The 230686-nt window shown below is 40.1% G+C and carries 212 protein-coding genes (2 of these 212 only partly in view); 139 read left to right on the top strand and 73 right to left on the bottom strand.

Going from position 1 to position 230686, the window contains the following annotated elements; genetic code table 11:
• The 3 genes from gltX to Q0A08_RS08115 all read right to left on the bottom strand — a co-directional run.
• Positions 1-1253 carry the 5' portion of a glutamate--tRNA ligase gene (gltX, locus tag Q0A08_RS08125; RefSeq protein WP_438466142.1) on the bottom strand. 229 nt of this gene lie to the left of the window's left edge, so the window shows 1253 of its 1482 coding nt (coding positions 1-1253); it begins with the start codon at positions 1251-1253; its stop codon lies beyond the left edge, outside the window.
• A 173-nt stretch (positions 1254-1426) separates the two neighbouring features.
• Entirely contained in the window at positions 1427-2740 is a 1314-nt protein-coding gene (locus Q0A08_RS08120) for a TolC family outer membrane protein (protein WP_438466140.1), read from the bottom strand.
• Positions 2741-2914: 174 nt separating this feature from the next.
• Positions 2915-4171 (bottom strand): hypothetical protein, encoded by a 1257-nt coding sequence (locus Q0A08_RS08115; RefSeq protein WP_438466138.1) that lies wholly within the window; start codon positions 4169-4171, stop codon positions 2915-2917.
• Positions 4172-4304: 133 nt separating this feature from the next.
• On the opposite strand from Q0A08_RS08115, the gene xni reads away from it, so the two are divergent.
• A complete protein-coding gene (gene xni, locus Q0A08_RS08110; RefSeq protein WP_438466136.1) occupies positions 4305-5087 on the top strand; it encodes a flap endonuclease Xni in 783 nt (260 codons plus the stop codon).
• 9 nt (positions 5088-5096) lie between these two features.
• On the opposite strand, the gene Q0A08_RS08105 is transcribed toward xni, so the two are convergent.
• The 10 genes from Q0A08_RS08105 to Q0A08_RS08060 all read right to left on the bottom strand — a co-directional run bounded on the left by Q0A08_RS08105 (position 5097) and on the right by Q0A08_RS08060 (position 16379).
• Positions 5097-5945, bottom strand: a complete 849-nt coding sequence (locus Q0A08_RS08105; protein ID WP_438466134.1) for a hypothetical protein — start codon at positions 5943-5945, stop codon at positions 5097-5099.
• 3 nt (positions 5946-5948) lie between these two features.
• Positions 5949-7106 carry a methyl-accepting chemotaxis protein gene (locus Q0A08_RS08100; protein ID WP_438466132.1) on the bottom strand — a complete coding sequence of 386 codons (1158 nt, stop codon included), beginning with the start codon at positions 7104-7106 and terminating at the stop codon, positions 5949-5951.
• Positions 7107-7362: 256 nt separating this feature from the next.
• Entirely contained in the window at positions 7363-7677 is a 315-nt protein-coding gene (locus tag Q0A08_RS08095; protein WP_438466130.1) for a DUF3301 domain-containing protein, read from the bottom strand.
• A 300-nt stretch (positions 7678-7977) separates the two neighbouring features.
• Positions 7978-8517 (bottom strand): flavodoxin, encoded by a 540-nt coding sequence (locus Q0A08_RS08090; protein WP_438466128.1) that lies wholly within the window; start codon positions 8515-8517, stop codon positions 7978-7980.
• 80 nt (positions 8518-8597) lie between these two features.
• Entirely contained in the window at positions 8598-9488 is an 891-nt protein-coding gene (locus tag Q0A08_RS08085; protein WP_438466126.1) for a helix-turn-helix domain-containing protein, read from the bottom strand.
• Between the two features lie 233 nt (positions 9489-9721).
• Positions 9722-11095: a sigma-54-dependent transcriptional regulator gene (locus Q0A08_RS08080; RefSeq protein ID WP_438466124.1), complete on the bottom strand. Its 1374-nt coding sequence runs from the start codon at positions 11093-11095 to the stop codon at positions 9722-9724.
• Positions 11092-13158 (bottom strand): sensor histidine kinase, encoded by a 2067-nt coding sequence (locus tag Q0A08_RS08075; RefSeq protein WP_438466122.1) that lies wholly within the window; start codon positions 13156-13158, stop codon positions 11092-11094. Before Q0A08_RS08075 ends, Q0A08_RS08080 begins: the two co-directional genes overlap by 4 nt.
• A 76-nt stretch (positions 13159-13234) precedes the next feature.
• A complete protein-coding gene (locus tag Q0A08_RS08070; RefSeq protein ID WP_438466120.1) occupies positions 13235-14185 on the bottom strand; it encodes an AEC family transporter in 951 nt (316 codons plus the stop codon).
• A gap of 88 nt (positions 14186-14273) precedes the next feature.
• Positions 14274-14951 carry a response regulator gene (locus Q0A08_RS08065; RefSeq protein WP_046019002.1) on the bottom strand — a complete coding sequence of 226 codons (678 nt, stop codon included), beginning with the start codon at positions 14949-14951 and terminating at the stop codon, positions 14274-14276.
• Positions 14952-14972: 21 nt separating this feature from the next.
• On the bottom strand, positions 14973-16379 hold the full coding sequence (locus Q0A08_RS08060; protein WP_438466118.1) for an ATP-binding protein: 1407 nt from the start codon (positions 16377-16379) through the stop codon (positions 14973-14975).
• 219 nt (positions 16380-16598) lie between these two features.
• Here Q0A08_RS08060 and Q0A08_RS08055 point away from each other — a divergent pair, with 219 nt between their 5' ends.
• Together Q0A08_RS08055 and Q0A08_RS08050 are read left to right on the top strand one after the other, a co-directional pair.
• Positions 16599-16919 (top strand): hypothetical protein, encoded by a 321-nt coding sequence (locus Q0A08_RS08055; protein WP_438466116.1) that lies wholly within the window; start codon positions 16599-16601, stop codon positions 16917-16919.
• A 124-nt stretch (positions 16920-17043) separates the two neighbouring features.
• On the top strand, positions 17044-17928 hold the full coding sequence (locus tag Q0A08_RS08050) for an acyltransferase (protein ID WP_438466114.1): 885 nt from the start codon (positions 17044-17046) through the stop codon (positions 17926-17928).
• A 59-nt stretch (positions 17929-17987) separates the two neighbouring features.
• Here the strand turns inward: Q0A08_RS08050 and Q0A08_RS08045 are convergent, their stop codons facing one another.
• Positions 17988-20819 (bottom strand): FAD-binding and (Fe-S)-binding domain-containing protein, encoded by a 2832-nt coding sequence (locus Q0A08_RS08045; RefSeq protein ID WP_438466112.1) that lies wholly within the window; start codon positions 20817-20819, stop codon positions 17988-17990.
• A gap of 353 nt (positions 20820-21172) precedes the next feature.
• Between Q0A08_RS08045 and Q0A08_RS08040 the strand changes: the two genes are divergently transcribed.
• The 3 genes from Q0A08_RS08040 (at position 21173) to Q0A08_RS08030 (ending at position 24884) form a co-directional block, all read left to right on the top strand.
• A complete protein-coding gene (locus tag Q0A08_RS08040) occupies positions 21173-22342 on the top strand; it encodes a PLP-dependent aminotransferase family protein (protein WP_438466110.1) in 1170 nt (389 codons plus the stop codon).
• A gap of 265 nt (positions 22343-22607) precedes the next feature.
• Positions 22608-24620 (top strand): sensor domain-containing protein, encoded by a 2013-nt coding sequence (locus tag Q0A08_RS08035; protein WP_438466108.1) that lies wholly within the window; start codon positions 22608-22610, stop codon positions 24618-24620.
• A 54-nt stretch (positions 24621-24674) separates the two neighbouring features.
• Positions 24675-24884 carry a DUF1289 domain-containing protein gene (locus Q0A08_RS08030; protein WP_438466106.1) on the top strand — a complete coding sequence of 70 codons (210 nt, stop codon included), beginning with the start codon at positions 24675-24677 and terminating at the stop codon, positions 24882-24884.
• Positions 24885-25156: 272 nt separating this feature from the next.
• On the opposite strand, the gene fusA is transcribed toward Q0A08_RS08030, so the two are convergent.
• From fusA to Q0A08_RS08010, 4 genes are all read right to left on the bottom strand, one after another.
• The gene (gene fusA, locus Q0A08_RS08025) at positions 25157-27241 is read right to left on the bottom strand and encodes an elongation factor G (RefSeq protein WP_438466105.1); all 2085 of its coding nucleotides are present in this window, start codon (positions 27239-27241) and stop codon (positions 25157-25159) included.
• 219 nt (positions 27242-27460) lie between these two features.
• Positions 27461-28690, bottom strand: a complete 1230-nt coding sequence (locus Q0A08_RS08020; RefSeq protein ID WP_438466103.1) for a glycosyltransferase family 4 protein — start codon at positions 28688-28690, stop codon at positions 27461-27463.
• 119 nt (positions 28691-28809) lie between these two features.
• A complete protein-coding gene (locus tag Q0A08_RS08015) occupies positions 28810-29523 on the bottom strand; it encodes a DUF3592 domain-containing protein (protein ID WP_438466101.1) in 714 nt (237 codons plus the stop codon).
• A 322-nt stretch (positions 29524-29845) separates the two neighbouring features.
• A complete protein-coding gene (locus Q0A08_RS08010; protein WP_438466099.1) occupies positions 29846-30622 on the bottom strand; it encodes a ferredoxin--NADP reductase in 777 nt (258 codons plus the stop codon).
• A gap of 305 nt (positions 30623-30927) precedes the next feature.
• Here Q0A08_RS08010 and Q0A08_RS08005 point away from each other — a divergent pair, with 305 nt between their 5' ends.
• The 8 genes from Q0A08_RS08005 (at position 30928) to Q0A08_RS07970 (ending at position 39463) form a co-directional block, all read left to right on the top strand.
• Entirely contained in the window at positions 30928-31305 is a 378-nt protein-coding gene (locus tag Q0A08_RS08005) for a methionine-R-sulfoxide reductase (RefSeq protein ID WP_438466097.1), read from the top strand.
• Positions 31306-31324: 19 nt separating this feature from the next.
• A complete protein-coding gene (locus Q0A08_RS08000) occupies positions 31325-32158 on the top strand; it encodes a CLCA_X family protein (RefSeq protein WP_438466095.1) in 834 nt (277 codons plus the stop codon).
• A 537-nt stretch (positions 32159-32695) separates the two neighbouring features.
• Entirely contained in the window at positions 32696-34240 is a 1545-nt protein-coding gene (locus tag Q0A08_RS07995) for a PAS domain S-box protein (RefSeq protein WP_438466093.1), read from the top strand.
• Between the two features lie 11 nt (positions 34241-34251).
• A complete protein-coding gene (locus Q0A08_RS07990) occupies positions 34252-34647 on the top strand; it encodes an STAS domain-containing protein (protein ID WP_438466091.1) in 396 nt (131 codons plus the stop codon).
• A gap of 53 nt (positions 34648-34700) precedes the next feature.
• Positions 34701-35108, top strand: coding sequence for an anti-sigma regulatory factor (locus Q0A08_RS07985; protein WP_438466089.1), 408 nt, complete (start codon positions 34701-34703; stop codon positions 35106-35108).
• Complete coding sequence (locus tag Q0A08_RS07980) at positions 35099-35695, top strand: SpoIIE family protein phosphatase (protein ID WP_438466087.1); 597 nt, start codon at positions 35099-35101, stop codon at positions 35693-35695. Before Q0A08_RS07985 ends, Q0A08_RS07980 begins: the two co-directional genes overlap by 10 nt.
• 48 nt (positions 35696-35743) lie before the next feature.
• Complete coding sequence (locus Q0A08_RS07975; RefSeq protein WP_438466085.1) at positions 35744-38413, top strand: response regulator; 2670 nt, start codon at positions 35744-35746, stop codon at positions 38411-38413.
• Positions 38414-38428: 15 nt separating this feature from the next.
• Positions 38429-39463, top strand: coding sequence for an HD domain-containing phosphohydrolase (locus Q0A08_RS07970; RefSeq protein WP_438466083.1), 1035 nt, complete (start codon positions 38429-38431; stop codon positions 39461-39463).
• 193 nt (positions 39464-39656) lie between these two features.
• Here the strand turns inward: Q0A08_RS07970 and Q0A08_RS07965 are convergent, their stop codons facing one another.
• Positions 39657-40559, bottom strand: coding sequence for a LysR substrate-binding domain-containing protein (locus Q0A08_RS07965; RefSeq protein WP_438466081.1), 903 nt, complete (start codon positions 40557-40559; stop codon positions 39657-39659).
• Positions 40560-40673: 114 nt separating this feature from the next.
• Here Q0A08_RS07965 and Q0A08_RS07960 point away from each other — a divergent pair, with 114 nt between their 5' ends.
• From Q0A08_RS07960 to Q0A08_RS07920, 9 genes are all read left to right on the top strand, one after another.
• Positions 40674-42017: an aspartate aminotransferase family protein gene (locus tag Q0A08_RS07960; protein ID WP_438466079.1), complete on the top strand. Its 1344-nt coding sequence runs from the start codon at positions 40674-40676 to the stop codon at positions 42015-42017.
• Positions 42017-42850 carry a 3-keto-5-aminohexanoate cleavage protein gene (locus Q0A08_RS07955; RefSeq protein ID WP_438466078.1) on the top strand — a complete coding sequence of 278 codons (834 nt, stop codon included), beginning with the start codon at positions 42017-42019 and terminating at the stop codon, positions 42848-42850. The genes Q0A08_RS07960 and Q0A08_RS07955 overlap by 1 nt, the downstream gene beginning before the upstream one ends.
• A gap of 105 nt (positions 42851-42955) precedes the next feature.
• On the top strand, positions 42956-43927 hold the full coding sequence (locus tag Q0A08_RS07950; protein WP_438466076.1) for a TAXI family TRAP transporter solute-binding subunit: 972 nt from the start codon (positions 42956-42958) through the stop codon (positions 43925-43927).
• A gap of 80 nt (positions 43928-44007) precedes the next feature.
• Positions 44008-46608 (top strand): TRAP transporter permease, encoded by a 2601-nt coding sequence (locus tag Q0A08_RS07945; protein ID WP_438466074.1) that lies wholly within the window; start codon positions 44008-44010, stop codon positions 46606-46608.
• Positions 46609-46616: 8 nt separating this feature from the next.
• On the top strand, positions 46617-47048 hold the full coding sequence (locus Q0A08_RS07940; protein WP_063338715.1) for a universal stress protein: 432 nt from the start codon (positions 46617-46619) through the stop codon (positions 47046-47048).
• A gap of 219 nt (positions 47049-47267) precedes the next feature.
• Positions 47268-47849: an HD domain-containing protein gene (locus Q0A08_RS07935; RefSeq protein WP_438466071.1), complete on the top strand. Its 582-nt coding sequence runs from the start codon at positions 47268-47270 to the stop codon at positions 47847-47849.
• Positions 47850-47920: 71 nt separating this feature from the next.
• Positions 47921-48376: a GNAT family N-acetyltransferase gene (locus Q0A08_RS07930; RefSeq protein WP_438466069.1), complete on the top strand. Its 456-nt coding sequence runs from the start codon at positions 47921-47923 to the stop codon at positions 48374-48376.
• Positions 48377-48680: 304 nt separating this feature from the next.
• Positions 48681-48866 carry a hypothetical protein gene (locus Q0A08_RS07925; RefSeq protein ID WP_438466067.1) on the top strand — a complete coding sequence of 62 codons (186 nt, stop codon included), beginning with the start codon at positions 48681-48683 and terminating at the stop codon, positions 48864-48866.
• A 174-nt stretch (positions 48867-49040) separates the two neighbouring features.
• Positions 49041-49940 carry a bile acid:sodium symporter family protein gene (locus Q0A08_RS07920; RefSeq protein WP_438466065.1) on the top strand — a complete coding sequence of 300 codons (900 nt, stop codon included), beginning with the start codon at positions 49041-49043 and terminating at the stop codon, positions 49938-49940.
• A 55-nt stretch (positions 49941-49995) separates the two neighbouring features.
• On the opposite strand, the gene Q0A08_RS07915 is transcribed toward Q0A08_RS07920, so the two are convergent.
• The 7 genes from Q0A08_RS07915 to Q0A08_RS07885 all read right to left on the bottom strand — a co-directional run bounded on the left by Q0A08_RS07915 (position 49996) and on the right by Q0A08_RS07885 (position 55408).
• Complete coding sequence (locus Q0A08_RS07915; protein ID WP_438466063.1) at positions 49996-51045, bottom strand: tetratricopeptide repeat protein; 1050 nt, start codon at positions 51043-51045, stop codon at positions 49996-49998.
• A gap of 161 nt (positions 51046-51206) precedes the next feature.
• Positions 51207-52118, bottom strand: a complete 912-nt coding sequence (locus tag Q0A08_RS07910) for an alpha/beta hydrolase (protein ID WP_438466061.1) — start codon at positions 52116-52118, stop codon at positions 51207-51209.
• Positions 52119-52271: 153 nt separating this feature from the next.
• The gene (locus Q0A08_RS07905; protein WP_438466059.1) at positions 52272-52808 is read right to left on the bottom strand and encodes a hypothetical protein; all 537 of its coding nucleotides are present in this window, start codon (positions 52806-52808) and stop codon (positions 52272-52274) included.
• A gap of 68 nt (positions 52809-52876) precedes the next feature.
• The gene (locus Q0A08_RS07900; RefSeq protein ID WP_438466057.1) at positions 52877-53263 is read right to left on the bottom strand and encodes a ribbon-helix-helix domain-containing protein; all 387 of its coding nucleotides are present in this window, start codon (positions 53261-53263) and stop codon (positions 52877-52879) included.
• 87 nt (positions 53264-53350) lie between these two features.
• Positions 53351-53506, bottom strand: a complete 156-nt coding sequence (locus Q0A08_RS07895) for a hypothetical protein (RefSeq protein WP_438466055.1) — start codon at positions 53504-53506, stop codon at positions 53351-53353.
• 115 nt (positions 53507-53621) lie between these two features.
• Positions 53622-54194 carry a DJ-1/PfpI family protein gene (locus Q0A08_RS07890; RefSeq protein WP_438466053.1) on the bottom strand — a complete coding sequence of 191 codons (573 nt, stop codon included), beginning with the start codon at positions 54192-54194 and terminating at the stop codon, positions 53622-53624.
• A gap of 119 nt (positions 54195-54313) precedes the next feature.
• Positions 54314-55408 (bottom strand): hypothetical protein, encoded by a 1095-nt coding sequence (locus tag Q0A08_RS07885; protein ID WP_438466051.1) that lies wholly within the window; start codon positions 55406-55408, stop codon positions 54314-54316.
• A 554-nt stretch (positions 55409-55962) separates the two neighbouring features.
• Between Q0A08_RS07885 and Q0A08_RS07880 the strand changes: the two genes are divergently transcribed.
• Complete coding sequence (locus tag Q0A08_RS07880) at positions 55963-56235, top strand: hypothetical protein (RefSeq protein ID WP_438466049.1); 273 nt, start codon at positions 55963-55965, stop codon at positions 56233-56235.
• A 65-nt stretch (positions 56236-56300) separates the two neighbouring features.
• Here Q0A08_RS07880 and Q0A08_RS07875 read toward each other — a convergent pair whose 3' ends face one another.
• Genes Q0A08_RS07875 through Q0A08_RS07855 form a run of 5 tightly spaced genes read right to left on the bottom strand, consistent with a single transcriptional unit; the run spans position 56301 to position 63110 of the window.
• Positions 56301-57818 carry a multicopper oxidase family protein gene (locus Q0A08_RS07875; protein ID WP_438466047.1) on the bottom strand — a complete coding sequence of 506 codons (1518 nt, stop codon included), beginning with the start codon at positions 57816-57818 and terminating at the stop codon, positions 56301-56303.
• Positions 57815-59638 carry a GMC oxidoreductase gene (locus Q0A08_RS07870; RefSeq protein WP_438466045.1) on the bottom strand — a complete coding sequence of 608 codons (1824 nt, stop codon included), beginning with the start codon at positions 59636-59638 and terminating at the stop codon, positions 57815-57817. Before Q0A08_RS07870 ends, Q0A08_RS07875 begins: the two co-directional genes overlap by 4 nt.
• A 31-nt stretch (positions 59639-59669) precedes the next feature.
• Complete coding sequence (locus Q0A08_RS07865) at positions 59670-60278, bottom strand: sugar dehydrogenase complex small subunit (RefSeq protein WP_438466043.1); 609 nt, start codon at positions 60276-60278, stop codon at positions 59670-59672.
• A gap of 56 nt (positions 60279-60334) precedes the next feature.
• Positions 60335-62050: a diguanylate cyclase gene (locus Q0A08_RS07860; RefSeq protein WP_438466041.1), complete on the bottom strand. Its 1716-nt coding sequence runs from the start codon at positions 62048-62050 to the stop codon at positions 60335-60337.
• 25 nt (positions 62051-62075) lie between these two features.
• Positions 62076-63110, bottom strand: coding sequence for an amino acid ABC transporter substrate-binding protein (locus tag Q0A08_RS07855; RefSeq protein ID WP_438466039.1), 1035 nt, complete (start codon positions 63108-63110; stop codon positions 62076-62078).
• Positions 63111-63558: 448 nt separating this feature from the next.
• Here Q0A08_RS07855 and Q0A08_RS07850 point away from each other — a divergent pair, with 448 nt between their 5' ends.
• The gene (locus Q0A08_RS07850) at positions 63559-65853 is read left to right on the top strand and encodes a YgiQ family radical SAM protein (protein WP_438467618.1); all 2295 of its coding nucleotides are present in this window, start codon (positions 63559-63561) and stop codon (positions 65851-65853) included.
• 66 nt (positions 65854-65919) lie between these two features.
• On the opposite strand, the gene Q0A08_RS07845 is transcribed toward Q0A08_RS07850, so the two are convergent.
• Positions 65920-66666 (bottom strand): GntR family transcriptional regulator, encoded by a 747-nt coding sequence (locus tag Q0A08_RS07845; protein ID WP_438466037.1) that lies wholly within the window; start codon positions 66664-66666, stop codon positions 65920-65922.
• A 317-nt stretch (positions 66667-66983) separates the two neighbouring features.
• On the opposite strand from Q0A08_RS07845, the gene lldD reads away from it, so the two are divergent.
• The 3 genes from lldD to Q0A08_RS07830 all read left to right on the top strand — a co-directional run bounded on the left by lldD (position 66984) and on the right by Q0A08_RS07830 (position 70504).
• The gene (gene lldD / locus Q0A08_RS07840; RefSeq protein ID WP_438466035.1) at positions 66984-68123 is read left to right on the top strand and encodes an FMN-dependent L-lactate dehydrogenase LldD; all 1140 of its coding nucleotides are present in this window, start codon (positions 66984-66986) and stop codon (positions 68121-68123) included.
• 302 nt (positions 68124-68425) lie between these two features.
• On the top strand, positions 68426-69628 hold the full coding sequence (gene fabV, locus Q0A08_RS07835; protein WP_438466033.1) for an enoyl-ACP reductase FabV: 1203 nt from the start codon (positions 68426-68428) through the stop codon (positions 69626-69628).
• 213 nt (positions 69629-69841) lie between these two features.
• Positions 69842-70504 carry a hypothetical protein gene (locus tag Q0A08_RS07830; protein ID WP_438466031.1) on the top strand — a complete coding sequence of 221 codons (663 nt, stop codon included), beginning with the start codon at positions 69842-69844 and terminating at the stop codon, positions 70502-70504.
• A gap of 104 nt (positions 70505-70608) precedes the next feature.
• On the opposite strand, the gene Q0A08_RS07825 is transcribed toward Q0A08_RS07830, so the two are convergent.
• From Q0A08_RS07825 to Q0A08_RS07810, 4 genes are all read right to left on the bottom strand, one after another.
• Positions 70609-73548, bottom strand: coding sequence for an insulinase family protein (locus tag Q0A08_RS07825; RefSeq protein ID WP_438466029.1), 2940 nt, complete (start codon positions 73546-73548; stop codon positions 70609-70611).
• Positions 73549-73689: 141 nt separating this feature from the next.
• Positions 73690-74454, bottom strand: coding sequence for a YciK family oxidoreductase (locus Q0A08_RS07820; protein ID WP_438466027.1), 765 nt, complete (start codon positions 74452-74454; stop codon positions 73690-73692).
• A gap of 33 nt (positions 74455-74487) precedes the next feature.
• The gene (ubiG, locus tag Q0A08_RS07815; protein ID WP_438466025.1) at positions 74488-75210 is read right to left on the bottom strand and encodes a bifunctional 2-polyprenyl-6-hydroxyphenol methylase/3-demethylubiquinol 3-O-methyltransferase UbiG; all 723 of its coding nucleotides are present in this window, start codon (positions 75208-75210) and stop codon (positions 74488-74490) included.
• An 89-nt stretch (positions 75211-75299) separates the two neighbouring features.
• On the bottom strand, positions 75300-76631 hold the full coding sequence (locus Q0A08_RS07810; protein ID WP_438466023.1) for a TRZ/ATZ family hydrolase: 1332 nt from the start codon (positions 76629-76631) through the stop codon (positions 75300-75302).
• 267 nt (positions 76632-76898) lie between these two features.
• On the opposite strand from Q0A08_RS07810, the gene gyrA reads away from it, so the two are divergent.
• From gyrA to yghU, 9 genes are all read left to right on the top strand, one after another.
• Positions 76899-79586 (top strand): DNA gyrase subunit A, encoded by a 2688-nt coding sequence (gene gyrA / locus Q0A08_RS07805; RefSeq protein WP_438466021.1) that lies wholly within the window; start codon positions 76899-76901, stop codon positions 79584-79586.
• Positions 79587-79690: 104 nt separating this feature from the next.
• The gene (gene serC, locus Q0A08_RS07800; RefSeq protein WP_438466019.1) at positions 79691-80773 is read left to right on the top strand and encodes a 3-phosphoserine/phosphohydroxythreonine transaminase; all 1083 of its coding nucleotides are present in this window, start codon (positions 79691-79693) and stop codon (positions 80771-80773) included.
• A 114-nt stretch (positions 80774-80887) separates the two neighbouring features.
• Positions 80888-82009 carry a prephenate dehydratase gene (gene pheA / locus Q0A08_RS07795; RefSeq protein ID WP_438466017.1) on the top strand — a complete coding sequence of 374 codons (1122 nt, stop codon included), beginning with the start codon at positions 80888-80890 and terminating at the stop codon, positions 82007-82009.
• Positions 82010-82063: 54 nt separating this feature from the next.
• On the top strand, positions 82064-84334 hold the full coding sequence (locus Q0A08_RS07790) for a prephenate dehydrogenase/arogenate dehydrogenase family protein (protein WP_438466015.1): 2271 nt from the start codon (positions 82064-82066) through the stop codon (positions 84332-84334).
• Between the two features lie 16 nt (positions 84335-84350).
• Positions 84351-85034 carry a (d)CMP kinase gene (gene cmk, locus Q0A08_RS07785; RefSeq protein WP_438466013.1) on the top strand — a complete coding sequence of 228 codons (684 nt, stop codon included), beginning with the start codon at positions 84351-84353 and terminating at the stop codon, positions 85032-85034.
• Positions 85035-85198: 164 nt separating this feature from the next.
• Positions 85199-86884, top strand: coding sequence for a 30S ribosomal protein S1 (gene rpsA / locus Q0A08_RS07780; RefSeq protein WP_438466011.1), 1686 nt, complete (start codon positions 85199-85201; stop codon positions 86882-86884).
• A gap of 203 nt (positions 86885-87087) precedes the next feature.
• Positions 87088-87705, top strand: coding sequence for a flavin prenyltransferase UbiX (locus Q0A08_RS07775; RefSeq protein WP_438466010.1), 618 nt, complete (start codon positions 87088-87090; stop codon positions 87703-87705).
• 190 nt (positions 87706-87895) lie between these two features.
• Positions 87896-89779 carry a methyl-accepting chemotaxis protein gene (locus Q0A08_RS07770; protein WP_438466008.1) on the top strand — a complete coding sequence of 628 codons (1884 nt, stop codon included), beginning with the start codon at positions 87896-87898 and terminating at the stop codon, positions 89777-89779.
• 171 nt (positions 89780-89950) lie between these two features.
• Entirely contained in the window at positions 89951-90805 is an 855-nt protein-coding gene (gene yghU / locus Q0A08_RS07765) for a glutathione-dependent disulfide-bond oxidoreductase (RefSeq protein ID WP_438466006.1), read from the top strand.
• Positions 90806-90870: 65 nt separating this feature from the next.
• Here the strand turns inward: yghU and Q0A08_RS07760 are convergent, their stop codons facing one another.
• Positions 90871-92238: a YjiH family protein gene (locus tag Q0A08_RS07760; protein ID WP_438466004.1), complete on the bottom strand. Its 1368-nt coding sequence runs from the start codon at positions 92236-92238 to the stop codon at positions 90871-90873.
• A 426-nt stretch (positions 92239-92664) separates the two neighbouring features.
• Between Q0A08_RS07760 and Q0A08_RS07755 the strand changes: the two genes are divergently transcribed.
• On the top strand, positions 92665-94539 hold the full coding sequence (locus Q0A08_RS07755) for an alkaline phosphatase family protein (protein WP_438466002.1): 1875 nt from the start codon (positions 92665-92667) through the stop codon (positions 94537-94539).
• A 10-nt stretch (positions 94540-94549) separates the two neighbouring features.
• Here the strand turns inward: Q0A08_RS07755 and Q0A08_RS07750 are convergent, their stop codons facing one another.
• Together Q0A08_RS07750 and tsaA are read right to left on the bottom strand one after the other, a co-directional pair.
• The gene (locus tag Q0A08_RS07750; protein ID WP_046016394.1) at positions 94550-94810 is read right to left on the bottom strand and encodes a hypothetical protein; all 261 of its coding nucleotides are present in this window, start codon (positions 94808-94810) and stop codon (positions 94550-94552) included.
• 19 nt (positions 94811-94829) lie between these two features.
• Complete coding sequence (gene tsaA / locus Q0A08_RS07745) at positions 94830-95567, bottom strand: tRNA (N6-threonylcarbamoyladenosine(37)-N6)-methyltransferase TrmO (RefSeq protein WP_438466000.1); 738 nt, start codon at positions 95565-95567, stop codon at positions 94830-94832.
• A 133-nt stretch (positions 95568-95700) separates the two neighbouring features.
• Between tsaA and Q0A08_RS07740 the strand changes: the two genes are divergently transcribed.
• The 16 genes from Q0A08_RS07740 to Q0A08_RS07665 all read left to right on the top strand — a co-directional run bounded on the left by Q0A08_RS07740 (position 95701) and on the right by Q0A08_RS07665 (position 111988).
• A complete protein-coding gene (locus Q0A08_RS07740; RefSeq protein ID WP_438465998.1) occupies positions 95701-96960 on the top strand; it encodes a glutamate-5-semialdehyde dehydrogenase in 1260 nt (419 codons plus the stop codon).
• 1 nt (position 96961) lies between these two features.
• Positions 96962-97636 carry a nicotinate-nucleotide adenylyltransferase gene (gene nadD / locus Q0A08_RS07735; RefSeq protein ID WP_438465997.1) on the top strand — a complete coding sequence of 225 codons (675 nt, stop codon included), beginning with the start codon at positions 96962-96964 and terminating at the stop codon, positions 97634-97636.
• A gap of 14 nt (positions 97637-97650) precedes the next feature.
• The gene (gene rsfS / locus Q0A08_RS07730; RefSeq protein ID WP_046016397.1) at positions 97651-98004 is read left to right on the top strand and encodes a ribosome silencing factor; all 354 of its coding nucleotides are present in this window, start codon (positions 97651-97653) and stop codon (positions 98002-98004) included.
• Positions 98005-98093: 89 nt separating this feature from the next.
• Positions 98094-98561, top strand: a complete 468-nt coding sequence (gene rlmH / locus Q0A08_RS07725) for a 23S rRNA (pseudouridine(1915)-N(3))-methyltransferase RlmH (RefSeq protein ID WP_438465996.1) — start codon at positions 98094-98096, stop codon at positions 98559-98561.
• Between the two features lie 10 nt (positions 98562-98571).
• Positions 98572-100452 (top strand): penicillin-binding protein 2, encoded by a 1881-nt coding sequence (gene mrdA / locus Q0A08_RS07720; RefSeq protein WP_438465995.1) that lies wholly within the window; start codon positions 98572-98574, stop codon positions 100450-100452.
• Entirely contained in the window at positions 100445-101569 is a 1125-nt protein-coding gene (gene rodA, locus Q0A08_RS07715; protein WP_438465994.1) for a rod shape-determining protein RodA, read from the top strand. Before mrdA ends, rodA begins: the two co-directional genes overlap by 8 nt.
• Positions 101566-102690 (top strand): lytic murein transglycosylase B, encoded by a 1125-nt coding sequence (mltB, locus tag Q0A08_RS07710; protein ID WP_438465993.1) that lies wholly within the window; start codon positions 101566-101568, stop codon positions 102688-102690. Before rodA ends, mltB begins: the two co-directional genes overlap by 4 nt.
• Positions 102690-103619, top strand: a complete 930-nt coding sequence (locus Q0A08_RS07705) for a septal ring lytic transglycosylase RlpA family protein (protein ID WP_438465992.1) — start codon at positions 102690-102692, stop codon at positions 103617-103619. Before mltB ends, Q0A08_RS07705 begins: the two co-directional genes overlap by 1 nt.
• A gap of 77 nt (positions 103620-103696) precedes the next feature.
• On the top strand, positions 103697-104845 hold the full coding sequence (locus tag Q0A08_RS07700) for a D-alanyl-D-alanine carboxypeptidase family protein (RefSeq protein WP_438465991.1): 1149 nt from the start codon (positions 103697-103699) through the stop codon (positions 104843-104845).
• Positions 104846-104864: 19 nt separating this feature from the next.
• On the top strand, positions 104865-105173 hold the full coding sequence (locus Q0A08_RS07695) for a YbeD family protein (RefSeq protein WP_438465989.1): 309 nt from the start codon (positions 104865-104867) through the stop codon (positions 105171-105173).
• Positions 105173-105814 (top strand): lipoyl(octanoyl) transferase LipB, encoded by a 642-nt coding sequence (gene lipB / locus Q0A08_RS07690; protein WP_438465987.1) that lies wholly within the window; start codon positions 105173-105175, stop codon positions 105812-105814. The genes Q0A08_RS07695 and lipB overlap by 1 nt, the downstream gene beginning before the upstream one ends.
• Before the next feature lie 3 nt (positions 105815-105817).
• On the top strand, positions 105818-106777 hold the full coding sequence (gene lipA, locus Q0A08_RS07685; RefSeq protein WP_438465985.1) for a lipoyl synthase: 960 nt from the start codon (positions 105818-105820) through the stop codon (positions 106775-106777).
• Between the two features lie 208 nt (positions 106778-106985).
• Positions 106986-107834: a polyamine aminopropyltransferase gene (speE, locus tag Q0A08_RS07680; RefSeq protein ID WP_438465983.1), complete on the top strand. Its 849-nt coding sequence runs from the start codon at positions 106986-106988 to the stop codon at positions 107832-107834.
• Positions 107835-107958: 124 nt separating this feature from the next.
• Positions 107959-109854, top strand: a complete 1896-nt coding sequence (gene speA / locus Q0A08_RS07675) for a biosynthetic arginine decarboxylase (protein ID WP_438465981.1) — start codon at positions 107959-107961, stop codon at positions 109852-109854.
• A 481-nt stretch (positions 109855-110335) separates the two neighbouring features.
• Complete coding sequence (locus Q0A08_RS07670; RefSeq protein ID WP_438465979.1) at positions 110336-111052, top strand: type 1 glutamine amidotransferase; 717 nt, start codon at positions 110336-110338, stop codon at positions 111050-111052.
• Between the two features lie 51 nt (positions 111053-111103).
• On the top strand, positions 111104-111988 hold the full coding sequence (locus Q0A08_RS07665; RefSeq protein WP_438465977.1) for a GNAT family N-acetyltransferase: 885 nt from the start codon (positions 111104-111106) through the stop codon (positions 111986-111988).
• A gap of 48 nt (positions 111989-112036) precedes the next feature.
• Here the strand turns inward: Q0A08_RS07665 and Q0A08_RS07660 are convergent, their stop codons facing one another.
• A complete protein-coding gene (locus Q0A08_RS07660) occupies positions 112037-112738 on the bottom strand; it encodes a cupin domain-containing protein (protein WP_438465975.1) in 702 nt (233 codons plus the stop codon).
• A gap of 317 nt (positions 112739-113055) precedes the next feature.
• Here Q0A08_RS07660 and parC point away from each other — a divergent pair, with 317 nt between their 5' ends.
• A complete protein-coding gene (gene parC, locus Q0A08_RS07655) occupies positions 113056-115344 on the top strand; it encodes a DNA topoisomerase IV subunit A (protein WP_438465974.1) in 2289 nt (762 codons plus the stop codon).
• Positions 115345-115418: 74 nt separating this feature from the next.
• On the opposite strand, the gene Q0A08_RS07650 is transcribed toward parC, so the two are convergent.
• A complete protein-coding gene (locus Q0A08_RS07650) occupies positions 115419-116327 on the bottom strand; it encodes a LysR family transcriptional regulator (protein WP_438465972.1) in 909 nt (302 codons plus the stop codon).
• Positions 116328-116512: 185 nt separating this feature from the next.
• Between Q0A08_RS07650 and Q0A08_RS07645 the strand changes: the two genes are divergently transcribed.
• Complete coding sequence (locus Q0A08_RS07645; protein ID WP_438465970.1) at positions 116513-117046, top strand: NADPH-dependent FMN reductase; 534 nt, start codon at positions 116513-116515, stop codon at positions 117044-117046.
• A gap of 140 nt (positions 117047-117186) precedes the next feature.
• On the opposite strand, the gene Q0A08_RS07640 is transcribed toward Q0A08_RS07645, so the two are convergent.
• A complete protein-coding gene (locus Q0A08_RS07640) occupies positions 117187-118161 on the bottom strand; it encodes a LysR family transcriptional regulator (protein ID WP_438465968.1) in 975 nt (324 codons plus the stop codon).
• A gap of 130 nt (positions 118162-118291) precedes the next feature.
• Here Q0A08_RS07640 and Q0A08_RS07635 point away from each other — a divergent pair, with 130 nt between their 5' ends.
• The 3 genes from Q0A08_RS07635 (at position 118292) to Q0A08_RS07625 (ending at position 121044) form a co-directional block, all read left to right on the top strand.
• Entirely contained in the window at positions 118292-119473 is a 1182-nt protein-coding gene (locus tag Q0A08_RS07635) for a multidrug effflux MFS transporter (RefSeq protein ID WP_438465967.1), read from the top strand.
• Positions 119474-119490: 17 nt separating this feature from the next.
• Complete coding sequence (locus Q0A08_RS07630; RefSeq protein ID WP_438465966.1) at positions 119491-119904, top strand: nucleotide triphosphate diphosphatase NUDT15; 414 nt, start codon at positions 119491-119493, stop codon at positions 119902-119904.
• 129 nt (positions 119905-120033) lie between these two features.
• On the top strand, positions 120034-121044 hold the full coding sequence (locus Q0A08_RS07625) for a LysR family transcriptional regulator (RefSeq protein WP_438465964.1): 1011 nt from the start codon (positions 120034-120036) through the stop codon (positions 121042-121044).
• An 87-nt stretch (positions 121045-121131) separates the two neighbouring features.
• On the opposite strand, the gene Q0A08_RS07620 is transcribed toward Q0A08_RS07625, so the two are convergent.
• From Q0A08_RS07620 to dctP, 6 genes are all read right to left on the bottom strand, one after another.
• Entirely contained in the window at positions 121132-122523 is a 1392-nt protein-coding gene (locus Q0A08_RS07620) for an MmgE/PrpD family protein (RefSeq protein WP_438465962.1), read from the bottom strand.
• On the bottom strand, positions 122520-123941 hold the full coding sequence (locus Q0A08_RS07615; RefSeq protein WP_438465960.1) for an aspartate ammonia-lyase: 1422 nt from the start codon (positions 123939-123941) through the stop codon (positions 122520-122522). The genes Q0A08_RS07620 and Q0A08_RS07615 overlap by 4 nt, the downstream gene beginning before the upstream one ends.
• Positions 123942-123956: 15 nt before the next feature.
• Entirely contained in the window at positions 123957-124451 is a 495-nt protein-coding gene (locus Q0A08_RS07610; protein ID WP_438465958.1) for an asparaginase domain-containing protein, read from the bottom strand.
• A gap of 10 nt (positions 124452-124461) precedes the next feature.
• Positions 124462-125766 (bottom strand): TRAP transporter large permease, encoded by a 1305-nt coding sequence (locus Q0A08_RS07605; protein ID WP_438465956.1) that lies wholly within the window; start codon positions 125764-125766, stop codon positions 124462-124464.
• Between the two features lie 15 nt (positions 125767-125781).
• Positions 125782-126312 (bottom strand): TRAP transporter small permease, encoded by a 531-nt coding sequence (locus Q0A08_RS07600; RefSeq protein WP_438465954.1) that lies wholly within the window; start codon positions 126310-126312, stop codon positions 125782-125784.
• Between the two features lie 152 nt (positions 126313-126464).
• Complete coding sequence (gene dctP, locus Q0A08_RS07595) at positions 126465-127490, bottom strand: TRAP transporter substrate-binding protein DctP (RefSeq protein WP_438465952.1); 1026 nt, start codon at positions 127488-127490, stop codon at positions 126465-126467.
• A 262-nt stretch (positions 127491-127752) separates the two neighbouring features.
• On the opposite strand from dctP, the gene Q0A08_RS07590 reads away from it, so the two are divergent.
• The 3 genes from Q0A08_RS07590 (at position 127753) to Q0A08_RS07580 (ending at position 130376) form a co-directional block, all read left to right on the top strand.
• Positions 127753-128358: a pyridoxamine 5'-phosphate oxidase family protein gene (locus Q0A08_RS07590; protein WP_438465950.1), complete on the top strand. Its 606-nt coding sequence runs from the start codon at positions 127753-127755 to the stop codon at positions 128356-128358.
• A 186-nt stretch (positions 128359-128544) separates the two neighbouring features.
• Positions 128545-129864 (top strand): Na+/H+ antiporter NhaC family protein, encoded by a 1320-nt coding sequence (locus Q0A08_RS07585; RefSeq protein WP_438467616.1) that lies wholly within the window; start codon positions 128545-128547, stop codon positions 129862-129864.
• Between the two features lie 35 nt (positions 129865-129899).
• The gene (locus Q0A08_RS07580; RefSeq protein ID WP_438465948.1) at positions 129900-130376 is read left to right on the top strand and encodes an OsmC family protein; all 477 of its coding nucleotides are present in this window, start codon (positions 129900-129902) and stop codon (positions 130374-130376) included.
• An 80-nt stretch (positions 130377-130456) separates the two neighbouring features.
• Here Q0A08_RS07580 and Q0A08_RS07575 read toward each other — a convergent pair whose 3' ends face one another.
• Positions 130457-131101, bottom strand: a complete 645-nt coding sequence (locus Q0A08_RS07575; protein WP_438465946.1) for a DsbA family oxidoreductase — start codon at positions 131099-131101, stop codon at positions 130457-130459.
• Positions 131102-131506: 405 nt separating this feature from the next.
• On the opposite strand from Q0A08_RS07575, the gene Q0A08_RS07570 reads away from it, so the two are divergent.
• The 6 genes from Q0A08_RS07570 (at position 131507) to Q0A08_RS07545 (ending at position 138394) form a co-directional block, all read left to right on the top strand.
• Positions 131507-131878, top strand: a complete 372-nt coding sequence (locus tag Q0A08_RS07570) for a hypothetical protein (protein WP_438465944.1) — start codon at positions 131507-131509, stop codon at positions 131876-131878.
• 70 nt (positions 131879-131948) lie between these two features.
• Entirely contained in the window at positions 131949-132818 is an 870-nt protein-coding gene (locus Q0A08_RS07565; RefSeq protein WP_438465942.1) for a hypothetical protein, read from the top strand.
• Between the two features lie 677 nt (positions 132819-133495).
• Entirely contained in the window at positions 133496-134473 is a 978-nt protein-coding gene (locus Q0A08_RS07560; protein ID WP_438465940.1) for a transposase, read from the top strand.
• Positions 134474-135021: 548 nt separating this feature from the next.
• Positions 135022-136017 carry an AraC family transcriptional regulator gene (locus tag Q0A08_RS07555; protein ID WP_438465938.1) on the top strand — a complete coding sequence of 332 codons (996 nt, stop codon included), beginning with the start codon at positions 135022-135024 and terminating at the stop codon, positions 136015-136017.
• A 139-nt stretch (positions 136018-136156) separates the two neighbouring features.
• The gene (locus tag Q0A08_RS07550; protein ID WP_438465936.1) at positions 136157-136441 is read left to right on the top strand and encodes a MazG nucleotide pyrophosphohydrolase domain-containing protein; all 285 of its coding nucleotides are present in this window, start codon (positions 136157-136159) and stop codon (positions 136439-136441) included.
• A gap of 603 nt (positions 136442-137044) precedes the next feature.
• Entirely contained in the window at positions 137045-138394 is a 1350-nt protein-coding gene (locus tag Q0A08_RS07545) for a sphingomyelin phosphodiesterase (RefSeq protein ID WP_438465934.1), read from the top strand.
• Positions 138395-138589: 195 nt separating this feature from the next.
• On the opposite strand, the gene Q0A08_RS07540 is transcribed toward Q0A08_RS07545, so the two are convergent.
• Both Q0A08_RS07540 and Q0A08_RS07535 read right to left on the bottom strand, forming a co-directional pair.
• Positions 138590-139519 carry a spermidine synthase gene (locus tag Q0A08_RS07540; RefSeq protein ID WP_438465932.1) on the bottom strand — a complete coding sequence of 310 codons (930 nt, stop codon included), beginning with the start codon at positions 139517-139519 and terminating at the stop codon, positions 138590-138592.
• Entirely contained in the window at positions 139503-140147 is a 645-nt protein-coding gene (locus Q0A08_RS07535) for a fused MFS/spermidine synthase (RefSeq protein WP_438465930.1), read from the bottom strand. The genes Q0A08_RS07540 and Q0A08_RS07535 overlap by 17 nt, the downstream gene beginning before the upstream one ends.
• Before the next feature lie 253 nt (positions 140148-140400).
• Between Q0A08_RS07535 and Q0A08_RS07530 the strand changes: the two genes are divergently transcribed.
• Both Q0A08_RS07530 and Q0A08_RS07525 read left to right on the top strand, forming a co-directional pair.
• Positions 140401-140748, top strand: a complete 348-nt coding sequence (locus tag Q0A08_RS07530) for a cupin domain-containing protein (protein WP_438465928.1) — start codon at positions 140401-140403, stop codon at positions 140746-140748.
• 453 nt (positions 140749-141201) lie between these two features.
• Positions 141202-141873, top strand: a complete 672-nt coding sequence (locus Q0A08_RS07525) for an HAD family hydrolase (protein ID WP_438465927.1) — start codon at positions 141202-141204, stop codon at positions 141871-141873.
• An 88-nt stretch (positions 141874-141961) separates the two neighbouring features.
• Here the strand turns inward: Q0A08_RS07525 and Q0A08_RS07520 are convergent, their stop codons facing one another.
• Together Q0A08_RS07520 and Q0A08_RS07515 are read right to left on the bottom strand one after the other, a co-directional pair.
• Positions 141962-142528, bottom strand: coding sequence for a type II secretion system protein (locus Q0A08_RS07520; RefSeq protein ID WP_438465925.1), 567 nt, complete (start codon positions 142526-142528; stop codon positions 141962-141964).
• 72 nt (positions 142529-142600) lie between these two features.
• A complete protein-coding gene (locus Q0A08_RS07515) occupies positions 142601-143182 on the bottom strand; it encodes a TetR/AcrR family transcriptional regulator (RefSeq protein ID WP_438465923.1) in 582 nt (193 codons plus the stop codon).
• Between the two features lie 692 nt (positions 143183-143874).
• Between Q0A08_RS07515 and Q0A08_RS07510 the strand changes: the two genes are divergently transcribed.
• The 9 genes from Q0A08_RS07510 to Q0A08_RS07470 all read left to right on the top strand — a co-directional run bounded on the left by Q0A08_RS07510 (position 143875) and on the right by Q0A08_RS07470 (position 149254).
• A complete protein-coding gene (locus Q0A08_RS07510) occupies positions 143875-144525 on the top strand; it encodes a hypothetical protein (RefSeq protein ID WP_438465921.1) in 651 nt (216 codons plus the stop codon).
• Between the two features lie 270 nt (positions 144526-144795).
• On the top strand, positions 144796-145125 hold the full coding sequence (locus Q0A08_RS07505; RefSeq protein WP_438465919.1) for a hypothetical protein: 330 nt from the start codon (positions 144796-144798) through the stop codon (positions 145123-145125).
• A gap of 244 nt (positions 145126-145369) precedes the next feature.
• On the top strand, positions 145370-145849 hold the full coding sequence (locus tag Q0A08_RS07500) for a GtrA family protein (RefSeq protein ID WP_438465917.1): 480 nt from the start codon (positions 145370-145372) through the stop codon (positions 145847-145849).
• A gap of 192 nt (positions 145850-146041) precedes the next feature.
• Positions 146042-146347 (top strand): hypothetical protein, encoded by a 306-nt coding sequence (locus Q0A08_RS07495; RefSeq protein WP_438465915.1) that lies wholly within the window; start codon positions 146042-146044, stop codon positions 146345-146347.
• Between the two features lie 73 nt (positions 146348-146420).
• Positions 146421-147002: a superoxide dismutase gene (locus Q0A08_RS07490; RefSeq protein ID WP_438465914.1), complete on the top strand. Its 582-nt coding sequence runs from the start codon at positions 146421-146423 to the stop codon at positions 147000-147002.
• 511 nt (positions 147003-147513) lie between these two features.
• Entirely contained in the window at positions 147514-147915 is a 402-nt protein-coding gene (locus Q0A08_RS07485; RefSeq protein ID WP_438465912.1) for a VOC family protein, read from the top strand.
• 29 nt (positions 147916-147944) lie between these two features.
• Positions 147945-148496, top strand: coding sequence for a YdeI/OmpD-associated family protein (locus tag Q0A08_RS07480; protein WP_438465910.1), 552 nt, complete (start codon positions 147945-147947; stop codon positions 148494-148496).
• A gap of 83 nt (positions 148497-148579) precedes the next feature.
• The gene (locus Q0A08_RS07475) at positions 148580-148867 is read left to right on the top strand and encodes a hypothetical protein (RefSeq protein ID WP_438465908.1); all 288 of its coding nucleotides are present in this window, start codon (positions 148580-148582) and stop codon (positions 148865-148867) included.
• A gap of 27 nt (positions 148868-148894) precedes the next feature.
• Positions 148895-149254, top strand: coding sequence for a hypothetical protein (locus Q0A08_RS07470; protein WP_438465907.1), 360 nt, complete (start codon positions 148895-148897; stop codon positions 149252-149254).
• A 92-nt stretch (positions 149255-149346) separates the two neighbouring features.
• On the opposite strand, the gene Q0A08_RS07465 is transcribed toward Q0A08_RS07470, so the two are convergent.
• Complete coding sequence (locus tag Q0A08_RS07465) at positions 149347-150243, bottom strand: LysR family transcriptional regulator (RefSeq protein ID WP_438465905.1); 897 nt, start codon at positions 150241-150243, stop codon at positions 149347-149349.
• A gap of 105 nt (positions 150244-150348) precedes the next feature.
• Here Q0A08_RS07465 and Q0A08_RS07460 point away from each other — a divergent pair, with 105 nt between their 5' ends.
• The 9 genes from Q0A08_RS07460 to Q0A08_RS07420 all read left to right on the top strand — a co-directional run bounded on the left by Q0A08_RS07460 (position 150349) and on the right by Q0A08_RS07420 (position 159055).
• A complete protein-coding gene (locus Q0A08_RS07460; protein WP_438465903.1) occupies positions 150349-151215 on the top strand; it encodes an MBL fold metallo-hydrolase in 867 nt (288 codons plus the stop codon).
• Between the two features lie 20 nt (positions 151216-151235).
• Positions 151236-152105, top strand: coding sequence for an MBL fold metallo-hydrolase (locus Q0A08_RS07455; RefSeq protein WP_438465901.1), 870 nt, complete (start codon positions 151236-151238; stop codon positions 152103-152105).
• A 4-nt stretch (positions 152106-152109) separates the two neighbouring features.
• A complete protein-coding gene (locus tag Q0A08_RS07450) occupies positions 152110-152790 on the top strand; it encodes a glutathione S-transferase N-terminal domain-containing protein (RefSeq protein WP_438465899.1) in 681 nt (226 codons plus the stop codon).
• Positions 152790-153977: a multidrug effflux MFS transporter gene (locus tag Q0A08_RS07445; RefSeq protein WP_438465898.1), complete on the top strand. Its 1188-nt coding sequence runs from the start codon at positions 152790-152792 to the stop codon at positions 153975-153977. Before Q0A08_RS07450 ends, Q0A08_RS07445 begins: the two co-directional genes overlap by 1 nt.
• Positions 153978-154312: 335 nt before the next feature.
• Entirely contained in the window at positions 154313-154720 is a 408-nt protein-coding gene (locus Q0A08_RS07440) for a GFA family protein (RefSeq protein ID WP_438465896.1), read from the top strand.
• 71 nt (positions 154721-154791) lie between these two features.
• Positions 154792-155298 (top strand): DUF1566 domain-containing protein, encoded by a 507-nt coding sequence (locus tag Q0A08_RS07435; RefSeq protein WP_438465894.1) that lies wholly within the window; start codon positions 154792-154794, stop codon positions 155296-155298.
• Positions 155299-155727: 429 nt separating this feature from the next.
• The gene (locus Q0A08_RS07430) at positions 155728-156603 is read left to right on the top strand and encodes a nuclear transport factor 2 family protein (protein ID WP_438465892.1); all 876 of its coding nucleotides are present in this window, start codon (positions 155728-155730) and stop codon (positions 156601-156603) included.
• Between the two features lie 390 nt (positions 156604-156993).
• Positions 156994-157764, top strand: coding sequence for a class II aldolase/adducin family protein (locus Q0A08_RS07425; RefSeq protein ID WP_438465890.1), 771 nt, complete (start codon positions 156994-156996; stop codon positions 157762-157764).
• Positions 157765-157879: 115 nt separating this feature from the next.
• On the top strand, positions 157880-159055 hold the full coding sequence (locus Q0A08_RS07420) for a mandelate racemase/muconate lactonizing enzyme family protein (protein ID WP_438465888.1): 1176 nt from the start codon (positions 157880-157882) through the stop codon (positions 159053-159055).
• A gap of 35 nt (positions 159056-159090) precedes the next feature.
• Here the strand turns inward: Q0A08_RS07420 and Q0A08_RS07415 are convergent, their stop codons facing one another.
• The 3 genes from Q0A08_RS07415 to Q0A08_RS07405 form a co-directional block, all read right to left on the bottom strand.
• The gene (locus Q0A08_RS07415; RefSeq protein WP_438465886.1) at positions 159091-160038 is read right to left on the bottom strand and encodes an amidohydrolase family protein; all 948 of its coding nucleotides are present in this window, start codon (positions 160036-160038) and stop codon (positions 159091-159093) included.
• Positions 160039-160081: 43 nt separating this feature from the next.
• On the bottom strand, positions 160082-160807 hold the full coding sequence (locus Q0A08_RS07410) for an SDR family NAD(P)-dependent oxidoreductase (protein ID WP_438465884.1): 726 nt from the start codon (positions 160805-160807) through the stop codon (positions 160082-160084).
• 249 nt (positions 160808-161056) lie between these two features.
• Complete coding sequence (locus Q0A08_RS07405) at positions 161057-161476, bottom strand: nuclear transport factor 2 family protein (protein WP_438465883.1); 420 nt, start codon at positions 161474-161476, stop codon at positions 161057-161059.
• Between the two features lie 150 nt (positions 161477-161626).
• Between Q0A08_RS07405 and Q0A08_RS07400 the strand changes: the two genes are divergently transcribed.
• The gene (locus Q0A08_RS07400) at positions 161627-162100 is read left to right on the top strand and encodes a GNAT family N-acetyltransferase (protein WP_438465881.1); all 474 of its coding nucleotides are present in this window, start codon (positions 161627-161629) and stop codon (positions 162098-162100) included.
• Between the two features lie 46 nt (positions 162101-162146).
• Here the strand turns inward: Q0A08_RS07400 and punR are convergent, their stop codons facing one another.
• Positions 162147-163049 (bottom strand): DNA-binding transcriptional activator PunR, encoded by a 903-nt coding sequence (gene punR / locus Q0A08_RS07395; RefSeq protein WP_438465879.1) that lies wholly within the window; start codon positions 163047-163049, stop codon positions 162147-162149.
• A gap of 141 nt (positions 163050-163190) precedes the next feature.
• Here punR and Q0A08_RS07390 point away from each other — a divergent pair, with 141 nt between their 5' ends.
• Entirely contained in the window at positions 163191-163628 is a 438-nt protein-coding gene (locus Q0A08_RS07390) for a DMT family transporter (RefSeq protein WP_438465877.1), read from the top strand.
• A gap of 498 nt (positions 163629-164126) precedes the next feature.
• On the opposite strand, the gene Q0A08_RS07385 is transcribed toward Q0A08_RS07390, so the two are convergent.
• From Q0A08_RS07385 to Q0A08_RS07375, 3 genes are all read right to left on the bottom strand, one after another.
• Entirely contained in the window at positions 164127-164714 is a 588-nt protein-coding gene (locus tag Q0A08_RS07385; RefSeq protein WP_438465875.1) for a YceI family protein, read from the bottom strand.
• Positions 164715-164812: 98 nt separating this feature from the next.
• The gene (locus Q0A08_RS07380) at positions 164813-165475 is read right to left on the bottom strand and encodes a glutathione S-transferase family protein (protein WP_438465874.1); all 663 of its coding nucleotides are present in this window, start codon (positions 165473-165475) and stop codon (positions 164813-164815) included.
• A 67-nt stretch (positions 165476-165542) separates the two neighbouring features.
• Positions 165543-165914 carry a VOC family protein gene (locus Q0A08_RS07375; RefSeq protein ID WP_438465872.1) on the bottom strand — a complete coding sequence of 124 codons (372 nt, stop codon included), beginning with the start codon at positions 165912-165914 and terminating at the stop codon, positions 165543-165545.
• A gap of 145 nt (positions 165915-166059) precedes the next feature.
• Between Q0A08_RS07375 and Q0A08_RS07370 the strand changes: the two genes are divergently transcribed.
• Positions 166060-166923, top strand: a complete 864-nt coding sequence (locus tag Q0A08_RS07370) for a LysR family transcriptional regulator (RefSeq protein WP_438465870.1) — start codon at positions 166060-166062, stop codon at positions 166921-166923.
• Between the two features lie 82 nt (positions 166924-167005).
• Positions 167006-167233, top strand: coding sequence for a DUF1289 domain-containing protein (locus Q0A08_RS07365; RefSeq protein WP_438465868.1), 228 nt, complete (start codon positions 167006-167008; stop codon positions 167231-167233).
• 39 nt (positions 167234-167272) lie between these two features.
• On the opposite strand, the gene Q0A08_RS07360 is transcribed toward Q0A08_RS07365, so the two are convergent.
• Positions 167273-168532 carry a sensor histidine kinase gene (locus tag Q0A08_RS07360; RefSeq protein WP_438465866.1) on the bottom strand — a complete coding sequence of 420 codons (1260 nt, stop codon included), beginning with the start codon at positions 168530-168532 and terminating at the stop codon, positions 167273-167275.
• An 11-nt stretch (positions 168533-168543) separates the two neighbouring features.
• Positions 168544-169221: a response regulator transcription factor gene (locus tag Q0A08_RS07355; protein ID WP_438465864.1), complete on the bottom strand. Its 678-nt coding sequence runs from the start codon at positions 169219-169221 to the stop codon at positions 168544-168546.
• A gap of 155 nt (positions 169222-169376) precedes the next feature.
• On the opposite strand from Q0A08_RS07355, the gene Q0A08_RS07350 reads away from it, so the two are divergent.
• Together Q0A08_RS07350 and Q0A08_RS07345 are read left to right on the top strand one after the other, a co-directional pair.
• On the top strand, positions 169377-170402 hold the full coding sequence (locus Q0A08_RS07350) for a glycosyltransferase family 2 protein (protein WP_438465862.1): 1026 nt from the start codon (positions 169377-169379) through the stop codon (positions 170400-170402).
• Positions 170393-171853 (top strand): ArnT family glycosyltransferase, encoded by a 1461-nt coding sequence (locus tag Q0A08_RS07345; protein ID WP_438465860.1) that lies wholly within the window; start codon positions 170393-170395, stop codon positions 171851-171853. The genes Q0A08_RS07350 and Q0A08_RS07345 overlap by 10 nt, the downstream gene beginning before the upstream one ends.
• Before the next feature lie 97 nt (positions 171854-171950).
• Here Q0A08_RS07345 and Q0A08_RS07340 read toward each other — a convergent pair whose 3' ends face one another.
• Both Q0A08_RS07340 and Q0A08_RS07335 read right to left on the bottom strand, forming a co-directional pair.
• A complete protein-coding gene (locus Q0A08_RS07340) occupies positions 171951-172634 on the bottom strand; it encodes a DNA-3-methyladenine glycosylase I (protein ID WP_438465858.1) in 684 nt (227 codons plus the stop codon).
• A gap of 23 nt (positions 172635-172657) precedes the next feature.
• Entirely contained in the window at positions 172658-173575 is a 918-nt protein-coding gene (locus Q0A08_RS07335; RefSeq protein ID WP_438465856.1) for an alpha/beta fold hydrolase, read from the bottom strand.
• A gap of 277 nt (positions 173576-173852) precedes the next feature.
• Here Q0A08_RS07335 and Q0A08_RS07330 point away from each other — a divergent pair, with 277 nt between their 5' ends.
• From Q0A08_RS07330 to Q0A08_RS07310, 5 genes are all read left to right on the top strand, one after another.
• Positions 173853-174578 (top strand): pyridoxine 5'-phosphate synthase, encoded by a 726-nt coding sequence (locus tag Q0A08_RS07330; protein WP_438465854.1) that lies wholly within the window; start codon positions 173853-173855, stop codon positions 174576-174578.
• 22 nt (positions 174579-174600) lie between these two features.
• Positions 174601-175179: a tRNA-uridine aminocarboxypropyltransferase gene (locus Q0A08_RS07325; RefSeq protein ID WP_438465852.1), complete on the top strand. Its 579-nt coding sequence runs from the start codon at positions 174601-174603 to the stop codon at positions 175177-175179.
• Positions 175180-175205: 26 nt separating this feature from the next.
• Positions 175206-175499, top strand: a complete 294-nt coding sequence (locus Q0A08_RS07320; RefSeq protein WP_438465850.1) for a DUF1244 domain-containing protein — start codon at positions 175206-175208, stop codon at positions 175497-175499.
• Positions 175500-175561: 62 nt separating this feature from the next.
• Positions 175562-176212: a transglutaminase-like cysteine peptidase gene (locus tag Q0A08_RS07315; protein WP_438465848.1), complete on the top strand. Its 651-nt coding sequence runs from the start codon at positions 175562-175564 to the stop codon at positions 176210-176212.
• Positions 176213-176288: 76 nt separating this feature from the next.
• Positions 176289-178241, top strand: a complete 1953-nt coding sequence (locus Q0A08_RS07310) for a bifunctional diguanylate cyclase/phosphodiesterase (RefSeq protein WP_438465846.1) — start codon at positions 176289-176291, stop codon at positions 178239-178241.
• Between the two features lie 62 nt (positions 178242-178303).
• On the opposite strand, the gene Q0A08_RS07305 is transcribed toward Q0A08_RS07310, so the two are convergent.
• A complete protein-coding gene (locus Q0A08_RS07305) occupies positions 178304-178663 on the bottom strand; it encodes a hypothetical protein (RefSeq protein WP_438465844.1) in 360 nt (119 codons plus the stop codon).
• A 145-nt stretch (positions 178664-178808) separates the two neighbouring features.
• On the opposite strand from Q0A08_RS07305, the gene Q0A08_RS07300 reads away from it, so the two are divergent.
• The 14 genes from Q0A08_RS07300 to Q0A08_RS07235 all read left to right on the top strand — a co-directional run bounded on the left by Q0A08_RS07300 (position 178809) and on the right by Q0A08_RS07235 (position 197860).
• Positions 178809-181175: a type I secretion system permease/ATPase gene (locus Q0A08_RS07300; RefSeq protein ID WP_438465842.1), complete on the top strand. Its 2367-nt coding sequence runs from the start codon at positions 178809-178811 to the stop codon at positions 181173-181175.
• 6 nt (positions 181176-181181) lie between these two features.
• Positions 181182-182510 (top strand): HlyD family type I secretion periplasmic adaptor subunit, encoded by a 1329-nt coding sequence (locus Q0A08_RS07295; protein ID WP_438465840.1) that lies wholly within the window; start codon positions 181182-181184, stop codon positions 182508-182510.
• 108 nt (positions 182511-182618) lie between these two features.
• Positions 182619-183323 (top strand): response regulator transcription factor, encoded by a 705-nt coding sequence (locus tag Q0A08_RS07290; protein ID WP_438465838.1) that lies wholly within the window; start codon positions 182619-182621, stop codon positions 183321-183323.
• A 219-nt stretch (positions 183324-183542) separates the two neighbouring features.
• A complete protein-coding gene (locus Q0A08_RS07285) occupies positions 183543-184133 on the top strand; it encodes an ANTAR domain-containing response regulator (protein WP_438465836.1) in 591 nt (196 codons plus the stop codon).
• On the top strand, positions 184130-185332 hold the full coding sequence (locus tag Q0A08_RS07280; RefSeq protein ID WP_438465834.1) for an ABC transporter substrate-binding protein: 1203 nt from the start codon (positions 184130-184132) through the stop codon (positions 185330-185332). The genes Q0A08_RS07285 and Q0A08_RS07280 overlap by 4 nt, the downstream gene beginning before the upstream one ends.
• 363 nt (positions 185333-185695) lie before the next feature.
• Entirely contained in the window at positions 185696-187099 is a 1404-nt protein-coding gene (locus Q0A08_RS07275) for a CmpA/NrtA family ABC transporter substrate-binding protein (RefSeq protein WP_438465832.1), read from the top strand.
• An 86-nt stretch (positions 187100-187185) separates the two neighbouring features.
• Positions 187186-188178, top strand: a complete 993-nt coding sequence (locus Q0A08_RS07270) for an ABC transporter permease (RefSeq protein ID WP_438465830.1) — start codon at positions 187186-187188, stop codon at positions 188176-188178.
• A 64-nt stretch (positions 188179-188242) separates the two neighbouring features.
• Complete coding sequence (locus Q0A08_RS07265; protein ID WP_438465828.1) at positions 188243-189118, top strand: ABC transporter ATP-binding protein; 876 nt, start codon at positions 188243-188245, stop codon at positions 189116-189118.
• Positions 189119-189170: 52 nt separating this feature from the next.
• A complete protein-coding gene (locus Q0A08_RS07260; protein ID WP_438465826.1) occupies positions 189171-190436 on the top strand; it encodes an NAD(P)/FAD-dependent oxidoreductase in 1266 nt (421 codons plus the stop codon).
• A gap of 65 nt (positions 190437-190501) precedes the next feature.
• Positions 190502-193099, top strand: coding sequence for a nitrite reductase large subunit NirB (gene nirB, locus Q0A08_RS07255; RefSeq protein WP_438465825.1), 2598 nt, complete (start codon positions 190502-190504; stop codon positions 193097-193099).
• Positions 193100-193109: 10 nt separating this feature from the next.
• On the top strand, positions 193110-193439 hold the full coding sequence (nirD, locus tag Q0A08_RS07250; RefSeq protein WP_438465823.1) for a nitrite reductase small subunit NirD: 330 nt from the start codon (positions 193110-193112) through the stop codon (positions 193437-193439).
• 95 nt (positions 193440-193534) lie between these two features.
• A complete protein-coding gene (locus tag Q0A08_RS07245) occupies positions 193535-196240 on the top strand; it encodes a nitrate reductase (RefSeq protein WP_438465821.1) in 2706 nt (901 codons plus the stop codon).
• 21 nt (positions 196241-196261) lie between these two features.
• Positions 196262-197251, top strand: a complete 990-nt coding sequence (locus Q0A08_RS07240) for a glycosyl transferase family protein (protein WP_438465819.1) — start codon at positions 196262-196264, stop codon at positions 197249-197251.
• A gap of 33 nt (positions 197252-197284) precedes the next feature.
• Positions 197285-197860, top strand: coding sequence for a molybdenum cofactor guanylyltransferase (locus Q0A08_RS07235; protein ID WP_438465817.1), 576 nt, complete (start codon positions 197285-197287; stop codon positions 197858-197860).
• A gap of 28 nt (positions 197861-197888) precedes the next feature.
• Here Q0A08_RS07235 and Q0A08_RS07230 read toward each other — a convergent pair whose 3' ends face one another.
• Genes Q0A08_RS07230 through purM form a run of 3 tightly spaced genes read right to left on the bottom strand, consistent with a single transcriptional unit; the run spans position 197889 to position 200337 of the window.
• Positions 197889-198608 (bottom strand): DUF3108 domain-containing protein, encoded by a 720-nt coding sequence (locus Q0A08_RS07230; RefSeq protein ID WP_438465815.1) that lies wholly within the window; start codon positions 198606-198608, stop codon positions 197889-197891.
• Positions 198609-198637: 29 nt separating this feature from the next.
• Entirely contained in the window at positions 198638-199279 is a 642-nt protein-coding gene (purN, locus tag Q0A08_RS07225) for a phosphoribosylglycinamide formyltransferase (RefSeq protein ID WP_438465813.1), read from the bottom strand.
• Between the two features lie 5 nt (positions 199280-199284).
• The gene (purM, locus tag Q0A08_RS07220) at positions 199285-200337 is read right to left on the bottom strand and encodes a phosphoribosylformylglycinamidine cyclo-ligase (protein WP_438465811.1); all 1053 of its coding nucleotides are present in this window, start codon (positions 200335-200337) and stop codon (positions 199285-199287) included.
• A gap of 122 nt (positions 200338-200459) precedes the next feature.
• Between purM and Q0A08_RS07215 the strand changes: the two genes are divergently transcribed.
• Together Q0A08_RS07215 and Q0A08_RS07210 are read left to right on the top strand one after the other, a co-directional pair.
• On the top strand, positions 200460-201545 hold the full coding sequence (locus Q0A08_RS07215; RefSeq protein WP_438465810.1) for a DUF2066 domain-containing protein: 1086 nt from the start codon (positions 200460-200462) through the stop codon (positions 201543-201545).
• Complete coding sequence (locus Q0A08_RS07210) at positions 201542-201766, top strand: hypothetical protein (RefSeq protein ID WP_438465809.1); 225 nt, start codon at positions 201542-201544, stop codon at positions 201764-201766. Before Q0A08_RS07215 ends, Q0A08_RS07210 begins: the two co-directional genes overlap by 4 nt.
• 84 nt (positions 201767-201850) lie before the next feature.
• On the opposite strand, the gene gltA is transcribed toward Q0A08_RS07210, so the two are convergent.
• On the bottom strand, positions 201851-203131 hold the full coding sequence (gene gltA, locus Q0A08_RS07205) for a citrate synthase (protein ID WP_438465808.1): 1281 nt from the start codon (positions 203129-203131) through the stop codon (positions 201851-201853).
• Positions 203132-203640: 509 nt separating this feature from the next.
• Between gltA and sdhC the strand changes: the two genes are divergently transcribed.
• The 13 genes from sdhC (at position 203641) to Q0A08_RS07140 (ending at position 219170) form a co-directional block, all read left to right on the top strand.
• Entirely contained in the window at positions 203641-204057 is a 417-nt protein-coding gene (gene sdhC, locus Q0A08_RS07200; protein WP_009831778.1) for a succinate dehydrogenase, cytochrome b556 subunit, read from the top strand.
• Positions 204051-204398, top strand: a complete 348-nt coding sequence (gene sdhD, locus Q0A08_RS07195; RefSeq protein WP_438465806.1) for a succinate dehydrogenase, hydrophobic membrane anchor protein — start codon at positions 204051-204053, stop codon at positions 204396-204398. The genes sdhC and sdhD overlap by 7 nt, the downstream gene beginning before the upstream one ends.
• Before the next feature lie 4 nt (positions 204399-204402).
• Positions 204403-206175, top strand: coding sequence for a succinate dehydrogenase flavoprotein subunit (gene sdhA, locus Q0A08_RS07190; protein ID WP_438465804.1), 1773 nt, complete (start codon positions 204403-204405; stop codon positions 206173-206175).
• A 14-nt stretch (positions 206176-206189) separates the two neighbouring features.
• Positions 206190-206894: a succinate dehydrogenase iron-sulfur subunit gene (locus Q0A08_RS07185; RefSeq protein WP_438465803.1), complete on the top strand. Its 705-nt coding sequence runs from the start codon at positions 206190-206192 to the stop codon at positions 206892-206894.
• Positions 206895-207275: 381 nt separating this feature from the next.
• Positions 207276-210113, top strand: a complete 2838-nt coding sequence (locus Q0A08_RS07180) for a 2-oxoglutarate dehydrogenase E1 component (RefSeq protein ID WP_438465802.1) — start codon at positions 207276-207278, stop codon at positions 210111-210113.
• Positions 210114-210146: 33 nt separating this feature from the next.
• Positions 210147-211655 carry a 2-oxoglutarate dehydrogenase complex dihydrolipoyllysine-residue succinyltransferase gene (gene odhB, locus Q0A08_RS07175; protein ID WP_438465801.1) on the top strand — a complete coding sequence of 503 codons (1509 nt, stop codon included), beginning with the start codon at positions 210147-210149 and terminating at the stop codon, positions 211653-211655.
• Positions 211656-211772: 117 nt separating this feature from the next.
• On the top strand, positions 211773-213215 hold the full coding sequence (lpdA, locus tag Q0A08_RS07170) for a dihydrolipoyl dehydrogenase (protein WP_438465800.1): 1443 nt from the start codon (positions 211773-211775) through the stop codon (positions 213213-213215).
• Positions 213216-213328: 113 nt separating this feature from the next.
• Complete coding sequence (gene sucC / locus Q0A08_RS07165) at positions 213329-214495, top strand: ADP-forming succinate--CoA ligase subunit beta (RefSeq protein ID WP_009831770.1); 1167 nt, start codon at positions 213329-213331, stop codon at positions 214493-214495.
• A complete protein-coding gene (gene sucD, locus Q0A08_RS07160) occupies positions 214495-215367 on the top strand; it encodes a succinate--CoA ligase subunit alpha (RefSeq protein ID WP_009831769.1) in 873 nt (290 codons plus the stop codon). Before sucC ends, sucD begins: the two co-directional genes overlap by 1 nt.
• Before the next feature lie 946 nt (positions 215368-216313).
• Positions 216314-216841: an Hcp family type VI secretion system effector gene (locus Q0A08_RS07155; protein WP_046019440.1), complete on the top strand. Its 528-nt coding sequence runs from the start codon at positions 216314-216316 to the stop codon at positions 216839-216841.
• Between the two features lie 324 nt (positions 216842-217165).
• The gene (locus tag Q0A08_RS07150) at positions 217166-217558 is read left to right on the top strand and encodes a CBS domain-containing protein (protein ID WP_438465799.1); all 393 of its coding nucleotides are present in this window, start codon (positions 217166-217168) and stop codon (positions 217556-217558) included.
• A 68-nt stretch (positions 217559-217626) separates the two neighbouring features.
• Positions 217627-218364 carry a PAS domain-containing protein gene (locus Q0A08_RS07145; RefSeq protein WP_438465797.1) on the top strand — a complete coding sequence of 246 codons (738 nt, stop codon included), beginning with the start codon at positions 217627-217629 and terminating at the stop codon, positions 218362-218364.
• 53 nt (positions 218365-218417) lie between these two features.
• Positions 218418-219170, top strand: coding sequence for an SDR family oxidoreductase (locus Q0A08_RS07140; RefSeq protein ID WP_438465795.1), 753 nt, complete (start codon positions 218418-218420; stop codon positions 219168-219170).
• A gap of 13 nt (positions 219171-219183) precedes the next feature.
• Here Q0A08_RS07140 and Q0A08_RS07135 read toward each other — a convergent pair whose 3' ends face one another.
• The gene (locus Q0A08_RS07135; RefSeq protein WP_438465793.1) at positions 219184-220317 is read right to left on the bottom strand and encodes a glycerate kinase; all 1134 of its coding nucleotides are present in this window, start codon (positions 220315-220317) and stop codon (positions 219184-219186) included.
• Between the two features lie 75 nt (positions 220318-220392).
• Entirely contained in the window at positions 220393-221295 is a 903-nt protein-coding gene (locus tag Q0A08_RS07130) for a LysR substrate-binding domain-containing protein (protein ID WP_438465791.1), read from the bottom strand.
• Positions 221296-221403: 108 nt separating this feature from the next.
• On the opposite strand from Q0A08_RS07130, the gene Q0A08_RS07125 reads away from it, so the two are divergent.
• From Q0A08_RS07125 to Q0A08_RS07110, 4 genes are all read left to right on the top strand, one after another.
• A complete protein-coding gene (locus tag Q0A08_RS07125) occupies positions 221404-221847 on the top strand; it encodes a DoxX family protein (RefSeq protein WP_438465789.1) in 444 nt (147 codons plus the stop codon).
• 23 nt (positions 221848-221870) lie between these two features.
• Positions 221871-222644 (top strand): pirin family protein, encoded by a 774-nt coding sequence (locus Q0A08_RS07120; protein ID WP_438465787.1) that lies wholly within the window; start codon positions 221871-221873, stop codon positions 222642-222644.
• A 56-nt stretch (positions 222645-222700) separates the two neighbouring features.
• Entirely contained in the window at positions 222701-223306 is a 606-nt protein-coding gene (locus tag Q0A08_RS07115) for a malonic semialdehyde reductase (RefSeq protein WP_438465785.1), read from the top strand.
• A 62-nt stretch (positions 223307-223368) separates the two neighbouring features.
• A complete protein-coding gene (locus Q0A08_RS07110) occupies positions 223369-224352 on the top strand; it encodes a glutathione S-transferase family protein (protein WP_438465783.1) in 984 nt (327 codons plus the stop codon).
• Here Q0A08_RS07110 and Q0A08_RS07105 read toward each other — a convergent pair.
• The gene (locus tag Q0A08_RS07105) at positions 224349-225293 is read right to left on the bottom strand and encodes a helix-turn-helix domain-containing protein (protein WP_438465781.1); all 945 of its coding nucleotides are present in this window, start codon (positions 225291-225293) and stop codon (positions 224349-224351) included. The two genes, Q0A08_RS07110 and Q0A08_RS07105, sit on opposite strands and share 4 nt — an antisense overlap.
• Before the next feature lie 142 nt (positions 225294-225435).
• On the opposite strand from Q0A08_RS07105, the gene Q0A08_RS07100 reads away from it, so the two are divergent.
• From Q0A08_RS07100 to Q0A08_RS07070, 7 genes are all read left to right on the top strand, one after another.
• Complete coding sequence (locus Q0A08_RS07100) at positions 225436-225741, top strand: NIPSNAP family protein (protein ID WP_438465779.1); 306 nt, start codon at positions 225436-225438, stop codon at positions 225739-225741.
• A 133-nt stretch (positions 225742-225874) separates the two neighbouring features.
• Positions 225875-226192, top strand: coding sequence for a YciI family protein (locus Q0A08_RS07095; protein ID WP_438465777.1), 318 nt, complete (start codon positions 225875-225877; stop codon positions 226190-226192).
• A 129-nt stretch (positions 226193-226321) separates the two neighbouring features.
• Entirely contained in the window at positions 226322-226741 is a 420-nt protein-coding gene (locus Q0A08_RS07090) for a GNAT family N-acetyltransferase (protein ID WP_438465775.1), read from the top strand.
• 203 nt (positions 226742-226944) lie between these two features.
• Positions 226945-228108, top strand: coding sequence for a beta-aspartyl-peptidase (gene iadA / locus Q0A08_RS07085; RefSeq protein WP_438465773.1), 1164 nt, complete (start codon positions 226945-226947; stop codon positions 228106-228108).
• A gap of 169 nt (positions 228109-228277) precedes the next feature.
• Positions 228278-228634, top strand: a complete 357-nt coding sequence (locus tag Q0A08_RS07080) for a hypothetical protein (RefSeq protein WP_438465771.1) — start codon at positions 228278-228280, stop codon at positions 228632-228634.
• Between the two features lie 706 nt (positions 228635-229340).
• A complete protein-coding gene (locus Q0A08_RS07075) occupies positions 229341-230333 on the top strand; it encodes a GGDEF domain-containing protein (RefSeq protein WP_438465769.1) in 993 nt (330 codons plus the stop codon).
• Positions 230334-230445: 112 nt separating this feature from the next.
• Positions 230446-230686 carry the start of a TetR/AcrR family transcriptional regulator gene (locus Q0A08_RS07070; protein WP_438465768.1) on the top strand. 362 nt of this gene lie beyond the right edge of the window, so only the first 241 of its 603 coding nucleotides appear in the window; it begins with the start codon at positions 230446-230448; the stop codon falls past the right edge of the window.

Genomic DNA, 230686 nt, shown 5'->3' with positions numbered 1-230686 from the left:
AAGATTTCGTCTTTTTCCCACTTACTTAGTGACTCAAGTTTCCATGTGGCAAACTGTAATGCTTTTCTTAATGTCTCGTCTTCAAGCTTAAGACCATCAAAACTAGTGGCATTAATGTCTAGGTGACCTTTTAAGAAGAATCCTGCAACATCAGCAACATCTGAGAACTTTTCAATTCTAGGTGTGATCAATGGCAAAATTTGCATTAAGTATTCTGGGTTTAATGCCCACTCTTGGAACTTTTGAGCGAAGGCTTGAGGGTTTAAGTCTTCACGAATCCATAAGCCATTAAGCCAGCTTAGTTTTTCAACATCAAAAACAGGGCCGCCTAAAGAAACACGTTGTATATCAAAGTGTTCAATCATGTCATCTAAAGAGAATTTTTCTCTTTCATCAGGCATTGACCAGCCCATGCGTCCTAAATAGTTAACAACCGATTCAGCAAGATAGCCCATACGTTGGTAATAAAGAATACTCGTCGGGTTCTTACGTTTAGACAATTTTGACTTATCTGGATTACGTAATAACGGCATGTGACAAAGCGTTGGCATATCCCAGCCAAAGTATTGGTACAGCAGAATGTGTTTAGGTGCTGAGTTTATCCATTCTTCACCGCGAATAACATGGGTGATTTTCATTAGATGATCATCAACAACGTTAGCTAGATGGTAAGTCGGCATGCCATCTGCTTTTAGCAGAACTTGCATATCAACTTGAGTCCAATCTATCTCTATTTCACCACGAAGCATATCTTGCACACGGCAGATACCTTCTTCTGGGATCTTCATGCGGATAACATAAGGCACACCAGCATCAAGTTTTGCTTGTACTTCATCTTCGCTTAAATTTAGGGCGCGACCATCATATTTTGGTTGAAGGCCTTGCTCTCTCTGCTCGTTACGCATTAGATCAAGTTCTTCTGATGTTTCAAACGCGTAAAATGCATGGCCTTTTTCTACGAGCTCTTTAGCATAGTCTGCATAAATGTCGCCACGTTCGCTTTGACGGTATGGACCATACTCGCCACCAACATCAGGCCCTTCTGCCCAATCGAGACCTAACCAACGTAATGCATCTAGAATCATTTTTTCTGATTCAGGAGTACTACGAGTTTGATCAGTATCTTCAATACGAAGAATGAACTTACCGCCCATTTTGCGAGCAAAAGCCATATTAAATAAAGCGATGTACGCGGTTCCTACGTGTGGATCACCTGTTGGTGATGGGGCGATACGCGTTCTGATTTCAGACATAAGAGACTCATCAATTCCAGTTGTAAAAATGGCGATTATTATAAGCCTCTTATAATAAAAGCGTAACTAAGAATTACGCTATTTTTGTTTAGCTCAATGTATTTCAAATGATTGTTTATAGAAGGCACAAAAAAGGATGCCAATAGGCATCCTTTTTTGTGCTAAGCAAAGAATTAGTTAACTAACCAAGTATTTAACTCTTTGATTTTGTCTTCATCAAGCTCGCCTGTGTATTCAAGCAAGGACATTTGTTTTACCGCAAAGCTGTACCTTAATTGCTCTAGTGTGCCTTGAGAATTGTACAAATCAGACTGCGCGTCTAATAGTTCAACAATGTTACGTGTGCCCACATCGTAGCCTGCTTGAGTCGCTTCTAATGAGCTGGCGTTTGAGATAATCAGCTGTTTCTGTGCTGCAATTTGCGCCACAGAAGTTTTTAGATCTCGGTACAAAGAGCGAACCGCTAGTTCCGTTGTTTGTAATTGATCTTCTAGGTTCTCTTCAGCGGCAACGGCATCATGAACAGATTGTCTCACTTGCGCATTGATTGCACCGCCTTGATAAAGAGGAATGCTGACATTAACGCCAATAAATGCTGCTAGGCTATCGCCATCACCGCTTGAGGTTGGTGACGTGTCACGATCAGAACGAGTAAGACTACCTGAAACCGTCACCGTAGGAACACGGCCATTAGACTTTTGAATTTCAATATTAGTCAAAGCCGAGTCGTGAGCCAGTGCTAGTGTTTTTATGTCGTTATTTTGTTTTTTCGCCAGATCCACATAAAAACCCGCTGTCTTGTCTGTGTCCATTTTAATTGGGTAGTTCTTAGATAAATCTGGAACATCAGTAATGAGTTTGCCTGTTAATTGACGCAGGGTTTCTTGAGCGTTAATCATATTGGCTTCAGCGCTGATAATATCAACAATGTTTGAGTCGTACTCAGCTTGAGCGGTATGTAAGTCAGTAATAGCAACCTGACCCACTTCATATTGCTGTTTCACTTGATCAAGTTGGCTCGCTGTGGCTTTAGCCTGTTGCTTGGCGGTATTGAGATTCGACATTTCAGTTAACAGATCAAAGTAAGCTGAGATGCTCTCAAAGCTTAAGTCTTCTTCGGTATTCGCATAGGTCACACCAGAGCTTTCAAAACCGATTTCAACCGCATCAACCGCATACCCTAGAGCAGGAGAGTAAATAGGGTAATCTAGGTTGACTTTTAATGAGTTGGTATTGGTATCAGAGTCACCCGAATCTGCGCTTGTATCTGTGTAACCAAGGTCAGCATCAAATGAAATATTAGGGAATAAACTCCCCTTGGTAATCACAACGCCTTCTTTCTCAGACTCATAAGAGGCTGCAGCAGAGCGCAAGCCTGGGTCATTGATTTTAGCAAGTTGGTAAACTTCTAATAGGTTTTCAGCTTGGGCATTCATACTAGAGGCCGTAGCTAGGGTGATAAGAGAGGCGATAATGGTCTTTTTCATATGAATACTTCAGCTCAATAAAAGTCGTATTATTAAATTTCGATTAATAAATTAGGGTTAATAAATTTTGATAATGATACTTAGATTGTAGGAGTCTTTCACTTGTCAAAATGGAATATCAGATATGTCTAAAATGTAATACTTCAGGGCCTCTTTAAAGAGGCCCTGAAGTCTTTAGTGAGTAAGGTTTAACTTATATTGAATCTTGATTTTTTCATTAGGTACGAGTTGGTAACTTAGTTTCAGTCTATGAGCTGAACGCATTTCAAGTTGAGTCAGAGGTAGCTTAGATAAGTCTTGGTAATCTTCAATCAAGCCGTTAGCATTATGAAAAACGTCAATGTTTTGGTTTTGATTGGATAAATTGTTGACGGAAAGTTGCCAAGTTTGAGTCGCAGGTAGCTTTAACGAGCTTGCTTCTACCAAGGTTAACTCAGCTTCAATATCTTGGCTTTGATTAATCTTCAAAGTCACTTGGTTACCTTGCCTTAAATGCTCAAGCTGTGTAATGCCTGCTGGTAGTAGGTAATCTTTATACTGCCAATAGGTTTGATAGTTACCAGGCATCGCATCTTGTTCTAATATCAGGTCAGCCCTTTGCTCAAACTGTATTCCCTGTTGTGCTTTCGATCTTGGGTTTGGGTATAACTCAGCAACAGAGCGGATTTTATTTAATTTTAATTTTTGTTCTTTAAAGGGAAAGAGTAGTGTTTGTCTCGCACCTAAACGAATGTCTTGATTGGTAGGCACCGTAATTTCATTTTTAACATAATCTACTCCAGATGACTCAGTAGCCATATCATTCATCTGAAGGCCTCTCGCCATTTTCATACTGGGCTGAGGTGCATGATGGCTCTGTTTAAGTTGAAGGATAGGATGGGCTAGCTCAAGATCTTTATATGAAGCATTTTGAATCAAAGCACTTTGTTTTAAAACGGCATACTCGTCATCAAGAAAAATACTAAGTTGAGGCTGCCAGCTAAGATCATAAGTTTGATAAGTAAATTTATCATTGAGGGTAAACAGCGGGGTTAATTTTGCTGCTTGGTAGTCCATTACTAGGTTGTAGTCTGAAAGGTGGAGTTGCATAACTTGTCCAGCAACTAAGAGTTCAAATAATTCTCGGTTACTGCGTAATAAACGACCTTCGTAAGTTTTTTGATTCTGACGGTTTATGACTTTAACTGGCTGATTAATATGCCTTTGCCAATTTTTTCCATCGTCATAAATTCGGCCTAAATCTATGGGTTGAGTATTAATGAGTGGTATGATGCTGCCCTCAATAGACATAAAGGATAGCTCTGCTTCTTGATCAAGCTCCTCAATTAATTGACTGCTGTTTAGGCCTATTGCGGCCTTTATTGTATTTTCAGCAGCAAGTTCAAGTGGAGCGATTAATAAGAAGCAGGCAGGAATGTAGTAAAAGCGCATGATATTTCCTTATAAATGTCGATATGAACGTCAGTTTCATCGGTTATCGGTCAGAACTAAGATGTTGATATTATTTCACTCTTGTACTGGATAATCTATGTACATTAATTAATCTAAAAAGTAAGGGTAGTGGGTGCAAAAGCGTTTCTTAATTATTGATGGGCTAAATTTAATTAGACGTTTATATGCTGCGTTAGAAAAAGAGATAGATCCAGTTCGGCGTATTGAACGTACTCAAAGTACGAGTATTGATGCTTTAAGCCGCTTGTTACATCAATTCGATCCAGACTATGCGGTTGTTGTTTTCGATTCAAACGGCCAAACCTGGCGGCATAAGGTGTTCCCTGAGTATAAACTAGGTCGAATTCCCATGGATGATATTTTGCTTAATGCTATGCCTGAATTTGCCAAACTGTTTCGTTTTAATAAAGTGCCAGCATTAAGATTAAGTGGTTGGGAAGCTGATGATTTAATCGCCACTTTAGCTGTTAAGGCTGCTCAGAATGATATTAAGTCCTATATCATATCAACAGATAAAGGTTTCACTCAGCTTCTAGGAGATACTAATATTTTGCAATATGACTACTTTGCAAGATTGGGATATGACAAAGAATGGGTATATGAAAAATACGGTGTGACTGCTGAAATGTTAGGGGATTATTGGGCTTTAGTGGGAGATACCACAAATAAGATTCCTGGAGTAAAAGGTATAGGTCCAAAAACGGCTGTGAAGGTTTTAGCACAGGCCAATACGGTTGAAGCCATTTATCAAAACCTAGAATCATTCGAGCCTAAAATGAAGCAAATGCTAGAGGGTGGCTTAGAGCAGTGCAAACTGAGTCGTTCGTTAGCACTGCTTAAAACAAATGTTGAAATTGGGGTTAAGTTATCTCAATTTAAATACATGAAACAATAACGCCAATGGCTATGCTCTCTTTCTTTGCTTAGGTTGTAATAAGACCTGAGCTTTTAACTCATTCAGGCCCATTTGAATGTTATTAAAAATAATATCAATATGAGAGCTAGCTTCAGTAAAAAATGAGTCTGGATTGCGGTTGCTTAGAACCTGATCTTCTACGGACTTAGTGACCTCTTCGATAAAATTGACTAAATTCTCATAACTTTGTTGTTGTAGCTTAGGTTTAACCTGGATTAAGTCTCGCTGTATTTTTCCCAAGGTAAACAATAGTAATAGCTTTTTATCTGCAGAGCAGTACTTAGTGTTTGTTACTTGTAACGTAATCGCTCTTACCTGTCCTATCGCTTCAGTTAATTTGGGCAAGGTCCTAACAAGGTCGTTAGCTAGGTCTTGTATATGTTGATCAGAGTGGGAGGTCAATGCATACTCATCAGCAATATCCCATAGGCAATCTAACAGTCGTTGAATAAGGCTAGAATGAAGGTGAAAGCTCTTATTTACGTCTTGAGTTGGGTTTACTAGTAAGGTTTCCCACATATGGTGAGACTTTTTGATAAGGCGTTTTAAGGCTTTATCTGTCTTATCTGGGGCAATCATAAGCTGATTATAATGCTGATTTATTTGTGTGCTAATTGCTTTTAGACTTGCTTGGCTAATGTCATGTCCATTAAGTCTGCCTGCATAAAGTCCTCTATGTTGTTGTGTTAACTTGATGACATCTATTATACGAGTAAGTGCAGCTAACCCTCTTAAGCTTTTGGCTTTTGCTTGTTTACGAGCATAGTAGAGTTTATAACAGGCGAATAACGTGAATAAGCCTATCAGTAAGGTGAAAAGAATAGGGCTTGTAGGCATAAATTAATCCTTATGAGATTCGAGTTTTTTTGAAAGCCAAGTTAGATAAGTCACCATTTCTTGTGTATCTCGACTGGACAAGCTGTTCTTTTCGCTTAGGTTTGCAATATTTTGAAGGCGTAAACATAAGTCATCATTCGCTTTACTAAAGTCGATAACGAAGGTGTTGGCAGTGATGGCAGCGTCATGCGTTTGACTCGCTGCAATCTGTATCTGCTTAAGTTGTTGGTCTGTTGTCTTGGTGGTTTGTTGGCTTTCTTGTTTGAGCTCACTGATACGCTGACTAGTGAGGTTGGATATTTGTACTTGAGTTTTAACTTGATCAATCAGATTGGTTATCTCGTCTGTGACATCTTGTGTTCGTGTAGCTAACAATCTGATTTCATTTGCCACTACAGCAAAGCCTCTACCTGCCTCACCCGCTCTTGCTGACTCTATGGCAGCATTGAGAGACAGTAGGTTTATCTGATCATTAATTAGGGTGATATTAGTTATGAAGTCCTTGATGTTCTGCGTGTCTTTATCTAATTGCTCAATATTGACTCTATTAGTTTTAATTTCATCATCAAGCTGAACTAAGGTTTTTGCTAAAGTATTTACGGCCGTTATACCTTGTGTCGATGCATTTTGAGTATCATCTGCTAACGTTTTAGTTTCTGTTATCTGGTTGGCTATTTGCGCAACGGTGCTATTCATTTCCTCCGCTGTACTCGTTATTGCATTGAGTGTGAGGTGTTCTTGGTTCGCATCTTGAGCAAGATGTGTGGAAGCTTGGCCTAGTTCGTCCGCAGTGTATTGTGTTTCACTTGCACAATTATCAATCAGTAGATTCTTTCTTTCTAACTGTCGTATCAGTAAGTTTATTTGGGTTACCAATTCATTAAAGTCGGTGTCATTACTAGAGAGGTTAATAGTTGAGAGTTTATTTAGGTCCTGAATATGATTACTTATGTTAGAAAGCCTTTGTTGGCCTAAGTAGAGTGCCGAAAGGCTTGCGTAGAGCAAAATAACTAAAGCAAGGAGGCTAATGAAAATTTGATCCTGATGGCTTGGGTATACAATTAGCAAAAAACAAATACAAGTAAGAAAAGTGATTAGTGTAAATCTGAGTGGATTTGAGATGGATGACATAATTGCTATGCCTGGATGAAATACCCTCATATGTTCTCCTTGATGTTTCGGCATAGGTGCTTGGCTTATGCGAAAGTGGGTTTACACTCTATAAGCAATAGCTATACCAGTCTGAGATATATAATAGGATCTGATTTTAAGTTATTGAATAATTTAGATTATTTTTGATTTTAAATCATATTGCTAAATATAAAAAAATATTGAGCGAACCGATTTGGTGCGCACAATAGAAAGAGAAGAAGTTGGAAGAGGGGGGTTATCGAAAGACTTATAAGCTCATACAGTTTTAAAAGTGGTGAGGGTCAAGGTTAATGGTTTCAAGTTTCTGGTTGATGAAGCAAATGTTACCTTGATATCTAGCTTCACCAGTAGAGGTAAACTCAAAACTGAATTGGCGCTTTATTTTTATCTGGCCTTTATGCCAAACGATGCGAGTTTTTTCTTGTGAGATGGTGTCATCCAGCAGCTGTACATTAAATTTTTTACAGTGCTGTTTTACTTGAGGGATAGCACTTTCTTTCACCGCTTTACCCAACCACCATAGATAAACGAATAATCCAAGGGAAAATAGAATAACTAGATCTGAAAGGGATAAGTTCATAACGTCGCAATTAAATAGTTTTAGTTGCTTAAGATTATGATAAATAACAAGAAGAAGTAAGCAGTTTTATGAAAAAGCCATGCTATTTTCATATTTATTATCAAGTTTAAGATAATAAAACGCAGACAACCTGGCAGGAGAGTTTAGGTTGCCTGCGTGCTTCACACTTGTACGATGGACTCAATAAAGACCAACATTGATATAAGGCGAATTTGGTCATTCGGGGCAGCGAATGAGTGGAGTTCCAAATTATGAGTCGTTTTGCCTCAGTGCATTATCAATGCGCCAGTCATAGGTCTTCTATTCAGCTTCAGCCATCATTTCAGCGTAAAGTTGGATGACCCACTGCTCAACACGTTCGTCAGTGAGTTCAAATTGTTGATCTTCATCGATTGCAAGACCGATAAATTGATCATTATTTTCAATACAAGCTCTTGAGGCTGTGAAGTCGTAACCTTCAGTAGACCAAGAACCAATAAAGGTTGCACCTGAGTTTTGAAGGTGCTCGTATATCCAGCCCATAGCATCGACAAAATAGTCGCCGTAACCAAACTGGTCACCCAAACCGTAAAGTGCAATTAGTTTGCCCTTTAAGTTTAGTGCTGCAAGATCTTCTCCTATGTCTTCCCAGTCGGACTGAATACCACCAAAGTCCCAAGTAGGAATACCTAAAATCAAGAACTCATATTGAGCTAGCGTATCAGCATCGATGTCGCTGATATTAAAAATCTCTGTTGTATGTCCAAGCTCTGTCCATTGTTTTGCAATTTTATGAGCAATTTCTTCTGTGTTGTTTGTATCTGTTCCATAAACAATGGCAATAGGTGTATCAGGTGACACTTTAACTCTCCTAACTATTTGGCCTAAACTTGGGCCATAAAATGGTTCTAAAAACGTATTCTAGAAATATGTTAAAGAACTTAATGTACTTGACCATACTGATTTGTAGGTACGCCAAACTGTTTAATAAACATAGCTTCAAACTGGTCTTCAGAAAAACCGGTTTTCGCCACAATTTCAGATCGCGAATAGTGGTCAGTACGTAACATAGCCGCGGCACGTTTTAATCTTATTTGATCTCGGTATTGAGTAACCGTTTGACCAACAAGATGATAAAAGCCCAATTCTAACGCATCAGCACTCAAACCTGCTTGGTATGCAAACTCAGTAAGTTCTTTCGTTATGCCAATATCTGCTTCTAGCAAATTTTGTACATTGAATAGTTTACTTTGGCATTCATTGCAGGACAACATGTGAGACAAGGTTTGCATCTGTTCTAGCGCTAAAAATGCAAAAGCATAGATCTGACCCACTAAACTAAGTTGCCTTTGAGTGTTATTTTCGATTAATGGCTTAATATTTGTATGGTTTTTATTTGTTATCGGTAAACAAACCACACTTTTTGTAGGGGCAATTTTATGCATAAGTGTCTTTAAAAAACCGATTAGACTCTCTTGCTTTTCATTCAGTGCACTAGCAAGTAATTCAGGTTCAAAATGAACTTGAATTAAGCTACGCACTTCATCTGCCTTTACTTCGAATTCGCCTGCGACATCATTATCAAAATAAGAGACTTGTAAGGAGTCCAAATCAGTTGGAGAGTAAACTGACTTTTTCCCTACTAGAGAAAAATATATTCCTCTTTCAGCCTGCTCAAAAAATACAGTGTCTTGAAAACACTTAATTTCTTGTTGCGTTAACGTTAAACCAGACATTAATTGATAGGTATTTTTATACCCTGAAAAAGTATCAGACATAAGTGATGATACTTCTCCTTCTTCGTTATAAATGTCATTAATGCTTACGCGCATTGGTCCTAACCTTTCGTATTTGATAATGATTACTATTTATAATATCAATCAAATGCAAATGCAAGTCATTCTCATTAAAAGTTTAATTATTTTAGGAAATGCTTAATTTAAGGCTTAATTTGTTTAGCGATTGAGGGAGAGGAGGGATGATTCTGCTAAAGCTATCCCGTCTTAGCAGAATCAAGCTGCTAGACGGGAGTGACTCTTAATAGCGCTTTGTTTAGGTCTTCATTTTAGCTTTCATCTAGATAGTCACTGCGATTCAGGCCATATCGTTGCATCTTTTGATTTAGTGTTCTTCTCGGTAAGTGTAAAAAGTCTAAGGTGCTTTGGATGTTCCCTTTAAAATCACGTAATGCTTGGTCTATTAAGTTTCTTTCGTACTCTTGAACCTTAACGCTTAAAGGAAGCGGCGACAGGTTGATATGTGAGCTTTGGGCTTGGTAGCCACTTAAAATTTTCACAATCGTACTGTTAGCTTCTAATGCATATCTTAGGGCGACATTTCTTAGTTCGCGCACATTACCAGGCCAGCCATAGAGCATGAGAGTTTCGTGGTCCATGGGGCTTAATGCTCGAAAGCTTGTGTTCTTTTCTGCACAAGCGAGTTGGCAAAAGTGCTCAAACAATAGTGGGATGTCATCGCCTCGTTCATGTAAAGGCGGCAGGTGTACCTGTGAGACATTAAGTCTAAAAAATAAGTCTTGGCGAAAGGCTTCTTGTGCTTGTAGGTTACCTTTTGCAGCGGCAAGTACTCTAAGGTCAACCTTAATAGATTTATTTCCACCGACTCGCTCTAAGGTGTTTTCCTGCAATACCCTTAATAGTTTGATCTGCATAGCTAAAGGCATGCTTTCTATCTCATCGAGAAAAAGGCTACCGCCGCTGGCCAATTCTAATTTACCTATACGTTGCTTCTGTGCACTTGTAAATGCACCGGCTTCATGGCCAAAGAGTTCGCTCTCAAACAAGTCTGCAGGAATAGCCGCACAGTTAATCGCCATAAAAGGTTTATCACGTCTATGGCTGTGCTCATGTAGAGCTTGCGCAACTAGCTCCTTACCACAGCCCGTGTCGCCGTAAATGATGACATTGGTATCAATTTGAGCAAAGGTTTTGATTTGTTCGCGAATGGCTTGAATTTCAACGCTTTTGCCAAGAATTAGCTCTTCAATGCCTTTTACATTTGCAAGGTAGTCTTTCTGCTGCCTTTGTTGAGCGTCTAGCTCCCTTTGAGCACAGGCTTTTGCCACTGTTTCTAGCAAACGATTGGGATCAAAAGGTTTTTCAAGAAAATCGAACGCGCCATCTCTTAAGGCTTTGACAGCCATGTCGATATCACCATGGCCTGTAATAAGTATCACGGGCAATCTTGGCGCGAGTGCAAGGAGTTGTGACATCAAACCTAAACCATCAAGAGGCTGCATTCTAATATCACTGATGACGATGGCGTTTCTGTTCACATCAAATTCAGCAAGTAAGGTTTGGGCGTTATCAAACTCTTGCACCTCATAATCGGATAACCGCAACCATTGTGCAGTTGTTTCACGAACGAGCTGGTCATCATCCACTAAGAGTAAGGTGGTTTTAGTATGCTTGGTTTTCAAAGGGTTGCCTGCTCCAATGTTAGGATAAAAGTAAGGCCAGAATAACTATTTTGTTCTGTAACAAGTGTGCCTTGCATGTCTTTTGCTAGGTTTGCACTGATAGCAAGCCCTAGTCCTAGGCCTTTACCTATAGATTTACTGGTATAAAAGGGTTCAAACAGGTGTAGTAAACTCGTTTCATCTACTCCTGGTCCGTTATCTTCAATGTTAATTTGCACCTTGTTATTAACTAATTGACTAGTAAAACTAATTTTTGCTGCAATTTTGTGCTCTATGCAGGCATCGAGAGTATTACTTAGTAAATTAGCAAAAATACGCTCTAAGCGAGTTGATTCCGCACTGACATATTTCTCGTCTAAGTCTATTTTAAGTTCCAGTTCATTTGCTCTATCGCCAAGGCTAATAAATGCTTTGTCGATACAATCTTCTAATCGAGTTGGGCCTAACTGTTCAGGTCTTTGGTAAGCGATTACTTTTAACTCACTGGTAAGTTTGTGCATTCGACCTATCATGGCTTCTACTTGGCTTAAGGTTGTTTGCGTTTCTTTAATCTGGTTTCTGTTAAGTAATAGCTCAGCGGTATAAACCAAGGTACGAAGCCCAGTAAGAGGTTGGTTTAATTCATGGGCAATAGCGGTAGACATTTGACCTATAGCGGCGAGTTTCTCCGCTCTCAATAACTCTTTCTGAGCTGCTTTTAATTCGTTGCTACGGGCCTCAACACGGCTTTCTAAGCTATTGTTTGCTGCAATCAAGGCCTGCTCAGCTTGTTTACGTTTGGAGATATCAATCAGAGTCACTAGGAAGCCGCTTGAATGTGCCCAGTTAATTGCAGAAATAGAAATAAGGGCAGGAAAGTTTTCTTTATTAGCACGTTTTAGCCAAATCTCTTGCTCCTTAATATTTGGAGCTTGATAAAAATCATTAAGGCTTAGACTCGGTTGCTGGTGGGTGCTTGGGTAACTTTTAGGTAATGCCAATAACTCACTTAAGTGTTGCCCAATTAGCTGAGACTGATGTCTGAAATACGCTTGGCCTGTTGGGTTAATAAATAAAATATTCCCAACATTATCAAGCTGAATTAAGCCCACATGGGTTTTTTCAATTAACGCTTTTTGTCTTTGCTCATTTTGTTCAAGTAGTCGCTCGTTTTCTATTTTTGATGCAATCTTTAGCGCTCTCTCGTTACGGTAAAGAGCAAATACAATTAAAAGCGACCCAATCATGAGGCATACAAAAGCAATGTAGTTTGCCGTTTGCTTACTGCTCTTCATGGGGGATAAATAATGAAGCTGCCATTCAAGGTCATCCAATATTACGCTATGTAGCATATAGTCTTTGTTTTCTATCTTGATTTGATAGGTCTTAGTGCCTTCAATGAGAGGGTAGCGTAACCCGGATTGCAGACTCTTTTTATCTCTGGACCAGTTAAGGTCATCATTAGCTAAAAAGAGGTTTTTCTCTCTGTCTGTTATGGCAATAATTTCGCCCGACACTGTCCAGCTTTCTATCAAGTGAGAGAGTTGTATTTGTATTGCAACGGCACCAAGTAACTGACCAGAACCATAGATAGGCGCAGTAAGTAATTGGGCCGATTGGGTGTATTCCTTGTTGTAGCCTGTTAGAAGGCCAGCTTCTCCCTGTTGTTTGATTAATTGTTTAGCAAGCTCTTTTTGGGAGAAAAAAGGGTCGAGTACGCTTTTACCTCTGTCATTGGTTGAGAGCAGAATATCGCCATCTTGATTAAGAATGAACCAGTCATTGGCGCCAGATACCTTGGCAATATCTTCAAGATAACCTCTCAGGTAAGGTGTTGGTTGAGGGTTAGATATGAACTCTCTAATGGCCGGGTTATCTGTCACGGAATAAGGCATATGACGGTATTCATTTAATTCACGCCTCAAATCTGCAACATAAGTTAATAGCTGATTTTGGCCTTGTTGATGTAGCTTTAGCATCAAAGCTTGGCTGGCAAAAAAGTGTGCAATGGCAAAGAGGAAGCTGGCAGCAAGTAGGCTACTGCTAATGAAAACTAATTTGTGCTTTTTATAGCTAAAATTCAAAATTTTATCCTAGCTAGGCTAATTGTGGGCGAAAGCGATTCAGTCCTAATATTAGATTAATGAAATAGAGCTTTAATCAAATTAGTCCATAAGTGCGCAGTAATGTAATACCTATACTGGTACTAATTAACGAAAACATAGTGGTTAATACTATGATGTTAGCCGCAAGTTTAGCATTTCCTGACATGGCTCTCACCATGATATAGCCTGCTGATGCTGAAGGGGCTGATGACATCAAAAAGATAACGCCAAGTTCCATGCCTCTAAAGCCCCATAGAATCCCTGCAAGGGTCAAAACCAAAGGCTTAATGATTAGTTTTCCAATGCTTGCCATTGAAGATAAAGGTAAGTCGTTTTTTAGCGCACTAAAACTCAAAGTGGCACCTGCACATAAAAGGGCAAGAGGGAGTGTCATTTGAGCAAAATAACCGCCTGTCTTTAAAAGGCTTTCAGGTAAGTTGATCTCTAAACTTGAAATGATCGTGGCGGAAACGATACTGATAATAAGTGGATTTTTAATAATACCTTTTAAGGTGTTTGTGATATTGGCTTGTTTATTGAAAGATCGATTTAACGTAATAACAGATAAAATATTGAATAGGACAGTGACACTGCCTAGGTAGATAGATGCAATAGAAAACACGCTGTCGCCATAGGCATTAACACAATAGGCTAAACCAATTATTCCCATGTTAGAACGAAAAGCGCCTTGTACTATGACGCCTCTGTCTGCCTTGTTTGTTACCAGTTTAGCACTGAGGAACTCAAACACTAAAAAGAGTATAAAAACACATGTCACGGCAAAGATTGGCAAACTAAAGTCGGTAGATTGAGTTAAATCCGTTTTAACAATGCTGATAAAAAGTAGAGCAGGGAGAGTGATATTAAAAACAAGCTTAGAGGCTACATCGATAAAATTATCATTAATCATCCTAAGGTAGCTTAGTAATGCACCTAGAGCGAGAATGAAAAAAATGGGTAAGGTAATGGAAACGGAGAAATTTAGAACCGAGAGAAAGCTTTCCATTGAGGGTCTCTGAGGCAAAAGAAAAGTTATTCAATAAGCCGTACAATACGGCATATTGAATATTAAATAACCAACTAGTTGTTGTTTTCTAGTCGTTATTTTCGAAGCGATAGCCTGCACCATAAACGGAATGGATAACATTCAATTCAGGGGCAACCATGGAAATACGCTTACGTAGCTTCTTAATGTGGCTGTCTATCGTTCTATCACTGACTACTCGGCTATCTGTATAAATACGCTTCATAATGATTTCACGACCGAATACACGGCCAGGTTCACTAATAAGCAATTGCAGTAGTTGGAATTCTACTGTTGTGAGATCGATTAACTCACCTTTATAAGTAACACGAAGTCTATCTACATCTAGTTCAAAGCCTTCTGTTTTAGGCTCTTCAATTTGGTCAAAACCAACACGTCTTAGGTTTGCTTTTACTCGTGCCACTACTTCTCTTGGGCTATAAGGCTTACAAACATAATCGTCTGCGCCCATTTCTAAACCAAGTAAGCGGTCAATTTCTTCAGCTTTAGCCGTTAGCATTATGATAGGCACATTACTAAATAAGCGAACTTGCTTGCAGATTTCCATGCCATCAAGACCCGGTAGCATAAGGTCTAGTAAAATAAGATCAACATGATTTTGTTTTAGGTAATCAATGACAATATCACCACGGTCTAGGTGATGGCTTTCATAGCCAGATTGAGCTAAATAAGCGGTTAGCAATTCAGCTAATTTAGGTTCGTCTTCAACAATTAATATTTTACTCATGATCTGCTTGATATTCCTAAATTAAGTTAGCGGTAGCTCGATACGTATACCAAGACCTTGTTTGCTTGAAGAATAAGAGCTAATTGTACCTCTATGACCGTTTACAATACTACGGCAGATAGCTAATCCTAAACCTCGACCGCCTGTTTTGCGGTTCCTTGAGCATTCTGTTCGATAAAAACGTTCGAATATTTTTTCAATGTCTTCGGAGCAAATACCTGGTGCTGAATCTTCAAAGCTAATAACCACTGCGTGTTTTTGCTTTTGAACATGAATGCTTAACTCTCCAGGTGCTGATGTGTATTTTAGCGTGTTACTCATCAAATTTGAAAACAATTGATTTAAACGGTTCGCATCAGCTGTAATCGGTATAGCGCGTTTCTTATCAAAAGTTAATGATAAGTTAAGGTTAGCTTCTTCAAAAGATCTTTGCATACTAGCGACAGTTTGCTCAAGCACATCAACGACATCGTGCTCTTCCATCTTATAGTCCATGTTACCTGTGTCATGCATAGATAACTGGTTAAGGTCTTCTATCAAACGTCCCAGATGTACGGTTTCATTTAATAAGGAGCCTAAGCTGTCTGGAGTCACTTTAATGATGCCATCTTGCATGGCTTCAATTTCACCTCGCAAAATGGCAAGTGGTGTTCGTAGTTCATGTGCCGTGTCAGCAACCCAACGCTTTCTTGCTTCTGTTGTATTTTGAAGCGTGCTTGCTAGGTGGTTAAGGTCGAATGCCAGCATACCTAATTCATCACGACTATTGGTCGGTAGACGTGTGCTGTAACTGCCCGATGCCAGTTGTCTTGTTGCTTGACTCATTTGACAAATAGGGCGACTCATTGCCTTAGCGAGACTCCAAGTAAATAAGGCCACAATGGCAATCATAAACGCAGAAATAAGTAAGAAGGACTCAGCCTGCTTTTTCACAAATTCTATGGTGTGATGTTGCACGACTTCCTTTAGAGACCTTAATCCCACATAACCTACCACTTCCCCTGCTACTTTTACCTTTTGTGTCAGTGCATATTTAAAGGGAATTTCACCAATGAGAGTTTCTTTGTCAGCGTTATACAGTAAAAAGCGTTTACGATATTGCTGAGATGGATAAATTAGATCCAAATTTGGTGTGAGAGGTGAGGGCACCATATCCGCTGTACTGGCAAGCTTTGCTTTTTTCCAATCTTCTTCAAGGCGGCTTTCAGATACTAGAAAGTCCCAATCCTCATAATAAATATAGAGATTGGCGGAACGGTTGGCCATTTGTCCAAGATAGGACTTATCCTGCTGAATCACGTAATTGAAAAAGCCTTGGTCAAAACTCCACTGATAAATCTGCCACATACTGCCAATGATAAGGATATTGGATACGGCAAAAATGATAAAAAGTTTATATTTAAGTTTTAATGTAGAAAGAAGGTTCATAGGCCATCTGGTTTTCAATTTATATTAAGTTCAATTTACCCTGAAGCATACGACTAATCGACCCAAACTGACTAGATGTTGCTTGTGTAAATAAAGAGGAAAAATATTGATTTGGGTGTTTTTTAATCAATCTAGGCGCTTTATAATGCCCTCCGATTTGATTGTCGCTAAAAAGCGTAATTGATTATTTGTTTTAAGTTTATTGTTTAAGTGAGTGATATGCCCCCGTTCCGTTTCCATGATGAAGTTGTTAGAAAGTTAGATGATAAGACCCGCCGTAGGGCATGGAGACTAGCACTAATACGTTCTAAAGTATTTTTCAAACCTTGGGTGGTTGTGAAATTAACTTGCCTATTTTTAATTTTGACTTGGCTGCTTACAGGCCCATTAGGTAATGTGTCCGGCGCTTGGATACCTTGGGCAATTGCCTTGCCATTCCTACTGCCTTTTGTGTTACACAAAGATTATGAAAAGCACGTGAAGCCAGAGTTGATCGCACTTTCAAAAGAGTTAAAGCATAGTGCTAAGGTTTCTTGCTAAGACCGGTTTATCACACCCATTGAGTAATGCCTATTCGCTATTTTAACTAGGTGGGGTGAGCTCTCTTTTGTTGATCATAAAAAAACAGTATTATGCATGCCTGTTATGTTTTATTGGTGCTGTTATGAGTAATATTTCTTTTCATTTAAAGGCTTCTCTGTCACTTGTTCTGATAGTGTTAAATACATTGTTTTGGTTTACGCCAGTGGTTGCCCTTGGTGTGATTAAAGTATTAATCCCGAATATTTGGGTGCGGGGAAAACTTAATCTTATTATCGATAAAATGGCGACTTATTGGATCGCTTTAAATAATTTAAACCAGTCCCTTTTAGGGCGAACGAAAGTGACACGTTATGATCAAGAACGTTTGTCTTTACAAGCTTGGTATATGCTCATTTCAAATCATCAGTCTTGGGTTGATATTTTAATTCTACAAAGAATATTTAATCGCAAAATCCCTTTCCTTAAATTCTTTCTAAAACAAGAGCTTATATGGGTTCCTTTTATAGGCTTAACTTGGTGGGCACTCGATTTTCCTTTTATGAAGCGCTATAGCAAAGCGGCAATCGCAAAGCGTCCTGAATTAAAAGGCAAAGATATCGAGGTAACTCGTAAAGCTTGCGAAAAGTATCAATTTTCTCCTGTTACCGTGATGAATTTTTTAGAGGGAACAAGGCTGACTACCAGTAAGCATGAGAAGCAAGGTAAAAAGTTTAATCATCTGTTAACACCAAAAGCAGGCGGGTTAGCTTTTGCACTTTCTGTAATGGGCGAAAGGCTAGACAATTTATTGGATGTCACCTTGGTTTATCCAAACGGTATTCCAAGCTTTTGGGATTATCTTGGTGGTAAAGTTAAAGAAGTGAAAGTGCATATCCGAGTGCTTCCTATCTCTGAAGAGCGCATTGGTAATTATTTAGAAGATGAGGACTTTCGCAACGCCTTCCAGCTTTGGGTGAACGAAATTTGGTTGCAAAAAGATCAGCAAATTGAAGTGATGCTGAACTAGATAATGACGTCCATGTCATTATCTAATGTTACTGTAATATGAGCTGATTAAGTAAACCCTTAATCAGCTCTCTTCGTTTGGCTTACTTCATCTAATAAATAATATAGAGATTGATAAGGAACCCCTGCGTGTTCGCTCAAACCAATCTCACAAGTTCTACTTGATGAAATTCCTCGTTCGCACTCTTTTGGTAATTGCTGCTTAAGATTAGCTAAAGCACTTTGGTTAAGCTCTGGATGCGAAAACCCCTTGTCGCCTGCAAAGCCACAGCAGCCTATGTCGTCAGGCACATAAATATTGTCACACAGCAAATTTGCTAGGTTTAGCATACTCGGCTCTAATCCTGCTTTTTTCGTGCTACATGTGACATGAAGGCTAATACTATCGCTACTTTTTTGGATATTAAGTGCTGGCACTAAATGCTCTAAGGCGAATTGAACAGGGTCATAAGCATCGAGTTTTTTGTCTAAGCCTTGATCTGCACTATTAATGCAGGGGCTAGTATCAAACAAAATTGGCCACTTCCCGCTTTCAGAAGCATTGAGGAGTGCTTGGTTTAACTGGTTTCGCTTTTCATCTGCTTGTTCAAAAAAGCCCTTGCTTTGAAATGGCATACCACAGCAAAGGTCTGAAACCTGTTTAGGGAGAATGACATCAAAGCCTGCTTTGTCTAATAATTCGAATATGACTTGAGTCAGACTTCGTGAATCTTGTTGATCTGGATCTATGCCTAAGGTTCGGTTGGCACAAGAAGGGAAATACACCACTTTCTTAGTATGATTACCTTTATTTGCCCTTGCTTCTTTCAGCCAGTGATTAGCTTTTGGTGTATTTGGTCGCCATTCTCCCACCGTACCTTGGCTTACTTTGTTTACTTGAGAAACCAGTTTTGACATGGTTTTATTGCCAATGATATTGCGTGTGATATTGGCACTATCAAGTGCTACCTTAATGACTTTAGTACTGGTATCAAAATGCTTGGCAGCCCATTTTGCTTTATTTGTATTAAGCTTATTGTTTTCTTGTCGCAAATGACGAGTTAAATCACCTGTATTGATTCCAACAGGGCATGCCATGCTACAAAGTCCACAGCCTGCACAGGTATCAATGGCTTGATATTGGTAATCTTTTTCAAGTGCTGCTAAACGTTCTTTCTCTTCAGGTGCTGTCGCTAAACGTGAAAGTTCACGGCTAATGACAATGCGTTGTCTTGGGGAAAGCGTTAGGTCTTTTGAAGGGCAGTTACTTTCACAAAAGCCGCACTCAATGCAGGCATCAATTAACGGATTACTGGCGGGTAATGGCTTTATGTTTTCTAAATGAATATTTTTATTGTTGTTTAGAATTACCCCAGGGTTAAGGATGCCTGTGGGGTCAAATATCTGTTTGATTTTTTCCATTACACCATAACCTGTTTGGCCCCATTCCAGTTCAACAAAGGGAGCCATATTACGGCCTGTACCATGTTCAGCTTTTAGTGAACCTTGGTATTTGCCAACCGTCATGTTGGCGACATCTTTCATTAAACCATCGTATCTATCTATGTCGGTTTGAGTATCAAAAGATTGTGGGAAAACAAAGTGTAAGTTTCCTTCTAATGCATGACCAAAAATGACGGCATCATGGTAATGCCACTTTTCAAACAGTTTGTGCAAATCATTAACCGCATTAGCGAGCTCTGCAACTGGGTAGGCGACATCTTCAATTAATACGGTAGAGCCTGTACTCCTTATCGCACCAACAGCAGGAAAAACGCCTTTACGAATTGCCCAATACTGAGCACATAAACTAGCATCTTGGCTAAATTGATAATCAAGGCAGGCGGGTTCTCCTGCTTGGTTGAGTACTTGATTGATTTTGTCTACCTGATTTTCTAACTGGTGGAGACATTGGGCTCTGGTTTCAACAAGTAATACACAGGACCCTTCTTCTAATTGAGTTATCGTTTGGCTAATCACATCATGATGGCGTACAGAATTTAATGCGGGCCAATCCATGAGTTCAACAGCAGCAACAGGTGTGTGTTTTAAGCGGCTAACGGCGTCACAAGCTGCTTGGATATCATTAAAAAAGATTAAAGCAGATGCCTTGTGCTTTTCTTCAATCATGGTGCGATAAGAAACATTGGCAATAAAGCCAAGAGTGCCTTCAGAGCCTATTAATAAATGGGCAAGAATATCGATAGGATCAGTAAAGTCTGTCAGCGCGTTTAGTGCATAGCCGGTCGTGTTTTTAAGGCGATATTTGTGTTCAATTTTTTGTTTTAGCTCTGGGTCATTCTTAACGTCTTGGGCTAAAAGCGACAAAGCTTCAAGCATAGTGTGGTGAGTGTGCTTGAATTGAGAAACCGATGTTGGGTCAGCAGTATTTAACTGGCTACCATCGGCCATAATGCAATGAATTGATTCGAGTGTATGGTAGGTATTATGCGCAGTGCCACAACACATGCCGGAAGCATTATTTGCGGCTATACCTCCAATTTTAGCAGAACTAATGGAAGCTGGATCAGGACCAATCTTACGGCCATAAGGTGCTAAGTATTTATTTGCTTGTGCGCCGATAATGCCTGGCTCAAGTTGTATTATTTTGCCTTCGTCAAGGATCTTATAATTTTGCCATTTGTTACCCAGTGAGATGAGTACAAACTCCGTAATGGCTTGTCCTGATAAACTCGTACCCGCTGCCCGAAAGGTAATGGGTACGGCGTACTTATTCGCTGCTTTTATTATGTAAACGACTTCTGGGATGGATTCGACTTTAATGACAGCTTTAGGAATGAGTCGATAAAAGCTGGCGTCTGTACCGTAAGCAAGTGTTCGTAATGGGTCTTCTATGATGTTATTTTCAGCACATAAGGCTTTTACTTGATCTAAGAATTCTTGATACTTCATTTCTTGCTCACTTTGGTATGACCAATTTGTTTTAATAGTTAAATCTCAAACTACTTATTGAAATTAGCTTTGTCAAAGGCGATTTATCAAATAATTAAAACTAAAATTGGTCATACCTGTTAGTTTTTATGTTGATATTTAAGCCTAAAAGCTTGTTTGATTTAAGGCTTTTGGTTTTATGTTCATAAAAGCTTTAGGAAACAGGTGCTCTTTACTTTCTCTGTCTGGTTTTATCCTGTATAAAATGACTTTTTTTTATCTGTATGCTCAGCAATTACTTGGCCTGTCTGTTTGAATCTTTGAAGGTCTTGATAAAATTCTGTCAAATTAGAATATGTGTTAGGAAGTTTTGAATGAAGTTGTCTCAGTTGTTAACCGCAAATTCGCAGCAAATGGAGAGTTCTCTTGTACGTGAGCTTCTACATTATAGTCAGCAACCCGATATTTTATCTTTTGCTGGTGGTCTGCCTGATGAAGCTTATATGCCCGCTTTTCCCAATATGGAAAGCGTTGCTGATAGTCGTCAATATGGGCCAAGTGAGGGTGAGGCAGTCTTGCGTGAGCAAGTGGTTGCAACCGTTGCTGAGCGTGGTATTCAGGCTGGTTTTGACCAGACTCTCATCACGAATGGGTCACAGCAAGGGTTAGATATTGTGAGTCGTTTGATTTTAGATAGCGAATCAATGATTTTGACTGAGCAGCCTACTTACCTTGCGGCGATACAAGTATTTAAACTGCAAGGTGCTCAAATTCAGGATGTCGCTGCGGATGATGAAGGTATGTCTGTCTCTGTCATGCGTGAGCTAATTGATAAGCATCAGCCAAAAGCCGTTTATTTAATTCCAAACTTTCAAAACCCGGCCGGCCATTGTTATAGCTTGAAACGTCGTCAAGAGATTGCAGCCTTATTAGATGAAAAGGGCATTTTATTAATAGAAGATGATCCTTATCGTGATCTGTGTTTTGAAAATGTTGATAGAACGCCTATTTCTAGCATGCTTAAAACTGCTCCATGGATTTATATGGGAAGTTACTCTAAGGTTTTATGGCCTGGATTAAGAACGGGCTATTTGGTTTCTTGCGCTGATATCGCGCCATATCTGGTGAAGCTTAAGCAGGCGACGGATTTACATACTAACCGCTTAGGTCAGAACCTAATTGCTAGCTACTTGGCAACAGGTGAGTTTCCGGCGCATTTAGAAAAGCTTCAGAAAGTATATAAAGCTAAGCGTGATACCATGATGCTAGCGTTAGATAAGTATTTGGGTGATCTTGTGCAGTTTGAAAAACCAGCTGGTGGTATGTTTGTCTGGCTGACCTTGCCTGAAGGAGTGTCTTCGAAAAAAGTCTTGGCAGATGCGCTAGAACAAAAGGTGCTAATTTTACCTGGCACGCCTTTTTATCCAAATAATAGCGATGCCTATGATAGTAATATTCGTTTGAGTTTTGCTCGTGTACCAGAAGATAAACTGGATCATTCAATCGCATTACTAGCCGATGTGATAAAAGCGCAAATAAGCTAAACAATGCGTCTCTAACTTCTATTTAAGGCTGCCTCAATGAGGTGGCTTTTTTATTCTTAAATTTATCTTATAAAAGGTTTGTTTTGTCTTAATGCAGTGTCACTAAGTTTGTCTATACCTTGCTCTACATCACAAAAAGTGCGCCTCACGCTTTAGTCATGAACCTACTAGTGTCATTATTTTGATGGTGTAAGCACTATGTAGCCGACGTTCTGGAGCGGATATCAAGGAAGCTAACAAGGATGTATTAACGAGGTAATCTGCATTGTTAATTGAAGAAAAGCAAATCAGCGTTTTCATTGAAAATCTGCCCGGTCTCACTTATTTAAAAGATCTGCATGGCAGGTACTTGGCGGTTAACTCCGAATTACTAAGTTACTTTAGCTCGAAAAAATCTACCCAAGCCCCTCTCTGTCATCATGATTTAAATTTACCCGCTGACTTAACTGCCATGTGTTGTGAATATGAGCAAACTTTAACAAAAGATAGTCCACAAGTGAGCTTTGAGTTTACCCTTCAGAGTTTTGCTTGTTTAGAGGTGTCAATGACACCATTTCTGTTTGATGGTGAGTTTTGTGCGGTTTTGGTTGTGATCAAGGATGTCACTCAAGAAAAATTACTAGCTGATAAAAACTCGCAATATAAGGCTGTCTTCAACTCTACAAAAGAAGGTATTTTACTCGCAGGTGTAGACTCTAAAATTAGAGCAGTTAACCCAGCATTTACTGATATTACAGGCTACAGTGCTGATGAAATGATAGGTAATAATCCTTCAATGTTGAGTTCGGGTCAGCACGATGCGAGCTTTTATAGTCAGGTTTATAAAGCGCTTTACCAAGACGGGCAATGGTATGGGGAGGTATGGAATAAGCGTAAAAATGGCAGTTTATATGTTCAGTGGCAAACAATTACAGCCCTAAAAAACGAAAAGGGTGAGATATATGAATTCCTTGCTGTATTTAGTGATATTACTCATAAAAAAGCCCGTTTAGAGGCAATTGAATTTAGAGCTAATTTTGATCACTTAACAGGCTTGCCTAATAGGGCTTATTTTCATGAATTAATGGCAAATCAGTTAGAGGTTTGCTGCAAAGAAAAAAGCCAATGTGCATTGATGTATTTAGACCTAGATAACTTTAAACGAATCAATGATTCGCTAGGGCATAGTGTAGGTGACAGTCTACTGCGAAAAGTGACTCAAGTGCTCACTAATGTCATAGGTGATGCGAATACAGTTTCTCGTTTAGGGGGAGATGAGTTTGTCATTATGCTACCGACATTCTCACAAATTTCTGAACTTGAGCGGCTTGCTCAGACTGTGGTTGATGCCTTGAAAGAGCCTTTTGTTATCGAAGCAAGCTTAGTGCATACAGGGGCGAGCATTGGGATCGCATTATCTCGAAATGTTGAGGATGTCGAAGAAATATTACGTCTTGCAGACCTTGCTATGTATAAAGCGAAAGAGTTAGGAAAAGGGCGCTATGTTTTTCATACAGGGCAGATGTCGGAAGATGTTCTCACTGCTAGAAAGCTTGAGCTTGAGCTGCGTGAGTCAATTCTAAAGCAAGATATACGTGTTGCTTTTCAGCCTATTGTTGATCTTTCAAGCCACGAAGTGCTTGGCTATGAAGCATTGGCAAGGTGGACGACCTCTTCTGGTCAGGTTGTTGCGCCTGATGTTTTTGTAAGTTGTGCTGAAGAGCTAGGTTTAATTCAAGATTTGTTTGAGGTTGTGTACGTTAAGGTTTTGAAGGGTTTTTGTGACTTGCAAAAGCAACATGCAAAGCGAATTTATGTGTCCATCAATCTCTCTTGTTATCAGATTCCTAGTCTTCTTGGTGTTGGTTGGATGACTGATCAACTAAGTCGATATAACTTGGCACCCGAAAATATTATTCTTGAAATAACCGAAGGGGTTTTGTTGAAGGATTCAATGAATACTCGATTGTGGTTAGAGAAGGTGAGGGAGGCTGGTTATCGTCTCGCTTTAGATGACTTTGGTACAGGCTTCTCTTCACTTGCTTACTTAAAAAGTATCCCTGTTGATATTCTAAAAATAGATCGTCGATTTGTAGCGGATATTGCTAATGATGAATCCGATCTTGCCCTTGTGAGCGCGATTCTTGCTATAGCAGACGCTTTTTCAATTAGGGTGATTGCTGAAGGGGTTGAGCGTGAAAGCCAAAGGCAGGTCCTAGGGCGTTTGGGGTGTGGCTTAGCACAAGGATACTATTTTGGAAGGCCTGCTGAAGTTGAAAAAAAGGCTTTACTAATTTAACTGACGACATTACTGATAAATTGTTATTATTCCTTTATTTGTGGGGAATAGAGTTTGTCTGATGTTGAAGTGCAAAATGCGGAGCCTGAAATTAAGTCTCCTTGCATGTCTTTGTGTTGCTTAGATGATAATGATGTTTGTATCGGCTGTCACCGTAGTGTGAAAGAGATTACAGCTTGGAGTCGCATGAAGTATCAAGAGCGCAAAGAAACTATGCAGAGGGTGGCTGAGCGTGAGCAGGCAAGTGGACGTATGATGCGTTAGTAAGCTATTAGTTTATTCTTAGGGTGAATTGATGCGAAAAGCTGAGATAGATTATCTTGGCTTTTTTTGTGTCTGACTTTTAAGTGCCATAAATTTTAGGTAGAAAACTACTGGTGATTAATCGTTGGCTTTTTCTCATCTGCTTCTTTGCTAACTATTTAAGAGAGCGAAACAGTAACTTTTCAATTCATTATAAACATCATAAATTTTAGGCAAAAAAAACCCGATGATTACATCATCGGGTTTTTGTGTTTCTCAAAGACTAACGGCAATTATGCGTTAGCTTTTTTCTCACGTGCTGCTTCGATTACTGCTTCAGAAACAGAGTTCGGGCAAGGAGAGTAGTGAGAGAACAGCATAGAGAACTGACCACGACCAGATGTCATAGTACGTAGTGTACTGATGTAACCAAACATTTCTGATAGAGGTACGTCAGCTTTAATACGAACACCAGATACGCCAGCGTTTTGGTCTTTGATCATACCACGACGACGGTTAAGGTCACCGATTACATCACCAACGTGATCATCAGGAGTGAACACGTCAACAGCCATGATAGGTTCGATCAGCTGAGGACCTGCTTTAGGCATAGACTGACGGAAAGCGCCTTTAGCAGCGATTTCGAAGGCTACAGCAGAGGAGTCAACTGCGTGGAAGCCACCGTCGTATAGCTCAACTTCAACGTCAAGAACAGGGAAGCCCGCTAAGGTACCTTCGCCCATCATAGACTTGAAGCCTTTCTCTACAGCTGGGAAGAATTCTTTTGGTACGTTACCACCAACAACAGAAGAGCTGAATGTGAAACCAGTACCCACTTCACCAGGCTTGATGCGGTAGTCGATCTTACCGAACTGACCAGAACCACCAGACTGTTTCTTGTGAGTGTAGCTGTCTTCAACTGCTTGAGTGATAGTTTCACGGTAAGCAACCTGAGGTTGACCAACAACTAGGTCTACACCGTAGGTACGCATTAGGATATCAACTTTGATATCTAGGTGAAGTTCACCCATACCACGTAGGATTGTCTCACCAGTTTCTTGGTCAGTTTCAACGCGGAATGTTGGATCTTCTGCAACCATTTTACCGATAGCAATACCCATCTTCTCGTTACCACCTTTATCTTTAGGTGTTACGGCGATAGAGATTACTGGCTCTGGGAATACCATTGCTTCAAGTGTACATTCGTGCTTAGGATCACAAAGAGTGTGACCTGTTTGAACGTTTTTCATACCAACGATAGCGATGATGTCACCGGCTTGTGCGCGGCTAATTTCGTTACGATCGTCTGCTTGCATCTCAACCATACGGCCGATACGTTCAGTTTTACCAGTGAAGCTGTTAAGTACAGTATCACCTTTGTTTAGTACACCTGAGTATACACGTACGAAGGTTAGGGCGCCGAAACGGTCATCCATGATTTTGAATGCTAATGCACGGAAAGGTTCGTCAGCAGATACAATTGCTTTCTCGCCATTTGCATTACCTTCTTCGTCAGTAAGGTCTTGAGGCTCAACTTCAGTTGGGCTTGGTAGGTAATCAACAACAGCATCAAGAAGAATCTGCATGCCTTTGTTCTTGAACGCAGAACCACAGTATGTTGGGAAGAAAGCAAGGTCACGTGTACCAGTACGGATACAACGTTTGATATCTTCCATTGAAGGCTCTTCACCTTCCATGTATGCCATCATTAGGTCGTCATCTTGCTCTACCGCAGTTTCAATCAACTGTTCACGGTAAGCTTCAACATCATCAACCATGTCAGCTGGAATGTCTTCGATTGAGTAGTTTTCTGGTTGTCCAGTTTCGTCCCAAACGTAAGCTTTACGAGTTAGAAGGTCAACAACACCAGTAAACTGGTCTTCAGTACCGATAGGCAATACCATGATTAATGGCGTTGCACCTAGTACGTCACGTACTTGGTCAGTTACGCGGTAGAAATCAGCACCCAAACGGTCAAGTTTGTTTACGAAGATGATACGAGCAACTTCTGAATCGTTAGCATAGCGCCAGTTAGTTTCAGACTGAGGCTCAACACCACCAGAACCACAGAATACACCGATACCGCCATCAAGCACTTTAAGAGAACGATATACTTCTACTGTGAAGTCAACGTGTCCAGGTGTGTCGATAACGTTGAAACGGTGGTCTTTCCAGAAACAGCTTACTGCTGCAGACTGGATGGTAATACCACGTTCAGCTTCTTGCGTCATGAAGTCAGTTGTTGATTCGCCTTCATGTACTTCACCGATCTTGTGGATCATACCGGTAAGTTTAAGAATACGTTCGGTTGTTGTAGTTTTACCCGCGTCAACGTGAGCAAAAATACCAATGTTTCTGTAGTGCGATAAGTCAGCCATTACATTACTCTAATATATAAGGTTTGGACGAAAAATTTTCGCGCAAGTATACAGGATAAATAGTCAGCATTAGAAGGGCATAAGCATAGTTAATTTTGTATTAGTTGCTATCTTAGCCATGTAAATACTATTAAGTAGGAAGGATAGCCCCAAATTTAGGGGCTTTGACTATAAATGTGATTTTTTGAAGCCTATGAAAAAAAGCAAACTACCGTATTTTTATCCTTTATTTTTAGCCTCAATCCACTGCGACATATACTGAGTGCTCTTCAAACTATGGTGTCTTACCATTAATCCCATGAAATTTTGTTGGCGATTCTGTGTTTGAGAGGCTTTTGAATCAAGAAGGCACGCAATAAATTTTGATTGCCATTTATTTTTATCATAAAAATTAGAAAGTATTTTTATGCCTTTAGTTTGATTCTGTAACCAGTCGCTTTTGTTTTGATAGGCAGATACTGCAGATTGAATGAAGGTTTCTTTGTCGTCACAGATTGCACCGTTCCAGTCTAGATCTCCATGCATTGCTTCAGCACCGACTGAGGTTGTAATGCTTGATGTTCCATTTTGCATCGCTTCAACTAGCTTTCCTTTGATACCTGCACCAAACCGAATGGGGGCTAAACATACCTTGGCATTTTGCATCACCTGATTAGCATCCTTGGCCCAGCCTTTAATCAAGAAGCCTTGCTTTTCATTATGAAGTTGGGTGGCTTTGGGTGGCGGGTAGGCACCATAAACATGAAGCTGTGCTAGAGGCAGCTGTTTACGTATTTTTGGCCAGATTTCCGTTTTAAGTTGTAATACCGCATCCCAATTTGGTTCGTGGCGGAAATTACCTATGCTAATAAAGTGTGCCCTTTCATCAAAGGAAGGGAGTGAATCTAGTTTTGTTTGGTCAATGCTTTCTAACATAAAAGGAAGGTGCATTAACTGATAAGCAGGGACATTAAACTTGTCTTGAAGTAACTGATACTCATACTCTGAAATCATCAGAGTTAAATCGCTACGTAATATAGCGGCTATCTCTCTAATGCCAAGGTCAGAGTGCATATCGCTAAGTTCAAAGCTTTGTCCTGACTTTACTGCTTTATGCCGTGCACTTCTAAGGCTGTGTAGATCTTCAGTATTTAGGACTCTTAACGCCGTCGGGCAGTACTTCTCAACTCGCCAAGCAAATTGTTCTTCCATCATAAAGCGATCAAAAATTACGATGTCTGGATTTAGCGAGACAATATAGTCATCAAAACTGGATTGATTTAGTTCAATTTGGCTTGTGCTGATACCCATTCCCTTAAGGTTCACCATGTGTTCTGTCGTTTGGGCTGGTGTTGCGAAGTGAACTAAAAAATCCGCATTTTGTAGGCTACTGATGAGCTGCATCATGCGCGAACCCGCAGCAGATGAATTAGGTTCTGGCCAGACATAACCAATGATTAATATTTGCAAAGGAATACTCTTATTTTCTATTGGATCGAATTAGGTTTGAAAGTGGGGTGCTATGGTAAAACTTTCAACCAAGACAATATAGTAAAAGTATTTTTGCGCTTAAGGCCTCAGGTGCTTTTTTACCATTTAAAGTTCGGCGCTTTTTTAGGTGACGATAAAAAAGACAGGTCTAAGTAATACTCGCTTGGATTATCCTTTTTAATAAGAACCGTGACTTCTTTATCTTCTAGCATCTCGCTGGGATCAAACAATAGATAATCACTTTTGAAAATGTGAAGCGCAGTAGCGCTTGGATTTAACCATTCCGTATAAATACGGTAAGGCTTCTTACCATTGCTCTCATGTTCAGGATCTACTTCGACGCTACGTAGTACGGTTTTAATTTCAATACCGTGGTTTTGTAAGTAACGAACTTTGCGTTGCTTTTTAAAGTCTTTTAGATGGATTAATAGAAAACAGAAAATCATTGCGCTACCAAGGTCGGCAAGAATACTAAAAGGTGATGTTAAGCTCGGGTGAGGTTTTAGTATTGCTCTACCAGGCTCGGATTCACTGTAAATTACAGGCACAGACTGCCCTTTCCTTAAAGGTAAGAGGTTCTGAGGTTGGCTTAGGTGTAGCTCAATGTTTTGATTCCATAAGGTTTTGAAAGAAACAATTAAACCTTGCTTAACCTCTTTGTTAAGTGATGAGCTTGGTTGAACAACATGTCCATTTGTTTCCTGACTGTCTTTAAAAGGGTGGAGGGATTGATAAAACAAGAAACTGGCAATTAAAAGCAAAAATATGCCGAAGGTTAAAATAATATATTTAGCTTGTTCTAATTTATCCATTTGATACTTCCCTTCATCATTTAACGCTGTAAATCATTTACAGGTGTTTGTCTAAATTGGAGAAAACTTCTTTAGGTAAATTCTTAATCTGATAGCAGAATACGCTAATTTGACGAGTGTCTAACAGAAAGTTTTTTTTGTTTTTTGTTATGCTTTTGTATCGAAGGTGAGCAGGTTTTAAGTTAATAATAAAGGCGATAACAAGTCTTTGAATAATGCTTATTCAATTATGTGTTAAAAGGGAGGTATCTAGTAAGTTGGCTTTTAAATAGCAGTGCACCTTAAGGGTGAAGGTGCACTTTATTGGGGGGATTGAGTACGATTACTTTTCAACAAACGCTCTTTCAATCACATAGTCACCTGCTTCTCCAATTCGCGGAGAAATGTTAAACCCTCTTTCATCAAGAAGCTCACGACATTCGGCTAGCATGGACTGGTTTCCGCAAATCATCACTCTGTCAGTTGTTGGATTCATCGGAGGGAGATCTAAATCATGGCAAAGTTTGTCATTTCGAATAAGCTCGGTCACTCTCCCTTCATGCTTATAACTTTCTCTGGTGACGGTTGGGTAATAGCTAAGCTTTTCTTTAATTTCTTCACCTAGATATTCGTTGTCAGGCAGCTCATTCTCAATAAAATCTTGATACGCTAAATCAGCGATATGTCTTGTGCCGTGAACTAAGATAACTCTGTCAAAACGCTCATAAATTTCCGGGTCTTGGATAACACTCATAAATGCAGCTAAGCCTGTTCCTGTGGCAAGTAAAAAAAGGTTTTTACCAGGCAATAGATCATCAACAATTAGGCTGCCAGTCGCTTTTCCACCAAGAATGATATTTTCACCCACTTGGATGTTTTGCAGTCTTGATGTGAGGGCTCCATCGGCCACTTTAATGCTGAAAAATTCAAGCTCATCAGCATAGTTTGGGCTAGCGATACTGTAAGCTCTTAATAAAGGTTTGGCGTCGACTTCAAGCCCTATCATTACAAACTGGCCATTTTTAAACCTAAAGCCTGGATCTCGTGTGGTTTTAAAGCTGAATAACCCATCATTCCAATGATGGACTTGGGTGACTTGCGCTGTACTTAAGCTGGCCATGGTTGGCTCCATATAATTATCTAATGATAAGACTATAAGGCGAGAGAAAGATAATAACCTATGGATTGTAGTAATTATTAATATAGGTATAGGTTATGGGTTTGTGATTATTGTTTTGTTTTTGTTATATTGAAGGTGGCCATCAATATAGCCAAATTCTCAAGCCTTAATGCAAAAATCCTTTTAAAAGGGAATGTATAGGATCTCAGTATTAATTACACCTTTTGTAATATAATAAAGAACTAAACCAAGTTTGTTTAATCCAAAGTGCTTTAAGCAAATATTTATTTAAGTGAGAGAGCCAGATGACTAAGCCCCTTAATTCTTTAAATGCAGCAGAGCAGCAGGTTATTCTTCATAAAGGTACAGAGCGACCTTTTACTGGAGAGTACACAGATACAACAGCTGAGGGCGTTTATCTTTGCCGTCAATGTGATGCACCTTTATTTTATTCAGAGCATAAATTTTTATCGCATTGTGGCTGGCCGAGCTTCGACGACGAAATTGAAGGAGCTGTTAAACAACTACCTGATGCTGATGGTAGACGCATTGAAATTGTTTGCGCAAATTGTGATGGTCATCTTGGGCATGTTTTCGAAGGGGAAGGCTTAACGGCTAAGAACCTAAGGCATTGTGTTAATTCTATATCAATGAAGTTAGTAACAAGAGAATCTGCTAAGTAATTTTTATACTGGTTTGTACATGTCTAAAGCTCATTTGTTTTATCGTTTTGGCCAACCTGAGATCAAGAATAAGTTTGATAACGCTGATCTAAGTTTTGTTGATATACGAAAGCGTTTTAATTTTCGCTCTATTCAATTAGGGCGATGGGTAACACCTGAAGAGCAAAAAAAGGCAGCCCATTCCTTTTATTACGCATTAATAACTTTAATGAAAATATTGCAAGCACCTGAAAACCTAATTTCATTGCGAGCAAGTCTATCACTACAGTATGGGAGAGGTGGTCGCCCAGGCGTTGCAGCTCATTACTCTCCCCATGAGAGATGTTTTTCATTAGCAAAAAACGCAGGTCCAGGTAGCATAGCGCATGAATGGTTTCATGCGCTTGACCATTACTTGGGTTCCCAAGCATTTGAATCATTACCTAGCTTTGATCAAGGCCTTCATTATCAATCTAAAATGGTATTTGCTTCCAAAGCTTGGCTATTAGATGCCCCTATGCGACAACATCCGCTTAATGATTTGTTATCGAACTGCTTTAAAGTCATTTTATTGGATGAAAGTGAGCAAGCACCCAGCTTGCTCGTGAGTTGCTCGAATCAAGTTGATAAAAAGCTGAACCAGCTTTATTACAGCTTACCCGAAGAGCTATGTGCAAGAGCATTTGAAGCCTATGTAGAAGATGCTGGTTTAGAAGACGCAAGTTTAATTAATTCTTTTCTGGTGAAAGGTAGTCGCTACTCACAAGAAGCAGAATTAGGCCTCTATCCTAAAGGTGAGCAGAGGCAAAAAATTAACCAAGCGTTTGCTGAGTACTTTAAGTTACTAGGCGCCTACTTAAATAGTGGTCTTTAAATGACGGTGTTTGTCATAACGAATAGAGGCAGATTAATTTAAATTCTATTAATCAAAAGGCTAAATTTATTATTTATGAGTTTGAAGGTTAGGCTAATTATAGACTTTCCTGAAATTGCTATTCCCCTTTAGATAGATGCTAAATGAAATTTCCCTTCCTGAAGCTCACTTCTTTGTAGTGTTTTTTTGATTAAGCTAAAGCGTTGCCTCCTGCTATTAAATCATAAAACACTTGAAATAAATTCATTGATTTTTTTGAAGTGAAAGTACTAAAAATTAAGAGGTCACAATGGTTAGAGTACAGGTTTGGGGGGAGCAGGTTAGTCCATTAATATAACGCTACATTTACATACCTTATTTAATAGAAAGTTTTTCAAAGAAAGCTATTATTTAACTTAGTCAAGAGACCTAAGAAACCACTTAAACGCTACTTTCATTAAGCTTATAAATAGGTCTTTTAAAATCCTATATAGACGAGAACATAAGATTTTATAAAGTTCAGGTCTGATCGTATTTATTAATAAAAGAGAGTGTTTTATGGCGTTATTTAATGATGGTGACATAAGTAACGAAGATCTTTTTAACGCAATAAATAGATCTCAGGGCTTTGTCGAATTTGATATGAAAGGAATTATAGTTAACTGTAATCAGATTTTTTTAGATATTGTTGGCTATGAAATTGATGAAGTTAAAGGTCAACATCATAGTGTTTTTTGTGAAGAGCAGTTTGTTAATAGCAAAGAATATGGAGATTTTTGGGGGAGATTAAATCTTGGAGAATTTCATTCAGGTGAATATAAAAGATTAGGAAAAGGAGGGAAAGAAATTTATATACAAGCTACATATAACCCAATATTTAATGAAGATAAAAAGCCAATCAAAGTACTTAAATTTGCTTCAGATGTTACTGATAGAAAAATGAAGGATATTGAAACTGAAAGCATTCTAGCTGCAGTTCGAAAATCACAAGGTGTAATCGAATTTAATATGGATGGTAGTGTTATTACCGCCAATGAGAAGTTTTTAAATATAATTGGTTACTCTTTAGCCGAAATACAAGGAAAACATCACCGTATATTTTGTGAAGAATCTTATAGTAAAAGCAATGAGTATAAAGAATTTTGGGAAAAATTAAATAAAGGTGAATATGAAGTTAACGAGTTTAAGCGTATAACAAAAAGTAATGAAGAAGTATATATACAAGCTACTTATAGCCCGATTCTTGGTTTAAACAATAAACCAGTAAAAGTGATTAAATTTGCTGCGGATGTTACTAAACTAAAATTGAATAACGCTGAAACAGCAGGAAAACTGAACGCAATAGATAAGTCTTTAGGTACTATCGAGTTTAACATGGATGGAACGATCATTGCTGCAAATGATAAGTTCCTTGAAATAGCGGGATATTCCTTAGATGAAGTTGCAGGTAAACATCATCGAATATTTTGTGAGGACTCATATGCCACAAGTGTTGAGTATACTGATTTTTGGAAAAAAATGAATAGAGGAGAATTTGATTCTGGAGAATATAGGAGAGTAGGTAAAAATGGTAGGGAGATATATATTCAGGCGACTTATAACCCTATCTTTGATTTGAATAACAAACCTTTCAAAGTACTTAAAATTGCATCTGATGTCACTGAGAAAAAACGTCGTGAAAATGAAAGTGCTAAGCAGGCCGCGTTAATTATGGATATGTCGACACCTGTGATGCGGCTTTGGGATAATGTCCTGCTGTTACCTATAATTGGTCTTGTAGACTCTAAGCGTGTTCAGACTATCATGGAAGCTGCACTTCAAAATATTTTAGATTATCAAGCCAAATTTTTCATTTTGGATATTCAAGGCGTACCAGCGATAGATAGTGCTGTAGCCAACTATCTTATTAAAGTGACCCAAGCAACTAAATTGATGGGCTGTCGCTGTATTGTGACAGGCATATCGCCACAAATATCACAGGCTCTAGTTAACTTAGGGATAGATTTAGGGGATATTTTAACGCAGTCTAATTTAAAGGATGGTGTGAGTATGTCTCTAAAAGAGATGGGGTTGGAGCTTGGTAATATTAACTCTAAATTATGATGAATATCTTGATGGACACTAAATTTGATGTTGCTAATGAGTCGTCTGTTATTGCAACTTACACGACACAAGGTTGCTTGGTATTTCCTGTACAAACAGAACTTTCTAAAGAAACCGCTATGGATATTCAAGCAAAACTACTTGAGCAAGTACATTCAAAAAACTATTTAGGTGTAGTTATTGATCTGTCTGGGATTGAGATTATTGATAGTGTGTTATGGAAAATATTATCAAATACATCAGTCATGATTAATGTTTTAGGTTTTAAAACAGTTATGACAGGTTTAAGTCCTGGCGTAGTCGCATCTATTATTGATGTGAACTTAGAACTATCTAAAATAATAACGGCTATGACAATACAAGATGCTTTAGATATTTTAGTGTCTTTAAATAATGTAAGTAAATAAATTTATATTGGAATTTTTATTTGTAAAAGTAGTTAATAAAAGATGGGATATTTATGAACTATGGAAGTAAAACAATATCGCTTCAAGTTTATGATGAGGTTGATGTGGCATATGCCGCTTTAGAAGCTAAAGAGTATGCAAAAACGATGGGGTTTAATAGTACTTCACAATTTATGATATCGACAGCGGTAAGTGAATTAGCTAGAAATATATATGTATACGCTAAAAGCGGCACTATATTTTTAAGTATGTTTGAAGAGAAATTGAAAAAAGGTATTAAAATAATCGCTGATGACGAAGGTCCAGGGATTATAGATGTTGATAAAGCATTAGAAGATGAGTATAGCACTGGTGGCACTATGGGAGTTGGGCTTCCTGGTACGAGAAGGTTGATGGACGAGTTTGAGATAACAACTTGCTTAGGTAAAGGTACGATAGTAAAGGTCATAAAATGGCTTTAGTTAACGTTAGTGGCTTTGAATATTTTTCAGTAGAAAGAGCGCTTGATTTTGTGAGTGGAGATGCCGTCTTTATAAGTAATGAAGGTGAAGAACTGTTTATTTGTATTTTTGATGGTGCTGGGCATGGCGTGAATGCTCATAAAATTTCTTGTATTGGCATTAATTATATTAAAGAAAATAAAGATTCGAAATTGCCAGATTTAATGAAAGGCCTCCATAAAAAATTAAATGGCACACATGGTGCGGTTGCAATAATCGGGAGACTAAATATAAAAACGAGAAAATTGAGCTATGTAGGAATTGGTAATATTTTTCTGAGAGTGTTTGGTGAACAATCTAAACGAGAAGTCACCCAAGGTGGTGTCATTGGTTACCAAATTCGTACACCGAAAGAAAAGTGCATTTCTATTAATGCTGGCGACATTATTGTTTTTCATACCGATGGAATTTCAAGTCGATTTAATGAAACTGATTATCCTAATATATTTTGGGATGATGCTGAGATAATCTCAAACACCTTACTTTCAAATTTTGGGAAAAGTAATGATGATGCGACTTGTGCTGTTATACGCCTCATTGAAAGCTAATGAGTTTAAAATTTTCTATTTTTAGATTAATAATCAGGGGTTATTAATATGATCACTCTTGGTGATATTTCTATTAAAAATGAAAGTTGCATTGTTCATTTTCGTAGCAAAATTCGAAGTCTTTCAATTGATTTAGGTTTTAGTTCTATTGAAGCTACCCGTATGTCTACTATCACTTCTGAACTAAGTTGGTTGTTACTTAAGAATCAGAAAACGATCAATGTTGATGTAGGTTTAGAAAAAAAGCAGAGTGAATATTTATTCGTTATTTTATTTGACATTCAGCGACCTGATGTTGACTTAATTGAGTACCATACTGTTTTCGATGAATTACTGCTTGTATCAGATAAACAAGATTTATTTCAAATAAGAGCTTCCAAAGCGCTTCATCATACTTCTTTTACACCTACTGATGAATTTATTGGCAAAATGAGAAATAAAGTTCGCCAGCTAAGTCGTGAAGAGCTGATGGAAGAGTTACAAATCGCAATTAAACAAGCTGAGTCTGCTAACCAAGCTAAAAGTGATTTTCTTGCTAACATGTCTCATGAAATTAGAACCCCGATGAATGCAATTATCGGGATGTCTTACCTAGCTTTAAAAGAAGATCTTGGTAAAAAGCAGCGTAACTATATTGAAAAAGTGCATCGGTCAGGTGAAAGCTTACTCGGTATTATCAATGATATTTTAGATTTCTCTAAGATCGAAGCAGGAAAATTAGATATAGAAACGGTTGATTTTAGGTTAGAAGATGTCTTCGCTAACTTAGCAAATCTAGTTGGATTAAAAGCCGAAGATAAAGGGCTAGAGCTTTTATTCGACTTACCAAGTGATTTACCTACTTATTTAGTAGGAGATCCATTAAGGCTAGGGCAAGTGCTTGTTAATCTTGGCAATAATGCTGTTAAATTTACCGATGAAGGTGGAGAAATTAGAGTTACTGTTAGGGTCAAAGAGGATAGGTACGAAGATGTATTACTTCAGTTCTCTATCAGTGATACCGGTATTGGCATGACGGCAGATCAACAAGCTAAACTGTTTCAATCATTCTCTCAAGCTGATACCTCTACTAGTAGAAAATATGGTGGTACAGGCCTAGGGTTAGTCATAAGTAAAAAGTTATCAAAGCTGATGGGTGGAGATATATGGGTAGAAAGCGAAGCCGGTATTGGTAGCTCTTTTCACTTTACCGCTCAGTTTTTTAAACAAGAAGGCAAAATTTCATATACTCGCAGAAAAGCTGATAATTTGGATGCTATAAGAGTGCTTGTGGTTGATGATAATGCATCTGCGAGGGAGATTTTGTCTTCTATTGTAGAGAGTTTTGGACTGCAGGTAGATACCTGCAACAGTGGTGAAACAGCATTATCTTGTATTAAAGAAGCTTGCTTATTATACCCTTATAAATTGGTTTTGATGGACTGGAAAATGCCAAATATGAGTGGTATTGAAGCGTGTAAGGTAATTCAAAATGACAGTAGTTTGAGTGAAGTGCCCGCGATCATTATGGTAACTGCCTATGGGCGTGATGATGTTACAGAGGCGGTTTCGGATGTAGATATACACGGTTTTTTAACCAAGCCCATAACCGCTTCTAGTTTACTCGATGCTATGTTAACAGCGATGGGGAAAAAAGCTGTATGCCATATTAATCAAGATAGTTTAAAAGCAGAATCGAGTGAGCTTATTGAAAAAGTAGCGGGTGCTAATATCCTGCTTGTTGAAGATAATGAACTGAACCAAGAATTAGCGGTAGCATTGTTAGAAGGTAACAATGTCACTGTCACTGTGGCTAATAACGGTGCTGAAGCTTTAGAGTATTTAAAACTTTCACGCTTTGATGGCGTGCTAATGGATTTGCAAATGCCAATCATGGACGGTTTTGAAGCAACTCAAAGAATCCGAAAACAAGAAAAGCTTAAGGATTTAGTGATTATTGCTATGACGGCAAATGCGATGGCTGGTGATAAAGAAAAGGTTTTATCTGCTGGCATGAATGATCATATTGCAAAGCCCATTAATGTGAATGATATGTTTGCAACGATGGCTAAGTGGATTGAGCCTAAAGAACCTTACCAAGTCACGAGCTCGCAAGCCAATACTTCTAATGAAGATGGATTCGACCTGCCTCACATTCCAGAAATTAATACCGATATAGGCTTGAATTCAACACAAGGCAGTCGAAAGCTTTATCACAAGTTGCTTGTTAAATTCTATGAAAGTAATGCCGATTTCTCTGCATCAATTGCTATCGCTCAAAGCAGTGATGATAACGAAGCTCCAATGCGGTTAGCTCATACTTTAAAAGGAATGGCAGGAACGATTGGTGCAAAGGAAGTAGAAAAATCTGCCGCAGCACTAGAGTCTGCCTATAGCCAAAGTACTCATGTTTCAGAAATTCTTCAGTTAGAAGAAGCCGTTAATATCTCCCTTGTGCCTGTACTAAAAGGGTTATCTGGATTAACTTTAAATAAGCCAACAACTGAATTTGTATTGAAAGAGTTAGATGTTTCTATGGCTAGTGACATTCTGCAAAGATTAAGAGTGTTAGTTGAAGAAAATGATGCTGAAGTTACTTTTGTTATTGATGAGCTAAATGAGATTCCAGGTATTGAAGTTTATTCAGCTTTGCTTAAAAAATTGACGAAAGCGGTAGAAGGTTATGACTTTGATGAAGGGCTTGAATTACTTGATGAGCTTGAAAAATCAATTGTTTAACACAAAGAGATCTTTATGAGTAGTCAGAAAAGAACGATATTAGTTGTTGATGATACCCCAGAAAATATCGATGTTCTGAGTGGTGTATTGAGGGATAAATATAAAGTAAAAGCAGCACTTAACGGTGAAAAAGCTATTAAAATAGCGCAACAAATTCCCAGCCCCTCAATGATACTGTTAGATATTATGATGCCAGGAATTGATGGTTATGAAGTTTGCCGTCAATTGAAAGGAAACCCTTTAACGTCACATATTCCTATTATTTTCATCACTGCAAAAAACCAAACTGAAGATGAAAGAATAGGGCTTGAATTAGGGGCCGTAGATTATATTACTAAGCCTTTTAGTCCTTCTATTGTTGAGGCAAGAGTGCATACGCACCTAGCATTGCATGATCAAAATATTGCATTAGAACATGAAGTACAAATAAGAACGAAAGAGTTGCTGGAAACGCGTTTGCAGATTGTGCGTAGGTTAGGTAAAGCTGCTGAGTTTAGAGATAACGAAACAGGGTTACATGTTATTCGTATGAGCCATTATGCCCGATTAATTGCAGAAAAGTTAGGTCATGGTGACGCTTGGGTCGATTTGATTTTTAACGCAGCCCCTATGCATGATATTGGTAAGATAGGTATTCCAGATAAAATACTATTAAAGCCAGGAAGACTGACAGATGAAGAATGGAACTTTATGCGAAAACACCCTGAATTTGGAGTTGAGATAATAGGGGAAAACGATTCTGAAATATTAATGACGGCTAAAGAGATTGCTTTGACCCACCATGAAAAGTGGGATGGTTCGGGTTACCCAAAAAACCTTAAAGGGGAAGAAATACCCATTTCAGGACGTATTATTATGATTGCTGATGTGTTTGATGCTTTGACGACAGAAAGGCCTTATAAAAAAGCGTGGGCTGTTGATGAAGCAGTACAGTTCATTAATGAGAGGTCGAGTACCCATTTTGATCCAAATCTTGTGAGAATATTTAATGAAGTACTGCCTGAAATACTCGCAATTAAAGAGAAGTATGATGAATCTTCGGCAAGCTAAATAGCTCTAAATAAAGTTGTTTTACACATATTTTCAAGTTTTAAATAGATACTTGAAGCTTTTATTATCCATCTCCTTAATACGACTAAATAGAAATTCTAATCAATCATTAAGTGACTGAGGTAAAAACTATTTTTTGCTAGATAAAAATAAAGTGGGTGAGTTTACTTTAAGTTGATGGCTAAGCATTAATTTAGATATTCGGACTTATTTCACTTTGTAGCCATTGGTAAAATTGCTGTACTTGATCATTTTGCTGACGGTAACTAGGGACTAAAAAGTAGAAGCCAAAGCTACTTTGATAGCGCATATTCAAGACATTAACTAACTCCCCACGATTGATAAACTCAGATGCTAGAAAGTCAGGTACAAGGGCTATCCCTTGTTTTTGTTTAGCGGCTTCTAGAGACATAAAGAAATGTTCGAAACCATGATGGTAGTTTGGTATTTGAGTCTGTTTTTTTTCTGCTAAAGCACTGCTTAGAAACTGTGACCAAAGTTGTGGTCTTGTTGTATGCATGAGAAGAGGATGGTTAAGCATATCATCAGCTTGAGTTATTGGCTTTTGACATAACAAATCAGGGTGAATAACAGGAATCAATACTTCTTCTGCCAAAAGCGTTGAGTTTTCATGGCTTAAAGAAAGAGGCAAACAACGAATCGCAATATCTGCGCTAGCTTGATGGAATTGATATGCCCCATCACCTGATACCATGTTTAATCTTAAGTTTGGTAAGGCATCACTGAGACGTTTTAAGCGAGGAATGAGCCAAAGGTGACTTAATGATGGGGTGATATTTAACGTTAAACTATGATTATTTGTTTCAAGCTGCTGCAAGTTTGCAGTAGAACTTTGAATCTGTTCTAAGGCAGCCATAATTGTCGGTAGGTATTGCTTGCCTGCTTTGGTTAATGCAAGGCCTGTTGTTGTGCGATCAAATAAGGCTAATTGAAGGTGCTCTTCTAAGGATTTTATTTGTTTGCTGATTGCCCCTTGGGTAACACAAAGCTCAATTGCCGCTTTAGAAAAGCTTAATTTACGTGCCGCTACTTCAAAGGCTTTTAATGCATTTAGCGGGGGGAGTTTATTAGGCATAGCTTACCTCATTACTTTTTCTCATAGGGTCTGAGAATATATCGTTTGTCGGTGAGGGTAAAGACATCATAAATTAAGTTTCTTCTTGATAATGATAAAGATACCAACATCACAATGAACCATATTTTTCAACGCCACTGCCATGCCAGTTTGCCTGTCGCCGCTCGAGGTGAAGGTGTTTATATTTTTGATCAAATGGGTAAGTCTTATTTAGATGCGAGTGGCGGTGCTGCCGTATCTTGTTTAGGCCACAGTCATCCTGCAGTAAAAGCTGCTTTACATGAACAAATTGATCAATTGGCTTATGCCCATACTGGTTTTTTTACCACAGAAGCTGCGCAAAACTTAGCGGATAAACTTGTGGCATCAGCACCAGGTAAACTTGAGCACGTATATTTTGTGTCGGGTGGCTCTGAAGCGGTTGAATCAGCGTTGAAGCTGGCTCGTCAATATTTCGTTGAAAAAGGTGAGACGCAAAGGTCACGCTTTATCTCTCGAAAACAAAGTTATCATGGCAATACACTAGGAGCGCTTTCAGTCGGAGGGAATGCCTTAAGACGCGAGCCTTTTTCACCTTTACTTATGCCTGTTGAGCACATTTCTGCTTGTTTTGCTTATCACGGCCAGCAAGCAAGCGAGACAGCATTTGAATATGGGCAACGCATGGCTAATGAGCTCGAAGAGCGCTTGTTAGAGGTTGGTCCTGAAACTGTGATTGCCTTCATTGCCGAACCTGTTGTGGGTGCAACCGCGGGCGCAGTAGTGGCAGAAGAGGGCTATTTTAAGCGTATTCGTGAGATATGCGATAAGTATGGCGTGCTTCTTATTCTTGATGAAGTTATGTGTGGTATGGGCCGTACTGGTACTTTATTTGCGCATGAACAAGAAGGCATTGAAGCGGATATGGTAACGATAGCGAAAGGTTTAGGTGCGGGTTATCAACCCATAGGTGCCATGATGGCATCAGCTGAAATACATAATACTATCTCGAATGGTTCTGGTTTTTTTCAACATGGTCATACTTATATGGGCCACGCAACTGCTGTCGCAGGTTCTTTAGCTGTGCTTAATGCTATCGACCAAGATGCTTTACTACCACGAGTGAGAGTTGCGGGTGATTTATTGCAAGCTAAATTAGAAAAACGTTTTGAGAATCATGCTTTTATTGGTGATATTCGGGGGCGTGGTTTATTTCGTGCGATTGAAATTATGGCAGACAAAGAGAAGAAAATTCCTTTTGCTGCAAGTACAAAATTACATACAAAAATTAAAGCTCAAGCAATGGAGCTTGGTCTTATGTGTTACCCAATGCCAGGAACAGTTGATGGTCAAGAAGGGCATCATGTGTTACTAGCGCCTCCTTTTATTATTAGTGATGATCAGCTTGATGAGTTAACTGACAAGTTGTATTTTAGTATTGATGCCATAACGCACAAACATTACAAGGAAAGTGTTTAATGACAAGGATGAACGCAAATAGTCCGGCTTGTGCCGTTATCGTTGCACCTAATGGTGCTAGAAAAAGCAAATTAGATCACCCTTCTTTACCAATTACACCTGATGAACTTGCTGAAGAAGTTGCCCAATGTGTGACAGCGGGTGCCAGTATGGTTCATTTACATGCTAGAACCGAAACGGGCCGTCACTCTTTGGAAATAGACGATAATCGTGCGGTTATTGCGGCTGTTAGAGAAAAGGTTGGTAATGAGGTCATGATTCAACTGACCACAGAAGCAGTCGGCATTTATCAGCCTGAACAGCAAATGGCATTAATTCGCACATTAAAACCAGAAGCGGCTTCTTTCGCTTTATCTGAACTTATTCCTGATCCATCTTCTGAACATATAGCGAGTGAGTTTTTTCATTGGGTCGCTGCAGAGAATATTATTGCGCAATACATTGTTTACTCAGCGGACCAGCTTGCTTATTACTTAGACCTTCGTAAAAGAGGCTTATTACCCGCGAATAAGCACCATCTATTATTTGTATTAGGTCGCTATCATAAACAACTGGAATCCGATCCTTCTGACTTAACGCCTTTTATTCATCTAATAGAACAATTAGATAATATTCGCTGGGCAATTTGCGCTTTTGGCAAAAAGGAGCAAGACTGTTTATTAGAAGCAGCGAAGTTAGGCGGCGATATCCGCATAGGGTTTGAAAATAATCTATTTTCTAAGACGGGGGAGCTGGCAAAAAATAATGCGGCTCAAGTCGAAGAAATGGTGTCACGTTTACAGGATATTAAACGTACAGCAATGACAACTGAGGTGCTAAGGAATCAGTTTTAAGCTGACAAAGGAATGAATACTTACGGCTTGTTTAAAATGAGCAAGGTAAGTGAAAACTATCACTTAACAAATAAAGCAAACAATAAAATAGCTAAGGGGTCGTCAATGAAATACATTAAATCCACACTTATCGGTGCAGGTATTGCCGCATGTTTTGGTGGAGCATCTGTTACTGCTCAAGCGCAAGAGTTCATCACAATTGGTACTGGTGGTGTGACAGGTGTTTATTACCCAACAGGTGGCTCTATTTGTCGCTTGGTGAATAAAGCACGTAAAGAGCATGGCATACGTTGTAGTGTTGAGAGTACAGGTGGATCTGTATACAACATTAACACCATTCGTGAAGGCGAATTAGACATGGGTGTTGCTCAATCTGATTGGCAATATCATGCTTACAATGGCACCAGTAAATTTAGCAAAAATGGTAAGTTTGAAGATCTAAGAGCTGTATTTTCTGTTCACCCAGAACCATTCACTTTAGTCGCACGAGCTGATGCAGGCATTAAAACCTTTGAGGACCTTAAAGGTAAGCGAGTAAACGTAGGTAATGCGGGTTCAGGGCAGCGTGGCACCATGGAAGTTGTCATGGAGAAATATGGCTGGGATATGGATGACTTTGCGTTAGCATCTGAGCTAAAAGCTGCCGAGCAGTCTAAAGCACTTTGTGATAACAAAATTGATGCAATGGTCTATGTTGTTGGTCACCCAAGTGGTTCTATCAAAGAAGCCACGACTTCGTGTGATAGCGTTATCGTAGAAGTCTCAGGCGCTAAAATTAATCAGCTAGTTGCTGATAATTCTTTCTATCGTACAGCAACTATCCCAGGTGGCATGTATTCAGGTAATGCAAACGATGTAGGTACCTTCGGCGTTGGTGCTACTTTTGTCACTTCTGCAAAAGTGGCTGATAACCTAGTGTATAACGTTGTTAAAGCTGTGTTCGAAAACTTTGAAACCTTCAAAAAACTTCACCCAGCATTTGCTAACCTGAAGAAAGAAGAAATGATCAAAGATGGCTTGTCAGCACCACTACACCCAGGTGCGGTTAAGTACTATAAAGAAGCGGGTTTGATGTAAGTCGACAAGTTCGTTTTATTGTCACTTCAACAGGGGCTTAGGCCCCTGTGTTTTTTCGTTTTCGGCATAGGAATTAATCTATGAACCCCAAACATTTATCTGGCTCTAATGATGAGCAAAGTAATTCAGCAGATGAGTTTTTAAGCTCAGAAACTGGTAGTCGTCAATTTAACGGCAATATGGCAAAGCTTGTTGTTGGTACCTTGATCGCTTGGGCTAGCTTTCAATTATGGTACGCTTCTCCTCTTCCTTTTATTTTCAATTTTGCCACGTTTAATGAAGACCAAGCCAAGTATATCCACTTATCTTTTGCGATTTTTTTAGCATTCTTTTTATTTCCAGCAACAAAAAGTTCGAGTAAGTCTTCTGCATCCTTACTTGATATTGCGCTTGCTGTGGCTGCTTCAAGTGCCTGTTTATATTTATTAGTTTTCCGTAATGACCTAGCGTCGCGCATGGGAGCGCCAACAGTAACCGATATCATTGTCGCGGTTGTGGGTATGCTGGCTCTACTTGAAGCAACACGACGAACCCTGGGACCGCCGCTGGTAATTGTGGCCGTCGTATTTTTGACTTTTACTTTCGCTGGTCAATATATGCCAGACGTGATTGCCCACAAAGGGGCAAGCTTGAAGAAAGTCGCTTCCCATCAATGGTTAACAACTGAAGGTGTCTTTGGTGTTGCAATTGGTGTTTCTACTACCTTTGTATTTTTGTTTGTCTTATTAGGCTCATTGCTTGATAAAGCGGGAGCAGGTAATTACCTGATAAAGGTTTCTTTCTCCTTGTTAGGGCATATGCGTGGCGGACCGGCTAAAGCTGCCGTCGTAGCATCCGGCTTGAGCGGCATTATCTCAGGTTCTTCAATTGCGAATGTGGTAACTACCGGTACCTTTACAATTCCTTTGATGAAGCGTGTTGGTTTTCCTGGTACCAAAGCGGGTGCAATAGAAGTAGCGGCTTCAACTAATGGTCAGCTAACTCCGCCGATTATGGGAGCTGCTGCTTTCTTAATGGTGGAATATGTTGGTATCCCTTATATAGAAGTAATTAAACACGCCATTCTGCCTTCGATTATTTCCTATATTGCTTTGGTCTATATTGTCCATCTTGAAGCGCTAAAGCTGAATATGAAGGGTATCGAAAAGCTTAACAAGCCAACACTCGCTATGCGTATGTTATCTTGGATGAGTACATCCGTAATTCTATTAGTATTAGGTCTGGTGGTTTTCTATGGGTCTAGCTTTTTAGAAATGGTATTAGGTGGCACATCTTATTTGGTAATGTTGCTTGTCATCGTCGCTGCTTATTTTGCTTTGGTCAAACTATCAGCAGCTTATCCAGATTTAGCTGAAGACGAAACCAGCATTGAGTTGGATCATTTACCTGAGCCTAAACCAACGGTTTATTCTGGTTTGTACTTCTCATTACCTATCGTAGTACTTTTATGGGCATTAGCCGTTAAGCAATATTCACCTCAGCAATCTGCTTTTTATGCTGTGGTGTTCTTAATCGCTGTCGTACTAACACACAGGCCAATAAAGGCTTGGTTCCGAAATGAAACAGATTGGGCTGGACAGTTTAAAGTCTGCTGGAATGAATTTATCGATGGCATGGTTACCAGTGCTAGAAATATGGTTGGTATTGGTATTGCTACAGCAGCAGCAGGGATCATTGTCGGGACGGTAACGCTAACAGGTTTGGGTCAGATGATGACTGAATTTGTTGAGTTTATTTCTGGTGGTAATCTTGTTCTGATCCTTATTTTTACCGCTATTATTTGTATTGTTTTAGGTATGGGGCTACCGACAACCGCTAACTACATCGTGGTATCTACTTTGATGGCACCTGTCATAGTGTCATTAGGTGCTGAGAATGGTCTTGTTGTTCCTTTAATTGCTGTTCACCTCTTTGTGTTTTACTTTGGTATTTTGGCTGATGATACGCCACCTGTTGGTCTTGCTGCGTTTGCAGCGGCTGCAATCAGTGGTGATGACCCAATAAAAACCGGTATACAAGGCTTTATTTATGACATACGAACGGCAATTCTGCCTTTCATGTTCATCTATAACACACAGCTTCTATTGATCGGTATCGACTCGATTCTAGATCTGATACTAACGGTTGCCAGTGCCATTGTGGCCATTCTTGTCTTCTCGGCAGGTACTCAAGGCTATTGGTTGGTCAAAAGTCGATTATGGGAATCGTTAGTGCTTGTTTTAATCGCTTTTAGTTTGTTCCGCCCAGGTTTTTGGTGGGATATGGTCTATGAGCCAAAAACACAAGTTGCGCCAACAGCATTAATTCAAGAAGTTGAAGCACTCAATCAAGGTGACTTTATTCAACTTCAAGTAGAAGGTGTCACCATTGAAGGGGATGACGTCAGTAAAACAGTCTCATTACAGCTTACTCAAACCGAAGGTGATGGTATGGCAAGGCTGCAATCTTTTGGTTTGAATTTAACTCAAGACGGTGAGACTTGGACGGTGGATTATGTTGATTTTGGCAGTGCTGCTGAGAAAGCCAGTATAGACTTTGGCTGGCAAATTATGGGGGTAGAAAAGGAATCTGATAGACCGCCTAAAGAGCTAGTGTTTATTCCTGCTTTGCTGGTATTACTTTTAATACGTAAATTGCAGCAGCAGAGGCTTAACTCATTAATATCGGGTCAAGCTGCTTAGGAGGCATTATGTATGACACAGTGTTAGTGCCAGTCGACCTGGCAGAAAAGGGCTATACAGATAAAGTGATAGAGCATGCTTTGCATGTTTTATCTCCGGGTGGCAATTTAATTCTGTTAACCGCATTGGCTGGATATCAAATGCCATTAGTAGGATCATTTTTCCAACCAGGGACTTTTGATAAAGCAGTAAAACAAGTGCATCAAAAACTGGTTGAATTTGTGAATGATGAACTTCCTATCGATGCGAATGACTGTACAACTAAGGTGGTTGAAGGTAAGCCAGTTGAATCTATTTTAAGTGTGGCAAAAGAAAGTAATGCGCAAGTGATTGTCATGGCTAGCCATAAGCAATCGAGGGTGGGTTACATGATGCTAGGTTCAATCGCAAACAAGGTATTAAGCCATGCGGACATTCCCGTTATGGTCGTGAAGGGTTAATGTTTAAGGTTATTTAAGCGCTAATAATAGGTGTTAGACAATTTAGACCGCACATTTTTGTGCGGTTTTTTTTGCGTTGCATTTTAGAAGAGATGTCTAAATAAGACTCTTAGGTAAAGTTTGTTAAAACTATTTGCTTCTAGATACTGCTTCTTAGATACAGTGAATTCAAATTTACGTATCCTAACGGTCTGATAATAATGAGATAAAGGATTAACTATGTCAGACATAAAGCAGATATTAAGCTTCGTGGTTGAAGTTGAAAAACTCAAATCAGTATTGCGCAAAACAAAGCCAGTTGGTCATTCTCGCTATGAAAATTCAGCAGAACATAGCTGGCATGTAAGTCTTATGGCACTCTTGTTAAAAGATCATGCTGATGAAGAGATAGATATTAATCGGGTTATTAAGATGCTTCTGATTCATGACTTAGGTGAAATCGAAGCTGGAGATACCATTATCTATGCCTCAGAAACACTTGAGACAAAGCGGCAAGAGAGTCAAGGTATCCATAAACTCTTTGCTTTTTTACCTGCAAAGATGGAAGCTGAATTCAGCAGTTTATGGTTAGAATTTGAAACGGGCGTAACGAATGATGCTAAATTCGCCAAGGCCATTGATAGAGTGCCACCGCTTTTACATAATATCCATGGGGAAGGGCATAGTTGGAAGCTGCATAATATACCTAAAGAAAAAGTCTTCTCATTAAATAAAGAACGTATTCAAGATGCAAGCCATGCATTATGGGAAGCAGTAAAAACTGAGCTTGATAAAGCAGTTGATGCTGGCGTGTTAAGTTAACGCTAATGCTAATGCTAGAGAGTTAGCAAAATACTAGCTTTAAGAACATATAAGCAAAAAGGTTTAATAATATGGCCAAAGGCGTTCAGTTAAGACAAGTAAGTATTCATGATGCTGAGCAGCTCTTAGCATGGCGTAATGATGAGCTAACCAGACTATCAAGCCACACCCAAGATTTTATTGATGTCACAACACATCACGTCTGGTTAGAAAACTCTCTTAAAAACTCAAACCGTAAACTTGTGATTGCAGTCTATCAAGGTGAAGACATTGGCTCTTTACGTGCTGACTATGATACTAAGAAACAAGCATGGGAACTTTCTTGGACCTTGGCGCCAGATTATAGAGGGAAGGGACTCGCTAAAGAAATGGTGTTTGTATTTGCTCATAGTATACATGACGCTATATGGGCGGAGGTGAAAGAAACTAACTTGGCTTCAATTCGAGTCGCCGAATATGCAGGCTTAGTACAAACTAATAGAAAGCAGCAGGTACTATACTTTTCTCGATCTGAACTTTCGAAATAATAAGATTGTTAAAGTGTAATTCTGCGTAATATATCCCTAAATTGGGGTTAGATAGACTCAAGCTACTTGATCCCCTTTCAAGTGGGCCTAAGGCCGCCAAAGCAAGGACGCTATTTGGCTTTGATTGTCATAAAATTGATATAAATCTAATTAAAAATGCTTAAATTTTCGATATTAAGCTCAATAAGTGGCACTTTTAGCCGATGACCTATATGAGGGTGATATTTAATAAAAATGTCACTAATCCCAATAATAATTGAGTAAACAATAACCGATAACTTTAACGGATTTAAAGGTGGTAAGTATGCAATCGGAAAATTTGAGTTTAACTCGAGAAAAGGATGTTACAGCGAGTCAGAGCTTTGAAGAGCTCACGGGTAAGGATAAAAAAGATAATCAAAATAAAGACCTTGAGAGCAAGATTAAGGTTAAAACATCACGTAAAACGACTAAAGTTAAAGTCGCCACACGGCTGTGTATTTTTGAATAAATTATTTTAAATACATTCCTAATCTAGTTTGAATGGCAAATAAGGCACGAGAGTAGTCAATTTGCCATTCCCATCTTTTTTGTTTAATACTCCATATTAGTACTACATTTCTTCTGTATTCTGCCCCAACCATGATTTTGGCTAACTGTAACCTTCTATCGTTTTGGATTTATTATGTTAATTTTGTTATTCCCCGTTTGGGCGCTATTGTTAAGTGCTTATGCCTATTTTGAACCAAGCTTTTTTGTAGATTTCAAAAGTTACATTATTCCGCTTCTCACTGTCATTATGCTTTCAATGGGGCTGACATTAACTGCAAAGGACTTTAAGCAAGTTCTGGCGAGCAAACGCGCTGTGATTGTCGGTGTAATGCTACAGTTCATGGTGATGCCATTAGCAGCATTGCTTGTAAGTAAAATATTTGGTTTTGATAGTGAATTAACGATCGGCATGCTTCTAGTTGGTAGTGTCGCAGGTGGTACCGCGTCAAATGTTATGTGTTACCTAGCAAAAGGCGATACTGCTTTATCAATTTCAATGACAAGTATCTCAACTTTAATAGGCGTTGTATTAACCCCGCTTTTGGTCGCTCTAATGGTCGGAAAGGGAGTCGATATTCCGGTTCAGGCTATGCTATTAAGTTTAGTTAAAATTGTACTTTTACCTGTGGCTGTTGGCGTTTTATTGAATACTTTCTTTGCTAAAAAAGTCGATAAAATACAATTTTTACTACCTTATATCTCTATGTTTACCATCGTTTTTATTATCGCCATAGTGGTTGCATTAAGCGCTGGAAAACTCGCTGAAATAGGTTACTTGATTGTCTTAGCCGTGATGATTCATAACAGCATAGGTTTAATCTTAGGTTATGGAGTAACTCGCTTGCTGGGGTTTGATGAGAAAATATGTAGAACGATTGCATTTGAGGTAGGGTTACAGAACTCAGGATTAGCTGCCGCTTTAGCGATTAAGTTCTTTACACCTGTTGCAGCTTTACCAGGAAGCTTATTCAGTATTTGGCATAATGTATCAGGCTCGCTATTAGCGAGTTATTGGAGCAAACAAAAAAATTAGATAAAAAGGCCTGTTAGCATTAAGTAGCAGGCCTTTATATTTGAACTTTTTAAAGCTATTTTAATTCTTTTTGTTTAGATGCTTCTTGAAGCCAGTAGGTTGCTAGAGCATCATTTTTTTCTGTACCTTTACCATCTTTATAGCTTTCAGAAAGTCTAAGCATACCTTCAATACTGCCTCCATTTGCAGCCTTTTCAAACCAATAAAATGATTGTGTATAATCCTTTTTATTGGTGTGACCCATATAATAATATTCGCCTAAATAAAATTCTGCCTGATGGTTTTTTTGAGCCGCAGCTAAGTTAAACCAATAAATTGCACGGTTTTTATTTGCTTTAATTCCTTTTCCTTTGAACAGGTAATAACCAACTTGGAATTGAGCCTCAGCAATATCTGTTTTCGCAGCCCTTTTAAACCAATCGTAGGCTTTGCTGTCATCCTGTTTGAATCCAAGATTGTCATGATAGCAGAGGCCTACTAGGAATATCGCTTCACTTTTAGACGGTATGGCATCACTATCATTTTTTTGTGCTCTGGTTTCAGCTAATTTACAATTTTCATGATTTACTAAACGTGGTATTGGGTTGTTATTACTATTTTCAACATAAGGTATTTCTAGCTCAAGATCAGCAATATTTTGTATTGCAAGAGAATAGCCTTGGTAAGCAGCCTTTTTATACCAGTACATCGCTAAATCTAGGTTTTTAATTTTTCCACTTCCAAATTCGTAACAACTTCCTAAACTATTTTGAGCCGCTGGTATGTTAAATTGAGAAGCTTTATCAAATAATGAACAAGCTTTATCATAATTTTTTTCTCTACCTTCTCCAAAAGAAAAGCAGTTACCGTAACTATGTATTGATTCAGGGTCTTGTTTAAGTGCTAAGGACTCATAGATATCACAAGCTTTTTTCTGGTTTTGTTTTCTATCAAATCCGTAATAATAATCGTTAGCTATTAGGTACTGTTTACGGATTTGTTTTTCAGTTTCGCTAATAGCTTTTTGAGGGTGCTTATACCTATTAACATATTGATCATTTAGTGAATTTGACTGGCATGCTATTAGTGAAATGCTGCTTAACAGCAATATTAGTGGTTTAAACATTTTTTTCCTTAAGTAAGAAACCAAGTAATCGTTATGATCTCAAAAGGGTAACTTATTGTTTATAATAAAATAAACATTAAGGGTGCTTAAAACTAAATTTTATGACAAGTTAAGGCAATGTTTCTATTTGGCATTATTAAATTCTTGTGGTTGAGTGTTTATTATTCTTGATTTTTATTCAACCAAGAAAGAATATCCCCTAAAATTTCAGAGCGATTCGTTTCGTTTAAAAGCTCGTGACGAGCATCAGTATAGAGTTTAAAAGTGACTTTCTCTTGACCTGCTTTTCGATAGCTTTGGGCCAGTTTAGTCAGCCCTTTACCCATTAATCCGACAGGATCTTTATCTCCACCAATAATCATAATGGGAAGGCCCATTTGAATTTTTTTGAGGTTGTCTGGTTGGAAAAGTTGGGTTAAAGCGGTTAAGAAATCTTGCCATAAGCTGATGGAGCAAGCAAAGCCGCAAAGGTTATCAGCAACATATTTATTAACCTCTTTTGTATCTCGGCTAAGCCAGTCATATTCTGTTCTAGTGGGCTTAAAGTGATTGTTGAAGGAGCCGAAAGATAAAAATTGCAGTAGTTTACTGGGCTTATCAGAACCAAGACGCATGGCTTCAATATTGGCAACCAATTTGCCTGCCTTACTCATAAAGGTATTTTGTTGGTTTGAGGCGCTTAACATGAGGCCATCTATCGGCCTAGCATTGCCAGTCAAATAAGATTGGGCGATAAAAGATCCCATACTATGGCCAAATATATAATAGGGCAGCTTGGTCTCTTCTGTACAAATTGCTTCTCTGACTGTTTCTAAATCAGTTAATACTTTTTGCCAACCATCTTGTTCTGCAAACTGGCCTAGCACTGTTGTTTTACTTGTGCCATGGCCTCTATGATTGTGAGCGAGGACACTATAGCCTTCGGCCACAAGCGTTTTAGCGAAAGTATCATAGCGTTTGGCATGCTCAGCCATTCCATGAAAAATATGTACCCAAGCTTTTGCATTTTCAGAGGGCCAAATGAAGGTTTGAATCTCATGACCATCTTGGGCCTTTATTATTTTTTCTATCATATGAGAGCTCATCAATAAGGGATGCTTAGGACAATATAGACCTAATTTGAAAGCATTTATCTAAATTAGATATACCATAAGAAGAAACTAAAGGCTGTTAAAACAATTGCTTGTACTTGAGTATCTGATATTCATTGAAGTAATAAATTAACCCTAATCGTCGTAATAAGGCCTAGGCTTTTTTATTTTTTGTGTTTTGGTATCAGTATAATATTGGCGATATTCTTGTAGTAAAAGTTTATCTACGAGAAAGGTAAGTTTTTCAAATGCCTGATCTTGATTACTGGCTTTGATGTAAATATCGATTGAATCATTCGTTTTTAACGCGTTTAGCTCTAATTTGCTTTTAGTATATGAGGCTTTGTTGAGATATTTATCATCAGAATAGGCGTATTCCGTGTCGTCTGAGGATTGATAAGTAAACCCAAAGCTATAACCAGAATGCGTTTGGCTACCGCTAAAAGAGCAGCGGGTTTCTTCTTCGTCATGATTTGCTAGATTAATAGAGTCTTTATCTAGCAGGTTCATAAAAGCAATAACTGAAAGTTGCTCACACAGTGTCGAAAATTCGAGCTCTGTGGCTTCTTCTAATTTGAAGTCTTGATTTGTATTCAGACTAAACGCTTGATGTTGAACAGAGCTACAGCCAAGGAAAGTAATCGTGCTCATTACTAGGGCAAATTTAATCATACTAGAAAATACCTTTTAAACACTCTCCCTTAAATGTAGATCATAAGTTGTGGAAATTTCGGATTTTCTTAGCTTTTTAGCATCAGTTTGATGAGTTTTTCATTTAACAATATTTCATCTGCATTTAAGGTATTAATAGGTGTATTGATATCGGATGATATTTGTCCATGCGCTTGTAAAGATAAATAGCGCATAGCGCAGACCCTTAAAAATGATGTGAAATTTCCCATATCATGACCAGCATCAATAGACTCATGATACAGGCGAGTGATCATTTGTGGTACTTGTAGGTCATCTCGTTTGGCAATCTCTTCTAAAATCCCCCAGAAGCTATTTTCTAAACGTATGTTAGGGAAGCTGCGAATAAGTCCTCCCGCCTCAGCGTGTGGATAAAAGCCGCTAGATTTATGGCGAGGGGCGCAACTTAATAGTGATTCTATTGATAAGGTCCTCAACCTAAAGATAGGGCTTTTACACCACGCCCTTCGGGTCTTTCAGAAAAAGTGTTATCCAGTGTTGTCTCTTCTCGAAAGGTACCTACATTACATCAAAGTGACGCCTTGTTTAACACTATTTCTGATAAGACTGAGAAGAGGTGACTTAATCGAAGCTTCCCTAGTAACCATACCGTCAATTCGAAGCGATCGTGTCGAACTTTGCCAGAGTTGGCTATCGGCTTGAATAAAAAGTTTGCACATGATTCTAACCTTGTTTGTAAAATATGAGTCTAACAAGTATAGCAACGCTTTAAAGCATACTATGAAATGCTTTAAAGCGTTTTTATGTGACGTATTTGTCGCGCATTCCTATCGCTTAGTTAGCTTCAAATAAAAGGTAGAATTGTTTTAGCCATTCAGGGTGAGCAGGCCAAGCTGGGGCTGTAACAAGGTTGCCTTGAGTGATAGCTTGATCCACGTCTATATCCGCATAAATGCCTTTACTGGCTTCTACTTCATAGCGACAAGCGGGGTAAGCTGAGCACTGCCTTCCTTCTAAAACACCGGCAGCAGATAGTAATTGTGCTCCATGGCAAATGGCTGCAACAGGCTTATCTTCAATGAAAAAATGACGCACCATATTGATAATTTCATTATTGAGCCTTAAATATTCAGGTGCACGTCCGCCTGGAATCACTAATGCATCGTAATTTTCTACATTTATCTCAGCAAAAGACGCGTTTAGAACAAAATTATGTCCAGGTTTTTCGGTATAGGTTTGATCACCTTCGAAATCGTGGATAGCGGTACGAACACTGTCACCTGTCACTTTATCTGGACAAACAGCATCAACCTGATAACCATTAGCAATCAAGGCTTGAAATGGCACCATGGTTTCGTAGTCTTCGGTATAGTCACCAGTGATCATAAGAATTTTTTTATTATTCATTGTCTTTCCTATCGTCAGTTTGATTACGGTAGGTTAGTTGTAACAATAAATAATCTGTCTAAGGTATTAACGGGTTAATACAGAAGAAAAACTTGCCAGTTAAAAAGCTTAACCTGCGCTTATATTTCGTCTTTTAAGCCTTTAGGCAGAAAGCCTTCCATTGATTCTGTTTGTACAAATGATGAGGCAAGGCGTTGTTTTTGTTGTGCTAATTTAATGAGCGGTGCTCGGCTTTCATCGACTTGGCAATTATGTTCACTGATGAGACGCTTACCTTCTTCGTTCAAAGTACCTTCATGGATTTTTCGCGTGTTAATAGAGAAATCACCGATTGCTTGGATGTTGTTGTTACGGCTAAAGCGTCTAAAGCCGTTAAAGCTGAAGTGTTCTTCAACATATCTGTCACTTAAATTCACCAAACACTGCATGACTTCATATAACAATTCGTTAATACAGGCCTTATTTAGGACTAGAGTACATTCAATTCCATGTAGTTCTGCGAATTCAATTTGAGGATCTTGAGCGGCATTGCCTATATGGAAAATAATATCGATAAGAATTTTTCCATTTCGACGAGTACACATGTCTAAGCATTCAATCCGGGTTTGATCAAAGCTGAGCCTTTCAAAGGTCTGATTGATAACATTCATATCAAAGTCAGCATTTGGGTCCATGCTTAAGTCGAACAGTTCAGCATATTGTGCCATTAAAGGCAGGTCGTGATGACTATTAAAAGGTGTGCTTATCCTCATGCCATCTTCTGTTTTTAGACTGAAAAGCTCTCGAATTTCATGCTCACGTGTTTTCTTTAGTGCTAAAAAAACAGTTTGCACTATCTCTGAAGTAGGTAGGTTAACTTCTACTCGCCATTTACGGCCATAGACAATTTTTTTGCCCCTTTCTGGAATGCTCTTCTCGTAGTTCTCTCTACCAATAATGCCAACTTGAATGAAAAGCCCTTGCTCATCTTCAGCACAGAAAATGGGAAAAGCTTGATCAAAGGTTATTTTACCTAGTAAATGTTCAACACTTTCAAGGCTATGACTATAACCATAAAAATGTTGTGGCACACAGGTTTGTCCATTAGGAAGATCAACTAACGGTGCAGAAATAAGGCAATACTCACCTAAAGCAAGATGAGCTTGAGTGTCCATTTGGCTAAGGGATGTATTTTGAGTTTTATTAACCAATGAGTTATCCACTTTTTTAGTCATAGTACCTGCAACATGTTTAGCGTAATAAGGTTTGCGAAAACAGAAAGCTGCTTCAAGCTTTATATAGATTAGATTTATCTACTTTAGTTCTAATCTAAGAAATAAAAGGTGTTTTATTAAAAAATAAAGCTGTATGAATGTACAGCTAATTAGATTTCATATTTTGCTTTTATTGACAATCTGTTTAGAGGAATACGCAAAACATGAATAAAAAGTTCAATTAGATAAATTTTTTGATGTTTTATAAGGCTGAAATTAGCGTTTTGTAAGAGGTGTAATATTGTCGTGAGTAAGTCTAACAACTGTTTTAATTAGCATTAACTCATTTATTTTGCCTATTATTAAATTTCGCTAATGTTTATATAAAACAAAGGGTTAGTGTTTTTCGATGAAAATATGATCCCTTAACGTTCGTTATATGAGACTTTTGCTTAAATGAGATTATTACACTAGCTGAGTGATAAATCGTGTTTTATATTTGTTGTGAGTCAGTGATAACCTTTGCTTATTGCTAGCTCAATTTACCAATGTGTTTAGATTTAAAGGAATAAATTATGTCGTACATGATGGTAGGGACGTATGGTCCATTTAGCTCTTCGTTAGATGATAGGGCCATGACGTGCTTTAAAGAAGCAACAGCGCACTTCGACGATGTTCAATACACGCCCGTTGCTGTGGCCACTCAGGTGGTATCAGGTACAAACTATGCTTTTTTTTGTGATGCAAAAGAAAGCCATAGTAAAACACTTTATTCTGCCATGATTACCATTTTTAAGCCCTTGGATGGTGTAGCAGGCATTATGGATATTGAGAAACTATCAGATTAATGTGATGGTGGGTTCATTTTGTAATTAAGTGGGAAGGGCGACCTAATCGTCGCCCTTTGATCTCATTAAGGCATTGGTTGCACAACTTCTACTGCTTGCATCATACCTAGGTCCTCATGCGTAAGGTTGTGGCAGTGAAATACAAAGGTGCCAGTATAATCTTCAAATCGTGTTCTGAAGCGAATGCGTGAGAAAGGCGCTAAGTTAACAGTATCGAGCCAAGTTCCTGGCTCAACGTCTCCACCACTTATCATCTGAAACGGATTGACGTGAATATGGAAAGGGTGTGATTCTGCGGTATGATTATAAACTTCCCATTCTTCCACCGCGCCTAAAGGGATCTGCCATGGGTTTAGACAAGAAAAAGGCTCGCCATTTATTGTGTACTTTTTCCCCTCTGCGGCACCTGAAAGCCCAAATTCTAAACGTCGTCCAAAAGTAATTTCATCCTTGTTAATATTATTTAATAAATTAGGTCTAGGTAACTTTCCCTGAAAAAGAGGCATGTCTAACTCTTGTGGTTCAATGATAAGGTTAGCTAATCGTTTTGCGTCCTTTTCCGCTTCTGTATCAGTACCTGTAACGGGTTCTGAGTAGATGGCATAGGTACCTGTTTCTTGTGCTTTAATTAATATATCTGCTCGATTACCTGGCACCATGACAATTTGATTTTGAATGCGGCTTTCTTCTAAAGGGTTACCATCAAAGCAAAGAGCCGTAACTTCATGTGCTTGTACGTTAAATTGCATATTTGCCATATGGCTGGCATTAACCATACGCCATCTTTGTACTTCTCCCTGCTTCATTTTGATAACAGGCTTATATTGGCCGTTGATTAAGATGGCACCTTGCTCACTTAATAAATCATAATTTTCGCATAAACCTTCATTATCAAACCTAGGTGTTTGAAAGCACAAGACCTGTTCCTTACAGGCTTTAATTTTGGGTACATCATCAATTGGACCTTCAATGATCATTGCGCCAGCCATACCAGAAGCTACCTGTAGGGCAACCGAGCCATGAAAGTGTGCATGATAAAAATAGGTTCCAGGCGGATGGTCCTCAGGAATGTTATAAATATATTGTTCAGATTCTTGGAATCTGACTAAGGTGAAAATATTATCAGCTGGACTTTTTGGGGAAACATGTACGCCGTGTACATGCATGTTCGTCACATTAAACCCCCTTGGAGTATTGTCTTCTTCAGTTGGGATGCTGGTGCAAATTTCTTGTAATGGGTCATAAGGAAGTTTGTTATGTAAACCTAACCTGATTGTGTCTCCCGCTTTGACTCTTAGCGTACGACCTATTGGTTGATTATCAAAGCAACGTAAATAAGTTTGCTGACTCATTAACTCAAAATTGCCATATTGCGCATTGATGCTGACTCTTAGTAAGCCATCCTCGGCAACTTCTTGAGGTGGATTTTGCAAAGGACGTGAGTGGGTGTTTTTCGCCCAAGCACTGGGAACGCCAGAGATAAAATATCCCGCACTGGCGCCCGCGAGCCCTGTAAGGCTGGTTAAACTTATTCCTTTAATGAATGAACGTCTTGGTATTTTATTGTTTTTAAAGATGCTCATGCTGACTCCTTGGCACTAGCATTAAAAAAGTGGCTGACAATATGCTCTGCACTGCGAAGGCCTAATGCGGCTGCAGTTAAAGAAGGCGACGCACTGCCTACGCTTAAATAGTTAGCCGTGCCGACTACATATAGGTTGCTATGATCAAAGCTTTGGCTGTATTTATTCACCACAGCACTTTTGGGATCATCACCCATACATGCCGTGCCTGCGATAACCGCATCGCCAGAAGTGAGACTTAATTGATATTTTTGTTTGAAGTCACCCGCGACAAATTTATGCCAATTTTCTTCTGTTTTTGCTGGCATAGGCTCATCTGTGATGGTTTTAATATCAAGCGAGTGAAAGACATCTAGATGCCAGTCCCATGCTTTTTTGCAGCCTCTTAGTGTGTAATCATCCAGCTGGAAATTTACTTCAGGTCTAGGTAGGCCTAGTGGATCAAGTTGGTCTGAGAGCGTCACTCTATTTGTACTAATTGGCAGTATTTCAACCGTACTGTGTAGATTAATCTGACGAGCCGTTCGATTATCGACATAGTGTTTTAACGCTTCGCCGACTAGCCCTTTCTCTATGCCTTTTTCTGCTTCTTGGATTGGGCCGATTCCCCCTTTAAAGGCCGCGTTGACGATAAAAGGCGCGATAGAAGCATATTCAGAACGAAACTCTCCGTCTCGCCATTGTCCAAAGGCGCCTGTTGCACTTACTGGCCCACGATAGGGGTAAACTTTCATATTATCTGAGGCATAACCTAAGGTATTAATATTGGCAAAGCCCATTAAATTTCGACCGACTTGATCTGATGAGTTACTTAACCCCGCTTCAGGAACATTGAACTTACCTGCTGAAAGCAGCATAAGTCTGGCTGTTTCCACTGCATGGGCCGCCAGAATAAAGGTTTTTGCTCTGGCAATGCCAATCGGGCCAGTTTTTGGGTCAGCATCAAAATTACGGTAATAAATTTCTTTAACTTGTTTACCATTTTCTTCAAGGGCGACTTGGAAAACAACTCGGTTAGCCAACACTCTTGTGCCCAATTGTTGTGCTTTTTCAACATGGACACTGGCATCATATTTAGCCCCAATTGGACAGATAGGTAGACAGCTTGCGTTGCCGCAACACTGAGGTCTGTTATCTCTTGGAACAGAGTTACGACAGTGGGGCAGTGGTTGGCTATCTGGACCTAGATTGTGTTCTTTAACCCCTTTGCCTATGACTCTATCTAAATAAGAGCGCGGGACTTCTGGCATGGGGTATTGAATGTCTGGTGATGGGGCGATGCAATCTGGGCCGCCAGCAACTCCCCATGCATCTTCAATTTGGTGATAATAGGGAGCGATATCTTGATAACTAATGGGCCAGTCTTTCCCCACTCCGTATTGGGTTTTCATTCTAAAGTCATTGGGAAAAAGGCGTTCTGCGTGGCCAGTCCAATGCCAAGAGGTACCGCCGACTAAACGCATAAAAAAACCTTCAAAAGCAATTTGTTTTTTAGGCTCTTGTGGTGCGTTTGGCGAACTAGGTAATTTAGGTTGAACGTAATAACTTAAAGGGTCGTTATCATCTGGGACAGGCGCCCAAGGCATCATTTTATAAGGGGAGTTTGCTTCTTTTATTAGATCATTCTTGTAACGATTAATCGCATCAACCTTATTAACCTTGGCCCCAGCGTCTAGTATTACAACATTCAAGCCATTTTGAGATAGTTTCCAGGCCATTATGCTACCGACAACCCCAGCACCGACTATGACAACATCCGCTTCAATGCTTTCTTGAGGGTGAGTTAGGCTATAGTTTTTTTGCTCGTATGCTTCTTTCATATTGGTATTTGTTCCATCAAATGTGTGACAGTTAAACTGGTGTTGGAGCCTCTTTCCAGTAACCAAAAGGACCGCCGCAAGTAGCAGATGGTTTGGTAAAACTACAGGCCATCCAAGTTAAAGCTTCATCATAATTTATTTGACCAATGACTGTTTGCAATTGAGAGTCTCTTCCTTGGCCAGCCATTCGATAATTTTCTTTTTCTTGTCTTAAATTTGGACAAAGCTTTTGTACTAAAGGGTTTTGTTTATCTTTCTCACTAAGGCTGACCTGACTTAAATACCAAGCTTTAAGAATAACCTGAACTGGGTAGGGGTGGTGCTTAGCTAAATAGGAAGCCTGTTCTTGAGCCTCAGAATGGTTTTCCTCAAAGCTTAAAACTAGGTTGTCGTACTGTAAGTTAAATTGATAATTCAATCCTAAAAGGAAGAGAATATCTTGCCCTAGTTGTAAGTAGCTGGCGTCAAGTTTGATGCCTGTTAATAGGCTACTTAGGGATAAAAATAAAGCGACATCTTTATGGTTTGCTGCATTTATGGGTGAGCTTAGTAAACTAATGGGAAGACTGGACGCACTTGCTGCGAGCGCCATCCCTTTTAGTGCTGAGCGTCGTGAAAGAGGGGAACTAATCTTGGGCATGTACACTTCCTTTTACATCACACAAAATGAAATCAAACAGGGGGTCCCTGTGTTTTTTATACAGAGCTATTAAGCCTAAAAGTCTCCTGCTGAGCTAGCTTTACTTGACTACGGCCATTGTTTTTCGCTTGGTAAAGCGCACTGTCAGCATCTTTAATCAGATGCTGTATATTTGAGTCAGGTTCAGGGACGCAAGCTGCTACCCCCATACTTAAGGTTACGATTTGATGAGGGTTTTGCAAATGAGGTAAACCTGTTTCTATCAAAACATTTAACAAGTGGTCTGCTATTGCTAAGCAGCTGGTCTGGTCCTTCATAGGGAGTAAAATAATAAACTCTTCTCCGCCATAACGGGCAATAATGTCTGTATTTTGGTCTAACTCTTGCTCTAATAATTTGGCAATTTTATACAGACATTGGTCCCCTGCAAGATGGCCATAATAATCATTGTAAGATTTGAATAAATCCACATCTAGCATGATGATGCCAATCCAGTTGTTATAGTGAAGCGCATATTGCCATTTATCATTAGCCTCGGTGAAAAAGCGTCGTCTATTAGCCACTTGGGTTAATTCGTCGGTGTCACTCAAAGTTTGCAATTGATCATTAAATAGCATTAATTTTTTATTCGCTGCTTCAGTCGCCAAATTTGCTTTTTTAAGACGTTCTTCTGCATCAATTCTGGCTTTAACAAATACTGCAAATGCTTGTGCTATGAGAGCGATTTCGTCATTGCCTTTAAGAGGAATTTCTACTTCTTGTCCTTTTACATGACATTGCATGGTTTTACTCAAATTATTGAGCCTTCGTATAATGAAAAAACGAATAAAGAAATAAGTAATACCTGTTAACAGTAAAAAGACAGCGCTAAAAATAAATAAACGGGTAATGGCTTGGTCAACCACATTTTGATGTTGTGCGCTGGCTGTTTGAGCCGCTTCTTTTAGCGTCAAAAAGTAGTTATAGCTGCTGCCACTTAGCCTTTGAGCATGTAATCTTGCCGTTCTAGCCGCAGCAAGTGTTGCTCTGTGACTTTTTTGAAGAGGTGTTTGTAGCGCAATCGTTTCTTTTAATAAAGGCTCTAATTGGTTTAAGAAATTTTGTTCTTTTGTTTGGGTTAACTTAAGGCTGGTTAATGAGTCAAAAGAGGCTTGGCTAAGTTGGCTGATTTTGTTTAATTGCCCAAGGCTTTCTGTATTAAGTGCAAGCGAGGTGTAATTTAAAACAGCAAGTGCATGGAGATAAAACTCAGGGTGGCTTGTTTTAATATCTTCTTCGATAAGCCATTGGGATAATAAGGTAAGTTTTTGCGTATTTTCTTGTTTATCAAAAATGAGTTTTTGTTCTTGTAAAAGGCTAAGTTCTAAATGCTTTAAGCTCTTAAAAAAGGGGACCTGTAACTTATCTATTTTATCCAACTGAGCGGCATCCATCTCAGCATTAGAGTTTAACTTTTGTCTAACATTTTGATAAATAGCCACCAAGCTTTGGTTCAAAACTTCTTCATTAGAGATGCTTCTATCACTACTGATCAATTGCTCAATTGCTTGAGCGGCAATAACCTCAGCATCTCTTGCTAATTCAGCGGCATTCATTGCACTTTCAAAATGGTCACCTGATAAGGCTTTGAACTTTTCTGCTTGTTCCGCCAAGGTGTGAATACTCATATAACTGGCAACAAGGTAAAAGCCGAGTACCACAAACAATACAAGGTTCAGGCGAAAGCTAATATGCTTAAATTTATTTGACTTCAATGTCTGATCAATCTTCATGGTTCACTCTTTGAAGAGGCTAAGATTACTTAAAAATAGGTGCATAGAGTATGCCACCTTGAGTCCAAGGCTGATTGATGCCTCTCTCAATACCTACTTTTGAATTGATGCCAAAATGGCGATTGTATATTTCACCATAATTCCCTACCGCTTTTATTGCTCTATAGGCCCACTGGCTATCTAATCCAAGTTGTTCACCTATATCACCTTTTTTACCAAGCAGATTTAGTATTTCAGCGTTTTTAGCTAACGCTAGTGCTTGATCGATATTATTGGCGTTAATGTTTTTTTCTTCAGCAAGTATGAGGGCATGAACGACCGCGCGAATGATTCTGCTCCATTGGTCATCATCATTACGTACCATAGGGCCAATAGGTTCGCGGGAAATTGTGTCTGGTAATAGGCGATAGTTTTCCGGCTTATCGGTACGGTTCGCACGGTTAGTGGCAAGATTCATGCGATCAGCTGTATATGCATCACAGGGACCACCTCTGAAAAAACTATCGCCATTAGAGAATAGGACTTTGGTGTTAAGTTGTCGGCTTTCGATAAGGTCTACCAAGTTCTGGTGAGTGCTGGTATTTTGTGTGACACACACAGTCTTATTGTCTAGATCATCAAGGGATTGAATATTAGCGGCTGATCGCACAATAAAGCCTTGGCCATCAAATAAATACACAGCAGGGAAGTCTAGTTGATAATTACTTTCTCTTGAATGGGTCCATGTGGAGCTATACATGACCACATCTGTTTTTGACTCAAGAAGCGTTGTAAAGCGAGTCGTTGCTCCCACTTCGATGTAATTAACAAATGCTTGGTTTTTTAAGACGGCAGCAGCAGTAGCACGGCAAAAATCTACATAAAACCCTTGCCATTGACCTTCAAGGTTAATCGCACTTCTAGCAGGGTCATCTGGGAAAACACCGCAATTGAGGTCGCCGCGGTTCTTTACCTTATTTAAAGTCGTTTGTGAGGAATCCGCTGCAACTGCGTGTAGGCTAGTGGACGTAAACAAAATAAGTAGAGCGAGGTAATAGTCCATTTTTCCAAGTATTAACATCATGACTCTTATATAATTATTTCATAAAGTAAGTGGATACTAACGCATATTTAAGAGATTTTAAATGTGAATTTTATTTTTGTGGTTTGAATTTAGACCTTAAATAATTGATCAAATTTGAATTGCTAAACTTGAAACTGAACATATATATAATTAGCTGAAGTTTGAACAAGCGCTTTTATGTTTATGGTGGATGAATAGTGCAATGAGAGGGGCATAATTTGGTTTATTTGATATCTCCTTCTATGGCGAGTAAGCAATAAAGTTTGTTTGTGTATCAAGGTAAAATGCTCTTGTTCTTCTTACATTGATAAAATATAAATCTAATTTATCTTTGCTTTTACAAGACTGTATTCATGATGCAATTTCTGGGACAATAGCGCCCTTAGAAATGTTTCGAATAGCAGCTAGTTTTCTATGGAAAACAGCAAATCAGGCACAGTTAATCATGATCAAAAAACACAAGAGCGCAGCTAACCTATTTTCATACCCGCAATATTGGGCTGAATGTTATGGCATAGCCCCATTCTTACCCACAAGTCGCGAAGAAATGGATCAACTTGGTTGGGACTCTTGTGATGTCATCTTAGTAACAGGTGATGCTTATGTTGATCATCCTAGCTTTGGTATGGCAGTGATGGGCCGTCTGTTAGAAAGGCAGGGCTATCGCGTTGGGATTATTGATCAACCCAATTGGCGCAGTGCTGAAGATTTTCGACGCTTGGGTGAGCCAAATCTCTATTTTGGCGTAACTGCAGGCAACATGGATTCTATGATTAACCGTTATACGGCCGATTTAAAAGTCCGTAATGATGATGCTTATACTCCTTATGGTGCTGGTGGTAAACGCCCAGATAGAGCTGTAATAGTATATTCTCAACGCTGTAAAGAAGCCTTTTCAAATGTGCCTGTCATGATAGGTGGCATTGAAGCAAGCTTACGCCGTATTGCCCAGTATGATTATTGGAGTAATGAAGTTAGGCGTTCGGTGTTAATAGACTCGACGGCTGATATTTTACTTTACGGTAATGCAGAAAGAGCCATAGTTGAAGTGACTCATGGTATTGCTGCTGGTAAGAAAATGTCAGAGATCAGTGACATTCGTGGTACAACTGTGGTGCTGAATACCCCACCAGGTGGTTGGACTGAGCTTGATTCAACCCGTGTCGATTGGCCGGGTAAAGTAGATCAAATCTATAGCCCATACGAATACATTCCAGAAGGTAAGTGTCAGTCTGACGAGGAAGAGTCCGATGTCATGCCTATCCGTGTTATACCAGCACCTCTTGGACGTAAGCAAAAACTTGATCCAGCTAAGACCTATGTGCGTTTACCTTCTTTTGAGAAAGTATCAAAAGACCCTGTGTTGTATGCCCACACTTCGCGAGTTTTGCACCTAGAATCTAACCCGCATAACGCAAGAACCTTAGTGCAAAAACACGGTAAAAAAGAAATTTGGGTGAACCCGCCGCCAATACCGTTACTAACCAATGAAATGGACGGGGTGTTTGATTTACCTTATGCTCGTGTCCCTCACCCTAAATATGGCAAGGCTAAAATACCTGCCTATGACATGATTAAAACCTCGATAAACATTATGCGTGGTTGCTTTGGTGGTTGTACCTTTTGCTCCATTACAGAGCATGAGGGCCGGGTGATCCAAAGTCGTTCACACGAATCTATTTTGAATGAAATTGAAGATATCAAACAAAAAGTCCCTGGCTTTACCGGTCATATTTCAGATCTCGGTGGTCCGACATCTAATATGTACATGCTTAATTGTAAGAATGATGAGATTCAAGCCTCTTGCCGTAAATTATCCTGTGTCTATCCGACGATTTGTGAAAACCTAATTACTGATCATAGCCCAACCACTCAGCTGTATCGTAAAACACGCGCTGTTGAAGGGGTGCATACCGTTTCTATTGCCTCTGGTTTGCGTTATGACTTAGCGGTAGAAGACCCAGAATATGTACGTGAGTTGGTAACTCATCATGTCGGTGGGCTGTTAAAGATTGCACCAGAGCACTCGGAAACTGATACTTTGGCAAAAATGATGAAGCCAGGTATGGGAACCTACGATAGATTCAAGCGTATGTTTGATAAGTACTCTAAAGAAGCGGGGAAAAAGCAGCATCTTATACCTTATTTTATCGCAGCCCACCCAGGCAGTGATGACAAGGATATGTTGAGCTTAGCCCTTTGGCTCAAGCAAAACGATTTCAAGCCAGATCAGGTGCAAACCTTCTATCCGTCCCCAATGTCACTAGCAACAGCTATGTACCATTCTGGTAAGAATCCGTTAAAAGCGGTGACTTATAAGAGTGAAGATGTAGTGACAATTAAAGAAGCTGAGCAACGAGTGGTGCAGAAAGGCTTCTTGCGTTATCACGATCCAGATAACTGGTCAGCGTTACGTAAAACGTTACGTGCAATGGGGCGCGGTGATTTGATTGGTGATGGCGTTAATAAATTGGTGCCTGGTGAAGAAAGAGACAAGCAAGCTTCTCGCCGACCTAAAAAGGCAAAACCGGGCCAGGCAACGGGCGCATCCCATTCTAGTAATAGGCCAACCATGGCAAAGAATGCGGCGAGAACCAAAGCTAATCAGAAAGCCGATAAAGCAAGCGGAAGGGGAGAATCTCGTCCTGCTAAACCTGCTGGTGCGGGTAAAAAGCCAAACGCTTCAAGACCTGCTCAGCAAAAAAGTGCTAACAGAAAGCCTAAGCGTCCGGGCCGTTAATATGAGAGTCGAATAAAAAAGCAGCCAAGGCTGCTTTTTTTGTGCAAAGAAAATATATTTGAGAGTCTATAGAAGTAAATTAGCTTGTTTTAAGGCTCTTTGACGGCGCGACTCAAGTCGACTTACTTCAAGTAAGATGTCTTCAACATAAGACAGATGCTCATGGATAGCGAGCTTAGCCACATTGCCATCGCCAGTCATTATGGCATTGTAGATTGCTGTGTGTTGTTGCATAACCATTTCTCTTGCTTCGCTGTGTTGAAATAGATAATTCAGGTTAGCTGCGATACTTTGCGACAACATTTGAAAAAGCGCCCGCATAGTATGTAGCATCACAGCGTTATGAGCGCATTCGGCGATGGTCAAATGAAATGCAGCGTCTTTTTTTGCTTCTAATTCAGGTAAGCGCATATTGTGAGCTTGCACCAGATCTTCATACGCAGCGGTCAGTTTTTGTTTGTCTTCATCGGTACTTCTTATTGCTGCATAGTAAGTGGAGATGCCTTCTAATGCGTCTCTAAACTCTAATAAGTCATACCTAAATTCATCGTGTTCAGACAAAGCCTGTAGTAAAGGATCTCGCAGGTCGCTACCCAGAGTTTCACTGATGTAATTACCGCCCCCTTGGCGACTAACAACCATACCTTTCGCTTTTAAGTTTTGAATTGCCTCTCTTAAAGAAGGGCGGGAGACTTTAAATCGTTCTGCTAACTCCCTTTCTGGAGGCAACTTATCTCCAGGCTTAAGCAAACCTTCAATCATCATGCTTTCAAGCTCTTTGGTGATTTGATCAGAGATTTTTAAGCCTGCCATTTATATTTCCTAAACTGCGTTTGATAATATCGATAAATTGGTAATACCATTTAAAGATTCTATTTTATGGATTTTAGCTTCGAGGCTCATAAATATCTAGTACTTGATAATCTTTCTACAATATGGAATAAAGAGACTAGTTAATTGGTAATATTGGTATTACCAATAGTGTTTACCACACTGTAATATTGACGGCTAATGCCGGTAATTTTTAAATACTTGGAAGAAGGTGTTTACCCGCTGCATAGTGGTGAATGTGTTGTTATCGAGTGTTTGGTGTTTCAATCATTTTCATATTAAAGCAAGAGGTTGGTCCTGTGATAATTGCGTCTTCAACAGATTACCGTAAAGCAGCAAAAGCGAAATTACCCCCGTTCTTATTCCATTATATAGATGGTGGTTCCTATGATGAGCATACGTTACGTAGGAATACTCAAGACTTAGCTGAGATCGCCTTAAAGCAACGTGTTTTAAATGATATGTCTGAATTGGATTTAAGTGCTGAATTATTTGGTGAAAAATTAGATTTGCCTATTACTTTAGCACCTGTTGGTTTAACTGGTATGTATGCAAGACGAGGAGAAGTGCAGGCAGCAAAAGCGGCAGACAAAAAAGGTATTCCTTTTACCATGTCTACAGTATCTGTCTGTCCGATCGAAGAGGTGGCCCCAAGTATTGAGCGGCCTATGTGGTTCCAGCTTTATGTCTTAAAAGATCGCGGCTTTATGAAGAATGCATTAGAGCGCGCTAAAGCCGCAGGTGTCACGACACTAGTGTTTACTGTGGATATGCCTGTGCCAGGTGCACGTTATCGAGATATGCATTCAGGTATGAGTGGTGCAAATGCACCCCTTCGTCGAGTAGTTCAGGCTATGTGTCATCCTGAATGGGCGCTAGATGTTGGTTTGTTGGGTAAGCCTCACGACCTTGGAAACATATCAACCTACCGAGGTGAAGCGACCAAACTTGCTGATTATATTGGGTGGTTAGGTGATAACTTTGACCCGTCTATTTCGTGGAAAGATTTGGAATGGATTCGAGATTTTTGGGATGGACCTATGGTCATTAAAGGTATTCTAGACGCTGATGATGCTAAAGATGCGGTAAAATTTGGTGCTGATGGCATCATAGTGTCCAATCATGGGGGGCGTCAGCTAGATGGGGTTTTGTCTTCTGCTAAGGCTTTGCCAAGCATTGCTGATGCGGTAAAAGATGATGTGAAAATTCTGGTTGATTCAGGTATTCGCAACGGTTTAGACGTGGTCAGAATGCTCGCTCTAGGTGCTGATGTGACTATGTTAGGGCGTTCGTATATTTATGCCTTAGCAGCAAAAGGGCAGTCAGGTGTTGAAAATTTGATTGATCTGTACGAAAAAGAAATGCGTGTGGCTATGACGTTATGTGGGGCAAATAAGTTAAGTGATTTAACCCGAGAATCGTTAGTGAACTTTAAATAGCTAGTTTGCACTTAGTTAGTTGTTATTCATTTGGTTGAGATGTCGTAAAAAATGATGATATAACTCTTAGTAATTGTTTTTCTTCGGTTTATGATTCGTATTTTGCTGTAAAAGGAAAAATTCAGATCATTGAATGATAATCAGATACTGAGAGTAGGACTGAAGCGCAGGGTAAGGTATTATGGGCAGGATTTATAATTGTTGAGCAAGTGCCTAGCAATTGATAACACTGGATTATTATCACTTTCGGCCTAAATCCTCTTTTTTGTGATTGGCTGAAAATACGACATTGAGAAAATTTTATGATCATTAAACCAAAGATTCGCGGATTTATTTGTACGACAACACATCCAACTGGTTGTGAGTTGAATGTTAAAGAGCAAATTGAATTTACTAAAAATAAGGGCGAAGTTAAAAATGGCCCTAAGAAAGTTTTAGTAATTGGTTCTTCTAGTGGTTACGGATTGGCGTCGCGTATTACTGCTGCATTCGGTTCTGGTGCTGCAACTTTAGGTGTTTTCTTCGAGAAGCCAGCAACTGAGAAAAAGACAGGTACAGCGGGTTGGTATAATGCTGCTGCATTTGAAAAGTTTGCTAAAGAAGAAGGCTTATATGCTAAAAGCATTAATGGTGATGCTTTCTCTAATGAAGCGCGTGAAAAAGTTATTGAAACTATCAAGGCTGATCTAGGTCAGGTTGATATGGTTGTTTACTCTCTGGCGTCACCAGTACGTAAATTACCTGAGACAGGCGAAGTTATTCGTTCTGTTCTTAAACCAATTGGTGAAACTTATCGTGCGACTGCCATTGATACGAATAAAAACACCATCATTGATGCTGAAGTAGAGCCTGCAACAGAAGAAGAAATTGCTGCTACTACGACTGTTATGGGTGGACAAGATTGGGAATTGTGGATGTCGGCTCTTGAAGAAGCAGGTGTTTTAGCTGATGGTACACGCACAGTTGCTTATTCTTATATTGGTTCAGAGATTACTTGGCCTATTTACTGGCATGGTGCGCTAGGTAAGGCTAAAGAAGATTTGGATCGCGCTGCAAGTGAAATTAATAAGCGTCTTGCCGTTAATGGTGGTGGTGCGAATGTTGCAGTACTTAAATCTGTTGTGACTCAGGCCTCTGCTGCAATTCCTGTTATGCCTTTATACCTAGCAATGGTTTTTAACGTTATGCGTAAAGAAGGTATACATGAAGGTTGTATCGAACAGATTCAACGCATGTTCTCTGAGCGTTTGTATAATGATCTTGATCCTGCTACGAATGTAGATGATGCTAACCGTTTACGTTTGGATGATCTTGAGCTACGTGAAGATGTGCAAGCAGCTTGTCGTGAACTATGGCCAAGTATTACGACTGAAAACTTGTTTGAAAAAACAGATTATCAGTTATACAAAGATGAGTTCTTAAAGTTGTTTGGCTTTGGTGTTGAAGGCGTTGATTATGATGCTGATGTTGCGCCAGAAGTTGAGTTTGACGTTATTGATCTATAGTTTAGATAAATAATTTAGGTCAAAATTGAAATGAAAAAGCCGAGCATTAAGCTCGGCTTTTTTATGTCTGTCACAAATGTGTTGTATTAAGATAAAACCTAGTTCTTGAGTTATCTTCATAAGAGACGATAAATTAAGGTTAGAGTTTATCTGTTAGTGAGGTACACTCAATAAAGTTATTCTGTTATCTGCTAAGTTTTAGGCGAGGGTTTTGTGCGTAAGCCAGTTCTGTTAATTGCATTAGTATCATCAAGCGTCTTTTCTCAAACGATAGAGAGGCGTGTTGTTGACATAGTTTATGGCGACAAGGTGATACGAACGACGCATCAAGTTGTGCTTGATACTGAGTTAGAGGTTGGTGTAATTCGAGCGGAAGAAACCAAGCCAGAAGTTGCGACTAATGTTGTCATAACGGCTAATGATGAGCGTTTGTCTTATCTAGAAACAAATAAAGCTGCGATACGTGAGCAGGAGATATATAGAGAAGTGAATCGTAGAACGCGAGATGCTCCTTATACCGTACTTTTTAGTGGTTATATCCCGCCAGAAATTCAGAAAAAGCGTATGGCAATGATGCCTGAAGTGGGTTTGTTTGGTAATCAAAAGGATAAGTTGTTGCAGAACCAAGGGGATATAACACAAGAAATTGGCTTGCCAACTACAAAAGAAGACAACCTTAATGCCGGACAGTTCTCCAGCATGTCAGATAAAGAGCAAAGTGCGAGAAATAACCAAACAGCACCAGCTCAAAGTGATACTGATGCTGGCTTGAATAACTTTATTAATGGGTCGGGTGCTAGTGACGGTGTCGATCAGGGGTCGTCAGGGGTCGAGTCGAGTAATGATGAGATGTTAGAGAAGCTGATAGGTGGTTAATTTGAGTTTCCAGTAAGATCGGATTAACTATAAGCTAAAGCGTATTAACAAAAAAATGCCAACATTAAGCGTTGGCATTTTTGTATTTAGAGTTCTATTTTTACTTATTTTATTTCTATGCTGTTAGCAGAAACTTCTAGCCAATCTTCTTTTAAGTTCTCGTTTAGTAAGGGTTTGTTATGAACCAAGATACTAGGAGCCTCGCCAGATAAAATTTGTTGAGAAACAAAATCGCTAAACTCTTCCTGCGTAATGTCAGACATGACTTGAATAAACTTTTCACGGCGATGGAAGTCTTGTTCTGGTTTGGCTATCTCACTCCAAAAGCGGCCTGTGTCTTCGCCAAGCTCTTTTTGCTTGCGTTTAAGTTGAACCAAAATGTTATTACGAATTTGTTCAAAATCTGGTGTGCTTAACTCACAAATTCGTTGTAAATCTTGACTTATAAAGCTTTCGATCTCTTCAACAATTTCAGGGCTTTCATGATCGGGTGATTGTACGGTAAAGCCGATAGCGGGCACATCTGCTTTGGTTAAATTATGTGTGCTAACAATATAGCCTAGTTGCTTCTCTGTTCTGAGTTGGCCAAAGAAGCGGCTGCCAATGGCTTGTTTTAATAACGCAAAGTTAGCTTTTTCGGTAAGGTTGTTTTCTTTTTCGCCAGATAAAACGTAAAGAATAGCATTATCTTGGCTGGTGGTTTCAACCTTGAATGCATTGCGGCTTCGGTTGTTAAGTAGTTGACGCTTAATTTGCTTAGCTGTGGATGGCTCTAGCTTTTCTTTGTATTGCTCTGTAAGGTTTTTAGCTAAGGCTAATGTTTGCTCTTCTTTAATGTTGCCGTTACTAAATCCCACAAGATTGTATTGGGATAGTGCAAGGTTTTTGAAGCTTATTAAGTCATCAAAATTAATATCATCTAATGCTGTTAGCATGTCTGAGATAGTGTGGCTGTCTTCAATTAATAACTCTGATAGACGCCATAGGGCGACAGAGTATGCATTTGCGTGCTTGCTGTTAAGAAGGTCTTTTTTAAGTTGTTGCTTAGCTAGCTCAAATCTGTCGGCTTGGGGTTCAAGTTCATTGATTTGCTGCATTAGCCACAATAAATATTGATTCTGTTTATCGTTGTAACCTGCCGTGATTAAGGTAAGTCCATTGATATGCGAATAAATATTGTAATTTAGGTTAGCATTATAAGGTAGGTAGGTAGCTTCGCTCAGAGCATCATTGAGTAGGCGAGCCCAAAGTTTATTTAACACATACTGTTTATTGTTATCTGAAGCTCCAGGGTAACGAACAGCTAGATAGTTACTGCTTTTAGGTTTATCAAAGCGATTATCTGATCTATGCCAAAAGTTAATGCCCTCTGACTGATAGATACGCTTTGGCACTTCGTCATAGGTATTGATCAAAGATAAAGACTCTGGAATGTAGGTGTTCGCATCCGGTGCTTTAATTTGCTCTATGCTAGCTACTTGATCAAGCTTGCTAATAAAGTTTTCAGACAAATTTAGGTTGGCGTATTGGCTTTGATACCAAGGTTCTTCTTGCCACTTAACTTGAGTGTTAGCCCAATGTGCTGGCACATCACCTTTCGTTGCTAATTGAATTAGCATGTTGTCAGCTCTAAGCTGCTGAGCCAAGGCCTTTATTTCGTCTGGATTAGCTGACTCTGAAATTTGGAAGGCATTAAGTACATCCTCAGCTGGCGTATCAAGTAATTGGCTTGCCAGTGTTCTAGATAATTGTATCGGGCTGATATAGCTATGATAGTTGAAGCCTAGCTGTGATAGCGCCTTCTCTTCCTCTATGTAGGCGAGATTTATATCATTGTGTTTGATTTTATTAATATTTGAGAAGGTTGCGAGTATCACCTGGTCAATTGCTTTAACTCCATCATCTGTTAGCTTGATGCGAATGTTAAAGCTTTGCTTGTTTATATAGTCTGTTCCTAGGCCTGCACTAAGGCCTCTTATCCAGCCTTTGCCTTTTAGATAGCTATGTAATGAGCCTTGGCTCTCTTGGCCTAAAAGATAGCTTAGGTAGCGTGTTGGTTGATCTTTATAGCGAGCATTTTGTGATGGCAAAATGAAGTTTAGTGTTAATGTGTGACCATCTTTGATCGGCTTAATGAACTGCAAATTTGCAGTGTCAGCAAGTACTAGGTTAGGTAGATCTTTAACAGTGGTCTGTTTTTGGTGTTCATCTTGCCCTGCAATAGAGCCAAAGTAGTGTTTTGCCAATGCCTCAAGTTGATCTAGAGGTAAGTTGGCCACCAAAGATAATGTCATATTTGGGGCTAGATAGTGTGTTTGGTAGCAATTTATCAATTGCTCTCTAAGTGAGGCTTCAGGTAAATCTTTTAATGTGTCTAGATTGCCCACACTGAAATGATTGCTAGGGTGATGAGGGTTAAATAGGGTTTTGAAGGCTTGATTGTTACGTCTAGCGTCATCGTTCAATTTTGCAGTGTACTCGGAATGAACGGCCTTTCTTTCTCTTTGTGTATATTCTTCACTAAAAAGTGGCGCAATGAAAAACTGTGAAAAGCGGTCTAAAGCCCCTTCATACCCTTCATCTTGGATATCGAAAAAGTAATTGGTGTGGTTTGCTGCTGTGTAGGCATTATTTGAACCGCCAAATTCATTTATGTAAGTTTTATACTCACCTGCATCAGGGTACTTTTCTGTTCCTAGGAAGAGCATGTGTTCTAGAAAGTGAGTAAGCCCTTCTTGTCCTTCAGGATTATCATTGGCGCCAACGCCAACAGCGAGTGCGGCGGATGACTTTTCTGCTTTGCTGTCATAAGCGAGAATGACTTTTAGACCATTATTTAATTCAAGGTAGCGATATTGGTTGTTATCACTCTGACTTTGTTTAATTTGAATCATACTTGTGTTGTTGGCTTCTATGTTAGTTGTCTGATGTGAAGAGGCAACTGCTACACCAGTAGTAAGGGTGAGCAATGCAAAAAGAGTCTGAAAAGGTTTAACTGAACTGACTTTTAAATGTTGTGTGAAGCGGTTTATAAATAAGGACATAAAATGCAAATTCAAAAAATGATTTCACATACTAACAGCAGGTGATTTTTAAGTGCAAAGTATTTTTAGTCCCATTTTTAAAGGGTTAGAGCAAAAAAAGAGAGCTTAGGCTCTCTTTTTTTGTGTGAAAAAAATTAGCGGTTAATTGCTAGATTTTTCCTTTTTTGCTTGCGCGTCAATGGATTGACCGTTCAGATCTTTGCTATCGTCACCCATCATGTATAGGTAAAGAGGCATGATATCTTCTGGTGATGCGATTGTATTTGGATCTTCTGCTGGATAAGCTCGGCTGCGCATATTTGTACTTATCGCCCCCGGATTAATCGCATTAACTCGAATATCAGTCGTGTTTTCTAATTCTTCTGCGAGCAATTGCATCATAGACTCAGTCGCAAATTTAGAGATTGAATAAGCTCCCCAATAAGCTCTGGCTTTACGTCCAACGCTTGATGTTGTAAAAACAATTGAGCCAGCTTTAGATTTTTCCATTAATGGCATAACTGCTTGAGTTAGCATAAATTGACTTGTTACGTTAACGCGCATAACTTGTTCAAATGTGCTTGCTTCATAGTTAGCTAACCCAGTTCTGTCACCTAAAATGCTGGCGTTGTGAAGTAAACCGTCTAAATGGCCAAATTCTGTCTCAATGATATTTGCCAAATCTGCGTAGTCGTGTTCGCTAGAGCCGTCTAGATTAAGTGGGACAATGGCTGCTTGAGGGTAGCCAAGGTTCTCAATTTCGTCGTAAACCGCTTCTAGTTTCTTTGTGGTGCGGCCAAGTAAAATGACAGTTGCCCCATGTTTAGCGTAATTGATGGCAGCAACTCTGCCAATGCCGTCACCTGCTCCCGTGACAAGAATGACCTTGTCTTTTAATAGATTGCTCGGTGCTTGATAATCTAACATATAAATTCCTTTGAATATCTGGGTGTAAGCGGGTTAGTTATCTGCTTTGATGGTATGCATTAGATAGTTAACCGATACATCTTTGTCAGTCAGTCGATAGTTTTTTGTGATTGGGTTGTAGGTCATGCCAGTAAGGTCTTGCACTTCAAGGCCTGCAAGACGCGCATAGTTGCTCAGTTCTGCTGGCTGAATAAATTTGGCATAGTCATGTGTGCCTTTAGGTAGCATATTAAGAATGTACTCGGCGCCAACAACCGCAAATAGGTAGGCTTTAGGGTTGCGGTTAATAGTGGAGAAAAATACTTGGCCGCCAGGTTTTGTTAATTTATAGCAAGCGCGAATAATAGACGCAGGATCGGGAACGTGTTCTAGCATCTCTAGGCAAGTAACAACGTCATACTGGCCAGCTTCTCGTTCTGCAATTTCTTCTGCTGTAATGCGTTCGTAATCAATATCTAGCTGGCTTTCTAGTTTATGGAGTCTTGCTACGCCAAGTGGTGCTTCTCCCATATCTATGCCTTTTACATTAGCGCCTCTTTGTGCCATAGACTCAGATAAAATGCCGCCACCACAGCCAATATCAATGACCTTTTTGCCCGCAAGCGGTGCTCGTTCATCAATATAGTTGGTACGTAATGGATTGATATCATGCAGTGGTTTAAATTCACTTTCTTTATCCCACCAACGGCTTGCTAAAGCTTCAAATTTTGCAATTTCAGCTGTGTCTACATTGTTTTGATTTGCGTCGCTGTTCATTAAAAATATCCAATAGAGAAAAGGTTAAATCAATTTTGTTTGCAGGGCTTTGGCTGATTTTATCACTGCGTGGCCTCTGTCTACTATTATTAAGGTGCTAATTTTTCTTGCCAATGCTGAACATCTTGCTTGAGTTTGTCGCAGTCCAGCGTCATTAATTCTTTGTCTTTTAGAAGGATCCTACCGGCAACCCAAACATGGCTTACCTGATCACGGTTGGCCGTATAAATTAGTTGAGAAATTGGGTTGTAGACGGGTAAATTTGCAAGTTCATTTAAAGCTGTTGTACAAAGGTCGGCTTGTTTACCAATTTCTATGCTGCCGACAGTGTCGTCAATGCCCATGCATTTTGCTCCTTCAAGGGTTGCCATGCGTAATGTGTGTGCTGCATTTAACTCTGTTGCATCGCTTGCTACGGCTTTGGCAAGCATAGAGGCGCTGCGCATTTCTCCTAGCATATCCAAATCATTGTTACTAGCGGCGCCATCTGTGCCTAATGCTAGGGTAATGTTTCTTGATCTTAGTGAGCTGACAGGGCAAAAGCCGCTGGCAAGTTTGAGGTTAGACTCAGGGCAATGGACAACTTTCACTTCTCTTTCAGCGATTAAATCCATTTCATGTTCTGTTAGTTGTGTCATATGTACAGCTTGAAGTTTGCTGGTTAACATGCCAACTCTGTCTATTCTGGCAATAGGGCGACAGTAGTATTGTTCAAGTGAGTTGCTTATTTCTTCTGCTGTTTCATGTATGTGCATTTGTATCATGCAATCTAGATCGTCAGCTTTGGTCACAACCTTGGTTAAATCTGCATCATTTAAAGCATAGGGCGAGTGGGGGCCTAATATGCTATTTACTAACTTACTGGATTTAAATTTATGAAAGCTATCCTCAGCCTGAGCTAGGTACTCATCAACATTATTTGCCCAGCTGGTTTTTATGTTGAGTATGGTTGGGCAAAGTTGCGCCCTGATGCCAATTTTTTGTGCGCTGCTTCCTACGTCGTGACTAAAAAAATAGTTGTCACTGAAGCAAGTTGTACCACCTCGAATCATTTCTGCTATTGCTAGCTCGCTCCCGACGCGAGTAAATTCTGAGCTTAACCAGCGACTCTCGTTAGGCCAAATGTGATCTTCTAGCCAAGTCATAAGAGGGAGATCATCAGCGTAGCCACGGAATAATGTCATGGCTGCATGTCCATGAGCATTAATGTAACCTGGCGTGACTATATGTTCATCCAGCTGATAACTCTTGTCCGCTTGGTATTTTTGTTTGGCTTGTGTTTGAGGAAGTAGGTCCACAATTATGCCTTGCTCCACTACGATTGTGTGGTCGATAAGAGGCTCATCTATGTTGACTCTAGCAATCCACTTTGCGTGAATTAAAGTGTCTACAGATTGTTTTTGTTGTGGGCTAGTTAGCATGCATGCTCCTTAAACTTAACCCTTACATTATAGCTGCTTCACTGGCTTTTATTCCATTTTAAACTTGGCTTTTGTCTTGTCTTACCTAGATTTTTTCTTTTTTTGATGATTTTTATCTTAAGTTTATTTCAATCTTAATAAGAGGGGGAAAGCAAATGAAAGATGAGAGTGGGAGTTCTGGATATGCTTGTGCTACAATGCCGCGCTTATAAAAGAACATATCCAGAGAGTCGATGTGACTCTAAGGCATAAGGAACGATTGTACCTATGGGTGAATTAGCCAAAGAAATTACTCCCGTCAGTATTGAGAACGAACTGAAAAGCTCTTATTTAGATTACGCCATGAGTGTTATTGTTGGCCGAGCTTTGCCTGATGTTCGTGACGGTTTAAAACCTGTCCATCGTCGCGTTTTATTTGCGATGCATGAAGAGAAAAATGATTGGAATAAAGCATACAAAAAATCGGCTCGTATCGTTGGTAACGTAATTGGTAAGTATCACCCACATGGTGATACTGCTGTTTATGATGCAATTGTTCGATTGGCTCAGCCTTTCTCTATGCGTTATACCTTGGTTGATGGTCAAGGTAACTTCGGTTCAGTAGATGGTGATAACCCAGCTGCGATGCGTTATACCGAAATCCGTATGGAAAAAATTGCTCATAACTTCCTCATGGATCTTGAAAAAGAGACGGTTAATTTTGTACCTAACTATGATGGTACAGAGCATATGCCTGATGTTATGCCTACTCGAATTCCTGGCCTTTTGGTTAACGGGTCTTCGGGTATTGCTGTTGGTATGGCGACAAATATCCCACCGCATAACTTGACCGAAGTTATAGATGGTAGCTTGGCATTAATCGATAACGAAGCCATCACAATAGATGAGTTGATGGAGTTTATCCCAGGTCCTGACTTCCCAACGTCTGCCTTTATTAATGGTAGAGCAGGTATTGTTGACGCTTATAAAACAGGTCGTGGCAAAATCTACATGCGTGCTCGTCATCATATAGAGCCGATGGAAAAAGGAAACCGTGAAGCAATTGTTTTCACCGAAATTCCTTACCAGTTAAATAAAGCGCGTGTTATTGAAAAAATCGCGGAATTGGTTAAAGACAAAAAACTTGAAGGCATTAGTGAGCTAAGAGATGAGTCTGATAAAGATGGTATGCGTATTGTTATTGAGCTACGTCGTGGTGAAAACGCAGATGTAGTCGTTAATAACCTCTTTATTCAAACCCAATTGCAAGGTGTTTTTGGTATTAACATGGTGGCCTTGGTTGATGGTCGTCCAGAGTTGTTAAACCTGAAACAAGTGCTTGAGTGTTTTGTTAAGCACAGACGAGAAGTGGTGACTCGACGTACTATTTTTGAACTTCGTAAAGCACGTGAGCGTGGCCATGTACTAGAAGGTCTAGCTGTCGCTTTGGCGAATATTGAAGAAATTATCGAGTTAATTCGTCGCTCACCAACCTCAGCTGAAGCAAAAGAAAAATTGATTGCTAAAGCTTGGGCGCCAGGTGATGTGTCGGCGATGTTAGAGCGTGCTGGTACTGATGCATGTCGCCCTGATGATTTGCCAGAAGAGTTTGGCTTTAAAGAGGGTTCTTACTACTTATCACCTGTTCAGGCGCAAGCAATCTTAGATCTTCGTTTGCACCGTTTAACCGGTCTTGAGCATGAAAAACTACAGAATGAATATAAAGCACTAATTGAACTCATCGCTGAACTTCTACACATCTTGTCAACTCCATCACGTTTGATGGAAGTGATTAGAGATGAGTTGGTTGAGATTAAAGAGCAGTTTGGTGATGTGCGTCGTACTGAAATTTTGACATCTCGTCAAGATTTGACCGTTGCTGATTTGATTGATGAAGCGCCAATGGTTGTGACTATTTCTAATACTGGTTATGCCAAGTCACAGCCGCTAGAAGAATACCAAGCTCAAAGGCGTGGTGGTCGTGGTAAGTCGTCATCCAGTATGAAAGACGAAGACCATATTAGCCATCTATTAGTAACAAGTAGTCACGATACCATCATGCTATTTAGTAACTTTGGTAAAGTTTACTGGTTGCGTGTTTTCGAAATTCCAGTTGCTAGTCGTAATGCTAAAGGTCGTCCAATTGTTAACCTTCTACCGCTAAGTGAGGGTGAGTCAATTTCTGCACTCTTGCCGTTAGTAACACCAGAGAAATCTGATGCTGAAGACTCTGAAGTAGATGTAAATGAAGAAGCAGAAAGCTTTATCTTCATGGCAACAGCAAACGGAACTGTAAAGAAAACTGCCATGCAGCATTTCTCTCGACCTCGCTCAACGGGTCTGATTGCTTTGAGTTTAGATGAGTCTGATGAGCTTGTTGGTGTTGCTGTTACAAATGGTAAGGATGATATCGTCCTTGTTTCTAGTACTGGTAAAACAATACGCTTTAAAGAGTCTGACGTTAGGGCTATGGGTCGAACGGCTGCTGGTGTTCGTGGTATTAAACTAGCGGCAGAAGATGCAAAAGTAGTGTCTTTAATTGTGCCAGAAGAAGGTATGAGTGTACTGACAGCTTGTGTGCACGGTTATGGTAAGCGTACTTCAATTGATGATTTCCCAGTTTATGGACGAGGTGGTCAAGGTGTTATCGGTATCCAAGTCTCTGATCGAAATGGCCCAGTTGTTGGTGCTGTTCAGGTTGCTGACGATGATGAAATTATCTTGATAACTGATCAGGGAACCTTGGTTCGTACACGTGTAAGCGAAGTCTCTTGTCAGGGGCGAAATACACAAGGTGTTACCTTGATTCGATTAACCAATGATGAGCATTTGGTTGGTGTTGTCCGAGTAGTTGAGGATGACGAAGATCTAGATGATGAAGTCGATGGTGAGGTAGTAGAAGGTGAGGTGGCTGATGCAAATGCTGAAACCGCACCTGATGACGCTACTTCAGATTCGGGTGAATCTGAACAATGATAGTGTGTCTCATTAGTTAGTGTATCTAAGCAAGGGCGCCTTATTTTGATAATGCGCCCTTGTGTTTTTTGGTGGTTTTAGTTTTTAGAAGGGTTTTTAGCGTCATGTCTCGTGTTTATAATTTCTGTTCTGGTCCTGCTGCTTTGCCTGAAGCTGTTTTAGTTAAGGCGCAACGTGAAATACTAGATTGGCATGGAGTTGGGATGTCGGTGATGGAAATGAGTCACCGCAGTAAGGAGTTTGTTTCCGTCTTAGAGTCGGCTAAGCAAAACTTGATCAAGTTGCTTGATATTCCTGAAAATTATGAAGTGTTATTTATGCAAGGTGGAGCATCCACTTTATTCGCACAAATTCCTGCTAACTTAACACCAGGTTATGATTCTGCTTGTTATCTTGATACGGGTGTTTGGTCTGCGAAAGCAATTAAAGAAGCGGGTAAGTATACAAAGGTTAATGTAGTAGCCTCTTCAAAGGAGTCAAACTATCAGACTGTGCCTGCTTTGGATGGTTTGAAAATTGATGAATCTGCATCGTATCTTCACATTACTCCCAATGAAACTATTGGTGGTTTAGAATTCGCTGACTTGCCTGAAACTGACTTGCCTATTGTTGCTGACCTTTCTTCAACGATTCTGTCTCGTAAAATTGATGTGAGTCGTTACGGTTTGATTTATGCGGGTGCCCAGAAAAATATTGGACCTGCTGGTGTTGTCGTTGTCATTATTCGTAAGGATCTATTGGCACGAAGCCAAGAAAGCCTACCGACAACTTGGAACTTTGCCAAAATCGCTGAAAATGCTTCTATGGTAAACACCCCGCCAACTTACAGTATTTACCTGGCAAACTTGGTATTTGAGTGGTTGCTTGAGCAGGGTGGTGTTGAGGCAATTGAGAAAATCAATGTAGAAAAAGCACGACGCCTTTATCAGAAGTTAGACTCGAGTCGTTTATTTGCCAATAACATAGATCCCAACTATCGCTCTCGTATGAACATTCCGTTTATCTTGGCTGACGAGTCCTTGGAGAAAGCTTTCTTGGCAGAATCAGAGGCTCAGGGTTTGAAAACCCTTGCAGGGCATCGTTCTGTTGGGGGAATGAGGGCAAGTATTTATAACGCAATGCCAATTGAAGGTGTGACAACTTTGATTGACTTCATGAACGCGTTTGAAAAGAAATACGGTTATTAAAATAGTTTGCATTTGTGTGGGCTTCGCAAAGTATTTTTACAGAATAAATGAGTGCCTAGTAGGCATCAAACGAGCCGCAAGAGCTCGAGAACTAATGAAAGGTTGCTAGAAAACGTGCCAAAAAATAATACAAATGTACCTGATACCTTACCTTTGTTAAGGGATCGAATTGATGCGATAGATACTGAAATACAAGCTCTGATTAATGAACGTGCCCAATGTGCGCAAAAAGTAGCTGATGTAAAGCTATCAGAGCAGGGTGACGAAGCGGTTGTTTTTTATCGTCCCGAGCGTGAGGCGCAAGTGTTGAGACGCGTTATGGAGCGTAATAAAGGGCCGTTAGGTAATGAAGAAATGGCGAAGATTTTTCGTCAAGTAATGTCTTCATGTCTTGCGCTTGAAAAGCCGATGCGTATTGCCTTTTTAGGGCCTGAAGGCACCTTTACTCAACAAGCAGCAATAAAGCACTTTGGTCGTTCTATTATTAGTGCGCCTATGGCGGCGATCGATGAGGTGTTTCGTGAGGTTGAATCTGGTGCTGCTAACTATGGTGTTGTGCCAGTAGAGAACTCTACCGAAGGTGTGGTTAACCACACCTTGGATAGCTTTAGAAACTCTACACTGAAAATTTGTGGAGAGGTTGAATTACGTATTCATCATCATTTGTTGGTTGCACCTAATGTTGATGCTGAAAAGGTGACTCACATCTATTCTCACCAGCAATCTTTGGCTCAGTGTCGCGCTTGGTTGGACAGGTATTGGCCGCACGCTGAACGTATTGCGGTTAACTCAAATGCTGAGGCCGCTAAAATGGTGGCAGATGCTGCACAAAATGGAACAGCGATTGCCGCTATTGCGGGTGATATTGCCAGTGAACTTTACTCATTGACTAAGCTGTCATCAAACATTGAAGATCATCCAGATAATACAACCCGTTTCTTGATGATAGGGCACCAAGATGTCTTGCCAAGTGGAAAGGATAAAACCTCTCTTCTGATTAGTGCTAAAAATGAGCCAGGTGCCTTGTATAAATTATTGGAGCCATTTCAGAAGCATAATGTCAGTATGACTCGATTAGAAACTCGTCCATCACTAATGAGTCGTTGGGGATATATCTTCTATATCGATTTTGAAGGTCATGCGGATGAGGTTAACTCGCTTGCTGTTATAAAAGATCTTGAAAAGCGGGCGTCAGAAGTGAAGGTGTTAGGCTCATATCCTATCGCCGTTCTTTAATCCTGTTTGTGAATGTCACTTTTCTAAAGTGACGAATTTAATTTGAAGTATAAGGTGTTTACGTTGTCTGAGTTGCAATCTAATCAGTTTGAAAAAACTGATGAGCATTTTGGTAATGTGTTAATTGTTGGTTTGGGCATGATAGGTGGCTCAGTAGCTAAAGCGTTAAAAGAGCGAAGTCTTGCTTATCTTTTTGGTTCTGATCGACGCCATGATGAACTGACATTAGGTGTTGCAACTCATGTGATTGATTTTGAAGCTGAGCTGAATACTGAGTTTATTGAAAAAATGGATATTATCATTCTAGCTACGCCAGTGAGGGCAATGGAAGTTGTGCTAGAACAGATAAAACCATTTTTGTTGGATACAACCTTAGTGACAGATGTCGGGTCGACTAAGGGGAGTGTTGTTGAGGCTGCAAGGAAAGTATTTGGATCTGTTCCCGTTAACTTCATTCCAGGTCACCCTATAGCGGGTGCTGAAAAAAGTGGTGTATTAGCTGCAAATCCAAATCTTTTTGAAAATCATAAAGTCATAGTAACGCCCTTGCCAAACAGTGATGCACTTTTAGTTGATCGACTACATAGAATGTGGGCGGCAATTGGTGCTGATGTGGTGAGTATGGATGTGACTCATCATGATCATGTTTTAGCTGGTTCAAGCCATTTGCCGCATTTGCTTGCCTATACTTTGGTGGATGCGCTGGCAAATAGCGAACGTAGTCAGGATGTGTTTAGATTTGCCGCAGGTGGATTTAGAGACTTTACTCGTATCGCATCAAGTGATCCTATTATGTGGCGAGATGTTTTTTTAGCAAATAAAGATGCCACATTAGAGTCCTTAGATTCATTTACTGATCATTTACAGCAATTGAGACATTCCATTGAAGTAGGTGATGGTCCTGCTATGTTCGGTGTTTTTACCCGAGCAAAGTCTGCGCGAGATCATTTTTTACGTTTATTAGAAGCGAGATCTTCCTCAAGTGCTTCGACTGCAAAGCCTATTTCCATTAAGGTATTGCCCGCTTCACTGATTAAAGGGGTAATTAATGTTCGTGGTGACAAATTTCTGTCGCATAGTCTGATTACTATGGCTGCCCTAAGCGAGGGTGTAAGTGAGTTCTCTAATCTTGATATGGGCCAAGGAGTAAAAGTTACCTTGCAGGCTCTGAGAGATATGGGTGTGGTTGTAGAAGATTTTGGTGGTCAACGAATTCGTATTCATGGTGTTGGCTTAAATGGATTAAAAGCACCTATTGCCCCGATTAATGTGCATGAATCCGAGTTAAGCTTGCATGTGTTGTTGCCTGTATTGGCAGCGCAAAAGTTCGCCGTTACTTTTATTGCTGAAGGATATTTAAGTTCGCAACCTTTTGTTGAGTTGTTGGCTGTCGTCAAGGCAATGGGGGCGAGTGTGACGACTTCTGAGTCAGGTTGTTTGCCTTTTACAATAGCGACTGAAAATCAATTGATAAATCAGTATAAAATTGATGTTAAAGGGCGCTCAAGGCAGTTAAAATTAGCCGCGCTAATTGCTGGGGTAATGAGTCAGAAAGAGGTTGAACTCAAACTCCCGAGGAATTTAGAAGGTGTTGATGCTGTTTTATCTCTATTTTCCTGTGAGCAAGATGCTCAAAGTGTTGATGAAATCACCAGTTTGCTGGCTGTACAGTCGGGGCAAAAGCCTCAGGCTGCCTGTTTAGATGTTCCAGCAGATGACAATAAAGCGGCATGGCTTGTTTTGCTTGCATGTTTATCGCCAGGGTCAAGGTTGACGATTGGTAATGCAGCGGTCTCTCAGATAAGTTCAGTATTCTTGAGAATACTAAAAGAGAATGGCGCTAATATTGAATTGCAAGATGTGCATAGCGAACAACAGTTTGCTGTAACTGAAGGGCAGATAAAAGTTAGCTTTGCTGCTTTTACAGGTTTTACCGTTGCTGAATCAGAGATTTTATCAGTGTGTAGCGAGTTGCTACTGCTGTGTGTTGCAGCTGTGTACGCAAAAGGTACCAGTAGAATAGAAGGAATACATAACTTGCCCTATCACTGGGAAGATAGAGTGACAACCTTTGTGGATGCCTTAACTATTATTGGTGTGCCATGCCGCTTACAGGCGGGTGTATTGGAAATTGAAGGTTGCATTCCTTGTGGTGGTGAGTTGGATAGCGCGGGTGATTATCATTTAGCCTTAGCTATGTTGGCTTTGGGTATGCGTAGTCGCAGCCCAGTGACAGTTAATGATTGTCATAAGCTGTTGGAAGAATTTGAAGAGTTTGAAACTATTGTTGAGTCATTAGGCTTCCATTGCCAAATAGCTCAATAACAAGAGAGGAAAGAATATGATCAATCAGGCACCTATCATCACAATAGATGGTCCGAGTGGCGCTGGTAAGGGCACAGTGAGTCAGGTTATTGCTGATAAACTAGGCTGGAATCTATTGGATAGTGGTGCGTTGTATCGCCTATTAGCACTTGCTGCTGCCCATCATGGGATGGCGATGGACGATGCTGACACATTAAAAGTTTTAGCTGAGCATTTGGATGTTCAATTTCGTCACGGAGAAAATGGCGAAACTGAGATTGTGCTAGAAGGCGAAAATGTGACTCAAGCAATTCGCACGGAAGTGGTTGGTAATAATGCATCAAAACTTGCGGCTATTCCGGAAGTTCGCGAAGGGTTACTTTTACGCCAGCATGCATTTGCGTATGAGCCTGGTTTAGTGGCAGACGGAAGAGATATGGGAACAATCGTATTTCCTGATGCACCTGTTAAGGTTTTTTTAACAGCAAGTGCAGAAGAACGTGCAAACCGACGCTTCCTTCAATTGAAAGCGAAGGGTGAGAGTGTTAATATTGAAGAATTAGTGAGCACCATTCAAGAAAGAGACGAGCGTGATGCAAATCGTGCCGTTGCCCCTCTAGTGCCGGCCGTCGGCGCCTTGGTTGTTGACAGTACAGATCAATCCATAGAACAGGTCGTTGAATCTATTCTTGCCGAAGTGGCAAAGAAGGGTATTAACTGATCTGTTTTTTGGCGCTAATGACGCTATACTTTAAAGCGTTTGAAACAAATTATCCCTGAGATAGGCGCCAGCAGAGTCTATCTCGCACTTTTTTAAAATTGACCCGTATTTGCTGGCAATACGGTTACAGTATGGTTTTCCATACTTACTTAATAGGAAATAAAATGACTCAAAGCTTCGCTGAGCTGTTTGAAGAGAGCTTATTAACCGTCGAAATGGCGCCAGGCTCAATTGTTACCGGTATTATTGTAGACATCGACAATGAATGGGTTACCGTTCATGCAGGTCTTAAATCTGAAGGTGTTATTCCACGTGTTCAGTTCCTATCTGAAAGCGGCGAATTTACTCTTAAAATCGGTGACGAAGTTAAAGTTGCTCTAGACGCAGTAGAAGATGGTTTCGGTGAAACTAAGCTTTCTCGTGAGAAAGCTAAGCGTGCTGAGACTTGGGAAGTTCTTGAGAAAGCATACGAAGACAGCGAAATCGTTGTTGGTGTTATTAACGGTAAAGTTAAAGGTGGTTTCACCGTTGACATCGCTAATATCCGTGCTTTCCTACCTGGTTCCTTGGTTGACGTTCGTCCGATCCGTGATACTTCTCACCTAGAAGGTGTTGATCTAGAGTTTAAACTTATCAAACTTGATCAAAAACGTAACAACGTTGTTGTATCTCGTCGTGCCGTTATGGAAGCGACAAACAGCGCTGAACGCGAAACATTGCTTGCTTCTCTTGAAGAAGGTCAAGAAGTTAAAGGTATCGTTAAGAACCTTACTGACTACGGTGCATTCGTTGATCTTGGTGGTGTTGACGGTCTTCTTCACATCACTGACATGGCTTGGAAACGCATTAAGCACCCAAGCGAAATCATTGCTGTTGGTGATGAAATCGACGTTAAAGTTCTTAAGTTTGACCGTGAGCGTAACCGTGTATCTCTAGGTCTTAAGCAATTAGGTGAAGATCCATGGGTAGCAATCAAAGCTCGTTACCCAGAAGGTACTAAAGTAACTGCTAAAGTTACTAACCTAACTGATTACGGTTGCTTTGCAGAACTTGAAGAAGGTGTTGAAGGTCTTGTTCACGTATCTGAAATGGATTGGACAAACAAGAACATCCACCCATCAAAAGTTGTTCAAATTGGTGATGAAGTAGAAGTTATGATCCTAGACATCGACGAAGAACGTCGTCGTATTTCTCTAGGTGTTAAACAGTGTACTCCTAATCCATGGGAAGAGTTCGCTACTTCTTACAACAAAGGCGACAAGATTTCTGGTGGCATCAAGTCTATCACTGATTTCGGTGTATTCATCGGTCTTGAAGGCGGTATCGACGGTCTTGTACACCTATCTGACCTATCTTGGGATGAGACTGGTGAAGAAGCAGTTCGTCAATACAAGAAAGGTGATAACCTTGAAACTGTTGTATTGTCTATCGATGCTGAACGCGAGCGTATTTCTTTGGGTGTTAAACAACTTGAAGAAGACCCATTTGTTGGTTTCGCAGCTGAAAACGACAAAGGCGCTATCGTAACTGGTACCGTTAAAGAAGTTGACGCTAAAGGCGCAGTAGTTGTTCTAGCTGAAGGTGTTGAAGCAACACTTAAAGTATCTGAGCTAAGCCGTGACCGTGTTGAAGATGCAACTTCTGTATTGAAAGAAGGTGATTCTGTTGAAGCTGCTGTGATCAATGTTGATCGTAAAGCTCGCACTATCGCACTTTCTATCAAGCAGAAAGATGCTTCTGAAGAGAAAGCAGCAATGAAGACTCATTCAGAGAAAGCAGCACAAGTTGAAGCAAATGGTCCTACCACTATCGGTGATTTGATCAAAGCTCAACTAGAAAACCAAAACTAAGTTTTAGTTCTCTAGTGTTAAAAAAATGCGGGCCTATGCCCGCATTTTTTTTATTTAAATTCTCATAAACAAGCCCTAAGTCGTTGACAATAAAAGTATGCACAGAAACTGTGGATAACTGTGGGTATATGGCGATAGCCCATATAATTGTTTATAAATCGTTTCTTTTTTACCTGTAAATTAGCGCTTATTGAGGTGTTTCTATGTTTGATAAAAGAGTGTCTGTTGCTATAACAGGTGCATCTGGTGTGCAGTATGGATTGCGTTTAATTGAGTTGTTAGTTAAGGCTGATGTTCAAGTTTTTGTGATGATATCCAAAGCGGCACAAATTGTGATGGCAACAGAAACGAACTTTAAGCTACCAGGGCAAGCTGCGGCGCAAGAGGCGCATTTGTCACAGGCTTTTGAAGCAAAAGAAAATCAAATAAAAGTATTTAATAAGGAGCAGTGGTTTTCACCTGTCGCTTCGGGGTCTTCAGCGCCTTCATCTATGGTCGTCGTGCCTTGCTCTACAGGCTGTTTATCGGCAATTGCAACGGGAGCCAGTAATAACTTAATAGAAAGAGCGGCAGATGTTGTGCTTAAAGAAAGACGAAAATTGATTTTAGTACCAAGAGAAACGCCTTATTCTGAAATACATTTAGAGCACATGCTTAAGCTTACACGCATGGGGGCTGTGATTATGCCTGCTTCACCAGGTTTCTATCATAATCCAGAAACCATTGGGGATATGATTGATTTTATTGTCGCTAGACTATTAGACCATGTCGGTATTGATCAATTTTTGATTAAAAAGTGGGGTGAGTCGTCAATAGGATAAGCGTTATAAGTTTTTTTAATGTCATTTTTCTGTAAGGATTGTGTCATTCGATTCACCTGTTATCATGGGGTATTAGAAATATTTTTAACTAACTGTTTGTTTAAAATGGATAAATCGCACTTTGTGATCCACTCTTAATAAATAAGCGAAAAGTTAAATTTTAAATCCTACTAAATATATTGGTGAATTTATGAAGGTTTCCCATAAAGTTGCTCTTTGCGCATCTTTTGTTGTCGTTTTAGTCTTTTCCATCTACTCATGGATGCAATACAGTAACTTAAAAACTGCATTGTTTGAGAAAACAACAATTAGCACACAAGAGACAAGTAAGGCACTGGCTGTACAGGTAAATAACTGGTTAAACAGTAAGTTAGCTTTGATTGATATTGCAGCGCAGAATATTGAAACTGACTTTAATAGCGCTAATATTCAAAAAACATTTGATTTGCCACTTTATAAGCAAGAATTTTTGCTGATTTTTGGTGGGTTGTCGTCAGATGGTAAACGTATAACAAATGATCCATCTTGGAATCCGGCAAATTGGGATGCGAGAAAGCGCCCTTGGTATCCGCTTGCTAAGGCCCATAAAAGAGCCATTTTAACAGAACCTTATGCTGACTCAGTCTCTGGTGAATTATTAATTTCTGCTGTCGCAAACTTTTACGATAATGGTAAGTTTAAAGGTGCATTTGGTGGTGACCTAAGCTTAAAAACTGTATCTGATGCGGTGAATACCCTTAACTTTAATCATACTGGCTATGCTTTCATTTTGAATAAAGAAGGCAATATTATTAGTCACCCTCAATTAGATTTTAACGGTAAAAATGTTTCTGATTTAATCAAAGGTGGCGAGTCTAGCTTTGGAGTGAATCTTAAACCTACTGAGTTAATGGACGGTACTGATGTATTCACCACTTATAGTCCACTATCGGATTTATATGGCACTGATTGGTATATTGGTGTTGTGCTTGAAAAGCATAAAGTGATGTCTGATGTAGAAAAGTTTGGTTGGATTGCTCTCATTAGTACGATAATCGCTGCCTTGCTTTGTTCTGCTGTACTTTATTACGTAGTTTCTCAATTATTGCTTCCTTTAAAAGCATTAAGAGAGTCACTACAAGATATTAATTGTGGTGAAGGTGATCTGGTTAAAAGGTTAGATATAAACAGTAATGATGAATTTGGTAAGGTATCGGAAGACTTTAATCAGTTCCTAAGTTATCTACAAAATTTGATTAAGGAAGTTAAGTCAACTTCAAGCCAAGTTAGGTTAAATACTGATAAGACCGAAGATTCGTCCTCTCAAGCTGCACAAGAGTTAAATTCACAATTGTCTGAATTGGATCAACTCGCTACTGCTATGAGTGAGATGTCTGCTACTGCGCATGATGTTGCAGGGAACGCTCAAAGTGCAGCGCAAAAAGCAAGTGAAGCAGATGACATTGCAAAAAATGGAGTTGAAATTGTTGATAAAACGTCAGCTTCCATCGCGCAATTAACAACACAAATGGGTAGTGTTGTGACCACGATTAATGAGCTGGTTAATTACAGCAATAATATAGAGTCCATTCTGACGGTTATTACTGACATTGCAGATCAAACAAATTTATTGGCATTGAATGCGGCGATTGAGGCTGCGCGTGCTGGTGAACAAGGACGAGGCTTTGCTGTTGTAGCGGATGAAGTTCGTACCTTGGCTTCTAAGACACAAGAATCTACTGAACAAATTAAAGGTATGATATCTCAGCTGCAAGTTGGTGTGAAAAATGCAGAATCAGTTATCTTGAAAAGTCGTGAAAATGCGGATGAAACCCAACAGGTTGCTGTACAGGCGAGTACTTCTTTAAATGAAATTCGCGCTAGTATTGATGCAATTAACGGCATGAATGTTCAGATAGCAACCGCTGCTGAAGAACAAAGTATGACGACAAAAGAAATTAATCAGAATACTCAAAATATACGTAACATAAGTCAGTCAGTATCAGATCGAGCTATGAGCCAAGAGGGGTTGTGTAAGGTCATGGTGGAGCTGACAGAGCAACAAGAGGAAGCGCTTGCTAAGTTTAAGGTGTAATAGTATATAAAGCGTCTTTGAAGTGTTGTTCAGATAATGGCTCATATTTAATATGGGCCATTTTTTGTTTCCTTATAGTTTACTTTTTTCTTGTCATAAGTTTGTTATTAAGCCCTTGTTATGACGCGTTAAGGCTTTATAGTGAAATGATATATTTTGAAGGAGTAGATAATGCAAGATAATAACGATTACATACCGCCTAAAGTTTGGAAATGGGAAGCAGAAAGTGGCGGCACTTGGGCAAGTATCAATCGCCCTATTTCTGGTGCGACTCATGACAAAGATTTGCCTGTTGGCAAAAATCCATTGCAGTTATATTCCTTAGCTACACCAAATGGTATTAAAGTCACCATAATGCTAGAAGAACTGCTGGCTTTAGGTGTGAAAGAGGCTGAGTATGATGCTTATCTGATTAATATCGGGGAAGGGGACCAATTCTCTTCGGGTTTTGTTGATATTAACCCGAACTCAAAAATTCCAGCCTTACTTGATAATGGCCTTGAAGTGCCACAAAAGGTGTTTGAATCTGGTGCGATTCTTCTTTATTTGGCTGAAAAATTTGGGCATTTGATCCCGAAAGATTTTGCTAAGCGAACTGAGTGTATGTCTTGGTTATTTTGGCAAATGGGTAGTGCACCCTATTTAGGTGGTGGTTTTGGCCACTTTTATGCGTATGCGCCAGTGAAAATTGAATATTGTATTGATCGTTTCACAATGGAAGCAAAACGTCAGCTTGATGTGCTAGATAAGCAACTTGAAGGTAAGCGTTATATTTGTGGTGATGAGTATTCGATTGCCGATATCGCAATCTGGTCTTGGTACGGTAATGTGGCATTAAATGAAGCTTATAATGCGGCAGAATTTTTAGATGCTGAGTCCTATCAGAATGTAATGAGATGGGCGAGAGATATTAGAGAAAGACCGGCAGTGAAGCGCGGTAGAATTGTGAACCGTTCTTGGGGTGAAGAAAATGAACAAGTCCCTGAGCGCCATAATGCCAGTGATATTGATGCTAAGATAAAATAATTAGCTTAAGTTGATAAAAAAGGCGGACTCACTTTAAGTGGCTCCGCCTTTTTTGATTGTCTAATTTAAAAAATTAGGTGAGCCATTAAGGCAATAACAGGTAAGGTGATAATCGTTCTAAGTAAAAAGATGACAAATAACTCAAAGATATTCACTGGAATCTTACTGCCTAACAAGAGTGCACCAACTTCAGACATGTAAATAAGTTGGGTGACAGACATTGCAGCTATTACAAAGCGAGTCATGTCAGACTCAATTGATGCTGCCAAAATAGAGGGGATAAACATATCAGCAAATCCAACGACTATAGTTCTTGACGCTTCTTCAGCCTGTGGAATTTGTAGTAGCTCTAGAAATGGTACAAAAGGTTGACCTAACCAATCAAAAATCGGTGTGTTTTCTGCGATAACAAGAGCGACAGTACCAATTGCCATAATGACAGGTAATACGCCAAGTACCATATCAGCAGCGTTACGTGAACCTTCAGCGGCTAGTTTGCTTAGGTTAGGCGCTTGCTCTGCACGGCTTAAAGCTTGTTGCATTCCCCATTGGAAAAGGCTGCTGTCGTCAGGGCGTTTATCTCTTTCCCCATCAACTTGGCTACCATCAATAAACACATCTTTCTTCCAGCTAAGAGGAGGTAGTCTTGGGATGATAACTGCACAGACAAAACCCGCTAAACACACGGTTAGATAAAAGGGTAAGAAGTAAGCCTCTAATTCAACTTGTGCAATAACGACCAAACTAAAGGTTATTGAAACTGCGGAAAAAGTGGTGCCAATAACGGCTGCTTCTCTCTGGGTGTAAAACTTTTCTTGGTATTGCTTGCTAGTTAACAAAATGCCGACGCTGCCATCACCTAGCCAAGACGCTAGACAGTCAATAGCAGAGCGGCCAGGTAGTTTGAAAATGGGGCGCATAATTACGGTTAGTAAGGTGCCCATTAATTCAAGTAAGCCAAAGTTAAGCAGCAAGGGTAATAAAAGACCGGCAAAAATAAACACACATAGTAAAACAGGCAGTAGATCGTTTAATACAAGTCCACCTGTTGCGCCATCATGAAACATGGCTGGGCCTGCCTGAGTGAAAGTGACTATGGCTAGTACGGCGCCCATAATACGTATAACCAACCAAAAAGGGCTAACTTGGAATAATTCTTTTAAGTAGTGGCTACGGGTAATGAAGTCGGGTTTTACCACTACGGCTAAAAGTGAAATAAGGGCAGAAATAGCAATAATGGCAGAGATGATCATAGTCATTTGATCACCAATTAGTGCCTGCAACTCTTTAGCTAGGATAGCGACTGGAATCGTGATTGCGTCATTATAATCAATAGGGGTAATAAATAAGAAAAGACCCAATAAAGACGGAATTAAAAAGCTTAACCATGTTTTACTGGAATAACTTTGGGTTGAGGTCATCTGTTTTTGCATATTTTTATGATTCTAAAAACGGGAACTACCTGACGCTTCCTGCGTGGGTAACTTGATTAATGGGGTCGGCTATCCTAAACCGGCTGCGTAAGATACAGGTGCAAGTCATAAAATAGAAGATAGAAAATTATAATTTTGAGTCGTTAAGTTTTGATAAAAAGCCATAAATAGCTAGATTGATTGTTAATTGAACAAACTTTGACGCTATATTCGCTTTTTGTATTTTTGTTGCTTGGATAGGTGCTTTGAAATCTGGTGCTTTCACTTAAGATGAAATGCTGAAGATAATAAGTGAAAAAGAAAAGTAATTGGCTTTCGGTATGTAAGCTATTTATAAGAATCTAAAAATGGACTTTTTGCAGCTTTTATTGCTGGGTATAATGATGGAATAAGTGGTTTTCTATTGATATTAAAAAGAGAGGTTCTGTGACAGATGTTCTAGGGAAGGGGGAGATGACTTTACCCATGGTGTTGGCAGGACCTGTTTTACGACATATTTCCAGTGATGAACTAACGTTTTGGTTAGTAACAAGTCGACCATCTAAATTTGAACTGTCTCTCTATGGCGAGGCTGGTCAATGTTTTGAGTCTCAATCGCTTGAGGCTAGTCAACAAGAAGTGCAAGTGGGTGAGCATTGTTTCATTCAGCTAATTCATTATTCGCCTAGTAAACCACTAGAGCAAAATGTGCTTATTCAATATCAGTTGAGAGTCAATGGAGATGAGATAACTAAGCTCATTCCTTCGCTTTGTTATCATGATCAAGATAAACCAGGGTTCATGATTAAATCACGTGTCGATAATATCTTACATGGCTCTTGTCGTAAGCCTCATCATGCAAGTGAAGATGGTTTATTAGCGGCCGATCAAGTCTTGTCGACAGCACATCTTGATACCTCAGGTCGTCCTGCTTTGATGATATTCTCTGGCGACCAAATTTATGCTGATGATGTTGCAGGGCCAACCTTGGTGGCTATCCATCAAATTATCAAAAAACTGGGCTTGTTCGATGAACGTATCGATAATGAGTTAGTACCAGATAGCCAAACACTTATCGCTCATGCTGATACCTATTATGGGCGTAAAAAACTCTTACCAAACTGTCAGTTTACTAGCTTTAATATTAAGGGTGAGCAACCCATATTTAGTTCAGACTCTGCTGAAAACCACTTAATCAGCTTATCCGAAATGCTTGCCATGTATTTATTAGTTTGGTCGCCAAGCTGTTGGCAATTGGTGGATTGTGAACTGGGATTAGCTCGCATCCCCAAAGAGCATCAAGATACTTACCTATCTCAATTTAAGACGTTAAAAGAGTTTGTACTTGGCTTAACTAAAGTACAAAGACTAATGGCGCATTTACCTGTTTATATGATTTTTGACGATCATGATGTCACTGATGACTGGAATCTAACGAGAGCGTGGGAAGAGGCTATTTATTCAAATCCATTAGGTCGTCGTGTAATTGGTAATAGCTTGATTGCATATTGGCTTTGTCAGGGGTGGGGGAATCAGCCAAACCGGTTTGAGGAATTGCAAAACGATGTGTCTCTTTATTTTGGGCAAAATGGGTTTAGTCAGCAAGATGAGTTAGTTGATCGTATCTTAGATTGGAATAAGTGGCATTATAGTTTAGCGACTTCGCCTAAAATCCTTGTGTTAGACACTAGAACTCAAAGGTGGCGTTCTGAATCCAAAGCGAATAAACCCTCTGGTTTGATGGATTGGGAGGCGCTTATAGAAATGCAGCAAGAGCTAATCAATGAACCAGAAGTTATTTTGGTGTCACCTGCACCAGTATTTGGTGTAAAGCTGATAGAAGTAATTCAGAAAATATTTACTTTTGTAGGGCGGCCATTAATGGTTGATGCTGAAAACTGGATGGCGCATCCAGGATCTGCCAATGTGATGTTAAATATTTTTAGGCATAAAAAAACACCACCAAACTTTATAATTTTATCGGGTGATGTGCACTACTCGTTTGTTTATCAAATCAAAATACGTTTTAGAAAGCATGGCCCACAAATTTTGCAAGTTACGACAAGTGGCATAAAAAATAACTTTCCAGCTAAGTTGTTAAATTGTTTTGATACTTTGAATCGCGTGTTGTTTTCTAGCGCTTCGCCGTTAAATTTACTGACTCAAAGACGAAGAATGTCTGTACGTTGGCGCAAGCCTGAAACAAGATGTAAAAGTGTGCTTTATAATCAAAGTGGAATAGGGCAGCTTATCTTAGATGAGGAGTTTGAAAAAACGAAAGCCTTGGTGATAAGTCGAGAGAGGACTACCGAGTTTAAATAAACCGCTGAACTTATCGCAACATAGCTAATAGCTTTTTAGTGTCTTCCTCGCTCCAGTCTTCTTTATTGATAAGAGACTGAAGTTCTGGGTGGCCTTGGGCCTGAGCTAAATTTTTTTTAAATTTTGCAAAATGGTACTCTTTGATAAGCGCTTCATCTTCTGCACTCTTATAGAGGTCAGACTGGTATTCAGGTTCAGTTGGTACCTGTGCTTTAGGCTCAGCGAGCTTATTAATCGTTTGGTAGGCTTTTAAAAAGGCTTTCTTGTTCATGGTTTCACCTAATAGCCACTTACAAAGAGGTGGCTGCTTCTAAGCGTAAAATTTCAAAATGATCTGTTTTGGCTTGCCATTTAATATTGATGTCCCAGAGTTGCATGCCATGCTCTCTATTGGTTTCTTCAACCAAATAAGCGGGTCTAGGATCTTGGCTAACAATTTGCTCAATTAAATCACGAATGTTTCGCCCTGTATCTAGAGTATAGCTTTGACAGTCTAGTTCAGCTTGTTCACTGAAAACGACAGGACGCGTCACGGTAGATATAGGCGCAAAGCCACCTTTAGCATCTTCTACGATATCTGCATAAGGTAAGTAAGGCTTAATATCTATCACTGGGGTGCCATCTAATAAGTCAGCGCCATGTAAATCGATAAAGACCTTTTTACCTTCGTGATAAATTTTTCCTAATTTTATGACAGATAAACCAATGGGGTTAGGTCTGTGGGTTGCCCTTGTAGCGAATACCCCCATTTTAGTTTTACCACCAAGACGAGGAGGGCGGATTTTTGCTTTCCAGCCATCTTGAATACAAGCGTGGAAGATGAAATGCACCCAAATATGTGAGAAATTTTCAAGGCCGTCCAGCACATCGAGTCGGTTAAATGGCGGTAATAATTCAATTCTAGCGGTAGCTTCTGTTACTAATCCGGGTTGTCTTGGAATGCCGAATTTTTGCTGATAACAAGAATGTACGATTCCTATGCTAGTTAATTGAAAAGCTTGATGATTTGTTTGAGCGTTGAGAGACAAAATAATCCTCGAAAAAAAAGCGGATGGGCAGTAATTCACCTGAGAATTTTGTTAGTATACCTTTTACACGTCTAGGTAACCTAGGCTTGTCGATTGAATTTTCATTTTTAGTTAATTAGTTTGAGATAAGAAGATGACTGTCAAAGATTACATGATCCAAGTTGGCCAACAAGCCCGAGCGGCTTCAAGGAAACTAGCACGCGCGTCGACACAAGATAAGAACGCAGCCTTAAATGCTATGGCGAATGCTTTGGATCTGGCACGACCTCAACTGTTAGCTGAAAATGCCAAAGATCTTGAAAACGGAAAAAACAAAGGTTTAGATGCTGCTTTATTAGATCGTTTAGCACTAACTGAAGCACGTATTGACGGCATGATAGAAGGCCTTCGCCAAGTGGCAGGTCTATTAGACCCTGTTGGTGAAATTACAGATATGGCGTACCGTCCTTCTGGCATTCAAATAGGTAAAATGCGTGTGCCATTAGGTGTGGTTGGTATTATTTATGAGTCTCGTCCTAATGTGACAATAGATGCTGCAAGCCTTTGCTTAAAATCAGGTAATGCCACAATATTACGTGGTGGTAGTGAAGCTTATTATTCTAACCAAGCCATTGCTAAAGCGGTAGTTGAAGGTTTAAAAGTGGCTAACTTGCCTGAGCATGCAGTACAGGTAATCAATACGACAGATAGGGCGGCTGTGGGTGAATTAATTACCATGCCTGACTATGTGGATGTGATTGTACCAAGAGGTGGTAAAGGGCTGATTGAGCGTATTTCTAATGATGCTCGCGTGCCAGTTATTAAGCATCTTGATGGTAACTGTCATGTTTACATTGATGACGAAGCAGATATCGATAAGGCCATTAAAATAGCGGTTAATGCGAAAACTCGCCGTTATGGTGTTTGTAATGCCATGGAATCTTTATTGGTCCATAAGGTTGTTGCCCAAACAGTATTACCTCAATTGGCTGATATTTATGCCGAAAAAGGCGTGGAGCTAGTAGGCTGTGAAGCCACACAAGCTTTACTTGCTAATGTGGGAGCGGCTACTGAAGAAGATTGGTATATGGAATATCATGGACCTAAACTCTCTATTAAATTGGTTGACGATATGGATGAGGCGATAGAGCATATTAATCAATATGGTTCACATCACTCTGATGCCATTGTGTCTCAAAACTATTCAAAAACTCGTGTTTTTATGACAGAGGTTGATTCTTCTTCTGTCATGGTAAATGCGTCAACCGCATTTGCCGATGGTTTTGAATATGGTCTTGGGGCGGAGATTGGCATTTCTACCGATAAAATCCATGCCCGTGGACCGGTAGGCTTAAATGGTTTAACGAGCCAAAAATATGTTGTGTTAGGTGACGGTCATACAAGAGACAATTAAGTTGGCAGAATCTAATAACGAGCATGAGAAAACAAATGAAAAAGTAAGTGTTGCCATTATGGGTGGGACATTTGATCCCATTCATAATGGACATTTACGAATCGCGGTCGACATAGTCGACCGCTTTCATTTTACTGAACTACGTTTAGTCCCTTGTTTTATTCCAGTACATAAATCCCATCCTTCGATTACAGCAAAACAAAGACTTGATATGGTCTCTTTAGCTGTGAGTCAGCATTCTGGGTTATTGGTGGATGATAGAGAGATAAAACGGACAGGACGAAGCTACAGCATAGATACTCTAATCGAATTGAGACAAGAGCTAGGTCCAGACGCTTGCATTACCATGGTGATGGGAATGGATAGCTTTATTTCATTACCTAGTTGGCATAAGTGGCAAAGTATTTTGAACTATGCTCATATTCTGGTTGTCTCAAGACCAGGTTGGCATCCAGAATTTACTTTGGATTTGCAAGACTTGATTGAAAAGAGTCGTGCTAAAACGGCGGCTGAGTTACAATCCGCTCCCGCTGGCAAAATTCATATGGAAGCCCTGACAGAATTAGGGATTTCATCAAGCATGATACGTACATTATGTGAGCAGAATAAGTCGATTGCTTATTTATTGCCTGAATCCGTACATGCATACATAAACCAGCACACACTTTATCAATAGGAATACAGAATTTTATGAGCGATACACAAATCACAAGTGATCAAATTTTAGAACTTGCCGTTGAAGCCTTGAAAGATGTGAAAGGTGACAAGATCACTGTGCTTAATGTTAAGTCACACACTGACATGATGGACTTTATGGTTATCTGTAGCGGTACTTCTAAGCGTCACGTGAATGCATTAGGCCAAAATGTTATCGATACACTTAAGCAAAATGGCTTACAGCCTTTAGGTTCAGAAGGCCGTTCTATGGGTAACGACTGGGTTTTGGTTGACTTATATGATGTTGTTGTTCATGTAATGACAGAAGAAGCTCGTTCTTTTTATGACTTAGAAAAATTATGGGATATTACCCCAGAAAGCATTTAATTTAGGTAACTGAATTACTCGTATTACCCAAACCTCATGATCAAAATTAGCTTGTTTTTAAATCAGCTTAAATAAGGTGAAGTCATTAAATGAGAATAAAACTCATTGCAGTTGGCACAAAAATGCCAAAATGGATTACCGACGGTTTTACTGATTACAGTAAGCGTTTACCAAAGGATTTTAGCTTGGAGTTAGTTGAAATTCCTATGTCTCCAAGGGGAAAGAATACCGATATAGCAAAAGCCATTCGTAAAGAGGGTGATGCTATGTTGGATGCCATTCCTGCTAATGATAAGGTAATCGCAATGGAGGTTTTGGGTAAAGAGTGGTCAACAGAGCAATTAGCAGAGCAATCTGAGAATTGGCGCATGGAAGGCAATAATATTAGTTTATTAGTCGGCGGCCCAGATGGGCTTGATCCAAGATGTAGCGCTCGAGCTGATAGATTGTGGTCATTATCCAAGTTAACTTTGCCTCATCCTATCGTTCGCGTGATTTTGGCTGAGCAAATTTATCGAGCTTGGACCCTCATGAATAATCACCCGTATCATAGGTAATTAATTCGGTATGGATGCTGGCCAAAAATACTTTCGTAATTATAAATTAGAACAAAATCTCACTCAGCGACGAATCGTATTTGCTGCCATCTTTGTGATGGTGTTAATTACTGTTTTAATTGGACGTCTATTTTATCTTCAAGTTGTTGAGTTTGAACGTTATCAAACCAAAGCCGATCAAAACCGTTTAAAGCTGGTGACAGAGCCCCCTTCAAGGGGATTGATTTATGATAGAAATGGTCTTGTTCTAGCGGATAATCGGCCAATCCACAGTTTGACCATAGTGCCAGAACGTGTGAAAGACATGGATGCTTTTCGCGAAGAGTTGGCCGATGTTATCGAAATTACCGATGAGGAATGGGATGACTTCAATCAAAGGCGCAAAGCCTACCGACGTCCTTATCAATCTATTACATTAAAATCCCATCTTAGTGATAAAGCTTGGGCCAAACTTTCTGTAGATCTTTATAAATGGGAAGGGGTGCAAGTTGAAGCCCAATTAACGCGTTTTTATCCTTATGGCGAAGCGTTTGCTCATGCGATTGGTTATGTTGGCCGAATTAACACCAAAGATTTGGAAAAACTTGATAAGCAAAGATATCAAGGATCCCTATTTCTAGGTAAATCGGGTGTTGAACGATTTTACGAAGAAGAGCTACACGGCTTTCCTGGATTTAGCAAAGTAGAAGTCAGTGCCCGCGGACGTATCATGTCCGAAGTGGAAAGACAAAACCCTGTACCTGGTAAAGCTATTCAGCTTCATTTAGACGCCAGACTTCAACAGTACGCCTATGATTTATTAGGTGATTACACTGGTTCCGTAATTGCAATGGATCCAAATACGGGTGGCATACTTGCGTTTGTCAGTAAGCCTGGCTTCGATGCGAATATGTTTGTTCGTGGTATCAGTGTGAAAGAATACGCTGAATTAAGAGACTCGCCTAAACTCCCTCTTTTCAACCGTGCTTTAAAAGGCGGTTATCCTCCTGCATCAACTATTAAACCCTTTATGGCATTAGCAGGGCTTGAAAATAAATTCTCTTCATGGACTGAGCGCTATTATGCATCAGGTGCTTATCAGATCAATCCTGACGGTAGACGTTATCGAGACTGGAAAAAAGGCGGGCATGGCTGGGTTAATCTAGAACGCTCAATTATTGAATCAGTTGATACCTATTATTATCAGCTTGCCCATAAAATGGGGATTTCACCTATCCATAGCTTCCTATCAAGGTTTGGTTATGGTGAAAAAAATATCTTGGATTTGTATGGTGAGAATGCAGGCTTGCTTCCCTCAAACCAATGGAAAAAATCTAAATACGGCGAGCCTTGGTACCCTGGTGACTCAGTCAATATCGGCATTGGACAAGGCTTTATGGTTGCTACACCATTGCAAATAGCAACAGCAACGACAGCATTGGCTAACCGAGGTCAGTGGTTAGCACCACGCATGGCAAAAACTGTTTCAGGTGAGTCAATTGAGTGGCCAGAAAATAAATTGGTTTCTAAGAGAATTAGCTTAAGACGCGAAGCTGATTGGCAGCGCATGGTTAATTCCATGAAAAAAGTCATAACGGATGACCATGGTACGGCAAGGCGCTTACAAGGTACCAGTTATGATATTGCTGGTAAGACAGGGACGGGGCAAGTATTCAGTCTACAGGATGATGAAGAATACGAAGCAGATAAACTCGCTAAAAAACTCCATGACCATGCTTTATTTATTGGTTTTGCTCCTTCGAAAAAGCCTGATATTGCTATTTTTGCTATTTATGAAAATGGTGGCAGTAGTTCTAAGCCCGCAGATTTATCCAAAAAATTATTTGATGCCTACATACTAGGTAAATACCCGCGTAAATATAATCATTTAAAGGTTGGCTCTAATGAATAAAGGCTTTTATGCTCAACTAAGGGCCTTCAGTAACGCGAAATTTTGGCGTGACCTTCATATTGATTTTTTCCTTGTTGCCTCCTTAGCGCTAGTGGCTGGCGGCGGCCTTATCATACTTTATTCTGCTTCTGGGCAAGATGTGGCTATGGTCGAAAGGCAGTTTGTGCGCTTATCGATTGGATTCGCTGCCTGTCTGTTTCTGGCACAAGTTCCGCCTAAGTTTTTAAGACGCTTGTCTCCTTTATTATACTTGGGTGTTTTTAGCCTGTTAATTATGGTGCTTTTTTTTGGGGTGGGCGCAAAAGGGGCTCAAAGGTGGTTAGAAATACCGGGTATTGGTCGTTTTCAACCCTCAGAGTTAATGAAAGTCGTCATGCCTATGGCCGTGGCTTGGTATTTTTCTAATCGTCATCTACCACCTAAATTTAAGCATATAAGTATTGTCCTTATTATGGTGGCAGTACCTGTTATTGTTATCGCTAAACAACCTGATTTAGGGACGTCACTACTTGTTGGTGTCTCGGGTATTTTTGCTCTTTTCTTAGCGGGTTTAGGCTGGCGCTATATTTTAGGGGCGGCGTTGTCTGCTCCTATCGCAGGCTTCTTTTTGTGGCAGGTGATGCATGCTTACCAAAAACAAAGGGTACTGACTTTCTTAAACCCTGAAAGTGACCCTTTAGGTTCTGGTTGGAATATTATTCAGTCTAAGACTGCTATTGGCTCTGGCGGTCTAGAAGGTAAAGGGTTTTTGAGTGGTACCCAAGCGCAGTTAGAGTTCTTACCAGAGAGTCACACAGACTTTATTATCGCCGTGTTAGCAGAAGAGTTTGGTATGTTTGGTTGCCTAATTTTGCTAACGGGTTATCTGTTAATTATTGCTCGTGGTTTATATATCGCTGCTTTTGCAGAAGATAATTATGCTAGATTGTTAGCAGGTAGCTTAACCTTAACTTTCTTTGTTTATATTTTCGTTAATATAGGCATGGTATCTGGCTTATTACCTGTTGTAGGTGTGCCATTACCTTTAGTGAGTTATGGCGGTACATCCATTATTACTATTATGTCGACGTTCGGGATATTGATGTCCATTCACACTCATAAAAGAGCGAGAAAATGATGAGACCTTTATTAGTTATTGGTATGGCTTATTTGTTGACCGCGTGTTCACAAGACGGTCTTCAGGCGCAAGTAGCCGCGCCTGTAACAGAAAATCCCCTAGTTGCTGAGCAAACCTTGGCTTTATTAGATGGTGAAAAACAAAGCTTAGTTAAACATAAAAATATCAGTGATAACTTGCATAGCAATAGCCAAGACTTCAAAACTTCCTATGCAGCTAAACCTGATGTGCAAAAATTTATTGAAAGGATGGTCTCTACTCACAAGTATGACGGCGCCTTACTTCAAGCTGCTTTTGCTAAAATTCAGGCACGTAAAAAGACCATCTCAAAATCCAACAATCAACCCGAAGTCCTTACGCCTTACTATAAGTATCGAACGCGTTTTGTAGAGTCGAGTAGAATTCGTGAAGGCAAGCGTTTCATTAAGAAGAATCAGAAGTGGCTAAAAAAAGCGCAAGAAGAATATGGCGTTAATCCAGAAATCATTGTTGCTTTAATTGGTGTTGAAACCTTTTATGGTCGTATTACAGGTAAAAGAGATGTTTTTACCTCGCTTTCCACACTCGCATTTGATTACCCAAGACGAGCTGATTACTTTCAATCCGAGTTAGAGGCTTACCTTTTATTAGTCAGAGAGAATCAATGGCAAATAGGAAACACCAAAGGTTCATATTCTGGTGCGCTTGGCATGACTCAATTCATGCCGTCTAATTATCGCAAGCTTGCTGTGGATTTTGACCAAGATGGAAAGGTCGATCTTTGGCACTCTATTCCTGATGCTATTGGCAGTGTTGCTAATTACCTTCGTCATCATGGTTGGCAGGATAGCCGCGGCGTGATCGTGGCAACATCCGCTAATGTAGCGAGCAAACAGCAATGGGAAGAGTGGATTAATAAAGGTAGAAAACCTGAAAAATCCCTATTGGAATGGCAAGCCATTGGCATAGGTAAAGAGATCAATAAATTAAAAGCGCAAACTGGGCTAATTGGTTTGCAAGTAGATGATGAAAAATATAACTATTGGTTAGCGGACGAGAATTTTTTTGTCATCATGCGTTATAACCCAAGCCGCCGTTACTCTATGGCTGTGCTTGAGTTAGCCAAGGAGATACGTCTTTAATGAAATCCATATTAACTGTAGCCGGAGTGGCAATATTTTTAGTCGGTTGTAGTAATACCCAAACGGTTTGGAACAACAACGTTAGTAAGAATAAGTCTGTTCCACGTAATATGACACAGGCTGAGTATGACAAAGCCACAGGTGGTGGTCGTTATACTCAGTTGCAAGATACCGCACCAACTGAATCTGTTAATACTGAATTATTACCTGAGCTCACTCCAAAGTGGGAGCCAAAAAGTCGTGGGGGTAACAAGAATCCGTACGAGGTTTGGGGTAAGTCTTATAATGTCATGGATTCTGCTAAAGGGTTTGTGCAAACCGGTACTGCTTCTTGGTACGGGAAAAAGTTTCATGGTCATACCACCTCGAACGGTGAAACCTATGACATGTTCAATTATTCAGCTGCCCATAAAAACCTCCCTTTACCGACTTACTTGAAAGTCACCAATCTTGATAATAATAAGAGTGTGATTGTTAGGGTCAATGACAGGGGGCCATTTCATAGTAAACGTATCGTTGACTTGTCTTATGCTGCAGCGGTGAAGCTTGATTACCATACTAAAGGGCTAGCGAGAGTAAGGATCGAAGCGATAACACCAGAAAAGGGCGAACCTTATCAAGCACCAGAGGTCACAACTAAGGTAATAACACCTGTGGCTATTTCAGCACCAGTAGAAGTAAAAGCAGATGTCAGTTTTACCCACCTACAAATGGGGGCTTACAGTAAATTGGCCTCAGCAGAAGCATTAAAGCAAAGACTGGTTGAAGAGTTTGATACCAGTATTAGTGTTTTTGTGAGTGAGCAAACGGGAGCATTATACAAAGTGATGGTGGGACCATTTGCTAATACGCAAGATATGAATATTTGGAGCAATAAGTTGCTCGATCAAGGGTTTAGTAAACCCGTTAGAGTAAATCTAACACCTTAATGTTGATTCAGGCTAGAGATTGATTAAGGCCTCTAGTATCATTCGCACTTCATTCTTTGGAAAGCACAAAATTGGATATGAAACGACCATTTATTTTATTCGCCGCACTGATGTTGAGTTTTGTCACATCTATTTATGCCGCTCCGACTTTAATTCCTGCGCCACCTCAGTTATCTGCAACTAGCTATATATTGCTAGATGCTTATACCGGTGAAGTGCTGGTTGAGCACAACTCCAAAAAAGAATACCCACCTGCAAGTCTTACCAAATTAATGACAGCTTATATTGTCGATTATGAACGTAATCGCGGCAATATTGCATTAGACGATATGGTAAGAGTGAGTGAAAAAGCTTGGCGCATGGAAGGGTCTCGTATGTTTATACGAGAGGGCACCAAAGTTCGTTTAGAAGATTTAATGCGTGGCATTATCATCCAGTCTGGTAATGACGCAAGTGTTGCTGTTGCTGAGCATATTGCTGGTAGTGAAGGTGCTTTCGCTGATTTGATGAATCAGCATGCTCAGTTACTTGGAATGAATAACTCGAATTTTGTTAACTCAACCGGCTATCCAGCAGAAGGTCACTTTTCAAGTGCTTATGATTTAGCTGTATTAGCTCGTGCTAAAATAGTACAGTTCCCTGATAGCTACCCTATGTATTCTGAGAAATACTTTACTTACAACGATATTCGCCAGCCAAACCGTAACAAGCTTTTATGGCGTGATAAAACAGTTGATGGCCTTAAAACAGGTCATACTGAAGCAGCTGGTTATTGCCTAGCGGCTTCAGCTGTGCGTAATGGCACACGACTTATCTCTGTTGTAATGGGTACAAAAAGCAGCGAAGCCCGTGCTAATGAGACGCAGAAACTGTTGAATTACGGTTTCCGTTATTATGAAACACGTAAACTTTATAGCCGTGGCCAAGTGATCAACGAAAGTAAAGTTTGGGGTGGCGCAGCTGAAACTGTTAAAATTGGTTTCGTAGAAGATGTATTGGTAACAATCCCAAGACGTCAAGCAGATGCAATTCCTGCTACTTTAGAAATCTCTCCTACAATTAAAGCACCAATTAGTGCTGGTGATGTTTTAGGTAAGATAGTAGTAACAGGTGATGATGGCATCATTTTAGAGAGAGATGTGGTTGCTCTTGAAAATGTTGCAGAAGGTGGTTTCTTTAAACGCCTATTAGATAGCATAAAACTATTCTTTATGAATTTGTTTTAAGTAGTACTGAGAAAACGTTATGGCACTGATTAAAACCGACGGTAAACAAGCTGTCGATGTCTCTGAAGAGGCAGTTAAAATTGAGTTTCCTTGTGAAAACTACATGGTAAAAGTAGTTGCAACAGATGGTGCAAATCTTTTAAAAGAGTTGACTGAGTGCATGCAGAAGTATGCACCAGAAGTAACAGCAGATTCTGTTACCGCAAAACGTTCTTCTAAAGCGCGCTTTGTAAGTTTTACTTATCGCATTCTAGCGACAGGTGAAACACAACTGGCTGCCTTACATAAAGATTTGATGGCACATTCAGCTGTGAAGATGGTTATTTAATGCCGAAGTTAATTTGTCGTGACCTTGGCATTGTTGATTACAGTGATACATGGGAAAAAATGAAAGAATTTACTCAGTCGCGTGATAAAAGCGCGGCTGATGAGATTTGGTTGTTACAGCATCCTCAAATTTTTACTCAAGGTCAGGCAGGTAAGTCCGAGCATCTACTCGCGCCCGGGGATATTCCTGTCGTTCAAGTTGATAGAGGTGGTCAAGTTACTTACCATGGCCCAGGTCAATTAATTGCCTATGTTATGGTGGACTTGAAACGTGCACAAATAGGGGTGCGCGATCTAGTTACCCTATTAGAAAATTCTGTGGTAAATACGCTCGAAAAAAATGATATCGACGCCTATCCAAAAGCGGATGCTCCAGGTGTTTATGTTAATGAAAGAAAAATAGCGTCATTAGGGCTGAGAGTAAGGCGAGGGTGCTCCTTTCATGGACTAGCTTTAAATGTGGATATGGATCTTTCCCCTTTTGACCGTATTAATCCGTGTGGCTACCAAGGCTTACAAATGGTAGATATGAAACATCTCAACAACAATGTGATGTTTCCGCACGTTGTCGTTCAGTTAGCGAATCAGTTAGCTGAGCTGCTCGGACACCCAAGTCCGACTATCCAACAAGGGTGGAATTAAGAAATGACTACACAAGTAAAACGCGCTGTACAAGGTGAAAAATTACGTGGTGCCGAAAAAATGGCACGCATCCCTGTTAAGGTGATTCCTACTGAAGAAATCCCACGTAAACCAGAATGGTTACGTGTCAGAATGCCAGCTTCTCCAGAAATTGCTCGTATCAAAAAAACACTTCGTGACCATAAATTAGCGTCTGTATGTGAAGAAGCAAATTGCCCTAACCTTGGCGAATGTTTCAGTAATGGCACAGCGACCTTTATGATTATGGGCGAGATTTGTACACGCCGTTGCCCATTTTGTGATGTTGCACATGGTCGACCAAATGCATTAAGCCCGGATGAGCCAAAAGAGCTTGCTGCTGCTATCCGTGATATGAAGCTTAAGTATGTGGTTATCACCTCAGTTGACCGTGATGACTTAAAAGATGGTGGTGCTCAGCACTTTATTGAATGCATTAACGAAACACGTAAAGAATCTCCAAACATCGAGATTGAAACTCTGGTTCCAGACTTCCGTGGCCGTATGGACAAAGCATTAGACATTCTAGAGCTTGCGCCACCTGATGTATTTAACCATAACCTAGAATCTATTCCGCGCTTGTACCGTCAAGTTCGACCTGGTTCTGATTACCAATGGTCACTAGATCTATTGAAGAAATTCAAAGATCGTTGCCCAGATGTAGCGACTAAGTCTGGCCTTATGGTTGGTATGGGTGAAGAGTTCGAAGAAATCGTTCAAGTAATGAAAGACCTTCGTGCTCACAATGTTGATATGTTGACTATCGGCCAGTATCTACAGCCTTCTAAGCATCACTTCCCAATGGCACGTTTTGTACCACCAGAAGAGTTTGCTCGTTATGAAGAAGTGGCTAAAGAGTTAGGCTTTAAGCATGCTGCTTGTGGACCATTAGTTCGTTCATCTTACCATGCTGATAAACAAGCACATGGGGAGCATGTTTCCTAAGATTATTTATTGAAATAGTAAAAAATCTTGCTATGAAAAGGCTTTTTAGATATATAGATGCTAGAAAATCTTTCATAAAGAAACTTAAAAAAGGGGGCCTATTGGTTCCCTTTTTTCATCATTAGAAATTATATTTGCCAGAGAATAGATGCATAAGAAACGACAAACTCTGTTGTTAAAATAGTGACATCTAGGTTAGGAGAAAATTATGACAAAACGATTATTAACTGAAGCACTACACACAGGCTATGGACAAAGCTTTGAGGTTGATGAGGTATTATTTGAAATTGATACAGATCACCAGCATTTAGTGATTTTTAATAATAGTCAGTTTGGTCGTATTATGGCATTAGATGGAGTTATACAGACAACGGAACGTGATGAATTTATTTATCATGAGATGATGGCGCACGTGCCTATGTTTGCTCATGGCAATGCTAAAAAAGTATTAATCATAGGCGGTGGTGACGGTGGTATGTTACGTGAAGTATTACGTCATCCTAGCGTAGAGCAAGTAACGCAAGTAGAGATAGACCAAGCCGTAGTGGACATGTGTACCAAGTACCTGCCAAATCACTCTGCTGGGGCATATGAACATGAGAAAACCAAGGTGGTTATCGCTGATGGTGTTGATTATGTTAATGAAAATGAAGAAAAGTACGATGTGATTATATCTGACTGCACAGATCCAATTGGTCCTGGTGAAGTACTTTTTAGTTCGCGTTTCTATGAAGGCTGCAAACGCTGCTTAACACCTGGTGGTGTTTTTGTCGCGCAAAATGGTGTCAGCTTCATGCAAATTGAAGAAGTAACCACCACAGCGCAAAGACTAAAGCCTTACTTTGCTGATCAATCTTTTTATTCAGCCGCTGTACCAACTTATGTCGGTGGCATAATGACGTTTGCTTGGGCAACTGACAACCAAGCTTTAAGAGGGTTAGATGCTAAGACACTAAGAGAGCGCTTTGATGCAGCTGGTTTTAGCACACGTTTCTATACCCCAGAGGTACATCAGGCGTCTTTTGCGTTACCTCAGTATGTTATTGATGCGATTTAGTACTTAATTACTTATTCGCTTTTAAGACAGGCTGATCTTGTGGTAATCCCATAAGGTCAGCCTTTTTTCTATTTTTCTAATGACTTTTGAAAGTAATTAGATGTGTCTGTTTTAAGGAGGCACTATGGCAACTTGGTCTGTCAAAGACTCAATCGAACTTTATAATGTTGATCACTGGAGTGGTGGTTTCTTTTCGATTAATGAAAATGGCAATGTGGAAGCGCGCCCAGATAGAGAGCAAAGCATTGATTTAACCAAGTTGGCAGCCGAATTGCAGCAACAGAATATTCCTTTTCCTACCTTGGTGCGTTTTCCGAATATTCTGCATTCACGTATTAGTAAAATCACCAGCTCTTTTCATCAGGCGATCGATTTTTATCAATACAGCGGTGATTACGCCATTGTGTATCCTATCAAGGTTAATCAACAACGTCGTGTAGTCGAAGAAATAACAGGTTTTCAAAAAGAAAACCCACTGTCCGTTGGTCTAGAAGCAGGGAGCAAGCCTGAGTTAATGGCTGTGTTGGCTATGCATCAAAGTCCAGATGGTGTGATTGTTTGTAATGGTTATAAAGATAAAGAGTTTATCCACCTTGCGCTTATGGCTGAGAAAATGGGCCACAAAGTCTTCATCGTGGTTGAGAAAATGCATGAACTTGCTTGGATCCTAGAAGAAGCCGAACGTTTATCGGTAAAACCTAGAATAGGTATCAGAATTAAACTCGCATCCACCTGCACCACTCATTGGGACAATAGCGGTGGAGATAAGTCCAAATTCGGTTTAACGACCTCTCAACTAATGCGTGCCATAGAAACCTTGCGTCAATGTGACATGTTGCATTGTCTTGAGTTGATTCACTTTCATCTAGGGTCACAAATCACACGTATTCGAGATATTCAAAATAGTTTGAAAGAGTGTGCCCGTTTTTATGCCGAACTGCATAGCCTAGGAGCCAAAGTACAATGGGTTGATGTTGGTGGTGGATTAGGTGTCGATTACGAAGGTACAAGGTGTCAGAGTGCTTACTCTGCGAACTACAGCATCAGTGAATATGCGAACAATGTAGTGTTTGCCTTCCATAACATTTGCCAATTACATGACTTACCCCATCCAAATTTAATTTCTGAATCTGGTCGGGCTGTTACGGCTCATCACGCCATGATGATAACGAATGTCTTTTCTCATGGAGAAGAGCCATTAGTCACCCAAGAACCAGAACAGGATGATCAAACTGTTGTTATGAGGCTATGGGAGTCGTTACAAGCATTAGAAGGTAAGGTGCATGATAAGCGCTCTTTAGTCGAGCTTTACCATGATTTATGGGATGATTTTAACGAAGCGCTGTCTTTGTATAACCATGGCCAATTAGCCTTGATGCAAAGAGCGCAAGCAGAAAACCTGTTTACTGCCGCTTGCCGTTTACTATTACCAAGATTGGATAATAGAAACCGAGGCCATAGAACCATTATTGACGAACTAAACGACAGATTAGCGCAAAAAGTATTTGTTAACTTATCTGTGTTTCAGTCAATGCCTGATGCCTGGGGAATAGACCAAGTTTTCCCAGTACTTCCATTACAAGGCTTAGATAAAGCGCCGTCTTTTAGAGGAAAAATACAGGACATTACCTGTGATTCCGATGGCTGCTTATATCGTTATGTCGATGGTCAAGGTCTTGAGTCAAGCTTACCTTTACCTCCGCCACCTAAAGAGAATGAAGATTATCTATTTGGTTTTTTCCTTGTAGGTGCTTACCAAGAGACCTTGGGTGATCTACATAACCTATTTGGAGATACCAGCTCTGTGGATGTCTATCTCACCGATGAAGGATTCAACGTTGATCATGTCCTCATGGGAGATAGAGTGCAGGATGTGCTTAGGTATGTCAGTTATAAGGAGCATGAACTCATTGCACGTTATCAGGAGAAAATAGTCTCAAGCAAGCTTGATGAAGTGGAGCAAGATGCATTGCTCAAGCGTTGTGAGAAAGTACTTAAGGGTTACACCTACCTAACTTAAACTGTTGAGAATTAATCAAAGAGGTAAACTCTGATATCTCCCTTAGTGGGTATTGGATTGTAATAGCGAGCTTGATAGCATCATTTGCTTGCTTGAATGTTTTGCTTATCCGATTTTAACGTGGGATAAGCAAAAAAGAGCCCGTGCAAAACACGGGCTAAGAATCTACTAAGAGAATACCGTTAAAGGGGGAAACGGCATTCGATTTGATAGCAATACAGAAACTGAATTGCCTGACAGTCCTACAAGTGATACTGCGCTTTTGCTAATCTTTTGATTGAGTCCTAATGATGGACATGCTCCGACTGAGCCTTATAGCATCAGTAGCAGTATAGTAATGGTTCCAAATCAAAAGCCATAATTACCTGTCACTTCTAACTATAGACAAACTTCTGATTTTGCGCGTTTTTTTAATGAATTTTATTTGCCGTTAATCCAAGTGATTAAAAATTTAGCAAAGTTTTTTGCGATAGGATAGAGTATGAAAATAGCCTTATTACTGTGTGATGATATTAGTGCAGAGCTGCATGATGAGTTTGGTCACTACCAAGATATGTTCCGTCATTTGGTAAATGAAGACGATGAATTGACTGTGTTTCCTGTGTATTTGTATCCAGAAAGCAAAGACACGCATTTGCCTAATATTGAAGAGTTTGATGGCTTTATTGTCTCAGGTAGCAAGCATGGCGTATATGAAGATCATATTTGGTTAGCGCCCTTGTTCGATACCATTCGCGCTGTATTTAAAGCGAATAAAAAGCTGGTCGGCATCTGTTTTGGCCATCAAGCTATTGCCATGGCATTAGGTGGCAATGTGGCTAAATCCGATAAAGGGTGGGGGATAGGTCACTATCAAAATCAATGGCTTTCCCTGAGCAATGAACAGGGTGAGAGAAATGAGAAGGATGAGAGCTTAGTGTTGCTAAGTTTCCACCAGGATCAAGTCGACACTATGCCATCCGGTTTTGAAGTATTAGCAGCCAGCGAATTTTGTCCATTTTATGTGACCCGTTATCAACAGCAGGTGCTGACAACTCAGGGTCACCCAGAAATGTCAGCGGCCTATATTTTAGCGATAGTAAATCTATTCGAGGAAAAGATAGGGTCTGACACAGCTAATCAATGTCGCCAAAGTATGCTTGAGCAGGATGATACTCAAAACTTTCGTAGAAAAATCTGTGAATTTTGGAATAATTAGGCAAACTGAAATAAACCCTCTTGCTCAAAGAGCTAAAAAGGAAGTCGCTTGATGTTTAGTGAATCTGTTGAGTTACCTTATTATGCCGCTATTTTAACGGTAAGGCTGAATTCAGCGCATGCTGCATTTGAAATCATGATGGATAAAATGATGCAAGTAGCAACACAGCAAAAGGGTTATCTGGGCATGGAACAAGCCCAAGATGAAGAAAATATTTATATTTCATATTGGCAAGATGTCGATAGTATTCATGCTTGGCAGGCCCATTCTTTGTATACTAGGGCCGAAAGTCTTGGAGAGAACTTTTGGTTCGAAGCTTACCAGCTTCGAATTGTCGAAGTGCGTGAGCAAAAAAACTTTGTTGCTCCTGACAATGAAATAGTTCATGTTCGTTTTCCTGAGATTAAAACCGAACGGGGCGTATTGAAAATACTCTCACCTGAGCAAGCGCCGTTATTACATGATTATGTGTGCCAAAACCGTACTTTCTTCAAAGAATGGGAGCCAGCAAGGCATGATTCTTATTATGAACTGGAAACCTCTGTTCAACGAATTAAACAGTGTCGAAAGGACTTCCTTCAGCACCAAGCCTTTGCATTTTTTCTGTTAAATCCAGAACAAACAAAAATCTTAGGCTACTGTAATTTCTCCAATCTTGTTCAAGGCGTTTTCCAAGCCTGTTATCTTGGTTACAGTTTGGCTGAAGCAGAACAGAAAAAAGGGTTAATGCACGAGGCTATTTCCGCAGGAATCGATTACATGCATAAAAACCAAAATATTAGCCGTTTTATGGCGAATTATATGCCTAAAAATCAAGCCAGTGGCGCAGTTTTAAAGCGTTTAGGTTTTGCTGAAGAAGGTAGAGCAGAAAAGTATTTGAAGATAGCCGGTAATTGGGAAGACCATATACTCACGGCCAAGGTATTGCGTTCTTAAGGCTTCTTTAGGTGTCGATTTTGTAACGTCTGTTTGTACAAAGACTCGTTATTTCTTTTTAATCACCAGCACTCTATCTTTTGCGGGAGGCGGGCTATAAATGCTCAAGCACAGGCTAGTATCTTGATTAAGGTTTTTAAGCCTATGTCTTTGTTTCTCATTTACCAAAGCCCAATCAAACTGGCCTAGTAGCACTTCTTTCTTATCCAGCTGCAGGTTGAAATCACCTGCTAGCGACATAATAAATTGTCTTGAATGTCTGTGATAATGCAGATATTCAGCTTCATTTTCTTTATAGGTTTCAAGGTCAATACTCAAACTGTCGATATAACTAATTGTTTGTCGATTAATGCTGTCGTTGTTTTCGATTTTGCTTTTAGCGCTTTGGTTCACTAAGTAATAGTCGTTAGCACATGGGGCTAGGTTACCTTGGTAAGCCACGATCAGTAACTCTACCGAAGGAGATAACAAAACCAGTTTGTGAGCTCTGTTAGGCTTAATCCAAGCGCCTTGGTATTGATTTAATGCAGTGCCAACATCGGCATCACTTAAGTAGGCTTGGCCATTTAGTAAAAAAACAAAGGCATCATTAGGGAAGTGATAAAAGCGGCTGTGTTGTTCATTTTGAATGACACTTTCATGATAGATTCTAAAATGACTTTCATTGCACAGAATCCGCCTTTTGCTCGCTAGGCCAAGCGCATGTTGCGGGCTTGGGTAAGTGGCTTTGGCTGGATCGGCTAAATTCATTTTACTTCCTTCATAAAGTAAAGAGACGGTTTCAATTGCATTTATTATGCCTTATTTTTCGATTCTTCAAACCAAAAATCAAGGCTAATTAACTGGCTTATGAATGAGTTAAGGTAAAAATGACGAAAATCTAACCAGCAGGCTTAGATTTCATCAACTCATCTTGTTTATTTAGCATTTAAAGGTCGATAAAGTTGCGGGCATTGGCTGCAATTCTTTATAGTAGAGCCCATATTTTTCATCCTAATTAAGATTAGGGAAGCAAAGACTTAGTTCACTCTAAGTGCTGGCCAAATTTTGTAAGAAGGAAATCATCCTTGAGCGAGTTGTCAAATTTCGAGCAGAACGAAACACTGTCCCTGCAGGAATACACAGAAAAAGCCTATTTAAATTATTCCATGTACGTCATCCTCGACAGGGCTTTGCCCCATATAGGTGACGGACTTAAGCCAGTTCAAAGGCGTATCATCTATGCCATGAGCGAGCTGGGTTTAAAAGCAACGGCGAAATATAAAAAGTCAGCGCGTACAGTGGGTGATGTGCTGGGTAAATTCCATCCCCATGGTGATAGTGCTTGTTATGAAGCTATGGTGTTAATGGCCCAGCCGTTTTCTTATCGTTACCCTATGGTTGATGGTCAAGGTAACTGGGGTGCACCAGATGATCCAAAATCCTTCGCTGCCATGCGTTATACCGAATCTCGATTGTCTAAGTATGCTGATGTGCTATTGCGTGAAGTATCACAAGGCACGGTTGATTGGGCTCCAAACTTTGATGGCACATTAAAAGAACCTTCTGTTTTGCCGGCTAGATTACCTAACCTGTTATTAAACGGTACTACAGGTATTGCTGTGGGTATGGCAACAGATGTACCGCCACACAACCTGACAGAAGTGGGTAATGCCTGTATTCACTTACTGAACAATCCAAACGCTGATTTGGATGATTTGATGAACTTTGTACAAGGTCCTGATTACCCAACAGGTGGTGAGATCACGACACCAAAAGCTGACATCAAAAAGCTTTATGAAACAGGTAAAGGTCAAATTAAAGCGCGTGCTCGTTATGAGATGGAAGATGGTGACATAGTAATCAATGAGTTACCTCATTACGCTTCAGGTTCTAAAATTTTAGAGCAGATAGCCGCACAAATGCAGGCTAAAAAACTGCCTATGATAGTGGACTTACGTGATGAGTCTGACCATGAAAACCCAACACGTTTAGTGCTAGTGCCTAAATCTAACAGGGTTGATGTGGAAGCTGTCATGACGCACTTATTTGCATCGACAGACCTTGAACGCTCTTATCGCGTTAACATGAATGTGATTGGCCTAGACGGTTTGCCACATGTGAAAGGGCTAAAAGCATTTTTAACCGAATGGCTTAAATTTAGAATTGATGTCGTACGTAAGCGTCTGCAGTTTAGATTAGATAAAGTCCTTAATCGTCTACATATCCTTGAAGGTTTATTAGTTGCCTTTTTGAATATTGATGAAGTAATAGAAATTATCCGTAATGAAGAAAAGCCAAAAGTAGAGCTAATGTCTCGTTTTGGTTTAACAGATATTCAAGCGGAAGCTATCTTAGAGCTGAAATTACGTCATCTAGCAAAACTAGAAGAAATGCGTATTAAAGGCGAACAGGACGAGTTAGAAAAAGAGCGTAAGCAGCTTGAAGCGTTACTTAACTCAGATCGTAAACTGAAAAAGTTGATTACTGAAGAGATTCAAGAAGCGGTTGATGCTCATGGTGATGAAAGGCGTACACCGATTGTCGAGCGTAAAGAGTCTCAGGCTTTCAGTGAAGAAGATTTACTGTCTAACGACCCTGTGACTGTTGTTATCTCTAAACAAGGTTGGATACGTTCCGCTAAAGGCCATGATGTTGATCCACTGGCTCTTAACTACAAATCTGGAGATGAATTCTCCATTTCTTGTAAAGGGCGTAGTAATCAAACCTTGGTATTGCTTGCTTCTAATGGGCGTAGCTACTCGATCAAAGCGCATACCTTGCCATCAGCAAGGGGTCAGGGCGAGCCAATTACAGGGCGTATTAGCTTAGAGAAAGATGTCACCATAGTCGCTGCCATGTTGAATGCAGATAATACATTCTACTTAATTGCCAGTGATGCAGGTTATGGCTTTATTGCTAAGCTGGGTGATCTACATGCTAAAAATAAAGCAGGTAAGGCAACTTTAACCTTACCGACTTCGGCGAAAGTACTCACGCCAATTAGCGTTTCTGATCCTGCAAGCTCTCATATAGTAGTGACTTCTAATGAAGGCCGTATGCTAGCCTTTAAAGCAGATTCATTACCTCAAATGGCGAAAGGTAAGGGTAACAAGATGATTAGCATCCAAGCCTCTCGTGCAGCGAGCCATGAAGAGTATGTGATTGCCATGGCAAGTGTGTTGGCAGATGACTTATTGCAGGCTCATTCTGGTAAGCGCTTTATGTCATTCACGCAAAAAGATTTAAATGAATTCCAAGGTGAGCGTGGACGACGTGGGCTGAAACTGCCTCGTGGTTTCCAACGTGTGGACGCATTGGAAGTGAAAGTGGGTGAAGGTAAAAGTGCTCAGGCACAATCTGACTTACTTAGCTAATACCTCTTTGTTGAAAGAGCAGAGATAAACAAAAAGGGCCGTATGGCCCTTTTTTGTGTCTTGTGTTTAGCTTTTTAACCGTCTTTATTTAGTGCTTCACTAACAAAGTCGATAAAACAGCGGACCTTAGAGGATAAATGCTTGCGGCTAGGATAAATTAGATAGATATCGATTTTGTGCCGGTCATACTCTTCAAAAAGTTGGACTAACTTACCGCTTTCTATCTCATCACCAAGATTGAACTTAGGCATACGAGTAATGCCATTTCCTGCGGCACATAAGATCAATTCTAGCTCTGAGTTATTTGTTAGTAATCGGCTTTCGACAGGTACTTGGAAAGGCTTTTGTTCTTCATCAACAAATTGCCAAATATTTGGTTGTTTGACATAAGAATAGGAAATCGTTTGATGGTTAATTAATTCGTTTGGATGAACAGGTGTTCCATATTTTTCTAGGTATGCAGGTGATGCAATTGTCACAGCATGGGATGAATATACTTTACGGCTAATCAAGCTAGAGTCATCCAACTGATGAGCGCCACGAACCAAAATATCATAACCTTCTGTGATCATATCGACTTTGCGATTATTTAAGTCAACATCAAGATTAACGAGAGGGTAGCGATCTAAAAATTTTGCAATAATACAAGGCATTTGAGATAAACCAAAGCTAGTTGGGCAACTAATACGCAAATTGCCTTTAGGTTCAAGCTGTTGGCCACTCAAGGCTGATTCAGCTTCTTCTGCTTGATTAATAATCAAAGAGCACTGCCTATAATAAGCCTCGCCTTCAGGAGTTAAGCTGAGCGACCGTGTTGTTCTGTGCATCAGGCGCAAGCCTAAGCGCGACTCTAATTTATGAATTTCTTTACTAATATAAGAGGTAGAGTGGCCGCTGTTTTGAGCCGCTTGAGTAAAGCTACCGCTATTGACGACTTCTACAAAAATTACCATGCCGTCTAAAAGTTGCGCGTTATAGGTCATACGTTCGAGTTCTAATTTAGATAATTCACTCTAGTGTGCCTTGTTTCTGATTAAGAGCCAAATGGAAATTATCATTCTACAAAATATGGATTAATCATTAAGTGTTGATAGTCTAATATAACTTCATCGATCAGCTGCACACCAATTTGATGCAGCTTCACACTGAATTAGATGAGAGAAACATTATGAAAGTATTAGCCTTCGCAGCAAGTAACAGCACTCAGTCTCTAAACAAGCAATTAGCAACTTATGCTGCTGATCTTCTTGGTCAAAAAGACAATGTAGAAGTTGAGATCCTTGATCTAAACGATTTCGAAATGCCTATCTACAGCAGCGACAGAGAAAACGCGTCTGGCTTGCCACAATTAGCAAAAGACTTTTATGCAAAAATTGGCGAAGCTGATGCTTTGATTATTTCTTTTGCTGAGCACAATGGTACTTACACGGCTGCTTATAAAAACATCTTTGACTGGACATCACGTGTTGATATGAAGGTTTATCAAGAAACACCAACGCTTCTTCTAGCAACATCACCTGGCCCTGGTGGCGCAGCTACTGTACTGGCTCAGGCGAAGACATCAGCACCTTATTTTGCAGGTAATGTAAAAGCTGACCTTTCTATCCCAAGTTTTTATGACAACTTCGATCTTGAAAAAGGCGAACTATCTAACCTAGAGCTTAAAGACAAACTAGAGTCTGCATTAGCTCAGCTTGTTTAACTATGTTGAAAAGCTAGGTTAAAAGAAGTCTAGCTTTAAAGCATTAAAATGCTTAGATTGTCTGTTAAAAGCCATCAAATCCCCCTGTTTGATGGCTTTTTTGCCGCTAGAATAAAGTTACTTCGTCTGAAGAATCGACTCTAATTAAGCGATGTAGGAGGATTAATCTTTACACCTTCAAGGCACTTTTGCTGAATAAATTCTCTTAACCAAATATGGGCAGGGTTTGTCTGCTGGGTTTCAGGCCACAACATAAAGTACCTTGCAGGTGCTAGATGAAAAGGCATAGGTAACATCTTTAACTGATATCGTTCACATAATTGATTGGCAAAAGCCGAGGTGCAAATCATGCTCATATCTGAATGCTGGGTAAGTAGGGCTGCACTGTGAAAATCTGCTACTACGGCTAAATCAGTACTTTCATTGCCTTGTGCTAAAAGCACTTCATCTAATAGCCAACGGGTTTGTTCTTCCACACTGATTTTAATGCGAGATAAGGTAAGGAAATTCTCTAAATTCCACTTTACCGATAGAATCGGATGATCATTTCGCACTAAGCAAACATTCTCATCTTCAAATAAAACCACCTTTGGAAGCTCTGGTAAATGGTTAATGTTCCATGGGAAGCCTGCTCGTGAATCCGTATCTCGCGCGATAATAAGAAGGTCAAGCTGACTTTGTTCTACCAGCTGAATACTCTTGGAATGGGTTTTGGCTATGTTTAATTTTACCTTAGGTGCCGCTTGTGTCAGAGATTGCATAAAGCTTGGCACCACAACAGGAAAGGCATTTTCGGCGATGGAGATTTTAAATTCTCTTTCATCTTCTTTTGGGTCGAACTGACTTGGCACCATCATCTGGCAATAAAGTCTTATCCATTCCCTTAATGGCTGCTCCATTGCTTGGGCTTTCGCTGTTGCTTTAAGACCAGTCCCCGCCTTGATAAAAAGAGGGTCTTTGAGTTCACCACCCACTTGTTCTCTTAATTTTGTGAGCTGCTTACTCACCGCTGATTGGGTCAAATTAAGTTGTGATGCTGCGCGGCTAACACTGCCTTCTTCTAAAAGAATCAGCATAAGTTTGAGCAGGTTTAGATCGATCTGAGCAAGTTGCATGGATTATTCCAAAATGGAAACAGTTTGAGGCGGATAAGTCATTATATTTCATCTTCAAATCAAACTAAACTAGTCATTAATTAAACATTAAATCATGTTTGTCCTACCTGCTTTTTGGAATACTTGCTTTATGGCTCAACCACCTTCTCTCTATCTATTTTTGCTTATTATCCTATTAGGTCCTCTTGGAATAGATGTCTATTTACCTGCGATTCCCGCCATTGCCGAATCCATGAATACCCATGTTGATGGGGTGCAAGCCTCGGTTGCCATGTATTTGTCTGCCATGGGATTAGGGCAGTTGATTGCAGGACCTTTGGCCGATCGATATGGTCGTAAACCTTTGGGTTTATCGGGTATTGCTTTGTATTTTAGTGGTGCATTAATTGCCTCGTTAGCGACTATGGTTGAAGTCTTGTGGTTCTCTCGTGTATTGCAAGGCTTGGGTGCTTGTGCCATTTCTGTGTGTGTTATTTCAGGTGTGAGAGACAGTTACAGCCTTGAAAAGGCCAGTCGAATTTACAGCTATTTAAACGGCGTAATCTGTGTGATACCGGCTTTAGCGCCTATGTTAGGTGGTCTATTGTTGAACTGGTGGGGCTGGGAATCAGGCTTTATCCTTATGTATGCCTATGCGATTTTGATGGCATTTGTCATCATACTAAAACTGCCAGAAACCTTGCCTGCTAAAACGGAAAAACAAAAGAAGCTCATCAGTTTAGAGCGTTATAAACCTATCTTAATTAACCCTAAATTCCGCTTTCATGCGGGTATGGTTATGCTGTTTATGGGCATCATTATCGCTTACATCAGCATGGTTTCCGTTCAGCTAATGGTGGTGATGAAACAAACGACTTTTGCCTTCTCGCTTTGGTTTGGTTTCAATGCCTTTATTAATATTATTGCTTCTTTCACAGCACCTAAAATCATCGACAGAGTAGGGCGTAAATTTGCAATACAGTTTGCATCGTCGTTAGCTTTGTTCGCAGGTGTTTGGTTGTTGCTAGTGATTGATAGCCTTGATCCACTTGCCTTAATGATACCTGTCTTTATTTCGAGCACAGGTGTGAGCTTTGTCTTTGCCGTATCTAATGCGGGAGCCTTAGCGCCTTTTGGTGAGAGGGCGGGTACCGCGTCAGCTTTATTAGGCTTCTTCCAAATGACAGGGGCTTCCTTGATGGTCGCATTGGTTAACACTTTACCTTTTGGTGCCATGGCTAACTTTGCCATTGTCATGTTTTTACCAATGATTTGGCTAGGTCTGCATAGTTTTAACAAACAAGACCTGTTTAAATTAGATCCAGCTAACTAGTTAAGAAGGATATACAGGTGGAACTAGATAAACAGGTTCAAGTAGGGATAGGTGTCCTACTTGTAAAGGATGGCAAGATTCTTTTAGGACAGCGTATTGGTGCTTATGGTGCTAATACTTGGGGTCTACCTGGTGGGCATTTAGAATACGGGGAAACCTTTGAAGATTGCGCCATCAGAGAAACCCTCGAAGAAACAAACCTCACTATCTCAGGTTTAACTAATGTTGGCGTAACAAATGACTTGTTTGCCGATGTGGGCAAACATTATGTCACGCTATTTCTACAAACAGAGCAAATCACGGGGGAGTTAAAGCTCACTGAGCCTGAAAAATGCTTAACTTGGCAATGGTTTGATTGGCAAGATTTACCCAAACCTTTGTTTCCTTCTCTTGCTAATTTTATACAACAAGGATTTGAATTAGCGTCTTAATTTTGATCATGATTTTTGCTTTTAAAGATATAAGAAATGAGTGCTAAAAGCAGATGGAATTTGGCTAAAACCTGCTTAGAAAACAGGCGCTCATATGCTAACCTTGTTATTTGTCTTTAAGAAGTTTACATGACTGCGACACCAAAAAATAACGTACATTCTCTTCTTTATAGCACGACTCTAGATACCTTCCTTGCGGTGTGTCAGCACCAGAGTTTTACGAAGGCTGCGAAGGCGCTTGGTCTAGGTCAATCCTCTGTTTCACAGAATATTCAAAAACTAGAAGAGTCTCTCGGAGTAAGCTTATTTGATCGCGAAGTGCGACCAATAATGCTCAAACCAGAAGCGGTCATGTTACGTGAAGTACTGGAAGGGCAGTTTTCAGAAATTGAAAATGTGGTGTCCCTTATTCGTGAGCAAAATGAGCTAAAGCCTATTGTGAAAATTGGCGTCATTGATTCACTTTCTACCAATGTTGCACCCGCGTTAATTCGTAAACTTACCGAACAAACACGACAGGTTTCTGTACTAAGTGGTATCTCGCCGAATATCGCGAAAGACTTATTGAATCGAGAAGTGGACATCATTATCACCAGTGACCCACTTGATGGCATCGAAGGATTGAGTCGCTACTTTTTATGCCAAGAACCCCACTTATTGGTTTTACCAAAAAACTCCGAATTGCGGGATACGCCAGTCACTTGGCAGCAGCTTATCTCTTATGAACTGCCTATTGTTCGTTACTCTCGTCGCTCTGCCTCTGGGCGAGTAGTTGATACCCACTTTTCTAGAATGCGTATGAATGTGCCTTTTAAAATCGAAGCAGATACAACCCGTGTTGTACTTTCCATGGTCGCCGATGGACTTGGCTGGGCCTTATCGACACCGCTTTGTTTGATGCAATGTAAAGACATACTCGATCAAGTCCATATGCAACCTGCGCCTCAACCTCTTTTTAGCCGTGAAATCTACATAGTGACTCGACATCAAGAATATCTAAGTTTGGTGGATAACATCTTAGCGGAATGTGCCAAGCAGTTAAGCCTGTCCCTACTGCCTGATATTAAGAAGAACTTTCCATGGGTGGTTGATGAGATAGTAATAGATGAGAGGGTAGTAGATTTAGCCTGCAAGCTATAAAAAAAGAGGGCAGGAAAAATAGCTTCCTACCCCCAAAAAGGATGATTTCTTAAACGCTAGGTTTTATGTCCTTACCGCTTTATCTTTTTACCTCTCTCGCTTTATTAATTGCGTAACACTTTTAATATGCTCAACTTGCTCTAACTGAAACAGCTGATTTAATAGTGTCTTTTCGTTTTCTGGGCTTAGTTTACCTGCTACGCATTTAGCAAATTTCGCCCTAAAATCTTCATCACTAAATGGTTTTTCTGGGTTACCAATTGCTAGGTCATTCTCTAAGAAAAGACTGTCGCCCGTTTTCGTCTTAATCCAAATTTTGACAGGGGCGGTGCCGATAAAACCCAACTTAGCGAGGTCATCATCAATTTCCATTGTGATACTCTGCATCAAGCTTTGTACCCTCGGGTCCATAATCTTTTCTTGGGTGAACTCCTCTAAGGTTAACTGGCCATAAATCAGACTAGCAGCAATGGAATACTCAAGAGAGAAGCGAGCTTCTACTGGTGTTTTTGGCTGGTGGCACACAAGCTCCTTTGGCCCTAATAAACTCACACCGCAATGGATACTTTCAATCTCTTGCCAAGTCACCTTGTCTTCTTGCACTAAGGTTTCCATCAGATCGCAGGCTGGGTGGTTGCCACTGCAATTAGGATACTTCTTAAAGGCATAACCTTTTGTGCTGATATCCCATCCCACTCCAAACAGAATTGGCTTCACCATGGTTCTGACTTTTTTCGCTAACGCATCACTGGCATAACACTGAATAAATCCGTCGACACCTTCTAATGCCGTCGGTGCTGAGGTAATCCCATGTTGTGCCAAACTCACTGCTTCTAAGCCAGATTTTGCCGCCATACCCGCATGATAAGGTTTGGCTTGAGTGCCAAAGTTACTGCGAATACCACTAGACCTTGATAAGGATAAAGCCAGAGCGCGAGTTGTCATGGCTTCATCTAGGTCTAATAACTGACAAACCGCAGCAGCAGTGCCTAATGTGTAGAAAACCCCTGTTGTGTGCCAGCCATTTTCTGAGGTTTCTGGCATCATTAAATCAGCGACTTTATGGGCCACTTCGACACCAGCAATGTAGGCTGTTAGTAGTGCTTTACCAGATAAATCCTGCTCTTCTGCTAAAGCTAATAATGCGGGAATAATGACAGTAGAAGGGTGGCCGATTGTCGCCCAACTGGTGTCGTCAAAGTCTAAAGCATGGCCAGAGGCGGCATTCACCAATGCTGCGTTTTCAACATCAAGATTAAAGTCATGGCCTATGATAGAGGCATTGCCACCTTGGCTCCTTTGGCTAGCCCAGTGTCTTAAGTTTTCAGCTACGGGTTGATCACAACCCGCAATCGCAACACCGATATAATCCAACACAGCGCGTTTCGCTGTATTGGTCACATCTGATGGCAGATCCGAATACTGTAATGAGACCAAGAAGCGCGCCGCCTGCGTCAGGATAGGGGCTTGCTTATTCATAACGAATCCCCACGTTTTGCCTTAAATAAGTCATTAAACTTATCGGGAGATGTCATCATGAGAGGGTCTAGATAGCGGTTTGCTTCTAGCTCATTCATGATGCCTGATTCAATGACCACTTGTTTGATTGTTTTGTTTTCTTCATCTGCTTGCTTAGCAAGGCGAGAAGCCGTTTGATAATCAAATAAGGTCGCAATCACCGTCGAAAGGGCTAAGGAATTTTCTGCATCTTGGTGGCATTTTTCTTGATTGGCTTGAATGCCGTCTATGCACTTGCTGGCTAGTAACGGCATACAGCTAGACAATAAATCACAGGACTCAGTCACACAGTTAAGAATCAAAGATTCCCACACATTCAGGTCCAGTTCGCCTTCACAAGCGCGAGTGACAGCCACATCATTACCAAACACTCTAAAATACACCTGCATCGCCATTTCTGGCATCACAGGGTTAATTTTACCCGGCATGATGGATGAACCAGGTTGCACCGCTGGTAGTGTTATTTCTCCTAAACCTGCTCTTGGTCCAGATGACATAAGGCGCAAGTCACCCGCAAGCTTATTTAAATTAAGGGCAATGGCTTTGGTTAAGGCAGAGACCTTGATCCAAAGATCAGCATTTTGCAGGCCATCAAACAGGTTCTCTTCGACTTCCCAATCACTGCCAGTAATGTCATTCAGCGCTTCAAAAAGGTAGGTTTTATAACCTGGGAAGGTGCCAAACTCAGTGCCAATGGCTGTTGCTGATAAAGGCAATTCTAGACAGCAATATCTCACTTCTTTTATCTCGGCGATCATCCTCTCAAAGGCATTACGATAACCGCTGAATTGCTGGCCTAAGGTAATAGGCAGAGCATCTTGAAAACAGGTTCTGCCAAGCTTTACGACTTGCTCGAACTCCGTTTCTTTTCGCTTTAATGAGGTCACAAACTCAGCCAATACTCTTTCTAGAGTGATTAAAGCGCTGAAAACAGACATTTTCATTGCCGCAGGGATCACATCATTAGTGGATTGTCCCATGTTCACATGGGTATTTGGATGTACTCTGTCGTAACCCTTGTGACCTGTGATGATTTCGTTTGCTCTATTTGCCAATACCTCATTCACATTCATATTGGCCGATGTACCACCGCCACCTTGGTAAATGTCGATGGCAAAGTTGGTTGGATCAAGATTATTCAGCATGTCATCTGCTGCCTGACAAATGGCTTGGCAGATGTCTTTATTTAAAACATTGGCTTTATAGTTAGCCATAGCCGCCGCTTTTTTAATCTGAATAATACTTTCTACAAAGCCTGGAATGTGGGAAATGGTTTTACCTGAAATCGCAAAATTCTCTTTCGCTCTTTGAGTCTGAATTCCGTAATAAAGGCTTTCGTTTAGTTGGCGTTCGCCAAGAGCATCATGTTCAATTCGCATCATTTTTCTCCTAGCTTAGTGCCAAAGTTCACGGTCTTCAGGGCGAAACAGTTTTCCATCAATACAGACATACACACCCGCTGATGCATATTGCGCCGCTAATGACGCAGCGCCTAAATTGAATAAACCATCACTGTAGGTAAAGCCATCTATTGGGCGTAAAGAACCCGTTAAAATGACGGTCTTATCTAGAAACATGGCACTGCTCTTATTTAAAAATCTGGCAAGATCAAACAAGGTAAAAGACCCATGGGTTAGCACTATGGCAGAGACTGGACTCTTCGCTATGGCGGTTAACATGTCTTCTCTGTCTACGTCAGTCATCTCGCGGCTGTCTTTCATACAGACTTGGCTAAACAGGTATTCATCTTTAGCAACACCGCAATGCTGCTCTAGGTATTTCGGCAGAATGCTCTCGTTAAAACAGATTGGCCCACACTGGTCAGGGTCGTAATAAGAGTCGATGGTTCCGCCTGTTGTAATTAGGTGAAAGTTAATAGGGTTTGTCATAAGTACTCCGTTATAGACCGGTAACTAGGCGCGGCAACCAAAGTGCCAATTCAGGGATAAAAGTCGTTAAAAGCACGACAGGTAAGTAAGTTAGAAAAACGAATACCAAGGTCGGTTTAATAATTTGCGGTAGTTTTACGCCGCCAATTAAGGTGCCGAAATAGAGGATAGGGGCCGTCGGTGGGGTGATAAGGCCCATGCCCAAGTTTGTCCCGATAATGGCTGCAAAATGTACTGGATGTACGCCAATCTCATTCATCACAGGCAATAACAAAGGTGCTGCTAGCAAGATGCCAGAGACATCTTCCATAAACATGCCGATAAGCAATAGGAAGAGATTCACCAACAAGAGCAATAGAATCTTGTTATCCGTGATGGCTAGCAAGCTTTCTAAAATCTGTTGTGGCACATCTTCAAATGTCAGTACACGTGCCAACATGCTGGCACAAAATATCACTAGCATGAGAACGGCTGTCACTTGTGCTGCTTTCCAAACCGCCTCGTAAAAAGAGTTCCAAGTCATCTCTTTATAGATCCAAAATGCCACAGGCAGCGCGTACATAACGGCAACCGCAGCCGCTTCTGTTGGGGTTGTAACGCCCCCATAAATGAAGCCCAAGATAATAAGAGGCATGGCCAAACCAAAACCTGCACGACGTGTTTTCAAAAAGATGTTTTGTCTCGCAGTTTTAAAGTCAGGCTTTTCTTCAATGACTAACGGCATCTTGCGAGTCAGGATAAAGTTCCAGAAACAGAAGAGGCAGATCAACAAAAGTGCGGGAATGACAGGTGCTAAGAAAGCTGCTGTGATGGACGTGCCTGTTACCCAACCGTACAAAATCATAGTGGCACTGGGAGGAATAAGCAGAGCCAATACCGCCGAACAAGACACTAATGACGTGGCATAACCCCTGTCATAGCCTTTCTCGACCATACGCGGAATCATGATAGAACCGATCGCCGCCACAGCAGACGACGCCATACCAGAAATGGCCCCAAAGATGGCCGTTGTCACAACTGTGACTATGCCAAGACCCCCACGGTAATGGCCAAAAATACTATCCGCTAAATCCAATAACCTTTTGGCGATACCGCCATTGGTCATGATAGAGCCAGCTAAAATATAAAGCGGAATCGCTAACAGCACCATAGATGATGTTTTGCTAAAACCCGATGTGATGAGGAAAGAGGTGTTGCCGTATTCCCCCATAAAAATTAGAAATAACGCAGCGGCGACAAAAGTCAGTGCAACAGGCACGCCTATCACCATCAGGGTAATAAGCAGGGCTACGTCCCAGATAATAATGCTACTCATGGTAAGTATCCTCGATTATTGCTTGTGTTTGAAAAAGTCAGTGCAGGCTTCAATCACTTCGATAAAGAAGTAAAACGTCATTAACGCCATACCAACTAACATGCCACCGTAAACCCAAGCCATAGGGATGCGAAGCTCGACAGAGCTGGTATCAAACTCTAAGTTGAATTGCACGAGATGCCAGGTTTCCCAGCACAGGTAAGCGCAAAGTAATGTGGAAATGACGCGAGTTAAAAAGTGGGCGAAATCCACGAATAAACCCGGTTTAAAGACAGTATCGACTATGCTGGCTGAGATGTGTTCTTTCACATGGGTGCCATAAGCCGCCCCGATAAAATACATTACAGCAGCAAGGTAGCTGGCGCTTTCTTCAATCCCAAAAATGGAATAGTTGAAGATGTAACGGCTAACGACTTGCACAAACACCAATAAGGTAAAAGTGATACTGGCAGCAAAGAGTAACCATCTCTGGAGACGGAGTTTAAATTGCCACAATAATTTAAGGGGACTGGCCGTTTTCATAGTTTTAATTGTAGTCGCAGTCATAGCAGCGAACCTTTTTATTAGGTGGTACTTCAGAAGTGCTTCTTAAACGAAGTCGCTAGCTAAGAGGCACTTCTGTAAAGCAAATGACTAAGTAGAGCCAAAGGGATACACCTCTGGCCAACTTAATAACTAATTTTTGTCAGTGTTAAGAGTTATTTACTGTAGTAAGTGCTTAACTTTTGGAAGAGTTCGTCGCCAATCTCGTCTTTGATATTTGGCCAAACATCATTACGAATAGCATTAGAAATGGTCTTCATTTCAGCGTCAGAGAAGGTCACGACTGTCACGCCTGCATCACGTAATTGTTGGCGATAATCCACATCGGCTTGAGCAACTCGTTGGAAGCGTTCAGTGGCCATATTGGTAGCAATGTTCTGGATGGTCGTTTGGTCTGCTTCATCCAATTTCTGGAACTTTTTACTATTGATGATGAGAGAGTTAACTTCGAAAAAGTTATTAATCTGTAACCAAGTTTTAACAATGCCGTTCCAGTCACGTACCGCATTTTCTGGTGTACCGCCTATCATGCCGTCGATAACGCCTGTTTGAACGCCAGTGTATAGCTCGGCCCAAGGCATGGTGGCAGTGTTATAACCAAGGCGTTCAAGTACTGGGCGCTGAGTGCCAACACCTGATGGCCAAACACGGATTTTTAGATCTTTATGTAGAGCATCTGGATTAGAAGGGTTGGTCACATCAGAGCTGACCGCCATGCCACCCATACCCACCGCATAAGGGGCTAGCATGGTGATGTTTTGTGGTTTAAGCAGATCGTTAACCACATCAAAAATGAAACCGCCGTCGCTCCATGAGGTTTCCGCTTCGTCATAGGTTGAAACCGAGTAAGGGAACCAAGAAATATTCAAACGTTTGTCATACTTGGTGGAAAAAGACTGTACAGCGGCATCGACAACACCGTATCGTATCAGCTCATATACTTCTTCAAGGTCACCCAATTGGTTGGCAGGGTAGACACGAACATTCACTCGGCCTTGGGTTTGTGCTTCAACACGTTTTGCAAATTCTTTAGACCAATCGTCTTGCTCAGATCCCGGAGGAGCAGGGTGAGAAAGGCGTAAACTGGTGGCTGCGTAACTAGTGCTTGCCGCAAGGGAAATAGCACTTGCCGTCACGGCGACCATACCTAGTTTAAAAAATTGTTTAATTGGGCTGCTCATTGGGACTACCTCATTCTAAATTTTATTGTTAATTGTAGTTGTCCGCTCAGACATATGTTGTGCAATACGTCTCGGGCAAATCCATTGAACGCTCTTGCAAAAAGAAGCACTATTAACATCGAAAATTCTAATTAATAGTATTAGCTGGAGTGATGGTAGGTTCAGTTATAGTAATAATGTCTGATTCACTACCTTTTACTCAGAGAAGAAACAGCAGGCAACCAGCCTTATTATTCGTAACATAAAATGAACAAGGATGATTATGTACATTGAATCAGAAGCACAACTCAGAGAGCTCTATGGCTTTGCAAAAGGCAGAGCAAAAGACAAACAACTTGATGCGTTAGAAAAGCATTCGATTAACTTTATCGAGCATTCTCCCTTTGTCACCTTATCCAGTTATGCTAAATCGGGTGCGTTAGATTCATCTCCAAGAGGAGGTGAGCCCGGGTTTATCAAGGTGATCAATAACAACTGCATCATCATCCCAGATGCCCGAGGTAATAACCGTCTTGATACCTTGGTGAACCTTCTCGATACAGGCAATATTGGTTGTCTCTTTCTGATCCCTGGGGTGGATGAAACCTTAAGAGTCAATGGCACAGCGCGGATTTCGACAAGAGAAGATTACTTGAGCCTCTTCGCCTTTCACCAAAAGCCACCTATCTCATGTATCGAAATCCAAGTGACAGAAGTCTTTTTACATTGTGCTAAGGCGTTAATGCGATCTGAGCTTTGGTCTGAAGAAACGAAAATTGAACGCTCTAAGCTACCGACCATGGGCAGAATGATGAATGATCAACTTAAAGTAGATGAAGAGCCAGAAAGCCAAGAGGCCATGGTCGCCCGATATAAGCAGGGTCTTTAGCTAAGCTGCATATTCAGTTTTGCTAAAAGTCGTATTATTTAGGCTTTAAATGAATTCCTCTCATGATGCCTTGGGGACTTTGCATGGCAATAATTTTGAAGTGACGTAAGCTTGTCGCCCGCTGTGAGCCACCATAAGTGGTTCACAGTGTGCTACTTCTTATTATCCTTCGGAGCGTTTGACCCAGTGAACAAAGTGTCCTCTTTGGCAGTTTTGCCATTTCTCGTATTTTTAAGTCTTTTTATTGGTAGCGGGCTTTATTATCAAAGCTTAGGTACTGATTTTGCCTTCTATCAAATCAAAGCCCCGGTTGCGATTTTACCCGCCATTCTGATTGCCTTTTTAATGGTAAAAGGGTCTTTCAATAAAGCGCTAGATACCTTCATTAAAGGTGTGGGCGATAACACCATTATTACCATGGTACTTATCTTCTTATTGGCGGGTGCTTTTGCCAGCGTGATGAAGTCGATAGGCGCAGTTGATGCGACGGTTAACTTTGCCTTAGCAAGTGTACCTAGCAGCTTTATTCTGCCGGGTTTGTTTATTATCTCTGCCTTTATTGCCACCGCAATGGGTACGTCTATGGGAACCATCGCCGCGATTGCGCCTGTTGCCTTAGGTGTGTCTGAGGTAAGTGATATCGAACTAGTGCTCGCCATCTCAAGTGTGGTGGGTGGTGCCATGTTTGGTGACAACCTATCTATCATTTCAGATACCACGATTGCGGCAACCCGCACCCAAGGTTGTGAGATGAAAGACAAGTTCCGTATGAATGTGAAGCTTGCCATTCCAGCAGCTCTAATCACGCTGATTGTCTTATATTTCGCCGGTGCCGATAGCCAATTGACCGAGGTAGGCGACTATGAATACATCTTGATTCTGCCTTACCTAGCGGTATTAGCTTTGGCCGTTTTGGGTATCAATGTTTTTGTGGTGCTTTTTAGTGGCTTGCTACTCGCTTCGGGTATTGGGTATTTCCACCAAGAAACCTATGGCATTGCGAGCATTAGCCAAGATGTGTATGCAGGCTTTGGTGCTATGCAAGAAACCATGCTCCTATCTTTGTTGATAGGCGGTCTTGCGGCTCTCATGCGAAGTGAAGGTGGCCTAGCTTGGATCTCAGCCAAACTACAAGCCTTGGTAAGTAAACTTGCTGATCTAGGTTTAATGCAAACCAAAGCCGGTGAAATCTGTATTGCCTTGCTCGTCGCATTAATGAACTTTGCGACCGCGAACAATACCATTGCCATTCTAATCTCAGGGGCAGTAGCAAAAGAGATTGCCGAGAAATACCAAGTCAGCGCTGCCAGAAGTGCTAGCTTGTTAGATATTTTCTCTTGTGTGGTACAAGGGTTAATTCCTTATGGCGCGCAAATTCTATTGGCAAGTTCTATCGCCGCTATTTCACCTTTTGCTTTGGTTTCAAGCATCTACTATTGTTGGGCTCTTGCGATTATTACCTTGTTCTTTGTTCTGTTCTTATGGCCAAGGGAAGATAAGCGCTAATCGGTTTTATCACTAGATGCATTTAGGGAGAGGATATGTCTGAGTATTATGCTTGCGTGCAATGGCACAAAGGTGAAGATGAGAGTTTTATCGATAACCAATATAGCCGAGCACATCAATGGCATTTTGATGGTGGCCTGAGTGTGCCTGCATCCTCTTCTCCTCATATCGTGCCTTTGCCCTATTCGGTTGAAGCGAATGTCGACCCAGAAGAAGCCTTTGTCGCCTCGCTGTCTAGTTGCCACATGCTTTTCTTTTTATCTATTGCCGCTAAAAAGCGCTATCTGATTAATGAATATAAAGATGATGCCATAGGCCTGATGGAAGAAGACGAAGAGGGCAAAATGGCCATGACCAAAGTCACCCTTCGACCTTATGTGGCGTTCTTGGGCGAGCATCAACCAAACCTAGAGCAACTTGAAAAGATGCATCACCAAGCTCACGATCTTTGTTTTATTGCTAATTCAGTGAAAACCCAGATCGAAACCCAAGTACGCTTGTCTTTGGCCTGAGTAAAGTAAGAAAAAAGCGAAGATCGCAGAAAGTAAAAAGGGAAGCCAATGGCTTCCTTTTTTTATGTCGCAAGACGTGCTTAAGCAGGTGTCTTCTCTACAATATCCATAATCACTTTGAAGAAGTCTTTCGCTTGGTGTGGCCCTTGGATAACGTATTGATCGTTAATCACATAGGTCGGCGAGCTATCGATTTCAAGCTTCTTAAATTGCGCTAGCTTCTTCTCAACCTTGATCTTAGTTTCTTCAGTGAAAGCATCTTCAATCGCATCTTCATCAAGGCCAGCTTGCTTACCAATCTCAGCTAACACGTCCACATCACCAATGTCTTTCGCATCGGTAAAGTAAGCGTGGAAAAGCGCTAACGCTAGATTAGTGCCAAGTTTCTTTTTATTGGCAATATGGATAAGCTGGTGGCTTAGGTGAGTATTAGGGATAAGTGCCTTATCGCTAAAGTTAAACTCTATGCCTTCTTCTTTACCCACTTGCTGTAGCGCGTGATCCGCTTCGTTTAGTCTTTCTTCACTGCCAAAACGGCTGGTCAAATATTCGATTCTGTCTTGTCCTTGAGTAGACACTTCTGGGTGTAACTCAAGGGGCTGCCAGCGAATATCAAATCGATAATCATCACCTAGCTGCTCCATCGCTTGTTTTAAGCGTGAATAACCAAGGTAAGCCCAAGGGCAAACGGTGTCACAAATGATATCGATACGAAAATCAGCCATACGGCCTCCAATAGTCTGTTTCTTTGCGACGCTTTATACCTTATTACGCGAGGGAGTGTTAGGGCTTAGGGTGAAAAAAGTTGGAAATTGTGGGTTGGGGGTGAGCGAGGCAAAAGTGAGCTTATTAAAAATTAACAGACTTTATCTTTGAGTCGGGTTTAAAGTTATATAGAATCAATGAGTTATAAAGTTACGAAACGATAGTTTTGTAATTGATTAAGCAGGGATTGAGATTAGGCGTATGTACGTTTAGCCAGGAAGGTGTTTAGTAATAATTTATCGAATTAAAGCCTTCCGTTAGACCTTCCTTGCAAGATAAAAAATAGATGTGGTGCTTTTAGGGCGGCGGTAAGTCGGACAAATAGAGCGTGTGAATTGTTAAAATGTTAGCCATCTAGGATAGGTATGGAAAATAATAATATTGCACTAGCCGAAATCCAGCTTTTTCAAATCCACTTAAAGCAAAGAGCTATCATCTGCTATTCCATGGTTTTTGCAGCTTTTGGAACGCTACTGGCTGGCATTGTCATGCTTTATGTGGGCACCGCAGGTGATCAAATTGTCTGGCTTGAGTCAAAGTCACTCAAGGTAACTGCCGGTGGATTCGGAGCAATAACTATGACGGCCAGTGTACTTTGGGGGTACTTTGCGTATCGCTCCCGACCTGAAATTAAATATATTGGGCCTAAACGTAGCCTTCACCTCACTCGCGAAGAAGTTGAGAGAGGTGAGCGGATTCAAAAAATGGCTAACGAGCAAAGTAAGGCGGATGCATAAATGCGCCGCTTCTTTGGGCGTTAGGCTATTTGTCAGGCTTCTGTATAGATAAAGAGAATAAAGGATACTTATGACTGTAGTAGTTTCTTGGACAAGAAAAACTCAAACTGGGCGTGAGCTATGGGTTATGTCAGATAGTCGCCTTAGTGGAGGCAAGTGCTGGGATTATGGTCCTAAAGTATTCAGTATGGGAAGAAGTGATGCGGTTATAGCTTTTGCCGGTGACACCGCATGGGCTTACCCACTGATTTCACAAGTAACATCATATGTTGAATCGTTCGTAAACTTAAGAGAACGTGCCGTAGATTTTGTTGATGCACAGAAAAAAATAATCCGAATGCTAAACGACTCTCTAAATTTCGTCTCCGATGCGGTTGATGAGTCTCTTGAAGAGCCTGATTGCACATTCGTATTTTCTGGTTATTCCGCACGAAAACAGGAATTTATGATAAACAAAATCGTTTTTAACTCCAAAAACAAAGAGTTTGAAACAAGACCTCCCAAAAGAGTCAATGGAGAGCTGTTAACCATAATTGGCGATGAACGACCAAAAAAGGCTATTTATCGTATTCTTTCCGAGAAAGAAAAAAACTATCAAGGGCAGGGGGTCAAACTAGACATGGAGCCATCAGAAGCGTTCGTTAAAGTATTGCTATCTGGAAAGTACAGGGAAATCGGTGGTTCTCCACAAATAATGAAATTATATCAAAACATGAATCAGCAACATGTGGCAGTTTACTGGCCGCCAAATGCTTTACACGAAGAGCAAAAAATATATCTTCGTGGTCGTGAATTAGGTAAATATGAAGCCTTAGATAACCCTTGGGTATTCTCACCATACGAAAGTAGGTTGTATTGGCATGACTTTTCTCCTGTTGAGATGCAAGCTAAAGCTAAAGCAGAAAAACAACCAGAGTTAAGTATTGTTCCGAATTACTAACAAAATTACTAACAAGACAGTCACTCTAATTGATCTGTTTAAAACAGTTTAAAATAGATGACGATAATCGAATTGCTTATGATTTTGGATGTTTTTATATTGACTTAAATTGTGAATGTTTGTTTTCTGAATTTTTTGTTTTGGAAAAAGAAAAAGTTATTTTAGCCAACTATTTTTCGCCTCTAAGCAAGGCGTTAGATTTTCTATGTACTTGGAGGTGGAGTGAAAAATTCTGATTTAAAAACACTAATAACACTAATAGGACACCCTTAACAATTTGATCTAATTCCATTCATGATCTAGTTTTATTGAATTCATTCAAGGATGAGGAATCTAATATGCTCTCTTTTTTAGTTAAACGTAAATCTCTAATTAGTCTTAAGCACTAATAGGACACCCTTAACAATTTGATCTAATTCCATTCATGATCTAATAACACTAATAGGACACCCTTAACAATTTGATCTAATTCCATTCATGATCTAGTTTTATTGAATTCATTCAAGGATGAGGCACTAATAGGACACCCTTAACAATTTGATCTAATTCCATTCATGATCTAGTTTTATTGAATTCATTCAAGGATGAGGAGCACTAATAGGACACCCTTAACAATTTGATCTAATTCCATTCATGATCTAGTTTTATTGAATTCACTCAAGGATGAGGAATCTAATATGCCTAAACCACGTAAGTCCCTAATAAGTCTTCAAGATACTTCTTACTATCATTGCGTCTCCCGTTGTGTCCGACGCGCCTTTCTTTGTGGTAGCGATAAGCTCACAGGCCAAAGTTACGAACACAGACGAGGCTGGATTGAAGATAAGATATTGTCTCTTGCTGCTATCTTTGCGATAGATGTCTGCGCCTATGCGGTGATGAGCAATCACACCCACTTAGTCCTTCATGTTAATACTGAGAAAGCCAATAGCTGGTCTATCAGAGAAGTGCTTGAGCGTTGGCATCGTTTGCATAAAGGCACACAATTCACCGAAAAATATCTAGAAAACAAAGAAATGGCAGAGTTTGAGCTTGTATCTGTGTATGAGAGTTGTGAGAAATATCGAGAGCGACTCACAGACATCAGCTGGTTTATGAGAGAGCTGAATGAGCCAATTGCTCGTATGGCCAACAATGAAGACAAATGTACAGGCCGATTTTGGGAGGGTAGGTTTAAGTCACAAGCGTTATTAGACGAGGCAGCACTTGTGTCATGCATAGCATACGTCGACTTAAATCCAGTGCGAGCCAATATGGAAAAAACACCAGAAACCTCGAAGCATACGAGTATCAAAACTCGAATCGAAGTTGCCAAAGCGAATCAAACTCAACCAAAAACTTTATTTCCCTTTATTGGCTGTGAAAGAGAAGATCAACCAGAAGGGTTGCCTTTCAAACTCACGGATTATCTAGAGTTGATTGATCTAACGGGTAGGGTGATTAGGTCAGATAAAAGAGGCTCTCTAGATATCTCGCTTGCCCCTATTCTTCAACGAATTAACCTCACGTCAGAGCAATGGATAGAAGTAACAACCAGCTTTGAAAAACATTTTAAAGTCGCAGTTGGCTCAGAAGCTTATTTAGCTGAGTATTGTGAACACACTGAATTACAGCGGCGATCGGGATTAGCGGCTTGTAAGCGGCTTCTTTCTTAGGTTTAGCTCACTAAATTCAGTTCTACTTTAATTAAACCTTAATATCGTTAACACGAAAATTACTCGTGGCTTCAGTTTGAAACTCATTGCTAATTCTTTGTAATTGAGCTTCGATTTACAGGTTTTTCTTCCTTCTGATAAGTAAAATATAAAAAATGGCAAAGTGAGTCTCATTCAGCTGAAGTTGTTTCTGATCTCTTTTAAAATGGATGTCTTATTAAAACATTATTATTAAAACAGCTTTAAAACAGGCAGATAGCGCTGAAAGATAAGGCTGACTAGAAGCTAGAAAAGCGATGAAAAACTAAAAAGAGAGAAGAAAAAGTGTTTACGAAGGAGTATTATTAGTCTTTTGTAAACTGAAAAGAAGCTCAAGAAGGGCTTAATATACACCGCATACAACAGGGAAGTCACATCATGAAAAAAGCAAATTCCCTATATAAATAAGCGGCCGCTCAACAGATGGTTATAATCGTGGTTTCGCCACGCAATAGCCCTTAATTGTTATGTTTTTAATTGCTCAAGGTTGCCTAGTAGAATTCTGAATAATGAAATATAGTCAAAAAGAAGGCTCAAAGAAAGAATATGTATCTCGCATTAATCGAGTAATTGATTATGTGAAAAATAATCTTGACGAGGACTTGTCACTTGAACGTCTTGCTAATGTAGGCTTATTTTCAAAATTCTATTTTCATCGGATCTTCAAATCAATTTCTGGAGAAAGCCTCAATAGTTATGTAAATCGGACTCGTATTGAAAGTTCAGCTTTTTTTCTTATCCACCACCCTAAAGCATCTATCACTTCAATTGCTTACGATTCTGGATTTTCCAGTCCAGCAGTCTACTCCAGAGCATTTAAAGCACGTTATGACATGAGCCCAAGTCAATGGCGAAAGCTCAAGTGTATTGAAAAAAGCAAGATTTGCAAAGTGAGCAGCAATATTGGTCAATTGCATAGCAAAAATTGCAAAGGAACGGATAAGGTTACACTGTACATTGATTCTCGAACTCAAAAGCCAATATGGAGAATCAAAATGAATAACGATAAATCACTAGACGTAACAGTTCAAACTATGTCGGATATACATGTTGCGTATATTAGACACCATGGCCAATATGACCCTCACGATAAACAATTATTTGAGGGCCTTTTTTCACGACTTATGGGATGGGCAATTCCCAGAAAGCTGTTCAATCCGCCAGCGACAAAGGCTATGACGGTTTATAGTAGCGGGCATCCAGATACGACTGCGGCTGAGAACTTAAACGTTGATGTATGTATCAGTATTGACAAAGATACTGTTGTTGAGGGTGAAATCGGGAAACGTGTCATCTCTGGTGGGTCATATGCTGTGGTTAGCTTGACCGGTGCAACAATGGAAGAGTGTGGTAAAGCTTGGGATGAAGTTTTCAATCATTGGTTGCCCGAAAGTGGATATCAACCGGGAGAAGGAGGGTACTACTGTAATCACCTAAATGATCCTGAACAACACCCTCAGAAATTGCACAATGTAGAAATGTATTTACCAGTTAAGCCTTTATAAACTAAACATAACAAAGCATTGTTCCAGATTCCGCTTACTGACGCGGTTTTTGTAAAAAACGCAAAAACACGCGACAGTGGACTCCACGGTTGAATGCGGCGCTACTCACCAGTGAAAAAGTCTAATTAATAGGGATTTTATGAAGTTATCAGAGTTACAACGCTATATTAAAACGGTTGATCACAATCCAGAGTTAGCCCAAAAGTATTTTCTCAAATTGATCGAGGAAGTCGGTGAGCTTTCTGAATCAATCAATAAAGATAAAACAGGACAACCGGAAATTTCAGAGCTTAAGGGAAGCATTGCAGAAGAGCTGTATGATGTTCTCTATTATGTATGTGCTTTAGCAAACATTCATGGCGTTGACCTAGAGAAAACTCACTTTCTTAAAGACGAATTAAACAAGATTAAGTTCGGTCGATAGTTCAGAAGCTAGGTAGCTAAGTCTAGTTCATTTGCTCGCGTCAGAATACTAATAGCATACCCACTCCAATTTGATCTAATTCCATTCACTATCTAGCTTTATTTGATTCACTCAAGGGTGAGGAGTCCAAAATGCTCTCTTTGAGTTAACTGTAAACTCCTAATAATTCTTATTCTCATTTTTTAGAAAAGCACCTATTACCACTGCGTTTCTCGCTTTGCTTTTTATTAAAAGGCGCGTGCTTTTTTAGGGGGGCACACTCCCTTAGTGCTGCAAGTTGGCACTGAAGAAGCGAATAATTGATCCTACCTAAATAAAAGCATCACCTGTGCCCTAAATAGAAGTTCACCACCTATAATTTTTTATTCGCACTTTCTAGGTTAACACGATCTTATTTTTCTGATTACGTCTACATTGATGATGGTATAAATTATACAAAGTGTCATGCCCACGTAATGCACATGATTTAGTTTTAATGGTGTGACTCTGTAATCACATGCTGAGCCTTATCATGGCTTCACGGTTTATAAAATACATGTCTATGGCATGAGTGAGGTACAGCAGAACATTTAAATCAAACAATTAAAAGAAAGGAATCTGTGTATGATCATATTGAAGCAATGCCGAGCGATCGGTTTAGTAATTGTCTGTGTTTTATCAAGCTTACTATCGGGCCAAGCGTTGGCAGAAAGCTACGTGTATTTAACCAACAATACCATGGAAACCTTGACCCTTAGTACGCTGCAAACTGGGCATGACAATATTCGTCATGGAGATCAATGGCAGCAATTGGCTGCTGAAGTGCCACCATTAGGCACGGTTAAGTTTCTGCGTTTTAACCGTGACCAAGGCATTAAATGGGGAAAAGAATATTTTTTTACAACTGAAGTTAATGGTGCGTCGCAGCCGGTTTATTTAAAGCAGAAATTACTCGGCACCAGCACATTTAGCAAAATGTGGCTGAGTGGTCAGGATGATCCTTGGCACTATGATCGCGACATCCATCGCGTGCCTTTAATTGATCAGCAACAAGTTTTGGCATTTAAATCTTCTTCAGCCAGAGCATCAGGTGATGATATCCACTACGTGATCCACGAAAAGTTTAATCAATCAGAAAAGTCTCAATACGCTAATGAGCTAAATGTACTGACTTACAATACCTGGGCATTACTGCCACCGCTTGCCTCAAAAAATACGGGTGATAGGTTAGAGACTATCGCTGAGTATATGACCTCTTACGATGTACTGGTCTTTCAAGAAGTGTTCGACCCCATTTTAACCGCGAAATTTAGAGAAAAAGTTGCTAAGACTTACCCCTATATGACGGAGATCCCATGGCAAGTGGGTAAAATTTTGACTGGAGGTTCATTTATTGCGAGCCGCTGGCCTATCGAAGCCCAAGACGCGGCAGTCTATGACGCGTGTCGAGGAGACGGATGTTTCGCTAGTAAAGGGATGAATTATGCGAAAATAAGAAAAGGCAGTAATGCGTTTCATATTTTTGGAACCCACACACATGCGTATACCAGTGAGCAAGATGTCACGGTGCGCTTTGAACAATTGGCGCAGTTGAAACGCTTTATTGAAAGTAAGCAGATTCCATATGAAGAGCCTGTGATTATGGCGGGTGATTTTAATGTGGATAAAATTAACTATCCGCAAGAGCACTTAGACTTTTTAGCCTTGTTAAATGCCACAGAGCCTGAAGCCACTGGCGCTTACCCATACTCATACGCTGGCCCAGTTAACATTTATGCTGATGAAGCCTTTAATGAATACCTAGATTATGTTTTATACAGTAATGATCATATTGCGCCTTACGCTTCAGAAAATAAAATGCTGACACCACGTAGTATCGACAGCCAGCATTGGCAAAGCTGGGATTTGTCTGACCACTATCCCGTAGAAGGGCGTTTTGCATTTCCATTGGCACCTGAATACATGCTTTTCTAAAAAGCTACACAGCACACAGTGGGCTAACTGTTGGGCGAAAATTTTGGGACAAAGTGCGTCAATTTTGAATGGGTGTTATTAAGCGATTAGGCTGAATACTTGAAAGTATTCAGGAATCAAGCAGCCCGCTATGCTTCTTAAAGAGCTATAGCGGGTTGTTTAAAAATGTGTCGCACTTAGAGCTTGGAACCGAGATTATTTAAGCAGTAAATTAGCGGGTGAATATTGGTCTGTAAGAATACGAGTGTCTGCAGGCCAATGTGAGTTTAGTGTGGCGAGTTCCATTGCTTTCACTAAGTCTGATACATCGATGCCAAAGGGGCTTAAAGCTTTTATTAATTGGTTAATACGTTGCTCAGAAACATTGAGCTTGGTTAAAGGTTCTTTGCCCGCCAAAATCACTCGATTTTGCTTAAGGTCATTTTTAATACTAAAGAAGTCACCAAATACCGAATGGTAGGTAGCAGATTCATGTAAGAAGAGTTGGCTGCCTATAAAGGTGTTAGAGGACAGGAGGCCGTTAGGTTTTAGTATGTCCTTCGCTTCTGATAAAAACTCTTTCGTCAAAAGGTGTTCCGGAATATATTCGCCATTAAAGGCATCTAGAATGATCCAATCAAAGTACTGGTTTTTTAAGCGTGCCCGTTTAATAAAGAGGCGTCCATCTTGGCTGATTGTTTTAACTTTCTCGTTTTCAACTAAATTAAAATGATCTCTTGCCACTTTAATCATGGCTGGATCAATTTCAATATTGGTGATGTTAGTTTCGGGTAATAATTGATGTAATGCGTTTGAAAGAGAGCCTCCACCAAGGCCAATAATGAGTATATCTTTTGGTTGATCGTTAAGTAGCAAAGCACTGAAAAGTAACTTGGTATAGTTAAAAACAAACTTATTGGGCTGGTCCTTAAACATGCAAGATTGGTTGATATTAATGGCCTTAACATTGAACTTTATGCAGCGAATATCATTTTCATCCTCTACTAGAATTGTGTGATATAAGGAAGGCTCTTGATGAATGACTTCTGCACTAAGAGAGGGTGTTGAGGCTGCAAGGCAATAGATTAAGAGGTATCGAGTTAAAGTCATTATATGACTTTTTGCTTTTTTATTTTTTATAAACATGGGATACCTTATTTTCAACTCTAGTTCCTTTGCTGACTGCGATATTCATAGTAATGAGGCCAAGGCTTATAAGTACTAAGCTAAAACCTAAAACAATTTGGTTAATATCAAAGAGTAATACGAGATAGAAAGAAGTAATGATGGTTCCTAAAGCACTGCCTAAGGTTGAGACGAAATAGAGTTTGCCTGCTATTTTTCCACTTTCATTGTGGTTATCAACTAATAAGCGAACACTATAGGGCGATATCATACCTAGAATGATGGTTGGGATTAGAAATAGGCAGGATGAAGCGAGGAGTGAACCATAACGTGTATCTTCAATATTGATGAAAATGAATTCCATTATATTGTTTGAGTAGAAAACAATAGGCAGCACCCAAAGGCCTGCAAAGATATAAATAAAAGCAAACATTTTGAGGGATCTGGTAGAGACCGAGAGCTTTCCACCTAATAAATACCCTATGGATAGACTCACCATAAAGACAGTAATAATGCTGCCCCAAATATGAATACTGGAACCAAAAAAAGGCGCTAGAATTCGTCCACCTAACAGCTCAATCCCCATGATGCTAAAGCCACTACAAAAACAGAGTGTGTAGATGAGGGCGCGCCTACGTAAATCATTCATATGAAAACCTGATTGAATTAGGGTTAATAAGCTAGATGCTTAACGAATAAGCCCTTTTAAAAGTTAGCCTAAAAATAAGTGATTGCTTTATATGATAAAATCAAAAATTGAATTCCAATATTACGCTGCTTAATTTATTTTTAAAAGTGACATGAATACGAAGTTATTAGAACAGCCACTCCAAAATTAAATGCTTTATCAAGGTTGTCTATTTAAATTAGCTAAAATGTTATATGCACAGGGAAACTTATAGATGATTCGCAACTTTCTTGAAACAGAAAAACAAATTCGATCAGCTCACGATGGAGAGGGGGTTACAGAATTATATGAAATCTGGAGTAAATCAGATTTCATAAGTCGCTGCGATTTTATTGATAGACAGGTGATACCCCCTAATTCTACCGTTGGTTATCATAAACACGGTAATAACGAAGAAATGTATATTATCCTTGAAGGCACAGGAACAATGACTATTGCTGGCCAACAAGTGAAAGTGAAAAAGGGGGATATGATAAAAAATCCACCTTATGGAGAGCATGGTTTAATTAATGATTCAGACGCTAATATAGATATTTTAATCATTCAAATGGGCCTTGAGTAACGGGTTTTATTTAGGGAACCTGCGATTAAGTCACCTCTTCTCAGTCTTTTCAGAAAAAAGCATCAAGCAAGGCGTCACTTTGACGTAATGTAGGCACCTTTCGAAAAGGGACAACACAGGGTGACGCTTTTTCTGAAATGCCGTTTAGGTATTCTTCAAAGACCCGAAGGGCGTGGTCTAAAAGCTTTATCTTTAAGTTGAGGGCCTTATCAATAGAATAACTATTAAGTTACGTCCCTCGCCATAAATCTAGGCGCTTTTATCCACACGCTGAGGCGGGAGGACTTATTCGCAGGTTCCCTAGTTTCTATCCAGACACTACTTCAATTTTTAATCCTAAAGTGAAACGCTTTATCATGATTGCCCTTTTAATAACTTATATCTTAACAAGATGTTTTACGGTTTCTATGCGAAAATAGCGCCTTTAATTTTTGATGATAGACCTAAAAAGTAATGAATTTTGACGCTGCTATTTTTGATATGGATGGTTTGCTACTCGATACCGAGCGAGTATGTATGAGGGTGTTTAAACAGGCATGTGTGGCACAAAATGTTCCTTTTCTGGAAGATGTCTATTTATCAATTATTGGCTGTAATTCAGCAGGTATTGAGAAAATACTACGTGATGGTTACGGGGCAGGGCTTGATTATCCTGCGTTACATAATGAGTGGAAAGAGCGCTATAAAGCGATAGTGATGCATCAAGCTATCCCTGTTAAAAAGGGCGTTGTTGAGCTTCTTGAATGGTTTAAGTATCACAAAATTGCTTTAGCCGTGGCGACTTCCTCCAATCAAGAAGTTGCCTTGACTAAGCTTCGCTTAGCGAAACTTGATCACTACTTTTCAACGATCACAACCGGTTGCGAAGTTAAACATGGCAAGCCTGATCCTGAAATCTACCTATTAGCTGCAGAGCGGTTAGCGATTGAACCTTCTCGTTGTCTTGCATTTGAAGATTCAAATAATGGAACCAAGGCAGCGATCGCAGCAAACATGGAAACTTACCAAGTGCCTGATCTTGTTAAGCCTTCAGACGAGATTATCGCCCTTGGACATGAAGTTTATCCTTCGTTGTCCCATGTGCTGCAAAAATTAAAAGGAGTTTTATCCCTCGACCTTGCTTAGAAACCTATTCTTATTTATTACGCACTGCTCAGCTGAAAAGGAGCGATATTTCTTAGAATAGCTGTTTTAGTTAAATGAATGCACGTTATTATGGCAACCTGTATTCATTCCCTGTCATGCAAACTATCCATACAAAGCGTCCGCCGTTGTATCTCACAATACCCTTTGAATCGATATTTTCTTCGTTATAAATACCATCAATTTTTTCATTAATGCCCTTGGCCACTTTTTCAGGCACTCTCCAGATACAGGCAGCGATTTTGCATGAAATTGAGTTTGCATTGCAGCCTTCTGGTGTACTGCCTTTGCTCCATTCACTGTCTTCTTTTACAAGTAATTGAGCGGCAGTGTAATCTGGGTGGCTTACATACTGTTCAAACCCAAACCAATCGTTATTGTATGGTAGGTATGGGCCATTCCAACCTTTTGTTCCTGGGTCTTCAATTAGATAGTCGATTGCAAGATAACCATACTCGACATTCGTATCTGACGTAATGGGAAGCACACGGCCTGTATCTTGCTCGTATTTATCCGCCGCCTCAAGCATTGCTCGCAATTCATTAATAACCTTGTCTTGCTCAGTATTAACATTTTCGTTGGCTGTTACTGAAAGCGATAATAAAGCAATCAGAATTGCGGAAAGCGTTTTCGTCATTCTTATTCTCAGAGTTCTCATTAGGATGTTTGGTATGTTCCTAAGTTGTCTTGTTAGCTACTTAATTGGGGGTTATATGCCACCTAATTTTTCACCTGCTTCTCGTCTACAAGCTGAGAGTAAATTCACAATCGAATTTTGATCCTGAAGTGTTCTGGCTATAGCAACGGAGCCAACCATCATTGCTGTTACTGATAAAATATCTTTTTCGTCACAGTCTGTATAGCTGCTGGCATGCTCCATAATGGCTGTATTCATACCATTGTAAACATCGGCATAGGCTGTTTTGATTGTCTTATCTTGCATATTGATATCTGTGGCCAAGAAGGCCAAGGGACAAGATAAAGTCTGCTCTCCTTTAACATGCTCCAAACTAAGGTATTTATCTAGTAGTAATGACAACCACTGTTTATTTGAAATACCTTCTGGCTTGGGGTTGGCAATTTCAGTCTTGCTTGCTCTAAATTTTAATGCCTCACGGTAAAGTTCTGCTTTACTGGTAAAGTGGGCATAAAAAGCGCCTCGGGTAAGCCCGCAGTTGCTCATAAGGTCATCGATTGTTACACCTTCAAAGCCTTTTATTGCAAATAGGCTGTATGAGCTATTTAGAATGTTTTCGCGAGTTTTATTTTTGTGTATTTTTGTATAGGGCATAAAAATAAGCCCTCCTTTTCTTATTTATGTTTTTAATCATATATAAGGTTTATTCTAAGGTGAAGTGTCATTTTTAGAAAGGTAATAAACCTAAACAAGGTAGGTTGGTTAATTTAAATACATAAAAACTTTAAGATGCTTATCTATTTATTCTTATTTAGTCACTGTAAATCCTCCATTGGTCCTAAACTTATTTCTCAAGAAAAATGCACTTTAGTTCATAAAACATTCTTATTTTAAAAAATCCGTCAAAAACTAAGGAAGTAGCTTTTACCTAGGTGAAACTTTAAATCCTTTCTCATAGAATGGCGGCCTTTAATGATTCCTTAATAATTTGTTAAGAAAACTGTGTTAGGGGCTGCGTTAGATACGGATATCAATGCTGGGCAATGAGTACTTGCTAAAGTCATTTGGCAAGGGCGTTTTGAAATTCGTTATTTGAGATTACTAAGAGAAAGAACCTTGTTGTGGAGCAAGGACGACGAACTGACTGAGGTAACGATACCTAGTTTTTCACTTCTATCTTTTTGATTTTCTGACATTAGACACTTTATGAATCTAATCTCAAGGGACATTTTCTCTAGGGCAATAATGTCTGTCTTAAATATCGCGTTTTATATAGAACGAGCTCATAAACTCATGGGGAGTGTTGGCATTGAAAAATGGACTTTTAGAATTTTTGAGGAATAAATATGTTCTTGCTTCGTGGATTAATTTATCTTTTTTTTATTGCAGGGGTTGCTCACGTCATTTCCCTTGAAGGGTTTGAGTTAGGGCCAAACGCACAGTATTCGGAAGATTCACTGACGGAAACGCTTCAAGATGCGTTGGCAGGATTCAGTGCTATCTTGTTCTTCATCAGTGCTTACTTGAGTGTTAAGTTCCGCTATGCGGGCATCTTACTTGGTGCTTTGATGTCTATGATGTTTGTACGAGAGGCGGATGCATTTCTGGATGAATATGCATTTGATGGTGCTTGGCAAATCATTGTAACGGCTATTATCTTAACGGTTTTATTATCAATAAAAGGTAAATTTGGCCAAGCGTATACTTCTCTAAAAGAATACTCTACGACAGCAAGCTTTGGTTTTATGTCCGCTGGCATTGTGATTATTATTGCTTTCTCTCGCCTTATGGGGAGAGGCTCTCTGTGGCAAACTGTGATGGATGATGCCTATATGCGTGTAGTCAAAAACATGGTGGAAGAGGGAACCGAACTACTAGGTTATACCATTGTTGTTCTCGCTGCGGTTGAACTCTTAGTTTACGTTTATCGGCGTCGTGACCAAAGCATTAGATCGATTATAAAATCGAATTTAGTTAGGCTTCCTAAACTAACTTAATTTATTATCTAGTAAAAGGCACAGCTGAATAAGGTGTGCTTCTATATTATTATTTAGATAGGGTATTTAGTACCCTATCTAAATAACTATCTCAATACCTATCAATAAAACGTTTGCCCTCTTATTTAATTTTATCTGTAACTTGCTAACAATTAAATATTGTTAGCCTTCTTGTTAAATTGCTTATCCAAATGATAGTTTAAATAGAGTGTTCACTTTAGTTTGTTATTATGCGCTGCAGTTTTAACTGTTATGTTTTTGGAGGTATATGTGAGTAGAAAAATATCTGATCTTCTATTTCGCTCTTTGGGGACTCATGCTCTCAAGGCGCTATCTGTTTCAGAAAGTGAGCTTAAATTAATAGTGGCACCTTGGGATAACCTTGAGAATGAAGCAGTCGCAATTTTTGAAAACGTGGACATCATTTATATCGAAGGAGACAGTGGTAAAATCGGCATGACTTCGTACCTCAATCTTCCTTGGGATATTATAAGGTTTGATTCAACTGAGAAAGCTGAGTCAATCTGGGAGTTTGGTTTGTGCTGTGATGAAGTTAAGCTCGGCTTCAGAGCGCCAATGCCTAAAATATCCTTTGGATAATGTTGAAACATTAAAAAGCCACTTAAGCGCTCTTTAAAATGGTCCTTTTAGCTATGGGTGGAAGGAGTAACAAGGTATTTAATAGGTGGACAGTGTGTACTCATGGATGAAGAGAGAAAACATATTGTCTGAAGGCTCAGGTGCTTAATCTTAATAAATGGTTTAGTCACAGGCGCTTACTTCACGCTTTTTTGACAGCACGTCATTTAGGATTCGGCTTTTCAGGCTGCCTAGGTGTTATCACATGTCTTCCTTTTATCGGTTTGCCCTTGTTGGCGGTTTAGGCTTTATTGTCGACCTAAGTATCTATGCTTTGCTTTCGCTTATTATGCCGCCACTTTATGCTAGAGCCTTTGCTTTTTGGTGTGCTGTGACATCAAACTGGTATCTGAATCGATACTTCACCTTTGCTACAAATATAACAGATGAAAGTAACGAGGCTGATAAGCTTAAGCAATGGTCTTTATTTGCTATTTCATCCTTAATAGCCTTTGTCCCTAATATGGGAATCTACTACCTAATGATGCAATTGGGGCAAGAAGATAATTTACAGGCACTCTTGCCAATTTATCTCTTACCTGCATTTGTTGAAGCCTCCTTGCTTATTACTTTATGGCCTTATTTTGCGCTTGTTCCTGGAATAATTGTAGGCATGCTAGTTAATTTTATTGCGGCTAAGTATTGGGTTTTTAAACCAAAAGCGATTTGTGAAAGAGCTATATAGAGACCTTAATGCAATCTCTGATACCGGTGCTTTCTAAGTTGTAACGATGAGTGTTCCAATTTGTTTCATGTAAGTTTTTACCTGATTAAAAATTATTTTAAATCCTTCATTATAAAATGCTTGACCTCAAGTTAACTTGAGATATTAAGCTGCTTTCCATTCAATAATTACACGTTTGGATTAGGAGGCATTATGCATTATCAAGTAACTGCAAGATTAAAGCCCACACTAGCATCAGAGCTTCTTAGTAAGCTACAAGATGGCACCATTGAAACTCAAAAGCCTGATGGTAAGGCCATTTTTATTGCGCTGCAGCAGGCAGTGATTTACGACAAGACCATTACTTGGTGTAGTCAATGCTATTGCTCAGAGCCTTTGGGGCATGAAAGAGAAACTGTGTTTGATGTGTATTTCAATGATATTGAAATCACTCTAATTAACCAGGAAAAAATCTATCAAGGTGATTCGTTTATGGCGTATTTACAAGGCCACGCTTAACCCTTGGCGTTTTTTAGCTAATTTACTTTTTTACATTTAGTAATTAATAAAATATTTTAATAGGAAACTTAAAATGAAATTTACTCTACCTACTTTGCCATATGATTATTCTGCTTTAGAGCCGACAATTTCAGCGGAAACTTTGGAGTTTCACCATGGCAAACATCATAACGCTTATATCACTAAATTAAATGAGTTAGTGGAAGGTACTGCATTACAAGGCAAAAGCTTAGAAGAGCTAATTGTCTCGGCTTCTGGTGGTGTATTTAATCAAGCTGCACAAATCTGGAATCATTCGTTTTATTTCACTGGTCTAACGCCTAATAGTGAAGGTGAGGCTACAGGTTCTTTAGCTCAGGCCATCAACGAAACGTTTGGGTCTTTTGCAGAGTTTAAAAACCAATTTAATGCGAGTGCTATAGCTAACTTTGGCGCAGGCTGGACTTGGTTAGTTAAAAATATTGATGGAAGCTTAGAGCTTGTTAATACCAGCAATGCTGATAACCCATTAACTAACAAGCAAACACCAGTAATAACTGTAGATGTTTGGGAACATGCTTATTACATTGACTACCGTAATGCTCGCCCAAAATATTTGGATGAAATATGGAAAATTATGAATTGGAATGTTGCACAACAACGCTTCGATCAATAAACCATATTATTAAAACTTAAAAAGATAAAGAGGCTTGGCACTTAATTTGATTCTCTCAGGGACGAGATATCTAACTTGCTTAAAGTACATTTAATTGGAGGATAATTTTAATATTTACTTAGGAATCCTGTGATTAAGTCACCTATTCTCAGTCTGTTCTTTTAAGGTGAAAGTATCACACAAAGCGTTACTTTGACGTAATGTAGGCACCTAAGTTGCTCCCTTGCCATAAATCTAGGGGCTTTATGCAGTCGCTGAGGCGGGAGGACTTATTCGCAGCTTCCCTAGAATATCTGACGTCAATTTTATTCACTTCGCTATTGCTTTAACTTCTTCAAGCACGTAAAAACTTTATTAAGACACTTTAAGTTTAAGCTTTAACTATTCAAAAACTAATGCTCAAGAATATGCAAATATGGCCAGCTCCTTGAAGGACTATCACCTTAATGAAGACTCTTTTGCTAAGAGTGTAATATTTATACTTTAATTGAAATTTCAAAGGGAAAGTAATATGTCAGAAACTTCTGGTTTGAATCATTTAGGTTTATCCGTTAGCAATTTAAACGCGAGCAAAGCATTTTTTGTGGAAGTCCTTGGATGGGAAGAGTCTGGCTATGATGCAAGTTACCCTCGCACTGCCGTGTCAGATGACAGGCTGCGTTTAACCTTGTGGCAAGTGGATAAAAGCCTTAATGGCGAACCTTTTAATCGAAAGAAAAATGTTGGTTTGCATCATTTAGCCATTCAAGTAGAAAGCGAAGAGAAGCTTAATCACTTATATTCAAAAATCTCTGATCGAGTTGATTGTAATGTTGAGTTTGCCCCAGAGCTGCTTTCTGGTGGCCCTCGAAAGCATATGATGTTAGCTGAACCTTCAGGCTTACGCATTGAACTAATCTGGCCTGGTAACTAAATAATGCCCTTTAATATGGCGTATCGAATATGGAGAGCTTTGACACACCAAAAGCACTAAATTTGTGGCTTGAAGCCAACCATGCTACTGAAAGTGAATTATTAGTTAAATTGTATAAAAAGGGCTCAGGTATACCGAGTATAAGTTGGAACGAGCTGGTGGTTGAATGCTTGTGTTGGGGCTGGATTGATGGGGTTAAAAAGTCCCTAGATGCACAAAGTTATGTGCAACGTATTACCCCCAGAAAAGCACGTAGTAATTGGTCCAAACGTAATACCGAACATGTTGAGCGTTTGATAACAGCAGGGCGAATGCAAGAGTCTGGCATGGTGCATGTTAGAGCCGCAAGATCTGATGGGCGCTGGGGTGCTGCATATACCGTGAGTGAAATAACCGTGCCAGAGGATTTTATCGTCGCATTAAAGGATAAACCTGATGCAAACGCTTTTTATGGGACTTTAACCAAATCCAGTCGTTATGTGATTGCCCTTGGGCTGACGTCGGCGAAGAAGCCTGAAACAAGACTAAAGCGATTTTCGAAATATTTAGATATGCTCGCGAATAAAGTAAAGCCTGTATAGGGTAACGAACTTGGACGTTGATTATTTTTTGCTAAATCAATAATTGTAAGTTATTGATGATAATTTTAGAGGGAGTTTAATATATGGATTACTTATCAGCTTGTATTGGAATACTTATCTTACTTAACTTGAGAGTTAGTTACATCGTCTTAAAGCGTGATGATTTAGAGGTCTTTCAAAAAAGCACTCAAGTCATCATGATTTGGTTTTTACCATTTATAAGTGCGCTTGGTTTATGGGCTTTTTATCGCAGCCAAGATGAAAAAAAACCTGTTAAAAACGCATTTTCTACTAATTCTCAAGATAGTATTGGTGCTGCAACCAATGCTGGTTCGCAAACCTGTGGTGGTTCTTCGAGCTCCTGTGAATAGAAGATAAAACTTTAATCAGGAATTAGTATGACTAAGCAAATTAAAAATATTACAACGCAATTAAAAATCGCAGAAGAATACCTTAGAGAAATGCTAAAAGCCGATGATACAAAAGACTCTGAGCTTTATATCAAATGTTATGAAAAAGACCGCATCGCAGACTTTAACCAAGAGCGGTTTCGCAAGGATATTGAGTGCATGCACCAAGACAATGGTATGAATCTTGGTTATGAGTTTTTAAGTTCACTACGGACTCAAACCGTTGATGAATTAGAGGTGTTTAGGTCAGTTTGGAAGGGGATCTATGAAAAACGAGATGCGGTGATTGAGATTGGAATATATGAAAAAGAAGGTATTTGGTATTTGATTCGGTCGGCTGTTTATTAAACGTCCTTAGATCAGATTCAAAGTCACCACAACAAGTTATTAATCTTAATATCGCAGACTCTGTACGATAGGTTTGTCTAGCCTCTTAAAACTTACTTCACATTAGCTTTAAACCAATCTTTTAAAAAGCTTAGAAATAGCGTCATGCGATAGGGCATGTGTCTGCGGGTTGGATATAATCCATATATTCCTAATTCTGGAAAACTTGTTAATCCTGACAATTCTTTTAACTGGTTTTGTTTTACATATTCATGAACAAAAATTGTCGGCACTATACCAATGCCCATTCCAGTTTGAATCGCTTGTATTAATGCGTCTGTATTAGAAACGACAAGAGACCAAGGCTGGCGATAGGTCACATTTTTATCATTCACTCTAAGAGTCCATGTGTCACCATAACGGCTATCTCCCATATGAATACAATCATGATGTTCCAGTTCGCTAAAATGAGAGGGTATTCCTCTTTCTTCTAAATATTGAGGTGATGCATAAAGCCCAAAAGTAGTGGTGCCAAGTTTAGCTGCAATATAGGTCGAATCTTGAAGGTCGAATGACAACCGAAGAGTGAGGTCTATCTCTTCTTCGATAAGGTTCGTTTGAGTATTATTAAAAATTAGATTAAAGCGGATATTAGGGTAGCTCTCTCTGAACATTTTAATCGCAGCGACTAAGAACGGAGCTAGCCCGTCAGGTGCTGAAAGGCGAATTAAGCCATTGGGGCTGTGTTGATGGTCAGAGCTTAAAGAATCTTCGAGCTGTTCAACATCGGCCATAATACGCTTTGCTCCATTGTAGTAGTCTTTACCTCCAGGAGTTAGCTGCATGCTTCTTGTTGTCCGGTTTAAAAGAACAAATCCCAATTCATTTTCTAGATCTGCGATTCTTCGACCTACAATAGCTGGGGTGACGCCGATTGCTTTTGATGCTTTAGCGAAGCTGCCTTTTTCTACAACTGCGCAAAACAGTTGCATATTTTTAAATTTATCCATTCGATACTTCTTGTATATTATGAAATGATAATTAACTCAATTGTTTCGTAATAGTATATTAATTATCTTCTGTTTTACCAACTTTAAGTAAAACAGGATTGCATAATGAATACTTCCTTAACACTAACTGCATTGTCTTTAGTAATAAGCATGGCCGGTGGCGTCAATGCTTCTGAAAGTGCAGACCCTTCAAAACCTGTGATGACTGAGTTAAAGGACGGTGTGTATCAGTACTCTCAGTTTTTTTATAACAGTCTCGTCGTAATAACAGACGATGGCGTTATTGTGACAGACCCTTCAGGTGAAACTCGTTCGAAAATGATGCTTAAGGAAATTGCTAAATTGACCGAGCAACCTGTTAAGAAAGTGATTTATTCACACGATCATTTTGACCACTCTCGAGGAGGCCAAATTTTTAAAGATGAAGGTGCGAAGTTTATTACACAAGAAAAGTGCACCGAACTATTAAGTCGAGACTTAGAAAATAGAGTGGTTCAGCCAGATATTACCTATCAGGATAGTTACTCAATAAAACTTGGTGGGAAACAAGTTGATCTACATTACTACGGGCCAAATGATGGTGATTGTATGAGCATTATTCATATGCCTAAAGATCAGGTTTTGATGGGCGTTGATTGGCATTTACCTGGATATGTTAATGAAGCTTATCGTTTAACTGCGCATAACTATGTCGCAATTTTAAATACGTTTGAAAGAGTTCTTAATGAGCTTGAATTTGACACTGTATTGAGTGGTCATATGCCAATTTCTTCTCCGCAGGCCTTTGAAGAAGATTATCGCTTCAATAAAGCGTTATTTGATGCTGTGTGGGAAGGAATGCAAGCAGGTAAAACAACCGAAGAGCTTAAAAGTACAATCGAACTTCCCGCATTTAGTCACTGGCGTGGTTACGAAGAAAACTTACCTGGACATGTAGAGCGGATGTCTTACTCAATTTGGCACGGTAACTAATTTTGGCTGGGGTTATGTTTATGAAATTCTTTGAGAAAAAAGTAATGCTCATCATGACTTTAATTTTGCTAAGTAACCCTGCTTTCGCTAAGTCAGTGTTAGTGCAAAAACTTGCTGAGCATGTATATGCAGTGAGTATGTTTAATTATACAAGCCTAGTGGTAATTGGTAAGAATGATGTATTGATCACAGATACAGCAAATAGTTTCAGGGCTAAGAAGCTAAAAAGTGAAATAGCCAAAATTACGGATAAACCCGTGAAGAGGATAGTATTTACACATGAGCATTTTGATCATGTCGGTGGAACAAATGTCTTTCCCGATGCAGAAATAATAGCCCAGAGAAATATCATTGAGTATGAAGGTTTAGATCCTTTGAATATGGTGCCTGATGTTATTCACAAAACGTTTGATAAATTTCTGGCAATTGAAATGGGGACTACAAAGGTAGAGTTACATCATTTTGGCGCAGCAGATGGTTTGGCAGTTGCCGCTATTTATTTACCAAAAGAAGGTATTGCAGTTAGTGCAGATATGTATGTTGATGATGGCTTAGGTGCTGGTGTTTTTCTGACGGATACCAATATGTTAGGTAACCGATTATTACTGAAAAAGTTAGTTGAATGGGATTTAAACTATGCAATCAATGTTCATTCAAGAAGACTAGACCTTGCTCCACTTGTAGCAACAAAAAAGTTTTATGATGACTTGTATGATTTAGTACTTCCAGAAATTGAAGCGCAATTAAAGAGTGACCCTTCTAGGTTGGTCTCCAGAATTATTGAAATGAGCGAGACTTTGGAAATGCCTGCCTATAAAAATTGGAAGAATTATCATGATCTTCCTGTGTATATCCAAAAAATGTCATTTGCAATGATTCATGGAGGTTAATGCTATGAAACTATACGTTTTCGATAGCTGTCCATATTGCGTTAGGGTTAGAGCATTTATTGGTCTTAAAGATATAAAATGTGACGTTAATTATATGGTCTTTGGAGAGCGACCTAAGATCTTAGGAAGTGCGCTTGAATACTTTAAAGTACCGGTTCTTGAAATACAGGAAATGGAAAGTAGAAGCCCAAGCGTTATGTTCGAAAGTCTAGATATAATTAGAACATTGGACCAAATTGAGCCTCCGCTACTGGGGGGGTATTTGATCTCTGAGGCTCTTGAGCAACGTTTAGCTCAAATAAAGCCTATTTCAGCTCAACTTCTATATCCGAGAATGCCCAAGCTAAATTTACCAGAACTTGCAACGTCATATGCGCTTGATGCTTTTATTGAATCTCGCAATAAGATGTTAGGGCAAACGATTCATCAGGCATTAAAGAAGACTGACCAATACCTTTTAAAGCTTGATGAACAGCTTATGTTAATGGAGCAAGAAATAGATGTTGATGCGTATCTAGTCGGTAGTCGTAACTTAAACATTAATGATATTGCTGCGTTTTCTGAACTGAGAAGTTATAGCATGATCGCTGAGTTGGTTTTTAGTGAGAAAATGCAGTTGTATGTAGATACTCTTTCTTCTCGTACCAAGGTGGACCTTTATGCGCCAATTAATGGGAGTGAATAATGATAAATAACAAAACACTTTCATTATTAGTTATCTTTTTGTTAGTTCCATTAGGTCCTTTAGCAATAGATATCTATTTACCGTCTTTTCCTCAGATGGTAGATGCGTTTAATGCTTCTGAGAATGATATTAGGCTTACGATTTCTATTTATGTGCTTGCATTAGGTGTTAGTCAGCTATTTGCTGGTCCAATATCCGATAAAAAAGGAAGAAGATTCTCTGCAGTAACGGGATTGTTTTTATATGCGCTTGGTAGTTTGCTTATTGTAAATTCAGCATCGTTACATTCACTTTATAGTGGTCGAATCGTTCAAGGTATCGGTGCTTCGTTTACTATGATTACAGCGATGGCTTGGGTTAGAGATAACTATGAGGGGATAGAAGCTGGGAAGTGGATGAGTTACATCGGAGGTGTAACAAGCGCCGTTCCTACTATTGCGCCATTAATTGGCAGTGGGTTGGCCTTATGGTGGGGTTGGACGAGTGGATTTTGGTTGATGGCAACGATAGCAACATTGTTATTAGCTGTTACTTTTATGGTACTAACCCCTAGTTCACATACTAATAAAACCTTAGATATTGAGGATGTTGAACACCTGAAATGTAATATTAAAGATATTTTTACGAACAGGACTTTTATCACTTATGCCCTTGCAAATACATTGAGCTTTGGCGCCTTGCTAACTTATATCTCTGTTGCACCTATCGTAGCAATGAAAGAAGGTGGTTTTACTCAAATTGAGTTCGCCATAGCTTTTGGAATTATTGGTGGCATACAAATTTTATCGAGTTTTATTGCTCCTCTTATCATGAGAGAATTTGGAAGAAAAAATACAGTATTACTTGGTGCTAGCTTGGTGGTATTGGGAGGATTTGGTCTATTAGCAACACCTTTAAATAGCACAGTTTTATTTTTTATGATGTCTTCAATGGGGGCTTCTGGCTTCAGTTTACTGTCAGGTTCAGCAACATCTTTAGCATTAGAACCTTTTAAATATTGCGCCGGTTTAGCCGCGTCTATTGATGGCTTTTTACGAATGATAGGTGGTGCTTTTCTAACGGCTTTTTCTGGCGTATTTGATATCAATAGTATTGATACACTGGCAGCTGTTTTACTTTTATCATTATTAACCTTTATTTTTGTCACCCTTGATAAACGCAAATATGTCATGAATAAAGAGCATTAAGGCGACTTTGTTCCGAGCCAAATCACGGCTTTCATATGAAACTCGTTATTTGGCTTGGTATAAAGCGTTTATTTGTTACTTTAAAAATACGATAGCAAAAAGCTTCTCTCATTTACTTTCTAAAATACTAATCTCATTGAGTCTCTAGCTAACTTCTTTCTTCTGTTTTGTGTGGCCTTTCATGCTTTTTATTGATTTAGTCTGTCGTCATGAAATAATAAGAATGAAAATTTTATAAGTGTTTTTTGATAATAGAGGCCTTAATAAGGTCAATTCTTTTTTGCGTTTAACGATTAAATGAGAAATGCACTTTTTCGAAAGCTTAGGAAGGTTAGATGTATAAAGGCAGTTGCTTGTGTGGCTCTATTCAGTTTGTGTTAAAAGGTGGGGTAGTTGATCCGATTTATTGTCATTGCTCTTTGTGTCGTAAGGCAAGTGGTAGTGCATTTGCAACAAATGGTTTTATCAATGAAGCAGACTTTGAACTAACCGATGTCAAATCCAGTCTTACTTATTATGAGTCTAGCCAAGATAAGCGTAAGTATTTTTGTTCAATCTGTGGCACACCGATTTATAGTGCTAATGCAGCAAACCCTGACAAGCTAAGAATACGTTTAGGTGTGTTTGATACGGATATTGAAGAACGGCCCATTTCCCATAATTTCATTACTTCAAAAGCAAACTGGGAAGATCTGGGAGCAAATTTACCTAGGTATGAAAAGCATGAGCCATCAAGAAAGTAACGCTAAAATAGTTTAGATTACTTGCACAAAAGTTTAAAATGAAACTTTATAGCTTTAAGGGAATATAGCGAATGATGAAAAGTATTTGTGGCTTTCTTATAACGACATTATTTATAAGTAATTCAGTTCTTGCAGAATGTAATTACCAAAATACCTTAGGTGAGCTAGAAAAACGTTTTACCATAAATGAGGGCCAAGTTTTTGATGCTAAAACAAACCTAACTTGGCAGCGCTGTAGTCTTGGTACTCGTTGGTCTTCTGCTGAAAGTTGCACTGGAAAGGTTGAATATTTAAGTTTGAGAGAGGCTAAAGAGAGAGTCGCCTTATTTTCTGATGGTTGGCGATTACCTAATATTGAAGAATTGTTTAGCCTTTTAGATATGGATTGCACTAAGCCAAGTATTAATACGAAATACTTTTCGGACCTTGTGGAGTCAGCAGAAGGTTCGCCTTACTGGAGTTCGACTGAGGTAAGTGATTTACCCATACTCTTCTATTTTATTGATTTTTGGAATGGAAGTGCTGATGGCCACACTGAGGGTTTTCCTTTGGCTGTGCGCTTGGTTAAATCGTCTTAAGTCGGTATCAGGTGTTGGTTTTCAATAGTGCACTTCACTCTCAATAGTGCACTCCTCAGAGTTTATTTAGACAAATAATACCTTCTTCTAAAAGCCTTTAAATATTTTTCTTTTAGCTCCTTTCTTTTGATTCTCATTATTAAACGTTTTTAGGAATAACCTTAAGTTGAAACGATAATAAATTTTGTTGTTCTAACTTGTCCGAAATAAGAAATAATGTATTTCATTAGCCCTAGTATAAGTAGCTTCTAATGCAAGGGTATACTGCATATGAGCTCTTCTAGCCACTTATTAATAGCCAGAAAAACTTACTTTCTTATTTCTAGAGTAGGAATTTTGACGTCTAAATTTTGTGATTTATCCCTACGGTTAGTAATTGGAAAACATTAAACATTTTCATGATTCTAAAGTTTCATGGATGAAAAAATTATGGAATTTAAATTAGGATTAACCATGTTTAAAAAACTATGTTTTATTTGTATCACTTTAATTAGCTGCTCGCTTTTACAAGCCCAAACGAACATGCAAAACAAAGCTAATCTAGATTTGGTAAAAGGTGCTTTGACTGAAATGTTTGATCAGTCTAATGCGAGCCTTGTTGATGAGTATTATAGTGACGATTACAGGCAACATTCTCCTAGCATTAAAGATGGCAAAGCAGGCTTAGTCAGTGCGATTAAGGGAATGAAGAATAATAATGTTTCGATCAAAAGGGATATTATTCGAACGTTAGCAGAAGGTGATCTGGTGTATATCCAATCTCGTGTGTCTTTTGCTGGTGGCCCATCAAAGGTTGTGGTTGATCTATTTAAGCTCAATAAAGGCAAAATTGTTGAGCATTGGGATGTCGTGCAAGATGAAATTCCAAAAGCGAAAAGTGTTAATGGCAACAGCATGCTAGATGGTCTTGGTAATGCTAATCGCCAAGTATCTAATCAGTACCTTGAGAATAACAAACAAGTGGTAAAAGACTTTATTGAAAAGGGCTTTGCAGGTGATGTGAAGCTGCTAGATAGCTTGTTTGGTGAAGAATATATTCAGCACAATCCTTATGTTCCTAATGGTAAGGAAGCTGTGTTGGGTTTTCTTAAAAATGGCGGTTTTGTTGCAGATATAAAGCAAATTATTGCTCAAGGAGATTTAGTCTCAGTATTGGTTGAGTATGGTCGTGATGGTGATAAATTCCATAATGCCTGTGCGGACTTATTTAGCTTAGATACTAACAGTAAAGTAGTTGAGCATTGGGACACTTGTATGAGTATGCCGGATGAAAGTGAATTTGCTCACGAAAATGGTATGTTTTAAGGTTTCTTAAATCCCTTAAATGCGCTGATTTAACCCCTGAATCAGCGTTTATGGCTGATGCTATTGTGCTTATTTCACTGCTTTCTTCTTTTTGTTCTATTTTAATCTAGAAACCCAAGTGTGATTTGATAAAAAAGTATACGTTTCTTAATTATTAATGAGTCATTAGCTGCATTTTAATCGTTGATGCTGTTTATTTAGGAGTGTATGAATACTAAATTTAAGACACCTAATAAAGCTTTTATATCGAATTTTAAGTACTTGATCATTTAATTATTAATTTTAAAACAATGAATTGGGCGCTCATGTTACTATTTGTGTGATTAAAGTGATGGTGAACAACGTCTAGGTTTACCTCTATTTCTATATGTTTATTGCAGAGGCTTATTCATGTTTGAACTACCTAAAATAAACCTTAAAGGCAAGGTATCAGCCCAAGAGTGGCAGACACGAGTTGAATTAGCTGCGTGTTATCGTTTGTTTGTGATGCATGGTTGGGATGACCTTATTCATACTCATATTTCAGCGCGCATTCCTGACTCTGATCATTTGCTGATTAATGCCTTTGGTTTGAGTTTTGATGAAATTACAGCATCGAATTTAGTTAAGATAGATATACATGGCAATGTTGTTGATCCAGATTGTCCGTTTAAGATAAATCCTGCAGGGTTTACGATTCACAGTGCCGTGCATGAGGCACGTCATGAAGACCAATGTGCCTTACATGTCCATACGAATGAGACGATTGCGATTGCCAGCTTAGAAAAAGGCCTTTTGCCTCTAAGCCAATATTCAATGTTCGCTTTAGCATCCTTGAGTTATCACGACTATGAAGGTCTTGCTGTTAATCATGAAGAAAAGCTGAGATTACAAGAAGACCTAGGTACGGCTAACTTCATGTTATTACGAAACCATGGGGCACTTACTATGGGCAAAACAATAGGTGATGCTTTTATGCATATGTATGATTTAGTGCGAGCATGCCAAGTACAGCTACAAGTAATGTCTACCGGCATGGCGCCTATTTTTGTGGATCAAAGCATTGTAGATGGCATTAAAGCGCAAGCAAATATTGTTCATTCAGGGTTAACGGGCGGACAAAAAGCTTGGCCAGCGATGATGAGAAGAGTATCTCGTCAATATCCAGATTTTGCCGATTAGGCTGATGCGAATATCAGCTTAATTGCTTTTAAAAAATATAAATTAATACTATCTATCTAAGTGTCTGTTGAGGGCACTTATTAGAGCCTTTTTAGTTAATGGTTGAGAGAAAGTTATGAAAATCACTCATGTAGAAATTTTTGATATTGAATGTCCTAAGCGCCCGGCTTGGAACCCTGTGTTTGTTCGTATTCATACGGATGAGGGCATTAGTGGCGTTGGTGAAGCTGGCCTTGCTTATGATTGGGGTCACAGTGCAGCGGCCGCTATGGTTAAGGAAATTGCAGAGGCCGTATTGATCGGTTTTAACCCATTTAATACCGAGCTTTTATGGTCAAAAATGCTGCGTGAAAGCTTTTGGGGATTAGGTGGCGGACCTGTACTTTATTCTGCAATGAGTGCGATTGATACAGCGCTTTGGGATATTAAAGGTAAAGCGCTAGGTGTTCCGGTTTATCAGTTATTAGGTGGTAAGGTAAACGATGAGCTTCGTACCTATGCTAGCCAATTACAATTTGATTGGGATACCACAATTAATAAGTTAATCGAGCCAGAAGAATACGCTCAGGCGGCGCTGAAAGCGGTTGCTGAAGGTTATGATGCAGTGAAAGTTGACCCAATTGTTTACAACCATGATGGCAGCTCTTCATTTGACCGTACTAAGCTTTTCACTAAGCCACAAATGCGTTTGTTTGGTAATCGTTTAAGAGCGATTCGTGATGCTGTGGGTGAAGATGTTGATATCATTTTCGAATCTCACTCGTTAATGGGAGCGGCATCTGCGATTCAAATGGGCAGTGTGATCGAAGAAGTGGGCTGCATGATGTATGAAGAGCCTGTTAACTACTTGAATCCAGCGGTACATAAAAAAGTCGCTGATAATGTCAATGTGCCTATTGCGGGTGGTGAGCGTTTGTACCACAGATGGGATGTACGTCCTTACTTTGAAGATCAAAGCATTGATGTTCTTCAACCTGATGTTGGTCTATGTGGTGGCTTCACAGAAGCAAAGAAAGTGTGTGACTATGCGGATGTATACGATATTCGTATTCAAGCGCATGTTTGTGGTGGACCTGTAGCAACAGCGGCATCATTGCATTTAGAAACCGCGATTCCTAATTTCTTAATCCATGAGCACCATACTTATGCGACTAAAGACTGGAACCGTGAACTGTGTATTCAAGACCCTCAGCCTACAAACGGTATCTTCAAGGTGACGGAAGTGCCTGGTATTGGTATTGACTTAAACGATGAAGTGGTTAAACGCTCGCCAAATGTAACGGTTAAATAATCCATACATTGTACTGTAGATACTCAAGGTTAGGCTTAAATAGGCTTAACCTTGAGTTTGTACCAGTAAGCTGCATTAGAGCAGGTTAATGCTGTGATATGTTCTTCGTTCAATGTTAAGGCTTGTTCCCTAGTTAAAGCGGATTTGTCCTTTAAGCCAATGTTTAAGTAGCTTTGCCATAGTTCACTGTATTCTTTAGAAAAGAGCACTAAAGGAAAGTTACTGGCCAGCATCACCCGTTTATCTCCAAATGCTTTTATGCATTCAGCGATGACCCAAAACTGCCAAGATTCTTGATAGTCCCTTGCTGCCATTTCCCAGCCCGAACATTTAATAGCGCACTGTTCTAACTTACTAAAAGCAATGAGGCCTGTTTGCCACTCTTGCCACTTTTTCTTAAATAACACATCTTCTGTATCAAATGATGCATCCGAAGTGAAGGGTGGCCAACCCGCGTGATTAATAATCAATCTGAGTGTGGGCAAGCTTGCAAGTATCTCTAGTAATAAACTAACAGCGGCTTTATCACTAAGTGACATTTGTAGGTCAAAACTTAATTGGCTCTCAGCAAGGTAGGCTAGGTTGTCTTGCACACTTTTTTGAGAAAGCAGTTCAAAGGCTTCATCATCTAATATATGCCTACAACCGACTATGGATTGATAACTTTTAAGTTGTTGAACTTGTGCAATAAATGCATCTTTTTCAAGGGTTAAATCAATGCCAGCAACCGTTCTAAAGGGCAGAGAGCAACTAGATTCTAGCCAGTCAATTTCTCGCCAAGGCTTTGCATTATCAAAGCCAGCTTCGATATGAACAAAACCTGCTAACTCAACATCTTGATCGAGCAAGAGGGACTTCTCGTGAAAGTTGTGACGCAGTTTGGCTTTATCTGGCCAAAAGGGCGCTTCCTCTTCCTTTAACCATTGATAATGGCCTTGGGTCAGTTCAAAAAAATGTAAATGAGGGTCAATAATTTGCTTCATTTCATTTGCTCAATCAGTTGAATTTAATCAGGTTAATATAGTGTTATTGAGTCGTGTAGCCGCCATCGATTACCTGTAGGCTACCTGTAATAAATGTTGCTTTATCAGAGGCTAAGAATAGGACAAGCTCTGCAACTTCTTCCGGCTGACCTAAACGACCTAGAGGTTGCAGCTTAGCTTCTTCTTGATGTATTTCTTCTTTATTTGCGCCAGATTTCTCGCAGTAATTATCGATTGCTTTGTGATAAAGCGGCGTTTCGATTGTACCTGGACAAACTGCATTGGCCCGAATGTTAAACGGGGCATAATCAAGAGCCGTTGTTTTGGCCATCGAAGCGAGCGCTGTTTTGGTTAAACTGTAAGCAAAAGAATTAGGTTTACCCACTAATGCTTGTTCAGAAGAGATTAAAATAATTGAACCACTCTGATTCTGTTTCATATTAGGTATGACAGCTTTCATAGCTGCATAAGCACCTTTTACATTGATGCTAAAAATCTTATCAAGCTCTTCTTCGCTGGTATCTTCTATTGTTGCTGAGAAATGTATGCCAGCATTCGACACTAATGTATCAACATTATGGTGTTGAGTGATGCCATCAATAATTTTAGCGACTTGTTCGAGATTGGTGATATCGCATGAACAGAATTCTCCAAACTCACTTGGCTGCATATCAAGGTTGAAAACTCGATAATTATTCGCTAAAAAAAGCTTAACAACGCTAAGACCTATTCCTGAGCTTCCGCCCGTAACAATGCATGTTTTTTCCATTTTAATGGCTCGCTTCTTGTCTTGTTAACTAGCAGGAAGATACAGGGTTTGTTGCTAGTTAAAAAGTCTTCTTTCCAGAGTTTTACATAAAACTTTTATTGATTTATAAATTGTCTGATAAGAAAAGAATCGCTTTGAGATATTCGATTATTTTTCAATCCACTTAGCGCAAGAGTGAAAGCAAATAAGCCCCATAGAGGCTTTCGACGGCTACTTTGGTAAAAAGTGAATAACCGCCTTAGTTAGTAGCTAATTCAAGGATGAAAATTGAGCAGAATCAGCAACTTGCCACACGCCAAGAATCTTTCCTTGCTTATCAATATCCCATGTATGGCTGAAGCGAACTTGCTTTAACGGTGAGGACTCCGACTGTTTAACTTGGTAATGACCCAATACAACAACGCTATTCTCCCCATCAATAAACCTATCAGTGAGTGCGGAAAATTGGTAAAGGCCTTGTCGAAGATTTTTGTAAAACACACCTAAAATTTCAGATAAACCATAATAGACCTTTCCTTCAGGAAAGCCTGGAGAAACGTCCCATACGGGAAGGTTTACCATCATTGAATTTAGGGTTTCAATATCTGCTGATTTCAATGCTTTATAAAGATTTTTAACTGTTTTTATGTTTTTCGAGTCTTGTAAATTCTCATTTTTAACTGCTGTCATGCTTCTTTTCCTACATATATAAAATCAAACATACCATACTGTATGGTATGTTTCGTGATATTGTAAAGTTAGATTTAATATTTCTTTATAGACATTAGGCACTTATTTTTTATACCGTTATCTAAAATCACCATTTTTAAGGATTAATGTATGCAAATCACCAACACTATGGAAATAGGAGACCTAGGCGAGATAGTGAAGCAGCACGGTGTTTTATATGGCAAAGAGTATGGTTATGACGCAACCTTTGAAGCTTATGTTGCTGAACCTCTTGCGCAATTTGTGAAACGTAAAAGCCCTAGAGAGCGTATTTGGTTAGCGAAATTAGATGGTAAGTTGTTGGGCTTTATTTGTATTTGTGAGTTATCTAACACTCAAGCACAACTACGTTGGTTCTCGATAAAACCTGAAGCACGAGGAAAAGGGCTTGGTAAACAACTTATGGATAAAGCTTTATCTTTTTGTGTTGAGCAGGAATATCAAAAAGTGGTGCTCTGGACAGTAAAAGGCCTAGAGGCTTCTACTGCTATTTACTTAAAGTACGGTTTTACCATCACTCAGGAGATTGAGCATGAACTTTGGGGCCAATTGCAGCTGGAGCAGTGCTACGAAAAGGTTTTATAGCTGGCACTTATCTAGTTTAAATGACGGCTTTGTTAGAAAGTTGTCATTATTGAATCCATTCTCTATGTAGCTTTTCTGAGTTGCCTAGGTAACTGAGTATCCATTGAAGTGCTGGTGATTTGTTGTCAGTTCTCCAAGCTAGGCAACAAGGGCTAGGCTGTTTGGTATCAATTAAGTGTTTCTCAATTAGCTCTCCTGATTCTAGATAAGTTCGTATTAAGTGCTTTGGAATATAACCTATTCCTAAATTTAAAGCTGCGCACTTAATGGCTTGTTGCCAACCTGGTACAACTAAGCGACGTTGATTCGCAAGTAACCAAGTCGTTCTTTGAATAATCTCTCTGGAACTGTCCTCAAGACAAATTGAAGGATAAACAGATAATTCTGAGGCTTGAAGCTTATGCTCAGTAACCGCTAAAGGGTGGTTTTTACCAACTACAAATGCCCAATTAATAGAGCCCATATCTGTATATTGAAAATTTCCGCTAATAGGTACCGCAGTGGTAGCTCCTATAGCAATATCACTACGTCCAGAACCGAGTGATTCCCATACTCCGTTAAATACCTCCATCCGTATGATGAGCTCAACATTATTAAAATTATGATAAAAATCAGCAATCATTTCGTTTATACGATCAGTGCAAACGATAACGTCTATTGCAATAGATAAAGCAGGTTGCCAGCCATTAGCAACTCTCTGGGTTTCCTGCTTTATTCTCTCCATTTTTATTAGCATGTTGCGAGCTTCTTCGGTGAAATGTCTTCCCGCTGGTGTAAGTGTGATGCTTCTGTGATGACGTTGGAACAGTGTTACACCTAGTTCTAATTCAAGTTGTTTTACTGTATGACTAATTGCAGATGGTACTTTGTGAAGCTCTTTTGCTGCTGCACTAAAACTTCCTGTTCTGGCAATAGTATCTATGAGTTGAAATGAAGATTTAGAAAGCATAATAAAATCTATTCTTAGGGTGAAATATTTTGAACCAAGTTATCAAAACATAACGTTTTACGTAGTGTTTGTACAATTATATGCTTTAAAAGCTCCTAGTAAGTAGGAATGTTTTTAAGTTAAACAAAAGGGAAATTAGTTTTGAACAATACTATAAGTTTGGTTGTTATTGCAGCTTTCGGTGGATTTGCTGTCGCTCTACAAGGGCAGTTTATGGGTATTATGGATCGTAGTGTCGGTACGAGTGGAAGTATGTTTGTTAATTATATTAGTGGTGCAGTAGTTGCCTGTATATTGTTACTGATATTTCAAGGTGATATTGATAAAAGCTGGGGTAAGGTGCCATGGTACGCTTTTAGTGCAGGCATCTTAGGGTTGGTGATTGCTGGTACAATTGGCTATACGGTACCGCGTTTAGGATTATCAACCGCTTTTGTTGTAGTCGTATCATCACAATTCTTTGTCTCAATAATATTAGATCATTTTGGCTGGTTTGGTGCTTCTATTAAACCTATTGATATGAATCGTTTAGTTGGCGTTACCGGTCTTCTTGTTAGTGTTTGGTTAATTACGAAATAGAAAATTTTAAGATTATTTAATTTCATACAAATAACATTGATTGGATGGTTAAGTCCAAATCACCAAGAAAAGTAAAGATAGGTATGGCAGTCAGAGTATTGGCTGTCATACAACTAATTACTACGAAAAGGTTTTATAACCTAGGGACGCTGCGAATAAGACCTCCCGCTTCTGTTTGTGAATAAAAGTACTTAGATTGATGGCGAGACGTGAAACTTAATCCTTGTGCTATTGGTAAGCGCCGCAACATAAAGGTAAGACTTTTAGGTCACGCCTTTAGTGTTTTTAGATAATACCTACACTGACTTTCTATTCATCAAGCACATAGTGGCGTCTTGTTTGAGGCTTTTCCCATATACCTTAAAAGAGCAGACTGAGAAGAGGCGACTTAATCGCAGCTTCCTAGTGCCTGATTAAGAGCAGCTAAAGATTAAAAATGGCAGTTCCCATAATGAGAGCTGCCATGTTTTATCGTTTGAGCTTTACCTTTATGGCTAATTAGTCTTCAGAAAAGGTAAGTGTAAAAGTCACTGGTACAGCGGTTGCAATTGAAGGCAGTTTGGCCAGTTCTTGTAGTTTTTTGATGCCTTGGGTGACTTCAAAATCTTTACTATTGATGATAACTGGCTGTAATGATGAAACGGTTAAGTCGTCATTTTCCAAACGGGTTACTAGGACATCAATTTTTAATGCTTTCTTTTGGCCATGAAAATCTAGCTCGGCCTCAATCCCTTTTATGATATGTATACTTTCTTCATCTATATTCGAAAGCTGATTACTTAGGTCTGCTGTCAGAACTGCACTAGGGTAGTTTAGTGTTTCAAATACAAATTTAGTAAGTCGCTCGTTACGAATAGGGATCATAGTCTCTGCAGACGCTAGGTCGATATCAATACTTAAAGCTCCTTGATCGGAAATCGTACCTGATAACGTTTTAAAGTGGTGTACTTCTGCAACACTGCCTTTTTTAATGGAAACAAAGCTAAGTTGGCTTTTATCATTTTCTAACTGCCAATCAGCTTGAGCAAGGCTAGATGCAGCAAAACATGAAAGAGATAGTCCTAGAGTAGCGAATGTTTTTAGCATGATGTAATCCTCAGTCGGTAATCTTGTTATTAATCAGGGGATGATGCTAATTATAAAAGACTTTTGTTAAAGCATTCTTAAGCGTTATGTTAAATGTATTATCCTGTAATATAAGTATTTTGCTTTTTGATGAAATTTAGCAATAACTCGTCGTAATTCATGGGCACTGCATCTTGGATGGATTGACGTTTAGCAAGTCCATTGTGCCATTTTAGTATTCTTGGAAGACCACAAAATAAGTTTGAGTTTGTGAGTAAACCGAGCACATGGAAGTATCTGAAAATGGTTGCGAAAACAGCATCTACCATATAAAAGCCATCCTCAAAAAAGCCGTCATTATCTGAAAGTCTTGATTCTATGATTGTTAATTTGTTCTCAATACTTACTAAGGTTTTATTTACCTCGTTGAGGCTTTTATCTTGGTAAATCAGTTTTGCAACTAGGTTTAAAATATCAGTCGCGAATGCGATCCAAGCACAATGGCTAGCTTTTAAAAATGTATTTTTTGGATAGAGTGAATTAGGTGAAACAGTATCAAGGTATTGGCAAATAACATCTGATTCAAAGAGTATCTGTTTCTCGTTTATGACTAAAATGGGTACTTTTTTGACCGGGGAAAGTTTAGAAAGCCAGTCTGGTTTTTTGTCTAAATCAATATCGGTTCTTAGATAGGGGATTTGTTTTTCTATCATGAGAATAACGACCCTTTGTACATAAGGGCAAATTTGATGGCCGATGAGATGAAAATTTTGTTGAGTCATAATTTAGTGCCTTTAACTTTTTTAAAAGGCCGTTCTGCTTCCTTTTTCTAAGCAGAACGGGATAGTCTTAAGTCATGCAATGGATATTTAATTTATTACCATCTAAGTCACGAAAATAAGCGGCATAAAAACCAGTATCGCCACGAAAACCCGGATCTCCTTCGTTTTTAGCGCCTAGTTTTAATGCTTGCTTATGTATGGCGATGACCTGCGTTTTGTCTTTTGCCGCCAGTGCTATCATGACGCCATTACCTACACTTGCTTCTTTTAAATCTGCAGGCGTATGAATCGAAAACATGGGAGTGTTAGGTGCTGTTGCCCAAGCAATAAAGTCGCTTTCTTGCATTGCCCTTGCCGCGCCAAGTAATTCAAATAGCACATCATAAAATGATGCCGAGCGGGATAAATCATTTGTTCCAACGGTTGTATAAGCAATCATGAACCTGGTTCCTCTTCCTTTTAATCTTTACCAAAAAGACTTTTTGGCTGCTTCGTAATCAAGAGTTAAAATCATAGGGGTTTGCAAAAATGAAAACAATTTGTAAATATGACAAGTATTTTTTCATTTTTGACGAGGGCGTTTTATGGATTGGAATGCCATAAAAATTTTTACAGCTGTGGCTCACAGTAGAAACTTAGTGGCGGCGGCTACATCTTTGGGTATGAGCCATTCGACTATCTATCGACGTTTGAATGATTTTGAAGAAGAGGTTGGCCGACTATTTGAACGTTTAAATGGTAATTATGAACTAACAGAGCTCGGTGAGAATATGCTTGTTAGGGCGCAACATATTACCCATTCATTTGAAGATATTGAGCGTGATATTGTTGGTATGGATACTCAGCTAAAAGGGGTTGTGAGAATCACGGCACCAAGCAGTTTTTCTTATCATATTTTACCCAATTACATTGCGCAATTTAACGAAAAATACCCTGATATTCATATTGAGTTATTAGTCACAAATTTAGAGCTAAATATGACTAACCGACATGCAGACATTGCCATTCGAGTGACATCAAAACCACCAGAACACCTTGTGGGGCGTGAAGTACGGCGTATTAAGTGGGGGGCATATGCGAGTCAAAACTATCTTGATAAATTTGGCCAACTAAAGCAAATTGAGGACCTAGAACAGCATAGTCTTATTGGGGCTGCTGGTTCATTAAGAAGCCACAAAGTATTTCTTGAATTGGATCAATCTCACTCATTTGCTATTCAGCAAAGAACGGATGATCTGGTCGCTATGTCATCAATGGCTTGTAGTGGCCTAGGTATTGCTATATTGCCAGATGATCTTACCCAACCTGGATTAGAGAGACTCTTTACTTATGAACAAGGTAACGAGAATCAGCTATGGGTGTTAACGCACCCAGATTTACGAAAAGTCGCGCGTATCAAAGAAGTTATGAGATTTCTAAATGATGTTCTCTCAAGTGACACTCTATAATTCGATAAAGAAAGTTTGGCTAACGCTTTGATTAAATCGGCCTAGACTTAAGGAATAGATGAAAAGTGTAAGAGAGATGTTTATGTCTGGCCATTTAGACGTGGAGAAAGGGGATGATCTAGTTGATGATATCTCTTCGCCTTGTGTACGTAATTGTTGTTTAGATAATGCTGAGATTTGCTTGGGATGTTTTCGATCACTGACTGAAATATTGTTATGGAATAGAGCGACACAGATTCAAAAACGGGAAATTCTTATCCAGTCTCGTTCACGTAAAGATTCCCGTGAGGCAGCTCTAAAAGGTTTTTAGTCCTAGAGCTGCCTATAGACCTAATAACGCGGTATGTCTTTAATCAAAATGAATACAGGCAGTACAGCCTTTATTTGGGTTGTCTATCAAGCTAAAGTGCCAACCATATTTTTGGCAAATATCTTTGACAATTAACAAGCCTAGTCCAAAGCCATCTGCCTGCTCTGGTTTATCTTTTAACCCTATGCCTGTATCTATGACACTAATGCTGTTTTGATCTAGTTCTATTCTGATACTTCCTTCAAATGTACAAGAAAAGGCATTCTTTATCATATTGCCAACTAGGATTTGAATAATACTTTCGGGTACTTTGATCATGCAGGGCGATTTGCTCTGAATTAGGTAATTAACGGGCTTATCTTCTAATAAATGCTGATGGGTTTTAATGATAGTTTCAATACAACTTTCTTTCAGTTCATAGGCTTTTGGTGCTTCGATTTTTTCTTCCCTTGTGAGAGATAGTAATGTGGTGACAAAAAGATCCATCTCTTGGGTCGAGGTGTCTAGCCTTAACCTTTGTCGCTCAACAAATTCAGGTTCTTTTGAATGCCCTAATAAGGAAATCGCACCTTTCATTACCATGAGAGGGCTACGTAACTCGTGGCTAGCATAGCGAGTAAAGGCTCTTTCCCTTTCCACTAATCGTTTAATCTTTTCTTGGTATTCATTGATGCGGCTGGTTAATTGCCAAATTTCTTTAGTTGCACCGCCGTCAGGTAAACTTAAGGGCTCAAAGTGGTTAACCGAGCGCTGTTTTAATTCTTTAGAAAGCTTAGATAAAGGGGAGGTCAGTCGATCCGAAACCTTCAAAATGATAAATAAACTTATGCCTAACAGGATTAACGAAAACAACATTTGTTTATATTGAGTTTGGAACATTTGTTCTTCGCTTAACTCATAGACGTCATCATAATGCAGCAGGTAAATATCTTGCATTTTGCCCATGACTTGGCGTGTGGTTTTCATTATGAAGAAGTCGTAATATCGAGAGTCATAATCATCGATTTCATACAAGGTATTGAGTTCTAATGGGTCTGGTAAACTGACATTCTCAGGCAGGGATTCAAGCCCAACAAACACAGAGCTATAGGGGGAAACCGTCAAGTTTTTTGTACCTAGACCTAAGGCAGGCAAGGCAAGCTGTAAGTCTTTGTTTAAGCGGTTTTTTGCGTTTAACTCTTCTAAGTCTTCTAGTGTCGAATTAAACAATGAGAAGTGAAACACTATGATAGCAAACGCCAGCCCAGCAAAATAAACGAAGGTAAGCTGTTTGGCTGAGCGTATGTTATTAAAATTCAAAATAAGATTACCTATTGAGCATTGGAAATAAGCTGATAGCCAAGTTTTGGCACAGTTTTGATATAAGCGTGCTTAAAAGGTTTGTCTATTAAACTTCTAAGTTGATACACATGACTTCGTAGTATGTCTTTCTCTGGTTCATTTTCTTGCCAAATAAGTGCAGAAATCTCATCTTTACTGACAACTTCGGGTGCTCTTAGCATGAGTATTTTTAGTAAATTAAATAGGGTTGGGTTGAGAGGGAAGCGACAGCCATTTCTTTCTACAGTATGGTTATTGATATGCAGCGTCAGCTCTTCGAATTCAAGCTTTTTAGTGGCAATCATGCCTTTTTGACGACGACATAGGGCTGTAATTCGGGCTTCTAGGATTTCTAAATCAAAAGGTTTAACAAGGTAATCATCAGCCCCTTGATCAAAGCCAACTAACATGTCTTCGCGTGTATCACGTGCGGTGAGCATAATAATGGGGGTTGTGATGCCTTGTTCTCTCAGCTTTTGGCATACAGCGAGGCCATTCATTCTAGGCAACATGATATCTAAGATAATCAAGTCATAATGGTTTTGACAGGCTAGGTCGTAACCTTGTATGCCATTATTTGCGTAATCAAGGTCATATCCCTTAATTTCAAAGTATTCAAAAATAACAGCCGCGATGTCTTTGTGATCTTCAATCAATAATAAATTCAATCTAGCTTACTCTTAAGGTATTCAAAATAGAGGGGTTTCAGAAGATTACTACTTACACCTTAAGGTAACCTTAAGCTTGTCAAAAAAATGTCACTGACCTTTTGCTGACATCATCCTCTTTATGCTGATGCTTCAATTAAGTTAAGGCGTCAGTTATGTCCATCATTGCGTTATCAAATAAGATTCCTAAGTTAAACATCCACAATTTCGAACCCGATATTTTGGTGTCTATTATTGTACCTTTTTATAACGAAGAAGCAGTGTTATTACTGTGTCATCAAAGGTTGATTAAAGTATTAGATGAGATAGGCCAGCAATGTGAAATTGTTTATGTGGATGATGGCAGCAATGATGCTAGCTGGCAGTTAGTGAGCCAACTTAAGAGTCAACATCATCAAATTCAAACCCTAAGTTTGAGCCGTAACTTTGGTAAAGAAGCGGCAATGACTGCTGGACTTAAGGCTAGCCAAGGCAAAGCAGTTATTTTAATTGATGCTGACTTACAAGACCCACCAGAATTAATAATACAAATGCTAGAGAGCTGGAAACAAGGTTTTGATGTGGTAGATATGCAGCGACGCGTACGTCACGGTGAAAGCTGGTTTAAGCGTCAAAGTGCTGCCTTGTTTTATAAGTTGATGAGTTATTTAAGTGAAATTCCTATTCCTGAAAATGTGGGGGATTTTCGCTTATTAGATCGCAGGGTAGTGGACGAAATTAATGCCCTACCTGAAAAAACACGCTTCATGAAAGGTTTGTTTGCTTGGCCTGGTTTTAAGCGCACCTGTTTGCAGTTTGACCGTGACCCAAGACTTGCGGGGGAGACCAAATGGAATTTCTTAAAGTTATTAGATCTTGCCTTTGAAGGCGTGTCTTCTTTCAGTATTAAGCCTTTAAGGATCGCGACGGTTGCAGGTGTGATTACCTCATTGTGTGCTTTGACCATGCTGATTGTTATCTTGGTGAAAACCCTCATGTTTGGGGAGCCGGTAGCAGGCTACCCTTCTTTGATTACCGTCATTCTCTTCTTAGGCAGCGTACAACTTTTATCCATTGGTTTATTAGGTGAGTACATAGGCAGGCTTTTTATCGAAGCCAAACAAAGGCCTGTATATCTATTAATGGAGCATAATAAGCAGCAAAAGACCAAGCAAGTTGAGGGTGAGCTTTCATGTCAGTAATGAAATCTGGATCAACTTCTTTAAAACAGACAGATCGTTTTAGTTTGCAGCAAAAAGCCATCGTCTTATTGGCATTGTGTTTATTGGTTAGGTTTTTAAGCCTTGGTTTGTACCCTTTGATGGATACAACTGAAGCTAGGTATGGGGAAATGGCACGTATCATGTTTGAAACGGGGAACTGGATAACCCCTATGTTTGATTATGATATTCCATTTTGGGGTAAACCTCCTTTGTTTAGTTGGCTCAGCGCATTGGGCTTTTCAACCTTAGGTGTGACCGAGTTTGCTGCTCGTGTACCGCATTTTCTAGTCTCCTTGCTTGTAATTGTATTGGTTTTTAAATTAGCAAAAAGTGTTCATCAAAAAACTGAAACGGCTTACCTTGCGATATTGATTCTTGCTTCTACTTCGGCCTTTAGTTTGTACTCTGGCGCAGTGATGACAGATACAGCTTTAACCTTTGCTATTACCTTAAGTATGGTGAGTTTTTGGCAAGCCTGGCAATTAAAATCTCGCTTATGGGGTTATGCATTTTTTATCGGTCTAGCTATCGGTTTGTTATCAAAAGGGCCTTTAGCACTTGTTCTCGTGGGTATGAGCATCTTTTTGTGGGTGTTATTTGGCAACCATTGGCGCAGGTTATATCAAGCTTTACCTTGGGTTACTGGCAGTTTATTCATGCTTGTTATCAGTTTACCTTGGTACATTATTGCTGAGTATGAGAGCCCTGGTTTTTTAAATTACTTTATTGTTGGGGAGCACTTTAAACGTTATATGGTGAGTGGTTGGAGCGGTGACCTTTATGGAACCGCTCATAAGCAAACTCGTGGTACTATTTGGCTGTATTGGCTGGTGGTTATGCTGCCTTGGACACCAATATTAGTCTATCAGGTTGTGCGCTTATTTAAGCAAGGTAAGGAGACTCAATCCTCAAATAATGGTTACATCAGTTTCTTATGGTGCTGGGTGTTAGCCCCACTGATTTTATTTAGTTTTGCTGGCAATATTTTACACAGTTATTTGATGCCAATATTACCGGCAATTGCCTTATTAATTATGGCTTATCATGAAAGGCAAAATATCTCAGAACATGTCTTTAAACTGGCGTTATTTACACCAATTTTATTATCTGTATTAATTTTTGCGATAAGCAATGGCTGGACATCAAAGCAATCAGAAAAAGGCTTGATGCAAGTTTGGAGTAAACAGCAAGAAGCCAATAAGAGTGACCTCGTTTATTTAGGAAAGCGTCCATTCTCGGCCCAGTTTTACTCTAATGGGAAAGCGGTAAGTCAGGTAGAAAGTTTTACTTCGTATCGTTCTAAGCTTAAGCGTCCTAGCTTTGTGGTTTTAGCTAAGAAGTCTATGGCATCTAAGATTAAACGATTTGGCTGTGAGGTGAGAGGTGAATCTAAAAAACGTTATCTGCTTTATTGTACAAATCCAGAGTAGGGTGTCGATAACGTATTTATATGGAAGCAGAATAAGAGCATGATTAAATTGAACATGCTCTTATTGAAAGTGCTAGCTCTCTTAAAAGTTACGGGCTCTAGTGATTAACACTGTAGGCAATAATCTGGCTGATTTGAGTCATTGGACGCTGGCTCTCTTGCTGCCAATGGTTGAAGGCATCTTGAGCTGCACGCCAAGCCGCTTGGGTGTCGCGTCCAGTGGTAATAATCTCTCTATTTCTAAGATAACCTTCCACATCACGGCTTAGTATAAAGGTATCTTTACCCATAATACGCAATGAATAAGGGCCTGTGTTACCACCCAGACGTTTTCCTTCTTTTTTAAGATATGCCCATAAACCGATAATGTCTGAACTTGGCCAATTTGCTATCATATGTGAGAAGCTACCGTGATTTAGGCTGGCTTCATGCATCATTAAAGCATTTTCTCTGATGGTCATAACCTTGGTGAAATTACGAATGATGCTAGCGTCTCTGGCTTTTTCTTCCCACATTTCGTCACTGATTAGCAGCATTTTTTCGATATCAAAACCAAAAAATGCCGCTTCAAAATTTGGCCATTTATTACGCACAACTTGCCAGCTAATACCCGACTGAAAGATCTTCTGAGTCATAGCGGCAAGCCAGCGATCGTCTCCAATCGCTGCAAGTGCTTCTTGGCTTAAAGGCTTATCTAATAAGGTTTCTAGTGCGGCTTCACCCTGATGTCGTTGGGCTGCTCTTTGATAAATACTGTCAAATGCTTCGTAAGCGTGACTCATTTTTAATCCTGTTAAAACTTTGGTTAAAGTAAGGACGTTGGCATTGGTTTACCGGCAATATTAAAAATGGCGGCATTAACATCCTCTTGGTGAGTCATATTAATTATATGTCCAGCGCCTTCAAGCCAAACTGTGCTGAGCTTGGCTTTTGGGAATATTTTTTCTGCCATGGCTGCACTGCCTGGACGTACTAAACCGTCTTCCGTGCCCTGTACTATAGTGATGGGCATGGTAATTTTTGCGAATTGAGATTGCAAGTTGGCTAAGCTAGGAGCGATATCTAAAACCTCAGCATTGGAGTTATACCAAGTGTCAGGAATCATAAAGTTAGGGATAAAAGAAAGTAGATTGTTAAACCATCTTGCTCTTGCCATCACAGGGTCTAAGTCACCCGCAAGCACAACAATCGCTTTAACAAAGTGAGGGTAGTCAGCAGCGAGCTTTGGCACTAAGGAGCCCCCTAAAGAGTGACCGACTAAAATAAGCTTCTCTTGATTGTTATCACGCCATATTTGTTCTAACAAAGGGCCTAAAAGGGCCGACTGGCTGCTTAAACTAGTAGGGAAACGCTTGCCTGGAAAGCTTGATTCACCCCAACCAGGACGATCAATTGAGTTGATTGTAAAGGCGCTAAGTAGGGTTTCATCTTCAAAATAGCGAGAGAAGGTCCCCCAACCTCCCGGTGTGCCATGTACAAATACCAAGCTATCTTTGGTTTCGTTATTCGTGTCAGGGGAGGTGTTGGACACATAATGTAATTGATAACCGGGTAGCTTGAGTGTTTTTTGGTTAATCTGGGTTTGGCTCACTCTTTCTGTAATAAGCTCATTTTTACTGATTTGATCAAGTTGGTCTGTACCTGAACAAGCGGTTAAAACAAATGCAATTAGGCTGGTAAGCGAAAGCTTAATAAAGGTTGGGGTGTGTTTATGTGAGCGCATTAAGATTTATTTCCTACCCTAAGTTTTGATTAGACTGTGACATAAAAAATGCGAAGAAAGTTCACTTCGGTGTGAGATTACTAAATATTTGCTTAATTCAAATAAAATAGATGAGTATTGGAGAATTATTGAACCATTATCAGTTTTAGTCGGTGTTAAAAATTCCTTTTTTAAACAAAAACCTATAAATAAACCAGATTATAAAACAATTGATTGAAAGTCAGGGTATACATTGTCATATAATGATATCAACTCAGTCTCAGTAGATAGAAATAAAATGACTCATTTAAGTGTGAATTTAAATAAAATCGGCCTTTTAAGAAACTCCCGTGGCCGTGATTATCCTAATATGGTTCAAGTTGCTAAAAAGACACTGGATTTAGGTGCCTTTGGTATTACGATTCATCCTCGTCCTGATCAACGTCATGCGACATATCAAGATGCGAGAGACCTAAAAGCATTGTTAGCACAATACCCTGGTAAAGAGCTAAATATAGAAGGCTTTCCTGATCAAGCTTTCTTGGATGTAGTATTAGAAGTCGTGCCTGAGCAATGTACTCTGGTGCCTGATGATCCGAACCAGTTAACCTCAGATCATGGTTGGAATTTAGGCCGTGATTCTGAAATCCTCGTGCCTATTATCAATAAGCTACAAGCCGCTGGCATTCGTGTATGTCTTTTTATGGACCCAGAAGCGGATGCAATGAAAATGGCAAAGGATACTGGTGCTGATCGTGTTGAGCTTTATACTGAAGCCTATGCAAATGCCTATGCTGGTGATGATCATGACAAGGTGCTAGTTCAATATAACGAAGCTGCACAAGCTGCTGTAGATGCTGGTCTTGCAGTAAATGCAGGTCATGATCTTGATTTAGAAAATGTGAAAGCATTATGTGAATCAGGTTTGATTACGGAAGTGTCTATTGGCCATGCGCTAACCGTCGAGTCGCTAGATATGGGCTGGAATAATGTGGTTCAGGCTTATTTAGATCGACTATCCTAACATTAGGTTAATAGTCTAATTTATGGCCCGAGAATATTGTGAAAAGTGTCACTATTTAGTCAAGCAATGTGTTTGTGATTTGATACCAAATTTACCGCAGCCCTTGAAAGTAGTGATATTTCAACATCCGAAAGAAGCCAAACATGCTAAAAATACTATCAAGTTGGTAGAGCAAGTTTGGCCTAGGGTTAAATGTATTATTTTGCCCGAGGATGATATTGATAATACGGATTATTTTGACGCTATTAATAGTAACTGGTGCTTGTTGTACCCAGATGAATCTAGCCAAAAATTGGAGACGTTAACTGAGTCTGCTAAAGCGCAAATAGAAGGTTTGGTGCTTATCGACGCCACGTGGCGTAAAGCCTATAAGCTACTGCGGCTTTATCCTAGACTTCAAGGCTTACCTAAAGTGAGTTTTGCAACCAGTCCGCAAAGTGTCTATGACATTAGAAAAGCGCCTAGTTTAGATGCGTTATCTAGCTTGGAAGCTTTGGCTTATGCTAGTCAATTAATTAGTGGTAAAGAAACGAAACCCTTAGTAGATTTTATGGTCAAAGCTCAAGCGCGGTTATGGCAACAAAGACCTGCAAATGAATAAGTAAACCTTTTTTAATGGAAACGAATATGTCAACTGAACAACAAACAGAAATTGAAGCTGCTGTACTAAGACGTTTGCTAGCTCACCTTGATGAGCGTAAAGATGCACAGAATATCGACTTGATGAACCTTGCAGGTTTTTGTCGTAACTGCTTGAGTAAATGGTATTTAGCTGAGCATGAAGCCCGTGATCTAGACATGGATTATGATAAAGCCCGTGAATTCGTCTATGGCGAACCTTACGAAGATTGGAAGAAAAAGCACCAAGCAAGTGCAACTAAAGAGCAATTAGCGAAATTTGATCAAGTCACAAAAAAGTAATGTTTTTATAGGCTAAAATTACCTCAATGCTTTTTAAATGACTGATAGGATTAGAGCCTTTTATGACTCTAGCTTCACTTAAACGCTATTTTTTGCCGTTGCTAATCGGGGCTCTCAGCCTAGTGATTATTGCTGCGCCAGATAAATATCAAGCTATGTTTGCCTCTGTAGAGGCTAAATATGGTGAGAGGGCGGTGAAGCGCGTGAGAACTTGGCGTGAATTGGTCGATCAAAATAAAGACGCGAGTGAGTTGCAAAAACTGACTCGTGTGAATGACTTTTTTAATCAGATGGATTTTGTCGATGACATTATCCATTGGGGGCAAGAAGACTATTGGGCAACGCCCGTTGAGTTTTTGGGAACCATGGCGGGAGACTGTGAAGACTTCACCATAGCCAAATATTTTACCCTAAGAGAGCTTGGTATCAGTGATGACAAGCTACGTTTAGTCTATGTTAAATCTTTAAGTCTTAATCAACATCATATGGTGTTGGCCTTCTATAACAAGCCCACCTCAGTCCCAGTTTTGCTTGATAATCTAGACAAGCAATTAAAACCTGCATCAAAACGTAGAGACCTTTTACCCATTTATTCATTTAACGCTAAAAACCTGTGGTTATCGAAAGCTAAAGGGCGTGGTGAATTGGTGGGTGGTTCTTCGCGATTAAGTTTATGGACAGATTTGAATAATCGTTTGGAGGACTTCAATTGAAACAAATAACGAAAAAAGAATGGGTATTGGTTTATATGCTTTTCAATGCCGCTAAATTAGACCATGGAGCAGCAAGATGACGTTATTTAGGCAGTTAATGTTCACCATAGTCGTGATCTTTACCTTGATGTTAGTTGTGGTAATGGCGATTAACTTTAATACCACCAAAGAGTATTTGGTTAATCAGTTGGCGTCGACCACTCAAGATTCAGCTAACTCTCTCTCTATGTCTGTTTCTGACTTTATGAGCATGGAAGATTACACCGCCGTTGAGTCTAGTATTTTGGCTGTATTTGATAGTGGTTATGTGGCTGAAGTTAAAATTCATGTTTATGCCAATGATGAGCATATTGTGAGAGCGGAACCAACCCAAATTCAAGGTGTACCAGATTGGTTTATTAATGCCATTGATTTTGATGTACCGACCGCTAATGCCATTATCTCAAATGGTTGGAATGAGCTTGGCCAAGTGTATATCACAGGTAATGCCGGCTATGGTTATTATCAATTGTGGCTAGCCAGTGGTGAATTGCTATTTTGGTTTGGTTTGATTGGCTTTTTAACCCTTGCGGTAGGTGCAGGTACGCTTAAATGGATCTTTAAGCCATTGGTAGCGGTTGAAAAACAAGCTGAAGATATTCAGCAAAGACGTTTTGTTAAGATGCAGGAATTACCAAAAACACGTGAGTTAAAGCGTGTGGTAGAGGCCATGAATAGAATGGCTGAGAAATTAGAGAAAGAGTTTGAATCTGAAGCTGAAACTGCCCAATGGCTACAGGCAAAAGCCTTTAAAGATCCAGTGAGTGGTTTAGGTAACCGTCATTTTTTTGATAGCCAGGCATCGGCGCATTTTGCTGAAACGGATAGAGCAACAGACGGTCTAATTCTGATTAGTCTTATCGACCTTGCTAAGTTAAATAACGAGAGAGGATTCGAAGCGGCTGATGCCTTTATCCGAGCCTCTGCAGACCTTGTTTCTTATAAGTTAGGAGAGTGTGCAAGCAGCAGTACCGTTGCCCGTTTATCTGGGGCGGATTTCATCGTTTTAGTTCATAATATTGACCATGACTCTTTGGTGAAACTGGTAGAGAGTATTATGGCGTCGCTATATAAATTGGTGGCGACTCAGACAACTTACTCTGAGGGTGTGGCCAATATTGGTGCTGTGATTCTTGACGACTCTGTTGAAAAGTCCAAAGCCATGGCGCAAGTGGACAGTGCTTTGCGTTCTGCAAGAAGCATGGGAATTAATCAGGTTAAAGTGTTTGGTTTAGATGATGATAAGCAAGTTGCTATCGGTCGTCTTGCTTGGAAAGAGATGCTTGAGTTTGGTATAGAAAATAAAGCCTTCCGATTACGTAAGCAAAAGGTGGCGCAACTTGAAAACCAGCAGATGTTGTTGCATGAAGAGGTGTTCGCTAGTTTAGAGTATGAAGGTAAACAATATCACGCTGGTTACTTTATTAGTTTGGCTGAGCAATTTGATTTGGGCGAGCAGGTTGACCAAGTGATTATTGAAAAGGTAATCGACTATATCGAGCAAGCAAAAGAGAAAAATTCCCTTACCATAAACTTGTCTGCCTCGGCTTATGTGAAACCTAGTTTTATTAATTGGTTGGATAAAAAGTTAGATACCTTATCTGACCAAGTAAAAGAGCACCTGTGTTTTGAGATTTCAGAGCAGAGTGTTTTGAACACAGAAGATCATGCGATTATTTTGTCTAAAACCTTCAAAAAACATAAGGTTAAGTTTGGTATAGATAACGTCGGTAAACAGTTTTCTGCGTTCCAGTATCTGCAAAACTTAATGCCAGATTATGTCAAAGTTGATGCGTCATATACCCGTATGGCAGTGGGCAACAAATCTGAATCCTTCTTTATGCATACCCTGTGTAAAATGTTTAATTCACTACATATTCAAGTGGTTGCAACTGGGGTAGAAAGTGAAGAGCAATGGGAGATACTTCAGCGCTTTGATATTTATGCTGCTCAAGGTTATGTGCTAGGTAGCGCGGTAGATATGGACTGATTAAAAACCAGACAGTGAGCTGTAAAGAAATGTAATTACGTTCACTGTCTAGTGCGAATCAATTAGATCAAAGAATCATTATTATCAGGGAGATCTGATTCGCCAATAAGGCTGTCTTCGTTACCGGTATGTATGCCACGAACCCATTTACGACTGAGTAGCTTCTTCTGCGCTGCCATAGGTAATTCGGTAAACTGAATTATTCTTTTTTCAGTTAATAAGTTCACCAAATCTTCAAGTACCCGCATCATCTCTGAGTCAGAGGTTTCTAACATGCTTTGGGTATCATGAGTTTTGATTTTCTGCTCTAGTATCTCGATTACGTTTTCATCATGTGGAGACACTAAGGTTTTGTATTCATCAGAAGGTTCTGTTGCCACATCTAAAATATTATTGTTTTCATCTAGTTTGGCATACAACATGACTAATTCCTTGATTTATAGAAAATTTTAACTGAACTGAAAGGTAAACAATTGTATAAAGTCTATTATTTACTGCACTTAAACTCTATTCTAGAGTAATAGTATAAGCAAAAGTAGTTTAGAACTTTAATTTAAGAGGTATTGGATGTCAGATTCGAAGCGCACGACAGATTCCGACTCTTCACAACACCACACTCAAGACATTGCTCCAGCCTCTGATAAAGCCCGTAGTTTAGACGATTCGATCGCAGCAACCAATGATAGAAAGAAACAGGAAGCAGGTTTAAGACAACTCGCTTCAAATTCAGCCGAACCGGTAGAAACGAGTATGACTGAAGATGAAAAGGGTACAACAGAAAATAAAGCACAATGGGATCTAACAGGTCAGGGTGTTGATTATCCTAATCCACTGTTAGATTGCTTAGTGCTACTCAGTAAGTATTTTAATAACCCTTATACAGCGGATGCTGTTCGAGCAGGGCTTCCTATTACTGATGATTTAATGACCCCTGATTTATTTGCTCGGGCTGCTAATCGCATCGGCATCTCATCACGTTTTGTTAAACGCAAAATTGCTAAAATCTCCCACATGGTTCTGCCTGTTGTTCTTTTGCTTGAAGATCAAGATGCCTGTGTCTTATTGGAAATTAATGAGAAAGAGCTAGTGGCCAAGCTGTTTCGTCCAGAGTCTGGCGAAGGTGAAGTTTTTGTTAGTCTTGCTGAATTAGAGCAAAGCTACACAGGTTACTGCTTTTTTGTAAAACCTAAGTTCCGTTTTGATGATAGAGCTCAAGAGAATCAATATTCTAAGAATCACAAACATTGGTTCTGGGGTACGGTGACACGGTCTTGGCGTATATATCGAGATGTCTTTGTTGCCTCTTTATTAATCAATTTGTTCGCTGTTGCAAGTCCATTATTTGTGATGAATGTGTACGACAGAGTGGTGCCAAATAATGCGTTTGATACCCTTTGGGTGTTAGCAGCAGGTGCTGCGGGGGTGTATTTATTTGACTTCTTATTACGCTCCCTGCGAAGTTACTTTATCGACCTTGCGGGTAAAAAATCTGATATTTTAATTTCGGCAAATATTTTTGCTAGGGTGAATGGCATTAAAATGGCCGCTAGGCCTCGTTCTGTGGGGGCGTTTGCGAAAAACCTACAGGACTTTGAAAGTATTCGAGACTTTATCACCTCAGCCAGTATTACTACCTTGGTTGATGTGCCCTTCATGTTTTTGATCATAGGTATCATTTGGTTGATTGGTGGACCCGTCGCCTATATTCCTATGATTACTATTTTCTTGATTATTGCCTATAGCTTGATGATTCAAGTGCCTTTGCGTCGTTCAATTGAAGAAGGGCAGAAAACAGCATCTCAAAAGAATGCTTTGTTAATTGAGAATTTATCTAACGCAGAATCGGTAAAACTTAATAATGCTGAAGGCGTAATGCAGCGCCAGTGGGAAGAATCTGTCGCGAACATTGCTAACTGGGGTGTGAAGACGCGACAATTAGCGCAATCTTGTTCTAACTTTGCCATGGTGACTCAGCAAATGACCACTGTGGTCATGGTGATTATCGGGGTGTATCAGATCTCTGCTGGTGAAATGAGCATGGGAGCATTGATTGCCACAGTCATGCTTACGGGGCGAGCACTTGGACCTATGGCTCAAATTGCTGCTTTGGCAACTCGTTATAATCAGGCAAAAGCGGCCTTTACCTCAATTAATGAAATTATGAGTTCGCCTGTTGAACATTCAGATGACGTGAAATACGTCCACAGGCCAAAGTTCGAAGGCGAGTTCCAGTTTGATACAGTGACCTTTGCTTATCCAGAACAAGAGCAAGCTGCCATAAGTAATGTCAGTTTTACCATTAAAAAAGGTGAAAAGGTGGGCATTATTGGTCGTATTGGCTCAGGTAAATCTACCATAGGTAAGATTATGACGGGTCTGTATGAACCAATGGATGGTGCTGTTCGTATCGATGGGGTGGATGTTAGACAAGTAAACCCAACCGATTTGCGTCGTAACATAGGTGCCGTATCACAAGATGTGAGCCTGTTTTACGGTTCTATTAAGGATAATATCGTACTGGGTGTGCCCTATGTGGAAGATGAAGCAGTCATTCGTGCTGCAAATCTTTCTGGTGTAGCTGAGTTTGCTAACCGTAAACCAAGTGGTTTAGACAGTATGGTAGGTGAGAGAGGTATGCTTTTATCTGGTGGTCAAAGACAAAGTATCGCCATTGCCCGGGCTTTATTATTTGATCCATCCATTCTTATTTTAGATGAGCCTACCGCGTCTATGGATAACACCACAGAAACTCGAATGAAACGTAGGTTACAAGCAGGTATTAAAGACAAAACCTTGATCCTGATTACCCATAAGTCTTCCATGCTAGATATGGTGGATAGATTAATTGTCATGGACAACGGGCGAATGATTGCTGATGGGCCTAAGGCTCAAGTGCATGAAGCGTTACGCCAAGGGAAACTAAAGGTAAGTTAATTAATCATGAAGCAGCCCAATATTTCTCAAGAGGATTTAGCTTATTCCTCAAATTACAACGCAGCATTAATGCTTAAGTCACCCAGAGGTGGCCGTATTATTTTGTGGAGTATTTTCTTATTCGTGATTTTTGGTGGCCTGTGGGCAAACTATACGGAATTAGATGAAGTCACTGTGGGTGAAGGTAAGGTTATTCCGTCAAGCCAAGTACAAATAGTACAAAACCTTGAAGGTGGTATTTTAAAAGAGATTCATATTGATACGGGTGACAATGTAGAGCGTGACCAACTATTGATGACAATTGAAAATACTGCCGCAGTCTCTTCCTTACGTGAACAACAGGCGGAAGGCATAAACTTAGCTGTGCGTGCTGCTAGATTAAGAGCTGAAGCAAATGGCAATGAGCCGAGTTTTGACGCCGATTTAAGAGCTTTATACCCAGAAGTGGTTGATCGTGAGTTACGTTTGTATCAAAACCGCTCTGAATCCTTAAGTACTAACCAATTTGTTTTTGAACAACAGGTTGCTCAAAAGCAACAAGAAATCGTCGAATTAAGTGCTAAATTGGATAACTTAAGAACCAGTTATGAACTTGCTCAAGAAGAGTTGAGTTTAACTCGTCCTGCCTTTGAGCAAGGGGCTGTTTCTAAAGTTGAGCTTTTGCAACTAGAGCGTCAAGTAAACCAAATGGAAGGGGACATGAGGGCGAGCCAACTGGCTTTACCTAGAGCTGAATCTTCATTGGTTGAGGCGAAAACTAAACTATTAGAAAGTAGTGCAAAGTTTCGAGCGGAAGCGCAAGAAGAGTTAACCAAGGTACAAACAACGTTAGATAAGATAAAAGAAGCGAGTGTTTCCTTAGAAGATAAAGTATTAAGAACACAGGTAAGATCGCCTGTGAAAGGGATAGTAAAACAGCTTCAAATTAATACAGTAGGTGGTGTTATTCAGCCCGGTCAAAGTTTGGTTGAGATAGTGCCATTAGAAGATTCTTTGTTAATCGAAGCAAAAATACGTCCTGAAGATATTGGGTTTATCAAACCAGAATTGGTAGCCATTGTTAAGCTGTCTGCTTATGATTTTGCTATTTATGGCGGACTAACTGCCACAGTTGATAATATCAGTGCTGATACCATTATTGATGAAGAGGGGAATAGTTTTTATTTGGTTAAAGTAAGAACCAGTAAGAACTATCTTGGCACGGAAGAGACACATCTTCCTATCATTCCTGGTATGCAGGCAACGGTGGATGTGATCACCGGTAAAAAGAGTCTGTTAGATTATTTATTCAAACCTATCCTAAAAGCCAAGCAAAATGCCTTGAGGGAAAGGTAAGTTACCATTTCATAACAATAATCCTATCTAAGCTATTCATATTGAAACGAAAATTAACACTATTACATTACACGGAAAGTAGAATAAATAACATGTATGGACAATTTGATGGTAGATAAAGAATTGAAAATAGTGTGCTGGAATACCGACCCTGTTGTGATTGCGCATTGGCAAAAAGTTGTTTCAAATCAATATGAGCTCAGCTTTGTAGGTTCATTAAATGAAACACGTGCTTCGCTTTCAGAAACAGTTGAGCCTATCGCATTTTGCTTCATTCATCTTGATGATGAAAACTTTACCTCTATGGTTGAACATGTTGTTACGATTAGGAATCTTTTTCCTGAACTTAAGATCATCGCTTTCCCTAATCAAACGAGTCAAAGTGCTGCATTAAGAATGTTTTCACAAGGTGTTAATGGGCAATGTGCTCCTTTTATTGGTATTGAGCAACTAGCGTTAGTTTTATCTGTTGTTGCAACCGGTGAAATTTGGGGCGGTAAAACCTTTATTGAAAACCTAATTAATGAATCTGCTCGCAAAGCATCCGCTTCTCCAACCACAGAAAACCGTGGTCAAAGACGTGGTGATGATAAGCGCCTTAAAAATGATGCAATTTTAGCTGACCTAAGCCAACGTGAAATGGATGTCGCTAAATTGGTTGGCCAAGGTCTTAACAATAAAAAAATTGCACAAGATTTAGACATTACCGATCGTACGGTTAAAGCTCACCTTACCGCTATTTTCAAAAAACTCGAATTGAAAGATCGACTTTCTGTTGCTCTTTTGGTGCAAAACTCTTCTTATCATAATTAAGCAGTGCATAAAATTCGACTGAGTATCTGCTTTTAATATAAAAATTCCCTCTCAAATACCTTTTAGCTTACTTTTCTTAGATTTTCGCCTCATTTCTGTTCACTTTCTCTAAATGGCTTAACAATTGCATTTTTTGCTGTGAATGAGGTTTATGGCGAATGGTTCTCTTGTTGTTTGCATCAATTTGCACAATGAAGGGCATGCCTAGGAGAAAAGAAAGTGACAGAACTGACTGTAATGCTGATTGATGATGAGCCTGCAAGGGCTGCAATCGTCGAGCAAGCGCTAACAGATAATGGTTATCGAGTAATAAGGCGACTTGAAAACGCCCAAGGCCTGAATCAAGCAGTAATCCGTTATCAACCTGATATTGTCATCATAGATGTTGATAGTCCTGATCGAGATACGTTGGAGAATATGTCTCGTCTTACCAAAGATAACCCTAGACCTATTTTGATGTTTTCAGAGCAAGAGAATGAGCAGCATATGGAGGCGGCGATTAGAGCGGGGGTGAGTGCTTATATTGTTGATGGTCTGCAAACTAATCGAGTTAAACCGATTGTTCAAGTTGCGGTCGCACGTTTTAGAGAATTTCAGGCGCTCAGGAATGAGTTGGAATCTGTTAAAACTCAGCTAGAAGACAGAAAGTTAATTGAAAAGGCGAAAGGCCTAATCATGAAAAGTCAGGGTTGTGATGAAGCGTCTGCATTTAAGGCATTACGTAAGTTGGCAATGGATAGAAGTCAGCGTATGGCAGAAGTCGCGCAAAATGTCATTGCTGTGATGGATTTGATGGGAGAAATAAAGTGATTGAAACAGACAGTAAAGGGCCAAGTAACATGACAGATATTAATATTGGCTTTATTCCTCTTATTGATTGTGCTCCATTTGTTATCGCGAAAGAGAAAGGCTTTTTTGAAGCGCTAGGAGTTAGCGTTAAATTACATAAAGAAGCCTCTTGGGCCAGCATTCGCGATAAAGTTGCGTTTAACTTACTTAATGGTGCTCATATGTTAGCGGCTATGCCAATTGCTGCGACATTGGGTGTGGGCGCCATTAAGTCATCTTTAAAGTCATCCATTAAAGCGCCGATGCAAACAGGCTTTACTGTGAGTCAAAATGGCAATGGTATAACGGTTTCAAATCTCCTTTATCAACAAATGAGTGGTTATGCCAACCATGGTGCTGAAATTCGAAATGGCACAGCATTGCAACGTTTACTAAAGGATAAGTCAGAGCAAAGTATCCGATTTGCCAGTGTATTTCCTTATTCATCACATACTTATCAACTCAGGGATTGGCTTTCAAGAGCGGGCATAGATGCTGATAAAGACGTACAAATATTGGTAATTCCACCCACCAAAATGATTAGCCATCTTATAAACGGTGAGATTGATGGTTATTGTGTGGGAGAGCCATGGAATAGTTTGGCAGTACAACAAGGTGTCGGTCATATGTTAATGACAGGTTATGACCTTTGGGGAAGTACACCAGAAAAAGTATTTGCTGTTAACTCTCAATGGCAAGATGAAAACCAAGACATTCACCTTAAACTCATTAATGCCTTACATCAGGCGTGTGCTTGGGTTGATGACGAAGCTAACCAAGAAGATTTATTAGCTATTTTAGCTAAACCAGATTATCTAGACTGTGACCCAGATGGACTGAGATATGGATTTAATGCCGTCAAACCTGCGGGAGATTTTGCTTGGCCTAAAGAAGCATACCAAACGTTTTCTGGTGCTAAAGTAAACCGCCCTAATCCTGAGTATGCGCTATGGTTAATGTCTCAAATGGTACGTTGGCAAGAGTTAGGTTATCAATTTGAGGTGACAGAAGTCATCAATCAAGTGTGTCGCCAAGATTTGTACTTCAAAGCGCTTGGGCTTGTTGAAGGCGATCACCTTTATGAAAATCCCTCTTTTAACACGAGAAAGTGGTTTGAAAGCTCTTTGGCTGGCGAAACCATCATTCACCCTGATGGTTTGGAGAAGGGGCTTATATACTAACGCTGTATACGTGTGCAACTAGCCGCAATAAAAATCACTTATAGTGCGTTTTGTTACTGAGATGCAGATCAAAGTGACTAAAAAATGGGTCTGAAACTAAACTTTATCATATAAAACAAATGTTTAAGTTTTTTGGCATAACAAGTGCATTATTTATATCAAGAGATTAATTTAATGTTATTAAGAAGTTAACGACGATTTCACAATAACAAACAGTCATCACTGCTTTATTAAAAGCTCAGTATGACACCCGTTAAAGGTGATGGGATTTAAGGCAAAGGCGCCAGTAATACTTAATTTATTTTAGGTATTGCTCGCGCCTTTTTTGTTGTCCAAATTTTAGAAAATAATAGGAAGTAAAGTATGTACAAAGCATCTAGAGTCACACTATCTACTCCCAAAAGCTTTCCATTTAAAGTGATTAAGGCGGCGTTTTTCTCTGCTGTGTTGCTGCCTTCCTTGTCTCTTGCTAGCAGTATTGGAGACCCAGAGAAAGAAGATTTAAAGTTTGGTTTTATCAAGCTAACTGATATGGCTCCTTTGGCAATTGCCTATGAAAAAGGTTACTTCGAGGATGAAGATCTTTATGTCACTTTAGAGGCACAAGCAAACTGGAAAGTTTTGCTTGATAGGGTGATTGATGGCGAACTCGATGGAGCACATATGTTGGCAGGCCAACCTTTAGGTGCAACTTTAGGTTATGGCACACAAGCAGATATTATTACAGCTTTTAGTATGGACCTAAACGGGAATGGCATCACAGTCTCAAACGAGATTTGGCAGCAAATGAAGCAGTACTTAACAAAAGATGCTGCTGGTAAATACCATCATCCTATTAGCGCAAGTGCTTTGAAACCTGTCATTGAAGATTATAAGGCACAAGGTAAGCCATTTAATATGGGGATGGTATTCCCTGTTTCGACTCATAACTATGAGCTTAGGTATTGGTTAGCAGCTGGTGGTGTGAATCCGGGATTTTACGCGCCAGCTAAAGGTGACATTAGTGGACAAATTTCTGCAGATGCACTGTTATCTGTCACGCCACCACCACAAATGCCAGCAACGATGGAAGCGGGAACTATTTATGGTTATAGCGTGGGTGAACCTTGGAATCAGCAAGCCGTATTTAAAGGTATCGGTGTCCCTGTGATAACAGATTATGAAATCTGGAAGAACAACCCAGAGAAGGTGTTTGGGGTAAGTAAAGCTTGGGCTGATGAATATCCAAATACCCATTTACATGTGGTAAAAGCCTTGATTCGTGCTGCGAAGTGGCTTGATGAGAATAATAATGCTAACCGTAAAGAAGCGGTAGAAATTCTATCTCGTAGTGAATATGTTGGGGCCGATTACGATGTGATTGCCAACAGTATGACAGGCACCTTTGAATATGAAAAAGGGGATGTTCGTGAAGTGCCAGACTTCAATGTATTTTTCCGTCATAACGCTACCTATCCTTATTATAGTGATGCTATTTGGTACCTGACTCAAATGCGTCGTTGGGGACAAATTGACAGCTTCAAGCCAGATGCTTGGTACATGGATATGGCGAAAAAAGTTTATCGTCCAGATATTTATGCGCAAGCGGCTCAATCATTAATTGAAGACGGTGTTATGACTGCATCTGACTTCCCTAATTTCAAAACAGAGACAGGCTTTAAGCCAGAGCAAAGTGAATTTATCGATAATGTAAGTTATGACGGACGTTATCCAAACAAATATCTAGAAAGCCTAAAAATCGGACTGAAAGGTTCTCAAACCCCTTAATTTATTTTGAACTAGCCCTCGCCCTTTATTGGGTGGGGGCGAATGTTATGGCACCACCTTATTGAGTTTCTAAAAGTGAGAACCGAATGAATACGTCTCTTTCAAATTCTGAGTCTAAACAAAGTGCATTAATCGCTTTAAAGCGAATTTATGATGCTATATCGATTAAATCTATTTTATTACCCCTGCTTGGTAGCTTATTGTTTGTGGTTTTTTGGCATGTTGGGGCTGCTAAGATTGATACGTCATTAGGCATTTTTCCTGGTCCCAAGGTTGTTTATCAGCAATGGCAAAGCTTGGTAGATGACCATGTGAGAGAAAGGAGTAAGGAAGTTGCTTTTTATGAAAGACAAGAAAAACGTAATGCTAAGAAATTAGCGAAAGATCCAAACTATGTGGCTAAAACGAGACCTTATACAGGTAAGCCAACCTTTTTCGATCAAATAGGTACCAGCTTATATACCGTTGTTGCAGGTTTTGCTCTGGCATCCTTCATAGCTATTCCTTTGGGGATTTTGATTGGTTTAAATTCCTCTATTTACAGTGCATTAAACCCCATTATTCAGATATTTAAACCTGTATCTCCGTTAGCTTGGTTACCTCTTGTGACTATGGTTGTCAGTGCTACTTATGTGAGTGCGGACCCATTATTTTCTAAATCTTTCCTGACCTCCATGTTTACTGTGACCCTATGTTGTATGTGGCCGACCCTCATTAATACCGCTGTGGGTGTTGCTGCCATCGAAAAAGACTTACTCAACGTATCGAAAGTTTTGCGTCTTAACTGGCTAACGCACGTTAGAAAAATTGTAGTGCCTTCTTCCATTCCTATGATGTTTACCGGATTAAGGTTGTCTCTAGGGATTGCTTGGATGGTATTGATTGCCGCTGAGATGCTGGCGCAAAACCCAGGGTTAGGTAAGTTCGTTTGGGATGAATTCCAAAATGGTAGCTCTAACTCGCTAGGTCGAATTATGGTCGCTGTGCTTATGATAGGTTTTATTGGTTTTGTCTTGGATCGCGCCATGCTTTCTCTGCAAAAAATGGTGTCTTGGGATAAGAACCAAGTCCTTAGATAAAAGCCAGGTTTTTTAGATAAGCGCTAAGTAAGACAGACATTCACTTTTAATTGAGGTTATCAAGATGCAAACCCATTTGGATATTAGCCAAGTCTCCATGTCCTTTCCTACCGATAAGGGCAGTTTTAAAGCCTTAGATCAGGTCTCATTAAAAATTAAGAAAGGCGAATTCGTCTCTCTCATTGGTCACTCTGGCTGTGGTAAGTCGACCGTGCTTAATTTGGTGGCAGGATTATACGATGCAACAGAAGGCGGCATCGTATTAGATGGTAAAGAGGTTAATGGACCTGGGCCAGAGCGTGCGGTTGTCTTCCAAAACCATTCTCTTTTACCTTGGTTAACCAGCTATCAAAATGTTGAGTTAGCGGTAAAACAAATTTTCTCAGGTAAAAAGACGAAACAAGAGATGCATGACTGGATTATGCATAACCTTGAGTTAGTCCATATGACACATGCTAAAGACAAACGACCAGATGAAATTTCTGGTGGGATGAAACAAAGGGTCGGCATTGCAAGGGCATTGGCAATGGAGCCAAGTGTTCTCTTGTTGGATGAACCTTTTGGCGCGCTAGATGCCTTGACCCGAGCACATCTGCAAGACTCTCTGATGCAAATCCAAAAACAGTTAAATAACACTGTCATTATGATTACTCATGATGTCGACGAGGCAGTGCTTTTGTCTGATCGTATTGTCATGATGACTAATGGCCCTGCTGCAACCGTGGGGGAAATATTGGATATTGAACTTGATAGGCCTAGAGACCGCTTGGCCCTTGCTAATGATTCTCAATATACGGATTACCGTTCGCAGGTTCTAACTTTCTTATACGAAAAACAAAACAAGGTTGAGCCAATGTTTCAAACAGGCTCCGATAAAGATGATAAGGCAGAGGTAAAAAATGCTAAGCCTGAAACGTCTCATACACAAAAAGCGTCATAACGGTTTTGTTTCAATTTTTTTGAATTTAGGTTTCTAGTTGTTAGGAGAGTGTATGAGTCATAGTGAAGTGTCCCAATTATCAATGGCTAAGCAGAACTTGGTGATTATTGGTGCGGGTATGGCAGGTAGTAAACTTGCTCACGCCATGGCCACTGAGCATGGCGATCAATATCAAGTCACTCTCATAGGTGAAGAGGCACAGGTTGGCTACAATCGAATTATGTTGTCTTCATTGTTGGCGCAAGAGATCAGTGAAGAAGATATCGTCCTAGTGGATCTTGATGCAATGACTCAAAGTGGTGCGCTCATTATTGCCTCTGACCCAGTGATAGACATAAGTCTTCCACAAAAGTATTTAAACTTACAAAGTGGTAAGCAAGTTAGCTTTGATAAACTCGTTTTTGCAACGGGAGCAAGAGCTAGCAAATTAAATATTTCAGGCGTTAATTCAATCAATGTGACACAGTTTAGAGACTTGTCTGATGTGGCATTTATGTCAAAAATCCAAGATAAATCAGAGGTTTGTGTCATTGGAGCTGGTCTTCTTGGGCTAGAGGCCGCAGTGGGTATGGCTAAGCGCGGTCATCACGTTTCTGTGGTTCATCGGGCTGACTATATTTTAAATCGTCAGTTAGATAAAGACTCGGCACGCTTGTTGCAAAATAATTTAGAGAAAATAGGTATACGCTTTTATTTGGGTTCTGCCCCAACTGATTTTGTTTTAAAAAACGCTCAGGCTAGCGAAAAAGTAGAGTCTATTAAGTTAGCATCAGGCGAATCGATTGATACAGATTTGATTATTCTTGCCACTGGTATCAAGCCAGAAGTTGAGCTTGCAAAGGCTGCAGGTCTCACGGTTAATAAAGCGATTTGTGTTAATCAGGTGATGCGCACCTCCCATAAGGATGTGTATGCCTTGGGCGAGTGCAGTGAGTTTGAACAGGTAACCTTTGGTTTAGTGGCTCCCATTTGGCAGCAGTTTGATGTTTTGGTTAATCATTTAACGCAGAAGCAAAGCCAATTCAAAATAGAAGCTGTAGCAACCAAATTGAAAGTGTCTGGCATTAACTTATTTTCTGCCGGTGAAGTGAATAGCGATTCCTCATCCGAGTCTATTACTTATCGTGATAGCGCTCAAAATCAATACCGAAAACTGGTCATCAAAGAAGGTGTGCTAGTCGGTGCAATATTATATGGCAACGTCGCCGATGCTAGCTGGTATTTCCAGCTGATTCAAAATAAAACCAAAGTATCAAAGATCTTAGATCAACTGGTTTTTGGCGAAGCCTATTGTCATGCTTTAGTCCAAAGTGCTTAACAGCACTCTCATCCAGTTATCTCTTTGATTTTTTGCCGCTAAGTACGGCATCCGCGAAGGGTATCATGATGAATAAGAATACAAATTTAGAGGTTACACAGAACTTAACTGAGTCTAATTCAAGTGCCAACATCCATATTGTCGTGGTGGGTAATGGCATGGTGGGACATCACTTTGTTGAGCAACTCATTCAGCATGAAGGCGCTAACAATTGTCAGGTAAGTGTATTTGGTGAAGAGCCTCATATTGCTTATGACAGGGTGCACTTAAGTGAGTATTTTACCGGTAAAGATGCCCAAGATTTAGCATTAACGGATGCGGATTTTTATCTGCAAAATCACGTTGATTATTACCCTAGCCAGAAAATAATTGAAATCGACCGTGCAGCTAAAACGGTTGTCTGTGAAACTGGCGAAACGGTTAGTTATGACAAACTTGTACTTGCGACTGGTTCATATCCTTTTGTCCCGCCTATTGATGGTCATAAACGTGCTAATACCTTTGTTTATCGTACCTTAGAAGATCTTGATGCTATTCGCGATTGCGCTAAAAATGCCAAAGTAGGAACAGTTGTTGGAGGGGGCTTATTAGGGTTAGAAGCGGCTAATGCGATAAAGAATTTAGGTTTAAAAACCCATGTTGTTGAATTCGCCCCAAGGCTAATGCCTGTTCAGTTGGATGAGCAAGGCGGAAATTTGCTTAAAAACATGATTCAAGAATTGGGTGTGGAAGTGCATGTGGCCACGGGAACGCAAAATATTGAAGATGGCGAGCACTGTTTTCATCGAATGAATTTTTCGGAAGATGGAAAGGAGTATCTAGAAACGGATTTGATCGTTTTTTCTGCCGGTATTCGTCCGCAAGATGCTTTAGCAAAATCGTCAGGATTAGTGCTTGGTGAGCGAGGTGGTATTCAAGTGGATAGCCATTGTTTAACCAGTGACAAAGATATATATGCCATAGGGGAGTGTGCTCTTTATGAAGGCCGTATTTATGGTCTTGTTGCACCTGGTTATAACATGGCAAAAGCGGCGTTAGATCATTTATTAAATAAAGGTGAGCTTGAGTTTAAAGGCGCTGATATGAGCACGAAACTCAAATTATTAGGCTGTGATGTGGGCTCTATTGGAGATGCACATGGGCAAACACCAAGTTCAAAGACCATTGTTTTCCAAGATGGTATGCAGGGCTGCTATCGTAAAATGGTGGTCAATCAAGATGCGACTAAACTCTTAGGCGCTGTCTTGGTGGGAGATAACGCGAGTTACGATACCTTACTACAGTACTACCTCAATGAAATTGATCTACCAAGCCAAGCTGAATCTCTTATTTTACCTGTTTCTGATGGTGCTTCACCCGCGTTAGGTGTGGATGCTTTACCGAGCACGGCTTCTATCTGTAGCTGTTTAAATGTCACTAAGGCTGATATTAGCCAAGCCATTGCGGAAGGCGCTTTATCGCTTGCTGACGTAAAAGCTGTCACTAAAGCTAGCACTGGCTGTGGTGGTTGTGCGGCGTTAGTCAAAAATGTGGTGGATAACGAATTATTGGCCTTGGGTGTCGAAGTAAGCACTGATGTGTGTGAGCACTTTGCCTATACCCGCCAAGATTTATATAACTTGATTAAAATTGAATCTATTAAAAGCTTTGATGAGTTACTAGAAAAGCATGGTAAAGGCCACGGTTGTATTGTTTGTAAACCGCTAGTTGGCAATATCTTAGCCAGTGTTTGGAATGATTATGTGCTCAAAAAGGAGCATGTCACCTTGCAAGATACGAATGACAGATACCTAGCCAATATGCAAAAGGATGGCACTTATTCGGTCGTGCCAAGAATTCCGGGGGGAGAAATCACGCCCGAAAAACTTATAGTGATTGGTGAAGTTGCTAGAGACTACAAGCTCTATACCAAAATAACCGGAGGGCAAAGGATCGATTTATTTGGTGCTCATTTAAATCAGCTACCTGATATCTGGGACACCTTAATCAAGGCTGGGTTTGAGACAGGCCAAGCCTATGGGAAATCTGTACGCACAGTGAAGTCTTGTGTTGGCAGCACTTGGTGTCGATTTGGAGTTAATGACAGCATGACAATGGCGATCGATATTGAAAATCGATACAAGGGATTACGTTCACCTCATAAATTAAAATTTGCAGTTTCAGGTTGTACTCGAGAGTGTGCAGAAGCACAAAGCAAAGACATAGGCATTATTGCAACAGAAGGGGGGTGGAACCTTTATGTATGTGGTAATGGTGGCATGAAACCACGACATGCGGATTTATTTGCGACTGACTTAACGGATAAAGAGCTGGTTCAGTATATCGATAGAGTCTTGATGTTTTATGTGAAAACTGCCGATAGGCTGCAGCGTACTTCAGTTTGGATGGATGGCCTTGAGGGTGGACTTGAATATCTCAAGTCGGTAGTGATTGATGACAGCTTAGGGTTGGCGCAAGAGTTAGAAGATCAAATGGCATTAATTGTTGATACCTTCCAATGCGAGTGGAAAACCACACTCGAAGATCCGCAAGCGGTGAAAGCCTTTAGACATTTCGTTAATCACGATGGCGTTGATAAGGATGTCGTTTTTGTTGAAGAGCGAGATCAAATTCGACCAGCTACTCAAGCTGAAAAAACTAACTTAATCGCTAAAGCAAGCTAAGGAGATGCCCATGTCATTCAACTGGAAAACAGTCTGTAAACAGGAAGACCTCATTGAAGGTGTCGGTGTGGCTGCTTTATTCGAAGGAGAGCAAGTGGCTATTTTTTATCTACCTAAGCTTGAGCCACAGCTATTTGCTATTGCCAACTGGGACCCAATTGCAAAGGCCAATGTCCTTTCTCGTGGCATAGTGGGCTCGATAGATGGCAAGCTGGTGGTATCAAGCCCTCTTTATAAACAGCACTTTGAATTAAGTTCGGGTCAATGCCTTGAAGAAGACATTGTGATTCCTTGTTGGCAAGTAAGCCTTGAGAGCGGTGACGTTAAGTTGGCAAGTTAAGCCTATCCATTTTATTAGGGTAGGCATAAGTGCCTGAGGCTAAAACAGAATGTTGTTTTTGCCTCTAACGAATTTGCCAATTTAGGAGTAAACAAATGCCGGCAAAAGAAATGAAAACCACCTGCCCTTATTGTGGGGTAGGCTGTGGTCTTAAGCTGAATACAGACATCAATGAGCAGGGTGAATTTCTGCCTGTGTCTGGAGATGAAACTCATCCTGCAAATTTTGGCAGTTTGTGCGTAAAAGGCAGTAGTTTATCGCAGACTTTGGTGTCAGATGGCCGTCTTTTAAATCCTTATGTTGATGGTAAGCAGACGGATTGGCATACGGCTGTAGATGAAGTGGCAGAAAGAATTAAAGCTATTGTTGAAAAGCATGGTCCAGATGCCTTTGCTTTTTATTTATCTGGCCAGATATTGACCGAAGATTATTATGTGGCTAACAAGCTTGCTAAGGGCTTTATTGGTACGGCTAATGTTGATACTAACTCACGACTTTGTATGGCATCTGCGGTTGTGGGCTATAAGCGTGCTTTTGGATCTGACACAGTACCCTGTAGCTATGAGGATTTAGAAACCTGTGACCTTTTGATTATGGTGGGTTCTAATGCCGCTTGGACACATCCTGTTTTGTATCAGCGTATTGTCGCAGCGAAAAAGTTGAGGCCTTGGATGAAGGTGGTGGTGATTGATCCTAGAAAAACTGCAACCTGTGATATTGCCGATCTACATTTGGCTATTACACCAGGTAGTGACGCGGCGATCTTTTCCTACTTGTTAGTGGCAAGTGCTGATACTAAACACTTAGACACAGCTTATATTGATCAATTTACAAATGGTTTTGAAGGCTGTATTGCACAAGCGAGAAAAGTGACACCAGACCTAAATAGTACAGCAGAGTTTTGTGGTGTAGCCCCTGATGATCTTGAGTTATTAGTAAGGTTTTGGTGCTCCACCGAGAAAACAGTCAGTTTTTATTCTCAGGGAGTGAATCAATCTGCAACGGGTGTTGATAAATCCAATGCCATTATTAACTGTCATTTGGCCACAGGCCGTCTTGGTAAGGAAGGTATGGGACCATTCTCTATCACGGGTCAACCTAATGCTATGGGAGGAAGAGAGGTTGGTGGCCTTGCTAACCAGCTGGCTGCTCATATGGACTTCGCCACTCCAGGTGCCATCGATTTAGTAAAAGATTTTTGGCAAGCGCCCAATATGGCGAAAGAGAATGGTCTAAAGGCAGTCGATTTATTTAAAAAAATGGAAGAGGGTAAGGTTAAGGTGGTGTGGATTATGTCCACAAATCCTATGGTGAGCTTGCCTGATACGGCACAAGTTCAGCGCGCGTTAGAGGCCTGTGACTTAGTTATTGTCAGTGATATTCAAGTGAATACTGATACCTCAAAATTTGCTGATATTTTACTGCCAGCAACAGGCTGGAGTGAAAAAGATGGCACAGTCACTAACTCAGAACGTCGTATTTCTCGTCAAAGAGGGATCTTGCCTGCACCAGGTGAGGCACGCCATGATTGGCAAGCAATTTGTGATGTAGCTAAAGCATTGGGTTTTGTGTCTGGATTTAGTTATCGAGCGCCCCATGAGGTTTTTGCCGAACATGCGGCTTTGTCTTGTTTTAAAAATAACGGTAAACGAGATTTTGATATTGGCCATTTTAGCCAAATAAATCAGCAAGAGTACGATGCTTTATTACCTGTGCAGTGGCCTGTTCCTAAAGGGCGGCCAGAAGGAACTAAAAGAGTGTTAGCTGATGGTCGTTTTTATACACCAAATAAGAAAGCTAATTTCATTAGTATTACTCCGCAAAAGCCTATTCAGCAGGTTAATCAAACGTTTCCTTACTTGCTCAATACCGGCCGTATTCGAGATCAATGGCACACTATGACACGCACGGGGAAAACAGATACCTTATCACGTCATATTGATCAGCCTTATTTAGCTATCTCGCCAAAAGATGCGCAAACACTTAATTTGGTCGAAAAGCAGGTCGTGTCTGTGAGCAATGAGTTAGGTCAGCTTTTTTTAAGAGTGAAAATCAGTGAGGATCAAAAACAAGGACAAGTTTTTGCGCCAATTCATTGGACCGCTGCTTATGCGAGTAATGCAGTAATATCAGCTTTAATTGAGCCTGTGGTTGATCCTTTATCTGGTCAACCTGAATCAAAAATAGGGCGGGTTAAAATTGAGGCAAAAACGGATTTGACCTATGGCTTTATCATCATTAATCAAGGTTTGAAAACGACTGAATTTGAAGATAAAGAGATGGAGTATTGGTGTCAGATACCTCTTAAGAAAGGCAAACGTTATGAGTTAGCTTTTTCTGGGCAGCATAATCTTGCTGCATTGGCGTGCGAATTACTGGCTAAAACATCAATTAATGCGCACCAAGGGCAATGGCTTGAATATGAAAATCCGATTAATCAGAGTAAGCGCTATGCCTATTTAATTGATGATGTCGTGCAAGCTGTGTTCTATTTTTCACCAAATTGTGAATTAGTTGATACCGCTTGGTTGGTAGATCTTGTAGAATCCGCATCTAAAGTCACACCGCAAGAAAGGTCGGCTATATTGGTTGGGCGTCTTGCTAGCATCGAAGATAAGGGGCGCTTGATATGCTCTTGTTTTGATGTGGGTGAAAAACAAATACGCAATGCGATTAAAGCTGGCGAAAATGACCTTGTCAGTTTAGGTAAGCGACTAAAATGCGGGACTAATTGCGGCTCATGCATACCAGAAATTAATGCATGCTTGAGTCCTAATAGGCGAGCTGTAACTAGCGGATAAAAAAATAGGAAAACACGTTTAATGAGTGCTGAGTTTGTCGAATTTATCAAAATTCTTGGAAAAGGACGCCATGGTTCTAGAAGTTTAACTGAGCAGGAAGCTGAGAAGGCAATGGATTTAATCCTGCAAGATGTGGTGAAACCTGAGCAAATGGGTGCCTTTTGGATGTTGATACGCATTCGAGAAGAAACGGTTGCAGAAGCGGCGGGTTTTACTCGAGCTATTCGTAAAAAACTGGCACCTCAAGTCGATATAAAGCCTGATTTAGATTGGCCTGCTTATGCGGGTAAACGTAATGAACTACCTTGGTTCTTGTTAGTGGCTATCGCTTTATCTCAATCTGGCGTGAAGGTCTTTATGCATGGCCATAGCTTTCCTGAAGAATCACGCATTTATGTTGATAAAGTACTTAGCTTTTTGGGCGTTGAGCAAGCGCAAAGCTTTGCACAAGCGCAAACTCAGATAGAAAACCAAAACTTTGCTTATCTCTCACTCGATAAAATTTCCACTCAACTTACTGACCTGATGGAGCTTAAGCGATTATTAGGTTTACGTTCGCCGGTGAATACCTTGGTGAGATTAATGAACCCATTAGCGGCTAACCATAGCGTGCATGGTGTATTTCATAAGGGATACGATGAGATTCATATCGAAGCGGCTAAAGTGCTAGAAGATAAGTCAGTATTGGTTTTCAGAGGCGGTAATGGTGAAGCCGAAGTAAACCCTGAAAGAGATGTAAGCTTGGCTTTCCTAAAAGAGAAGCAGGTTAGCTGGAGTCAGTGGCCTAAATCCAGTCAGCAACATGTTAGGCAAAAAGATAATCTTGATTTAACTCGTATGTTAGACCACTGGTCGGGCGACACAATTGATAGCTTTGGTGAGCAAGCTATCATGCAAACCATGGCATCTGTGCTTGCATTAATGAGTGGTGAGTTAGACCAAGAAAAGAATGTGATTAAAGCAAAAGCGGTTTGGCAGCAGAGAAATAAGCTAGCATTTAGCGCTAAATAAGACGTTAGTTAAGTAAGAAGGTATTCAAATAAGATGAGCATTTCTGTCTTAGGGGTAGTATTGGCAGGCGGGCAGGCCAGTCGCATGAACTATGTGGCTAAAGGCTTAACCCACTATAAGGGCAGGGCGCTCATTGAATACTCTTTGACGAGCTTAACTGATATTACCTGTCATACGTTAATCAATGCTAATCAAAATATTAATGCTTACCAAAAATTCGGTGTTAAAGTGTTTGCCGATGAGGTTGACTGCCTTGATAAAGGGCCTTTAAGTGGTGTATTTTCTGCTTTGTTACAAGCCCAAATATTAGGTGTTAGTCATTTACTATTGAGTCCTTGTGATACGCCGCTTGTGACTCAAGCAATATTTGAGCGTTTAAAATTAGCTGCCGAGCAAGAACCGAAGTGTGTTTTCTATATTGAAAGTGACTCAGGCATTCAGCCTTTACATGCTATTTTGCCTGTCGCTGATATGGCTGATAAGTTAAAGCTTTATTTGGAGAATGAGGCGAGAGTCATGCTTTTTTATCGTCAACTTGGTGCAAAATCGGTTTATTGGAAAGATGAACACGCTTTTCTTAATATAAACTATTTAGAGCAACTCGATTAGGTCGATCTTTTAGGTTCTGTGTAAGTGGTTATTTAATTGATTCTAACTCGAGCTTGTAGGACTCTTTCTTTTCTTGGTGTAATAATTTAACCAGAAGAAAGTCATACTTTGGCGCAAACCAAAATGTTGTGGTTTTAGCTCTTTTTCCCGTACCTTCACGTTTTACCTTAATGGTATTGATATCACCTAACTGGGTTTTGATTTTCTCGCTGCCTAAGCGCTCGAAATGCCAAGGTTTGAGTTTACCTCCATCGGCAATTAAATAATCAAGTTTGGGTTTGTTGTGCTTTAAGTCTTGGCGTATTTGTAGTTGGATGCTGAGTTTATCTAAAACACCTGCTTGAATATCCATGTTCCAAGGTTTGTTTTTAACATCATTTTTAACACGATTTTTCTGCCAATCGAATGTTAATACGGCATCACGTTTCTTACCAAATGCGCTGGTGTGATATTCATAAACCAGTGGAGAGATTTGCCCTTTATCAACATTGAATTTAACGCTTTCATTAAGGGACGCAAAAAAAGTATCTGCTTCAAATGAGAAGCGCCATTGCTTATCTGGGGTTTGAGAGAGCGTTTGCGTCCCTTCTACTTTTAGGCTAATGCCTTTCTTCCAGGTAGTGCTATAGGTGGCGCTATAAGGTTTGATAAAGCTATCAGACGTGATTTCTTTTGGTGCAGCTTTGATGAGAATAGGCCACCACATCATCAAGCAGATAAGATAGAAGCTTGTTTTTTGTGGTGACATATTAATTCCTAATCTTGAATGAGTTTGCTTTAATTATAAGCAAAACCTGTTTCAGCTAAAGGGTTTTCATCAAGAATTGCTTTATTATTTACTTCTTTTAGTCTGTCTTGGCTAAACCATTTGACTGCAAGAGGGTAAATAATATGTTCGAGATTATGTACTTTTCGGGCTAAAGAATCGGCTGTTTCTTCGGCATCAATGTCAGTTTTTGCTTGTACTATGACAGCACCAGCATCTAGCTCTGCACTAACAAAATGTACTGATACACCATGAATCTCGTCACCCGCATCGATCGCCCTTTGATGGGTGTTTAACCCTTTGTACTTAGGTAACAGTGATGGGTGGATGTTTAGCATGCGTCCTTGATAATGACGGGTAAAACCTTCACTAAGAATGCGCATAAACCCCGCTAGAACAACTAGCTTAGGTTGGTGTTGATCAATACAGGTTTGTAATGCCGCATCAAAGGCTTCACGAGATTCAAATTCTTTATGATTCAAGTGATGAGTTGGGATGCCTGCATCTTTGGCTCTGGTTAGGCCATAAGCGTCGGCTTTGTTGCTGATAACAGCTTTGATCTCAATGTCGAGATCCCCTGACAAGCTCTGATCAATCAGAGCTTGTAGGTTGCTGCCACTACCGGATATGAGGACAACAATAGGAAAACTCACAGTGATTAAGCCTCTAGATCAGAGATTAATACTTCTACGTCATCCTGTTTGTCGCGAATTTCACCGATTAACCAAGCATCTTCGCCTGCATCTTGTAGAATCTTCAGTGCTTCAACAGCTTTGTCAGCATCTAAGCAAAGAACCATACCAACACCACAGTTAAGTACGCGGTACATTTCTTCTTGCTCTACATTGCCTTGATCTTGTAACCAATCAAAAATAGCAGGGCGAGTCCAGCTTGATGCATCGATGTAAGCAGATGCTGATTCAGGCAATACACGTGGGATATTTTCTAGAAGGCCACCACCTGTAATGTGAGCCAAAGCGTTTACCTTGATGCTCTCCATTAGTTTTAAAATGGATTTCACATAGATCTTAGTCGGTGCCATTAGCGCATCTTTTAATGCTACGCCGTCAATCTCTAGATTAAGGTCAGCTTGGCTAACTTCTAGGATTTTACGGATCAAAGAATAGCCATTAGAGTGAGGGCCTGAAGAGCCTAGTGCAATCAGCTTGTCACCGGCTTTTACGTTTGTGCCATCAATGATGTCAGCTTCTTCAACAACACCAACACAGAAACCTGCAAGATCATAGTCGCCGTCATGATACATGCCAGGCATTTCTGCAGTTTCGCCGCCAACAAGTGCAGCGCCTGATTGCAAGCAACCTTCGCCGATACCTGTGACAACGTTTGCTGCAACATCTATGTCTAGTTTGCCTGTTGCGTAATAATCAAGGAAAAGTAGTGGTTCTGCGCCCGCTACAACCAAGTCATTTACGCACATAGCAACAAGGTCGATACCAATCGTGTCATGTTGGTTTAAATCCATTGCCAGGCGAAGTTTGGTGCCTACGCCATCTGTGCCTGACACAAGAATTGGATTTTTATATTTAGTTGGTAAACGCGTTAATGCACCAAAACCGCCGAGGCCGCCCATAACCTCTGGTCGACGTGTTTTTTTGCTTACGCCCTTGATTCGTTCAACAAGTTGATTGCCCGCGTTGATGTCTACGCCAGCGTCTTTATAACTAATCGATTTCTTATCCGATTTGGTCATTGCCTATGCCCTGTCATGATAATAGTGGTGTGGGAGGCGGCATTTTAGCATAGTGACATATTAGGGCTATGGTTCTTTGCCAATATCACAGTAGAATATGCGCATTAATTTTAAGGAAGCGTATGAAAATTAGATTTCTAATGGTTATTTTCATGATTTTACTCGCTCAGACGAGTTTTGCTGTGACAATTTCTAACCTTTACCGAGCTGAAATTACTCTCCCTTTAATCGATTCTGAAAAAAAATTGATTAATAAAGCCTTTAAGCAAGCAATTGAAGAGGTCTTGATTAAAGTTTCTGGCAATCAGGATGGTGTGCTTGCCGTATTACCCGCAGCGCAAAAATCTGCTGCGTCTTGGGTTGCGCAACATTCGATTACGACAGAAACAAATTTGATGGAAATTGATGGAGAGTTTTTTCCTGTTAAAAGAGTGGTTGTCGATTTTTATGCCCAATCTATCAATGATTACCTTTTTTCAAAACGTTTAGCCGTATGGGGGGCGAATCGACCTTCATTATTGTTATGGATTGTGGAACAAGATGACTTCTTACGCGAAGTTAGTGGCGCGCAATCTCCTTCTGATTTATTGAATCTAGTTGCTAAAGATGCGGTGCTGAAGGGGTTACCTATTTATGCCCCTTTACAAGATGAGCTAGATAAACAGGCTGTGACGGCATCGGATTTGTGGGGGCTGTTTGAAGAGCCTGTGATTGAGGCAAGCCGACGTTACCAAACGGACGTAGCGGGTGTGCTCAAAGTAAATAAAATCTTAGACGAATATGAAGCAAATCTTATGGTATTGATGCCAGATGAAGAGCCCATCACACTTTTTGTTCAAGGTTTAGATCAAGAGGATATTGCTGAGCAGGTGAATGCTGCTTTGGCTAAGTTGTTTTCGGCTAGGTATGCCGCTGTAAGAGGTCAAGGGGCTGCAAAAATAACCATGCGTATCGATAATGTGACTGATTATAAAGGCTTGGATCAGATACAAACGTATCTAGCGAATATCGCAGTAGTCAGGGATGTATATCTTAATTCTATCAAGGCTGACCAAGTGAGCTTTTCACTGGTGTTGGATGGTGGATTAAATAAATTAAATAATGCCATCGCATTGGATTCTGTCATTGAGCGAATTGAGCTTGATGCATTAGATCCAGAAGTGAACCTAGTACAAGCTTATCGCTATAGTGGAGTAAATAACGAGTGAACGATGAATTAAATGAAAAGAGAGTTGAGCGTGACTTTTCGCAGAGAAGTGCAGAAGAACAACAGGACTTTCTATCTCAAACCTGGTGTAACAATTGTATGGAAGTTGACCTAGGTATGAAGAACCCAAAAGAATATGAGAGTGAATCCCGTGTTTGGATCGAAGGTGAGTGTTTGAAGTGTGGAGAAATTACAATCACTGAAATCGTTGAAGAAGATTAAGTTTTAGTAGAGCTATCATTTTAATATAAAAAAAACCGCGTCGCTTCTTAGTTAAGTGACGCGGTTTTTTTATAGGCTAAGAGTTTATTTTGTAGGGTAATCTCTTTGTGTTTCACCTGTATACAACTGACGAGGGCGACCAATTTTGTATGGTGCGCTGCTCATTTCATTCCAGTGTGAAATCCAACCAACAGTACGAGATACTGCAAAAATTACAGTAAACATGCTGGTAGGTATGCCGATTGCTTTAAGAATGATACCAGAGTAGAAGTCGACGTTTGGATAAAGCTTACGCTCTACAAAGTAAGGGTCTTCTAAGGCAATTTGCTCAAGGCGTTTAGCAATTTTCAGAAGAGGGTCATTAGATAGACCTAGCTCTGCTAGTACTTCGTCACATGTTTCACGCATCACTTTAGCGCGTGGGTCGAAGTTTTTATAAACACGGTGTCCAAAGCCCATTAGGCGGAATGGATCGTCTTTATCTTTTGCTTTAGCAATGAACTCATCAATCTTAGATTCATCACCAATCTCTTCCAGCATTGTTAGTACAGCTTCGTTAGCGCCACCGTGAGCAGGACCCCAAAGTGTTGCAATACCAGCGGCAATACAAGCAAATGGGTTAGCGCCTGATGAGCCTGCTAAACGTACTGTAGACGTTGATGCATTTTGTTCGTGGTCAGCATGTAGGATAAAGATTTTATCCATAGCCTTCGCAAAAACAGGGTTCACGACATAATCTTCACATGGTGTACCGAACATCATGTATAAGAAGTTTTCTGCATAAGATAAGTCGTTACGTGGGTACATAACAGGCTGATCTTTAGAGTATTTGAAGCAAATTGCAGCCAATGTAGGCATTTTGGAAATCAGACGGAATGCCGCTATTTCGCGGTGTTCTGGATTATTGATATCCATATGGTCTTGGTAGAACGCAGAAAGCGCACCCACTAAACCACACATGATTGCCATAGGGTGAGCATCGTTGCGGAATCCTTCAAGGAATTTACGCATAGATTGGTTCACCATAGTATGGTTATGAACCGTTTTATCAAAATCTGCTTTTTGTTCTTCTGTTGGAAGCTCACCATTTAAAAGAAGGTAGCAGGTTTCTAGGTAGTCAGAATGCTCTGCAAGTTGTGCTATTGGGTAGCCACGATGTAATAAGATACCTGCTTCACCATCTATATAGGTGATTGCTGATTCACATGAACCTGTAGACATGAAACCTGGGTCGTAGGTGAATACACCTTTAGAGCCAAGACCACGAACATCAATTACATCAGTACCAAGAGTACCGGAAAGTATTGGGAGTTCGATGACTTCATCTATCCCATCTACGGTAAGTCGAGCTTTTCTATCTGCCATTTTTAGTCTCCTTCAAGTTCTGAATCGGGACGGTGTCGAGTGGATAACTGACTGTATGACCCAGAAGGTGCGCAAAAAATACTGTTTCTGAGAGGTTAAATCAATCTTGCGAAAAAAGTGTAAATAGTATTTCCACAAAAAAAAGATGTAATAAATATACATAACTTATAGAGGTGCTACATGGTGAAACTTTATTATTTTTTGTTAAGTTGTTGAAAATAAAGAATTTAATTTAAAATATATTAAGAAAATAATTTGTAATTTTATACCATTATTGTTCTTGTGTATGGGGTTATTCATTTTGTGAATGACGACCATTGTAAAGCCCTTGTCTTGTCTATTTGTCTTAGTAAATTTGGCTGGTCTATAATTGCGGTCCCAGAATATGATTGATTTGAAGGGGAAAACTATAAAGTCACGTCGCTTTTATAGAATTAACCCTAAAATTATGACTATTCTGTTAGAGGCCTAATGAGGTAGTTGAATGCTGCTTCATGGAGAGATAGGTCGTGATTGACCATTCAATCGATAAAAATGGTGTAAGAGTCGTGAATAAAAAAAGACCAGTCAATCTTGATATAGCTACTATATCAATGCCCGTTACCGCAATTGTATCCATCCTTCACCGTGTAACTGGTGTCATCCTTTTTGTAGGTTTGGCATTCTTGTTTTACGCGTTTGATCTTTCGTTAGATTCTCAAGAAGGTTTTGATCAAGTTGTAAATGCTTTACAAACAAGCTTCATCGCGAAATTCATCATTTGGGGTGTCGTTTCCGCTCTGATGTATCACTTTGTTGCAGGTATTAAACACTTGTTTATGGATATCGGTTACTTTGAAGAGTTAGAAAGTGGCCAATTGGCAGCTAAAGCTAACCTAGTAATCGCTGCAATCCTAATTTTGGTTGTAGGAGTTTGGATATGGTAACTCAAATAACAAGCTTTGGCCGTTCAGGCTTATATGATTGGATGGTGCAGCGTGTATCTGCCATCGTACTTTCTTTGTATACGGTATTCATTATTGGATACCTAGTAATGAACCCTGAGCTTACATACGATCAATGGAGTGCTTTGTTTGAAGCCACATGGATGCGTATTTTTACTTTAATGACATTGCTTTCAATTGGTGTTCACTCTTGGATTGGCCTATGGTCTATTTCAACTGATTATCTTAAAGCAACTGGTGTTCGTTTCTTTTTTCAATCTCTATGTGGTTTAGCTATGTTTGTTTATATCACTTGGGGTATTCAGGTTCTTTGGGGGCTATAGACTAATGGCTAATATACGTACAATTTCTTTTGATGCCATTGTTATTGGCGGTGGCGGCGCAGGTATGCGAGCTGCTCTTCAGTTAACAGAGTCTGGTTTAAATACCGCTTGTGTTACTAAAGTATTTCCAACACGTTCCCATACAGTATCTGCTCAAGGCGGTATTACTTGTGCAATCGCAAGTGAAGATCCAAATGATGATTGGCGCTGGCACATGTACGACACCGTAAAAGGGTCGGACTATATTGGTGACCAAGACGCAATTGAGTATATGTGTTCTGTTGGTCCTCAAGCTGTATTTGAACTTGAGCACATGGGTTTACCATTCTCACGTAAAGAAAATGGCCGTATTTACCAACGTCCTTTCGGTGGTCAATCAAAGGATTTTGGTAAGGGCGGACAAGCAGCTCGTACTTGTGCTGCAGCAGACCGTACAGGTCACGCACTATTGCATACGCTTTATCAAGCAAACTTGAAAGGCGGCACAACCTTCTTTAACGAATGGTATGCTGTTGATCTAGTTAAAAATGATGAAGGTGCTGTAGTTGGTGTTATCGCGATTTGCATCGAAACAGGCGAAACTGTTTACCTAAAAGCAAAAGCGACTGTCTTAGCGACAGGTGGTGCAGGTCGTATTTTCCAATCTACGACAAATGCACACATCAATACTGGTGATGGTGTTGGTATGGCGCTTCGTGCTGGTTACCCAATGCAAGACATGGAAATGTGGCAGTTCCACCCAACCGGTATTTACGGTGCGGGTACGCTAGTTACTGAAGGTTGTCGTGGTGAAGGTGGTTATCTAATTAACAAAGATGGCGAGCGCTTCATGGAGCGTTATGCACCAAACGCGAAAGACCTTGCAGGTCGTGACGTAGTGGCACGTTCTATGATTCTTGAAATCTTAGAAGGTCGCGGTTGTGGTCCAGACGGTGACCATGTATTGCTTAAACTAGATCACCTAGGTGAAGAGACTCTAAATAAGCGTCTACCTGGTATCCTTGAACTTTCACGTACTTTTGCACACGTTGATCCAGTTAAAGAACCAATTCCAGTAATTCCTACTTGTCACTACATGATGGGTGGAACACCAACTAATATCGGCGGTCAGGCTTTGACAGTTGATGCTGAAGGTAATGACCTAGTTGTTGATGGTCTTTACGCTTGTGGTGAAGCCGCTAGTGTATCTGTACACGGTGCTAACCGCTTAGGTGGTAACTCACTGCTTGACCTTGTTGTATTTGGTCGTGCTGCTGGTATCCAAGTTAAGAAAGCGTTAGATGAAGGTTTTGAGTCAATGGACGCAAGTGAGACTGATATAGAACGTGCAATGGCTCGTTTGAATCGTCTAAACAACTCTACCTCTGGTGAGAGCGTTGCTGCTGTTCGTGCTGATTTGCAAAAAACAATGCAACTTTACTTCGGTGTATTCCGTGACGGTGAAGCGATGCAGACAGGTCTTAAGCAATTGGCTGAAATTCGTAAGCGTGTTGAAAACCTACATCTTGAAGATAAGAGTATGGCCTTTAATACTGCACGTATTGAAGCACTTGAGCTTGAAAACTTGTTAGAAGTGGCTGAAGCGACTGCGATTCCTGCTGAATTCCGTAAAGAGAGTCGTGGTGCTCATGCACGTAATGACTACACTGAACGTGATGATGAAAATTGGTTGAAGCATTCATTATTCCACCCAGCGAATAAAACTGTGACTAAGCGTGATGTAAATATGTCACCTAAGACAGTTGAAGCTTTCCCACCAAAAGCACGTACATACTAAGGGGTAGTTGCAAAATGTTAGTAAGTATTTATCGTTACAATCCAGAAGTGGATGACGCTCCTTACATGCAAGATGTCCAAGTAGATCTGCCTGAAGGTAAAGATCTGATGGTATTGGATGTATTGAACCTTATGAAAGATAAGGATCCTTCTGTATCATATCGCCGTTCATGCCGTGAAGGTGTGTGTGGGTCAGATGGTATGAACATGAATGGTAAAAATGGTTTGGCATGTATTACACCTATGTCAGCTGTTTTGAAAAATGACAAGTTGGTTTTACGTCCACTACCAGGTTTGCCTGTAGTACGTGACCTTGTTGTTGATATGGGACAATTCTATAAGCAATATGAGAAGATTCGTCCTTACTTGATTAACGATACACCAGCACCGGCAATTGAACGTTTGCAGAGCCCTGAAGAGCGTGAAAAGCTTGATGGCCTTTACGAATGTATCTTGTGTGCTTGTTGTTCGACTGCTTGTCCTTCTTTCTGGTGGAATCCAGATAAATTTGTTGGACCATCAGGCTTGTTGCAAGCTTATCGCTTCTTGATTGATTCACGTGATAACGCAACACAAGAGCGACTATCAGAACTAGATGATCCATTCAGCGTATTCCGTTGTCACGGTATCATGAACTGTGTGAATGTTTGTCCTAAAGGACTAAATCCGACCAAAGCGATCGGTAATATTCGTACAATGTTGCTACAACGCGCAACTTAAAAATGTTGTACCTTCATATAATAAATATGAAGGTAAAGTAAATTGGCGGTATATACACTATGCCGCCCATTTATGCTCTTAAGATCAAACATAATGATCGAGCGTAAATAAACCCAGAATTTAAGTTTCTTTATTGTGGGCACAAGGATGAGTAAATAAAGTTTAATCACTTGGCACAGTTGGAAGGTAGTGCAGGTACTTAGTTTGTCTCTTCAAATTTGGTGCCGAATGATTAACGATTTTACTGACACAATAGAGAGAGTATGAAGTAGTAAAATTGGCAGGCTTAAAAGGCCACACGAGCCTTATATAGTCAACACAATATAAGATTGATACTTGTCGTATAAACGGCAAACGGCTCGAACATAAGGGTGATCGAGAATGCACGAAAGTTTAATGGAGTTGCTATGGAGCACCTCTCATTTCTCAGGTGGCAACCTAGAGTACATTGAGGGGCTATTTGAAAGCTACCTCGTCGATCCGAACTCAGTGTCGGAAGAATGGCGTAAATGCTTTGACCAATTGCCAAGGGTGAGTGAGGGGCAGTCAACTGATGTACCTCATTCTGTTGTACAGGAGCAATTCTTACAACTGGCTAAAAATAAATTCCGTTTCCAGCCAGCCGCAGTTTCTGCAGCAGTTAGCTCTGGCCACGAACAGAAACAAATTAAAGTATTGCAACTGATTAGCGCATACCAAATGCGTGGACATCAGCATGCAAACCTAGACCCATTAGGTTTGCAAGGCCGTAATCAAGTACCTGATTTAGATCTAGCTTTTCACCAGTTAACCGGTGCTGATCTAGATGAAGAATTTAGTACTGGCCCTCTATTCTTTAGCAAAGATGTAATGAAACTAAAAGACATCATTGCTGGACTAGAAAAGACTTATTGTTCTTCGATTGGTTACGAGTTTATGTACCTAGTCGACACTCAAGAAAAACGTTGGATCCAACAACGTGTCGAATCTTCCCAATCAGATCCTCAATATTCTAGTGAAACACGCAAAAGCCTACTTGAGCGCTTAACAGCCGCTGAAGGTTTAGAGAAGTACTTAGGTAGTCGTTACCCAGGTGCTAAGCGTTTCGGTCTAGAAGGTGCAGAATCTTTAATCCCAATGATGAACGAATTGATACAGCGTTCTGGTGCTCTTGGCGCTAAAGAAGTTGTTATCGGTATGGCTCACCGTGGTCGATTAAACGTATTGGTAAATACACTAGGTAAAAACCCGAAAGCCTTATTTGATGAGTTTGAAGGTAAGAAACTAGTGAATACTTCTGGTGACGTTAAGTATCACCAAGGTTTCTCTTCCAATGTGATGACAGAAGGTGGTGAAGTACATATCGCACTATCTTTTAACCCGTCTCACTTGGAGATTGTATCACCTGTTGTTGAGGGGTCTGTGCGAGCTCGTCAAGACCGTCGTAATGACACAACAGGTAAGACGGTAGTGCCTATTTCTATCCACGGTGATTCAGCGTTTGCTGGTCAAGGTGTTGTGATGGAAACCTTCCAAATGTCACAAACACGTGGCTATAAAACAGGTGGTACAGTACATATTGTTGTGAACAACCAGGTAGGTTTCACAACTAACCGTCAAGAAGATGTACGTTCTACTCAGTACAGTACTGACGTTGCGAAAATGATCCAGGCTCCGATCTTCCATGTAAATGGTGATGATCCAGAAGCCGTATTGTTCGTAACTCAGCTGGCACTAGATTACCGTTACGAGTTTGGTCGTGACGTTGTGATTGATTTAGTTTGTTACCGTCGTCGTGGTCATAACGAGACTGATGAGCCTTCTGGTACTCAGCCGCTTATGTATCAAGTGATTAACAAGCTTAAAACAACCCGTACTCAATATGCTGAAAAGCTAGTGAATAATGGTGTTGTTACCAAAGCAGAAGAGAAACAGTTGGTTGATGAAAACCGTGAAGACTTAGACAATGGTCGTCATGTTTCTAAGAGTTTGGTTCTAGAATCACAAACAGGTTCTTTTGTTGATTGGACACCTTATATCGGTGCTGATTGGACTGACGAGGGTGATACAACTTACCCACTAGTTAAACTACAAGAATTAGCTAAAAAGCTAACGCAAGTGCCAGATGGCATTGTAGTGCAGCGCCAGGTACAAAAAATCTACCAAGACAGAGATAAAATGACGGCAGGTGCTTTGCCTATTAACTGGGGTTATGCTGAGACTTTGGCCTTTGCAACCTTGTTAGAGCAAGACTTCCCGTTACGTATCACAGGTCAAGACTCTGGCCGTGGTACTTTCTCTCACCGTCATGCGGTTATTCATAGCCAAAAAGATGGTAGTAGTTATATTCCTTTAAAACACCTATCTGAAGGTCAGCCGTCTCTAGACTTGTATGATTCATACTTATCTGAAGAAGCGGTATTGGCGTTTGAATATGGTTATGCGACGACAGCGCCTAAAGGAATGGTTATTTGGGAAGCGCAGTTTGGTGATTTCGCCAACGGTGCGCAAGTTGTAATTGACCAATTTATCACCAGTGGTGAGCACAAGTGGGGTCGTTTATGCGGTCTAACTATGTTGCTTCCTCATGGATATGAAGGTCAGGGCCCTGAGCATTCATCTGCTCGTCTTGAGCGTTATATGCAGCTTTGTGCTGAATTTAACATTCAGGTTTGTGTGCCAACAACACCCGCTCAGATATACCATATCTTGCGTCGTCAAGCGATTCGCCCAATGCGTCGTCCTTTGATTATCTTGTCACCGAAGAGTTTATTGCGTCATAAGCAAGCTATCTCTTCTTTGGAAGATTTATCTGAAGGTAGCTTTAAAACCGTACTACCTGATTCTTCATCTAAAGCAGATCCTGCTGATGTGAAGCGTTTGGTTATCTGTAGCGGTAAAATTTACTACGATTTGATTAATCGTCGTGAAGAATTGGCGAAAGACGATGTAGCTGTCATTCGATTAGAGCAGCTATATCCATTCCCGTACAAAGATTTTGAAGCAGTGTTAGCGCCTTATACTAATGTTGAAACATTAGTATGGTGTCAAGAAGAGCCTAAGAACCAAGGCGCTTGGCATGCTAATCGCCACCGTATGAATCGTGTATTGGAAGCGTTGTATCCGCAGTTGAAGATCCGTTTTGCAGGTCGTATTTCTTCTGCAGCGCCAGCAGCAGGTTACATGTCTATCCATATTGAAGAACAAGAAGCGTTAGTAAACGATGCCATTCAAGGCTAATACAACGTCAGTCAAAGAGATTAAGGGTTTAAAATGAGTATCGAAATAAAAGCACCAGTGTTTCCGGAATCAGTAGCAGACGGTACGGTTGCTACTTGGCACAAACAGCCAGGTGAAGCATGTTCTCGTGATGAGCACATTGTTGATATCGAAACAGATAAAGTTGTTCTTGAAGTTGTTGCACCTGCTGATGGTGTTATCCAAACAATTCATAAAGCTGAAGGTGAAGTTGTGCTAAGTGCTGAAGTACTTGCAACATTCGTAGCTGGCGATGCCGCTGCAGCACCTGAAGCACCTGCTGCTGCACCCGCTGCTGAATCAACTGAAAGTGTTGATATCAAAGCACCTGTATTCCCTGAGTCAGTTGCTGACGGTACCGTTGCAGCTTGGCACAAACAGCCAGGTGAATTATGTGAGCGTGATGAGCACATAGTTGACATTGAAACAGATAAAGTTGTACTTGAAGTTGTTGCACCTGCTGCAGGTGTTATTGGTAACGTATTGGCTGGTGAAGGCGATACGGTACTAAGTGATCAAGTTCTAGCATCTTTCTTAGTAGGCGCGACTGGCGCTTCTGCAGCACCAGCTGCTGAGGTTGCTGCTGCAACTGAAGGTGATGACGATGCTGTGGCAGGTCCTGCTGCACGTAAAGCACTTGCTGAAGCGGGTCTAACTGTTGCTCAAGTTAAGGGTACAGGTAAAGGCGGTCGTATCACTAAAGAAGACGTAGAAGCAGCTCAAAAACAGCCTGCTGCTAAAGCACCTGCTGCACCAGTAGCGGCACCTGTTAAAGCACCAGCGACACCAGCACCTGCTGCACCGCTAGCAAACACAGATGGTCGTGTTGAGAAGCGCGTTCCTATGACACGCCTTCGTGCAACAATTGCAAAACGTTTAGTTGAAGCTCAGCAAACTGCTGCAATGCTAACAACTTATAACGAAGTTAATATGGGTCCAGTAATGGAGCTTCGTAAGAAGTATAAGGATTTGTTCCTTAAAACTCATAATGGTACCAAACTAGGTTTCATGTCTTTCTTTGTTAAAGCTGTGACTGAAGCACTTAAAGCCTTCCCTGCAGTGAACGCATCTATCGACGGTAACGACATGGTTTACCATGGTTACCAAGATATTGGTGTTGCCGTATCTACTAACCGTGGATTAATGGTACCTGTTCTACGTAATACTGACTCTATGGGCCTTGCTGATATCGAAAGTGGTATCATGGACTTCGCAATTCGTGGTCGTGATGGCAAGCTAGGTCTTGATGATATGCAAGGTGGTACATTCACTATTACTAATGGTGGTACCTTTGGTTCTCTAATGTCTACACCAATTTTGAATCCACCACAAACAGCTATCTTGGGTATGCATAAAATCCAAGAACGCCCAATGGCTGTAAATGGTCAGGTTGTTATCCAACCTATGATGTACTTAGCATTGTCTTACGATCACCGTATGATTGATGGTAAGGAAGCGGTTCAATTCCTTGTTAAAGTAAAAGACTTGTTGGAAGATCCAGCACGTTTGTTGCTTGAAGTGTAACTGAGCAAATTATAAGCTCGGCCCTTATCCTGGGTCGGGTAAATTACAACATGAGGCACGACTCTTCTATAAGCTAGATGTGGTTGTGCCCGTATTGACCGAGAAATGGAAACCCTTATGTCTGAAAAATTTGATGTTATTGTAATTGGTGGCGGCCCTGGTGGTTACGTTGCTGCTATCCGTGCTGCTCAAATGGGCCTTAAAACAGCTTGTATTGAAAAGTGGTTAGATAAAGACAATAAGCCAAGACTTGGTGGTACTTGTCTGAACGTAGGCTGTATCCCTTCAAAAGCCTTGTTAGACTCTTCTCATAAGTACCATGATGCAAAAGAATCATATGGTGTTCATGGTATTGCGGTTGGCGATGTAAGCATGGATGTAAATGCCATGGTTGATCGTAAAGATAAAATTGTTGACCAACTAACAAGTGGTATTACCGGTCTTTTCAAAGCAAACGGTGTAACAAGCTTTGAAGGTATGGGTAAAGTACTTGCTGGTAAGAAAGTTGAATTCACTGCCCATGACGGCACTGTTACTATTCTAGATGCTGAAAACGTTATCTTGGCAACGGGTTCTGTACCTGTAAACATCCCACCAGCGCCTCGTACTGGTGACATTATCGTTGATAATGAAGGTGCATTGGATTTCCGTGAAATACCAAAACGTCTAGGTGTTATCGGTGCTGGTGTAATCGGTCTAGAGCTTGGTTCTGTATGGGCTCGTCTAGGTTCAGAAGTTGTTGTGCTAGAAGCACAGGATCAGTTCCTAAGCGTTTGTGATAAAGATATCGCAAAAGAAGCGGGTAAGATCTTCAAGAAACAACATCTAGATATCCGTGTTGGCGCACGTGTAACTGGTAGCGAAATTAAGGGTGAAGAAGTTGAAGTAACTTTCCTTAATGCTAAAGGTGAAGAGCAGAAGCAGACTTTCGACAAGCTAATTGTAGCTGTTGGTCGTAAGCCATTTACTGATGGATGTTTAGCTGCTGATTCTGGTGTTAAGCTAGATGAGCGTGGTTTTGTATTCGTTGATGATCAGTGCCGTACATCTGTACCAGGTGTATTCGCAATTGGTGATATCGTTCGTGGTCCTATGTTGGCACATAAAGCATCTGAAGAAGGTGTAATGGTTGCTGACATCATTGCAGGCCATAAAGCGCAAATGAACTATGACTGCATTCCTTCAGTAATCTATACTCACCCAGAACTAGCTTGGGTTGGTAAGAACGAACAAGAACTTAAAGCCGCTGGTGTTAACTACAAAGTGGGTAAATTCCCATTTGCAGCATCTGGTCGTGCTATGGCAGCAAATGATACTGACGGTTTCGTTAAGATCATTGCCGATGAAGAAACTGATCGTATCCTAGGTTGCCATATCATTGGTGGCCATGCGGCAGACTTGATCGCTCAAGCTGTTATTGCAATGGAATTTGGTTCAACTGCAGAAGATATTGCTCTAACTGTATTTGCTCACCCAACAGTGAGTGAAGCAGTACATGAAGCAGCACTTGCTGTTGATGGCCATGCTATCCATATTGCAAACCGTAAAAAGCGTAAATAATCGCTATAAAAAATTCGATTTGTCAGCCCTGTGATTGATGAGCGCAGGTGCTGACATTTTCTGTCAATTTGGCAGAGCTTATATCAATCATTACAAGATGAGCGGAAAAACAAATGAACCTACACGAATATCAGGCAAAGCAGCTTTTTGCTGAATACGGCCTGCCAGTATCTACAGGGTATGCATGTGACACGCCAGAAGAGGCGGTAGAAGCAGCTAAGAAAATCGGCGGCGACATGTGGGTTGTTAAAGCTCAAGTACATGCAGGCGGACGTGGTAAAGCAGGCGGTGTTAAGCTTGTTAAGACTCACGAAGAAATTGCTGAATTCACTAACCAGTGGATTGGTAAAAACCTAGTGACTTACCAAACTGATGAAAATGGTCAGCCAGTTTCTAAGATCCTAGTTGAGTCTTGCACAGATATTGCTAACGAATTGTACCTAGGTGCAGTTGTTGACCGTGCTACTCGCCGCGTTGTGTTCATGGCATCTACTGAAGGTGGTGTGGATATCGAGACTGTTGCAGAAGAAACTCCTGAGTTGATTCACAAAGCAATTATCGATCCTCTAGTTGGCGCTCAACCTTACCAAGCTCGTGAACTTGCATTTAAATTGGGCCTAAACCCAACTCAAATCAAGCAATTCACTAAAGTTTTCCTAGGTTTGTCTCAGATGTTCCATGATTTTGATTTCGCACTACTAGAAATCAACCCATTGGTAATCACTGAAGAAGGCAACATTCATTGCCTAGACGGAAAAATCAACATTGATAGCAATGCTGTTTACCGTCAAAAGAAAATGCAAGAGTTTCACGATCCATCTCAAGAAGATGCACGTGAAGCACATGCAGCTTCTTTCGAGCTTAACTATGTAGCACTAGACGGTAACGTTGGTTGCATGGTTAACGGTGCAGGCCTAGCGATGGGTACTATGGACATCGTAAACCTACACGGTGGCAAGCCAGCTAACTTCCTAGACGTTGGTGGCGGCGCGACTAAAGAGCGTGTATCTGAAGCATTCAAAATCATCCTTTCTGATGACAATGTTAAAGCCGTATTGGTTAACATCTTCGGTGGTATCGTACGTTGCGATATGATTGCTGAAGGTATTATCGGTGCAGTTAAAGAAGTAGGTGTTCAGGTGCCTGTTGTTGTACGTCTTGAAGGTACAAATGCTGAGCTAGGCCGTGAAGTACTAGCTAAATCTGATCTTGATATTATTGCGGCTTCAAGTCTAAAAGACGCGGCTGTTCAAGTTGTTAAAGCTGCGGAGGGCAAATAATGTCTGTTCTAATTAACAAAGATACTAAAGTAATTTGCCAAGGTTTTACTGGCGGTCAAGGTACTTTTCACTCTGAGCAAGCAATTGCTTACGGTACAAAAATGGTTGGTGGTGTAACACCTGGTAAAGGTGGTCAAACTCACCTAGGCCTACCTGTTTTTAACACTGTACGTGAAGCAGTAGAAGAAACTGGTGCTGAAGCATCTGTTATCTATGTACCAGCGCCTTTCTGTAAAGATTCTATCCTTGAAGCAGCTAACAGTGGCATCAAACTAATCGTTTGTATCACTGAAGGTATCCCAACACTAGACATGCTTGACTGTAAAGTTGCTTGTGACGAGCTAGGCGTACGTCTAATCGGACCTAACTGCCCAGGTGTTATCACACCAGGCGAATGTAAAATCGGCATCATGCCTGGTCACATTCACTTGCCAGGTAAAGTAGGTATCGTATCTCGTTCTGGTACTTTGACTTATGAAGCAGTTAAGCAAACTACTGATGCAGGTTTCGGTCAGTCTACTTGTGTCGGTATTGGTGGTGATCCAATTCCAGGTACTAACTTCATCGACGTTCTAGAGTTGTTCCAAAACGACCCTAAAACTGAAGCGATCGTAATGATCGGTGAAATCGGTGGTACTGCAGAAGAAGAAGCTGCTGCTTACATTAAAGCTAATGTAACTAAGCCTGTTGTTTCTTACATTGCAGGTGTTACTGCTCCAGCTGGTAAGCGTATGGGTCATGCCGGCGCTATCATCTCTGGTGGTAAAGGTACTGCTGATGAGAAATTCGCAGCACTAGAAGACGCAGGTGTTAAAACTGTACGTTCTCTAGCTGACATCGGTGATGCTCTAAAAGAATTGACTGGCTGGTAAGCTAAGAAATCTTTAAGCGTTACAACAAAATCCCTGCTTCGGCAGGGATTTTTTTGCTTAAAAGAAAACTGATCTTAGGTGTGAGGCAAAGCCTAAGCACTATAGCGGGCAGTGACAGGTTTCTTAAGGGTTAGGCACTCGTTACTTATTAAATCTAGATGCGTTCTTTATGAAGCCTTAGAGAAGCTTTGAAGTGATGTAAGTAAGAGTTTGCTTAAATAGCTAATTAGATAGTTGGATAGATAGCTTAAAGGGATCGAATTTAAAGAAGAGGGTAAACGTGCCCTTATCCGCAATATCTGTTTATTTGATAGGCAAATACATCTGAGGGTTATTTTGAAAGCTCATAGATCAAAGCTTATAGAGCAGAAACTTAGAAAAGTGATTTGAATGCGCCTTCTCTCGTGCATAAATAAGGTTTTAAAGCGGTTAGTAAGTTAATCGATTTATAAATAACTAAATACGCAAACTGTTTTTTGTACATTTTCTTAAATTAATAGGGAAATATTTAATAAAATTTATTTTGCTGGTTAGAAAATGCTTGGTTCAATTTTAAATAAGCAGTTTCCTCCATTTTTACCTGTGATTTTTGCCTAAATGTGTATAAAAAATGTAGATCTTCATAATCGTTGTTTTTTAATTAATGTTATTTATATCAAAGGTTTATGGTTTTTTTTAATTTTTTCTCCTTACTTAATGTAATTATGTATTAGCAGAATATGAAGAAGTCATGGATGTTAAATTCATTTCATTTACTCGGCTAGGTTCCCGTCGTACTATTTTTATCAACAAGACGAGTTAATTTTAAAAACCTCTTAGTTAGGTTTTAAATAAAAACTTCAAATTTAAGAAGTTTATTTAAAAAATAGAATTTGATTTTTCTTGGGATTAACTTTTAGGTTTTTAAAATTTATTGATATTTTATTGAAAGATAAGGAATTAAATTATGGCTACTATATATATGCGTATTGATGGTGTTGATGCAATTAACGGTGCAGCAACAATTGGTGAAGTTGGTGGTAAAAAAGGCTTCTTCGCAATCGATTCTCTTTCTTGGGGTGCTGTTCGTGGCGTGACTGTTGATGTTGGTAACGCAAATAACGCTGACCAAGGTATGGTTGGACTAGGTGAACTAAGTATCTCTCGCGGTTCTGATGGTGCAAGTCCTTTACTAACAACATTCTTGTTCTCTCCAGGTGCTGAAGGTAAAACCTGTGAAATCATGATTACCAAGCCATCACGTGAAGGTAACGGTGCAGATCCATACCTAGTAATCACAGTTGAGAAGTCACGTATCGCTAGCTATAACGTAGGTTGTGGTGACGGTTCTTTACCAAGTGAATCATTTGCTTTGGCTTATGCAACTATGAGCCTAGTTTACTACTACGAAGATGATGCAGGTAAAATCCAAAAAGGTGACACCATTAAATATGATGTACCTACTGCTACCTTGGCATCTAAAGCTAGCCTATAAAAGCGGCTTTGATACTGAATTAAAAAAGGCCTGATTTTATCAGGCCTTTTTTATTGGAGTTTAAAATATTACTTTGAGTTTTTGTAAATATTAATGACGCGAAATCTAACGATTTTGATTTTCATTTAGTCATCAAGGGGTTGTTTTTATCTCAACTTATGCTGAGTTTTATATGATGAATCAAGGATTAAGCCCTTATCTCTTTTAATTTTCTTCTTAAACTGGATTTTTTCTGAACTTGCTTTTAGTTTTAAAGTGACCGAAATTTTTGTACTCCATTTTTGATGGTCTTGGGAGTTGCTAATTATGAAGGTGTCTAGGTTAATGAGTGAGGATTTGATAACCGTATTGATGGATGATGAGCTTGATATGATAAAAGCCATCTTTGATTCAAAGAAGTTCCATCATTTATTGGTTGTCGATGAAAAATGCACAAAGGTCTACGGTGTACTCTCAGATAGGGATTTACTTAAAGCGTTAAATCCTAAAGTGTTTAGTAAGGTTGCTACCCATGATGAGCTAGCATGTTTAAACATTCGAGTGCATCAAATCATGACACGTAACCCCATTGTCCTTGATGAGGATGATGACTTAAGTAAAGCCATCGCATTATTTAACGAATTTAATTTATCCTGTTTACCTGTATTAAATAGTGAAGGAAAGCCAGTCGGTATCTTGAGTTGGCGCGATATTATTAAGGCAATGAACGCTGCCTAAGGAAGGTTTAAAACTAAGTTGGAGATAGCTTAGAAAAGTAATGAAGGTTGAGGGTATTGGAGGTATTTGTGTCAAAACAAAAGATTCAGTCCTTAAATGAAGAGATTGATGGGTTAAAACAAGAAGTTTCTAGTCTCAAACTATTAGCTTCTCGACTCTCAGAAGCTGCAAGTCATTCCCAAGATAAAGAGACAAGCTGGATCTTTGCGATGGAAGGCAATTTAGATGGCGTATGGGATTGGAATGCCATCACCAACCAAGTGTTTTTCTCATCCAGATGGAAAGAAATGTTAGGTTTCACTGATGAAGAAATTAGCTCCTCGCTAGAAGAGTGGGATAAGCGTCTCCATCCAGATGATAGAGACAAGGTATATCAAGATCTCAATGATCACCTAGAAGGAAAAACACCTTTTTACCATAATGAACACAGATTGCTTTGTAAGGATGGTACTTATCTTTGGATTTTGGATAGAGGTAAGATTTTTAGCTGGAGTGAAACGGGCGAGCCGCAAAGAATTGTAGGGACTCACACAGATATTCATATGCGAAAGGTGGCTGAATTAGAAAATCAACGTCTAGTACTAGAGTTAAGCGAAGCGTTAGAAAAGGTTAATTTACTCAGTGGTTTTCTACCTATCTGCGCATCCTGTAAAAATATACGGGATGATAAGGGGTACTGGAATAAAATAGAAAGTTATATCAGTGAACACTCTGAAGCCGAATTTAGTCATGCAATTTGCCCTTCCTGCACCCAAAAACTTTATCCAGGTTTAGACTTGAATACGAAAAATGAAAAAGGTGACTAAAAACACCATCTTAAGTTACTCTAATTGCCCAGTAACTTGTGATAAGGAAGTGTATGCAAAGTTTAAAAGTCGTTGTCATCACCGGTTCAGGTCGTGGCATAGGAGCCACCACAGCACAATTGTTTGCTGATCATGGTTATGCTATCTGTCTAAATTATAAGTCCCAAGCCGCTCCCGCCAATGAATTAGCCGAGAAACTCCGATCTCAAGGTGCAAAATGCATTGTTGTTCAAGCTGATGTTGCTCAAGAAGAAGACGTAGTACGCCTGTTCGAACAGGTCGATAAAGAACTAGGGCCTGTCTCAGTATTGGTAAATAATGCGGGCATCTTAAAGCAGCAGATGCGGCTTGAAGACATGACGGCAGAGCGTATTAATAGTGTCCTCATCAATAATGTGACCAGTGCTTTCTTGTGTGCCAGAGAGGCCGTAAAACGCATGTCGTTTAACCATGATGGCCAAGGTGGCAGCATCATTAATGTGTCTTCAGGTGCCGCAAAAACAGGCTCGCCAAACGAATATGTCGATTATGCCGCCTCAAAAGCCGCTATGGATGCCATGACAAGAGGCCTTTCTCTAGAAGTCGCAACTCAAGGCATTAGAGTAAACGGCGTGAGACCTGGTCTTATTTATACGGATATGCATGCCGATGGTGGCGAGCCAGGTAGAGTGGACCGCCTGAAAGAGAAAATTCCTATGCAAAGAGGCGGCGAACCCATTGAAATTGCCGAGGCTATTTATTGGCTAGCATCAGATAAAGCATCTTTTGCAACCGGTACTAACATCGACCTAATGGGTGGTCTATAACTCAAAGCTGCTGTTAACCTAGACTCAGTTTTAATGTCGCAGCGATGTTTGAGGCAAGATGAACAAGGTTCTTCTCTGCCTCAGCCAATGCTTGCTCTAACGGCATGGAAGCACGAGTCGAGTCAAATATGGCATCAAAGTATTGCTCTAATCCACTTGTGTCAGCACCTAAAGAACCTGAAATGCCAATTACCTTGATGCCTTTTTCTTTGGCTGCTTTGGCAACACCAAAGGGCGCTTTACCGTGAAGAGTTTGATAATCCATCTGGCCTTCACCTGTGATAACAAGGTCAGTACCTTCAAGATGCTGCTCAAAGTTAGCTGTTCTCAAAACGATATCGATACCCGCTTCGAGTTTAGGTCGAGCAAAAAGTGAGATACCCAGAGCCGTGCCGCCAGCTGCGCCATAACCTTGTGTCTTTGAATGGTCCTCTTTGGTCAGATTCTTTGCCAGTTTAGCGAAATGATCTAAGGCAGTATCGAGGGTTTTTACCTCTTCTTGTGTGGCACCTTTTTGCGGACCAAAAACAGCGCTTGCACCCCTAGGGCCACACAATGGATTATCCACATCACAGGCGAGTAGCCATTCTATCTGGCTTGCTCTTGGGTGAAGATTATCCATATTGATTTTATCTAATTGAGATAATGCAGCGCCGCCTTTTTCTATCTCATTACCAGCCTTGTCTAATAGTTGAATGCCTAGGGCTTGTGCAATTCCAGCACCAGCATCATTGGTCGCACTGCCACCAAGACACAGGATAATTTGCGTTACGCCAAGATCTAACGCATGTTTGATGATTTGCCCTGTACCATAGCTAGAGGCCGTTAAAACCTGTCTCTTTTCTGGTGCAATGAGGGCTAAACCAGATGCTTCAGCAAGCTCAATAACGGCAACTTTACCTTGATTGATTAACCCCCACTTGGCCTCTGTTAAATTCCCTAAAGGTCCTTCAACTTGGCTTACTTTTAGCTCACCTTGATTGCTTGAAACTAAGGCTGATAATGTCCCTTCTCCGCCATCTGCAATAGGGATACGTTGAAAGTCTGCCTCAGGAAAGTGCTGTCTAAAACCTTGTTCAATCGCCTTAGTCACTTGTTCTGCACTGAGGGATTCTTTAAATGAGTCTGGAGCAATCAATATTTTCATAGAGGAGAATCTGTTTATTTAATTTAGTTTTAAACGCCATAATTTTAATGGCGGATGTTCATTCTGATTTAATAGTTAAAAAAAACGACGAAGCTGCATTTCTTTTAGCTTTTCGACAAACCAAGCTAATGCTTTACCATGATTATCCTTACGCCAAGCAATACACAGCTCGTGTTGTCTGGCATCCGCATTTTCTAATCTTGGGCTGATTAACTCACCACTTTGTAAATAGTCTTGAATGCGATGTAGCGGTAAATAACCCACACCCAATCCGTAACGCTGAGCATCAATTTTCTTTTGCAAATCAGGTACTGTGATACGAGCTTGGCCGTCTAATAAACCTGCCGACCTTGGTGGTAAGTATCTTGAGCTATCCATAGCAACAATGGAAGGGTACTGCTTGATCTTCTCTGGACTAATAGGTTCAGGTTCAAGGCTTAGAGGATGGTCCTTAGCAATAGCAAAAATGAACTCAGCCAAACCTAATGGGTGGGTTTCAAAATCATTGCTGTAAGGTTCGTCTGAGGCGCCAATGATAAGGTCGGTTTCACCTGCGCTTAAAGAGTCCCAAGTGCCTCCAAAGTTTTCTTGAGTGAGGCGAATATCTATCCAAGGGTAACTTTGTTGGAACAGGTTAATCAGATCATAGATAGCTTGATAATGCAGAATACTGTCCATGCATATTCTTAGCTCTAGCTCCCAACCGCTCGCTGCTTGTTTCGCCATATGAGTTAACTCATCACTGGCTTTTAAAATAGCGCGACCTTGTTGCAAGATGAGTTGGCCCACCTGAGTAAATTCCGCCTTACGTTTAGATCGATCGAATAAAGCGACTCCCAAGTCCTCCTCTAGTTTGTTGATGGTATAAGAAATAGCAGAGGGAACGCGATATAACTCATCTGCCGCAGCAGCAAAACTTTGCTTTCTATCTATCGCATCAAGTACACGTAACGCATCTAACGTCAGTAGGTTTTGCATTACTTCAATCCTTTTGAACTAAAGGTTCAATATATATCGTTTTTTTTTAATTAATGCAGGAAATATAATCTCTCCATCGATCAAAAACAATGAAGTTTGGAGAATGTTATGTCTTATTTAGAAATGATTACCCGCTCAAATAATAGTTTTGCCGCTTTCGCTTTACGTCTACCTGTCGGTTTAACTTTCATGGCTCATGGTGCTCAAAAACTGTTTTCTTGGTTTGGTGGATATGGCCTAGAAGGGACAGGGCAGTGGATGGCATCTATTGGTTTAGAGCCTGGCTACTATATGGCGTTAATGGCAGGTAGCACAGAATTCTTTGGTGGTCTCGCGCTTGTCTTTGGCTTTTTAGTTCGACCTGCTGCTGCCATGTTAGCTGTCACCATGTTAGTTGCAATTTTCAGCGTACATTTTGTCAATGGTCTCTTTATGAGCAACAACGGCTATGAGTTTGCATTAGCACTATTAGCTGTCTCTGTATCATTGGTCGTAAGTGGTGCAGGCAATCTGTCTCTGGATAAGCTTATCGCAAAAAAGCAATTCAACTAGACCCCTTAAATAAGGAGCGCAACATGGAAAGGATAGAAAAACGAGACGCATCAAAACTACATTACTTAGCCAGTAGTCCAATGCATCCAGCGAATACATATTTCCATTTCTCATTCGCGAATTATTACGATCCAAAACGCATGGGGTTTGGTGCTCTTAGAGTATTTAATGATGATGACATTAGTCCCAAAAATGGCTTTGGGCGTCATCCCCATAGGGACATGCAAATTATTAGCTATGTGGTGCGAGGCCAGCTTACCCATTGGGACAGCGTTACTAATACGCAAGAAACCATAGGTCGAGGCCATGTTCAGGCAATTTCAGCAGGCACAGGTTTATGGCATTCAGAAATGAATATTCATGATGAATGGTGTCGGTTTCTACAAATCTGGATTTTGCCTGAACAAGCAGGCGGTCCAGTACGTTATGAACATAAAGCATTCACCCCAGAAGACAGGGCCAATAAACTAGTTCATATAGTGGGCAATCCAAGTAACAAGACAGACGTGCCTTTATATGTGAACACTAATGTAAACCTTTATGCCAGTGAAGTGATTGATAACCAGAGCCAAGTTGAATTCCAACTTAAGCCCGGTCGACAAACCTATATCAACTGTATTGAAGGGGATTTAAACGTCGCTTTAACCGCTGAAGGTCAAGTTAAAGCAAAAGAAGGCGCTAGGGTTGAAGTTTTAAGTGAAAAAGACACGCTGGAAATAAGAGAAGCCCAGTCTTTGGTTTTTTCATCAAGCACAGGATACGGGCACTTCATCATTATTGAGATGCCAGCGGATTAAGCTCGCAAGATGATCACCGACCAAGCCCAAATCGACTAATTTTAGAGGAGTAGATAATGCAATCAGCACAAGATAGTCAATTATCAGCGCAAACATTAGAGCAGGTCTTCAGTTCTGCGAGAAGTTTTAATCGTTTTCAAGATATCCAAGTAAGTGATGAGCAAATCAAACAGCTTTATGACCTGCTTAAATGGGGCCCTACTTCGATGAACTGCCAATCAAGCCATCTTGTTTTTATTAAAGGACAAGAAGCGAAACAAAGATTGCAAAACTCACTGATGCCAGGCAATCAAGAGAAAAGTCTAGCAGCGCCAGTGACCGTTATTGTCGCGAGCGATACGCAATTTTATCAGCATATGCCGACGCAATTTCCAGCAGTACCGGGCGCTAAGCAAATGTTTGAAGAAAATGCAGCGCTACGTGATAGCACGGCTTTTCGTAATAGCTCATTACAAGGTGCTTACCTGATCATGGCTGCACGTATGTTAGGGCTAGATTGTGGCCCAATGAGTGGGTTTGATAATACGGCTTTAGATGCGGAGTTTTTCCCAGAAGGGCGTTATCAATCAAACTTTTTAATTAACTTGGGATATGGCGAAAAAGACGGCGCTCATCCAAGAGGCCCAAGACTGGCCTTTGAAGAACTGGCTCAGATCCTTTAACTAAAATATCAACTAAATCCAACATAAGACGTTTACCCAAAGCAGGTGAAGGGGAGATAAAGATGGAAAAGATTCAATCAAATTGGAAAAGCAGCATTAAAGCCGGTGAATACAAACGCAAAGATTCGCAGTTTAGACATTGGATAACCGCCGATGGCAGTGCGGGAATGTCAGGGGATGCTGGTTTTCAAGCAGAAGCGAATAGATACCATCTTTTTGTTTCCCTTGCTTGCCCTTGGGCGCACAGAGCACTTTTATTTCGTAAGCTAAAAGGGTTAGAAGCGTTAATTAGTGTCAGCGTGGTTCATCCCGATATGCATAGCCAAGGTTGGAGTTTTGAGCATGATGAAAATTCAGCCAAGCTTTATGGCACAACAGGTGACACCCTAGCAGATAGTACTTATCTTTCAGAAAAGTACTTTGCGAACCAAACGGATTACCAAGGTAATATCACTGTGCCACTACTTTGGGATAAACAGCAAAACCGTATTGTTAATAACGAGTCATCCGAAATTATTCGCATGTTTAATCAAGCGTTTAATGGCATCACAGGTAATGACTTAGACTTTTATCCGAGTGAGTTACAAGCGCAAATTGATGAGATCAATGAGCTGGTTTATCACAAAATTAATAATGGTGTGTATAAATCAGGCTTTGCTACGACACAGGGTGCTTACGAGAAAAACGTTACAGGTTTGTTTGATGCACTTAAGGCTATCGAAGGCATACTTACCAAGCAAAGATACCTAGTTGGCGATCAACTAACTGAAGCAGATTGGCGCTTATGGACCACCTTAGTTCGTTTTGATGCGGTTTATCATACTCACTTTAAATGCAACCTAAAGCAGCTGAATGAGTTTCCTAATATTTATCAATACATACTCGAACTCTATCAAATGCCGGGGATTGCCGAGACAGTTAACATGGCGCATATCAAACGTCATTATTATGCTAGTCATTTAGCCATTAACCCTTATGGCATAGTGCCTGTAGGACATGAGCAAGATTGGACTATTCCTCACACGCGTGATGCGCAATTTGACTAGCACATTTTCTTCAAGGCAAATTGACGACGATATTGACTAGGAGAGATAGTCAAATACTGACGAAAACAATGGCGCAGGGTCATAGGATTATTAAAGCCAGATTGGATGGCGACTTGCTCCATATTAAGTTTATTTTCTTCTAGCAAACGTTTAGCAAGGTCTAAACGCTGTTGAGTAAGCCAAGTTTTAGCACTCACCCCCATACTTGCTCTAAAGTGTCGATCAAAGCTACGTCGTGACATTGCCGCTTGTTGCGCTAAAGAGTCCACATTAATCGGTGCATCTAGATTGGCTTTCGCCCAGTCTAGCGTTTTCGCGAATAATACCTGATGAGATAGTATAGGCGTTTCCACAAACTGAGCCTGTCCACCATCCCTATGGGGAGAGACGACCAAGCGTCTCGCTACTTGGTTAGCGATAGTATGACCAAAATCTTCACGTATAACGGCAAGGCTAAAGTCGATGGCGGCAGCACTACCCGCTGAGCAGCCAATATTGTCTTTATAAACATACAAAACATCTTCAACAAAAGTGACATCAGGGTAGCGTGTTTTAAAGGTATCTGCATAGGCCCAATGGGTTGTTGCTTCGCGGTCAGTTAAAAGCCCACATTCAGCCACAAAAAAAGCGCCCGTACAAAAAGATAAAATGCGGCCACCCTTGTGATAAAAAGACTGCACCCTGTCTATCACATCTTTATCAAGTGTCTGTTCTGGATACCAGCTTGGGATAACAAGCGTATCGAACTCAGCTAAAGACCGAACCAGTCTGATATTCATACTGACTCCCGCCACAGTGTTTACTTTTTGATGCTCAAAGCTGATTACCTCACCCTGATACCAGTTTGGAATCTCGGGTCTAGCGAGTGCAAAGAACTCAGTGGCACAACCTAGTTCAAATAAAGACGCGTTTTGTTTGCAGAGAATGGCAACCTTGTTCATGGGTTTCCTTCTATAAGTTGTAGGCAAAAGGCTTATGAAAATACTTGGCTTATTTTTATCGATAAATGACTTATAAGCCAATTTTTTATTTAGCATTCATTACTTAAGATGGTTTTTAAATAAACAAACTACGGAGAAAATCATGGTGACATGCGTAATACATTATCGGGTTGATGCGGATAAATTGGCAGAATTTGAGCATTATGCGAAATTATGGATAAGCCTAGTGAACAAGTTTGGCGGCCAACACCAAGGTTACTTTTTACCTTCAGAAGGGGATAACGATCTTGCAATCGCCATGTTTACCTTTGCGAATTTGGCTAAATACGAAGCGTATAGAAACGCATCTTTTACAGATGAAGGCTGCCAAGCCGCTTTTGAGTACGCTAAACAAACCAAATGTATTCAGTCTTACAAGCGACGCTTTTTTAGACCCGTATTTTCATAGAGTTGTAACATTGCCTAATTCAGCCCTTCTAGCTTGCCCTTTACCGCTCTTCTTTTCGGGGAAGAGTTTCAGGTAAAAAATAATTTTTATATTAAAGTTAAATCATAAAACTTATTTTTATCCTGAGGTTAACATGGCACATTATTTAATTACTTATGTGGGTACACCAAGAGAAATGGGTCGAGATGAAGGGCGACAACATATGGTGAAATACCGAGATTGGCTAGATAATCTCGGTGATGCGGTTATTTCAGCAGCAAATCCAGTACGTAATACTAAAACCATCGACAGTGAAGGTAGGATTAGCGAAGGGAGTGTGAGCCATATGTCTGGTTACAGCATTATCCAAGCAGAATCCGACGAAGCTGCTTTAGCTATAGCGCAAGCGTGTCCTTATCTTGAAGTTGGTGGGCAGTTAGAAGTGTCAGAGTTAGTGCAACTATCTAGCTAAATCAGATAAGAAAATAAGATTAATAAAGCAGTCCTTTTTAATAGGCTTAGCCTAAAGACATTTGCATTATAAGTGTTATGATGAAATGAGTTTTATCAGGCTTTGCTAATTTAAGGAGTTGTTTTATATATGGAAATCAAAGAATATGATGCTAAATACCAATCTCAGTTAGAGCATATATATTTAACCGCACGGCAAGACACCTTCAGTTGGATAGATACCAGTGATTACCAACTTTCAGACTTTCTTGAAGATACAAAAGGCGAGAAGATCTGGGTAGCAGAAGACCAAACAGGCGTATTAGGTTTTATTGCTGTTTGGTCTCAAGATCAGTTCATTCATCACCTGTATGTCGATAAAAAAGCCCAGCGAAAAGGTGTTGGAAAACGTTTAGTGAATACTGTTAGTCAGTATTATCATCAAGCAATCAGACTTAAATGCCTTTGTAATAATCAAAACGCCATTCAATTTTATCAATCTCAAGGTTTTAAAATACTGAGTAAAGGTGTAGATAAGGCTGGCGATTATCTTTTTCTTCAAAGAGATTAATATCTAGGGGTTAATAGCGAGATACTTTTCCTCAGACACAAGTGCTCAGAAATAAGTTTTTCAAAATATGAGTTTAGAAATAAAATTTAAGAAACTAATGTCAGATAGAAAAAACACATATTTATAAATCCATGTAACTCATTAAAACAAATTGATAAAAGCATTGTTTAAAAAATAAAAACAAAAGGATAATTCTGCCTACTATGTCCATCACTATAATCAAAAATGCCGACCTTTATGCACCAGAGTCATTAGGGCTTAATAATCTACTTATTTGCCATGACAAGATAACCAGTATCAGCAAAGAGAGTATTGAGCTGCCAAGCTCAATCGAACATGAAGTAATTGATCTAGCTGGCGATAAACTAGTGCCTGGCTTTATTGATGCCCATGCGCATATTACAGGCGGCGGGGGAGAGGCAGGGTTTGCCACACAAGTGCCAGTATTACCTATTAGCGAATTTACCTCAGCAGGTGTCACAACGGTTGTTGGTTTATTAGGTACTGATGATACAACCCGAAGTATGGAAAACTTGATCAGTCGAGTATATGGCTTACGAGAAGAAGGCATGAGCGCCTATTGCTGGTCTGGCGGCTATCATTATCCTCCTCGCAGTTTAATGGAAACTGCCAAACAAGACATGGTATTTGTGGAGCCTGTGATAGGTATAGGCGAGTTCGCTATCAGTGATCACAGATCAAGCCAGCCCAGTTATGAAGAGGTTATTCGGCTTGCCAGTGAAGCGCATGTGGCAGGCTTAATGACAGGCAAAGCAGGTATTGTGCACTTCCACCTTGGCGATGGCGAACGTAAATTAGAGCTACTTGAGCGAGCAATTAAAGAAACTGAAATCCCCGCCAGAGTATTTAACGCAACCCATGTAAACCGTAATAAAGCCTTATTTGATCACGCTTGTGAGCTAAATAAACTAGGTGCCTATATCGATATTACCGCTTTCCCGGAGTCGTTTAATAAGCATGGATATCATGCTTATCAAGCAATCGAACTGGCTGTGAAGCGTGATTTATCTTTAAACCAAATTACCATCAGTTCTGATGGAGGCGGCTGTCTACCAGAGTTTGATGCATGCGGTAAGTTAGAGCACATGGCGTTTGGTAAAGCCCAAATTCTGCCAGATACCTTGGCTTCACTCATACGAGAAGGCCATTCTTTAAGTTTAGCTTTAAGTTTTATTACCTCTAATGTGGCAGAACTTTTAAAGTTTTCGCATAAAGGCAGAATCGAAAAGAATAGAGATGCGGACCTAGTCGTACTAGATGCAAATTATCAAGTGAAGCATGTTATGGCATTAGGTAAATGGCATAAGCGTGATGGCGAAATGAGTATTAAAGGAACCTTTGCATAAAAACCTTAATAGTTAAGCCAACATTAAGGCTTTCTTACGAAAAGAATAAAAGCATATAAATAGAGTAAAAAAATAGTTTAGATATGTTTAAAATTCACAGATAATATTTCATATTGTGAATTATTTAATAAAGTGATAAAAATTGGAATTAAAGCAACAGGGAAGATATATGCTATTAGGCGAATTGCCGTTTGGCGTTTTTGAAGAAATTGAACCACGAATTATGGAAGTTACTATAAACCAAGGGGTTCAAGTCAGTGAAAAAAACATAGAAGAAATCGAGCAAGGTTTATTAGAAAAGTATCAAGGTGAATATGCTCTTTTAATTAATCGTAAAAATGCTTACTCCCATGGACACGAATCTTTAGCAAGAATTGGCGAGCTTAAAAATGTCAGCTCTATCGCCATTCTTGTTTACAGCGAGACCTCTTTAATGGCCGCTAAAATACATCTCGTTTACTCTAAGAATGTTCAAATATTTACCGATAGAAACTCGGCAATCAACTGGCTTAGAAACTGCCAATAAGTTTAGTGATTAGTTATAAGGAACCTGTGATTAAGTCACCTCTTCTCTGTCTGCTCTTCTAAGGTATATGGGAAAAAGTATCACACAAGGCGTTACTTTGCGTTTACTAATAGAAAACCAGTGTAGGTACCTTTCGAGAAGTGACAACACAGGGTGCTACTTTTTCTGAAATGCCGTTTAGGTATTCTTCAAAGACCCGAAGGGCGTGGTCTCAAAGCCCTATCTTTACGTTGAAGAGCTTATCAATAGAATAACTATTAAGTTGCGCTCCTCGCCATAAATCTAGTGGCTTTTATCCACACGCTGAGGCGGGAGGACTTATTCGCAGGTCCCTTAAGCGAAAACTTATCTATACTGGATTGAATAAGAGAGGCGAGTCGAGAATAAGACTTCCCGAAACAGGGAGTGTAAGTGGTTAAAGTAAATAGGGCTTTAACTACTGGGTGTGCTTAGGTTTTCACATAATCTATTTAATGTCAGCCTTAATATATTTACCTCATAAAATTTAAACAATGAGGCGCATTAAGAATGGGTGACTTGATAGACATACGTACCTTATTGATAAATAGCAGCTTTCTTAGTTTTTTTTGCGGTAGGGCTATTTCTTTTTTCTCGTTTTTATCCTTCGTTTATTGGCATTAAGTTAATCGCTGGCGCTCTGCTAATAAACTTTTTCGCTTTAAGTTTGAATGGTGCTCAACAACATGTGCCAGACATCATTTCAATTGTTTTAGCTAACAGTGCTATTTATCTGAGTTTCTATCTCGTTCTATTGGGTTTCTCACGTTATCTTTCTGTCCCTATTCCCAAGAGTAGCTGGCTAAGTTTAGTGGGCTTCTGTGTGACGGTTGCAGGCATGATGTATTTTACCTATACCCAATATGACGTGAATGCCCGCATCATGATAATGAGTAGTACGAGTGTGATGCAGCTTGTATTAATCAGTTTACTTCTATTAAAAGGTAATGAAGAGTTTGGAAAAGCAAGCATGCGAGTCTTGTCATTAATTTGTCTGCTCTCTGCCAGTTATTTTGCCTTGCGAGGACTCATAGTCAGCCAATCAGTACAACTGGGCTTCTTTATGGATGCGGGCTTATTACATTCAATGGTGCTCATTGTGTACCAAGTATTAGTCGTCAGCTTTAGTTTTTCGATTGTATGGATGACAACCACAAACCTAGAACTCAAACTAAGGTTACAAGCATCGTTAGACCCATTAACTCAGGTTTATAATCGTCGGGCATTAGATGAAATAGTGGCAGATAGAGACGTAAGTTCTAAGCTCAATCAAGTGCCATTATCAGCCATCATGCTCGATATTGATTACTTTAAAAAACTAAACGATGGTCATGGCCATAAAGCTGGCGATACCGTGTTGCAAAAACTTGCCATGATACTCACCAAAAATACCCGAGAGAACGATTCAGTCGCATGCTACGGTGGCGAGGAGTTTATTATCTTACTGCCAAATACCAGCCGAGAGCAGGCAGAGCGAATGGCAGAAAACCTCAGAGTTCAGCTGTCCGATGAACACTTTAGTTTGGATAACGGTTCAGATGAAGCATTACATATCAGCGCCAGCTTTGGCGTAGCAACCCGTGAGAGTGAAGTCGAAAACTGGGAGAATGTATTCAAAAGAGTCGATGTCGCCTTATACAAAGCAAAAAGAACAGGCCGTAACAAGGTAGAAAGTGCTTAGTACGAATTTCCATCTTGTAAAAGTGTGCATGTCGCTAAGCATAAATGTGTACAAAAAAAGAAACATTTCATTGCCTCTTTAATTAAAAGACGATCGGTCATATACTCACCCCATGGCTAGACCAAGACGAAGTGAATCAACCAGAGAAGCATTAATAGAAGCGGGGATCATCCACCTTTCTGCTAATGGCTATCATGGAACCGGCATTAAGCAGATCCTAGATGAGGTAAAAGTACCTAAAGGATCTTTTTACAATTTTTTTGCGAGTAAAGAAGCGTTTGTAGCAGAGTTAATTAAGGCATACACCCAAGATTTAATAAGGCAATTTAGCCAGTTTTTTGAGTATGAAGGGG

Origin of the sequence: Marinomonas sp. PE14-40 (assembly GCF_051623805.1) — a bacterium.
Classification (GTDB): Bacteria; Pseudomonadota; Gammaproteobacteria; order Pseudomonadales; family Marinomonadaceae; genus Marinomonas.
This window is presented reverse-complemented; position numbering and strand designations above follow the sequence as displayed.

Bases quoted from the DNA above. Each gene is read 5' to 3' on its own strand.
- Q0A08_RS08120 (WP_438466140.1), bottom strand. From the start codon at position 2,740: ATGAAAAAGACCATTATCGCCTCTCTTATCACCCTAGCTACGGCCTCT.
- Q0A08_RS08115 (WP_438466138.1), bottom strand. From the start codon at position 4,171: ATGCGCTTTTACTACATTCCTGCCTGCTTCTTATTAATCGCTCCACTT.
- Q0A08_RS08105 (WP_438466134.1), bottom strand. From the start codon at position 5,945: ATGCCTACAAGCCCTATTCTTTTCACCTTACTGATAGGCTTATTCACG.
- Q0A08_RS08100 (WP_438466132.1), bottom strand. From the start codon at position 7,106: ATGAGGGTATTTCATCCAGGCATAGCAATTATGTCATCCATCTCAAAT.
- Q0A08_RS08095 (WP_438466130.1), bottom strand. From the start codon at position 7,677: ATGAACTTATCCCTTTCAGATCTAGTTATTCTATTTTCCCTTGGATTA.
- Q0A08_RS08085 (WP_438466126.1), bottom strand. From the start codon at position 9,488: ATGCGCGTAAGCATTAATGACATTTATAACGAAGAAGGAGAAGTATCA.
- Q0A08_RS08070 (WP_438466120.1), bottom strand. From the start codon at position 14,185: ATGGAAAGCTTTCTCTCGGTTCTAAATTTCTCCGTTTCCATTACCTTA.
- Q0A08_RS08065 (WP_046019002.1), bottom strand. From the start codon at position 14,951: ATGAGTAAAATATTAATTGTTGAAGACGAACCTAAATTAGCTGAATTG.
- Q0A08_RS08060 (WP_438466118.1), bottom strand. From the start codon at position 16,379: ATGAACCTTCTTTCTACATTAAAACTTAAATATAAACTTTTTATCATT.
- Q0A08_RS08055 (WP_438466116.1), top strand. From the start codon at position 16,599: ATGCCCCCGTTCCGTTTCCATGATGAAGTTGTTAGAAAGTTAGATGAT.
- Q0A08_RS08050 (WP_438466114.1), top strand. From the start codon at position 17,044: ATGAGTAATATTTCTTTTCATTTAAAGGCTTCTCTGTCACTTGTTCTG.
- Q0A08_RS08045 (WP_438466112.1), bottom strand. From the start codon at position 20,819: ATGAAGTATCAAGAATTCTTAGATCAAGTAAAAGCCTTATGTGCTGAA.
- Q0A08_RS08040 (WP_438466110.1), top strand. From the start codon at position 21,173: ATGAAGTTGTCTCAGTTGTTAACCGCAAATTCGCAGCAAATGGAGAGT.
- fusA (WP_438466105.1), bottom strand. From the start codon at position 27,241: ATGGCTGACTTATCGCACTACAGAAACATTGGTATTTTTGCTCACGTT.
- Q0A08_RS08015 (WP_438466101.1), bottom strand. From the start codon at position 29,523: ATGGATAAATTAGAACAAGCTAAATATATTATTTTAACCTTCGGCATA.
- Q0A08_RS08010 (WP_438466099.1), bottom strand. From the start codon at position 30,622: ATGGCCAGCTTAAGTACAGCGCAAGTCACCCAAGTCCATCATTGGAAT.
- Q0A08_RS08005 (WP_438466097.1), top strand. From the start codon at position 30,928: ATGACTAAGCCCCTTAATTCTTTAAATGCAGCAGAGCAGCAGGTTATT.
- Q0A08_RS08000 (WP_438466095.1), top strand. From the start codon at position 31,325: ATGTCTAAAGCTCATTTGTTTTATCGTTTTGGCCAACCTGAGATCAAG.
- Q0A08_RS07995 (WP_438466093.1), top strand. From the start codon at position 32,696: ATGGCGTTATTTAATGATGGTGACATAAGTAACGAAGATCTTTTTAAC.
- Q0A08_RS07990 (WP_438466091.1), top strand. From the start codon at position 34,252: ATGGACACTAAATTTGATGTTGCTAATGAGTCGTCTGTTATTGCAACT.
- Q0A08_RS07985 (WP_438466089.1), top strand. From the start codon at position 34,701: ATGAACTATGGAAGTAAAACAATATCGCTTCAAGTTTATGATGAGGTT.
- Q0A08_RS07980 (WP_438466087.1), top strand. From the start codon at position 35,099: ATGGCTTTAGTTAACGTTAGTGGCTTTGAATATTTTTCAGTAGAAAGA.
- Q0A08_RS07975 (WP_438466085.1), top strand. From the start codon at position 35,744: ATGATCACTCTTGGTGATATTTCTATTAAAAATGAAAGTTGCATTGTT.
- Q0A08_RS07970 (WP_438466083.1), top strand. From the start codon at position 38,429: ATGAGTAGTCAGAAAAGAACGATATTAGTTGTTGATGATACCCCAGAA.
- Q0A08_RS07965 (WP_438466081.1), bottom strand. From the start codon at position 40,559: ATGCCTAATAAACTCCCCCCGCTAAATGCATTAAAAGCCTTTGAAGTA.
- Q0A08_RS07960 (WP_438466079.1), top strand. From the start codon at position 40,674: ATGAACCATATTTTTCAACGCCACTGCCATGCCAGTTTGCCTGTCGCC.
- Q0A08_RS07955 (WP_438466078.1), top strand. From the start codon at position 42,017: ATGACAAGGATGAACGCAAATAGTCCGGCTTGTGCCGTTATCGTTGCA.
- Q0A08_RS07950 (WP_438466076.1), top strand. From the start codon at position 42,956: ATGAAATACATTAAATCCACACTTATCGGTGCAGGTATTGCCGCATGT.
- Q0A08_RS07945 (WP_438466074.1), top strand. From the start codon at position 44,008: ATGAACCCCAAACATTTATCTGGCTCTAATGATGAGCAAAGTAATTCA.
- Q0A08_RS07940 (WP_063338715.1), top strand. From the start codon at position 46,617: ATGTATGACACAGTGTTAGTGCCAGTCGACCTGGCAGAAAAGGGCTAT.
- Q0A08_RS07935 (WP_438466071.1), top strand. From the start codon at position 47,268: ATGTCAGACATAAAGCAGATATTAAGCTTCGTGGTTGAAGTTGAAAAA.
- Q0A08_RS07930 (WP_438466069.1), top strand. From the start codon at position 47,921: ATGGCCAAAGGCGTTCAGTTAAGACAAGTAAGTATTCATGATGCTGAG.
- Q0A08_RS07925 (WP_438466067.1), top strand. From the start codon at position 48,681: ATGCAATCGGAAAATTTGAGTTTAACTCGAGAAAAGGATGTTACAGCG.
- Q0A08_RS07920 (WP_438466065.1), top strand. From the start codon at position 49,041: ATGTTAATTTTGTTATTCCCCGTTTGGGCGCTATTGTTAAGTGCTTAT.
- Q0A08_RS07915 (WP_438466063.1), bottom strand. From the start codon at position 51,045: ATGTTTAAACCACTAATATTGCTGTTAAGCAGCATTTCACTAATAGCA.
- Q0A08_RS07910 (WP_438466061.1), bottom strand. From the start codon at position 52,118: ATGATAGAAAAAATAATAAAGGCCCAAGATGGTCATGAGATTCAAACC.
- Q0A08_RS07905 (WP_438466059.1), bottom strand. From the start codon at position 52,808: ATGATTAAATTTGCCCTAGTAATGAGCACGATTACTTTCCTTGGCTGT.
- Q0A08_RS07895 (WP_438466055.1), bottom strand. From the start codon at position 53,506: ATGTGCAAACTTTTTATTCAAGCCGATAGCCAACTCTGGCAAAGTTCG.
- Q0A08_RS07890 (WP_438466053.1), bottom strand. From the start codon at position 54,194: ATGAATAATAAAAAAATTCTTATGATCACTGGTGACTATACCGAAGAC.
- Q0A08_RS07885 (WP_438466051.1), bottom strand. From the start codon at position 55,408: ATGACTAAAAAAGTGGATAACTCATTGGTTAATAAAACTCAAAATACA.
- Q0A08_RS07880 (WP_438466049.1), top strand. From the start codon at position 55,963: ATGTCGTACATGATGGTAGGGACGTATGGTCCATTTAGCTCTTCGTTA.
- Q0A08_RS07875 (WP_438466047.1), bottom strand. From the start codon at position 57,818: ATGAGCATCTTTAAAAACAATAAAATACCAAGACGTTCATTCATTAAA.
- Q0A08_RS07870 (WP_438466045.1), bottom strand. From the start codon at position 59,638: ATGAAAGAAGCATACGAGCAAAAAAACTATAGCCTAACTCACCCTCAA.
- Q0A08_RS07865 (WP_438466043.1), bottom strand. From the start codon at position 60,278: ATGCCCAAGATTAGTTCCCCTCTTTCACGACGCTCAGCACTAAAAGGG.
- Q0A08_RS07860 (WP_438466041.1), bottom strand. From the start codon at position 62,050: ATGAAGATTGATCAGACATTGAAGTCAAATAAATTTAAGCATATTAGC.
- Q0A08_RS07855 (WP_438466039.1), bottom strand. From the start codon at position 63,110: ATGTTAATACTTGGAAAAATGGACTATTACCTCGCTCTACTTATTTTG.
- Q0A08_RS07850 (WP_438467618.1), top strand. From the start codon at position 63,559: ATGATCAAAAAACACAAGAGCGCAGCTAACCTATTTTCATACCCGCAA.
- Q0A08_RS07845 (WP_438466037.1), bottom strand. From the start codon at position 66,666: ATGGCAGGCTTAAAAATCTCTGATCAAATCACCAAAGAGCTTGAAAGC.
- fabV (WP_438466033.1), top strand. From the start codon at position 68,426: ATGATCATTAAACCAAAGATTCGCGGATTTATTTGTACGACAACACAT.
- Q0A08_RS07825 (WP_438466029.1), bottom strand. From the start codon at position 73,548: ATGTCCTTATTTATAAACCGCTTCACACAACATTTAAAAGTCAGTTCA.
- Q0A08_RS07820 (WP_438466027.1), bottom strand. From the start codon at position 74,454: ATGTTAGATTATCAAGCACCGAGCAATCTATTAAAAGACAAGGTCATT.
- ubiG (WP_438466025.1), bottom strand. From the start codon at position 75,210: ATGAACAGCGACGCAAATCAAAACAATGTAGACACAGCTGAAATTGCA.
- Q0A08_RS07810 (WP_438466023.1), bottom strand. From the start codon at position 76,631: ATGCTAACTAGCCCACAACAAAAACAATCTGTAGACACTTTAATTCAC.
- gyrA (WP_438466021.1), top strand. From the start codon at position 76,899: ATGGGTGAATTAGCCAAAGAAATTACTCCCGTCAGTATTGAGAACGAA.
- serC (WP_438466019.1), top strand. From the start codon at position 79,691: ATGTCTCGTGTTTATAATTTCTGTTCTGGTCCTGCTGCTTTGCCTGAA.
- cmk (WP_438466013.1), top strand. From the start codon at position 84,351: ATGATCAATCAGGCACCTATCATCACAATAGATGGTCCGAGTGGCGCT.
- rpsA (WP_438466011.1), top strand. From the start codon at position 85,199: ATGACTCAAAGCTTCGCTGAGCTGTTTGAAGAGAGCTTATTAACCGTC.
- Q0A08_RS07775 (WP_438466010.1), top strand. From the start codon at position 87,088: ATGTTTGATAAAAGAGTGTCTGTTGCTATAACAGGTGCATCTGGTGTG.
- Q0A08_RS07770 (WP_438466008.1), top strand. From the start codon at position 87,896: ATGAAGGTTTCCCATAAAGTTGCTCTTTGCGCATCTTTTGTTGTCGTT.
- yghU (WP_438466006.1), top strand. From the start codon at position 89,951: ATGCAAGATAATAACGATTACATACCGCCTAAAGTTTGGAAATGGGAA.
- Q0A08_RS07760 (WP_438466004.1), bottom strand. From the start codon at position 92,238: ATGCAAAAACAGATGACCTCAACCCAAAGTTATTCCAGTAAAACATGG.
- Q0A08_RS07750 (WP_046016394.1), bottom strand. From the start codon at position 94,810: ATGAACAAGAAAGCCTTTTTAAAAGCCTACCAAACGATTAATAAGCTC.
- Q0A08_RS07740 (WP_438465998.1), top strand. From the start codon at position 95,701: ATGACTGTCAAAGATTACATGATCCAAGTTGGCCAACAAGCCCGAGCG.
- rsfS (WP_046016397.1), top strand. From the start codon at position 97,651: ATGAGCGATACACAAATCACAAGTGATCAAATTTTAGAACTTGCCGTT.
- rlmH (WP_438465996.1), top strand. From the start codon at position 98,094: ATGAGAATAAAACTCATTGCAGTTGGCACAAAAATGCCAAAATGGATT.
- mrdA (WP_438465995.1), top strand. From the start codon at position 98,572: ATGGATGCTGGCCAAAAATACTTTCGTAATTATAAATTAGAACAAAAT.
- rodA (WP_438465994.1), top strand. From the start codon at position 100,445: ATGAATAAAGGCTTTTATGCTCAACTAAGGGCCTTCAGTAACGCGAAA.
- mltB (WP_438465993.1), top strand. From the start codon at position 101,566: ATGATGAGACCTTTATTAGTTATTGGTATGGCTTATTTGTTGACCGCG.
- Q0A08_RS07705 (WP_438465992.1), top strand. From the start codon at position 102,690: ATGAAATCCATATTAACTGTAGCCGGAGTGGCAATATTTTTAGTCGGT.
- Q0A08_RS07700 (WP_438465991.1), top strand. From the start codon at position 103,697: ATGAAACGACCATTTATTTTATTCGCCGCACTGATGTTGAGTTTTGTC.
- Q0A08_RS07695 (WP_438465989.1), top strand. From the start codon at position 104,865: ATGGCACTGATTAAAACCGACGGTAAACAAGCTGTCGATGTCTCTGAA.
- lipB (WP_438465987.1), top strand. From the start codon at position 105,173: ATGCCGAAGTTAATTTGTCGTGACCTTGGCATTGTTGATTACAGTGAT.
- lipA (WP_438465985.1), top strand. From the start codon at position 105,818: ATGACTACACAAGTAAAACGCGCTGTACAAGGTGAAAAATTACGTGGT.
- speE (WP_438465983.1), top strand. From the start codon at position 106,986: ATGACAAAACGATTATTAACTGAAGCACTACACACAGGCTATGGACAA.
- speA (WP_438465981.1), top strand. From the start codon at position 107,959: ATGGCAACTTGGTCTGTCAAAGACTCAATCGAACTTTATAATGTTGAT.
- Q0A08_RS07670 (WP_438465979.1), top strand. From the start codon at position 110,336: ATGAAAATAGCCTTATTACTGTGTGATGATATTAGTGCAGAGCTGCAT.
- Q0A08_RS07665 (WP_438465977.1), top strand. From the start codon at position 111,104: ATGTTTAGTGAATCTGTTGAGTTACCTTATTATGCCGCTATTTTAACG.
- Q0A08_RS07660 (WP_438465975.1), bottom strand. From the start codon at position 112,738: ATGAATTTAGCCGATCCAGCCAAAGCCACTTACCCAAGCCCGCAACAT.
- Q0A08_RS07650 (WP_438465972.1), bottom strand. From the start codon at position 116,327: ATGACCTATAACGCGCAACTTTTAGACGGCATGGTAATTTTTGTAGAA.
- Q0A08_RS07645 (WP_438465970.1), top strand. From the start codon at position 116,513: ATGAAAGTATTAGCCTTCGCAGCAAGTAACAGCACTCAGTCTCTAAAC.
- Q0A08_RS07640 (WP_438465968.1), bottom strand. From the start codon at position 118,161: ATGCAACTTGCTCAGATCGATCTAAACCTGCTCAAACTTATGCTGATT.
- Q0A08_RS07635 (WP_438465967.1), top strand. From the start codon at position 118,292: ATGGCTCAACCACCTTCTCTCTATCTATTTTTGCTTATTATCCTATTA.
- Q0A08_RS07625 (WP_438465964.1), top strand. From the start codon at position 120,034: ATGACTGCGACACCAAAAAATAACGTACATTCTCTTCTTTATAGCACG.
- Q0A08_RS07620 (WP_438465962.1), bottom strand. From the start codon at position 122,523: ATGAATAAGCAAGCCCCTATCCTGACGCAGGCGGCGCGCTTCTTGGTC.
- Q0A08_RS07615 (WP_438465960.1), bottom strand. From the start codon at position 123,941: ATGCGAATTGAACATGATGCTCTTGGCGAACGCCAACTAAACGAAAGC.
- Q0A08_RS07610 (WP_438465958.1), bottom strand. From the start codon at position 124,451: ATGACAAACCCTATTAACTTTCACCTAATTACAACAGGCGGAACCATC.
- Q0A08_RS07605 (WP_438465956.1), bottom strand. From the start codon at position 125,766: ATGAGTAGCATTATTATCTGGGACGTAGCCCTGCTTATTACCCTGATG.
- Q0A08_RS07600 (WP_438465954.1), bottom strand. From the start codon at position 126,312: ATGACTGCGACTACAATTAAAACTATGAAAACGGCCAGTCCCCTTAAA.
- dctP (WP_438465952.1), bottom strand. From the start codon at position 127,490: ATGAGCAGCCCAATTAAACAATTTTTTAAACTAGGTATGGTCGCCGTG.
- Q0A08_RS07590 (WP_438465950.1), top strand. From the start codon at position 127,753: ATGTACATTGAATCAGAAGCACAACTCAGAGAGCTCTATGGCTTTGCA.
- Q0A08_RS07580 (WP_438465948.1), top strand. From the start codon at position 129,900: ATGTCTGAGTATTATGCTTGCGTGCAATGGCACAAAGGTGAAGATGAG.
- Q0A08_RS07575 (WP_438465946.1), bottom strand. From the start codon at position 131,101: ATGGCTGATTTTCGTATCGATATCATTTGTGACACCGTTTGCCCTTGG.
- Q0A08_RS07570 (WP_438465944.1), top strand. From the start codon at position 131,507: ATGGAAAATAATAATATTGCACTAGCCGAAATCCAGCTTTTTCAAATC.
- Q0A08_RS07565 (WP_438465942.1), top strand. From the start codon at position 131,949: ATGACTGTAGTAGTTTCTTGGACAAGAAAAACTCAAACTGGGCGTGAG.
- Q0A08_RS07560 (WP_438465940.1), top strand. From the start codon at position 133,496: ATGCCTAAACCACGTAAGTCCCTAATAAGTCTTCAAGATACTTCTTAC.
- Q0A08_RS07555 (WP_438465938.1), top strand. From the start codon at position 135,022: ATGAAATATAGTCAAAAAGAAGGCTCAAAGAAAGAATATGTATCTCGC.
- Q0A08_RS07550 (WP_438465936.1), top strand. From the start codon at position 136,157: ATGAAGTTATCAGAGTTACAACGCTATATTAAAACGGTTGATCACAAT.
- Q0A08_RS07545 (WP_438465934.1), top strand. From the start codon at position 137,045: ATGATCATATTGAAGCAATGCCGAGCGATCGGTTTAGTAATTGTCTGT.
- Q0A08_RS07540 (WP_438465932.1), bottom strand. From the start codon at position 139,519: ATGTTTATAAAAAATAAAAAAGCAAAAAGTCATATAATGACTTTAACT.
- Q0A08_RS07535 (WP_438465930.1), bottom strand. From the start codon at position 140,147: ATGAATGATTTACGTAGGCGCGCCCTCATCTACACACTCTGTTTTTGT.
- Q0A08_RS07530 (WP_438465928.1), top strand. From the start codon at position 140,401: ATGATTCGCAACTTTCTTGAAACAGAAAAACAAATTCGATCAGCTCAC.
- Q0A08_RS07525 (WP_438465927.1), top strand. From the start codon at position 141,202: ATGAATTTTGACGCTGCTATTTTTGATATGGATGGTTTGCTACTCGAT.
- Q0A08_RS07520 (WP_438465925.1), bottom strand. From the start codon at position 142,528: ATGACGAAAACGCTTTCCGCAATTCTGATTGCTTTATTATCGCTTTCA.
- Q0A08_RS07515 (WP_438465923.1), bottom strand. From the start codon at position 143,182: ATGCCCTATACAAAAATACACAAAAATAAAACTCGCGAAAACATTCTA.
- Q0A08_RS07510 (WP_438465921.1), top strand. From the start codon at position 143,875: ATGTTCTTGCTTCGTGGATTAATTTATCTTTTTTTTATTGCAGGGGTT.
- Q0A08_RS07500 (WP_438465917.1), top strand. From the start codon at position 145,370: ATGTCTTCCTTTTATCGGTTTGCCCTTGTTGGCGGTTTAGGCTTTATT.
- Q0A08_RS07495 (WP_438465915.1), top strand. From the start codon at position 146,042: ATGCATTATCAAGTAACTGCAAGATTAAAGCCCACACTAGCATCAGAG.
- Q0A08_RS07490 (WP_438465914.1), top strand. From the start codon at position 146,421: ATGAAATTTACTCTACCTACTTTGCCATATGATTATTCTGCTTTAGAG.
- Q0A08_RS07485 (WP_438465912.1), top strand. From the start codon at position 147,514: ATGTCAGAAACTTCTGGTTTGAATCATTTAGGTTTATCCGTTAGCAAT.
- Q0A08_RS07480 (WP_438465910.1), top strand. From the start codon at position 147,945: ATGGAGAGCTTTGACACACCAAAAGCACTAAATTTGTGGCTTGAAGCC.
- Q0A08_RS07475 (WP_438465908.1), top strand. From the start codon at position 148,580: ATGGATTACTTATCAGCTTGTATTGGAATACTTATCTTACTTAACTTG.
- Q0A08_RS07470 (WP_438465907.1), top strand. From the start codon at position 148,895: ATGACTAAGCAAATTAAAAATATTACAACGCAATTAAAAATCGCAGAA.
- Q0A08_RS07465 (WP_438465905.1), bottom strand. From the start codon at position 150,243: ATGGATAAATTTAAAAATATGCAACTGTTTTGCGCAGTTGTAGAAAAA.
- Q0A08_RS07460 (WP_438465903.1), top strand. From the start codon at position 150,349: ATGAATACTTCCTTAACACTAACTGCATTGTCTTTAGTAATAAGCATG.
- Q0A08_RS07455 (WP_438465901.1), top strand. From the start codon at position 151,236: ATGAAATTCTTTGAGAAAAAAGTAATGCTCATCATGACTTTAATTTTG.
- Q0A08_RS07450 (WP_438465899.1), top strand. From the start codon at position 152,110: ATGAAACTATACGTTTTCGATAGCTGTCCATATTGCGTTAGGGTTAGA.
- Q0A08_RS07445 (WP_438465898.1), top strand. From the start codon at position 152,790: ATGATAAATAACAAAACACTTTCATTATTAGTTATCTTTTTGTTAGTT.
- Q0A08_RS07440 (WP_438465896.1), top strand. From the start codon at position 154,313: ATGTATAAAGGCAGTTGCTTGTGTGGCTCTATTCAGTTTGTGTTAAAA.
- Q0A08_RS07435 (WP_438465894.1), top strand. From the start codon at position 154,792: ATGATGAAAAGTATTTGTGGCTTTCTTATAACGACATTATTTATAAGT.
- Q0A08_RS07430 (WP_438465892.1), top strand. From the start codon at position 155,728: ATGGAATTTAAATTAGGATTAACCATGTTTAAAAAACTATGTTTTATT.
- Q0A08_RS07425 (WP_438465890.1), top strand. From the start codon at position 156,994: ATGTTTGAACTACCTAAAATAAACCTTAAAGGCAAGGTATCAGCCCAA.
- Q0A08_RS07420 (WP_438465888.1), top strand. From the start codon at position 157,880: ATGAAAATCACTCATGTAGAAATTTTTGATATTGAATGTCCTAAGCGC.
- Q0A08_RS07415 (WP_438465886.1), bottom strand. From the start codon at position 160,038: ATGAAGCAAATTATTGACCCTCATTTACATTTTTTTGAACTGACCCAA.
- Q0A08_RS07410 (WP_438465884.1), bottom strand. From the start codon at position 160,807: ATGGAAAAAACATGCATTGTTACGGGCGGAAGCTCAGGAATAGGTCTT.
- Q0A08_RS07405 (WP_438465883.1), bottom strand. From the start codon at position 161,476: ATGACAGCAGTTAAAAATGAGAATTTACAAGACTCGAAAAACATAAAA.
- Q0A08_RS07400 (WP_438465881.1), top strand. From the start codon at position 161,627: ATGCAAATCACCAACACTATGGAAATAGGAGACCTAGGCGAGATAGTG.
- punR (WP_438465879.1), bottom strand. From the start codon at position 163,049: ATGCTTTCTAAATCTTCATTTCAACTCATAGATACTATTGCCAGAACA.
- Q0A08_RS07385 (WP_438465875.1), bottom strand. From the start codon at position 164,714: ATGCTAAAAACATTCGCTACTCTAGGACTATCTCTTTCATGTTTTGCT.
- Q0A08_RS07380 (WP_438465874.1), bottom strand. From the start codon at position 165,475: ATGACTCAACAAAATTTTCATCTCATCGGCCATCAAATTTGCCCTTAT.
- Q0A08_RS07375 (WP_438465872.1), bottom strand. From the start codon at position 165,914: ATGATTGCTTATACAACCGTTGGAACAAATGATTTATCCCGCTCGGCA.
- Q0A08_RS07370 (WP_438465870.1), top strand. From the start codon at position 166,060: ATGGATTGGAATGCCATAAAAATTTTTACAGCTGTGGCTCACAGTAGA.
- Q0A08_RS07365 (WP_438465868.1), top strand. From the start codon at position 167,006: ATGTCTGGCCATTTAGACGTGGAGAAAGGGGATGATCTAGTTGATGAT.
- Q0A08_RS07350 (WP_438465862.1), top strand. From the start codon at position 169,377: ATGTCCATCATTGCGTTATCAAATAAGATTCCTAAGTTAAACATCCAC.
- Q0A08_RS07345 (WP_438465860.1), top strand. From the start codon at position 170,393: ATGTCAGTAATGAAATCTGGATCAACTTCTTTAAAACAGACAGATCGT.
- Q0A08_RS07340 (WP_438465858.1), bottom strand. From the start codon at position 172,634: ATGAGTCACGCTTACGAAGCATTTGACAGTATTTATCAAAGAGCAGCC.
- Q0A08_RS07335 (WP_438465856.1), bottom strand. From the start codon at position 173,575: ATGCGCTCACATAAACACACCCCAACCTTTATTAAGCTTTCGCTTACC.
- Q0A08_RS07330 (WP_438465854.1), top strand. From the start codon at position 173,853: ATGACTCATTTAAGTGTGAATTTAAATAAAATCGGCCTTTTAAGAAAC.
- Q0A08_RS07325 (WP_438465852.1), top strand. From the start codon at position 174,601: ATGGCCCGAGAATATTGTGAAAAGTGTCACTATTTAGTCAAGCAATGT.
- Q0A08_RS07320 (WP_438465850.1), top strand. From the start codon at position 175,206: ATGTCAACTGAACAACAAACAGAAATTGAAGCTGCTGTACTAAGACGT.
- Q0A08_RS07315 (WP_438465848.1), top strand. From the start codon at position 175,562: ATGACTCTAGCTTCACTTAAACGCTATTTTTTGCCGTTGCTAATCGGG.
- Q0A08_RS07310 (WP_438465846.1), top strand. From the start codon at position 176,289: ATGACGTTATTTAGGCAGTTAATGTTCACCATAGTCGTGATCTTTACC.
- Q0A08_RS07305 (WP_438465844.1), bottom strand. From the start codon at position 178,663: ATGTTGTATGCCAAACTAGATGAAAACAATAATATTTTAGATGTGGCA.
- Q0A08_RS07300 (WP_438465842.1), top strand. From the start codon at position 178,809: ATGTCAGATTCGAAGCGCACGACAGATTCCGACTCTTCACAACACCAC.
- Q0A08_RS07295 (WP_438465840.1), top strand. From the start codon at position 181,182: ATGAAGCAGCCCAATATTTCTCAAGAGGATTTAGCTTATTCCTCAAAT.
- Q0A08_RS07290 (WP_438465838.1), top strand. From the start codon at position 182,619: ATGGTAGATAAAGAATTGAAAATAGTGTGCTGGAATACCGACCCTGTT.
- Q0A08_RS07275 (WP_438465832.1), top strand. From the start codon at position 185,696: ATGTACAAAGCATCTAGAGTCACACTATCTACTCCCAAAAGCTTTCCA.
- Q0A08_RS07270 (WP_438465830.1), top strand. From the start codon at position 187,186: ATGAATACGTCTCTTTCAAATTCTGAGTCTAAACAAAGTGCATTAATC.
- Q0A08_RS07265 (WP_438465828.1), top strand. From the start codon at position 188,243: ATGCAAACCCATTTGGATATTAGCCAAGTCTCCATGTCCTTTCCTACC.
- Q0A08_RS07260 (WP_438465826.1), top strand. From the start codon at position 189,171: ATGAGTCATAGTGAAGTGTCCCAATTATCAATGGCTAAGCAGAACTTG.
- nirB (WP_438465825.1), top strand. From the start codon at position 190,502: ATGATGAATAAGAATACAAATTTAGAGGTTACACAGAACTTAACTGAG.
- nirD (WP_438465823.1), top strand. From the start codon at position 193,110: ATGTCATTCAACTGGAAAACAGTCTGTAAACAGGAAGACCTCATTGAA.
- Q0A08_RS07245 (WP_438465821.1), top strand. From the start codon at position 193,535: ATGCCGGCAAAAGAAATGAAAACCACCTGCCCTTATTGTGGGGTAGGC.
- Q0A08_RS07240 (WP_438465819.1), top strand. From the start codon at position 196,262: ATGAGTGCTGAGTTTGTCGAATTTATCAAAATTCTTGGAAAAGGACGC.
- Q0A08_RS07235 (WP_438465817.1), top strand. From the start codon at position 197,285: ATGAGCATTTCTGTCTTAGGGGTAGTATTGGCAGGCGGGCAGGCCAGT.
- Q0A08_RS07230 (WP_438465815.1), bottom strand. From the start codon at position 198,608: ATGTCACCACAAAAAACAAGCTTCTATCTTATCTGCTTGATGATGTGG.
- purM (WP_438465811.1), bottom strand. From the start codon at position 200,337: ATGACCAAATCGGATAAGAAATCGATTAGTTATAAAGACGCTGGCGTA.
- Q0A08_RS07215 (WP_438465810.1), top strand. From the start codon at position 200,460: ATGAAAATTAGATTTCTAATGGTTATTTTCATGATTTTACTCGCTCAG.
- gltA (WP_438465808.1), bottom strand. From the start codon at position 203,131: ATGGCAGATAGAAAAGCTCGACTTACCGTAGATGGGATAGATGAAGTC.
- sdhD (WP_438465806.1), top strand. From the start codon at position 204,051: ATGGTAACTCAAATAACAAGCTTTGGCCGTTCAGGCTTATATGATTGG.
- sdhA (WP_438465804.1), top strand. From the start codon at position 204,403: ATGGCTAATATACGTACAATTTCTTTTGATGCCATTGTTATTGGCGGT.
- Q0A08_RS07185 (WP_438465803.1), top strand. From the start codon at position 206,190: ATGTTAGTAAGTATTTATCGTTACAATCCAGAAGTGGATGACGCTCCT.
- Q0A08_RS07180 (WP_438465802.1), top strand. From the start codon at position 207,276: ATGCACGAAAGTTTAATGGAGTTGCTATGGAGCACCTCTCATTTCTCA.
- odhB (WP_438465801.1), top strand. From the start codon at position 210,147: ATGAGTATCGAAATAAAAGCACCAGTGTTTCCGGAATCAGTAGCAGAC.
- lpdA (WP_438465800.1), top strand. From the start codon at position 211,773: ATGTCTGAAAAATTTGATGTTATTGTAATTGGTGGCGGCCCTGGTGGT.
- sucC (WP_009831770.1), top strand. From the start codon at position 213,329: ATGAACCTACACGAATATCAGGCAAAGCAGCTTTTTGCTGAATACGGC.
- sucD (WP_009831769.1), top strand. From the start codon at position 214,495: ATGTCTGTTCTAATTAACAAAGATACTAAAGTAATTTGCCAAGGTTTT.
- Q0A08_RS07155 (WP_046019440.1), top strand. From the start codon at position 216,314: ATGGCTACTATATATATGCGTATTGATGGTGTTGATGCAATTAACGGT.
- Q0A08_RS07150 (WP_438465799.1), top strand. From the start codon at position 217,166: ATGAGTGAGGATTTGATAACCGTATTGATGGATGATGAGCTTGATATG.
- Q0A08_RS07140 (WP_438465795.1), top strand. From the start codon at position 218,418: ATGCAAAGTTTAAAAGTCGTTGTCATCACCGGTTCAGGTCGTGGCATA.
- Q0A08_RS07135 (WP_438465793.1), bottom strand. From the start codon at position 220,317: ATGAAAATATTGATTGCTCCAGACTCATTTAAAGAATCCCTCAGTGCA.
- Q0A08_RS07130 (WP_438465791.1), bottom strand. From the start codon at position 221,295: ATGCAAAACCTACTGACGTTAGATGCGTTACGTGTACTTGATGCGATA.
- Q0A08_RS07125 (WP_438465789.1), top strand. From the start codon at position 221,404: ATGTCTTATTTAGAAATGATTACCCGCTCAAATAATAGTTTTGCCGCT.
- Q0A08_RS07120 (WP_438465787.1), top strand. From the start codon at position 221,871: ATGGAAAGGATAGAAAAACGAGACGCATCAAAACTACATTACTTAGCC.
- Q0A08_RS07115 (WP_438465785.1), top strand. From the start codon at position 222,701: ATGCAATCAGCACAAGATAGTCAATTATCAGCGCAAACATTAGAGCAG.
- Q0A08_RS07110 (WP_438465783.1), top strand. From the start codon at position 223,369: ATGGAAAAGATTCAATCAAATTGGAAAAGCAGCATTAAAGCCGGTGAA.
- Q0A08_RS07105 (WP_438465781.1), bottom strand. From the start codon at position 225,293: ATGAACAAGGTTGCCATTCTCTGCAAACAAAACGCGTCTTTATTTGAA.
- Q0A08_RS07100 (WP_438465779.1), top strand. From the start codon at position 225,436: ATGGTGACATGCGTAATACATTATCGGGTTGATGCGGATAAATTGGCA.
- Q0A08_RS07095 (WP_438465777.1), top strand. From the start codon at position 225,875: ATGGCACATTATTTAATTACTTATGTGGGTACACCAAGAGAAATGGGT.
- Q0A08_RS07090 (WP_438465775.1), top strand. From the start codon at position 226,322: ATGGAAATCAAAGAATATGATGCTAAATACCAATCTCAGTTAGAGCAT.
- iadA (WP_438465773.1), top strand. From the start codon at position 226,945: ATGTCCATCACTATAATCAAAAATGCCGACCTTTATGCACCAGAGTCA.
- Q0A08_RS07080 (WP_438465771.1), top strand. From the start codon at position 228,278: ATGCTATTAGGCGAATTGCCGTTTGGCGTTTTTGAAGAAATTGAACCA.